Raw genomic sequence first — 230686 nt, 5'->3', positions numbered from 1 at the left:
CCCCGAATACTGTCAGAGATTTGATTATGAACGGCAGTTCTTTCCTGAGACATTTCCTCCCCTGAATTTTTCAGTCTATTATTCATTAAAAATTGTGGAATGGGACGTAAAATTGTAAAGAAAACAAAGATAGAACCCAATATAACATTTTGCGCAATGATATAGATTGCCGTAATTAGCGCCCCAAATCCCCAACATGAAATGGACATGTAGCATCTAAAGAAGTTATCTCCTAGAAATTCCATATCTTGTGTCAGCATGGTAATTTTCTCATCTTCACTATATTCTCTGTCTTCTATCAACTTCTGGAGTAATTTCGTTCGAATATTCATTTGAATCTCACGTTGAAAGACATTATTTGCATGATTACAAAACAACATCAGGCTATACAAAGCGAAATAGACTGAAAAACCAAAGAGAGCAAATTTCCAAATAGACGAATATGTTAAACTATTTTGATCTATAGATAATGCTTTAGAAACAACCAAGGGTTGTCCCAGTGCAAGTCCCCCATTTGCTAGTGCCCCAATAATAGTTAGGTATTTTGTTTTTGTATCGAGATATTTAAAGATATGAATCATAAAGCACCTCTAGAAAATAGATTTCTATAATTGAGAAATATCTGTTGTAATAACTAGATATTATTGTACACTCTATCACATTGTTCGTTTAATATATCTATTATACATCAATGAATGGGATTTAGTCAATAAGTCGTAACACACTACAGTTGATAAAGAGTCTACTAAAAAAGGAACCAAAATGGTTCCTAAAATTATTAGTTGCTTGCGCCAGATGTAGCGTCTGCACCACCACCGTGGCCTCCAGCATCACCTGCATCAGAAGCTCCAGATGTAGCATCTGCATCGCCGTGACCATGTCCGCCAGCAGAAGCTGAAGCATTTCCACCAACTAGACGTTGACCAGTTGTTTCCAAGTACCAATCAAGCCATGGTTGGAAATTAAAGATAATTTCATTAATTCCAGCATATGAGCCATCTGGATAGTACATTGCTTTATAGTTATGAGTATTAATTACACCTTCTGGTTGTCCCGGAACAATTGTACGGACATATTCTTGATCTCCGTTACGCAATACGCCGACAACCCATTCAACATTTTTCATTCTTGCAGGTGGAAGTGAAGCATGCACTGTTCCTAGGCGACTACCTGCTTGAACTCGCACACGTTTACCATACATTGTATTTGGATCTTGGTGGGCGTTATTATAGTACAAGAATTGGTTATTATCATCAGCATATGTCAACTCAAATGGCATTGCTTTCAAGAACATATCAATTTGGTTAACTGTCAAGATACCGTGGTCTAATTTAACGTAAGTATCTCCAGAAACAGCTCCTACAAGTTCAGCTGCTTTTTCTACCCATTCAGGATCATCAGGATCAACTCCTTGAATGGTAGTTGCAATTGGATTTGTACAATATAAATCTTCTGGTGCGATTGGTTTTGGTTTTTTCAATTTTGAAACGACTCCCACATATTTTACAAAGTTGTCTAAACATGTTTCAAGGAAATTAATAGTTCCTTCATTTGTGATATTTCCATTAACATCAAAGGCTTCTTTAGCTTTACCGAGAAGGAATTCATTTCCTGGAAGAGTATAGGCATTGACACCTGGCGCGTCAAGAATCTTACGAAGGTGAACTTGGGCACGAGAAGTACCTTGGTCGTAGTAAGATGCTCCCACAATCATGACTGGTTTGTTTTCAAATGGATGAACTTCGTATGACAGCCATTCAAGAACAGATTTTAGAGAAGCTGAGATTGTATGGTTGTGCTCAGGAGTAGCGATAATAACACCATCAGCACGAGTAATTTTGTTATATAAATAACGTAATTGGAAACTTTCGTCCCATTTTTCGTCTTGGTTAAACATTGGAACTTCGTCAATTTCAAGAACTTCTAATTCAAATTTGAGTTTGAAGTGACGACGGATAAATTCCAAGAGTTTACGGTTATATGATTGATCGTAGTTTGATCCTACAAGTCCAACAAATTTCATTCTTTTTGGTCTCCTATCTTACAAATTTTCCCAGTCAAAGTCTTCAGCATCTTTGCGAAGCAATTCCTGTGCGTTACGCAATTTTTCTGTAATTTTTACAAAGATACGGAAGTCGTCAAAAGTAGCATCCAATTTTTTAATAACATCAAGGTCAACTAAGTCACCACTTGTACTGAAGGCTTGAAGAGAATGTGAAAGCAAGAATTCATCAGGAAGGACACTTGCTTTGATTTCTGGTGCATTCAAGATTTGGCGAAGTTGTAATTGGGCACGTGATGAACCAAGTGTACCGTATGAAGCACCTGTAATCATGATTGGTTTATTCAAAAGTGGGTAGATACCATAAGACAACCAAGCAAGAGCGCTCATCAAAACAGCTGGAATAGAGTGATCATATTCAGGAGTACCGATAATAACGCCATCTGCCTCTTCAATTTTAGCAGCAATTTCCAGAATTTCAGCAGGTACTTGCTTGTCAGCTGGTTTGTTGAAGACAGGAATGTCTTTAATTTCAACAAGTTCAATTTCAGCTTTTTCAGCAAAGTGTTTTTGCATGTATTGAAGCAATTGACGGTTTGTAGAACGTTTTGAATTTGTTCCAACAATAGCAATAAGTTTTAACATGAGATTTCCTTTCTCTTTTTACATAATACGATTTTAGAACTCCATTGAAACAGTTGTTTCTATAGAGTAGGAATTCCTGAAGAACAGCTTAGGTGACCTTCTTTATCGATGAGGATAGCTTCGATGCCCTCCAAACTTTCGACTTGCCAGAGGATAGAAGCAGGTCTTTCTCCAAATAGACGGGTTGTCCAGATTTCACCGTCGACTGATTTATCAGAGATGATTGTTAGACTAGCTAGTTCCGTCTCAACAGGATATCCTGTTTGGCTGTCAAAAATATGATGGTAATCTTTTCCATCGACTGTCAGGTGACGTTCATAAATGCCTGAAGTCACGACAGATTTATTGACAACAGGGATGGTCATTAAGTGATTTCCCCGAGGATTGGCTGGGTCTTGAATCCCGATTTGCCAAGGCTGATTTCCTCTTGTCTGATTTTTTCCAATGGTCAGGATATTCCCTCCCAGATTGATCAAGGCAGAAGTGACTCTCTCTTCTCTCAGAAATTGGGCAACCTTATCCGCACTATATCCCTTTGCTAAACAGCCAAGATCGATCTTCATTCCTTTCTGTTTCAAGAACACAGTGGAAGTAGAAGAATCTAACTCGATATATTGAGGATTGATTAAAGGGAGAACCTCTTCAATTTCTTGAGGTTGGGCAACTTTGGCATCTGAAAAACCGATGCGCCAGGTTTGAATCAAGGGACCAATGCTGATATTGAGATGACTAGAGGGCGCTAGGCTATGCTCTAATCCAAGTGAAATCAGTTCAAACAGGTCTGGATGCACCGTGACTGGGGCTATTCCAGCTTGATGATTGATTTCCATCAACTCAGATTCTTGACTATTGGCATTGAAGCGGTATTCTAGCTCTTTGAGCAAATCAAAGGATTTTTGGAGCAAGATATCGGCTCGCTCATCTACTAATGAAATAGTGATAGTAGTTCCCATTAGCCGTTCAGAATGTGAACTAAGAGGCAAGCTACCAACTCCTTTCTCTTATGAAAAGAAGGTTGAAATATAGTAATTTTTTTGCAAAATTAACCTCTTACATTTTCTTTCCATAATACTAGCATACCATAAAGTCAGCGTTTTCACAAATAAAATTTGTAAAGTTGTCAAGAAATATGCTCAGAAAATAAAGAGTAATTGTAAGAAAGGCTGATAAAATACAGATTATTTACATTTTTTTACAAAAAATCAGGAAAATTAGCAAAACTCTTGTAAACGCTAACAGTAAATGTTATACTAGAAGAGTAAATTTAAAATTGAAGGTAGGAATTTTTCTATGAGTAAAATCGTTGTAGTTGGTGCTAACCACGCTGGTACAGCATGTATTAATACTATGTTGGATAATTTTGGCAATGAGAACGAAATCGTTGTATTTGACCAAAACTCTAACATCTCTTTCCTAGGATGTGGAATGGCCCTTTGGATTGGTGAACAAATTGACGGTGCTGAAGGCTTGTTCTATTCTGATAAAGAAAAATTGGAAGCTAAAGGTGCTAAAGTGTACATGAACTCACCAGTTCTTTCAATCGACTATGATAACAAAGTAGTTACAGCAGAAGTTGAAGGAAAAGAGCACAAAGAATCATACGAGAAATTGATTTTCGCTACAGGTTCTACACCAATCTTGCCACCAATCGAAGGTGTTGAAATTGTTAAAGGAAACCGCGAATTTAAAGCAACTCTTGAAAACGTACAATTCGTAAAATTGTACCAAAACGCTGAAGAAGTGATCAACAAACTTGCTGACAAGAGCCAGCACCTTGACCGTATCGCCGTTGTAGGTGGTGGTTACATCGGTGTTGAACTTGCTGAAGCCTTTGAACGTCTTGGAAAAGAAGTTGTCCTTGTTGATATCGTTGATACTGTCTTGAACGGTTACTATGACAAAGACTTCACACAAATGATGGCGAAGAATTTGGAAGATCACAACATCCGCTTGGCGCTTGGTCAAACTGTTAAAGCAATCGAAGGTGATGGTAAAGTTGAACGCTTGATTACTGATAAAGAAACTTTCGATGTGGACATGGTTATCCTTGCAGTTGGTTTCCGTCCAAACACAGCTCTTGCTGATGGTAAGATTGAACTCTTCCGCAACGGTGCCTTCCTTGTAGACAAGAAACAAGAAACTTCACTTCCTGGTGTATTTGCCGTTGGTGACTGTGCGACTGTTTATGACAACGCTCGTAAAGACACAAGTTACATCGCCCTTGCTTCAAATGCTGTTCGTACTGGTATCGTTGGTGCTTACAACGCTTGTGGACATGAATTGGAAGGAATCGGTGTTCAAGGATCAAACGGTATCTCAATCTACGGTCTTCACATGGTTTCAACTGGTTTGACTCTTGAAAAAGCTAAAGCAGCAGGTTACAATGCGACTGAAACAGGCTTTAACGATCTTCAAAAACCAGAATTCATGAAACATGACAACCATGAAGTAGCGATTAAGATTGTATTTGACAAAGATAGCCGTGAAATTCTTGGTGCCCAAATGGTTTCACATGATATTGCAATTAGCATGGGAATTCATATGTTCTCACTTGCTATCCAAGAGCATGTGACAATTGATAAATTGGCCTTGACAGACCTCTTCTTCTTGCCACACTTCAACAAACCATACAACTACATCACAATGGCTGCTCTTACAGCTGAAAAATAAAAATGAATGAGCTATCTGGCCTTAGGTTAAGGTCAGATAGTTTTTTAGTTATACTCTTCGAAAATCTCTTCAAACCACGTCAGCTTCGCCTTACCGTAGGTATGGGTACTGACTTCGTCAGTTCTATCTGCAACCTCAAAGCAGTACTTTGAGCAACCTGCGGCTAGCTTCCTAGTTTGCTCTTTGATTTTCATTGAGTATTACTCTGTACCCATACAATTATGATTTTTTTATCTTGAGGTTCATCCTTTTCTGACTTAAAATGAAATGGTAGCTACCAATACAAATGATGAGGATAAAACAAATGACTGAAAATAGATATGAATTAAATAAAAACTTGGCACAGATGCTCAAGGGCGGTGTAATTATGGATGTGCAAAATCCTGAACAGGCCCGTATTGCAGAGGCTGCTGGTGCGGCAGCTGTTATGGCCTTGGAGCGGATTCCAGCTGATATTCGTGCAGCTGGTGGAGTTTCCCGCATGAGCGATCCAAAGATGATTAAGGAAATCCAAGAAGCGGTGAGTATTCCAGTGATGGCCAAGGTCAGAATCGGGCATTTTGTTGAGGCTCAGATTTTAGAGGCTATTGAGATTGACTATATTGATGAGAGTGAAGTTTTATCTCCAGCTGATGACCGTTTCCATGTGGACAAAAAAGAATTTCAAGTTCCTTTTGTTTGTGGTGCCAAGGACTTGGGTGAAGCCTTGCGTCGTATCGCTGAGGGAGCTTCCATGATTCGTACAAAAGGAGAACCAGGTACAGGAGATATCGTCCAAGCCGTTCGTCATATGCGCATGATGAATCAGGAAATTCGCCGCATTCAAAATCTACGTGAGGACGAACTTTATGTTGCTGCTAAGGAATTGCAAGTCCCTGTAGAATTGGTTCAATACGTTCATGAGCATGGAAAATTACCAGTTGTAAACTTTGCAGCTGGAGGTGTTGCAACGCCAGCAGATGCTGCGCTGATGATGCAATTAGGGGCAGAGGGTGTCTTTGTCGGTTCAGGTATTTTCAAGTCAGGAGATCCTGTTAAACGAGCGGGTGCCATTGTCAAAGCGGTAACTAATTTCCGAAATCCTCAAATCTTGGCTCAAATCTCTGAAGATTTAGGAGAAGCCATGGTTGGTATCAATGAAAATGAGATCCAAATCCTCATGGCTGAGCGAGGAAAATAGATGAAAATCGGAATATTGGCCTTGCAAGGGGCCTTTGCAGAACATGCAAAAGTACTAGATCAATTAGGTGTCGAGAGTGTTGAAATCAGAAATTTAGATGATTTTCAGCAGCATCAGAATGACTTGTCAGGTTTGATATTACCTGGTGGGGAGTCTACAACCATGGGCAAGCTCTTACGTGATCAGAACATGCTGATTCCCATTCGAGAAGCCATTCTATCTGGTTTACCAGTATTTGGAACTTGTGCAGGCTTGATTTTGCTGGCTAAGAAAATTACTTCTCAGGACGAGCATCATCTAGGAATTATGGATATGGTGGTTGAGCGCAATGCTTATGGGCGCCAACTAGGGAGTTTCTATACGGAAGCAGAATGTAAGGGAGTTGGTCAGATTCCAATGACCTTTATCCGTGGTCCAATTATCAGTAGTGTTGGAGAGGGTGTAGAAATTCTAGCAATAGTTGATAATCAAATCGTTGCAGCCCAAGAAAAAAATATGCTGGTAACCTCTTTTCATCCAGAATTGACTGATGATGTTCGCTTGCACCAGTACTTTATCGAAATGTGTAAAGAAAAAAGACAGTAAAAAAGCTCAAAAAATCACTTCCTGTGCTATACTGTAATTGAAATTTTTTTAGTTTTGGCGTTAGAACTGTTTCCTCAGTCCTAGCGCCTTTTCTTTTTGATAAGTCTGCTTGGTGGAGAGTAGTTTGTAAATGATTCTGAGAATCTTATGAGCACAAGCAATGACGGCTTTCATCTTGCTTCCTCTTTGGGAAATTCGATTGTAAAACTCTAAGCAGGCAGAGCCTGCTTAGAGTTTTACATATGCTACTATCTTCGTTATAGCTAACTTTAATTCTCATTTATTAAGTATACCTAAGTTTTATGTCTAAATTTTGTATAGAATAGCTGTACCTCTTAATAAAGCTATGTTTACGCTTTCAATCAAGCTTAATTTATGATACTATTATGGTAATAGAGAAAATTCTTAGTTCGCCAAAGACCTTTATTCGAGATCCAGAGGAAATAGAAATTTTATCCATTAAAAATACGTTTCATAAGTTACTTACTTGATATTAATAGAATTCCAATATTGTATAATTAAATCAAATATGACACTGGAATCAGGAGGATTTATTATGCTTAATAATGTAGCTGTTAAAGTCTCAAACATTTCAAAAGAATTTTTGTTAGGGCAAGACAAAACTGTCTCTATTTTGAAAGATGTTTCTTTATCTGTCAATTATGGGGAATTTGTATCAATACTTGGTGTCAGTGGTTCTGGAAAGTCTACTTTGCTAAGTTGCTTATCAAGTTTATCTGAACCAACAAGTGGCGAGGTTGTTATCAATGGTGTAAATCCATATACCTTAAAAGAAGGGAAGCTTGCTAAATTTAGAAGACAAGATATTGCAATTATTTTTCAAAACTATAATCTGGTACCCGCTCTACCTGTACTAGAAAATGTTACACTTCCTCTGAGACTCTCAGGAAAGAGTGTTGATAGCAATAAAGTAAAAAAAATGTTGGATGGTTTGAATTTTAAAGCAGAACTATCATCATTAGTTGCTACCTTATCAGGTGGAGAACAGCAAAAAGTGGCTATTACTCGTGCAATAATAGCTGATAGTAAAATTATTTTTGCTGATGAGCCAACAGGAGCTCTGGACAGCGTCTCAAGAAAACTTATATTTGAAACACTTCGTAATTTAGCGAGTCAAGGAAAATGTGTTCTTATGGTCACTCATGATATTGAGTTGGCTTCAAAAACTGACAGAGCACTCATTTTAAAAGACGGAAAAATATCTCGACAAATTGTTAAACCTTCAGCTGATGAGCTCTACCAAGCACTTGAAAGTAGTAAAGATTAATTTGAGGAGGAGTTATTATGCTAAAATTAATCATTTACCAATTTCAGTACTCAAAAAGACAATGGTTAGGAACGATACCATTACTATTTGTATCTAGCCTAATTGTTGGATCATCTTTATTTGGTATTGCTAGTTCAATAAAGACTGCTAATATTAACGCTTCACAACTTTTTCAAATGCTAATAATTTTTGGCGGAACTACTCTATTTTTCCTTATTTCAAATAATATAAGACTGCTAATAGATATCTTTAAAAAGGATTACCAATTATGGACTATCTTAGGCGCAAGCAGAACTCAGCTATCTTTATTAGTATCTGGACAGTTTTATTTAATGGCAGTGATTGTTAGTAGTATTGGTACAATACTTTCATTTATCATGGCAGATAGTTACTACAAATTTTTACAAAATTTATTAGGAAGATATGAGTTACCTGATTTAGTTATTACAGCCAACATTCAATCAATTTTATTGAGTGTTTTTATAGTACCAACAATTGTCGGGATAGGGGATTACTTTTATTCAAGTCGAATACTTAAAATATCATCAATATTAAAACCAAAAAGAAAAAAGAAAAGTTACAGTAACTGGTTTTGTTAACATCTCTGTTCGTTTATTCCTATGGTTACTATGTATAGGTTTTATTGTTTCAGCAGATTTTAGCAGAAACAAAGAAATAATTTCAACACAGTCAAGCATAATATTATTTTTATTAATTATTCACATCCTTATTATTCAATCACTATCTCCATCAATTCAAGTGTTTCTAATAAAATTTTTAATGAGGATATTTCCAACTGAAAATTATGTAATTAATACAGGCTTTTGGAATCTACTATCCAATCCTAGCTATTTGAAAAGTATACAAACTTCAATGAGCATGGGAGTAACTCTCATTTCTGGGTTTATTCTTTACACCCAAAATATGTATTCATTCATGAATACAGCAAACGGAGTAAACGAAGCAAGAGCTTCCTTTATTGCTTATATGTCTGCTCCAATTATTCTGATTATTACTAATTCTATTTCTCTTACAATTTTATCTTCTAATAAAGATATTGAGGACATTAAACAGTTAAAGACACTGGGAGTGTCAAGATTACAACTCTTTAAAATACGTATAGGCGAGGCAATAATACATTCGGTGTTAATTTTATTAGTCTCAGCAATTTTCAATTTAATTATTTTAATTTTAGTTAGCTTTATTGGCCAATTTTTAGGCCGTAGTTTAGTGGATATATCAGGTTTCTGGCAACCGAGTCTTATAGTTATTTCTTTGTTAGTTATTTTTTATAGTATTACAAAGGGATTTTATCTATTTCAAGATAGATAAATTGGAATAGTTACTGATTCAAAAAGAACACACTTATTGACATTGAAACCAAAGTAGTACTAAAACTAAAAGGCAAGGATAAAAAACCTTGTCTTTTTTTTACATATAATAAACAATGGCAATGTATTGGAGGGCAGATGCGGCTAGTATAAAGAGATGCCAAATCATGTGGAAATAAGGTTTTTTCTTGGCGTAAAATCCAGCTCCAACTGTATAAGAAAGTCCGCCAGTTACCATGAGGCTCCAGAAAATTGGCGTCGTTTGACTGATAATGGCAGGAATGATAGCTAGAACCAACCAGCCCATAATCAGGTAAAGAGCAAGGCTAAATTTCTCATTGACCTTTTTAGCAAAGATTTTATAGAGAATACCAAAGATGGTCGTTCCCCACTGAATGGAAATAATCAGATAGCCAAACCAGTTATTCATTAAGGTTAAGACGACGGGCGTGTATGAGCCAGCAATGGCAACATAAATCATAGAATGGTCAATGATTCGTAACACATATTTATGGGTTGAGCCGTAAGCCATAGAGTGGTAAATGGTTGACGAGAGGAACATGAGAAATAGACTGATGACGAAAATGGAAACACCGATAGATGATAAAAATCCGTGTGCCTCATAACTATAGGTGGATGAAATGGGGAGTAAGATGAGCATGATGACTGCACCTACGGCATGAGTCACGCTATTAGCAATCTCCTCTCCAAAACTGAGTTGTTTACTGAGTTTAAGACTAGTATTCATTAGATTTTCTCCTCTTCAGTCTGATGGATTAAAGCTAGAGTTTGATGATAGAGTTTAACGGTTTGGCAGCTACTTTGGATAATAGGATTTTCTGGATTAATCCCATTGTTCATGTAGTTCACAAAAGCATCGTAGAGTTGGTCTGAGCTGGCTTGACTTTGGAGAGTATTGAGGGTATGAGCTATTTCTTGAATAGAAAATACAGACTTGAGGGTTGTGATCGCAATCAAACGGGCAATCTGTTGGCGTTGGTATTTTTTCTTGTCAGGCTTTGTCAGATAACCATGTTTGACATAATTATTGACCATGGATGCTGTTAGGCCCTTGTCTTTATCAAGAGAGATAGGGGCGCAGACCTGATTGACATAGAGCAAAACCTGGTCCAGATAGAGGTCAATATTTGGAATTTCTGCCCATTTTGGGTAGGAAAAGGTAGTTTTCATTTTTAACTCCTTTTTATCTAGTTTTAATAACTAGATTATAAAATAATAAAAACAGAAAGTCAAGTTTTAACTGCTTGTGAAAAGGATTAAATTATGCTATGATGAGAGAAACTAGTCAGAAAAGAGGACAAAAGATGGAGATTCGTTTAGCTTTTCCAAATGAAGTAGATGCCATTATGCAGGTAATTGAGGAAGCCAAGAAATGTTTAGCAGATGCTGGTAGTGACCAGTGGCAAAATGGCTATCCAAATACAGACATTATTATCGATGATATTATCTCGGGTCAAGCCTATGTAGCCTTGGAAGAGGGAGAACTACTAGCCTATGCTGCTGTGACCAAGAGTCCAGAGGAGGCATATGAAGCTATTTATGAGGGAAACTGGCAAGCTGGAGAGTCAGAGTACCTAGTCTTTCACCGTATTGCTGTGGCAGCAGATGTGCAGGGACAGGGAGTTGCACAGACTTTTCTAGAAGGATTGATTGAAGGTTTTGATTATCTAGATTTTCGTTCAGATACGCATGCTGCAAACAAGGCCATGCAACATATTTTTGAAAAACTCGGTTTTAAACAGGTCGGTAAGGTGCCAGTAGATGGTGAACGCTTGGCCTATCAAAAATTAAAGAAATAATGCAAAAGAAGTATGCAAAAATACTCTACACTTCGCCAATAGGAACCTTGTCCGTGGTTGCTGACGAGCAATATCTGTATGGCATTTGGGTGCAGGACCAGAAGCATTTTGAGAGGGGACTAGGATATGAGACGATAGAAGCAGTTGTTAGTCATCCTATTTTAGATTCAGTTATTGCTTGTTTAGATGATTACTTTAAAGGCAAGTCTCAGGCTTTATCCGACTTGCCCTTGGCTCCAATCGGGACGGATTTTGAAAAGCGGGTTTGGTCCTATTTACAGAGAATTCCTTATGGCCAGACAGTGACCTATGGACAAATTGCCCAAGACCTGCAAGTGGCTTCTGCTCAAGCAATTGGTGGAGCAGTGGGGCGCAATCCTTGGTCTATCCTAGTACCTTGTCATCGTGTGCTAGGAGCTGGCAAGCGTCTAACAGGTTATGCTGCAGGAGTGGAAAAGAAGGCATGGCTCTTGGAGAGTGAAGGCGCAGATTTTAAAGATACAAACAAATAGAAGGAGAAACACATGTTAGAATTTATCGAATATCCAAAATGTTCAACTTGTAAAAAAGCAAAACAAGAATTAAACCAACTCGGTGTGGACTACAAAGCCGTCCATATCGTGGAAGAAACACCCAGCCAAGAAGTCATTTTAAATTGGCTAGAAACCTCAGGATTTGAATTGAAGCAATTTTTCAACACTAGTGGAATCAAATACCGTGAACTAGGACTAAAAGATAAGGTAGGAAGTCTGTCAAACCAAGAAGCAGCTGAATTGCTAGCAAGCGACGGTATGTTATTAAAACGACCGATTCTAGTGGAGAATGGAACTGTTAAGCAAATCGGTTATCGAAAAGCTTACGAAGAATTGGGATTGAAATAGTTTTTATCTATCTCTTTGATAGATAAAATATATAACCTCCCTGTTTCAAAGTATGATAAACTAGTAGGTAGACAAAGTCTGTATCTGACCGTAGCAAATAATTTCATTGACGGCAGAAGTATGGTAGAATGAATCATTATCAGGAGAGGATGTTTTTATGAATGTTACAACGATTTTAGCATCAGATTGGTACCAAAACTTGATGCAATTGATTCCGGATGGCAAGCTGTTTAGTCTGCGTTCGGCCTTTGATGGGATTCCAAGAATTGTCCAACAACTTCCAACAACGATTATGTTGACCATTGGTGGTGCCCTTTTTGGCTTGGTTTTAGCGCTGATTTTTGCCATTGTGAAGATCAATCGTGTCAGAATTTTATATCCCTTGCAGGCCTTCTTTGTTAGTTTCCTCAAAGGGACACCGATTTTGGTGCAACTCATGTTGACCTACTACGGAATTCCTTTGGCTTTGAAAGCCCTCAATCAGCAATGGGGAACTGGTCTCAATATCAATGCCATTCCAGCTGCTGCTTTTGCGATTGTAGCCTTTGCTTTTAATGAGGCTGCTTATGCCAGTGAAACCATTCGTGCAGCCATTCTCTCAGTTAATCCTGGTGAGATTGAGGCAGCACGCAGTCTGGGGATGACTCGAGCACAAGTTTATCGTCGCGTGATTATTCCAAATGCGGCCGTTGTGGCGACTCCAACCTTGATTAATTCCCTAATTGGTTTGACCAAAGGAACTTCTCTAGCCTTTAGTGCGGGTGTTGTGGAAGTCTTTGCCCAAGCTCAGATTTTGGGTGGAGCTGATTACCGCTATTTTGAACGCTTCATCTCCGTTGCCCTTGTTTATTGGGTAGTCAATATCGGAATTGAAAGCCTCGGTCGTTTCATCGAGAGGAAAATGGCTATTTCCGCACCTGATACAGTGCAAACAGATGTGAAAGGAGACCTTCGTTAATGATTAAGATTTCGAATTTAAGCAAATCCTTTTCAGGACAGACTGTCTTGGATCATCTGGACTTGGATATCCAAAAAGGAGAAGTCGTAGCCTTGATTGGTTCTTCAGGAGCTGGAAAATCAACCTTCCTTCGCAGTCTCAATTATCTTGAAACTCCTGATAGTGGCTCGATTAAGATTGATGATTTCTCAGTTGATTTTTCTAAAATCACTCAAGAAGAAATCCTTGCCCTACGTCGTAAGCTGTCAATGGTTTTCCAACAGTTTAATTTGTTTGAACGCCGCACAGCACTTGATAATGTGAAAGAAGGCTTGGTTGTGGTTAAGAAATTATCTGACCAAGAAGCAACTAAGATTGCCAAGGAAGAGTTGGCTAAGGTTGGGCTTTCTGACCGTGAAAACCATTACCCTCGCCATTTATCAGGTGGACAGAAGCAACGGGTGGCCTTGGCGCGTGCCCTTGCCATGAAACCAGATGTCTTGCTCTTAGATGAACCAACTTCAGCTCTTGACCCAGAATTGGTTGGTGAAGTAGAAAAATCTATTGCAGATGCTGCGAAGTCAGGTCAGACCATGATTTTGGTCAGTCATGACATGTCCTTTGTAGCCCAAGTGGCTGACAAGATTCTCTTCTTAGATAAGGGGAAAATCATTGAGTCTGGAACACCGGATGAGATTATCCACCATCCTAAAGAAGAGCGGACAAAAGAATTCTTCGCTAGTTACAAACGGACTTATATTTGATATAATAGATAAAGAAAAACTCAGTTAGCTGGACTAGCTGAGTTTACTCTTTAAAAAAGATAGAAATGAGAGAAATCATGCTACTGCAACTATTTTCTTTATATTTCGAGAGTTTGATCTTGACCACCATCCTCGTCCTGATTTTTTTAGGGATTTGGATTGGACTGAGAGCCATGTCAGGAGTTGATAAGACAGCCAAGGCTCGCCAAGCCCATCTCTATGATATGATTATGATTGGGGTCTTGGTTGTTCCAGTATTATCCTTTGCGGTTATGAGTTTAATTCTTGTTTTCAAAGCATAATCCTTGCTTGATTGACAAGAAAGAGTTAGAATAAAGATAGTTACAACAAGAAAGAAGGAATCTATATGTACGATACTATTATTATCGGTGCTGGTCCTGCAGGAATGACTGCAGCTCTGTATGCTGCTCGAAGCAATCTCAAAGTAGGTTTAATTGAAGGTGGTCTGCCAGGTGGTCAGATGAATAATACATCGGATATCGAAAATTACCCAGGATACGCTAATATTAGTGGACCTGAATTGGCTGAAAAGATGTTTGAACCGCTTGAAAATCTTGGTGTTGAGCACATTTATGGTTATGTTGAAAATGTAGAAGATCATGGTGATTTTAAGAAAGTGATTACTGATGACCAAACATATGAAACTCGAACAGTTATCGTAGCGACTGGTTCTAAACATCGTCCTTTGGGAGTGCTTGGAGAGGAAGAACTGAACAGTCGTGGTGTTTCTTACTGTGCCGTGTGTGATGGAGCTTTCTTCCGTGACCAAGATTTGTTGGTAGTTGGTGGCGGAGATTCAGCGGTAGAAGAAGCCCTCTTCTTGACTCGTTTTGCCAAGACTGTTACCATTGTTCACCGTCGTGACCAACTTCGTGCCCAAAAAGTGTTACAAGACCGTGCTTTCGCTAATGAGAAAGTCAGCTTTATCTGGGATTCTGTAGTTAAGGAAATCAAGGGTGAAAACCGAGTAGAATCTGTCGTATTTGAAAATGTGAAAACAGGTCAAGTGACAGAGCAAGCCTTCGGTGGTGTCTTTATCTATGTTGGTTTGGACCCTGTTAGCGATTTTGTTAAAGAATTGAATATTCAAGATCAGGCTGGCTGGATTGTGACAGATAACCACATGAAAACTGCAGTTGACGGTATCTTTGCGGTTGGAGATGTTCGCTTGAAAGACCTTCGCCAAGTAACAACAGCAGTTGGAGATGGGGCTATCGCGGGTCAAGAAGCTTACAAGTTTATCACCGAACATAGTTAATCATAAAAAAGTTTCCAATCAGATGACTGGAAACTTTTTTATAGTCTATTTCGGAAAACTTCGTACATGAGAATGGCTGCAGCAACACTGGCATTGAGGCTTTGAACATGTCCATTCATGGGAATGGTAATCATTTCATCGACCTGTTTTTTGATGTTGCTAGAGATACCTTTTCCTTCATTTCCGATGATGAGGGCGATTTTCCCTTTTGTATTCCACTTATGGCAAGGAGTACCGTTCATATCCGTTCCAAAGGTCCAGAAGCCTTCATCCTTGAGTTTGTCTAGAGTTTGACTCAGATTGGTTACTCGGGCAATTGGAACGTGTTCAATAGCACCTGTGGCCGTTTTGGCAACGACAGGAGTAACTCCGACAGCACGGTGCTTGGGAATGATGACACCTGAAACATTGGTCGCATCGGCTGTTCTCAGGATGGAGCCTAGATTATGGGGATCAGTTAGACCATCCAGAATCAATAGCAGTGGATTTTCTTCTTGACGTGTTTTGGCAAGGATGTGATCCAGCTCGGTATAGGCAAATTCGGACACTCGTAGAACAAAACCTTGGTGAACAGCACCTTCAGTTATCTCAGAGAGGGATTTTTTTGAAGTCCAAGAAATGGACACCTTCTTTTCTGTAGCCAGTTCTTTGACTTTCTCAACATTCTTACCTCTGAGATCTTCTTGGAGGTAAAGTTTGTTTCCTGTGTTTGCAAGGAGGGCTTCGGTAACGGCGTGAACGCCATAGACAATATCATTTGTTTTCATGCCTCTATTATAACACAAAACCCCGTCTTGCAACGGGATTTTCTTTATTCAAGAATTAGTAAACCATCTTTAACTTCGAATGGGTCTTTTTCATTGATACGATCGTAAAACATGATTCCGTTAATGTGGTCAATTTCATGCTGAACAACGATGGAGTTGTAGCCTTTGAGTTTGATACGGTGTTTTTCTCCATCTTTGTCAAAGTAGTCAACGGTAACGCGGGCATGGCGAACAACATAGCCAGGTACGTTGCGGTCAACAGACAGACAACCTTCTCCTTCGCCAAGAGCAGCGTCTTGAACAGAGTGAGAGACGATTTTTGGATTGTACATAATGGCTTGTAAGTCGTAGGCTTCCTGAGGAGTTTCGCCTTCTTCAACAATATTAGGCACCAAAACAGCGATAATACGTTTGGAGATATCTAATTGGGGAGCAGCAAGTCCAACCCCACCTCGTAGCCCCATTTTTTCAGCCATGACAGGATCTTGGGAATGTTTAAGGAATTGCATCATCTTTTCTCCGAGAATGATTTCCTGGTCAGATAGGGGGAAAGTGACTTCCTCAGCAACTGCGCGTAGAGTTGGATTCCCCTCGCGAATAATATCTTTCATATCAATTAAGTGAGCAGCTTTTGTAATACGTTCTATAGCAGACATTTTCTCTCCTTTCATTACCTCTACATGATAACACAAAATGACAAGGATTGGAAGCATTACGGTATCGAGCTTTTATAGAAAATGCCTAGTAGGTTCGATTCAATTGTGAAAGAATTACTTATCTGTGATATAATAAAAAGAAAAGGCTTGCATAAGAAAGTAGGGAGAATGAAGATGCAAAGAAGACAAGATCGAAATCAGCGTGGTTCAGCTTTTCGTTTTATGAAGGGCTTGGTAAACTTTTTAAGGAGTTATCGCAAGTGGAGTAATAAGGGATTTGTGGCGATACTCTTGCTAGCAGTTGCTTTATCAATGGGCTTGGTCTTGTTGTTTGAAAGCTTCCAAGGAATCCCTTTAACCAGTCAAAAAAAGGATGCCATTTCTCAAGAAGCTAATAAGACCAATCAAAATACTAAAGATCAGGAAGAGGAAAAAACTGCAAGAATTATGGCCAACGGTGATCTCCTCTATCATATTCCGATTTATCGTTCTGCCTTAAAAGAAGATGGAACCTATGATTTTCATGAAAATTTTGATTATGTGAAGCCATGGCTCAAACAAGCAGATCTAATTATAGGTGATTTTGAAGGTACGGTAAACAAGGACCACTATTTGGCGGGTTATCCTCTCTTTAATGCACCTGGCGAAGTCATGGATGCTATCAAGGATGCCGGTTATCAAGTATTAGACTTGGCGCATAACCATATCCTAGATTCACAAATAGAAGGTGTGGTCTCAACAGCAGATGCTATTGAAAAGGCAGGAATGACACCTATTGGAGTATATACGCATGAGTCACGTGATCAAGCACCTCTGGTTATCAAGGAAGTGAACGGCATTAAGGTGGCACTTTTGGCCTATTCTTATGGATTTAATGGAATTGAGCAAAGTATTTCTCAAGAAGACTATAACCGCTATCTTTCAGACCTAAATGAAGACAAGATGAAGGCTGAAATTGAACGAGCAGAGAAGGAAGCGGATATCACCATTATCATGCCTCAGATGGGGGTGGAGTATCGCTTGGAACCAACTGAAGAACAAAAAGTTCTTTATCACAAGATGATTGATTGGGGAGCGGATATTATCTTTGGAGGGCACCCTCACGTAGTTGAACCATCTGAAACGGTTGAAAAAGATGGAGACAAGAAACTCATCATCTATTCAATGGGGAACTTCATTTCCAATCAACGAATCGAAACTATGCAAGATGAAGAGAATGCTAAGTGGACAGAGCGTGGCGTTCTCATGGATGTGACCATTAAGAAAAAGGCTGGTAAGACGACAATCGAAACTGCTAAAGCACATCCTTCTTGGGTAAACCGTACACCAAAAGGAACCTATTCTCCAGAAGGTTATCCACTCTTCCTTTACCAAACCTATATCTTAGAAGATTTTATCGAGGGTGGAAGTCATCGTGACCAATTAGATGAAGCGACTAAGGAACGAATTGATACAGCCTATAAAGAAATGAACGAACATGTAGGATTGAAGTGGGATTAGCTTGAATCCAGAGGAAAGTAAATGACTATTAAGGTAATTGCGACAGATATGGATGGGACCTTGCTGGATGCTAGAGGTCAGCTTGATCTCCCACGCTTGGAAAAGATTTTAGATCAGTTGGATCAAAGGGGTATTCGTTTTGTCATCGCGACGGGCAATGAAATTCACCGCATGAGGCAACTACTGGGGCACTTGGTGGATCGAGTGGTTCTGGTTGTTGCCAACGGTGCTCGTATTTTTGAAAACAATGAACTGATTCAAGCTCAGACTTGGGATGATGCTATTGTCGACAAGGCTTTGGCTCATTTCAAGGGTCGAGAGTGTCAAAATCAATTTGTTGTAACGGGTATGAAGGGTGGTTTTGTCAAAGAAGGTACGATTTTTACAGAACTTGAAAGTTTTATGACTCCAGAAATGATTGAAAAATTCTATCAACGGATGCAGTTTGTGGATGAATTAACTTCTGACCTCTTTGGTGGTGTGCTCAAGATGAGTATGGTAGTTGGTGAGGAGCGTTTGAGTTCGGTCTTGGAAGAGATTAATGACCTCTTTGATGGTCGTGTTCGGGCTGTCTCGAGTGGCTATGGTTGCATTGATATCCTCCAAGCTGGGATTCATAAAGCATGGGGCTTGGAAGAATTACTCAAGCGTTGGGACTTGACCCCCCAACAAATCATGGCTTTTGGTGACAGTGAAAATGATGTTGAAATGCTTGAAATGGCTGGAATTGCCTATGCGATGGAAAATGCTGATGACAAGGCCAAAGCTGTGGCGACTGCTTTAGCACCAGCTAACAGCCAAGGAGGAGTTTATCAAGTCTTGGAAAACTGGTTAGAAAAAGGAGAATGAAGTGGCAGTACAGCTATTAGAAAATTGGCTCCTAAAGGAACAGGGAAAAATCCAAACCAAGTATCGTCACTTAAATCAGGTTTCTGTTGTAGAACCAGACATTCTCTTTATTGGGGATTCCATTGTTGAGTATTACCCTCTGCAGGAACTATTTGGGAATGCAAAGACGATTGTCAATCGAGGCATTCGAGGTTATCAGACAGGGCTGTTGCTAGAGAACCTTGATGCCCATCTATACGGTGGTGCAGTAGATAAAATTGTCCTTTTGATTGGGACAAATGATATCGGAAAAGATGTGCCTGTGAATGAGGCTCTCAATAACCTCGAGGCTATCATACAATCCATTGCTCGCGATTATCCATTGACTGAGATTAAATTGCTTTCCATTTTGCCAGTCAATGAGGGAGAGGAGTACAAGCAGACGGTTTATATCCGAACGAATGAAAAAATTCGGAACTGGAATCAAGCCTATCAAGAGCTTGCTTCTGCCTATATGCAGGTGGAATTTGTGCCAGTTTTTGATAGTTTGACAGACCAAGCAGGCCAACTAAAAAAAGAATATACAACTGATGGGTTGCATCTCAGTGTTGCTGGTTATCAGGTTTTGACAAAAGCCTTGAAAGACTATCTTTTGTAGTTAGTTGCTTTACTTTTTGCATTTTTGAGTTAGATAAGGTATAATGGTTTTATTGTCTTTTGGGGTCGTTACGGATTCGACAGGCATTATGAGGCATATTTTGCGACTCGTGTGGCGACGTAAACGCTCAGTTAAATATAACTGCAAAAAATAACACTTCTTACGCTCTAGCTGCCTAAAAAACAGCAGGCGTGACCCGATTTGGATTGCTCGTGTTCAATGACAGGTCTTATTATTAGCGAGATACGATCAAGTCTTGTCTAGCGACTTGATAAGAGATTGATAGACTCGCAGTTTCTAGGCTTGAGTTATGTGTCGAGGGACTGTTAAAATAATACATAACCTATGGTTGTAGACAAATATGTTGGCAGGTGTTTGGACGTGGGTTCGACTCCCACCGGCTCCATTATTCCTTTGCATTCTTTCGCATTCCTTGGTAAAACGTTGTTAAATCAACGTTTTTTATTTTTGTCTTTGGTATTCCTTGGCATTCTTTTTCGAAAAAAGGATACAACAAAGGAGTCACAATCAGACCCTAAAACAGACCCTCTTTTTTAAAAAAGGTATACAAAAAAAGGATACAACATTTGTCGCATCCTTAAAATAATTTTTCTTTTCCACGGAAGACATGGGATTCGAACCCACGCACGCTGTTACACGCCTACCGCGTTTCCAACACGGCCTCTTAAGCCTCTTGAGTAATCTTCCAATACTTACTCAAATAGTCTACCACAAAGGCTCTTATCTTGCAATAAAAATTCTAGAAATAAGAAAAAATGATAGATTTTGAAAGAAAATGACAAAAAGTGCTTGACTTTGAAAGAAAGTGTGATAGAATGAATAGTGTAAACGATAACAGGAGGTGATTCGGTGTTAAAAACAGAGCGGAAACAACTGATTTTAGAGGAGTTGAATCGACATCATGTAGTTTCTCTAGAGAAATTAGTTAGTTTGCTAGAAACGTCAGAATCAACGGTTCGAAGAGACTTGGATGAGTTGGAAGCAGAAAACAAGCTTCGTCGTGTGCATGGTGGAGCAGAACTCCCCCACTCCTTACAGGAAGAAGAAACCATTCAAGAAAAATCTGTCAAAAACCTTCAAGAGAAGAAGTTGCTGGCCCAAAAGGCTGCTTCTCTCATCAAGGAACAAGATGTCATCTTTATCGATGCTGGAACAACGACAGCCTTTTTGATTCATGAATTGGTCAATAAGAATGTTACAGTTGTGACCAACTCTATACACCATGCGGCTCAGTTGGTTGAAAAGCAGATTCCGACTGTCATTGTTGGAGGAAGCGTCAAGACAGCGACGGATGCTAGTATCGGGGGCGTTGCTCTTAACCAGATTAACCAATTACACTTTGACCGTGCCTTTATCGGGATGAATGGTGTGGACGATGGCTATTATACGACTCCTGATATGGAGGAGGGAGCTGTTAAGCGTGCTATTTTGGAGAATGCCAAACAGACCTATGTCTTGGTGGATTCATCAAAAATTGGACAAACTTGCTTTGCCAAGGTAGCACCACTTAAACGAGCAATTGTTATCACCAGTCAAGGGCATGAGCTCTTGCAGGCTATTAAGGAAAAAACGGAGGTAATAGAAGTATGATTTATACAGTCACACTCAATCCATCCATTGATTATATCGTTCGTTTGGACCAAGTACAAGTTGGTAGTGTCAATCGTATGGACAGTGATGATAAGTTTGCTGGTGGGAAAGGAATTAATGTCAGTCGTGTTTTGAAACGCTTGGGTATTCCAAATACGGCGACTGGATTTATCGGAGGTTTTACTGGTGAATTTATCACAGATACTCTGGCAGAAGAAGAAATCGAGACACGTTTTGTCCAAGTAGCAGAAGATACTCGTATCAATGTTAAAATCAAAGCGGACCAAGAAACAGAAATCAACGGAACGGGTCCAACTGTTGAACCAGCTCAGCTAGAAGAATTGAAAGCTATTCTTTCAAGTTTAACAGCAGAAGATACAGTTGTCTTTGCAGGTTCAAGTGCTAAAAATCTAGGAAATGTCATCTATAAGGATTTGATTGCCTTGACGCGCCAGACTGGTGCGCAAGTGGTTTGTGACTTTGAAGGACAGACTTTGATTGATAGTTTGGATTATCAGCCACTTTTGGTTAAACCAAACAATCACGAGCTTGGAGCTATCTTTGGAGTGGAACTTGAAAGTTTGGACCAAATTGAGAAATATGCTCGTGAGCTACTAGCTAAAGGTGCTCAAAACGTCATTATCTCTATGGCTGGTGACGGTGCCCTTCTTGTCACATATGAGGGAGCTTACTTCGCTAAACCAATCAAGGGAACAGTCAAAAATTCAGTTGGGGCTGGTGATTCTATGGTCGCTGGATTTACAGGTGAATTTGTCAAATCAAAAGACGCAGTAGAAGCCTTCAAATGGGGAGTAGCTTGTGGAACAGCAACGACATTCTCGGATGACTTGGCAACAGCAGAATTTATTAAAGAAACATATGAAAAAGTTGAGGTAGAAAAACGATGAAAATTCAAGACCTATTGAGAAAAGATGTCATGTTGCTGGATTTGCAGGCAACTGAAAAAACAGCTGTCATCGAAGAGATGATTAAAAGCTTGGTAGATCACGGTTATGTGACGGATTTTGAAACATTTAAAGAAGGTATTTTGGCGCGTGAAGCTCTGACTTCTACAGGTTTGGGTGACGGAATCGCAATGCCTCACAGCAAAAACGCTGCTGTCAAAGAAGCGACTGTTCTCTTTGCTAAGTCAAACAAGGGTGTTGACTACGAGAGCTTAGATGGACAAGCAACAGACCTCTTCTTTATGATTGCGGCTCCAGAAGGTGCCAACGACACTCACTTGGCAGCTTTGGCAGAATTGTCCCAATATTTGATGAAAGACGGTTTTGCTGACAAGCTTCGTCAAGCAACGTCAGCTGACCAAGTTATTGAACTTTTTGACCAAGCTTCAGAAAAAACGGAAGAGTCTGTTCAAGCGCCTGCCAATGAAACTAGTGACTTTATCGTAGCTGTTACAGCTTGTACAACAGGTATTGCCCACACTTACATGGCTCAAGAAGCCCTTCAAAAAGTGGCTGCTGAAATGGGTGTTGGGATTAAGGTTGAAACCAACGGTGCTAGCGGTGTTGGAAATCAACTAACTGCAGAAGATATCCGCAAGGCTAAAGCTGTTATCATTGCAGCAGACAAGGCCGTTGAAATGGATCGTTTCGATGGCAAACCATTGATCAATCGTCCAGTAGCTGACGGGATCCGTAAAACAGAAGAGTTGATTAACTTGGCTCTTTCTGGGGATGCAGAAGTCTACCGTGCTGCTAATGGTGCAAAAGCTGCAACAGCAAGCAATGAAAAACAAAGCCTTGGTGGTGCTTTCTACAAACACTTGATGAGTGGTGTATCTCAAATGCTGCCATTCGTTATCGGTGGAGGTATCATGATTGCCCTAGCCTTCTTGATTGATGGGGCTTTGGGTGTGCCAAATGAAAACCTTGGAAATCTTGGTTCTTACCATGAGCTAGCTTCTATGTTCATGAAAATCGGTGGTGCAGCCTTTGGTTTGATGCTTCCAGTCTTTGCAGGTTACGTTGCCTACTCTATCGCTGAAAAACCAGGTTTGGTAGCAGGTTTCGTGGCTGGTGCTATTGCCAAAGAAGGTTTTGCCTTTGGGAAAATCCCTTATGCCGCAGGTGGTGAAGCAACGTCAACTCTTGCAGGTGTCTCATCTGGTTTCCTAGGTGCCCTTGTGGGTGGATTTATCGCAGGTGCTTTGGTTCTTGCTATCAAGAAATACGTTAAAGTTCCTCGTTCACTTGAAGGTGCTAAATCAATCCTTCTCTTGCCACTTCTTGGAACAATCTTGACTGGATTTGTCATGTTAGCTGTTAACATCCCAATGGCAGCAATCAACACTGCTATGAATGATTTCCTTGGTGGTCTTGGAGGCGGTTCAGCTGTCCTTCTCGGTATCGTCCTTGGTGGAATGATGGCTGTTGACATGGGTGGACCAGTCAACAAAGCTGCTTATGTCTTTGGTACAGGTACGCTTGCAGCGACTGTTTCTTCAGGTGGTTCTGTGGCTATGGCAGCAGTTATGGCTGGAGGAATGGTGCCACCACTTGCAATCTTTGTCGCAACGCTTCTTTTCAAAGATAAATTCACCAAAGAAGAACGCAACTCTGGTTTGACAAACATCATCATGGGCTTGTCATTTATTACCGAGGGAGCGATTCCATTTGGTGCAGCAGACCCAGCTCGTGCGATTCCAAGCTTCATTCTTGGTTCAGCAGTAGCAGGTGGTTTGGTTGGTCTTGCAGGTATCAAACTCATGGCGCCTCACGGAGGAATCTTTGTAATCGCCCTTACTTCAAATGCCCTTCTTTACCTTGCCTCTGTCTTGGTAGGAGCAATCGTCAGTGGTGTGGTCTATGGTTACCTACGCAAACCTCAAGCATAAAAATTAGATAGAAAATAAAAAGATTGGACCGTTTGGTGCAGTCTTTTTTAAAGAATTTGACAAACAAGTTTTTGAATGATATCCTAAAATAAAACTCATAGAAATGAAAAAACATAATGAGAGTATTTTAAATGAATATAATTGAATTTATTATGAATTTAGATTGGAAGAAGATAGTAGAGTCAGTTTTATCAGCTCTATTGGCTTCTGGAATAATCGGTGGTTTTGGTTACTTAATAACGAAAAAAATTATGAGAGACTTACGCATTGCAAAAGAAATGAAATCGTATGGTTTTAAAGGTGTGGTGTCAATGAAAAAGCATTCGACTAGAGAGATTAAAAAGTTATGTAAAAATACTAAAAGATTGGATTTGTTTTTTATATCGGGAATTGGTTTCTTTACGGAAAATAAAGCGGTCTTAGAAAATGCTATGAATAATGGAATGAAAATTCGTTTTTTGTGTTCTCAGACCTATACCTCTTTTTTGTCAGATTTAGAGAAACTTGAGAATAAAGAAGAGTTGCGTAAGCCTGGTACAAATATTAGTACCGAAATTGAAGATGTGACTGAAAAATATAGTAAATATATAGAAAATGGACAAATGGAAATTCGCTATTATTCAACACAATATCGCTTGCCATTTATGTTGGTTTATAAAAAAAGAAAAATATGAAGACGACAAAGGCTTTTTTAAGAGTTACTCTGCCTCCATATAATTGGGAGACCAATTTTGTGTTGATAGGTGAACGTAAAACTACTAAAAAAGATGACTTTTTTAAAACTAATAATGATGAAATAGATTTCATTTCTATGATGGAAAAACATTTCGATTGTGTTTGGGAAGTTGCGGATAGGGAAATAGATAGAAAACAAGAAATAAAAAATACAAATTTCAAAGTAGAATCTTAAAAGTCTAAACATAGAGACTTTGTTTATTAAAATAAAAATATAATAGCAACTATATTAAATATAATCATGATAAAAAAGATTGCACTAAGGACTGGCCACTTATCCAGTCTTTTTCTCTTTCCGAAATGTCTGTCAAATGTGGTATAATAGAAGAATGGCAAACAAGAATACAAGTAAAACAAGACGGAGACCGTCTAAAGCAGAACTCGAAAGAAAAGAAGCGATTCAACGAATGTTGATTTCGTTAGGAATCGCGATTTTATTGATTTTCGCAGCTTTTAAATTAGGGGCTGCAGGTATCACCCTTTACAATTTAATTCGCTTGCTGGTGGGAAGCCTAGCTTATCTGGCAATATTTGGCCTTTTGGTCTATCTCTTCTTTTTCAAGTGGATACGAAAACAGGAAGGACTCCTATCTGGCTTTTTCACTATATTTGCAGGCTTGCTCCTGATCTTTGAGGCCTACTTGGTTTGGAAATATGGCTTGGACAAGTCAGTTCTAAAAGGAACCATGGCTCAGGTTGTGACTGATTTGACTGGTTTTCGAACGACCAGTTTTGCTGGTGGAGGCTTGATTGGTGTTGGCCTCTATATGCCAACTGCCTTTCTCTTTTCAAATATCGGTACTTACTTTATTGGTTCTATCTTGATTTTAGCAGGCGCTCTCCTAGTAAGCACTTGGTCTGTTTACGATATTGCTGAATTTTTCAGTAGAGGCTTTGCTAAATGGAGAGAAGGGCATGAGCGTCGAAAAGAGGAACGCTTTGTCAAACAAGAAGAAAAAGCTCGTCAAAAGGCAGAGGAAGAGGCTAGATTAGAAAAAGAAGCGGCTGAGAAAGCCTTACTCGATTTGCCTCCTGTTGATATGGAAACAGGTGAAATTTTGACAGAGGAAGCTGCTCAGGATCTTCCACCTATGCCTGAAGAAGAGTGGGTGGAACCAGAAATCATCCTGCCTCAACCAGAGCCTGAATTCCTTGACAAAGAAGATGGATCCGATGATGAAGATGTTCAGGTTGATTTTTCAGCCAAGGAGGCTCTTGAATACAAACTTCCAAGTTTACAACTTTTTGCCCCAGATAAACCCAAAGACCAGTCTAAAGAGAAGAAAATTGTCCGAGAGAATATCAAAATCCTAGAAGAAACCTTTGCTAGCTTCGGTATCAAGGTAACGGTTGAACGGGCCGAAATTGGGCCATCAGTGACCAAGTATGAAGTTAAACCAGCAGTAGGAGTACGGGTTAACCGCATTTCTAATTTAGCAGATGACTTAGCACTGGCACTGGCCGCTAAGGATGTTCGGATTGAAGCACCAATTCCTGGGAAATCCCTAGTCGGAATCGAAGTGCCTAACTCCGAGATTGCCACTGTCTCCTTCCGAGAACTATGGGAACAATCTCAAACCAAGCCTGAAAATCTCTTGGAAATTCCTCTAGGAAAGGCGGTTAATGGCACCGCAAGAGCTTTTGACCTTTCTAAAATGCCCCACTTGCTCGTCGCGGGTTCAACAGGTTCTGGGAAGTCAGTCGCAGTTAACGGTATCATTGCCAGCATTCTGATGAAAGCAAGACCAGACCAGGTCAAGTTTATGATGGTCGATCCCAAGATGGTTGAGTTGTCTGTTTACAATGATATTCCTCATCTCTTGATTCCAGTTGTGACCAATCCACGCAAGGCCAGCAAGGCCCTGCAAAAGGTTGTGGATGAAATGGAAAACCGTTATGAACTCTTTGCCAAGGTGGGAGTTCGTAATATTGCAGGTTTTAATGCCAAGGTCGAGGAATTTAATGCTCAATCTGAGTACAAGCAGATTCCACTGCCACTCATTGTTGTGATTGTGGATGAGTTGGCTGACCTCATGATGGTGGCCAGCAAGGAAGTAGAGGATGCCATTATCCGTCTTGGACAGAAGGCGCGTGCTGCTGGTATCCACATGATTCTTGCAACCCAGCGTCCATCCGTTGATGTTATTTCTGGTCTGATTAAGGCCAATGTCCCATCTCGCGTGGCGTTTGCAGTTTCGTCAGGGACAGACTCGCGCACCATCTTAGACGAAAATGGAGCAGAAAAACTGCTTGGCCGAGGGGACATGCTCTTTAAACCGATTGATGAAAATCATCCAGTTCGTCTCCAAGGCTCCTTTATATCGGATGACGATGTCGAACGCATCGTAAACTATATCAAAGCTCAGGCAGATGCAGACTACGATGAGAGTTTTGATCCAGGAGAGGTTTCTGAAAATGAAGGAGAATTTTCAGATGGAGATGCTGGTGGAGATCCGCTTTTTGAAGAAGCCAAAGCTTTGGTCATTGAGACCCAGAAAGCCAGTGCGTCCATGATTCAGCGTCGTTTGTCAGTTGGCTTTAACCGTGCGACCCGTCTCATGGAAGAACTGGAGATGGCAGGTGTCATCGGTCCAGCTGAGGGTACCAAACCAAGAAAAGTATTACAACAATAAAAAATAGCTTCTTTCCAAGTTTGGAGGGAAGCTATTTTACTGGCTATTGATTACTTTTGTTTTCTGAAGTTGGGGTATTGGACTGTTTTTCATTTTTAGCGGCAGGTTTACTTTGAGTAGGAGCAGGGGTAGAAGAATCCTGAGTTGCTGTTTTCTGCTCTTCTTTTTTATCTTCCTTGACGCTGGATTTTGGCGTTTCCTCTTGCTGTGTTTTTTCTTGGGTAGTGTTAGTTTCCTTATTGGGACTGGTGTTTTCCTTAGGGGATTCTTTTTGAATTTCTTTGACAATGGTTGTCGTCTGGCTTGTCGTAGGTTCTTTTTTAGTATTTTTGTTATTATCCAAGGCGTTCATGATTGTGATACTTGCGGTAATTAAGCCAAGGATACTAGCGATTGTAGCAACGGTTTTTTGAAAGATCGTGAAGCCTTTTTTGATGTGTTCTGTTTTTGGTTTTGAAGTTCTACGATAATTAGACATACATTTTCTCCTTTAATTAAAATTTATTATACCGCATTTCTTTAAAAAAATCTTAAAAAAAGAGGAATTGCCCTTTCTTGTCGCAAGCTCCGTTTCATGATACAATAGAAGGAGTGATTTTAGAAAGCGTGAGAAAACATGATTTACTTTGATAATTCAGCGACGACCAAGCCCTATCCTGAAGCCCTTGAAACCTATATGCAGGTGGCTTCAAAAATTTTAGGAAATCCATCTAGTCTCCATCGTTTGGGAGACCAGGCAACACGAATCTTAGATGCTTCCCGCCAACAGATTGCAGATTTAATTGGTAAGAAAAGTGATGAAATCTTCTTTACTTCTGGTGGAACAGAAGGGGATAACTGGGTTATCAAGGGTGTGGCCTTTGAAAAAGCTCAGTTTGGCAAGCACATTATCGTATCAGCCATCGAACATCAAGCAGTTAAGGAATCAGCCCTCTGGTTGAACTCTCAAGGTTTTGAAGTAGATTTTGCTCCAGTTGATGAGCAAGGATTTGTGGATGTTGAAGCTCTAGCAGGTTTGATACGGCCTGATACAATCCTAATTTCTGTCATGGCTGTGAACAATGAAATCGGCTCTATCCAACCTATTGAGGCTATTTCAGAACTATTGGCAGACAAGCCAACGATTTCCTTCCACGTTGATGCGGTTCAGGCACTTGCTAAGATTCCGACTAAAAAATATCTAACAGAACGAGTGGATTTTGCGACCTTCTCGAGTCATAAGTTTCATGGTGTCCGTGGTGTTGGCTTTGTCTATATCAAATCTGGCAAGAAGATTACGCCGCTTTTAACAGGTGGTGGGCAGGAGCGTGATTATCGTTCGACAACTGAAAATGTGGCAGGGATTGCAGCGACAGCCAAGGCCCTCCGTTTGTCTATGGAAAAGCTAGATTTCTTTACTAGTAAGACTGGACAGATGAAGGCAGTGATTCGTCAAGCCCTTCTAGACTATCCAGATATTTTTGTCTTTTCAGATGAGGAAGGCTTCGCCCCTCATATCCTGACTTTTGGAATTAAGGGTGTTCGTGGTGAAGTCGTTGTTCACGCCTTTGAAGACTATGATATTTTTATTTCTACGACCTCTGCTTGTTCATCCAAGGCTGGTAAACCTGCAGGTACCTTGATTGCCATGGGAGTGGACAAGGATAAGGCCCAGTCAGCTGTGCGTTTAAGCCTAGACCTTGAAAATGATATGAGTCAGCTCGAGCAGTTTTTGACCAAGCTAAAATTAATTTACAATCAAACTAGAAAAGTAAGATAGGAGCATTTATGCAGTATTCAGAAATTATGATTCGCTATGGAGAATTATCAACCAAACACAAAAATCGTATGCGTTTCATCAATAAACTTCGTAATAATATTTCAGACGTTTTGTCTATCTATCCCCAAGTTAAGGTAACCGCAGATCGCGACCGTGCCCACGCTTACCTCAATGGGGCGGATTACACAGCGGTTGCAGAATCACTTAAGCAAGTCTTTGGTATTCAGAATTTCTCTCCAGTATATAAGGTTGAAAAATCTGTAGAAGTTTTGAAGTCTGCTGTCCAAGAGATTATGAAAGAAACTTACAAGGAAGGGATGACCTTTAAAATCACTAGTAAGCGTAGCGACCACACCTTTGAACTTGATAGTCGTGAACTCAATCAAACTCTTGGTAGTGCTGTTTTCAAGGCTATTCCAAACGTGAAAGCTCAGATGAAAAATCCAGATATTAATCTTCAGGTTGAGATTCGTGAGGAGGCAGCTTATATTTCCTATGAAACCTTCCGTGGAGCAGGAGGATTACCCGTGGGTAGTTCTGGTAAAGGCATGCTCATGTTGTCAGGAGGAATTGATTCACCTGTGGCAGGTTATCTAGCTCTTAAACGAGGGGTAGATATTGAGGCTGTTCACTTTGCCAGCCCACCTTATACTAGTCCTGGTGCCCTCAAGAAAGCCCAAGATTTGACTCGTAAATTAACCAAGTTTGGTGGAAATATCCAGTTTATCGAAGTACCTTTCACAGAGATTCAAGAGGAAATCAAGGCTAAAGCGCCAGAAGCCTACCTCATGACCTTGACGCGTCGCTTTATGATGCGGATTACCGACCGTATTCGTGAGGTGAGAAATGGTTTAGTTATCATCAATGGGGAAAGTCTTGGTCAAGTAGCTAGCCAGACCTTGGAAAGTATGCAGACTATCAACGCTGTGACCAGCACTCCAGTCATTCGTCCTGTGGTTACTATGGACAAATTGGAAATCATTGACATTGCCCAGGCAATCGATACCTTTGACATTTCTATCCAACCTTTTGAGGACTGTTGTACGATTTTTGCACCTGACCGTCCTAAGACCAATCCTAAGATTAAGAATGCAGAGCAGTATGAAAAACGGATGGATGTTAAGGGCTTAGTTGAGCGAGCAGTGGCAGGGATTATGATTACTGAAATCACACCTCAAGCTGAAAAAGATGAAGTGGATGACTTAATTGATCATCTGCTCTAATCAGAAAATCCAAAAGAATTTAGAAAATTAAATGAAAAAGTTAGTTTCTAATCCAAAAATGGAAGCAAAACTGACTTTTTTTCTATTTTTATGATATAATGAGATAAAATTTTGAATATAGAGAGTTTTCTGACAATGAATCAATCCTACTTTTATCTAAAAATGAAAGAACACAAACTCAAGGTTCCTTACACTGGTAAGGAGCGCCGTGTACGTGTTCTTCTTCCTAAAGATTATGAGAAAGACACGGACCGTTTCTATCCTGTTGTTTACTTTCATGACGGTCAAAATGTTTTTTATAGTAAAGAGTCCTTCATTGGCCATTCATGGAAGATTATCCCAGCTATTAAGCGCAATCCTGATATTAGTCGTATGATTGTCGTTGCTATTGATAATGATGGTATGGGGCGGATGAATGAGTATGCGGCTTGGAAGTTCCAAGAATCTCCTATCCCTGGGCAGCAGTTTGGTGGTAAGGGTGTGGAGTACGCCGAGTTTGTCATGGAGGTGGTCAAGCCTTTTATCGATGAGACCTACCGTACAAAAGCTGATCGCCAGCATACGGCCATGATTGGGTCCTCACTAGGAGGGAATATTACCCAGTTTATCGGTTTGGAATATCAAGACCAAATCGGTTGTCTAGGTGTCTTTTCATCTGCCAACTGGCTGCACCAAGAAGCCTTTAACCGCTATATCGAGCGCCAGAAACTATCGCCTGACCAGCGGATCTTTATCTATGTAGGAACAGAAGAAGCAGATGATACAGACAAGACCTTGATGGCTGGCAATATCAAGCAAGCCTATATTGATTCATCGCTACGCTATTACCATGATTTGATAGCAGGGGGAGTACATCTGGATAATCTTGTGCTGAAAGTTCAGTCTGGTGCCATCCATAGTGAGATTCCATGGTCGGAAAATTTACCAGACTGTCTGAGATTTTTTGCAGAAAACTGGTAAAGTAAGAAAGGAGAAAATATGCATATTGAACATCTTAGCCACTGGAGTGGCAATCTTAACCGTGAAATGTACCTTAACCGTTATGGTCATGCTGGGATTCCAGTTGTGGTCTTTGCTTCATCAGGTGGTAGCCATAACGAATACTATGATTTTGGCATGATTGATGCCTGTGCTTCCTTTATAGAGGAAGGCCGTGTCCAGTTCTTCACCCTATCCAGTGTTGACAGTGAGAGCTGGTTGGCCACTTGGAAAAACGGTCATGACCAAGCAGAGATGCACCGTGCCTACGAACGCTACGTGATTGAGGAAGCCATTCCTTTTATCAAGCATAAGACAGGTTGGTTTGATGGCATGATGACGACAGGTTGCTCAATGGGCGCCTACCATGCACTCAATTTCTTCCTCCAGCATCCAGACGTCTTTACCAAGGTGATTGCTCTCAGTGGTGTTTACGACGCACGTTTCTTTGTCGGCGATTACTACAACGACGATGCTATTTACCAAAACTCACCAGTAGACTATATCTGGAATCAGAATGATGGCTGGTTTATTGACCGCTACCGTCAGGCAGAAATTGTGCTTTGTACGGGGCTTGGTGCTTGGGAACAAGACGGGCTACCATCCTTTTACAAGCTCAAAGAAGCCTTTGACCAAAAACAAATTCCAGCCTGGTTTGCTGAATGGGGACACGATGTCGCCCACGACTGGGAATGGTGGCGCAAACAAATGCCTTATTTCCTCGGAAATCTCTATTTATAAAAGGAGTTACCTATGAATTACCTTGTTATTTCTCCCTATTATCCACAAAACTTTCAACAGTTTACTATTGAACTAGCCAATAAAGGTATTACCGTCTTGGGGATTGGTCAGGAACCTTACGAGCAATTGGATGAACATTTACGCAATAGCCTGACCGAGTATTTCCGTGTAGATAACCTTGAGAACATAGATGAAGTCAAACGCGCAGTTGCTTTTCTCTTTTATAAACATGGCCCCATTGATCGTATTGAGTCTCATAATGAATACTGGCTTGAGCTGGATGCAACACTCAGAGAACAATTCAATGTCTTTGGTGCCAAACCAGAGGATCTCAAAAAGACGAAATATAAGTCTGAAATGAAGAAACTTTTCAAAAAAGCAGGTGTCCCTGTGGTCCCTGGAGCTGTTATCAAGACGGAAGCAGATGTTGATCAAGCTGTGAATGAAATCGGCCTTCCAATGATTGCCAAACCTGATAATGGAGTGGGAGCAGCCGCAACCTTTAAGCTTGAGACAGAAGATGATATCAATCACTTCAAACAAGAATGGGACCATTCAACCCTTTATTTCTTTGAAAAATTTGTCACTTCCAGTGAAATCTGTACCTTTGACGGTCTAGTAGACAAGGATGGTAAGATTGTTTTCTCAACAACCTTCGACTACGCCTATACACCGCTTGATCTCATGATGTATAAGATGGACAATTCCTACTATGTGCTAAAGGATATGGATCCTAAACTACGCAAGTATGGGGAAGCAATTGTCAAAGAATTTGGTATGAAAGAACGGTTCTTCCATATCGAGTTCTTCCGTGAAGGAGACGATTATATTGCCATTGAGTACAATAACCGTCCTGCAGGTGGTTTTACCATTGATGTTTATAACTTTGCTCATTCCTTGGACCTCTACCGAGGCTATGCGGCGATTGTCGCAGGAGAAGAGTTCCCAGTGTCAGAGTTTGAACCTCAGTATTGTTTGGCTACATCACGTCGTGCAAATGCTCACTATGTCTATTCTGAGGAGGACTTGCTTGCTAAATATAGCCAGCAGTTCAAGGTGAAAAAAATCATGCCAGCAGCCTTCGCGGAACTTCAAGGAGATTACCTTTATATGCTGACAACTCCGAGTCGACAAGAAATGGATCAGATGATTGCAGATTTCGGACAACGTCAAGAATAAGAAGTATAGGATTAAGGAGAATAACTTTCTTAATCCTTTTGTTTTTTATAAGAAATAAAACCGCTTTCTCATATATTCTTTTTAAAAACCTGTTGCTAAAAGAAATAAAAATTGATAGAATAAGGATTGTCTAAAAAATTTTAAGGAGAATCTATCAAATGGATTTCACATGGGCAATTAAATATGCCACTGAATTTTTGGCTACTGCTCTTTTGATCATTCTTGGAAATGGTGCAGTTGCTAACGTTGAACTTAAAGGTACGAAAGGTCACCAAAGTGGCTGGATCGTTATCGCTGTTGGTTACGGTATGGGGGTTATGATTCCTGCCTTGATGTTTGGTAACGTATCTGGAAACCACATCAACCCAGCCTTCACTCTTGGACTTGCAGTAAGCGGTCTCTTCCCTTGGGCACAAGTTGCGCCTTATATCATCGCACAAGTTTTGGGTGCTATCTTTGGTCAAGCCTTGGTTGTGGCAACACACCGCCCATACTACTTGAAAACTGAAAATCCAAACAATATCTTGGGTACTTTCTCAACAATTTCAAGTTTGGATAATGGTACAAAAGAATCACATTTCACAGCAACTGTTAATGGTTTTGTAAACGAGTTTGTTGGTTCATTTGTTCTTTTCTTCGCAGCTCTTGGATTGACTAAAAACTTCTTTGGTGCTGAATTAGTATCAAAAGCACAAGCGGCCATTAATGCTCAAGTTGCTCAAGCAACTACTCAAGGTCAAACAATTCCTCAAGAGCAAGTAACAGCAGCACTTGACCAAGCTAAAGAACAAGTAGCACCATTTATGACATCTGGTCTTGGAATTGCTCACTTGGCACTTGGTTTCCTCGTTATGGCCTTGGTAACATCACTTGGTGGACCTACAGGACCTGCTTTGAACCCAGCGCGTGACTTGGGACCACGTCTCCTTCATGCTTTCCTTCCAAAATCAGTTCTTGGTGAGCACAAAGGCGATTCAAAATGGTGGTATTCTTGGGTACCAGTAGTAGCACCTATCGCAGCAGCAATTGCGGCAGTAGCTATCTTCAAATTCCTTTACCTATAAGAAATTGAAACCGAGGAAATCCTCGGTTTTTTTAGATGAAATTTTTACGAAAAATTGGTAAATTTGAGCATAATATCTTGTAAAAAAATCTAAAATCCTTTAAAATAAAAGAGTTGGAGGAATTTATGAATGTAAATCAAATTGTACGGATTATTCCTACTTTAAAAGTTAATAATAGAAAATTAAATGAAACTTTTTATATTGAAACCCTTGGCATGAAGGCCTTGTTAGAAGAGTCAGCCTTTCTGTCACTAGGTGATCAAACAGGTCTAGAAAAACTGGTTTTAGAAGAAGCTCCAAGTATGCGTACTCGTAAGGTAGAGGGACGAAAGAAGCTAGCTAGATTGATTGTCAAGGTGGAAAATCCCTTAGAAATTGAAGGCCTCTTATCTAAAACGGATTCGATTCATCGATTATATAAGGGACAAAATGGCTACGCTTTTGAAATCTTTTCACCAGAAGATGATTTGATTTTGATTCACGCAGAAGATGACAGAGCAAGTCTAGTAGAAGTAGGAGAAAAACCTGAATTTCAAACAAATTTGGAATCAATTTCTTTAAGTAAATTTGAGATTTCTATGGAATTACATCTCCCAACTGATGTCGAAAGTTTCTTGGAATCATTTGAAATTGGTGCATCACTTGATTTTATCCCAGCTCAGGGGCAAGATTTGACTGTGGACAATACGGTTACTTGGGACTTGTCTATGCTCAAGTTCTTGGTCAATGAATTAGACTTAGCAAGTTTACGCCAGAAATTTGAGTCTACCGAATATTTTATTCCTAAGTCTGAAAAATTCTTCCTTGGTAAAGATAGAAATAATGTTGAATTGTGGTTTGAAGAAGTATGAAGTGGACCAAGATTATTAAAAAAATAGAAGAACAAATCGAGGCAGGGATTTATCCTGGAGCCTCTTTTGCGTATTTTAAGGGCAATCAATGGACGGAGTTCTATGTCGGCCAGAGTGACCCAGAGCATAGCTTGGGTACTGAGACAGGACTAGTTTATGACCTTGCTAGTGTCAGTAAGGTTGTTGGAGTTGGCACCGTTTTTACCTTCTTGTGGGAAAACGGTCAATTAGATATTGACAGACCGGTAACAGATTTTTTAGCTGAGAGTGATTATCCAGACATCACTATTCGCCAGCTCTTAACCCACGCTACAAATCTTGATCCGTTTATTCCCAATCGTGATCTTTTAACAGCCTCAGAATTAAAGGAAGCGATGTTTCATCTCAATAGACGAAGTCAGCCAGCCTTTCTTTATTCGGATGTTCATTTTTTACTTTTGGGTTTTATCTTGGAAAGAATCTTTAATCAAGACTTGGATGTGATTTTACAAGAACAAGTCTGGAATCCTTGGAGAATGACGGAAACCCAATTTGGACCTGTTGAGCTTGCTGTTCCAACAGTCAGAGGTGTCGAGGCAGGTCTGGTACATGATCCCAAGGCTCGCCTCCTAGGCAGACATGCTGGTAGTGCTGGTTTATTTTCGACTGTAAAGGATTTACAAATCTTTTTAGAACACTATTTAGAGGATGATTTTGCAAGAGATTTGAGTAAAAATTTTTCTCCTTTGGATGACAAGGAACGTTCTTTGGCATGGAATTTGGAAGGAGATTGGCTAGACCATACGGGCTATACAGGTACCTTTATCATGTGGAATCGTCAGAAGCAAGAAGCGGCTATTTTCCTATCGAATCGTACCTATGAAAAGGATGAGAGGGCTCAATGGATTGTAGACCGCAATCAAGTGATGGACTTGATTCGCAAAGAATAGTAAGGAGAGACATGTCAAATAGTTTAAAAGGGACTCTATTAACAGTTGTGGCTGGGATTGCTTGGGGCCTGTCAGGAACGAGTGGGCAATACCTGATGGCACACGGAATTTCGGCCCTGGTCTTGACCAACTTGCGTCTTTTAATCGCTGGCGGGATTCTCATGCTCTTGGCTTATGCTACTGCAAAGGATAAAATGCTGGCCTTTTTAACGGATAGAAAGAGTTTGCTGTCTCTTCTTCTTTTTGCTCTAATTGGTCTATTCCTCAATCAATTTGCCTATCTAACTGCTATTCAGGAGACCAATGCAGGTACCGCGACAGTGCTTCAGTATGTTTGCCCTGTCGGGATTTTGACTTATAGCTGTATCAAGGATAAGGTGGCGCCGACACTGGGAGAGATTGTTTCTATCATATTAGCCATCGGAGGAACCTTCCTGATCGCAACACATGGGCAGTTGGACCAGTTATCTATGACACCTGCAGGTCTGTTCTGGGGTCTCTTTTCTGCTCTGACTTACGCACTTTATATCATTTTACCCATAGCCTTGATTAAGAAGTGGGGGAGTAGCTTGGTCATTGGTGTGGGAATGGTCATAGCAGGTTTGGTCGCCCTTCCTTTTACAGGGGTTCTACAGACTACTATCCCAACAAGTCTTGATTTTCTCCTTGCTTTTGCGGGCATTATTCTTATCGGAACTGTCTTTGCCTATACAGCTTTCCTTAAAGGAGCCAGTCTGATAGGACCGGTCAAGTCAAGCTTGTTGGCTTCAATTGAGCCAATCTCGGCGGTTTTCTTTGCCTTCCTAATTATGAATGAACAATTTTATCCCATTGATTTTCTTGGCATGGCAATGATTTTAATTGCAGTAACTCTGATTTCTTTGAAAGATTTACTCTTAGAAAAATAAAAAAGACTCTTTGTCGTCCGTGACAGAGAGTTTTTGCGTAGTATTTTATACTCAATGAAAATCAAAGAGCAAACTAGCCGCAGGCTGTACTTGAGTACGGCAAGGCGACGTTGACGCGGTTTGAATTTGATTTTCGAAGAGTATTAATTATTTTCAAGATAAAATTCAAAGCGTTCGCCTACATACTGACTTTTTACGTATTCAAAAGCAGTTCCATCTTCTAGGTAGGAAACCTGAGTCAGACCAAGAATAGCATGTCCTTTTTCAACTTCCAAATAGTGGGCAATTTTTTCTTTAGCAAGGCGAGCATAGATGGTCTGATGTGATTTACCGATACGGTAGCCGTGTTTTTGTAGAGTCTGGAAGAAATGACTAGTGATTTCTTCTTTTTTAAAGTCCTTAATGAATTTCTCAGGAATAGAAGCAACTTCATAAACCAGAGGGACTTGGTCGGCATAGCGGACCCGTTCCATTCGGATAATATTTTCCGTTGGAGAAATGCCTAACTTGGCAACTTCCTGCTCATTGGGAATGGTTTTTCTGTAGGAAATGAGTTGGCTAGAGGGTACTTTACCCTGGGACTTAACAATTTCAGTAAAACTGGTTGTCCCTCGCATCTTTTCTTGTACTCGAGTACTGGAAACAAAGGTGCCGCTTCCTACACGGCGCTCTAAGACGCCTTCTTCGACTAATAGAGATACGGCTTGGCGGAGGGTCATGCGACTAACCGCAAACTGCTCTGCTAAATCTCGTTCACTGGGAAGTCTCTCCCCAATAGCCCAACGGTGCTCGTCAATATCCTTTTTAATCTGATCATGGATTTTCATATAAGCGGGTAGCATATTTTTCACTTCATTTCTATCTTTTCTCTATTGTACCCCAATAAACTAGAAAAAGTCAAACTTCGCCTTGTTTATACTCTTCGAAAATCTCTTCAAACCACGTCAGCTCTATCTGCAACCTCAAAACAGTGTTTTGAGCAACCTGCGGCTAGCTTCCTAGTTTGCTCTTTGATTTTCATTGAGTATTAGTTGGTAATTCGCCCTTATTTGTGATAGAATATTGGAAAAAGATATTTCTTTTGAGAAAGGAAAAAGATGAGCAACATATCAACTGATTTGCAAGATGTAGAAAAAATCATCGTGCTGGACTATGGTAGCCAATATAACCAGCTGATTTCACGCCGTATCCGTGAGATTGGCGTTTTTTCAGAACTAAAGAGCCATAAAATTTCAGCTGCTGAAGTTCGTGAAATCAATCCTGTAGGAATTATCCTATCAGGTGGTCCAAACTCTGTATACGAAGATGGTTCATTTGATATTGACCCAGAAATCTTCGAACTCGGAATTCCTATTTTGGGAATTTGTTATGGTATGCAGTTATTGACCCATAAACTTGGAGGAAAAGTTGTCCCTGCAGGTGATGCTGGAAATCGTGAATACGGTCAATCAACCCTAACTCACACACCATCAGCGCTTTTTGAATCAACACCTGATGAACAGACTGTTTTGATGAGCCATGGTGATGCGGTTACTGAAATTCCTGCTGACTTTGTTCGTACTGGAACATCAGCTGACTGCCCTTATGCAGCCATTGAAAACCCAGATAAACACATTTACGGTATCCAATTCCACCCTGAAGTTCGCCATTCTATATACGGAAATGATATCCTTCGTAACTTTGCCCTTAACATTTGTAAGGCTAAAGGCGATTGGTCAATGGATAACTTCATTGATATGCAGATCCAAAAAATTCGTGAAACCGTCGGTGATAAACGTGTCCTTCTTGGTCTATCAGGTGGTGTTGACTCTTCAGTTGTTGGAGTTCTTCTCCAAAAAGCGATTGGCGATCAATTGATCTGTATCTTCGTGGATCACGGTCTTCTTCGTAAAGGAGAAGCGGACCAAGTTATGGACATGCTTGGTGGTAAGTTTGGTTTGAATATCGTCAAAGCAGACGCTGCTAAACGTTTCCTTGACAAACTTGCTGGCGTTTCTGACCCTGAACAAAAACGTAAAATCATCGGTAACGAGTTTGTCTATGTCTTTGATGACGAAGCAAGCAAGCTCAAAGATGTGAAATTCCTTGCTCAAGGTACCTTATATACAGACGTTATCGAGTCTGGTACAGATACAGCTCAAACTATCAAGTCACACCACAACGTGGGTGGTCTTCCAGAAGACATGCAGTTTGAACTGATTGAACCACTCAACACTCTTTATAAAGACGAAGTTCGTGCCCTTGGTACAGAGCTTGGTATGCCAGACCATATCGTATGGCGCCAACCATTCCCAGGACCAGGACTTGCTATCCGTGTTATGGGTGAAATCACTGAAGAAAAACTAGAAACAGTTCGTGAATCAGACGCTATCCTCCGTGAAGAAATTGCCAAAGCTGGCCTTGACCGCGATATTTGGCAATACTTCACTGTTAACACAGGCGTTCGTTCAGTTGGGGTTATGGGTGACGGTCGTACGTATGACTACACAATTGCAATCCGTGCCATCACCTCTATTGATGGTATGACTGCTGACTTTGCCAAAATTCCTTGGGAAGTGCTTCAAAAAATCTCAGTACGTATCGTAAACGAAGTGGATCATGTTAACCGTATCGTCTACGATATTACAAGTAAACCACCTGCAACAGTTGAGTGGGAATAATCATCTAAGGACTAATTTATGTAGCTTAATGAGCCAGTATCTTTGGGTACTGGTTTTTACTTGTCTAGACTTTTTGGCTACTTGTTAAAATTGGTTTATATTCGATAGTTTAACAATTATTATACAAAGCTTAAAAGATTAGAATTGTCAAAACAATCTGTCTAGGCTTGATTTTATCGCTTATTTACTATAAAATGAGAAGGAAAAACGTCAAACTTTTATATTGCAAATAGGAGAAAACATGACAAAAACATTAAAACGTCCTGAGGTTTTATCACCTGCAGGGACTTTAGAGAAGCTAAAAGTAGCTGTTCAGTATGGAGCAGATGCTGTCTTTATCGGTGGTCAGGCCTATGGTCTTCGTAGCCGTGCTGGAAACTTTACTTTTGAACAGATGGAAGAAGGCGTCCAGTTTGCGGCCAAGTACGGTGCCAAAGTCTATGTAGCTGCCAATATGGTTATGCACGAAGGAAATGAAGCTGGTGCTGGTGAGTGGTTCCGTAAACTGCGTGATATCGGGATTGCAGCAGTTATCGTATCTGACCCAGCCTTGATTATGATTGCAGCGACTGAAGCACCAGGCCTTGAAATCCACCTTTCTACCCAAGCAAGTGCAACTAACTATGAAACCCTTGAGTTCTGGAAAGAACTGGGCTTGACTCGTGTCGTTTTGGCGCGTGAGGTTTCGATGGAAGAATTAGCTGAAATCCGCAAACGTACAGATGTTGAGATTGAAGCCTTTGTTCACGGAGCCATGTGTATTTCTTACTCTGGTCGTTGTACTCTTTCAAACCACATGAGTATGCGTGATGCTAACCGTGGTGGTTGCTCTCAATCTTGCCGTTGGAAATACGACCTTTACGATATGCCATTTGGTCAAGAACGCAAGAGCTTGAAAGGTGAAATTCCAGAAGAATTTTCAATGTCAGCCGTTGACATGTCCATGATTGACCATATCCCAGATATGATTGAAAATGGTGTGGACAGTCTTAAGATTGAAGGGCGTATGAAGTCTATTCACTACGTATCAACAGTAACCAACTGCTACAAGGCGGCTGTGGATGCCTATCTTGAAAGTCCTGAAAAGTTTGAATCTATCAAACAAGACTTGGTGGACGAGATGTGGAAGGTTGCCCAACGTGAATTGGCAACAGGTTTCTACTACGGTACACCATCTGAAAATGAGCAGTTGTTTGGTGCGCGTCGTAAAATTCCTGAGTATAAGTTTGTCGCTGAAGTGGTTTCTTATGATGATGCGACTCAAACGGCAACCATTCGTCAACGGAATGTCATCAACGAAGGCGATCAAGTTGAGTTTTATGGTCCAGGTTTCCGTCATTTTGAAACGTATATCGAAGATTTGCACGATGCCAAAGGCAATAAAATCGACCGCGCCCCAAATCCAATGGAACTCTTGACTATTAAGGTGCCTCAACCTGTTCAAGCAGGAGACATGGTTCGTGCATTAAAAGAAGGACTCATCAATCTCTATAAAGAAGATGGAACCAGCGTCACAGTTCGTGCTTAATAAGCAAGCAGGATATGAAAGATTTCTAGTTGTTTTCCCTTTAATCCTGCTCACTAAAAGAAAAGAAGTTAAAGAAAATATATCAATTTCGTCCGAGATTTCATCTCGGATTTTTTCATTATTTTTCAGAAAGACCTAGATAATGGTCGGATTTATTACAAGTTTTTTCCAATTTTTTCTATATAATAAGCTCGAAAATAGTAAAATTGTAAATAATTTCCATTAAACGCTTTCAATGTTGGTAAAAAGTTGACAAATCCAATTTTTAGGACTAAACTAAGTAAGTAAATTTTAATTAAAAGGAGAATTCATCATGAATTTAACATTTTTTGGTCTATGTCTTGCCTGTATGGGTGTATCTCTTGGTGAAGGGTTATTGATGAATGGTTTGTTGAAATCAGTAGCTCGCCAACCAGATATTATCGCTGAGTTTCGTAGCTTGATGTTTTTAGGGGTTGCCTTTATTGAAGGAACTTTCTTCGTAACTCTTGTCTTCTCATTTATTATTAAATAACGAAATATAAATTGGAGAAGGGAGAATGTTAGATGGAAGAAAGTATCAATCCAACCATCAATATTGGTCCTGTTACCTTTGATTTAACTTTGACAGCCTTGACTTTGTTGTCTGTGTTTCTGATTTTTGCATTTATCTATTGGGCAAGTCGTAATATGACCTTGAAACCCAAAGGTAAACAAAATGTACTAGAGTATCTCTATGATTTTGTAATTGGATTTACAGAACCTAACCTTGGTTCCCACTACATGAAAGATTACTCACTCTTTTACTTATGCTTATTTCTTTTTATGGTCATCGCCAATAATCTTGGTTTGATGGCTAAACTTCAAACAACAGATGGAACAAACCTTTGGACATCGCCAACTGCAAATCTTTCATTTGACCTTGTCTTGTCTTTCTGTATTATTGTGATGGCGCACATTGAGGGGATTCGTCGTCGTGGGATTAAACAATACCTAAAAGGTTTTGTAACTCCTGCATTTATGACACCGATGAATCTACTTGAAGAAGTCACGAATTTCCTTTCTCTTGCTTTGCGGATTTTTGGGAATATCTTTGCAGGTGAAGTAATGACAAGCTTGCTTCTCTTACTTTCACATCAGGCTATTTTTTGGTATCCAATCGCATTTGGGACAAACTTAGTTTGGACTGCATTTTCCGTGTTCATTTCTTGTGTACAGGCCTATGTCTTTACACTATTATCCTCTATGTACCTAGGAAATAAAATTAATGATGAAGAGTAGAAAGGAGTAACTGATGCACGTAACAGTAGGTGAATTAATTGGTAATTTTATTTTAATCGCTGGCTCTTTTATCCTTTTGCTAGTCTTGATTAAAAAATTTGCATGGTCTAATATTACAGGCATTTTCGAAGAACGAGCTGAAAAAATTGCTTCAGATATTGACAGAGCTGAAGAAGCTCGTCAAAAAGCAGAAGTATTGGCTCAAAAACGCGAAGATGAATTGGCTGGTAGCCGTAAAGAAGCTAAGACAATTATTGAGAATGCGAAAGAAACAGCTGAGAAAAGTAAGGCTAGTATTTTAGCAGATGCTAAACTAGAAGCAGGACGCTTAAAAGAAAAAGCAAACCAAGAAATTGCTCAAAACAAAGCTGAAGCTTTACAAAGCGTTAAGGGTGAGGTGGCAGATTTGACAATCAGCTTGGCTGGTAAAATCATCTCACAAAACCTTGATGGTCATGCCCATAAAGAACTCATTGATCAGTATATCGATCAGCTAGGAGAAGCTTAATGGACAAGAAAACAGTAAAGGTAATTGAAAAATACAGCATGCCTTTTGTCCAATTGGTACTTGAAAAAGGAGAAGAAGACCGTATCTTTTCAGACTTGACTCAAATCAAGCAAGTTGCTGAAGAAACAGGTTTACCTTCTTTTTTAAAAAAAGTGGCAGTAGACGAGTCTGACAAGGAAAAAACGATTGCTTTCTTCCAAGACTCTGTGTCACCTTTATTGCAAAACTTGATCCAGGTTCTGGCATACAATCACAGAGCAAATCTTTTTTATGATGTGCTTGTAGATTGCTTGAACCGACTTGAAAAAGAAACAAATCGATTTGAAGTGACGATTACGTCTGCTCATCCTCTAACTGATGAACAGAAGAGTCGCTTGCTCCCTTTGATTGAGAAAAAAATGTCTCTTAAAGTAAGGAGTGTAAAAGAACAAATCGATGAAAGTCTCATTGGTGGTTTTGTCATTTTTGCCAATCACAAGACAATTGATGTGAGTATTAAACAACAACTTAAAGTTGTTAAAGAAAATTTGAAATAGAAAGTGGTGTTCTTTTGGCAATTAACGCACAAGAAATCAGCGCTTTAATTAAGCAACAAATTGAAAATTTCAAACCCAATTTTGATGTGACTGAAACAGGTGTTGTAACCTATATCGGGGATGGTATCGCGCGTGCTCATGGCCTTGAAAATGCCATGAGTGGAGAGTTGTTGATTTTTGAAAACGGCTCTTATGGTATGGCTCAAAACTTGGAGTCAACAGACGTTGGTATTATCATCCTAGGTGACTTTACAGATATCCGTGAAGGCGATACAATCCGCCGTACAGGTAAAATCATGGAAGTCCCAGTAGGTGAAAGTCTGATTGGTCGTGTTGTGGATCCGCTTGGTCGTCCGGTTGACGGTCTTGGAGAAATCCACACTGATAAAACTCGTCCAGTAGAAGCACCAGCTCCTGGTGTTATGCAACGTAAGTCTGTATCAGAACCATTGCAAACTGGTTTGAAAGCTATTGACGCCCTTGTACCGATTGGTCGTGGTCAACGTGAGTTGATTATCGGTGACCGTCAGACAGGGAAAACAACCATTGCGATTGATACAATCTTGAACCAAAAAGGTCAAGATATGATCTGTATCTACGTAGCGATTGGACAAAAAGAATCAACAGTTCGTACGCAAGTAGAAACACTACGTCAGTACGGTGCCTTGGATTACACAATCGTTGTGACTGCCTCTGCTTCACAACCATCTCCATTGCTTTTCCTAGCTCCTTATGCTGGGGTTGCCATGGCGGAAGAATTTATGTACCAAGGGAAGCATGTTTTGATTGTATACGATGATCTATCAAAACAAGCGGTAGCCTATCGTGAACTGTCTCTCTTGCTTCGTCGTCCTCCAGGTCGTGAAGCCTTCCCAGGGGATGTTTTCTATCTTCACAGCCGTTTGCTTGAGCGCTCAGCTAAAGTTTCTGATGAGCTTGGTGGTGGTTCAATTACAGCCCTACCATTTATCGAGACACAAGCAGGAGATATCTCAGCCTATATCGCAACCAACGTGATTTCTATCACTGATGGACAAATCTTCCTTGGTGATGGTCTTTTCAATGCGGGTATTCGTCCAGCCATTGATGCGGGTTCATCTGTATCTCGTGTAGGTGGTTCTGCACAAATCAAAGCCATGAAGAAGGTTGCTGGTACACTTCGTATCGACCTTGCTTCATACCGTGAGTTGGAAGCCTTCACTAAATTTGGTTCTGACTTGGATGCGGCAACACAGGCTAAGTTGAACCGCGGTCGTCGTACAGTTGAGGTCTTGAAACAACCTGTTCACAAACCATTACCTGTTGAGAAACAAGTAACCATTCTTTATGCTTTGACACATGGTTTCTTGGATACTGTTCCAGTAGATGATATTGTTCGTTTCGAGGAAGAGTTCCATGCCTTCTTTGACGCTCAACATCCAGAGATTTTGGAAACCATTCGTGATACAAAAGACTTGCCAGAAGAAGCAGTCTTGGATGCTGCGATTACAGAGTTTCTCAATCAAACCAGCTTCCAATAAGAATAGAGGTGTCAGATGGCAGTATCTCTAAATGATATTAAAACAAAAATCGCCTCAACAAAAAATACGAGTCAAATCACTAATGCCATGCAAATGGTATCAGCTGCTAAGCTAGGTCGCTCTGAAGAAGCTGCTCGCAACTTTCAAGTTTACGCTCAGAAGGTTCGCAAACTTTTGACAGATATTCTTCATGGTAATGGAGCTGGTGGTTCAACTAATCCCATGTTGATTAGCCGTCCTGTGAAGAAGACAGGCTATATCGTCATCACTTCAGACCGCGGTTTGGTTGGAGGTTATAATTCCTCTATTCTGAAAGCCGTTATGGAGTTGAAAGAAGAATACCACCCAGACGGTACAGGTTTTGAAATGATCTGTATTGGTGGAATGGGAGCTGATTTCTTTAAGGCTCGTGGTATTCAACCACTTTATGAACTACGTGGCTTGGCAGACCAACCTAGCTTTGATCAAGTTCGTAAGATTATTTCAAAAACTGTTGAAATGTACCAAAATGAACTTTTTGATGAGCTTTATGTTTGCTACAACCACCATGTCAATACGCTAACCAGTCAAATGCGTGTGGAACAAATGCTTCCGATTGTTGACTTGGATCCCAATGAAGCGGATGAAGACTACAGCTTGACTTTTGAATTGGAAACCAGCCGAGAAGAAATTTTGGAGCAGTTGTTGCCTCAGTTTGCAGAAAGTATGATTTACGGTGCTATTATCGATGCCAAGACAGCTGAAAATGCTGCCGGTATGACAGCCATGCAAACAGCGACAGATAATGCTAAGAAAGTCATCAATGATTTGACAATTCAGTATAACCGTGCCAGACAGGCGGCGATTACACAAGAAATTACAGAAATCGTAGCAGGAGCTAGTGCCTTAGAATAGGCTCTAGTCCAGCTCGTATGAAAATGAACTTATACTCAATAAAAATCAAAGAGCAAACTAGGAAGCTAGCCGCAGGCTGTACTTGAGTACGGTAAGGCGACGCTGACGTGGTTTGAAGAGATTTGCGAAGAGTATTAGGACCTAGTTGAGCTAGGAACCGACAGTATCTTATATAGAATAGGAGAAGGAGATGAGTTCAGGTAAAATTGCTCAGGTTATCGGTCCCGTTGTAGACGTCTTGTTTGCAGCAGGGGAAAAACTTCCTGAGATTAACAATGCACTTGTCGTCTACAAAAATGACGAAAGAAAAACAAAAATCGTCCTTGAAGTAGCCTTGGAGTTGGGAGATGGTATGGTCCGTACTATCGCCATGGAATCAACAGATGGGTTGACTCGTGGAATGGAAGTATTGGACACAGGTCGTCCAATCTCTGTACCAGTAGGTAAAGAAACTTTGGGACGTGTCTTCAATGTTTTGGGAGATACCATTGACTTGGAAGCTCCTTTTACAGAAGACGCAGAGCGTCAGCCAATTCATAAAAAAGCTCCAACTTTTGATGAGTTGTCTACCTCTTCTGAAATCCTTGAAACAGGGATTAAGGTTATCGACCTTCTTGCCCCTTACCTTAAAGGTGGTAAGGTTGGACTTTTCGGTGGTGCCGGAGTTGGTAAAACCGTCTTGATCCAAGAATTGATTCACAACATTGCCCAAGAACACGGTGGTATTTCAGTATTTACCGGTGTTGGGGAACGTACTCGTGAGGGGAACGACCTTTACTGGGAAATGAAAGAATCAGGCGTTATCGAGAAAACAGCTATGGTATTTGGTCAGATGAATGAGCCGCCAGGAGCACGTATGCGTGTTGCCCTTACTGGTTTGACAATCGCTGAATACTTCCGTGATGTGGAAGGCCAAGACGTGCTTCTCTTTATCGATAATATCTTCCGTTTCACTCAGGCTGGTTCAGAAGTATCTGCCCTTTTGGGTCGTATGCCATCAGCCGTTGGTTACCAACCAACACTTGCTACGGAAATGGGTCAATTGCAAGAGCGTATCACATCAACTAAGAAGGGGTCTGTAACCTCTATCCAGGCTATCTATGTGCCAGCGGATGACTATACTGACCCAGCGCCAGCAACAGCCTTCGCTCACTTGGATTCAACAACCAACTTGGAACGTAAGTTGGTACAATTGGGTATTTATCCAGCCGTTGATCCACTTGCTTCAAGCTCACGTGCCTTGGCACCTGAAATCGTTGGAGAAGAGCACTATGCAGTTGCTGCTGAAGTAAAACGTGTCCTTCAACGTTACCATGAGTTGCAAGATATCATTGCTATCCTTGGTATGGATGAGCTTTCTGATGAAGAAAAGACCTTGGTTGCACGTGCCCGTCGTATCCAGTTCTTCTTGTCACAAAACTTCAACGTTGCAGAACAATTTACTGGTCAGCCAGGTTCTTATGTTCCAGTTGCTGAAACTGTACGTGGCTTTAAGGAAATCCTTGATGGTAAACATGACCACTTGCCAGAAGATGCCTTCCGTGGTGTAGGTTCTATCGAAGATGTGATTGCAAAAGCTGAAAAAATGGGATTTTAAGAGGTAATCTATGGCTCAGTTAACTGTCCAGATCGTGACACCAGATGGTCTCGTCTATGATCACCATGCCAGCTATGTATCGGTTCGAACTCTGGATGGTGAGATGGGGATCTTGCCACGACATGAAAATATGATTGCGGTTTTAGCAGTTGATGAAGTAAAGGTAAAACGTATTGATGATGAAGATCACGTGAACTGGATTGCAGTAAATGGTGGCGTTATTGAAATTGCCAATGATATGATTACAATCGTTGCTGATTCTGCAGAACGTGCTCGTGATATCGATATCAGTCGTGCAGAACGTGCCAAACTTCGTGCAGAACGTGCAATTGAAGAAGCACAAGATAAACACTTGATTGACCAAGAACGTCGTGCGAAGATTGCACTGCAACGTGCCATTAACCGTATTAATGTCGGAAATAGACTATAAGAAAAAAATGAACTTGAAAATCCAAGTTCATTTTTTATGTTTTCTTAAGGAGCAAAACGGATGCAGACCGCTTCGGGAACATAGAAGTTGTTGGAGAGTTCTGCTAGACGACCATTGTCACAATTACGTTTAAAGACAGTTGCATTGTCAGAGTCTTGATGGACAACAATGAGAAATTTTTGGTCGGGTGTCAAATCAAAATCACGTGGAGTCTGACCATGCGTTGGAACGATTTCTAATAACTCTAAGCTACCGTCCGCAAGGATGGTATATACTGCGATAGAATCATGGCCACGGTTAGAAGCGTAGAGGTATTTACCGTCTTTAGAGAGACGAATAGCAGCGGTTCCATTAAAGCTTTCATAACCGTCTGGTAGAGTTGAAATAACTTGCATACGTTCAAATTCGCCAACGCCATCGTAGATTAGAACCTCGATAGTACTATTGAGTTCACAAATGAGATAAGCGATTTTATAGTGGTTATGGAAAATGATATGACGTGAACCTGCTCCAGGCTGGCTGTGATAGGTATAGAGCTTAGATAATTTCCCTTCTTGGTCAAGGTTATAAGTAATAACTTGGTCAGTTCCTAAGTCGCAGGTCACTAGATAGTGGTCAGGTGTTAAATCTGTAAAGTGAACATGGGGCGAAGCTTGATTTTCGTGTGGACCTTGGCCACTGTGTTGATCCACATCACTAAGTAGAAGACGACCATCTTCCTGACGTTTATAAACAAGAACCTGCCCTTTGTGGTAGTTAGCTGCGTACACTAAATCGCGCTTTTCATCAACGGCAACATAACAGTGGGGGGCTCCTTCCTCAACGACATGATTTAACACAGTCCCGTCAGTTTGATAGGCTGCAATGCCCCCCTTGTCATCTTGACTACCAACAGTGTATAGGTGTTGGTGCTGGTCAAAGGCAAGATAGGTTGGACTTGGCTCAGCTGCAAAAAGTTCTAGATTTGAAAGCTGACCAGTTTCTGTATCAAAGTCAGCCTTGTAAATCCCTTGGGAAGTACGACGTGTATAAGTTCCAAAATAAACAGTTTCTTTCATAACGTTACCTCTATAATAAAGATAAGACTATTATATCACAAAAATTGTAGTTGGAGGAACTCTATAAGACATAAAAAAATATAACAAAATATTAAATTTGACTTAGTTTTGTGTTGATTTCCTTTTGAAAAGTGCTATAATAATCCTATATAAATTGCAAAGGAGTTTTTTATGAAAAAACGTGTTTTCTTAGCAGCTGGAGTTGCTGTACTCTCAGCAGCTGTTCTAGCAGCTTGTTCATCTGGTAATGGGAATAAGGAAGCAACTAAACCAGTTACTTATGCCTATGTATTTTCATCAGATCCTGCGACTCTGGATTATACAGTTTCTGGACAAAACTCGACAAAACAGATTACTGGTAATGTCATTGATGGACTACTGGAAAATGATCAATATGGGAATCTAGTACCATCAGTTGCAGAAGATTGGACTGTTTCCAAAGATGGTTTGACTTATACCTATAAAATTCGTAAGGGTATCAAGTGGTATACCAATGAAGGCGAAGAATATGGAGAAGTTAAGGCTCAGGATTTTGTGACTGGTCTAAAACACGCAGCTGACAAGAAATCAGAAGCACTTTATCTTGTACAGGATTCTATTAAAGGATTGGATGACTATGTAAATGGGAAAACAACGGATTTTTCTACTGTTGGTGTAAAAGCAACAGACGATTATACTGTAGTCTATACTTTAAACCATCCAGAATCTTTCTGGAATTCGAAGACAACAATGGGAATTCTTGCTCCTGTTAGCGAAGACTTTTTAGCTTCTAAAGGAGATGACTTTGGTAAGGCGACTGATGTAACAAGCATTCTATACAATGGGGCTTATCTTCTCACAGGTCTTACATCTAAATCTTCTATTGAAATGACCAAAAACCAAAATTATTGGGATAAACAAAATGTCTTTATTGATGATATCAAATTATCATTCTTTGATGGTCAAGATGCTGACTCTCTTGGACGTGGATTTGATGAAGGAAATTATCCTGCAGCTCCTCTCTTTAAAAACTCTGCTAACTATGAACGCTTAAAAGAAAAATACAAAGATAACATTATTTATAGTCAACAACAAGGAACTACTTTCTATATTTCGACGAATATTGACCGTGTTGCTTACAATCACACCGCTAAAACAAGTGATGCAGAAAAAACATCTACTAAGAAGGCCTTGCTGAACAAAGATTTCCGTCAAGCTTTGGCTTTTGCTACAGATCGTAAAGCAGGAATCTCTCAAGTATTTGGGGACGAAGTAGCACCGCGTAAATTACGTACAAGTTTAGTACCTCCAACATTTGTACAAGTAGGAGAGCAGTCATTTGGGCAAGTAGCTAAGGCAGAATTGGATAAATTAGATGGTGTATGGAAAGATGTCAGTCTTGATGATGCCCAGGATTCACTTCATAATGTAGATAAGGCTAAAGCTAAATTGGAAGCTGCCAAGAAAACTCTTCAAGCTGATGGAGTACAGTTCCCTATTCATTTAGATATTCCAGTATCTTCTACTCGTCCACAGTTTGTGCGCCAATATCAATCTTATAAACAATCTATCGAGGAAGCTCTTGGATCAGATAATGTTATAGTTGATATTCAACAAGTTTCTGATGATGAATTGGCAAGTATGACGGTTCTAGCTACTTCTAATACCAATACTGACTGGGATATTAATGCAAATAGTGGATGGGGGCCTGATTACGCAGATCCATCAACTTATCTAGATATATTTGATCCAACATCTGGACCAAATCTTCTTGGTTCCCTAGGTGTAGTACCAGGTAAAGACAGTTCAGCAATCAAAGCGGTTGGGTTAGATAAGTTTAAAGAGTTAATCACGGATGCTAATAGTGAGAAAACAGATCTTGAAAAACGATATTCTAAATATGCAAAAGCTCAAGCTTGGTTAACAGACAGTGCCTTGGTGATTCCTGCACAGTCAAACGGTGCCCAAATGCTAGTAACGAAGAAAGTTCTAGGTACTGGTGCAGATGGCTGGGTAGGTGATAAGACTGGTGAACTTAGCTATAAATACCTTAAAATCCAAGATAAGATTGTCACTACTAAAGAAATGGATGAGTTCCGCAAGAAATTTGCTGAAGAAAAAGCCAAATCAAACGCTGATTATCAGAAAAACTTAGACCGTCATATTCAAGACTAATCGAATCTCCTCTTTTGAGGGGATTTTTTATGTCGCTGTCTCCATGTAAGCACTTTAAAAAAGAGTTATTTTTTCCTAAAAATGATATAATGAGAGAACGATAGAAAGGAAGTATTTATGGAGCAAAAAGAGAAACATTTTAGCCTATCTTGGTTTTTCAAGTGGTTTTTGGATAACAAGGCCATTACGGTATTCTTAGTAACCTTGTTATTGGGACTCAATCTTTTTATTTTAAGTAAGATTAGTTTTTTATTTTCACCTGTTTTAGACTTTTTGGCGGTTGTGATGTTGCCAGTCATTCTGTCTGGTTTACTATACTATTTACTGAATCCCATTGTTGATTGGTTGGAGAAGCATAAGATTAATCGCGTCATAGCAATCAGTATTGTCTTTGTGATCATCGCTCTCTTTATCATTTGGGGCTTGGCAGTGGCTATTCCAAATCTGCAACGTCAGGTCTTAACCTTTGCAAGAAATGTCCCAATCTACCTTGAAGATGCAGACAGAGTTATTAATGATTTGGTCACCAAGCGTTTACCAGATGATTTTAGACCTCAGTTAGAGCAAGTTTTGACAAACTTTTCTAGTCAGGCTACAGTTTGGGCAAGTAAGGTTTCATCTCAGGCAGTCAATTGGGTGAGCGCCTTTATTAGTGGGGCATCTCAAGTGATTGTTGCCTTGATTATCGTTCCTTTCATGCTCTTTTATCTCTTGCGTGATGGGAAAGGGTTGCGTAACTATTTAACCCAATTCATGCCGACGAAATTGAAGGAACCTGTAGGACAGGTTTTGTCAGATGTGAATCAACAGTTGTCCAACTATGTTAGAGGGCAAGTAACAGTGGCTATTATTGTAGCAGTAATGTTTATCATCTTCTTTAAGATTATAGGTCTACGCTATGCGGTTACGCTTGGGGTTACTGCTGGTATTCTAAATCTGGTTCCTTATCTGGGTAGCTTCTTAGCCATGCTTCCTGCCCTAGTATTGGGTTTGATTGCTGGTCCAGTCATGCTTTTGAAAGTAGTGATTGTCTTTATCGTAGAACAAACTATTGAAGGTCGTTTTGTCTCTCCACTGATTTTGGGAAGTCAATTAAATATCCATCCCATTAATGTTCTCTTTGTTTTGTTAACTTCAGGATCCATGTTTGGTATCTGGGGAGTCTTGCTCGGTATTCCAGTTTATGCCTCTGCTAAAGTTGTCATTTCAGCGATTTTTGAATGGTATAAGGTAGTCAGTGGCCTATATGAACTAGAGGGAGAGGAAGTCAAGAGTGAACAATAGTCAACAGATGTTACTGGCTTTGGAAGAGCAAGATTTAACCAAGGCTGAGCACTATTTCGTCAAAGCTTTAGAAAATGATCCAAGTGACCTTCTGTATGAGTTAGCCACCTATCTAGAAGGAATTGGTTTTTATCCTCAGGCCAAGGAAATTTACCTGAAAATCGTAGAAGATTTTCCAGAGGTTCATCTTAATCTAGCAACTATTGCTAGCGAGGATGGTCAAATCGAAGAAGCTTTTGCTTACCTAGAGGAAATCCAACCTGACAGTGACTGGTATGTTTCGGCTTTGGCTCTGAAGGCAGACCTTTACCAGATGGAAGGTTTGACAGATGTGGCGCGTGAGAAATTGTTAGAGGCATTGACTTATTCAGAGGATCCTCTCTTGATATTGGGCTTGGCAGAGTTGGATAGTGAGTTGGAAAATTACCAAGAAGCTATTCAAGGCTATGCCCAGTTAGATAATCGCTCGATTTATGAGCAAACGGGCATTTCTACCTATCAACGAATTGGCTTTGCCTATGCTCAGTTGGGTAAATTTGAAACGGCCACAGAGTTTTTAGAAAAAGCCCTAGAGTTAGAATATGATGATCTAACAGCTTTTGAGTTGGCCAGTCTTTACTTTGATCAAGAAGAATATCAAAAAGCTGTCCTCTACTTTAAGCAGCTTGATACCATTTCTCCTGATTTTGAAGGATATGAGTATGGGTATAGTCAGGCCTTACATAAGGAACATCAAGTTCAAGAAGCCCTGCGTATCGCTAAGCAAGGCTTGGAGAAAAATCCCTTTGAAACTCGCCTTTTGCTGGCTGCTTCACAATTCTCCTATGAACTTCATGATGCTAGTGGTGCAGAAGATTATCTCCTTACTGCTAAAGCAGACGCTGAGGATACAGAAGAAATCTTACTCCGTCTAGCTACTATTTATCTGGAGCAGGAGCGTTATGAGGATATTCTAGACTTGCAAAGCGAGGAGCCAGAAAATCTTTTGACCAAGTGGATGATTGCTCGTTCTTATCAAGAAATGGACGATTTGGATACTTCCTATGAGCATTACCGAGAGTTGGCAGGAGATTTGAAGGACAATCCCGAATTTCTGGAACACTATATTTATCTCTTGCGTGAATTGGGATATTTTGAAGAAGCAAAAGTCAAAGCCCAAACTTATTTAAAACTAGTTCCCGATGATGTGCAAATGCAAGAACTGTATGAAAGACTTTAGAATAAAATGATTTAAAGCTATATCTTATCAATTTTGAAAGATATAGTTTTTATTTTTGTTAACAATGTAATTTTTTTATAAAAATAGTTGTAATTTAGTTTATGTATGTTATAATAGGAACAATTATTTTAAGGAGGTGTCAGTATGTCTTATTTGTTTGAGATATTACCGAGTTTATTGAGCGGTGCAAGCATGACTTTACAGGTTTTTGCACTGGTCTTGATTTTTTCTATTCCCTTGGGCATTTTGATTGCCTTTGCCTTGCAAGTCCATTGGAAGCCCCTCCATCATCTGATTAACATTTATATTTGGATTATGCGAGGCACACCCTTGCTCTTGCAATTGATCTTTATCTATTATGTGCTCCCAAGCATTGGGATCCGTTTGGATCGCCTTCCTGCGGCTATCATTGCCTTTGTTTTGAATTATGCTGCTTACTTTGCTGAAATCTTCCGTGGGGGGATTGATACCATCCCTAAAGGTCAATATGAGGCTGCTAAGGTCTTGAAGTTTAGTCCTTTTGACACAGTGCGCTATATTATCTTGCCTCAGGTGACCAAGATTGTTCTTCCTAGTGTCTTTAATGAAGTCATGAGTTTGGTCAAGGATACCTCTCTGGTCTATGCTCTAGGAATTTCAGACCTTATCTTGGCTAGTAGAACAGCTGCCAACCGTGATGCTAGCCTAGTTCCGATGTTCTTGGCAGGAGCCATTTATTTGATTTTGATTGGGATTGTGACAATCATTTCCAAAAAAGTTGAGAAGAAGTACAGTTATTATAGATAGGAGGCTGCCATGTTAGAATTACGAAATATCAATAAGAAATTCGGAGACAAACGAATCCTGTCTGATTTCAGTCTAAGTATTCCTGAAAAGCAAATCCTAGCTATTGTCGGGCCTTCTGGTGGAGGTAAGACAACCCTCTTACGTATGCTTGCAGGTCTTGAAACCATTGATTCAGGGCAAATCTTTTATAATGGACAACCTTTAGAATTGGATGAACTGGAGAAGCGGAATCTACTGGGATTTGTATTCCAAGATTTTCAACTGTTTCCTCATTTATCAGTTCTAGACAATTTGACTTTATCTCCTGTGAAAACAATGGGAATGAAGCAGGAAGAGGCAGAGAAGAAGGCGCGTGATCTCTTGGAACAGTTAGGACTGGCTGGTCATGCAGATGCCTATCCTTTCTCACTATCTGGTGGGCAAAAGCAGCGGGTGGCCTTGGCGCGTGCTATGATGATTGACCCAGAAATCATTGGCTACGATGAACCAACTTCTGCTCTGGATCCGGAATTACGCTTGGAAGTTGAAAAGTTAATCTTGCAAAATAGGGAACTTGGCATGACCCAGATTGTGGTTACCCATGATTTACAGTTTGCGGAAAATATTGCAGATGTATTATTAAAAGTAGAACCTAAATAGGAGGAAAAAATGATGAAAAAATTGATGCTTATATTAGTCAGTCTAATGACTGCTTTGTTCTTAGTAGCTTGTGGGAAAAATGCTAGTGAAACTGGTGGAGATAATTGGTCTAAGTACGAGTCTAACAAGTCTATTACTATTGGATTTGATAGTACTTTTGTTCCAATGGGGTTTGCTCAGAAAAATGGTTCCTATGCAGGATTTGATATTGATTTAGCTACAGCTGTTTTTGAAAAATATGGAATTACGGTAAATTGGCAACCGATTGATTGGGATTTGAAAGAAGCTGAATTGACAAAAGGAACGATTGATCTGATTTGGAATGGCTATTCCGCTACAGACGAACGCCGTGAAAAGGTAGCATTCAGTAACTCATATATGAAGAATGAGCAGGTATTGGTGACTAAGAAATCTTCAGGTATCACGACTGCAAAGGATATGGCTGGAAAGACATTAGGAGCTCAAGCTGGTTCATCTGGTTATGAGGACTTTGAAGCAAATCCAGCGATTTTGAAGGATATTGTTGCTAATAATAAAGCGAATCAATACCAAACCTTTAATGAAGCCTTGATTGATTTGAAAAACGATCGAATTGATGGTCTATTAATTGATCGTGTCTATGCAAACTATTATTTAGAAGCAGAAGGCGTTTTAAACGATTATAATGTCTTTACAGTTGGACTAGAAACAGAAGATTTTGCGGTTGGAGCACGTAAGGAAGATACAACTCTGGTTAAAAAGATAAATGAAGGATTTTCTAATCTTTATAAGGATGGTAAGTTCCAAGAAATTAGCAAAAAATGGTTTGGAGAAGATGTAGCAACCAAAGAAGTGAAAGAAGGAAAATAAAATAGATAACAAGCCTAGTTTTTACATTTAAAACTGGGCTTTATTTTTTTATAGACTTTATTTTATAAAGCTAGAGTAACTTCTAAATTTTTTAGCTATTTTGGGCACTTCTTATGCATCTAGCTTAATTCTGTAATCCCTTATCTATTGCTAAAATTCAATGAAGAGGTGATAAAAATATCAGAAAATTCCTTTTTATAATTAAGTTATATGAATAATCAAACAATATAGAAAATCTCTAAAGTAATATAATTTCTATTTTTGTAAGGGATTACTAGAAGACGGAGTTTGTGAAATTATTTTGGCGAGTATAGCTCAAAATGTTTGATTTATAGACATAAAAAGAGTATAATAAATTGTGACCCTTTAAAATATGCCTATATATTTTAGGGGGGGGCTTTTTATTTAGCCTTCTTGAATATATTAACTGATAATTATCAGAAAAAAGGAGTAAGGGAATGTTTAAACCCAAAGGGCATCATGTTCGTCAATCACAAGTGGAGAAATTCACACGTTATAGTATCCGTAAGGTTAGTTTTGGTGCGGCTAGTGTGGCTGTAGCTACTGGATTGTTTTTCCTTGGTGGAGGAAGCGTCCAAGCGGCTGAACAACTAACTAATCCAGAGCCTACAGAAGTTCAAAATCCTCAAAATCTAACTGATAAGTCCTCGGAACCCTCTAAGGAAGTTGCTGGACAAGCATCTGCTACTGCTAAAGAGCCCGATGGACAAAATAATACTTCTGTAAAAGAGTCTACTACTGACAAACAAGCCAGTGAAGTTGAAACTCCAAAGGTAGTGACAGAAAAAGTTGCTATTAATACAGCATCGTTAGAAGATTTAGCTGCTAAAGCTGAAAGTCGATTGAGTCAATTAACCGAAGGTAAGAAAACAAAATCAGTCATTGATGATGCTAAAAATTTGGTTAATAAAGCAAAAGAACTTCTAAACGATGATACAAAAACACAGACAAAAGTAGATGCACTTGCTAAACAACTTTCAAGTAGCCTTGTCATTTTAAACAGTATCAAATCAGAAGCAACAGAAGAGAAAGTAAATAAAAACCAAGATCCTAGAAATGGTCAAGCTATCCCAAGTAATGGGGAAAGTGGGTTTAGAGCGGATACATCAGGTAATGGTGGTACAACAACTGTAACAAATGATGAGTTGACACCAACAACGCCAGCGCAACCAACTGCGAAAAATATTATAGGTAGTACAAGTGCAGTATCACGAGAAAACTTTACAGGTTGGGATACGTATAAAATGCCGTTTGGTGTCCAATCTGGATCAGGAACACTAGGGGTAGACTCAGCGGAACAAAAAGCGAATGCTGAAGGATTACAATTCAGAGTGTTTTCTGATCAAAGAGCAGGTACGCGTGTTACACCTGGACCATCTAACTTTACATTTGAGTTGCAACCAAGTGATGTCAAGGCACGTGTTGACTACGGATTGAAACTTCCTGCAGAAGAAGTACAAAAAATTATTGAAGAAGCTCCTCTTTGGCGTGGAAAATTGAAATATAATAATACAAGAATTCAAAGTTCAGCTGCTTCTACTTACTTTGGTGGTGGACCGTACGAATATTTATTATCAAGTATTTATAAACTTGGTTATGAACAAGGAATTGATAAAGTTTACGTCAAAGATGCAAGTAAACGTATTGAAGTAACAGAAGAAGCGAAAGCGGCAGGTTGGACTGTTTCTGATTTTACAGTATCAAATATGCCTGGGGGATTAGTATATGATAAACAATCGGATAGTATACAAGGGGTTGTAACGCATAGTAGTCCATTTAACTATCAAAAACTAGTGGCGACAGTTACTTTTACTAATACCAAAACTGGAAAAAATGTAAGAATTCCGTTAGATCTACATAGATACGGTGGTACAGCATGGAAAGATGGGACGCCACCTACGTTAGAAATTAACGATGCCGTTAAAGAAGGTAAAGTAGGAGAAGAACTTGTAGTACCAGTAGAATATAGAGATGCTGGAGCTTCCCATGCCGGTGCACCAAATGGTAGAAATATTCCTTATAGTTTAACGGATGAAAATGGAAATCCTCTTAACCGTACAGCAACGATTAGAGAAACTGTGGGACGTGCAATTCTTGGTGTTTCTGGAGTGAAAATTACTGGAACTACAGGGGCAGGCGCTAGTACTGTTACAGATTTAACAGGGGATGACACTAAAATTCCTGGTGTCGGTTTCACAATTGCCTCAAATGACATGACTGAACGAAATAAAAATGGATTTAAAGGGACACCGACTGAAGCAGGGATTTACCGTGTCTCAATTTATGCACGAGACTATAAAGAAACGAATGCGAATGAAGCATATGCACATGCTACCTTTAAAATTTCACCTGCAGTATCTGTGAAAAATGTACATGCATATGATAAAGAAGTACCAATTACAATTTCAAGAGGTGCTTCAGAAGCTACGATTACATTACCAGATGGCACAAATACAAAAGTTGTTGCAAAAGATGGGAAATGGGTTGTTACAGAAACTACAAATACAGCTGTAAATGTTAATGATGAAATCGGTACAGTTGGCGAAACTTTCAATCTAAAAGTACTTCCAACTGCAACAGCTAAAGCAGCTACGGATAATATTAAGGTAACTGCAAGTAGTGAAAATGTAACAGCAACATTTACAAGAGCAGAAGTAGCTTTAAAAACTAAACTTGGAGAAAATGTAACAGCAACGTTCAATAAGACTACAGGTCGTTGGGATTTACCAGCAGAAATCGCTGAGAAGAAGACGGTTAATAGTGACGGTACAACAACATGGTTAAAACGTGACCTATACGTTGATGTTGATAAAAACGGTGAAACAATATTCAATGTTTATGAATATACTCGTACCTTAAATGCAGAAGGGAAAGTAACAGCTGTTAGCGATCCTACTCGTACATTAACAACTTATAACAAAGAAAATGCAGCAAATAGTGCAGCGGAGTCAGCTAATGATACGAACAAAGGAATGATCGTAACTGTAAAATACGACAAAGGACTAAATAAATGGACTGCAGATGATAACTCAACTGTAACAGCAACGAAAACTGGAGATAAATGGACAATTTCTACTTCATCAGGATTCAATGGAACAGTCGATGCAGTTTATGCAGAAAGTTCAGATAAAGCGTCTGTATTAAATGATGCTCCGACAGTGCATTCGACTTCTTATACAACTGTAAAAGGTGCAACAGTAGATTTAGTAAAACAAAAATCAGCTACAGTAACGATTACAGATAGAGAAGATGATGCGACAACTGCTCCAAATAAAAAGGAAACAACAGTTACAAAAGTAACATTAACAGCTCCTTCAGGGAAGGTAACAGAATATACTAGTGTTTCAGATGCAGCAGCGGTGAAATTAACAGAAACAGGAGAGTACACTGTTAAAGTAGATGTAAAAGACAGTAATGGAAATAAAGTTACTGCAGATTCAGATACAGCAACAGGAACAAATGAAAATGATAATACGGCGGTAGCTTCAACGACCTACGTGATTACAGTAAAAGATCAAGAAACAAATAAATTATATAAAGTAGAAGATGATACTGTTACTAATGATGAATTAAAAGGAAAAGTAAACCCTACAACTGTAGATGGATTTACTCCAAGTAAAAATGATATTACAGATATTCCAACGACTACAGGTAAAGCTGGGCAAACATTGCCAACTCCTGCAACAGTTACGTACACAAAAGATACTGAAACAATTCAAGTAGAAACAAAAGTGGATGTTGTAGTCTTACCAAAAGTAACACCAACAGGAGTAACAGTACTAAAAGATAGTACTAACTTAGAAAATGTAGTAAAAGAAAAAGCGAAAGAAGCAGCTAAAGCAATTGCCACAGATAAAATTCCTACGGGAGTTACTGTATCGATTAAAGAAGTAAAAGCAGGAACTCTTCCAGGAACAACTACAATAGGTGACCAAACTCCAGCAAAAGTAGTAGTAGAATACAAAGATGCTAATAATAATGTTGTTGAAACTAGAGAAGTTGAAGTTCCAGTAACGGTGATAGGATCTACAGTAAATAAAATTGTTAAGTTTGAAGATGATGAGTTAACAGATGAAGAAGTAAAAGCAGCTGTAACACCGGGAACAAATGGAACTAAAGGAGAACCGCTTTTAACAGCTAATATTACAGCTGAACCAGGTACGAAAGAAGTTGCCATTCCGGTAACATATAATAATGGTGAGTTATCGGAAAGAGTAGTAGTCCCAGTCGTAGTCTTACCAACAGCAACTGGTGAAGTAGAAGTACCAAAAGGTTCAACAGTAGATAAAGTAAAAGAAGTTACAAAAGCAAAAGCGACGGAAGTAGCAACATCCGCTGAATTCAAAGCAAAATTACCAGAAGGTTCTAAAGATGTAGTGGTTGGCGAAATTACAGAAGAAGTTTTAGCAACAATGACTGCAGAAAAAGGAACGAATAAAGGAATCGTTAAAGTTCCAGTAACTTACACAGTAGATGGAAAAACTTATACAAAAGATGCAGAAATTACAGTTAACGTATTAGGTTCAGAAGCAAAAACAGTTTACACGTTAGAAGGAACAAAACCAGATGCAGAGAAAGTTAAGAATGCCGTAACACCAGATACTGGAGGAACAGCTAATGCTCCAACAGAAAGTGCTTTACCAGAAACAACAGGTAAAGCAGGAGCAAAAGATGTAACTGCAACTACAACAGTAACATATCCAACAGGAGATGAAACTGTAAAAGTACCAGTCGAAGTATTACCAAAAGCAACACCAGAGAAAGTAACAACATTAAAAGACACAACTAGTGACAACCTAACAACAGCAGTGAAAGAAAAAGCACAAGCTGCACTAGGTAAACTAACACTACCAACAGGAGTTACAGTAGAATTAGTTCCAAATCAAAATTATGCTGTTCCAGCAACAGATTCTAATGGTGATAAAACAGCAGTACCAGTAAAAGTACAATACAAAGACAGCACAGGTACAGTAGTAGCAGAAGATACTATTTCAGTCCCAGTAACAGTCGTAAGCTCAACACCAAGTAAAATCGTCGTGTTCGAAGGCGAAACACCAACAGCTGAACAAGCCAAAGAAGCCGTAACAACAGGAACAGATGGTACAAAAGGTGAACCAACAACATTACCAGAAACAACAGGAAAAGCAGGAGCAACCGATGTAAAAGTTGACGTACCAGTAACATATGACAATGGTAAGTTGACAGAAACAGTAAGCGTTCCAGTAACAGTATTACCAAAAGCAACTGGTGAAGCTGATGTACCAAAAGGTTCAACTGTTGATAAAGTCAAAGAAGTAGCGAAAGCAAAAGCAACAGCATTAGTAGCAGCGACAGACTTCACAGGAAAATTACCTACAGGAGCAACAGTGACAGTCGGTAATATAACAGAAGCTGTAGCAGAAACTCTAACAAATGAAAAAGGTACCAATAAGGGTGTTGTAAACGTTCCAGCAACATATACAGTAGATGGAAAAACATACAATACAACAGTACCAGTAACAATCAATGTATTAGGTTCAGAACCGAAAACAGTATACACTGTAGAAGGAACAAAACCAGATGCAGAGAAAGTTAAGAATGCCGTAACACCAGATACTGGAGGAACGGTAGGAACACCAACAGAAACTGATTTACCAGAAACAACAGGTAAAGTAGGAGCAAAAGATGTAACTGCGACAACAACAGTAACATACTCAAATGGAACAGAAACTGTAAACGTTCCAGTAGAAGTATTGCCAAAAGCAACACCAGAAAAAGTAATCACATTAAAAGATACAACTGGTGACAACCTAACAACAGCTGTAAAAGAAAAAGCACAAGCTGCACTAGGTAAATTAGCATTACCATCAGGAGTTACAGCAGAATTAGATCCAAATCAAACATATACTGTACCAGCAACAACTTCTAATGGTGATAAAGGTAATGTAGCAGTAAAAGTACAATATAAAGATGCAACAGGTACAGTAGTAGCAGAAGATACTATTTCAGTCCCAGTAACAGTCGTAAGCTCAACACCAAGTAAAATCGTCGTGTTCGAAGGCGAAACACCAACAGCTGAACAAGCCAAAGAAGCCGTAACAACAGGAACAGATGGTACAAAAGGTGAACCAACAACATTACCAGAAACAACAGGAAAAGCAGGAGCAACCGATGTAAAAGTTGACGTACCAGTAACATATGACAATGGTAAATTAACAGAAACTGTAAGTGTTCCAGTAACAGTATTACCAAAACCAGAAGCTGATGAAATTCTTGTTCCTAAAAATGGTGATAAAGAAAAAGCAAAAGAAAAAGTACTTGCTCAAGCGAAAAAATCAATCGAAGATGCAACATTTAAAGGTAAATTACCTCAAGGTGCAACAGTTACAGTTGATGAAACAGCTACAATAACAGTTCCAGACTTGACAGAAGATACTGAAGTGGATGTGACTGTTAAATACACTGTAGATGGTCAAGACAAAACTACAACGGTTAAAGTGCCAGTTACAGTAGTTGAAGGTGTACCACAAATCGTCCCAGTTAAAGAAACAAACGATGTTCTTCCAGATCCAGAGAAGAGTATTGATAAAGAAGATTATCCAGAAGGTTCTAGATTTAGATACAAAACTCCAGATGGACAAACAAGTCCAATCGATGTAACAACAACTGGAGATAAGAACGTGGTTGTTGAAGTGCTTGACCCACAAGGAAACACAATCGTCGAAGTACCATCTACAGTACGTGTTGTAGGTAGCACTCCGCAATTTGTTGTAGCAGATCCAGCTAAGAAACAACCAGAAGCGAAAGATAGTGTTACACCAGGAGAATATCCAGACGGTACAACATTTGAGTACAAAACACCAGTAGATACAACAACTGCAGGTGAAAAAGATGTGACAGTTGTTGCTAAGCTAAATGGTCAACCAATTGCAGAAGTTCCTGCAAAAGTAGTAGTTGTAGATCCTAAGACACAATACGTAGTAGCAGATCCAAGCAAGCCACAACCAGATGCATCTAAGAGTATTGATCCAGAACAATACCCAGATGGCACAACATTTGAGTACAAAACTCCAGTAGATACGACTACACCAGGAGAAAAAGATGTAGTTGTCGTTGCGAAAAATGGAGAAGATAAACTTGTAGAAGTACCAACAAAAGTGAAGGTTGTTCAAGGAAATCCACAAATCGTTCCAGTGGATGAAGGTAAGAAACAGCCATCTCCTGAAGATAGTATTGATCCGAATGATTACCCAGATGATGCGACATTTGAGTATAAAGAAGAAGTAGATACATCTACACCAGGGGATAAACCAGTTACAGTAGTTGTAAAAGATAAAGATGGAAAAGTATTAGTTGAAGTGCCATCGACAGTTCGTGTAGTTGAAAGTTATCCTAAATATGTTCCAGTAGATCCAGCTAAGAAACAGCCAGATCCAAAAGAAAATATTAATCCAAATGATTTCCCAACTGGAACAACATTTGAATATAAAGATAACACCCCAGTAGATACAACAACACCAGGAGAAAAAGATGTAACAGTTGTAGCGAAGTTAAATGGACAACCAATTACAGAAATTCCAGCTAAGATTGTTGTTGTAGAACCTAAGACACAGTATGTTCCAGTGAATGCTGAAGGTGATAAGAAACCAAAACCACAAGATAGCATTACACCAGATGATTATCCAGCAGGCTCAACATTTGAGTACAAGACTCCAGAAGGAAAAACAGAAGCCTACGATGGTTCAACACCAGGTGATAAAGATGTTACTGTAGTTGTGAAAGATTCAGATGGAGATCCAATTGTTGAAGTTCCAGCGAAAATTAAAGTTGTTCAAGGAAAAGAACAATTAACTCCAGTGAATGCTGAAGATAAGGATAAACCAAAAGCTGAAGATAGTATCACACCAGGTGATTATCCAGCAGGTTCAACATTCGAATACAAGATTCCAGAAGGAAAAACGGAAGCATATGATGGATCAACTCCAGGTGATAAACCAGTTACTGTAGTTGTAAAAGATAAAGATGGAAAAGTGTTAGTTGAAGTTCCAGCTACTATTAAAGTAGTTGAAACAAAACCAACACCGATTGAAACACCAGTAACAAACACTCCTTTAACTCAAGATGATTATACAAGAGGAATTAAAATCCCAGATGGTGGTGAAATTACTAAGGTTGAAAATATTCCAGATTTAACAACACCAGGTAAGAAGGATCCAGTTAAAGTAACGATTACATTACCAAACGGTAAATCTTATACAGTAGATGTACCAGTAACTGTAACTCCAGTTAAGGAAATCGAAACACCAGTAACAAACACTCCTTTAACTAAAGACGATTACACTAAAGGAATTACGATTCCAGAAGGTGGTAAGGTTACTAATGTTGAAAATATTCCAGATTTAACAACACCAGGTAAGAAGGAACCAGTTAAAGTAACAATTACATTACCAAATGGCAAAGTAGTTACGGTAGAAGTACCAGTGAATGTAACGCCAATTACACCAATTGAAACACCAGTAACGAAAGATAAATTGACTCCAGAAGATATCTTGAAACAAATCAAAGTGCCAGAAGGAGCAACAGCCAAGGTAGGAGACTTACCAGACTTAACAACGCCAGGTAAGAAAGAACCAGTGAAAGTAACGATCACATTACCAAATGGTAAAGTAGTGACTGTAGAAATCCCTGTAAATGTTACACCTATTGAAGACATTGTTAAAAAAGAGGGAGATCCAATTACTACTGAAGATGTTGAAAAACATATTCCAAAAGGAGTAAAAGTTATTTCTATTGGTGAAAAACCTACAACAGATGTTCCAGGCGAAAGACCAAGTATTCCAGTAGTGATTGAATTACCAAATGGAATTCGAGTAACGGTAAATATTCCAGTAATCGTAACACCGAAAGTAACACCTGTAGTAGTTTCAGTAGGAACACCAGTTACGCCAGAAGATGTTAAGAAACATATCGAATTACCTAAAGGATGGACTGTAACAAAAGTAGGAGAAATTCCAACAACAACTACACCTGGAACAAAACCAGTTGTTCCAGTGGAAATCGAATTACCAGATGGACGTAAGATTACAGTAGAAGTACCAGTCATCGTAACGCCAACTGTAAGACAAATTGTTGTACCACAAGGAACTCCAATCACACCAGACGATGTGAAAGGACATATCGATCTTCCAAAAGAACCAGGATGGGAAATTATTGAAGTAGGAGAAATTCCAACAACAATTCCAGCTGGAGTGAAACCAAGCGTTAAAGTGAAGATTAAAGTTCCAACTGGAGAAATTGTTGAAGTAGAAGTACCAATCATCGTAACACCGAAAGTAACTCCTATTGTAGTGGAAGTTGGAACACCAATTACGAAAGAGGATGTTATTAAGAAAGCAGGTTTACCAGAAGGATGGGAAATTGTTGAGGTAGGAGAAATTCCAACAACAGAAACACCAGGAACAAAACCAGTTGTTAAGGTAAAAGTTAAATTACCTGACGGTCGTATTATTACAGTGGAAGTTCCTGTAACAGTAACGCCTAAATCACAAAATGGTGGAGGATTCATTGCTCAAAATGGTGGTTCAACTGTTCAGATTGTAACGGAATATCTTGATGAAAATGGTAACCGAATTACTTCAGATAAAGAAGGAAAACACAATCCAATAGAGTTGGAAGGATATGAATATAGTCATTCAACAACGGATGCTAAAGGAAATACCCTACATCACTATAAGAAAGTGAACAAACCAATCAATCAAGAGCAACCAAGCTCTCCTGAGACTCCTACAAGTCCAGAAAAACCAGTAGCTACTCCAGTTCAGGATTCTAAACAAGTAGCTGAAACAACCGTATCCAATAATAAGAAGGAATTACCAAATACTGGTACAGAGGATAAGGCTGGTCTAGCTAGTCTTGGACTTCTTGGAATGTTGGGTGCATTCGGACTCGTAGCTCGTAAGAAAAAAGAAGACTAAGAAAGAAAAACTCCCTTTCTAAAGTCCAATAGAAAAATAGACTGAGGTGAAAACTTCAGTCTATTTCTTTGGCTATGAAAAAATCCCCTGACGAGAGCCAGAGGATAAGAGCTTATTTCATTGTTGGGAAGAGTAATACATCACGGATAGTTGTTGTATCAGTGAGGAGCATGCAGAGACGGTCGATACCGATTCCCAACCCACCTGTTGGAGGCATACCATATTCAAGAGCCTCAATATAGTCGTAGTCGATGCCTGTAGCTTCATCGTCACCAAGTTCTTTGGCTTTTGCTTGGGCTTCAAAACGGCTAAGTTGGTCGATTGGGTCGTTGAGCTCAGTAAAGGCATTACCGTACTCCTTAGTCATGATGAAGAGCTCGAAACGGTCAGTAAAGCGTTCGTCGTCAGGATTCTTCTTAGCAAGTGGAGATACAGCTACTGGATGTCCATAGACAAAGGTTGGTTGGATCAAGGTTTCTTCAACAAACTCTTCAAAGAAGGCATTGATAATGTGACCAACTTCAGTGTAATGTTTCTCAACAGGAACTTTCTTGTCAGCAGCGATAGCTTTGGCTTCCTCGAAAGTCATGTCTTGCCAGAAATCGACACCAGTAATTTCTTTGATAGCATCCACCATGTGAACACGTTTAAATGGTTCGTTAATCTTGATTTCAGTTCCTTGATAGTTAACTGGACCATCTCCCTTAACTGATTTAGCAGCGTGTTGGATAATACCTTCAGTCAAGTCCATGATGTCTTGGAAGTCTGCATAAGCTTGGTAGACTTCGATAGAAGTGAACTCAGGGTTATGAGTAGCATCCATTCCTTCGTTACGGAAGATACGGCCAATTTCATAGACACGTTCCATACCACCCACGATAAGGCGTTTCAAGTGAAGCTCAGTCGCGATACGAAGTACCATGTCAATGTTTTGGGCATTGTGGTGGGTAATAAATGGACGGGCAGCAGCACCACCAGCCTCGTTGTGAAGAACAGGTGTTTCAACTTCAAGGAAACCTTTTTGATCAAGGAAACGACGGATTTCAGAGATGATTTTTGAACGAGTGACAAAGCGCTCAAAGCTTTCACGGTTAGAAATCAAGTCAAGGTAACGTTTACGGTAAATGGTTTCAACGTCTGTCAAACCGTGGAATTTCTCTGGCAGAGGACGAAGAGCCTTAGACAAGTGTGTGATGTGAGTCGCCTTGATAGAGAGTTCTCCCATATCTGTACGCATTACTTGGCCTTCGACACCAAGGAAGTCACCAAGGTCTGCTTTTTTGAAGATTTCGTAGTTTTCTTCACCGACAGCATCTTTACGAACGTAGATTTGAATCTGGCCTTCACGGTCTTGAAGGTGGGCAAAACCTACTTTACCTTTACCACGTTTGGTTACTAAGCGTCCTGCGATAGTAGCTGTTTCGTTTTTATCGTGTAATTGTTCTTTATCGAGGTCGGCATATTTATCTTTTAATTCTTGTGAATTTGCAGTACGTTCAAAGCGTTTTCCGAAAGGATCGATTCCTTGTTCACGGAGCGCAGCCATTTTTTCACGGCGAACGATCTGCTGGTCATTTAGTTCTTCCATATGTTCTGTAGACATGGGATCCTCCTAGTTTTACTCAAAATTGAATACGATGAGTCATTTTTTGCGATACTCCCATTTTATCATAAATAAGCAAGAAATTCACGGATAATCTTTCAAAACTAAAAAGAACTTGACGCTAAAATCAAGTTCTTTATTGATAGGAGGTATCATTCCACGTATCGAGAGTAAATCTTTCAAAATCATGGGTTTCAAGAATGGTCAGGCTGGCATTTGCTAGACCGCCATCTTTACGAAGAAGAGGTTCTTTATAGCCTAGTAGAGTACGAAGACTGGCAGTAAGATTGGCGCCGTGGCCGACAATTAGAATACGCTCAGCTGGACTATCTTTGAGTGATTTGATAAATTGGATGGTCCGTTGTGTTGTGCTATAGAGGGATTCGGCTCCGAACATTTGAGTGTCAAATTTAGCAAGATTCGTACGGAAAGCTTTGATTTGTTGCGGGTAAATAGCTTCCAAGGTTACGATTTTCAAACCTTCCAACTTCCCCAGCTGCCATTCACGGAGATTAGGAACACTTTCTAAAGGACAGGGGGTCTGGAGTTGACTTTGGATAATTTCAGCAGATTTGACCGCTCGAGGTAAGTCACTTGAATAAATCTGATCAAAAGGAACATCCTTGAGATACTGGCCTAGTTGTTTTAATGTTTCAATGGATTCAGGAAGAAGGGGAGAATCTCCACTAGCACCTTGAAAGCGTCCTTCCTGGTTCCAGAGGGTACGACCGTGGCGGACAAAGTAGAGTTTCATTACTTACTGTCCTCCAAAATATCTGCAAAGTCAGCTTTTACAAAGCTAGCTAAATCTTGGGGAGCGACGATAATGCTGTGACCAACTTCGCCAGCAGAGACAATCATTTGATCCAAGTCTAGAGCGATCTTATCGATAAAAATGGGATAATTGTGTTTCTGACGAATTCCGACGGGATTATTGGCTCCATGAACATAACCAGTTGTTTTTTCCAAGTCCTTTTGTGGAATCATACTCACTTTTTTATTACCAGAAATTTTGGCTAGTTTCTTTTCAGACAGGTGTTGAGTGATAGGGACAATTCCGATAATCGGTCCTGTTTTATCTCCCAAAAGAGCCAAGGTTTTGAAAATCTGATCTCGTTCATAACCTTGCGGAAGTTCTCCTTCAAGCGCATTGATTTGAATCCCCTGATGTGGGATACCTGCTTTAGACAGGATTTGTTCCACCAATGTTTTTTTGATTTTAACTTTTTTTGCCATTATTTATACTTATCCTCCAATTGGCTCATCCAAATACCAAGCCAGATTCCCAGTGCAAAGAAGAAAGCGATGATGACATATCCAACAAGTGAAAGTCCTGTGTATTGGATGCTTTCAGCGTTTCCTGCATTTGGAATCAAGATCAAAAGGGTACTTGATAGGACAATTCCGATGATGAAATGATAGACACGTGAGTGGTAGTTGTTTAAGGCATAATCCATCAATTTTGAAAAAATGATAAGAGTTGCACCTGTACCGATTCCAATCGGGAAGAAGGTTCCCAAGAGGTCAAAGGTTTTAAAACCAGTCAACATAGGAGCATAGAGGCCCAAAATCAAAAGTAGGTTTGATGGGCTTAGGCCAGGAACCAATACACCAAGAGCCAGTAGTGCACCTGCTAGGACGAAGTTAAGAAAGCTGGCACTTAAGGTTCCAACAACAAAATTTAAGGCGTAGAGACCTAGTCCAGAAATAATAAAGGTTGTCCAGAACCAAGCCAAATCAATCTTATCACGATCAGATTCTCGAGTTGATTCTTTGAGGAGGCTAGGAACCGTACCAATGATGGCACCAGCAAAGCTCCATAAGACAAAGACCTGATAATTTTCAAGCAGGTATTCAATCGGGTAGGAAAATAAGCCGATTCCCAGAAGCATACCGATGGCAACTGGAATAAAGTACAAAACATTTTCTTTAAAGTCTTTAAAGGGGTGGGCCAGAAAGCCAATCATTCGTTCATAAATTCCTAAGATTGCTGCTAGAACTCCTCCAGAAATTCCTGGTAGGATAAATCCAAGAGCAATCACAATCCCTTTAATAAGGCGTGCTAACCATGAGAGCATATACTTCCTCCAACTATTTCAATTTCAAAAACTCCTTACTATATTGTATCACAATCTATAATAAAAAGAAAAAGCAAATGCTGAACAAATGCTTTTAAGGTTTTAAAAAGAGTTTTCTAAAGGTTTCTTCTTTGTTTTTTAAGGAAGAGATGACGTTGATATCCAAATCGTGATCAAAACCAGCAATTTTACCTTTAGATGTGTACTGGTGGATGTCGTAATCTAAGTCAGTTTTTGGAGTTGCCTCGTAAAATCCTGAGTCAGAACCATAGGAAGGAATCCAAACAGATGAAAACTTGTCTGTATCAATACTATGTTCTTCCATGAAGTAGACTCCGACGTAGATTCCGATATTTTTAGCACCCAGCGATTCTAGCTTTGCTCGGAAGGCTTCAACACCCTCGTTCATATTAGACATGGTTTTTTCTTCCACGTCTAGCCAATAGTAACTTGGGCTGTAAGGCGAAGAGGCGTTATAGAATACTTCGGCAGCCTTTTCCATTTCTTGGACACTTTTTCCAGCAACATAGGCATAGACCCCAACGGGTACATTTCGTTTTTTAAACTCAGTGATATGGGTTTTAAAGGCCTTATCAACCCCATTAACAAAGGAAGCATCATTTTCTTTCGTAGACTGAGCGCCACTATGGACACGAACGATAACTCCAGAAATGTTTTGGGAGAGAGTATCATAATTGATTTCCTCAGGACGCTGCCAACCAGACATATCAATTACTGGTTTATTTATATTATGTAACGCTTGTGTTTCTACTTGCGCGATATTTGACTTTGTTTTTATAGGATGGTCCTCAAAACGAGGACGATTCAGGATTAAAATGAAAATCATAATCCCAAAAAAACCAAATAAAATAAGCGGATTAATTTTCTTTCTCATATCTCATAATTTTACCTTAAAAATGGGAAAAAATCAAAAAAATACTCAAAAAATGGGTTAAGAAAAGGACTTTAGAGCATTTTTTCATTCAAGGGCGCGGAATGATTTGAAATATGGTATAATAAAAGGGAATTTCTAGAGAAAAGAGAAGATTATGTCAAATTATGCCATCATTTTAGCAGCGGGTAAAGGGACTCGCATGAAATCTGATTTGCCAAAAGTGTTGCACAAGGTTGCGGGTATTTCCATGTTGGAACATGTTTTCCGTAGTGTGGGAGCTATCCAGCCTGAAAAGACAGTAACAGTTGTAGGACACAAGGCGGAATTGGTTGAAGAGGTCTTGGCTGGACAGACAGAATTTGTGACTCAATCTGAACAGTTGGGGACTGGCCATGCAGTTATGATGACAGAGCCAATTTTGGAAGGTTTGTCAGGTCACACCTTGGTCATCGCAGGAGATACTCCTTTAATCACAGGTGAAAGCTTGAAAAACTTGATTGATTTCCACATCAATCATAAAAATGTGGCCACTATCTTAACTGCTGAAACAGATAATCCTTTCGGCTATGGACGAATTGTTCGTAATGACAATGCTGAAGTTCTTCGCATTGTGGAGCAGAAGGATGCCACAGATTTTGAAAAGCAAATCAAGGAAATCAATACTGGAACATACGTTTTTGACAACGAGCGTTTGTTTGAGGCCTTGAAAAATATCAACACCAACAATGCTCAAGGCGAATACTATATTACAGATGTCATTGGCATTTTCCGTGAAGCTGGTGAAAAAGTTGGTGCTTATACTTTGAAAGATTTTGATGAAAGTCTTGGGGTAAACGACCGTGTGGCTCTTGCGACTGCTGAGTCAGTGATGCGTCGTCGCATCAATCATCAGCACATGGTCAACGGTGTTAGCTTTGTCAATCCAGAAGCAACTTATATCGATATTGATGTTGAGATTGCTCCTGAAGTTCAACTCGAAGCCAATGTTACCTTGAAAGGTCAAACGAAAATTGGTCCTGAGACTATTTTGACAAATGGTACTTATGTAGTGGATAGCACTATCGGAGCAGGAGCTGTCATTACTAACTCTATGATTGAAGAAAGTAGTGTTGCAGACGGAGTGACAGTCGGACCCTATGCCCACATTCGTCCAGGTTCAAGTCTAGCTGCCCAAGTCCATATTGGAAACTTTGTTGAGGTTAAGGGTTCTTCAATCGGTGAGAATACCAAGGCTGGTCATTTGACTTATATTGGAAACTGTGAAGTGGGTAGCAACGTTAATTTCGGTGCAGGAACTATTACAGTCAACTACGATGGCAAAAACAAATACAAGACAGTCATTGGTAATAATGTCTTTGTTGGTTCAAATTCAACCATTATTGCTCCAGTTGAGTTAGGTGACAATTCTCTGGTTGGAGCGGGTTCAACTATTACCAAAGACGTGCCAGCAGATGCGATTGCTATTGGTCGCGGACGTCAGGTCAATAAAGACGAATATGCAACTCGCCTTCCTCATCATCCTAAGAATCAGTAGGAGTCTATCATGGAATTTGAAGAAAAAACGCTTAGCCGAAAAGAAATCTATCAAGGACCAATATTTAAACTGGTTCAAGATCAGGTTGAATTACCAGAAGGCAAGGGAACTGCTCAACGGGATTTGATTTTCCACAATGGAGCTGTCTGTGTTTTAGCTGTAACGGATGAAGAAAAACTCATCCTGGTCAAGCAGTACCGCAAAGCTATCGAGGCTGTCTCTTACGAAATTCCAGCTGGAAAATTGGAAGTAGGAGAGAACACAGACCCTGTCGCAGCAGCTCTGCGTGAATTAGAGGAAGAAACAGCCTATACAGGCAAGTTAGAACTCTTGTACGATTTTTATTCAGCCATTGGTTTCTGTAATGAAAAACTAAAACTATACCTAGCAAGTGATTTGACAAAGGTGGAAAATCCGCGTCCGCAGGATGAAGATGAAACCTTGGAAGTCCTAGAAGTAAGTCTAGAAGAAGCCAAGGAATTAATCAAATTAGGTCATATCTGCGATGCCAAGACAATTATGGCTGTTCAGTATTGGGAATTGCACAAAAAATAGAGGAGGTCAGTATGGGTAAACCTTTATTAACGGATGAAATGATTGAAAGAGCTAATAGAGGCGAAAAAATTTCAGGTCCCCCTTTGCTAGATGATGAGGAGACCAAGATTTTACCAACCTCATCTTCCCGTTTTGGTTATGCCAATCCTAAGGAACATGGTTTTAGTCAGGAAACCTTGAAGATTCAGGTCGAACCGTCTATTCATAAAAGCCGTCGCATTGAAAATACCAAGAGAAATGTCTTCAATTCTAAACTGAATAAAATCTTATTTGCAGTCATCTTTCTCTTGATTTTGCTCGTGTTAGCAATGAAACTTTTGTAATAGAAAAGGAATTGAAATGAAAATAGGAATTATTGCGGCTATGCCAGAAGAACTGGCGTATCTGGTCCAACATTTAGACAATGCCCAAGAGCAAGTTGTTTTGGGGAATACCTATCATACAGGCACCATTGCCTCGCATGAAGTCGTTCTTGTAGAAAGTGGAATTGGTAAGGTCATGTCTGCTATGAGTGTGGCGATTTTGGCTGATCATTTCCAAGTGGGTGCTCTTATCAATACAGGCTCAGCTGGGGCAGTAGCAGAAGACATCGCTGTTGGGGATGTTGTGATTGCCGATAAATTAGCCTATCATGACGTGGATGTCACAGCTTTTGGTTATGCTTACGGACAAATGGCGCAACAACCACTTTATTTTGAATCAGATAAAACCTTTGTTGCCAAAATCCAAGAGAGTTTATCTCAATTGGACCAAAAATGGCACCTTGGTTTAATTGCTACAGGAGATAGTTTTGTTGCAGGAAATGACAAGATAGAAGCGATTAAGTCCCATTTCCCAGAAGTTTTAGCCGTTGAGATGGAGGGAGCAGCCATTGCTCAGGCAGCGAATGCTCTTAATCTTCCAGTCTTAGTTATCCGAGCTATGAGTGACAATGCCAACCATGAAGCAAACATCTCTTTTGATGAGTTTATTATCGAAGCTGGACGTCGCTCTGCCCAAGTCTTATTAGCCTTTTTGAAGGCCTTAGATTAAGCGAAAATTTGACAGTTTTTCTAGCTTATGATAAGATTTAAGTAAAGAAAAGCTAGAAAACGTTTCAGAGGATATTATGAGTATTGAAATGACCGTCAGTGAGATTGCAGAGGTTTTAGGATTATCTCGCCAAGCAATCAATAACCGTGTCAAAGAATTACCAGAAGAAGACACAGATAAAAATGACAAAGGGGTAACAGTCGTTACCAGAAGTGGCTTGATTAAGCTAGAAGAAATCTATAAAAAAACGATTTTTGAAGATGAACCTGTCAGTGAAGATGTCAAGCAACGTGAACTGATGGAGATTCTAGTGGACGAGAAGAATGCAGAAATTCTCCGTCTTTATGAGCAATTAAAGGCCAAGGATCGTCAGTTATCAGAAAAAGATGAGCAGATGCGCATCAAAGACCGTCAGATTGCTGAGAAAGACAAACAACTCGATCAGCAGCAACAATTGACCCTTCAAGCCATGAAGGATCAAGAAAATCTTAAGCTAGAGCTGGACCAAGCAAAAGAAGAAGTCCAATCCACTAAGAAAGGCTTTTTTGCTCGTTTATTTGGAGGATAATCAAGGAGCTGTTTAGGTTACATGCTAACCTGATGGCTTCTTTTGTTTGTGAATGCTATAGTTGATTAGAACAGAGACAGTAGAGGAGAAGGATAGAATGGAACGATTAGAAGATTACATTGCTTTTGATTTAGAATTTAATCAGCATGAAGGACAAACACACTTGATTCAAGTATCGGCAGTGCGTTTTAGAGATGGTCAGGAAATCGATGCCTATGATTCCTATGTCCATACTAGTGTGCCTCTAAAAAGTTTTATCAATGGTTTGACTGGGATTACAGCTGAGACCTTAAAAGATGCTCCTCCAGTGGAGAAAGTCATAAAAGATTTCCAAGAGTTTGTGGGTTCTTTACCGATGGTTGGATACAATGCTGCTAAAAGTGATTTGCCTATTTTAGCAGAGCATGGTTTAGACTACAGTCAGCAGTACAAGGTGGATTTGTATGATGAAGCCTTTGAACGTCGGAGTTCGGATTTACATGGTATTGCCAATCTCAAATTGCAAACTGTTGCCTCCTTTCTTGGATTTCAAGGTCAGTCCCATAATAGCTTGGAGGATGCTCGGATGACGGCGCGTGTTTACGAGTCCTTCTTAGAGTCAGACCAGGCTAGAGAATTGTTAGGGGCAGAAAGTAGCCTATCAAACAATCCTTTTGGAGGCTTGGACTTGTCTCAATTATTTGACTAGGAGTGCCTATGAAACCTGAAAAACCTAAAAATCTAGGTTTTAGGAAAATCTACTTTAATCTAGATAAAATTCTCTTTCTCTTTTTCTTGATATTCATGATGATTGAGTTTGTCTGGTTACCACTTAATTCTTGGATTGCTGGACTTTTGCTCCGTCAGACAGGTTATCTCTTTCTTTCCTACAACAATATTTTTGCCATTATAAAGGGTTCTCCCTTTGTTAGTCTTGCTTTATTTATTCTGGTGATTGTTAATCTATTGATTGCCTATTACCAAATAGGACTCCTCTTTATCGGGGCTCGCCACCTCCTCTATCATGAAAAGAGGACTTTGCTGGAGTACAGTCGCAAGGTCTTTCGTCAAAGTTTCTTATTTATGAAGCAAGTGACGATTTCCAAAATGGCCTTTATTTTCTTTTATGTCATGATGCTCTTTCCATTGATTCGAAAGATTTTAAAGATTTACTACCTCAATAAAATCGTCATTCCAGACTTTATCGTTGATTATGTGGAAGACAAGTATTGGCTAATAGGTATAGTGGTTACTATTCTGGCTTTACTTCTGTTTTACATTTCAGTGCGTTTGATGTTTGCCCTACCCCAGCTTTTATTTGAGAAGAAAACAGTCAGAGAGGCAGTCAGATACAGTCTAGAGAAGACAAGAAAGCACTCATGGTTTTATATTTGGAACTTGCTTTGGATTATCGTCAAAACGTATCTATTTTTCATTTTTCTGTTGCTCCCAATCTTAGCAAGTCAGGTATTGATGGATGGATTGACCCATAAGGAATCTCTTGTACTGGGAATTATCAACTTTGTCTTGATTAAGAATTTCCACTATATTGTCTTGACTTACTTTCTCATTAAATTTGTTTCCTTCTTAACAGGAGAAGAACTAGAAATCACACCAAGGAGAAAGAAAGACCACTGGATGAGATGGGGAGTGATGGGATGTGCTTGTATCTTTTTCGCTCTCGAGGGTTATGTTTATTTGGAAGCTCCAGTAGCACATAAACCTTTAATTATCTCTCACAGGGGAGTATCTAAAAAGAATGGTGTGCAAAATACCGTCCAATCACTAGAAAAAACCGCTCAGTTATCTCCAGATTTCGTTGAGACAGATGTTCAGGAAACAAAAGATGGCCAGTTTGTCATGATGCATGATGCTAATATCAAGAATCTGACAGGAGTTAATGCTAATCCACAGGATCTAACTTTGAAAGAATTAACTAAACTTGATATTTCAGAAAATGGTTATCATAGCAAGGTGTCCAGTTTTGATGACTATCTCAATAAAGCCAATGAATTGCATCAAAAACTTCTTATTGAGATTAAAACCAGTCGAAAAGATAGCCCAGATATGATGAAACGGTTTATGGAAAAATATGGAACGGTTCTTAAGCAGAATGGCCACCAAATGCAGTCCTTAGACTACCATGTGATTGACCAGGTGTTGGCCTACGACTCACAAATTCCAGTCTATTTCATCCTACCTTACAATAGTATCTTTCCAAGAACCAAGGCCACAGGCTACACCATGGAGTATTCAACTTTAGATGAAAATTTTGTCAACAAGCTATGGAATACCGATCAGAAATTGTACGTTTGGACCATCAATAGTTCAGAGTCCTTTGATAAATCTGTTCAGCTAGGAGCTGATGGCATGATAACGGATGACTTGGAAATGATTCAAGACCAGGTTACCATCGCCCAAGAAGACCCAGAGTATACGGATTTACTGTTCAAACAAGCCATGGAATTCTTTAATTTTTAGTAAGCAAAAAGAGGAACAGTTGTTCCTCCCATGATAGGCAAGTATTCTCTTGAATGCTTGTTTTTCTTATGCTTAGAATGGCAATTTTCCAGCGAAAGCACCTAGTTTTTTCTTAGTCGTTTCATCAATTTGTTCAAGAGCAGAGTTGATGGCTTGAACAGTCATATCAGAAAGAGTTTCAAGATCTTCTGGGTCAACGACAGCTGGATTAAAGTCAATGCTGACAACTTTCTTATCTCCAGTTAAGGTCGCTTGAACAAGATCTTGAGCAGATTTGCCAACAAATTGCATAGCAGCAAGTTCAGCTTGGCTTTGTTCCATTTGTTTTTGAAGTTTTTGTGCTTGACGCATCATGTTTTGCATGTTCATCATAAGATTTTTAAGATTCCTTTCGTTTCAAGGCTTTGAGCCTTTTTAATAAATTTTTTTGCCATTTTTTGCCCTAAAAGCTGTCAAAAGCATTGGCGACTTCTTTTTGTTGAGTTGGGAATAGGTGAGAGTAGATGTTGATTGTTGTATTAATACTACTGTGTCCCAGTCGTTTCATAAGTGTAAAAAATATATAATCTTTTCCTTCACCATTTCTGAGTCCTTTTGAAACTAGAAACGCTGCATGTGAGTGTCGGAAATCGTGATTACGAATCATTTTTAATGATGCAGGCATTCTTTTTTTCAATTTAATCTTTTGATTAGAAACCATTGGAGCAGTTAGTTGTAAAGGACTGTCTTGAAAGATTTGTAAGTCTTCTGTATTGTTCGTAAACTCTACTAATAGGTGAGCTTGTTTTTCTTTCCATTCCGTTAGTTCTTGAACGAATGCTTTATGAATATAAATTCGACGATTGGATTGGGTAGTTTTTACTGTTCCGATATGGACCTTGTTATTACGAAAGTAAGCTGAATACTTGATATCGATATAACCCTCTGATAAATTAATCTGTTTCCAAGTTAAGGCCAATGCTTCGCCGACTCGAACACCTGTAAACATTAACACTCGATAGAATAGCTGAAACATGTATTCATCTTTTGTGAACAGAGAATCAAATAGCTTGAATTCTTCAGGAGTGAAATAAGACATCTCCTTGTGTTTATCAGGAAGTTTTCTTAGTCCATTGCATGGATTATCTTGTCTAAGACGATTAGCAACAGCAACATCAAACATTTTATGCAGAAAAATCATTTGCTGATTAACAGTCGTACTTGATAGTGTTCCACCTTTAACACTTGGTTGTTTTACCAACCAATCTCTAAATTTTTTTACTTCATGGATAGTAATGGCAGACATATCTGCATGCTCAAAAAACTTAGAGACATATTGGTTATAATAGGATATCTGTGTATCAATGGTACCACGTTTATTCCCACGGAGTTCATCTTCTTGTTGAACTAAAGAGTAAAGGTGAGAAACAGATATTTTATCTTTAATATGAACTTGGTGAAGTTTGTTTAATCGATAATCTGCTTCATATTGAACAGCTTCTTTACGAGTGGTAAATCCTGACTTTCTATGCCGTTTGATTTCACCAGTCAATGGGTCTATGCCATCGGTAATATCTACTTTCCATTTTCCCTTGTATCCTTTGATAACTGACATATTATTTTCCTCTTTCTATGTCAGTAGCGAAGAGTACAGTATCTATTATATCATTTTTTGAGATGATTTTGAATCCAAGAATTTCTTCGGCAATAGTCTTTGGTATTCTTCCAATCCTTTTGTTTTTATAAAGTTGAAAACCTCTTTCGACAAGTAATTTTTTACCCTCTCGTATAACACGTCTAGCTGTGCCTTCTGGATATCCTTGATTTGCGATATCTATGTAGGTAACTGTTTGAATTTCTTGCATTTATTCATTCCTTTCCTTTTTCTTATTCAATTCTAAAAATAACTGGTACGATTTGTCTTGAATAGTTTCTTCTCTATCAGTCTGATTTTTAAAGGGGTTTGGTAATTTATTGCCATGGTCTATATAAAACATCTGGTCCATTGGTTCGTACTTGTAAAATTGCAGATGCTCTTTTTTGACTTCGACTACTAAGGATAATCTTCTCATTAGCTGGCCCCAAGAATCGATATGACTTGTTTTTCTTTTCTTAGTTAATTCTAAAAAGAAATCATAGGGAGAGTAGGGGCTAGTGATGATATAAATATTAGCTAGTAACGGCTTATCAAAATAACGACTACTTGCCATCGCTTTAACATTGTAAGGGTCAAACATTTTGAGTAAGTCTGAGTAGTCAAATTGATGGGGGCGTAATTCGTCTAAGATAATCACGTGTTCTAAATTGTATTGTTGAAAAGGGTCACGGATTGAGCCTGTAATAAAATAGTTAAGGTCATACTGTTCTGCATATTGACGTGCTAGACGAGTCTTCCCTGTTCCCGCTTTTCCAAAAAGCCAAATAATCGTAACAATTTCATTCTTGTCAATCATTTCTTGTCTCCATAGTTCGGCTTGTGTTTCTAGTCGTTTTAAATAGACGGTTTCTATTTTTTGCCTTGCTTTGGCATATTGTGAACCAGTAAGTCGTTGTTCAATTTCTGATTTTGTAATATTACCAGTATAAAGTAGATCCAGTAGATTATCTATAATCATAGTGTCATTTATTTCATATCGTTTGGTTACATTTCTTTCGATAGTGTCTAATAGGAGTAAATAGTCAAAATTCGCAATAACTTCTTTGGGAGAATATTGGTATTTATCTTGATTAGACTCCGTGTGATGAACGAGATATGAATAAGCATTGTTAACTGAACCCCTCCACTGCTCAAAACACTGTATTGGTTGTTTAGTCAACTTAGCAAGATTGTTTAAACTTCTAGCACTTTCAAACTGTAAAACAAGGTGTATATGTGGTGCGACAAGGTTTCCATCTTGCCCAATATCCTTATCATGCAATATTCCCGCAAAACGATGCGGTTTTAGAATGTTCGTCATATACTCGATGATATCTTGTAAATTTGAAGATTGGAAATACTCAATCTGTTGAACAAACATGACATTGCGTGCTTTTACCATTTAAAACTCCTTTCTTTTTTGGAACAATGGAACAACATTATACTACTTCAATAACAAGCCCAGAAGTAGTATAGTTCTGTCCTGACTAAATTGGAACATAAAACCAGCTCGGAGCTCTTGCCTTACGGCAAGCTCCGCTGGTATACAAATCAATTATGCTTTCTCGTCCCTTGTATTATATGATTAAGTGAAGTACTATCTTTGGGAGAGAATGTATATATTTCACGATAGACCCTTGTAAGATAGTCGTACAAAAAAAGTAATTTTTTTGTAAAATTGTATCAATATCTGAGTTTTCTGCCCATGGTATAATAACTAGGATATATTCATGAGTTATAGTACATCTGATAGATTGAACAATAGTTTTGTACTCTTTTACAACCTCACTATCGATTTCACTGCCTCTCTTTAGCATTTGTTTTCGTACTATCCTTAATCGATTTACTGTTCGGAAAAAGTTGAAAAACTTATCTTCTTTTATCCATACGATGCAAAGAAGTATATGCGCTAAAAGATAGATGATAAGAACGATAGTCATTGCTTTAAGTAGTATAGATTGTGCTATTTGAAAATTATCTAAAATTTGGCTCCAAACGTCCCAAGAGATTATGGTGCTAACTTGGTTAACAAACCATATACCTGCTAGAAATAACCCCCATAGAAAGCCTAAAAATAATTCTAAAGGCAGTAAGTAGTAGAGTTTATCGGTAATTACAGTGGTTTGTCTTATTATTTTTTTATAAAAATTTTTCATAAATTTTCTCCTTTAAAAGTTGGTACGAGCAACGGCATGACATTAGGTGGTGTTATACCATCAATGACTTGAACAATACCAGTTCCTTTTCCGTTAGGAATGACAATTCCTGTCTCTGAATCTAAGTCTGGGAATAAAAACGTTGTCGTTTTTCTGTTGATTAACCCCAGTTGTATTAAGAAATTACACTGCTCTCTAACGGCAATTGGTAAAGCGTTTGTATCCATCCGCTGGCTCACTAGGATTAGGTGGACAGATGTTGCTCGTCCAAGTAGTGCAATATTGGATAATAGTGCAAAAAAGGTATCTTTAACATTTTTAGAAGTCAAAGATGTTAAAGCAAGCAATTCATCAATCACCAGACAACGATGTTGAAATTTTTTAGAAGGATTTTCAAGAAGCTCCGATTGTCTTTGATAGATAGTATCTAGTTCCACTTTTAGCAAGCTGTTTACCTTGGAAACAAATTCATCAGATGAGAAGTCTTTCTCTTGATAAAGAACAGGTATGTTCTGTTTTAAGCAGTAGCGAGAGATAGAATCGCATTTTGGATCCACAACTGTTACATGAGCAAATTGATTAATAACAGAGATTAGATAGGTCAAAGCGTAGCTCTTTCCAGAACCAGAAGAACCAGCAATTAAACAATGAACAATTTGATTGAAATCGATACGATAGTTTTTCATGAGTTCAAAACTTTCGTTTTGAACGCTGACATCAGATAGCTTTTGATACGTCAATCTTTCAGGTATTCCCCTAAAGAATGGGAACCGAAAAGCACGACTAGTGTTAATGCTTACACCATCACCATCACGTTTGACAATATAGGCCGATGGCTGTTTAAGAAATGTCAGCATAGGGTAGGCACTTGTAGACAAAATTTGAAAAATCTGTTGGTATAGATTGTTATCCAAAATGTACGCACAAGGAAAACGAGGGACAAAGTCTATATAATTGTCACCATAGATGAATTGGAAGGAATTAGTAGTTGAGGAAATAGAGCTGTTTCCCAGCCCTACTTCGACACACTGAACCAAGTATTCAGCATCCACTACAAATTCCCGTTTATTTTCTTGTTGAATAAACGGAAATGCCATTGGTTACTTACCTCCTTTGTTTAATACAGTTATAGAGTTAGCTCGGAAATAGATGTTCCCTCTAACATTGCAGGCCTCTGCACCTTGAAATTCAATCTCATCAAATTGTTCGATAGTTTGTTGGGATGAGAATTTAACCTCAAAAGGCTGTTGTCCTTTAATAACGAACCAATAACGATATGAGTCAATTTCATTTGTTGGGCTATTATCAACGTATTTCATACGAATATTCGGTTCAGGTGATAATACAATTGCAGTTTTTTCGTTTCCGAAAATTTCTTGAAACAGTTGGCTAGAATAGCCAGATTTAGCTTTCATTTTAAACATGATTATTCTTTATAATCAGCATACCTAGGCTTTGCTGATTCCTTTCTTTGTTTTTTTAATAAACGTTTATACTCTTATTTTAACTCAAATAGGATAGAAGTCATTACTAGTTTTGAAACTATAATTATCGTTTCAAAACTATAATGAGGGGAACATAAAAGCAGTCGCTTATGCGACTGCCACGAATTGATACTTATATGTTAATGTGTGTCATTATCTTTCTAAATAAGTTGATTTTCCAAAAATTTTGTTAAATCTATGAAATCTAGTATATTTAAATTTAATTCGGTTAGATTTTTAATTTTTTATTTTGGTTATCATTATAAAATTTCTTTAGGATTTCTATATCTTTGTCTAATTTGTCCTTATCATAGTACATACAGATAGATGAAGATGTATATGTGGTAACTTCATTTACTGCTTGTTTAGCTTTACTTATAAATGATATGAAATTATCAATATTTAAGATTCTATCTAATAAATTTAAAAATTGTTCAGATGAAAATACTTCAATAAAAAAATTATTATTGAGTCTAGCGAAGATACTATCATTGCTACCTTTTGACTCTTTAAGAATCTCTTTCCTGATTTTTTCTTCATAGAATTCAAGAAGTTTATCTGAATTTATATCTATAAAATTATTGAAGGAACTAATAAATATTTGATAATTCTCTTTACTACTCAAAATATATTCAAATAAAAAATTTGTATGTAGTGTATTATTGATGATTAGCCTTTTGAAATCCATAAAGAATTCCATATAATCATCACAATGATAGTTAAAAGCACCTATATAAGTATCCAAATCTGTATCTGTTTTTGATGATGAAATGATATTGATAAGTAGCTTGTTTGAAACATTTATAAGAATTTCTTCCTTTATGAACGAATCTTTAAAAATATTTTTATAGGTCGCATTTCCAAAGAAAATATCATCAGTAGAAGTATCTATAAAGGGATTGGAATCAGAGTTATTGAATAAAATCAATAAAAGGGAAAATTTAAAAAATTTAAAATTTCATTTTCTGATTCAAATATAAGTTCCTCAGGTGTTACATTGAACATTGTTGAAAAAATCTCAATTTTTTCTTGAGACATAAGAAATTTACTGTTTACAGGTTTACCTTGTAAAATGTTTGATAATGTTGGTTCGTTTATTGGAAGATCCGAACCTTCAGTTTGATATTTATCTTTGACTTTCCGTGTGAATTGAGCTTGTGTGGTATATGAATCGATGATTTTCTTTTTTAGACGTAAGCCTATCATACGATATAAATAATTTGTAAAATTCATATTTTTCTCCACATTTTCAAGAGGTATAATAGTTTAGAAAATACAACAATAAAATTGTGAGTGAGAAATCAAGAGTTTGATATAGCGACTATTTTATATATTTACATATGTTTATTTCTTTATTTCATTAAAGTACCTCTCTGTTCCATCTTTTTCTTTGAGCGTTAAATCTGGCTCTACTTCCTCAGCCCTCGACCCCGCAGATATAATATAAATAATAATAATAAGAGGGGGGATTATTAGTTTTAATAATTCAACTAATGAGTAAATCCCTAGGCTAATTGATGAAGTAATTAAATCAAAAGTCGGTTCAATGAGTAAAACAATGGGTAATATATAAAAGAGTTTATTTTTGGAATTTTTAATGCTAGTTATCACATAGCTCAAAATTCCTAAAACTAATAAGTAATAAGCTGGACCAGCCTTACTTTCTATATGTAATCCAATACTTGTTTCATTTTGCATTCCTGTCAAAAATTGTCTGACTACAAAGATTAATCCGGCTAAAATAAATGGTCTAATATCTAATTTTAGTGGAAAGAATCTTAAAACTAATATAGAGATGATAAATGCAAAATATGCAAAAACGTATTCTGCTTTAATCATAACTATGATTTGTTGCACCATGTTCGAAGGAATATCATTGTTAATGATACCAAGAGGTAAAGATGTTTTAGAAGATATAAAAGGTATGAATAATGCAATACAAACTGATAAAAATAATGAAATTTCAGGACTATATTTTTTAATTATCCCCATACTAAATTCTCCATCCTAAGATTTCTTTTTGGGTCTATAATTAGACGTTTATTTTATACCCATTCTCCGTTGTAATTGACACGATAACCGTCAGGTGTAGTAGTATTGACTGCTAACGCGCCAGAGCTATAGGCATAGTACCATTTGCCAGATACTTTCATCCAGCCTGTTTTCATTGCACCTGAATCTTGAAGGTAGTACCAGCTACCGTTATCTTTGAGCCAACCAGTCTTCATAGCACCTGAGCCGTCGAGGTAGTACCAACTACCGTCTTTTACCCAACCTGTTTGCATCCAACCAGAGTTATCAAAACGATACCATTTGCCGTCGATTTTTTCCCAGCCATTAGCTGTGTAAGAGCCGTCAGAGTGTTTGAACCACCAACGAGAGCCAGAGCGAATCCATGAAGATGAACCAGAGTTTCCGCTGTCACCGACGAAGCTTTGACGAACTCGAGCTAAATATTCGTTTGGATCATTTGTCCAAGTTTGAGGATTCGTATCAACTCTAGAATTAGAAGTTTGGTCAGAAGCATTAGCTGATACTGTTACAGTTGCAGAATACGTTTTACCATCTGATGTGACCGTGATAGTCGTAGTACCTGATTTGCGAGCAGTAATGTTTCCGTCTCGGTCAATTGTCGCGACAGAAGTGTCACTACTTGACCAGTCACGATTTGTAGGAATGATGACTTCACGACTGTTTTTAAATTTGCCAAGCAAATCAATAGCTAAAGACGAACTAGGCTTGACAGATAGATTCTGTTTTAAGCCAATCGAGTCGATGAAAGAAGAATGAGCCTCAGTGTATACAATGGAATCACCGTAAGTACCGACCAGCGAGTCAGATGACGAACCGGTTCCAAGCCACTGAGCTACTCCGCCTCCGCCATTTCCAGGCTTAATAAACGATGACATCGCGGTAGAAGTATTTTCTGGGTCAATCAAATTTTCGTAATGACCGTAATCGCCTGATTTATTGATATAATTCTGCTTTTCAGCATAGAACTTATCGATAGCGTAATTGAACGAATCTGAACCGGCCGATAATACGATATTTTCGCCTGTAGGATAATTAGACGTATTCCAGACATAATAACCCCAAGGGTCTTCGCCTGTCAATTTGTTATGATTGTAGCTAATACTTACTTCAGCTGCTCGAATAAGGGTAGCTTTTTCGAAGTTTGAAGACCATGCAACTGGCACATAGCGGTCGACTAAACCTTCATTATAAGCTTCTTTACGAATTTCGTTGATACGGTTTACGATTGCTTGTTTATCAGGTGTCACGAATGTCCCTTTAATACCGACAATTTTCAAACCTGTAGATGTTCTGAAACTGTAAGAAGGATTGATAGATGAGCCGTTAGAGTCACGACCTAGCACGATATTCTCACTAGCTGATACTTGATTAGCTGTGATGATTCCAGCTCCAAGAAGTGATAGAGCTGAGATAGTTGCAAGTGTGAATTTTTTAGTTTGTTTGTTCATTTGAGTTTCTCCAATCTTTATTCATTGTAAAGTAATCAGTTTGTCCTAAAACCTAGACTTTTTTGGACAAACTTGATAAAATTGAAGTGTAATAATAATCGGTCAAAATGCTCGATTTTAGAACATTTTTTCTAACGAAAACGATTCTAAAATAGAATGTATTTCTTGTCCAAAAAATCCTAGGTTTTTTGACATAAACTATGAATTTTTTATCCAATTATGAAAGGTGCTTTTTGATACTCCTAAGATGTCTGCACCTTCTCGTAAGGTTATTTCTTTTTTGGTATATTGAGCTATTACATCAGGGAGATTATCCGGGGCAAGCAATTTTGGTCTACCGAATTTTTTCCCTTTTTCTTTGCTTCTCGTATTCCTTCCATTTGTCTTTGTTTGATTTGTTCTCTTTCAAACTGTGCTACATAAGATAGAACTTGCAAAACGATATCGGATATTAGTTTTCCTGTGATATTGTCATCACTATTCTTTGTGTTTAATAAGGGGAAATCTAAAACAGTTATATTTACTTTCTTTTTCTTAGTAATTGATTGCCATTGTTCTAAAATTTCATCATAGTTTCTTCCCAATCTATCAATTGATTTAATAACTAATTCATCATTCTCCTTCAAGGTAGTTAATAATTTTTGATATTCTATTCTGTCAAAATCCTTTCCTGAAACATAATCAATAAAAATATTTTCTTTTGCTAATTTATTTTCTACCAAGGCTGAAAATTGTCTATCGATATTTTGTTCTCTGGTAGATACTCGAACATAACCGTAACGCATAAGGCTACCACCTATCTTTTTATCTCTATTTTAGACGAAAAGAAAACTACCGCCCATAATGAGTGGTAGTTTGGTGTACTCTTTGCTACTGTATTTTTTTGCCAAGATTTTGTCTTGGATGCGTGAATAGTAGTGTTGGATAAAAAATCTTAAGGACTTAAAATCCTTTTAAACCAACCTTTTTGATGTTTACAAAAATTAAAAACAGTATGTTCAATTTTTGCATGTTCATCATGGTGATTTACAGTTTCCTTTTATCTTATTTTCTTTCCTATTTTATCAATTTTGGGGTTAAAAGTCTATTGTTAGTATAAATCCCCTAACATTAAATTACCGAAGAGATTTTCGAAGAGTATGAGTTTGGAACATGAAAACAGCAGTTGATTTGAAGGAAGAAAAAAGAACAGCCGAAACTGTTCTTTTTATCATTATTTGAGACCGTATTTTTTGTTGAAACGATCCACGCGTCCATCTGCTTGAGTGAACTTTTGACGTCCAGTGTAGAATGGATGTGAGTCTGATGAAATTTCCACACGGATCAATGGGTAAGTTTCGCCTTCGAACTCAACTGTTTCGTTAGAGCGTTTTGTTGAACCGCTAAGGAATTGGTAACCAGTAGTTGTGTCCATGAAGACAACTGGGCGATATTCTGGATGGATATCTTTTTTCATTTTGCAATATTTCCTTTCTGCCATGGTCTCTTTGCGAGCCATAGATTGTTACCATACTAGTCTATCAGATTCTGAAAAGTTTGGCAAGTATTTTATCAGTTTTTAAGCAAGTTTTTTAACTTTTGGTAGATGATTTCGTTTTCTTCTAGGCTATAGGAATTGGCACCACTTGCTAGAGGGTGGCCTCCGCCATCATGTTCCTTGGCAATTTCATTGATAGGATGGATTTTACTGCGTAAGCGAACGCGGTAGTGGCCATCAGCCTGTTCCACAAAAATTCCCCAGAGACTCACACTGTCAATACGCCCAGGTGCACCGACAATAGCTGCAGTTTCAGCATCGGTAACATTGAATTGTTTCAAGATTTCTTGACTCAGGATAACGCGAGCTGCACCATTTTCATCCACTTCCAGATGGTCGTAGATGTAGCCTTGAAGTTTCGCAATTTTGTAGCTCATAGTGTCCATTCTGCGAGTGAGAGCCGAAAAATCAAAGTTCTGTTCTCTCAGATAGGCAGCCAGGCGGAGGGTGCGTGCAGTGGTAGAAGGGTAGAGGAAACGACCTGTATCACCAACAATTCCTGCAAAAAGTAGCTCAGCAGCTCGATCTGACAAGGCCAGATGAGTTGTTTCAGCAAATAGGGTAATCATCTCGCTAGCGCTACTTGAACTAGTGTCTACCCAAGATAGATCACCATATACATCATCATTTGGATGGTGGTCAATCTTAATGAGAAAATCACCTTGACTATAGCGCTTATCATCGATACGAGCAGTATTTGCCGTATCACAGACGATGACAAGTGCTCCCTGATAGGTACTATCTTCAACAGAATCCATTTCAGCCATCCAAGTAAGAGTTGGTTCATCAAAACCAACAGCTTTAATGGTTTTTTCTGGGAAATGATGTTCCAGTAAGGCTTTCAATCCCACCTGACTTCCCAAGGCATCAGGGTCTGGTTTCATATGGCGGTGAATGATAATCGTGTCGTATTCTTTGATTTTTTCTAAAATTTGATGGCAAATGTCCATAAATAACCTCAATTCTTTCTCATTTCATTGTAGCACAAGAATTTTTATTTTTAAAATGAAAAAGATGTGATATAATGGAGAAAGATAAATTGAGGAGGACGATATGGCATTAGCAAAAATTGTATTTGCCAGTATGACCGGTAATACCGAAGAAATTGCAGATATTGTAGCAGATAAATTACGTGACTTGGGCTTGGATGTCGATGTTGATGAATGTACAACTGTTGACGCTTCAGACTTCTTGGAAGCAGACATCGCTATCGTTGCGACCTATACTTATGGTGATGGAGAATTGCCAGATGAGATGATGGACTTCTACGAAGACTTAGCAGACCTCAACTTGAATGGCAAAATCTACGGAGTGGTTGGTTCAGGAGATACCTTCTACGATGAATTCTGTAAGGCTGTCGATGACTTTGACCGCGTTTTTGTAGCGACAGGAGCAGAAAAAGGTTCAGAGTGTGTTAAAGTTGATCTTTCTGCTGAGGAAGAAGACATTGAACGCTTGGAACAATTCGCAGAAGAATTGGCTGCTAAAGTAGGATAAGCATAAACGTGCGCTGATGTAATCAATCAGTGCATTTTTTTATTGTGAGTTGGGATTTTACTAGCCTATTTGGTGGCTTTTTGATACAATAATTCAAATAAAGGAGGAGACTGTATGGATTTAGATATTATTCGTCAAGAAATTGATCAAATCGACGACCAAATTGTCAAACTGTTAGAAGAACGAATGCATTTGGTTGAGGGTGTAGTTGCCTATAAGAAAGCTTCAGGTAAACCGATTTTAGATACCAAGAGAGAAGAAGTTATTTTTGAAAAGGTTAGAAGTCGTGTAGAGGACAAGCGCTATCAAGAAACTATTGTCGCGACTTTTGCTGACATACTCAAACGTTCGCGTGATTATCAGGATAAGAATATCAAATGAAAAAAGAACAATTTTATCCGATAGGAATTTTTCTAGCTGCCATGGTGGGCGGACTTGTCCGCTATCTAGTTTCCACTTGGTTACCAGCCAGTCCAGATTTTCCTTGGGGCACTCTCTTTGTCAACTATCTGGGCATTTTCTGCTTGGTTTATTTGGTAAAAGGCTACCTGGTCTATAAGGGGACTAGTAAGGGCTTGGTTTTAGCACTGGGGACGGGTTTTTGCGGAGGTTTAACAACCTTTTCTAGTCTCATGCTTGATGCTGTAAAACTGTTTGATACAGGGCGTTATCTTAGTTTGGTCCTGTATTTGCTTTTGAGTATCGGTGGAGGTCTGCTCTTGGCTTACTATTTGGGGAGGAAGAAATGGTAATCATCTATCTTGCAATTGCTTGTGGGCTTGGAGCCTTAGTACGGTATTTCTTTTCCCGCTATAATCAAGCTTCTAAATTGCCAGTTGGAACGCTCATAGCCAATCTGTTGGGTTGTTTTTTGATTGGATTATTCTACAATTATGTGGAGTCTAAGGAAGTCTATGCTATTCTGGCGACAGGATTTTGTGGAGGTTTGACAACTTTTTCGACCTTGAATGACGAACTCCAAAGGTTGCTGAGCGATAGGAAGGTATGTTATTCTTATCTGGCTTTGACCTACCTAGGTGGTTTGGTTGCGATTTTTTTAGGAATTCTGTTATAAATTTCTTTACTTTTTTGTGAAAATTTGGTAAACTGTATCTTGTGTGTAATGGACGCACAAAAATACAGTTTATCCGCTGAGGAAGATTCCTCAAGATTGACAAAGATAGGAGAATAAAATGAATCCATTAATCCAAAGCTTGACTGAAGGTCAACTTCGTACAGATATCCCATCATTCCGTCCTGGTGACACTGTTCGTGTACACGCGAAAGTTGTCGAAGGTAACCGTGAACGTATCCAGATTTTTGAAGGTGTTGTTATCGCACGTAAAGGTGCTGGCATCTCAGAAAACTACACAGTTCGTAAAATCTCTAATGGTGTAGGTGTTGAGCGTATCTTCCCAATCCACACTCCACGTGTTGAAAAAATCGAAGTTGTTCGTTACGGTAAAGTACGTCGTGCGAAATTGTACTACTTGCGTGCTCTTCAAGGTAAAGCAGCTCGTATCAAAGAAATCCGTCGTTAATTCGACTAAAAAACTCTGCTTCTTCAGCAGAGTTTTTATCTAGCTCCCTTAGTTCAATGGATATAACAACTCCCTCCTAAGGAGTAGTTGCAGGTTCGATTCCTGCAGGGGGCATTTTTAGAAATGTAAAGAAAGACAAAGAAAATTCAAAATGTTTATTTGAAGGCAATTATCACAAGTTCATTTTTAAAAATAATTTAGTATTTTTTGTCTTTTTTGACCAAATTTTGAGCAAAAGTTATATTTTGATCAATGAGCACAGATAAAGCGGATCAGCAAAGTAACTTTGACATCTATTCGTTAAAAAATAAGGACTTCCTTTGTTAGAATGTCCTTATTTTTATTATGGAATTGGACAAATGAGGTAAGGTTCAGATTTATGAATTCAGAAAGCAAGTACAAAGCTTTAAACAGCTTTCGAAAAGATTTGGTGTGGATTTTTTGGGCTAAGGTTTGTTACAAGATGAATTGATTGTTATGAACTAGAGAGCGTAAAAAATGAGGAAAATCGTTATTATTCCCCTGAATTTGATATGTTGTAAAAGACTATTTCTGGTCTGTTAAATCTATCAATAGCAAAATCTAAACGTGATAGTTTAACATCTAGTACATTTAACGTTAATAGTTTTATCAATCGTTTGAGTAAGAAAATTTCAAAAGAAGAAGGGATAGGTTTTCAAAAATAACATACCTAGCCATTATTTATCTATAATTTGTATCTTTTGGTTTATTAATTTGTATTTAAAATTTAATCATGTTACAATTGAAATCGAATAGAAAAGGAAAATGCAAACGTGGGCACACTATTAGCAACAAGATTAAAAAATAGACGAAAAGAATTAAAAATGTCTCAGCGAGAATTGGCTGAGGGGATATGTAAACAGGGACAGATTAGTCGATTAGAGAATGGAGAATTTACTCCAGGAGCCGACTTTTTATATGCTTTGTCGAAGAAGTTAAAAGTTAGTATAGATTATTTTTTAATGAGCAGATTGTAGAAGAGATTGATGAGTTATCAGAGTTTAAAAACTTAGCCCAGACATTTATCACAAATCGAAATTATGAGTCTTTGAAATATATATATGAATTAGAGAGTGTAAAGGTACATCGCTTGTCTCTAGTAAATAAATTTTATATGGAGTGGATAAAATCTCTTATAGATTTTTATTTCTATGGGCAAAAAGAGGAGGCTGTGGCAAGATTGGAGAAGGTACTGTCTCAGTTAAATGTAACTGACCTGATCTACCTTCAAGTTTCAAATACTCTATTTAATTTTTATTATGATATTGAAGATTTAGAGAGTTTTAATGAAATTCGAGAAAAGTTAGAGTATCAAGTAAATCAACTCAAGTTAAACACAATCGAAGAATTAAACCTTTCTATTAAATTTAATTATAATGTTTGTCGCTATCTATGGTTGCAGAATAATACTGAAGAGGCTATTACTAAAATCACAGATACGATAAAGCAATGTAAGACGTATAGAACAACATATCTTGTATGTATTGATGGGAAATGTCAGTAAGAATTTTTCTTCTAAAGTTGCAGTAAAAGAGTACTTTGAAACGACTTATTTCCTGTATAAGCTTGAGGGCAATATGTCAATGGCTCTTAAAATCGAGCATTATATTGCAGATCTAACAGAATAGTAAAGACGATGTTCAATTAAGCATCGTTTTTTTAATCCAAAAAGATACAAATATGTATTTAATAAAAAACATTATTAAAATTCTTGACATTATTATATTGAAGTGCTAAAATGAGTGCAAAAAATATTAGGCTTTTTGTCCATAAAACATCTACAGAAACTTACTATAGACTGAGTGAATGTAAAGAGACTTCAGCCTTTGAAGAATTGAGAGGTAAAATTAATGAATGAATTAGAAGTTAGATTTGAACTCAACGATGAGAGAGATTATAATAATGCTATTTCATATTTAGAAAAATCTTATAAATTTAAGAGTGAAAATAAGCAAGTTGATGAATATTTTAAAATAAAAGGAAGAGAATTTGAAAATGATGAGGTAGGTAGCTTTATCTACAGAATTCGTCAAGAAGCTGATAATAAAGCATGTGTTTTCACAAGAAAAGATACGATAAAACAAGGAATGTGGAGTGAAAGTGAAATAGAGTTAGAATCTGAAAAATTAGAATTTGTAAGAAATATCTTGCAAGATGGATTTTCAAATATTTTCACAATAAGTAAACATAGAAAGACTTATCATGATGAATTAGAAAATAAAACGATTAATCTAGATAAGATTGATGGTCTTGGGTTTTATCTTGAGATAGAGATTTTAGGAGATTTTTCAAAAGAAGATTATAGTAATTTTTATGATAAAATGTGCGGAGAGTTCTCGTTTTTAAATTCAAAAATAGAAACAAAGGGCTATGTCCAATTAATGAGAGAAAAAAATGGACGTAATTGAAATTATCAAATAGTCTTGTTGGAATTGTTTACTCAATTGCTGGATTTGGTAGTTTGATAGCAGTAACTCTTCTTTCTACTTTTTTGAATAAGAAGGATACCATTTTTGCACCTTTTGGAGGGATTTTGGCAGCTTATTTTAATTGGCTTTTAAACCCGAGATTAAGTCTAGTTATTTTGGGATTATTAAGTAGTTTATTGGTTATTCTTATAAAGAGTTATGAAAAAAGCTAACTAAGAAAAGAACTGCAATATTTATAAAGGAAGATTAGTGGATTAATTATCATTAGAAAAAATAATATTAATTCGTAGTAAAATAAAAAATGAAAAAGGTTTTACATAATGTACTACCTTTTTCAAATTTAATAATTATTTAGGGGATAGAACTAGAGACAAAAAATACTGATTCTTAAACTGCACCCCAAAAGTAAGATTTTCTGTCTAACTTTTGGGGTCAGTACAGTATCTCTAACTTCTGGAGTGCTTTTTCTATATTCAAATTATTTTACAGTACCCATGTGCGGATGGCATGGGCAACGCCGGATTCGTCATTTGTTTTAGTGATGTATTTGGCGATTTTTTTGATTTCTGGATTTCCATTTTCCATAACAACAGGGTTACCAACGACTTCCAGCATGGCACGGTCATTTTCTTCGTCACCGATTGCCATGGTTTCATCTTTGGTCAATCCTAGTTTTTCAGCTAGGTGAGTAATGGCTGAACCCTTATCTACATTCTTTTTAAGGAGTTCGAGGTAGAAAGGAGCAGATTTGTTGATAGAGTAGCGTTCATAAAATTCTGCTGGTATTTTTTCAATGGCAGCATCGAGGATTTCTGGTTCATCGATAAACATACATTTGACAATTTCTTTGTCAGCCATTTCTTCAGGAGTGCGGTAGAAGATGGGCATGCTGACGAGGGTTGATTCGTGAACTGTGTATTTTCCGATATTGCGATTGGCAGTGTAGATACCGTCCTTGGTAATGGCGTGCATGTGGACACCGAGCTTGCGACTGAGGAATTCCATATCCAGATAATCCTCATAGGTCAAGGATTCGCTGATAATCTCCTGTCCTGTAGCAGTTTCTTGGACAAGGGCACCGTTGAAGGTCACGACATAGTCACCTTCATCTCTCAACTGCAAGTCGTCTAGAAGTTTGGCAACACCTGCGATAGGGCGTCCAGTTGCAATCACGACTTTGACACCAGCTTCTTTGGCATCTTGGATGGCAGAAAAGACTTCAGGGGTGATTTCCTTTTGGCTGTTGACTAGGGTTCCGTCAATATCGACGGCGATTAGTTTAATACTCATAAAATTCCTCTTCTAGTTTTTATTTTGGGTAAAATGATCGTTCTCAATCAAGTGTAAAAATTGCTGGGTAATGCTAGCAAAGATACTGTTTTGGTCTAACATTTCTTTCGGGAAATAAAAACGATTATCTCCGTGACGACTACCAGCAAGGGATTGGACGATAGGAGACAGGCTAGAGAGTTCGGCCAGTTCTCCATTTTTTTGTAAAATCTCAATCTGTGTCCGTGGATTTTCAGATTCGGGACGATAGATATCATAAGGGAGGTCAAAGTTCTTATGAATAGCAGTATAGTAGTCGGGATCAAAGCCGATGTCCTCAACCAATTTTCTCATGCTGGCGAGTTGGTCTTGATCCTCTTGTGAAAAGGTAATGGATTTAAAGACCTTACGGTTGACAAAGCGTTGCGATAAGTCTGCTAGAATCTTGTCAGGACTGGTCATCCAGAGCTGGAAGTAAGTATTCATCACACCATCATCCAGAGCCAGATAGTCAGACAAGGTCACATTTTTTTCGAAGAAAGGTAGGAGGTGTGGGGAAGTTCGTGCAAAGAAGTCTTTGTCCTCAGGATAGAGTTCCTTGGCGCGCTTGAGAAGATTCTGTAGGAGAACTTCCATGGCCCGTGTTGCAGGGTGAAAATAAACCTGCATGTACATCTGGTAACGACTGAGGACGTAGTCTTCGATGGCGTGCATACCATTTCGCTGAAAGGCAATCCCATTTTTGATAGGACGAATGACTCGGAGGATGCGAGTCAGGTCAAATTCCCCATAAGATGCCCCAGTAAAATAGGAGTCGCGCAAGAGATAGTCCATGCGGTCTGCATCTATTTGACTGGAAATGAGTTGCACGACCTGCTTGTTAGGATAGGTGTGGTTGATGACACTGGCCACTTTTTCTGGAAAGTCTGGAGCAACTTGTAGCAGGACTTGGTGAATCTCCGTTTCAGGACTTTGGATAATCTCCTGAGTAATGGCTTCATGGTCTGTATCAAAGAGATGTTCAAAAGTATGGGAGTAGGCACCATGACCAAGGTCATGAAGGAGCGCAGCGGTCATGGTGAGGAGGGATTCGGCAGGATTCCATTCTTCTGGATATTTTTCTTCAAAAATCTCCGTGATACGTCGTGCAATCTCATAGACTCCTAGACAGTGAGAGAAGCGACTGTGTTCTCCACCGTGGAAGGTATAACTGGAAGTCCCCAGTTGCTTGATACGACGCAAACGCTGAAATTCTTTTGTATTGATCAAGTCATAGATGATTTGATTATTAACATGGATGTAGTTGTGAACTGGGTCACGGAATACTTTTTCGTTCATATGACCATTATAGCAAAAAGCTAGAGTTTTTGGTAAAATAGTAGGACAAGAGACAAGAAAGAGGACTTGATGTGAAGATTCGGATTCGAAATACGATTCAGTTTGATGAGCAGTTGGAAGTGATTGACCAGCTTTATGACGTGGAAGTGCATAAAAAAGGAGATTATAACTACCTGCTTTTCTATAATGAGGAAAAGGAAAAAGTAGTGATTAAATTCCATGGTCAAGAACTGGTGATGAGCCGTTTTTCCAATCCCAAGACCATTATGCGCTTTCTAAAAAATAGCGATAGTTTAGCCTATATTCCCACACCTATGGGCATGCAGGAGTTTATCATCAAAACGAGCCATTATCAAGTTGATGGACAAAAGATTGAACTAGATTATCAACTACAAAATCAAGAGGGACATCCCTTTGCCAGCTATCAATTGGAAATTACTTGGGGCTAGTCTCTTGTCTTTTTCAAATTTAGCTAGCTATCTTCTTGGATTAGCTTTCTAGTGTGGTAGATTAGGCTAATTTTTGGTATAATAAAAGTTATGGAAATCGAAAAAACCAATCGTATGAATGCGCTCTTTGAATTTTATGCAGCGCTGTTGACAGATAAGCAAATGAATTATATAGAGCTCTACTACGCTGATGATTACAGCCTTGCTGAGATTGCTGAAGAGTTCGGTGTCAGTCGTCAGGCTGTCTATGACAATATCAAGCGGACAGAAAAGATTCTGGAAGATTATGAGATGAAATTGCACATGTACTCGGACTACATTGTCCGCAGTCAGATTTTTGACCAGATTTTGGAGCGCTATCCCAAGGATGACTTTCTGCAGGAGCAGATAGAAATTTTAACAAGCATTGATAATAGAGAATAAGAGGAAGAAAAATGGCATTTGAAAGTTTAACAGAACGTTTACAGAACGTCTTTAAAAATCTACGTAAAAAGGGAAAAATCTCTGAAGCTGATGTTCAAGAGGCAACCAAAGAGATTCGCTTGGCCTTGCTTGAGGCCGACGTTGCCTTGCCTGTCGTGAAGGACTTTATCAAGAAAGTTCGTGAACGTGCAGTAGGCCATGAGGTCATTGATACCCTTAATCCAGCGCAACAGATTATTAAAATCGTTGATGAGGAACTGACAGCTGTTTTAGGTTCTGACACAGCGGAGATTATAAAGTCACCTAAGATTCCAACCATTATCATGATGGTCGGTTTACAGGGAGCTGGTAAAACAACTTTTGCTGGTAAATTGGCCAACAAACTCAAGAAAGAAGAAAATGCTCGTCCGTTGATGATTGCGGCGGATATCTATCGTCCAGCTGCCATTGACCAGCTTAAGACCTTGGGGCAACAGATTGATGTTCCTGTCTTTGCACTTGGAACAGAGGTTCCAGCTGTTGAGATTGTACGTCAAGGTTTGGAACAAGCCCAAGCCAATCACAACGACTATGTCTTGATTGATACGGCAGGTCGTTTGCAGATTGATGAGCTATTGATGAATGAGCTTCGTGACGTGAAAACACTGGCTCAACCAAATGAAATCTTACTCGTCGTTGATGCTATGATTGGTCAGGAAGCGGCCAATGTTGCGCGTGAGTTCAATGCTCAGTTAGAAGTCACTGGGGTCATCCTTACCAAGATTGATGGTGATACTCGTGGTGGTGCGGCTCTATCTGTTCGTCACATCACAGGAAAACCAATCAAGTTTACTGGTACAGGTGAAAAGATTACGGACATTGAAACCTTCCACCCAGACCGTATGTCTAGCCGTATCCTTGGTATGGGGGATATGCTCACTTTGATTGAGAAAGCTTCTCAAGAATACGATGAGCAAAAAGCCCTTGAAATGGCTGAGAAGATGCGTGAAAACACCTTTGATTTCAATGATTTCATCGATCAGTTGGATCAGGTGCAAAACATGGGGCCAATGGAAGACTTGCTCAAGATGATTCCAGGTATGGCCAACAATCCAGCTCTACAAAATATGAAGGTGGATGAGCGTCAGATTGCTCGTAAACGTGCCATTGTATCTTCTATGACGCCTGAAGAGCGTGAAAATCCAGATTTGTTAAATCCAAGCCGTCGCCGTCGTATCGCTGCAGGTTCTGGAAATACCTTTGTCGAAGTTAATAAATTCATCAAAGACTTTAATCAGTCCAAACAGCTTATGCAGGGAGTCATGTCTGGCGATATGAACAAGATGATGAAGCAGATGGGAATCAATCCAAACAACCTTCCTAAAAATATGCCAAATATGGGAGGAATGGATATGTCTGCCCTTGAAGGAATGATGGGACAAGGTGGTATGCCTGACTTGTCAGCTCTCGGAGGAGCAGGAATGCCAGATATGAGCCAGATGTTTGGTGGCGGACTCAAAGGTAAAATCGGTGAATTTGCCATGAAACAGTCTATGAAACGCATGGCCAACAAAATGAAAAAAGCGAAGAAGAAACGTAAGTAAGACAAAGGAAGGCCACAGGGCTTTCCTTTTTTGGAAAGAAGAAAATGAGCACTTCCGTAATTGGAAATGCTCGTTTTTTGATATGTTTAGACTCTTATACTCAATGAAAATCAAAGAGCAAACTAGGAAACTAGCCGCAGGCTGTACTTGAGTACGGCAAGGCGACGTTGACGTGGTTTGAAGAGATTTTCGAAGAGTATTAGTCTTTATTTTCGTATGGCAAGATTAAGTTCAAGATGATTCCTGTCATGGCTGATAGGGCAGTTCCTGAAAGGGTAACTGGACCAAGTTTAAGGATAGCTCCTCCAAGTCCAAGGACCAACATAGCACTTGCGATGATTAGGTTACGCATTTGAGCGAAATCAACACGTTCTTTAATCAAGACCTTCAAACCGTTGCTGGCGATAACTCCATAGAGAAGGATTGACATACCACCAAGTACAGCGTTTGGAATAGTTGAAATCAAGGCAGTGAATTTACCAAGGAAGCTAAGGGCAATCGCGATGAAGGCAGCGTTACGGATAACTGAGACAGAAGCGATACGAGTCATACCGATAACCCCTGTGTTTTCTCCATAAGTTGTATTGGCTGGTCCACCAAGGAAGGCAGAAACAGAAGTTGCGATACCGTCACCAAGAAGAGTACGGTGAAGACCTGGTTCTTTCAAGAATTGACGGCCACAGATTTGACCCAAAACAGTATGGTCTCCGATATGTTCAGAAATCGTTACGATAGCGATTGGCAAGATAGCGATGGTTTCTGGACCAAAGTAAAGATTGTATTCTTCAAAGGCACCACCTGTGCTAAATGGAAAGTAGAAACCAGGAATTTCAAACCAGTCAGTTTTTAGAACTGGTGTAAAGTCAACTAGCCCAAGAGCTAGAGCGAAGAGGTAACCACCGATAATGGCAAAGAGGAATGGAATGATTCGCAGGAAGCCTTTTCCTTTTGTATTGATAAAGGCAGCAATCAAGAAAGTAACAACCGCTACAAGAGCATTTTTCCAATTTCCGTCCGCTACAAGACCAGCGTTAGTAACAGCTGAACCTGCAAGTCCAAGACCGATAACGATGATCATAGGACCGATGATGATTGGTGGCAAGAGTTTATCAATCCATTTTGTACCTGCAAAACGAACACCAGCAGCAACAAGGACATAGATAAAACCTGTAAGGATAACTCCTGTTTGTGCAGCTGATACATCCCCTCCTAGTTCCTTCATAGCTAGGGACATAGCTGTGATAAAGGCGAATGATGATCCTAGATAAACTGGAACTCTAAAACCAGTTGCGATCATGTAGATGAGTGTTCCAACACCTGAAGCAAAAAGGGCAACAGATACAGGCATTCCCAAAATCAAGGGTACCAAGATGGTCGCACCAAACATGGCGAAAACATGTTGGAAGCTAAGGAGAATTCCTTTTCCAGTTGAAGGACGTTGGTCAACGTCTAGTAACAAATCAACAGTTGATTCTTGTTTCATATAAACCTCACTTTTGGGCATCAAAAAAGAGCCCATTATTTTACAGCAATAGGCCCTCAGAGTAAGACTTCTCTAAAATCTAGACTTTAAAGAGTTTTAAATATTTCTGCGTCTTCGTCACCTCACGGGATGACATTAAAAACCTTTGCTTGTGATAGTATAGCAAAAATTACAAACTTTGTAAATATTTTTTTACTAAAAAGATTAAAGCGGACGTTTGTTGGGCATGCCAGCCTTACGTGGATATTTATTTGGTGTTTCTTTTTTCTTTTCTACAACTGTCATGTAACGCGGATCTCCATTCGGTAGGGCGTAACTGAGATTGTCTTCGACCTTACTGAAAAGGAGGTTGAGGGCATTCTTAGCTTCTAATAATTCCTCAGGCGCATTGCTAGCCTTGAGTGCCAATAGTTTTCCGCCAACTTTAAGGTAAGGAATTGTCAATTCAGATAGGACCTGCATACGGGCAACCGCACGAGCTGTTACAAAATCATATTGAGCACGGAAGTTTTTGTCTTGGGCAAAGTCTTCTGCACGTCCATGGTAGAAATGAACACCGTCCAAATCCAGTTCTTGAGCCAACAGTTGGAGAAAGTTGATGCGCTTGTTAAGTGAATCAATGATAGTTACATCTAACTGAGGATAGAGGATTTTCATTGGTAGACTAGGAAATCCTGCCCCAGCTCCAATATCAAGAAGTTTGATATTTTCATTGGGAATCAAGCCTTGAAGAATGGGTGCAATCGAATCGTAAAAATGTTTGAGATAAACTTCTTCCTTGTCCGTAATAGCTGTCAAATTAATCTTCTCATTCCACTCGACCAAGAGTTCAAAATAACGTTCAAATTGTTCTTTTTGCTGGTCCGAAAGTGGAAGATTCTGCTCGGCAAGCAAGTTGTAAAATGTTTCTGGTTTCATAGTGTTTTCCTTCTTTAGTATCATCTTATTTTACCACAATCATTAAAAATTTGATATACTGGTACTAATCTAAAAGTAGAAAGGACTTATATCATGACTTGGATTATTCTTGGAGTTATCGCTCTTGTTGTTATTTTTGTGATTGTTAGCTATAACGGTTTGGTTAAGAATCGTATGCAAACAAAGGAGGCTTGGAGCCAAATTGATGTTCAGTTGAAACGTCGAAATGATCTCTTGCCAAACTTGATTGAGACTGTAAAAGGTTATGCCAAATATGAAGGTTCTACCCTTGAAAAGGTGGCAGAACTACGTAACCAAGTGGCTGCAGCGACTTCACCAGCAGAAGCTATGAAAGCTAGTGATGCCCTCACTCGTCAGGTTTCAGGTATTTTTGCAGTTGCAGAAAGCTATCCAGATTTGAAAGCTAGTGCAAACTTCGTTAAATTGCAAGAAGAGTTGACAAACACAGAAAATAAAATTTCTTACTCTCGTCAACTCTACAACAGTGTTGTCAGCAACTACAATGTAAAATTAGAAACTTTCCCAAGCAATATTATCGCTGGAATGTTTGGATTTAAAGCAGCAGATTTCCTTCAAACACCAGAAGAGGAAAAGGCAGTTCCTAAGGTTGATTTTAACGGTTTAGGTGACTAAGATGTTGTTTGATCAAATTGCAAGCAATAAACGAAAAACCTGGATTTTGTTGCTGGTATTTTTCCTACTCTTAGCTCTGGTTGGCTATGCAGTTGGTTACCTCTTTATGCGGTCTGGGCTTGGTGGTTTGGTTATCGCACTGATTATCGGCTTTATTTATGCCTTGTCCATGATTTTTCAATCGACTGAGATTGTCATGTCCATGAATGGGGCGCGTGAGGTTGACGAACAAACGGCACCAGACCTCTACCATGTAGTGGAAGATATGGCTATGGTGGCTCAGATTCCTATGCCCCGTGTTTTCATCATTGATGATCCAGCCTTAAATGCCTTTGCGACAGGTTCTAATCCTCAAAATGCGGCGGTTGCTGCGACTTCAGGTCTTCTAGCTATCATGAATCGTGAGGAGCTAGAAGCTGTTATGGGACATGAAGTCAGTCACATCCGTAATTACGATATCCGTATTTCGACTATTGCTGTTGCCCTTGCCAGTGCCATTACCCTGCTTTCTAGTATGGCTGGTCGTATGATGTGGTGGGGTGGAGCAGGTCGCAGACGAAGTGACGACGATCGAGATGGAAATGGTTTAGAAATCATTATGCTCGTGGTTTCCCTACTAGCTATTGTGCTGGCACCTCTCGCTGCAACCTTGGTGCAACTAGCTATTTCTCGTCAGAGGGAATTCCTAGCTGATGCTTCTAGTGTCGAGTTGACTCGCAATCCTCAAGGAATGATTAATGCTCTACGTAAACTGGACAATAGCGAGCCCATGCATCACCATGTCGATGATGCCAGCAGTGCACTTTATATCAATGATCCCAAGAAAGGTGGAGGATTTCAAAAACTCTTTTATACCCACCCACCTATCTCAGAACGGATCGAACGTTTAAAACAGATGTAAAAAGAATCCAGAGGTCGTCTCTGGATTCTTGCTATGTTCAAGATTTATATATCTTGTAGATCAACGACCTCTAAACCGTGTTCTGTCAAGCGATAGATAGTCGAACAGACCTCTTTTAAGAAACGCCTGTCATGCGAAACAGTGACGAGACCGCCTGGATAAGTGGTAAAGAGTTTTCTGATTTCAGGTTGAGAAGTTGGAGAAAAGTTTCGTGTGGGTTCATCCAGAAGGAGAAAGTTTGGTTTGCGCAGCACTAAATCCAAAAGCAGGAGTTTACCCTGTTGCCCGCCATATAAGGAGCGAATTTGATGCTGCATTTCTGGATAACTGAAATTGAGACTAGCTAGGTGAGATTGGATTTTCTGCAGTTCTTGTTTTTGTCCAGTTTGGCTGAGAAATTCTACTGGGGATAAATCCAATTGCAGTTTCTTGTGGTAGTCTTGTGGCATAAAACCAAGAGAAATTTCTCTTTTGGCACTTAGTAGTTGTTGCAATTTGGCTAACAGAGTTGATTTTCCAACACCATTTGGGCCGATGATACCGATTTTTTCTTGGCCACGGACAGTTAGTTGTAACTCCTGAGATAAAACGCGCTCGCCAATGGACAAATTTTCCTTTTCCAGTTGGATTAAGACTTTAGAAGCCGGTAATGGTTGGATGTCTGAAAAGAAAAGTTGGATTTGTTCCTCTTCAAGTGGCTTTTGGGTCATGGACTGAGCTGCCCTTTCGTAGCGTTTTTCTTGTGAGAGGACGGTTTTCATCTTTTTAGCCAATAGGCGACCGGCAGTACTGTCTTTGGTAGCTCGAAGGGCAGTTTCTACATTTTGCTTGACTCGGCGATGTTTTTCCATGGTTTTGTCATAGGCTCTCTGGTCGTTAGCAGCTTGCTGGCTTTGTCTGGCAAAATGAGCCTTTCTCTGGTCGCTATAGCTATCATAATCTAAATGCTCTACTAGCGTTTCTGCTTCTTTACGATGCTTGACAAGTCGCAAGTGAACAATAGTATCTGCCGTATGAGAAAGAAAGTCTTCATCATGGGAAATGAAAATAACAGTTTGCCTGGTCTTTTGAATCTGATTTTTTAGCCAATCAACTGTCTCAAGGTCTAGGTCATTTGAAGGTTCATCTAAAAATAGAATCTCAAAGGGTTTGGATAACTCATGGATGAGCTGAATTTTCAAAGCTTCGCCCCCTGATAGACTGCCAATTTCTTGTTCGCTAGCAAAACGATCACTATCAAAATGCAACTCCTCCGCCAAACGATAAAGAATACTGTAGTCTAAATCAGTAGAATCCAAAAAGAAGTAGTCGTGTAAACTTCTCTTTTTCAGGTCCTCTGGGAGTTTTTGAGGAATGTAGGCTATTGATTGATAATCAGATTGAATGTCTCCCTTGATAGTGAAATCAGACAAAGCTTCCCCCATTAAAATTTTAAGCAAGGTTGATTTGCCATTTCCTTCTTCGCCAATAATAGCGACCTTCTCTCCGTCTTGGATAGTCATGCTTAAGTCGGATACAAGATCCCGTAAATCTTTGTTTTGAGTGATAGTTAGATGATTGATGTTTATCATATGATTGCCCTTTCTAGAATGTCGATTGTGCATAACAAAAAACTCTACTTTACCTAGTAGAGCCAAAGTCTATGTCAAAAAAACTCTATTAAAATGCCAGAAAAAGAGCATAAAAGAGCACACAAAAAGAGACAAAAACAAGATCTACTAAATAAAGTTTCTTTATTTGATAGACTTAGTTGTTCATGTCTCCCTTACCTCCGAGTATTAGTACTTCTATCCTATACCTTTCAGGATATTTTGTCAACAGAAAACTGACAATTCTAAGCTCTAAAATCCGTGTGGTAAGCATTAGTAATGAGTTCTTTGTCTTTCATGTGAGCATCCTCTTTGCTATCATGTATTCTTACCTATAGTATAGCACTAAAAAATATATCATAGTAAGTATGTTAAAAAATTCGAATTTTAATTACAAAGTTTGGTGGGCTGATTTGTAGGCTTTTCATGGTATAATCAAGAGAGTAAATCTTTATGGAGGAAGTATGAAATTAAATATTCAAGAGATTCGCAAGCAGTCTGAAGGCTTGCATTTTGAACAAACTTTAGATCTAGTTGCAGACCTGCGTGCACGCAATCAAGAAATTTTAGATGTGAAAGATATTCTTGCAGTTGGGAAAGTACAATACGAAGACCGTATGTATTTCTTAGATTACCAGTTGTCTTACACCATTGTCCTTGCTTCAAGTCGCAGTATGGAGCCAGTTGAGTTAGCTGAATCTTATCCAGTCACAGAAGTTTTCATGGAAGGTGCAACCAACCAGTTGGATCAAGAAGTTCTAGATGATGATTTGGTCTTGCCTATCGAAAATGGAGAACTTGATCTTGCTGAGAGCGTATCAGACAATATCCTGCTCAATATCCCTATCAAGGTCTTGACAGCTGAAGAAGAGGCGGGTCAAGGATTTGTTTCAGGAAATGACTGGCAAATCATGACAGAGGAAGAATACCAAGCTCAACAAGCAGTTAAGAAAGAAGAAAACAGTCCTTTTGCTGGTTTACAAGGACTATTTGATGGAGACGAATAATGGTCTTGTCAAAAAAACGAGCACGAAAGGTGCTAGAAGAAATCATTGCCCTCTTCCCAGATGCCAAGCCTAGTCTTGATTTTACCAATCATTTTGAACTCTTAGTCGCAGTCATGCTTTCAGCGCAAACAACAGATGCAGCGGTAAATAAGGCCACGCCAGGTCTTTTTGCTACCTTTCCAACGCCACAAGCCATGTCTGTAGCGACAGAGAGTGAGATTGCTTCACACATTTCTCGCCTAGGACTGTATCGGAATAAAGCTAAATTCCTTAAAAAATGTGCTCAACAGTTACTAGATGATTTTGATGGTCAAGTTCCTCAGACACGTGAGGAATTAGAGAGTCTAGCAGGTGTTGGTCGCAAGACAGCTAATGTTGTCATGAGTGTAGGCTTTGGGATCCCAGCTTTTGCAGTGGATACTCATGTGGAGCGTATTTGCAAACACCACGATATCGTCAAAAAATCAGCGACACCGCTTGAGGTGGAAAAGCGGGTCATGGATATCTTGCCACCTGAGCAGTGGTTAGCAGCTCATCAGGCTATGATTTATTTTGGAAGAGCCATTTGCCATCCTAAAAATCCAGAGTGTGATCAGTACCCACAGTTATATGATTTTAGCAATTTATAAGATGGGGATCAAAAGTTTTTGCTTGATTTTAGTCTTGCTTTGTGCTATAGTAATTGATAACTAAATATTCCTTTAAACCTGTCCCGTGAGGCAGGCAAGGAGCACGATAAAGTAGAAGGGTGAAGTCTATACTGTTTGCAGTAGGGCTCGCTTAGCTATACATTTCAAGTCTCCTTGTTTAAGGAGACTTTTCTTTTTGGAGGTTTGTCATGAAGACAAAAGAAGTTGTAGACGAATTGACCGTCAAACGAGCGATTACGCGTATTACTTATGAGATTATCGAACGTAACAAAGATTTGAACAAAATCGTCTTGGCTGGTATTAAAACTCGTGGTGTCTTTATCGCCCACCGTATCCAAGAACGTTTGGAGCAACTAGAAAATCTTTCAGTTCCAGTTGTGGAATTGGACACCAAACCTTTCCGTGATGACGTTAAAAGCGGAGAAGATACTTCTTTGATTTCTGTTGATGTGACAGGCCGTGAGGTTATCTTGGTGGATGATGTGCTCTATACAGGTCGTACCATCCGTGCTGCTATTGATAATATTGTAGGTCATGGTCGTCCTGCGCGCGTGAGTTTAGCAGTTTTAGTCGATCGTGGACATAGAGAATTGCCAATCCGTCCAGATTACGTTGGAAAAAATATCCCAACCAGTCGTTCTGAAGAAATCATCGTAGAGATGGCAGAACTTGATGGCCAAGACAGAGTTCTGATTACTGAAGAAGCTTAGAAAGCTAAGGAGTAGCCATGTCAGAAAATCAACAAGCACTGAACCATGTAGTGTCCATGGAAGACCTCACTGTTGATCAAGTGATGAAATTGATCAAGCGAGGAATTGAGTTTAAAAACGGAGCCCAGCTTCCCTATGAAAACCACCCGATTGTTTCCAATCTTTTCTTTGAGGATTCCACACGGACGCATAAGTCCTTTGAAGTAGCAGAGATTAAACTGGGGCTGGAACGACTTGACTTTGATGTAAAGACCAGCTCGGTAAATAAGGGTGAGACACTTTATGATACTATCTTGACTCTGTCTGCCTTAGGAGTGGATGTCTGTGTGATTCGTCACCCAGAGGTCGACTACTACAGAGAGTTAATTGCGAGTCCGACGATTACGACTTCCATCATCAATGGTGGAGATGGGTCAGGACAACACCCTAGCCAGAGCTTGCTTGATTTGATGACCATTTATGAGGAATTTGGTCACTTTGAGGGGCTCAAGGTTGCTATTGCAGGTGACTTGGACCACTCACGCGTTGCCAAATCTAATATGCAGATTTTGAAACGCTTGGGAGCTGAACTTTACTTTGCTGGACCTGAGGAATGGAGAAGTCAAGAGTTTGCAGACTATGGACAGTTTGTAACCATTGATGAAATCATTGATCAGGTGGATGTCATGATGTTTCTCCGTGTGCAACATGAACGCCATGATAGTGGAGCTGTCTTTTCAAAAGAAGACTACCATGTCCAACATGGCTTGACTCAAGAACGTTATGACCGTTTGAAAGAAACAGCAATCCTCATGCACCCAGCTCCAGTCAATCGTGATGTGGAAATCGCAGATCACTTGGTTGAAGCACCAAAATCACGGATTGTCCAACAAATGACCAATGGTGTCTTTGTTCGAATGGCAATCTTAGAATCCGTATTGGCGAGTAGAAACGCCAACTAAAACACAAGACGTTAAAAGACGCCAGTGAGCGTCCACGAGAGGTGAAAATATGACAAAAAGACTTCTAGTATTAGAAGATGGCACAGTTTTTGAAGGCAAGGCCTTCGGAGCAGATATTGATGTAACAGGCGAAATCGTCTTTAATACAGGGATGACTGGTTATCAAGAATCCATTACAGACCAGTCTTATAATGGACAAATCTTGACCTTTACTTATCCTTTGGTAGGAAATTATGGAATTAACCGTGATGATTACGAATCCATTATTCCAACTTGTAAGGGAGTCGTTGTTTTTGAAGAAGCGCGTAGAGCAAGCAACTGGCGCAACCAAATGACGCTAGATGAATTTTTGAAAGCCAAGAAAATTCCTGGTATTTCAGGGATTGATACGCGTGCACTTACCAAGATTATCCGTAAGCATGGTACCATGCGTGCAACCTTGACCCATGTTGGGGACAGTATGGACCATGTGACAGACCAGCTCCAAGCAACAGTCTTACCGACAGATAATATCAAGCAGGTTTCTACAAAAACGTCTTATCCAGCTCCAGGAGTTGGTTTAAGCGTAGTGCTAGTGGACTTTGGTCTCAAGCACTCAATTCTACGTGAACTTTCTAAACGCAACTGTAATGTGACGGTTGTTCCTTATTCGACAACGGCTGAAGAAATTCTCCATCTCAATCCTGACGGAGTTATGTTGTCAAATGGTCCAGGTAACCCAGAAGACGTTCCACAAGCACTGGATATGATTCGCGGTGTGCAAGGAAAAATTCCAATCTTTGGTATTTGTATGGGTCATCAACTCTTTGCCATGGCAAATGGTGCTAAGACCTATAAGATGAAATTTGGACACCGTGGATTTAACCATGCGGTACGTGAGATTGCTACAGGCCGTGTAGACTTTACAAGTCAAAACCATGGTTATGCAGTTAGCCGTGAGGATTTACCAGAGCACTTGATCATTACCCACGAAGAAATCAATGACAAGTCAGTTGAAGGTGTGCGTCACAGATACCAACCTGCTTTTTCTGTTCAATACCATCCAGATGCAGCTCCTGGTCCACACGACGCAAGCTACCTCTTTGATGAATTTATCGAGATGATGGAAGCTTTTAAACAATCAAACTAAGAACGAGTAAAAGCTCGTCGGAGAATTTATGTAACTGAACACGGACGGAAAGTTCGGAATTTAGAGAAATCAACTTGGATTGTCAATCCTTCCTTGGTTTCCTAAAATTCAATCGCTTTCTATTCGTCCTTTGTATCTTATTTAATGTCGCTCTGTGAGGCGACGAATAGAAAGGCAGGTCGTTTCTTTTAGTCGCTATCAGGCGAACTAAAAACTCCCTGCACTAGATTTTTTACCGAAAAGTATCGTTTCGCTAAAAAATCGTCGGAGAATTTATTTAATGTCGCTCTGTGAGGCGACGAATAGAAAGGAGAAGATACATTGTTCGCGGAAGTGAACATGCCCTAAGAACTGTGTGAAAAAGATAAACATCGTCTTGACGCTAAAGGCGTCTGCACCGAGTTTCCTATTTTCACTGTGTTCTTTACGGGCTTTGTATCATAAACTATGCCTAAACGTACTGATATTCAAAAAATTATGGTGATTGGTTCTGGTCCGATTATTATTGGTCAGGCTGCTGAGTTTGACTACGCTGGGACCCAGGCTTGTTTGTCGTTGAAAGAAGAAGGGTATGAGGTTGTTTTGGTTAACTCAAACCCTGCAACTATCATGACGGACAAGGAAATTGCTGATAAGGTTTATATTGAACCGATTACACTTGAGTTTGTGACTCGTATTCTTCGTAAGGAACGTCCAGATGCCTTACTACCAACTCTGGGTGGTCAAACAGGGCTCAATATGGCCATGGAATTGTCTAAAAACGGTATCTTAGATGAATTGGGAGTAGAACTTCTTGGGACTAAATTGTCTGCCATTGACCAAGCGGAGGATCGTGACCTCTTTAAACAATTGATGGAAGAATTGGAACAACCCATTCCAGAATCTGAAATTGTTAACACAGTAGAAGAAGCAGTTGCCTTTGCAGCGACAATTGGATACCCAGTCATCGTCCGTCCAGCCTTTACTCTTGGTGGTACTGGTGGTGGTATGTGTGCCAACGAGGAAGAATTGCGTGAAATCGCTGAAAATGGTTTGAAATTGTCACCTGTTACCCAATGTTTGATTGAGCGTTCAATCGCAGGCTTCAAGGAAATCGAATACGAAGTTATGCGTGACTCAGCTGACAATGCCCTTGTCGTATGTAACATGGAGAACTTTGACCCAGTAGGGATTCACACAGGAGATTCCATTGTATTTGCCCCTGCACAAACTATGTCAGACTATGAAAACCAAATGCTTCGTGATGCAAGCTTGAGCATTATTCGTGCCCTTAAGATTGAAGGGGGATGTAACGTTCAGCTAGCCCTTGATCCCCACAGCTTCAAGTACTATGTCATTGAAGTAAACCCTCGTGTGTCGCGTTCTTCAGCCCTGGCATCTAAGGCGACAGGGTATCCAATTGCCAAATTGGCTGCTAAGATTGCCGTCGGTTTGACCTTGGATGAGGTTATTAACCCAGTTACAGGTTCAACCTATGCCATGTTTGAACCAGCCCTTGACTACGTCGTTGCGAAAATTCCACGTTTCCCATTTGATAAATTTGAAAAAGGTGAACGTCGTCTTGGTACTCAGATGAAGGCGACTGGAGAAGTCATGGCGATCGGTCGTAATATCGAGGAGTCACTTCTTAAAGCTTGTCGCTCCCTTGAAATTGGGGTTCACCACAATGAAATGCCAGAACTTGCAGCAGTTTCTGATGATACCTTGATTGAAAAAGTTGTGAAGGCCCAAGATGATCGTCTCTTCTATGTGTCAGAAGCTATTCGCCGTGGTTACACTCCAGAAGAAATTGCTGAGCTTACAAAAATCGATATCTTTTATCTCGATAAACTCCTACATATCTTTGAAATTGAGCAGGAGTTGGGTGCCCATCCACAAGATCTAGAAGTTTTGAAAACAGCCAAACTCAATGGTTTCTCAGACCGTAAGATTGCGGAATTATGGAAAACGACAGCATACCAAGTTCGCCAACTTCGTTTGGAAAACAAGATTGTTCCAGTCTACAAGATGGTTGATACCTGTGCGGCAGAGTTCGACTCTGAAACACCATACTTCTATTCAACCTATGGCTGGGAAAATGAATCTATTAAGTCTGATAAGGAATCCGTCCTAGTTCTAGGTTCAGGTCCAATCCGTATCGGTCAAGGGGTTGAATTTGACTACGCAACTGTTCACTCGGTTAAGGCTATCCAGGCTGCTGGTTACGAAGCCATCATCATGAACTCAAACCCAGAGACCGTTTCAACAGACTTCTCTGTGTCTGACAAGCTCTACTTTGAACCATTGACATTTGAAGACGTTATGAATGTTATCGATTTGGAGCAACCAAAAGGGGTTATCGTTCAGTTTGGTGGTCAAACAGCCATCAACCTTGCGGAGCCATTGGCAAAAGCAGGTGTGACCATCCTTGGTACACAGGTTGCTGACCTAGACCGTGCCGAAGACCGTGACCTCTTTGAGCAAGCCCTAAAAGAATTGGATATTCCACAGCCACCAGGACAAACAGCGACCAATGAAGAAGAAGCAGTTCTTGCAGCTCGCAAGATTGGCTTCCCAGTTCTTGTCCGCCCATCTTATGTCTTGGGTGGACGTGCCATGGAAATCGTTGAAAATGAAGAAGATCTCCGTTCTTATATGCGTACGGCTGTTAAGGCTAGTCCAGACCACCCAGTTCTTGTCGACTCTTATATCGTTGGGCAAGAGTGCGAAGTTGATGCCATTTCAGACGGTAAAAATGTACTCATTCCTGGTATCATGGAGCATATCGAACGTGCTGGTGTCCACTCAGGTGACTCAATGGCCGTTTATCCACCACAAACTTTGTCGCAAAAGGTGCAAGAAACCATCGCAGACTATACTAAACGCCTAGCAATTGGTCTTAACTGCCTTGGAATGATGAACATCCAGTTTGTTATCAAGGATGAGAAAGTCTACGTTATTGAGGTCAATCCACGTGCCAGCCGTACGGTTCCATTCCTTTCTAAGGTGACCAATATTCCTATGGCTCAAGTAGCGACCAAGCTCATTCTTGGGCAAAGCTTATCAGAACTTGGTTACCAAGATGGACTTTACCCTGAAAGCACTCGCGTTCATATCAAAGCACCTGTCTTCTCCTTTACCAAACTAGCTAAGGTAGACAGCTTGCTTGGTCCTGAAATGAAGTCAACAGGGGAAGTTATGGGTTCTGATACGACTTTGGAAAAAGCTCTCTATAAAGCCTTTGAAGCTTCTTACCTTCACTTGCCAACTTTTGGTAACGTTGTATTTACCATTGCTGATGATGCCAAAGAAGAAGCCTTGGATTTGGCACGTCGTTTCCAAAATATTGGCTATGGAATCCTCGCGACAGAGGGAACAGTAGCCTTCTTTGCTAGTCATGGACTGCAAGCCCAGCCTGTTGGTAAGATAGGTGATGACGATCAAGATATTCCAAGCTTTGTTCGTAAAGGAAGAATTCAAGCTATTATTAATACAGTTGGAACAAAACGTACTGCTGACGAAGATGGTGAGCAAATCCGTCGTTCAGCTATTGAACAGGGGGTGCCCCTCTTTACAGCCCTAGATACAGCCAATGCCATGCTTAAGGTATTAGAAAGTCGTAGTTTTGTCACAGAAGCCATTTAATACTCAATGAAAATCAAAGAGCAAACTAGCCGCAGGTTGCTCAAAGCACTGCTTTGAGGTTGCAGATAGAACTGACGAAGTCAGTAACATACATACGGCAAGACGACATTGACGCGGTTTGAAGAGATTTTCGAAGAGTATAAATAGGAAAATAAGTTATACAAAAGGTCTTAAGATAAGGAAAACGCATAATATCAGGTATTGAAAAGCCTTGATATTATGCGTTTTGTTGTGGGAATATTTACTTCATTTTCTTCTGAAATTGACTTTTCCCCACCTTCTTTGTAGTTTATATGGTCGCTCTCAATCAGTTTTTGCGATAAGCTTTAATACTGTGACTATACCATTCTTGCATTTCTTTTGATGGTGGTGTCATATAATCGCCATACATCTGGGTTAAAAATTGGTCATATTTTTTGGGAACTGGTAACATACGGCCCTCAAACTCAGTTAAGATGAGTTTTTTAAAGGTATCAACTGGGAAGACTTCTTTCATTCCTTCCTTACCAATCCCAATTCCTCCTTCATATTGAGGAGTGTTGGTTGCAGCATTTTTGACTAGCTGATCAATTTTCTTGTAAAAGTAACGGGGATTGACCAATCGGAGGGCATACCAGCTACATAATCTTAGAAAATCTTTTAATTTGCTATCACCGTGAACTGCGCGTGATTTTTTAATATAAGCTAGTTGACGAAGTGCCACATACTTATAACTCTTGTCGACAATGCTCAAATCTGTAAATCGATCAATTGGAAATACGTCAATAAAGAGACTAGTGTCATGACGCTTGTACTTGACATGGTCTTCGATAACAGTAGATGTATCCAAAATAGATGCGAAATTATGGAAGTACCAAGAAGAGGTATCGTAGGAAAGAACCTTATAGCGAGGGTGATTTTCTTTTTCAATAATCTTCAATAAACGTTCATAATCTTCACGATAGAGAGAAATATCAATATCATCATCCCAAGGAATCATACCTTTGTGGCGGATAGCTCCAAGCATGGTTCCATAACTGAGAAAATAAGGAATATTATGTTTTTTACAAGTCTCATCAATATAATCTAGCAGGGCTAGTTGGATTTCTTTAATTTCTTCTTTTTCTAAATATTGCATCCTAATCCTCCAATTTGTAGGCATGAAATTCATGACTGTAGAAGCGTTTTTCTTCAGGTGGCAAGGTCATATAATCCCCGTAAAATTGAGTCAAAATAGTATCAAATTTTTCAGGTGCAGGAAGGTTCAAATTCTCAAAGGGTAAATCAATTGTGTTATCAAAGGTACCACTTGGGAAGACTTCCTTTTCCTTAAATTTAGAAGGGATAAAGGCCATATACTGACCATTCTCACGACTATATTTTTGAATTTCTTTCTCGATTTTATTTGCAAAATAACGAGGGGAAACAGGTCGCAGGAGCAACCAAAAGGCTGTTCGTATCCAATCTTTTAAAATGCTGTCTTTATAGACGATATTTTTGTGTTTGCTGAAAGACAGAAGTTTGAAGCTTTCCAGTTTATAACAAATATCAATAACCTTAGGATCATCAAATCGGTCCATAGGGAAAATGTCAATAAAAACACCAGACTCATAGGTTTTTGTATTTCGAGTATCGATTATTTTAGTCGTACTGTCGGTTATTTTGATAAAGTTGTTAAAGTAGTTCTTATCTGTCTCTAAGGATAAGAGTTTGTATTTGCTTTTTTCCTTTTGAAAAATGTTGATAAATCGTTGATAGTCTTCTCGAGGCATGGATAAATCAATATCGTCGTCCCAAGGGATAAAGCCCTCATGTCGAACTGCCCCAATCAGGGTCCCGTAGTTAATAATATAGTTGATATTGTGCTTTTTACAGAGAGTATCAATATAATCCAAAATTTCTAATTCAATTTGTTTGGCATCTTCAATGGTTAGTTGTTTCATTTTAAACTCCTATGATCTTTTGAATTTATTTTTTAAGGCTAGGACATGGTTTAAAAATTCATAGAAAATGCTATCTTTAGTAAAGATAAGTAGACCAATATAAGAGATGGCTGATAGCAAGACAATCAAACCAGTATTAATCAAAAATGGTAAATTAATGACCATATCCACAGGATACAAGAAATTAATCAGGAAATAAATTGCTACAAAGGAAAGTGAAAAGAGAGAGTATCGAACAGTATAGCTGAAGATATGTCCCAAGTGAATGAGCTGTTTTCTATGGATGAAAATGATATAGAAAACAAGTAGAGAGGCCTCTGATAGCATGGTTGTTAGTAGGTAGTATTCAGGAGCCACGATATGGTTGAAAAAGAGGAGACTATTTAAGCCCAAATTCAGTAATCCAGCGAAGACTGTATAGACTGTGATACGTTTTTCATAGCCATTTGTAAAGAGAATTTGGGAGCCAAGAATGGTATCTAAGGCCAGGATAACCGTCCGAAAAGCGAAGAGAGAGGTCAAGATGCCACCTCCGATATATTTTTCACTACCGTAAAGTAGGATGGCATTTGGTCCTAAAACCATGAGCCCAAAACTTAAAGGAATGATAAAGAAGTTAAAGATTCGACTACCTCTATTGACTAAGGCAACATAGGCTTCCTTATCTCCTTTCCCTAGATAGTAACTGAGACGGGGTACACTCACTCCAATTGCACCAGTTACAACACCAGCTATAACGGTCACAATTCGTTGAGCCATAGTATAGTAACTAACGTTGACATCAATCCCTGTTTTAACGAGGAAGAGACGATCCAAAAAAGTGAAGAGCATATTGGCATTGGCAAAGACCAACATGGCTGTCAGAGGGAGAAAGAGTGGTTTAAAATCACTTAGGTGAATTCTAACAAGTTTGATGTCCCTTTTAATCCAAAAATAACTAATTAGGTAGTTAATCAGTGTCGATAAACTCATCACAAGTGTATAGACAACAATATCGTGTTCATTTTTGACAAAAAGGAAAATAGAGACTAACATCAGGATACGGATGAAGGCAGTCTTGTAAAAGAGAAAACTGTAATTTTCCAGAGCTTCATTGACCCATTCGATTGAAAAAATCTGGGCAATGAGTTGAATCCCCATAACAAGGTAGACTTTTTTGATGATTGGATTATCAGTAAAGAAGAGAGGATAGGCTAGGATATAGACCGCAGTGGTCAAAATTGTACAAGCTATACACAAATAAAAAAGACTAGAGAAGGTTCTATTCAGATCTTTTTTGTTATCCTTGACATTACTGATGGCTCGTAAACCGTAGTTATAGACCCCATAAGTTGCAAAGGGCAAGAAAAATGACAAAATAGTGTCGACTGAGTTGAAGTAACCATAGTCAGTTCGGTCCAAGACACGCGCGACATAGGTTCCAGTTAAGATGGGAAAAATAATATTTAAGACACGAATTCCCATGTAAGATAGAGCATTTAATTTTATACTTTTCATTCAATTTACCTCGTTTTTCATTATATCATAAAGTCAGCTAATAAGAAATGAAGGGCAGTAATACTCTTCGAAAATCTCTTCAAACCACGTCAGCGTTGCCTTACCGTACTCAAGTACAGCTTACGGCTAGCTTTCTAGTTTGCTTTTTGATTTTCATTGAGTATAAGTCAAGTAATCACTTTGAAGCCTCAAATTTTAATTTTAAGTTTTCTTTAAGGAAAGTATATTATTCTGAAGAACTCTAAAATTTCATATCTATTTATTAGTAATGACTACAGAATTCCTAGTTATTACTAGAAATGGACTAGTTTCTTTGAATAATAGAACTGCTTAACCCTCCTATTCTAGAAAGGGAGGTCTAGTATTTCTTTCATGATAGGACTAGATTGTGGTATAATAGAGAGAATAAGTTTTTTTAGTAAGACAAAGGAGAAAAAAGATGATTTATGCAGGAATTCTTGCTGGTGGAACTGGCACACGCATGGGAATCAGTAACTTGCCAAAACAATTTTTAGAGCTAGGTGATCGACCTATTTTGATTCATACAATTGAAAAATTTGTCTTGGAACCAAGCATTGAAAAAATTGTAGTTGGTGTTCATGGAGACTGGGTTTCTCATGCAGAGGATCTTGTAGATAAATATCTGTCTCTTCATAAGGATCGTATCATCATTACAAAAGGTGGTGCTGACCGCAATACGAGTATTGAGAAAATCATTGAAGCCATTGATGCTTATCGTCCGCTTACTCCAGAGGACATCGTTGTTACACACGATTCTGTTCGTCCATTTATTACGCTTCGCATGATTCAGGACAATATCCAACTTGCTCAAAATCATGACGCAGTGGACACAGTGGTAGAAGCGGTTGATACTATCGTTGAAAGTACCAATGGTCAATTCATTACAGATATTCCAAATCGTGCTCACCTTTATCAAGGACAAACACCTCAAACATTCCGTTGCAAGGACTTCATGGACCTTTACGATTCACTCTCAGCTGAGGAGAAGGAAATCTTAACAGATGCATGTAAAATCTTTGTAATCAAAGGAAAAGATGTGGCCTTGGCCAAGGGTGAATATTCAAATCTGAAAATCACAACAGTGACAGATCTGAAGATTGCAAAAAGTATGATTGAGAAAGACTAGTGAAATGATTAATCAAATTTATCAACTAACTAAGCCTAAGTTTATCAATGTCAAATACCAGGAAGAGGCTATTGACCAAGAGAATCATATCCTTATCCGTCCCAACTACATGGCTGTCTGTCATGCGGATCAGCGTTACTACCAAGGGAAACGTGATCCAAAGATTTTGAATAAAAAACTTCCAATGGCAATGATTCACGAGTCATGTGGAACCGTTATTTCTGACCCTACAGGAACCTACGAAGTTGGTCAAAAAGTTGTCATGATTCCCAATCAGCCTCCTATGCAGAGTGATGAAGAATTTTATGAGAACTACATGACAGGGACTCATTTCTTGTCTAGTGGATTTGATGGCTTTATGAGAGAGTTTGTTTCTCTCCCTAAAGACCGTGTGGTGGCTTACGATGCTATCGAAGATACGGTTGCAGCGATTACAGAGTTTGTCAGTGTTGGTATGCATGCCATGAATCGCCTATTGACTCTTGCTCATAGCAAGCGGGATCGAATCGCTGTTATCGGAGATGGAAGTTTAGCATTTGTGGTTGCCAATATTATCAACTATACTTTGCCAGAAGCAGAGATTGTGGTTATTGGTCGTCATTGGGAAAAGTTGGAACTCTTCTCATTTGCCAAAGAATGCTATATCACTGACAATATTCCTGAAGATTTGGCCTTTGACCATGCTTTTGAATGTTGCGGTGGTGATGGTACTGGACCAGCTATTAATGATTTGATTCGCTATATTCGTCCTCAGGGAACGATTCTCATGATGGGAGTTAGCGAATATAAAGTCAACATCAATACACGCGATGCATTAGAAAAAGGTTTGCTCTTGGTTGGTTCCTCTCGTTCTGGTCGTATTGATTTTGAAAATGCCATCCAAATGATGGAAGTCAAGAAATTTGCCAATCGTCTTAAAAATATCCTTTATCTAGAAGAACCTGTAAGAGAAATAAAAGATATTCACCGTGTCTTTGCGACTGACTTAAACACAGCCTTTAAAACCGTGTTTAAGTGGGAAGTATAAGTACTGGAGGTTAATTATGGAGAAAATCATTAAAGAAAAAATTTCTTCCTTACTTAGTCAAGAAGAGGAAGTCCTCAGTGTTGAACAACTGGGGGGAATGACCAATCAAAACTATTTGGCCATAACAACAAATAAGCAGTACATTGTTAAGTTCTTCGGTAAAGGGACTGAAAAACTAATCAATCGTCAAGATGAAAAGTACAATCTTGAACTACTTAAAGATTTAGACTTAGATGTCAAAAATTATCTTTTTGATATTGAAGCTGGTATCAAAGTGAATGAGTATATTGAATCTGCTATCACGCTTGATTCAACGTCAATCAAGACTAAGTTTGATAAAATTGCTCCAATTTTACAAACCATTCATGCTTCTGGCAAGGAATTAAGAGGAGAATTTGCTCCTTTTGAAGAAATCAAAAAATACGAATCCTTGATTGAAGAAAAGATTCCTTATGCTAACTATGAAGCTGTTCGAGAAAAAGTCTTCTCCCTAGAGAAAAGACTGGCTGAATTAGGTGTTGACAGAAAATCTTGCCATATCGATTTGGTGCCTGAAAACTTTATCGAATCACCTCAAGGACGACTTTATCTGATTGATTGGGAATATTCATCCATGAACGATCCAATGTGGGATTTGGCTGCCCTCTTTTTAGAATCTGAATTTACTCGTCAAGAGGAAGAAGTCTTCTTGTCTTACTATGAGAGTGACCAAACACCTGTCTCTCGTGAAAAGATTACCATTTATAAAATTTTACAAGATACTATTTGGAGTCTATGGACAGTCTACAAAGAAGAGCAAGGTGCAGATTTTGGTGATTATGGTGTAAATCGTTATCAAAGAGCTGTTAAAGGTTTGACATATTATGGAGGTTCAGATGAAAAATAAAAATGGAGTTTCTTTTGGTCTACTCTCAGGTGTTTTCTGGGGATTAGGTCTAACAATTAGTGCTTACATCTTTTCGATTTTTACAGATTTGTCACCCTTTGTGGTGGCAGCTGCTCACGATTTCTTGAGTATCTTTATCTTACTAGCTTTTCTGTTGGTAAAAGAAGGAAAAGTTCGTCTCTCAATTTTCTTAAATATTCGCAATGTTAGTGTGATCATCGGAGCCTTGCTAGCTGGTCCTATCGGAATGCAGGCCAATCTTTATGCAGTTAAGTATATTGGAAGTTCCTTAGCTTCATCGGTATCTGCTATTTACCCTGCAGTTTCAGTTTTATTGGCTTTCTTTTTCTTGAAGCATAAGATTTCGAAAAATACTGTGTTTGGGATTGTCTTGATTATTGGAGGAATTATTGCTCAAACTTATAAGGTTGAACAGGTCAATTCCTTCTATATTGGTATTCTCTGTGCTTTGGTTTGTGCTATTGCATGGGGAAGTGAGAGTGTTCTTAGCTCTTTTGCCATGGAAAGTGAACTGAGTGAAATCGAAGCCCTTTTAATCCGTCAAGTGACTTCATTCTTGTCCTATCTTGTGATTGTGCTCTTCTCTCATCAATCATTTGCAGAAGTAGCCAATGGACAATTGCTAGGTCTTATGATTGTCTTTGCAGCCTTTGATATGATTTCCTATTTGGCTTATTATATCGCTATCAATCGCTTGCAACCAGCCAAGGCTACAGGCTTGAACGTGAGCTATGTAGTTTGGACTGTCTTGTTTGCAGCTCTCTTCTTGGGAACAGCACTAGATATGCTGACAATTATCACGTCACTCGTCGTCATTGCTGGAGTTTATATTATTATTAAAGAATAAAGGAGATTCGTGTGAAAGCCATCATTTTAGCAGCGGGATTGGGAACTCGCTTGCGTCCTATGACTGAAAATACCCCTAAAGCCTTGGTTCAAGTTAATCAAAAACCTTTGATTGAATATCAAATTGAGTTTCTCAAAGAAAAAGGGATTAACGAGATTATTATCATTGTTGGTTATCTTAAAGAACAATTTGATTATTTGAAAGAAAAATATGGTGTTCGCCTCGTTTTCAATGATAAATACGCTGACTACAATAACTTTTACTCTCTCTATCTTGTAAAAGAAGAATTGGCCAACAGCTATGTTATTGATGCCGATAACTATCTCTTTAAAAATATGTTCCGCAATGATTTGACACGTTCGACTTATTTTAGTGTCTATCGTGAAGATTGTACCAACGAATGGTTCTTGGTCTATGGAGATGACTATAAGGTTCAAGACATTACTGTTGATAGCAAGGCTGGTCGTATCCTTAGTGGTGTCTCTTTCTGGGATGCTCCAACTGCAGAAAAGATTGTCAGCTTTATCGATAAGGCTTATGCAAGTGGTGAATTTGTTGATCTCTACTGGGATAATATGGTTAAGGATAATATCAAAGAGCTAGATGTCTATGTTGAAGAATTAGAAGGCAACAGCATCTATGAGATCGATAGTGTCCAAGACTACCATAAATTAGAAGAAATTCTTAAAAACGAAAATTAAAGATTCTAACATCTGGCTGAAATAGTCGGATGTTTTTTGATTGTTTTACGAATAAATAGATGAGTAGAAAAAGAAATGGAGTTATTTATGAAAATCACAAACTATGAAATCTATAAGTTAAAAAAATCAGGTTTGACCAATCAACAGATTTTGAAGGTTCTAGAATACGGTGAAAGTGTTGATCAAGAACTTTTGTTGGGTGATATTGCAGATATATCAGGTTGCCGAAATCCAGCTGTTTTTATGGAACGTTATTTTCAGATAGACGATGCGCATTTGGAGAAGGAGTTTCAAAAATTTCCATCTTTCTCTATTTTAGACGACTGTTATCCTTGGGATTTGAGTGAAATATATGACGCGCCTGTACTTTTATTTTACAAGGGAAATCTTGACCTCTTGAAATTCCCGAAGGTAGCAGTCGTAGGAAGTCGTGCTTGTAGCAAACAGGGAGCTAAGTCAGTTGAAAAAGTCATTCAGGGCTTGGAAAATGAACTGGTTATCGTCAGTGGATTAGCCAAGGGCATTGACACAGCAGCTCATATGGCAGCTCTTCAGAATGGCGGAAAAACCATTGCAGTGATTGGTACAGGTCTGGATGTGTTTTATCCTAAAGCCAATAAACGCTTGCAAGACTACATCGGCAATGACCATCTGGTTCTCAGTGAGTACGGACCAGGCGAACAACCTCTGAAATTTCATTTTCCTGCCCGTAATCGCATCATTGCTGGACTTTGCCGTGGTGTAATCGTCGCAGAGGCTAAGATGCGCTCGGGGAGTCTTATTACCTGTGAGCGGGCAATGGAAGAAGGCCGCGATGTTTTTGCTATACCTAGTAGCATTTTAGATGGACTATCAGACGGTTGCCATCATTTGATTCAGGAAGGAGCAAAATTGGTTACCAGTGGGCAGGATGTTCTTGCAGAATTTGAATTTTAATACTCTTCGAAAATCTCTTCAAACCACGTCAGCTTCACCTTGCCGTACTCAAGTACAGCCTGCGGCTAGCTTCCTAGTTTGCTCTTTGATTTTCATTGAGTATAAGAAGAAAGTCCGCTTACTGGACAAACTTTTCTTCTATATATAGGAGCTAAGTCTTGACAGTTATGGCAAAATGGTTTACACTTTATAAAGTTTATTACTTTGAAAAGGTGTGATACTGTGGCTACGGCAACAAAAAAGAAAAAATCAACAGTTAAAAAAAATCTAGTAATCGTGGAGTCGCCTGCTAAGGCGAAAACGATTGAGAAATATCTAGGCAGAAATTACAAGGTTTTAGCCAGTGTCGGGCATATTCGGGATTTGAAGAAATCCAGTATGTCCGTCGAGATTGAAAATAATTATGAACCGCAATACATCAATATCCGAGGAAAAGGTCCTCTCATCAATGACTTGAAAAAGGAAGCTAAAAAAGCTAATAAAGTTTTTCTCGCGAGTGACCCGGACCGTGAAGGAGAAGCGATTTCTTGGCATTTGGCCCATATTCTCAACTTGGATGAAAATGATGCCAACCGTGTGGTTTTCAATGAAATCACCAAGGATGCGGTCAAAAATGCTTTTAAAGAGCCACGCAAGATTGATATGGACTTGGTCGATGCTCAACAGGCTCGTCGTGTCTTGGACCGCTTGGTAGGCTATTCGATTTCGCCTATTTTGTGGAAGAAGGTCAAGAAGGGCTTGTCAGCAGGTCGCGTACAGTCTATTGCCCTTAAGTTAATCATTGACCGTGAGAATGAAATCAATGCTTTTAAGCCTGAAGAATACTGGACAATTGATGCGGTCTTTAAAAAGGGAACCAAGCAATTTCAGGCTTCCTTCTATGGAGTAGATGGTAAAAAGTTAAAACTGACTAGCAATGATGAGGTTAAGGAAGTCTTGTCTCGTCTGACTAGCAAAGATTTTTCAGTCGATCAGGTGGATAAGAAAGAGCGCAAGCGTAATGCTCCATTACCTTATACCACTTCATCTATGCAGATGGATGCGGCCAATAAAATCAATTTCCGTACTCGAAAGACCATGATGGTTGCCCAACAGCTCTATGAAGGGATCAATATTGGTTCTGGTGTTCAAGGTTTGATTACCTATATGCGTACCGATTCGACTCGTATCAGCCCTGTAGCGCAAAATGAGGCAGCAAGCTTCATTACGGACCGTTTTGGTAGCAAGTACTCTAAGCATGGTAGCAAGGTCAAAAATGCTTCTGGAGCTCAGGATGCCCACGAGGCTATTCGTCCGTCTAGTGTCTTTAATACACCTGAAAGCATCGCTAAGTATCTGGACAAGGATCAACTCAAGCTTTATACTCTTATCTGGAATCGTTTTGTAGCGAGCCAGATGACAGCTGCTGTTTTTGATACCATGGCTGTTAAATTGTCTCAAAATGGGGTCCAATTTGCTGCTAATGGTAGTCAGGTTAAGTTTGATGGTTATCTTGCCATTTATAATGATTCTGACAAGAATAAGATGTTACCAGATATGGCTGTTGGAGATGTAGTCAAGCAGGTTAATAGTAAACCAGAGCAACATTTCACTCAACCGCCTGCTCGCTATTCTGAAGCGACCCTGATCAAGACCTTGGAGGAAAATGGGGTTGGACGTCCGTCAACCTACGCACCGACCATTGAAACCATTCAGAAACGTTATTATGTTCGCCTTGCAGCCAAACGTTTTGAACCAACAGAGTTGGGAGAAATTGTTAACAAGCTCATCGTTGAATATTTCCCAGATATCGTAAACGTGACCTTCACAGCTGAAATGGAAGGCAAACTGGATGACGTAGAAGTCGGAAAAGAGCAGTGGCAACGTGTCATTGATGCCTTTTACAAACCTTTCTCTAAAGAAGTGGCCAAGGCTGAAGAAGAAATGGAAAAAATCCAAATCAAGGATGAACCAGCTGGATTTGATTGTGAAGTGTGTGGTAGTCCAATGGTCATTAAACTTGGTCGTTTTGGTAAGTTCTACGCTTGTAGCAATTTCCCAGATTGCCGCCATACCCAAGCAATCGTGAAAGAGATTGGTGTTGAGTGTCCAAGTTGTCATCAGGGACAAATCATTGAGCGTAAAACCAAACGCAATCGTCTTTTCTATGGTTGCAATCGCTATCCAGAATGTGAATTTACCTCTTGGGACAAGCCTGTTGGTCGTGACTGTCCAAAATGTGGCAACTTCCTCATGGAGAAAAAGGTCCGTGGTGGTGGCAAGCAGGTTATTTGTAGTAAAGGCGACTACGAAGAAGAAAAGATTAAATAAGAGGAGAGTCCTGAAAGTGAATTTCAGGCTCTTTTGGGTTGGAGCTTGACAAAATTCATCATTGTATGCGAAACTAGAAGAAGATTATTTTAATTAGGAGTAGTTATGCGTATTATTTATCTTATTATTGGTTTTTTATCACTAGCCTTGGCTATTGTTGGGGTTGTTTTACCCTTGTTGCCTACAACACCTTTTCTTTTACTGTCTATTGCCTGTTTCTCAAGAAGTTCCAAGCGTTTCGAAGATTGGCTTTATCATACCAAGCTCTATCAGAGCTATGTAGCTGATTTTCGAGAAACAAAGTCTATTGCGCGTGAACGAAAGAAAAAAATCATCGTATCTATCTACATCTTGATGGGAATTTCCATTTATTTTGCTCCTCTCTTACCTGTCAAAATTGGTCTAGGAGCCTTGACCATCTTTATCACTTATTATCTCTTCAAGGTCATTCCGGACAAAGAATAAAAAATAGTAACTATTTTCCTTGATATAAATGAAAGCATATTCACAATAATATGATATAATAAATTCAAAGTAATCTTCAAGGAGAATCAAATGATTTACGAATTTTGTGCTGAAAATGTGACCTTGCTTGAAAAAGCGATGGAGGTTGGAGCTCGTCGAATCGAACTCTGTGATAATCTAGCAGTTGGTGGGACAACGCCCAGCTATGGAGTGACCAAGGCAGCTGTTGAACTGGCAGCTAACTACGATACGACCATTATGACCATGATTCGTCCACGTGGTGGCGACTTTGACTATAATGACCTAGAAATTGATATCATGCTAGAAGACATTCGGTTGACTGCTCAGGCTGGAAGTCAAGGAGTTGTATTTGGAGCCTTAACTGCTGATAAGAAGTTGGATAAGGATAATCTAGAGAAGTTAATTGCTGCATCAAAAGGAATGGAAATTGTCTTCCACATGGCCTTTGATGAATTGAGCGATGAAGATCAACTGGAAGCTATTGACTGGCTCAGCCAAGCTGGAGTAACTCGTATCTTAACTCGTGCTGGTGTGTCTGACGATTCCTTAGAAAAACGTTTTGCTCACTATCACAGAATTTTGGAGCACGCTAAAGGTAAGATTGAAATTCTACCAGGTGGGGGGATTGACCTTGACAACCGTCAAACCTTTATCGACCAGCTGGGTGTAACACAATTGCATGGTACTAAGGTTGTCTTTTAAAAAATAGAAAGGAACTGCTAGCTTTGGGTAGCAGTTTTCACTTATGTTTGAAATTTTTAAATCCTATCAGTTTAATCAAGAAAAGGCTCATGCTTTTGGTTTTGTAGAAAATAGGGGAGTCTGGACCTATAGTTACCAGATTTTGCAGGGTGATTTTGTCATGACTGTGTCCATCACTACTGATAATGTGAGTTTTCAGGTCTTTGATCAGGAAATGGGTGACTTCTATCCTCAAGTTCATATGGAAAGTATGACAGGAAGTTTTGTTGCAAGTGTCCGTGAGGCTTGTCTGGAGATTCTCTACCAGATTCGGAAGGCTTGTTTTGATGTACAGGATTTTATCTGTCCTCAGACTAAGCGTATCATGGCTCAGATTCAGGAAAAGTATGGTAATCAGTTGGAGTATTTGTGGGAGAAATCGCCTGATTCAGCAGTGTTAAGACATGAAGGCAATAAAAAATGGTATGCTGTTTTGATGAGAATCTCTTGGGATAAATTGGAAAAGGGCAGAGAAGGTCTAGTCGAAGCAGTCAACCTCAAACACGACCAAGTAGCTGATTTGCTTTTAAAAAAGGGCATTTATCCAGCCTTTCATATGAACAAACGTTACTGGATTAGTGTGACTTTTGATGATACTTTGTCAGATGAAGAAGTACTGAAATTGATAGAAATAAGTTGGAACTTAACCTTTAAAAAATGAAACCTTTCAAGTATTTTCAAGAACTTTCAATTAGCTAAATATTCTTTACTGAAGAAATTTTCAGAAAATATTGGATTTTTTCTTGACAAGTGCTTTTGCCTATGCTAAAATCCCATCTTTAACAGTTTTTTGAAAACAAAGAGCCCCTAAATGCTGCTATAACAGCTTTTCGGAGCTCTTTTTCTCTTTTAAAAAAATGCGTACTTTTTATCGAGATTTGGTTTTTTTAAAAATTTTTTTCATATTTTTTTCGCTTATAATCTCAAAATCAGTTTGGAAGCCAAATGCTTGGTGGAGTTGATCCGTGATAGTTGTTCTGGTGTAAGTTGGAAGATATCCTACTCCATAAAGATGTTTGAACTTATAATTGCGTAAGGTTTGGATGAGTTCTGAACAGGTGACTGTTTCTCCTATTTGTTTTTCCAAGAGACGATAAATCATTAGTGCTAGGAAACAAATAGTGAAATGTGCTTGAATCCTATCTGAACGGCTGAGATAAACTGGTCTGGCTCGTAGTTCCTGCTTCATGATACGAAAACTCTCTTCAATTTTCCACCGCCTTTGATTGATGGCTACAATTGTCTGAATATCTTCATCTAGATTAGTAGCTACAGCGTAAAGACCGTCATATTGAGCCTCTTCCTGAATTCGTTCCTCATCAAGAGTTAGAATCCTTTTCTCGGCGATTTCCCCCTCCTTAGTAGTACTTGTTTCTTTCAGAAATCTCTTAAAATCGGTTTGTCTCTTCTTGGTAGCTTGGCTGGGCTTGCCCAGTAACTTACTAGCCCGTTCAATCTGTTTCTCTCGTATCGTTCGATGATAGTCTTGATATTTAGTAGAAAAGGTCACAATCAAGCGTTGATTTGGTAAGTCTTCATCATAAAAAGGAGATTCTTTAAAGAAAAGTTGTTTTTTTAATTCCTCCCTGTGTTCTAGCTCATCCAGATTGTAAAAGATAGGATTCTTATCCCCAACCATTCGCCAACCACTTTTATCCAAAGCCCAATCTCTGTATTCTTTCTTTAACTTCTTGATAGATTGAGTTGTGACATAGGAACGTTCTCCAAAAGAATTGTACACCTTATTGGCTTTTGATGAGAGTCCAGCATCTGTACAGACTACAAATTTTGAAGCCTTGTAATCCTTGACAATCTTTCTTTCTAATGGTTTAAGAGTTGTTTGTTCATTTGTATTTCCAGGGTGGATACAGAAAGCTAGGGGAATTCCTTGTTTGTCCATAAAGAGTCCCATCTCCACAATTGGATTTGGGCGATGTTCTTTAGATGGGCCGTATTGTCTCAGAAGCCCCTCCTCATCTTCATCTTCAATTTCAAAATAGAAGTTAGTACAGTCATAGTAGAGGACTTCTGTCTGTCGTTGAGTCATCTTTTTTGAAGTTTGATAGGTTTGTTCTTGTATAAACTCTGTTTCATTAGAAATAACTTCAAGAGCCCGATAAAAATGTTGGAGTTCAAATTCTTTAGGTTCGAGTAATGTTTTTGAAAATTCTAGGGTAGATCGTTTTGAAGCAGGAGCTAGAATCCGTCCATAAATCAAGCGAGATAGGATCTCATCTAGAGAGAAATTAAAACGATGTCGTTTTTGGATTTCTTTGTTAATTCTAGGCAGATCTAATTGATGATAGAGGTCTTGTAGGAAGAGATAGCCTCCATGATATTCGTTCAATTGATTTTGTTTTAACTGTTTGTTTTGACTAAAGGTAATGAGGAAATCTTTATTTTCTTCTTTTTCTTTCTCGGTTAATTCCTTAGCACGTAAACGAGCCCACTCAAGAGGTTCCATATCAGGATGTTCTTTTAAGATTGTGTTATGATTGCCTAGGTTTTCTATGATAGTAGAAGTCCGTTTATTTCCAACCTTGATATCTTTAATAATAGCGTAGTTGATAGTGTTTTTTGACTTTGATTGTTTAACTCTCATCTTTTCATACCTCACTCCATTATAACAAAGTACGCAAATAAAAAGTGGTAAAATTTGACAAGAAAATGCTCTTATATCAACCTTTATGAGGATTTTTTTACTTCATAACTGTCAAAGTCCCGAGCTTTCAATTAGCTAAATATTCTTTACTGAAGAAATTTTCAGAAAATATTGGATTTTTTCTTGACAAGTGCTTGTGCCTATGCTAAAATACTAAACAAGATATCAAACGAAGGAGAAAGTCAAACATGAAAACAGCTAAGTTTAATCAATTTACTTTGTTGTTGAGGTACTCGGGCTAGTGCAAAAAGCATTAGTCCTGTTTGGCTTACCAAGCGGGAGTAAATCAACATCTCGCTTGGGTTTCTGAGCGAGATGTTTTTTTAAAACCACATTTGGAAAAGGGGAAATCTTATGAGAAGAGTTGAATTTCTAGATACCAGCCTTCGGGATGGAGAGCAGACACCTGGTGTTAACTTCTCAATCAAGGAAAAAATTGCCATTGCAAGGCAACTGGAGAAATGGGGCATTTCAGCCATCGAGGCTGGTTTTCCAGCGGCGAGTCCTGATTCATTCACGGCAGTTCAGGAGATTGCTAAGGTCTTGAAGAAAACAGCAGTGACTGGTTTGGCCCGTTCTGTCAGGTCTGATATTGATGCTTGTTACGAGGCCCTCAAGGACGCCAAGTATCCACAGGTTCACGTTTTTATCGCTACCAGTCCGATTCACCGCAAGTATAAGCTCAATAAGAGCAAGGAAGAGATTTTGGAAGCTATTAAGGAGCATGTCTCTTATGCACGTTCTAAGTTTGAAGTGGTCGAATTCTCTCCAGAGGATGCGACTAGAACAGAGTTGGATTTCCTCTTGCAAGTTGTTCAAACAGCGGTTGATGCAGGGGCGTCTTATATCAATATCCCTGATACGGTTGGATTTACCACGCCAGAAGAGTACGGAGCTATCTTCAAATACTTGATTGAGAATGTTAAGACAGATCGTCAGATTATATATTCGCCTCACTGTCACGATGACCTCGGAATGGCAGTGGCAAATAGCCTTGCTGCTGTCAAGAATGGAGCAGGACGTGTTGAAGGAACCATCAACGGTATTGGTGAGCGAGCTGGAAATGCTGCCCTTGAAGAAATTGCAGTGGCCCTCAATATTCGCCAAGATTACTATCAAGCAGAAACAAGTATTGTCCTAAATGAAACAATAAATACGTCAGAAATGGTTTCTCGCTTCTCAGGTATTCCGGTTCCTAAAAACAAGGCTGTGGTTGGTGGTAATGCCTTTTCTCACGAATCTGGTATTCACCAAGACGGAGTCCTTAAAAATCCTCTTACTTATGAGATTATCACCCCTGAATTGGTTGGTGTTAAGAGCAATAGCCTTCCTCTTGGAAAATTGTCAGGTCGCCATGCCTTTGTTGAAAAACTAAGAGAATTGGCCCTAGACTTTTCAGAAGAGGATATCAAACCACTCTTTGCCAAGTTCAAGGCGCTGGCAGACAAGAAACAAGAAATCACAGATGCAGATATTCGTGCTCTGGTAGCTGGAACCATGGTTGAAAACCCAGAAGGTTTCCACTTTGATGATTTACAACTTCAAACTCATGCAGATAATGACATTGAAGCACTCGTTAGCCTAGCCAATATGGATGGTGAGAAAGTTGAATTTAATGCGACAGGTCAAGGTTCCGTTGAAGCGATCTTTAACGCTATCGACAAGTTCTTTAACCAATCCGTCCGCTTGGTGTCCTATACTATTGACGCGGTAACGGATGGAATTGATGCCCAGGCTCGGGTCTTGGTCACTGTTGAAAACAGAGATACAGAAACCATCTTTAACGCAGCAGGTCTTGATTTCGATGTGTTGAAGGCTTCGGCTATTGCTTACATCAATGCTAATACCTTTGTTCAAAAAGAGAATGCAGGTGAGATGGGACGCAGTGTTTCCTACCGCGATATGCCTAGTGTGTAAAGGAGGATGCTATGACAAAGAAAATAGTAGCTCTAGCAGGGGATGGAATCGGCCCAGAAATCATGGAGGCTGGTTTAGATGTTCTGGAAGCCCTAGCTAAAAAAACAGGCTTTGTCTATGAAATAGACAGACGACCTTTTGGAGGTGCAGGTATTGATGCAGCAGGCCATCCCTTACCTGATGATACTCTTAAGGCTTGTAGAGAAGCAGATGCCATTCTCCTAGCGGCTATTGGGAGTCCCCAGTATGATGGGGCAGCGGTTCGGCCTGAACAAGGACTGCTGGCTCTCCGTAAGGAACTCAATCTTTATGCCAATATTCGCCCCGTAAAAATCTTTGACAGTCTCAAGCATTTGTCACCACTCAAACCAGAACGAATTGCTGGTGTAGACTTTGTCGTGGTGCGTGAGTTGACAGGCGGGATTTACTTTGGGGACCATATCCTTGGAGAGCAAAAAGCACGTGATATCAATGACTATAGCTATGAAGAAGTAGAGCGGATTATTCGTAAGGCATTTGAAATCGCAAGAAGTCGGAGAAAAATCGTTACTAGTATCGATAAGCAAAATGTTCTAGCGACCTCAAAACTCTGGCGCAGAGTAGCTGAGGAAGTCGCGCAGGATTTTCCAGATGTAACCTTGGAGCACCAGCTAGTCGACTCAGCTGCCATGCTTATGATTACCAATCCTGCCAAGTTCGATGTCATCGTGACGGAGAATCTTTTTGGAGATATCTTATCTGATGAATCAAGTGTCCTATCTGGCACACTTGGAGTCATGCCATCAGCCAGTCACTCTGAAAAGGGTCCAAGTCTCTATGAACCCATTCATGGTTCGGCACCCGATATTGCAGGTCAAGGAATTGCCAATCCTATTTCCATGATTTTGTCTGTTGCTATGATGCTTAGAGACAGTTTTGGTCGTTATGAGGATGCAGAGCGTATCGAACGTGCAGTAGAAGCCAGTTTGGCAGCTGGCATTTTAACGAGAGATATAGGTGGACAGGCTTCGACCAAGGAAATGACGGAAGCTATTATTGCAAGGTTATGAAGTTAGACGAAAAAATTACTCTAGTCCTTTTGATTTGGAATGTCATAATTTTCTTGATTTATGGCATTGACAAATCTAAGGCAAGGAGAAGAGTTTGGCGCATCCCAGAGAAAATCTTACTCATTTTAGCCTTTACTTGTGGTGGTTTTGGAGCTTGGTTAGCAGGAATCACCTTTCACCACAAGACTCGAAAATGGTACTTTAAAACGGTTTGGTTTCTTGGGATGGTGACAACACTAGGAGCCTTATATTTTATTTGGAGGTAATAGATGGCAGGAAAATCGATTTTTGATAAATTATGGGACCGTCATGTCATCACAGGAGAAGAGGGGCAACCCCAACTCATGTATGTGGACCAGCACTATATTCACGAAGTGACCAGTCCTCAGGCTTTTCAAGGATTACGAGATGCAGGTCGTAGATTGAGACGACCAGACTTGACATTTGGAACCTTTGACCACAATGTCCCAACAGTCAATATCTATGATATTCGAGATGTGATTTCCAAGGCTCAAATTGATAAGCTAGCTGAAAATGTTGAGGAATTTGGGATTGAACATGCGGCCCACGGTTCTGAAAAACAAGGGATCGTACACATGGTTGGTCCAGAAACAGGACGGACCCAACCAGGGAAATTCATCGTCTGTGGAGACAGCCACACAGCTACTCACGGAGCTTTTGGAGCCATCGCCTTTGGAATTGGGACCAGTGAGGTCGAACATGTCTTTGCTACCCAGACCCTCTGGCAGGTTAAACCCAAGAAAATGCTGGTAGAATTCACTGGTGTTCCTCAAAAAGGAGTTTATTCCAAGGACTTCATTTTAGCCTTGATTGCCAAGTACGGCGTTGCCTGTGGTGTCGGCTACGTGGTGGAATATCGAGGTCAAGCTATTGATGCACTGAGCATGGAAGAGCGAATGACCATCTGCAATATGTCCATCGAGTTTGGATCCAAGATGGGAATCATGAATCCGGACCAAACCACCTATGATTATCTTAAGGGACGTGAGTGTATTCCAGAGGACTTCGAAGAGGCTGTGGCGGATTGGAAAACCCTTGTCAGTGATGATGATGCCGTTTACGATAAGGTTATCCAGATGGATGTCTCAGACTTGGCTCCAATGGTGACCTGGGGAACCAATCCTGCTATGGGGGTTGACTTTGACAGTAGTTTCCCAGAAATTAAGGATATGAACGATGAACGAGCCTACAATTACATGAACTTGGAGCCTGGTCAAAAGCCAGCTGATATTGAACTAGGCTATATCTTTATCGGTTCTTGTACCAATGCTCGTCTCAGCGACTTGCAACTGGCTGCGCGATTTGTCAAAGGAAAGAAAATTGCTCCCAACTTAACGGCTATCGTAGTTCCGGGCTCTCGTCCTGTCAAACGAGCTGCTGAGAAGTTGGGCTTGGACAAGGTCTTTCTGGATGCTGGTTTTGAGTGGAGAGACCCAGGTTGTTCTATGTGTCTAGGAATGAATCCGGACAAGGTTCCTGATGGTGTCCACTGCGCTTCAACAAGCAACCGCAACTTTGAAGATAGACAGGGATTTGGGGCTAAGACCCATCTCTGCAGTCCAGCCATGGCAGCAGCAGCAGCTATCGCAGGGCGTTTCGTAGATGTTCGGCAAATGCCAGAAGCCCAGTAAGGAGAGGATATGGAGAAATTTACAGTTTATACAGGAACGACCGTTCCTCTCATGAATGATAACATCGACACCGACCAAATCCTACCCAAGCAGTTTCTCAAGTTAATTGATAAAAAAGGCTTTGGTAAGTACCTCATGTATGCTTGGCGTTATTTGGATGACAAGTATACTGAGGATCCAGACTTTGTCTTTAACAGACCTGAATACCGTAAAGCAACTATCCTCATATCAGGGGATAACTTTGGGGCAGGTTCTTCGAGAGAACACGCAGCTTGGGCACTAGCAGACTACGGTTTTAAGGTTGTGATTGCAGGATCTTTTGGGGACATTCATTACAATAATGAACTTAATAATGGTATGTTACCTATTGTTCAGGCTAGAGAGGTTAGAGAGAAACTAGCACAGCTAAAACCAAGTGACCAGGTAACTGTGGACTTGGAACAACAAAAAATCATCTCACCAGTTGGAGAATTCACTTTCGAAATCGATAGTGAATGGAAACACAAGCTCTTAAATGGTTTGGATGATATCGGAATTACCCTGCAGTATGAAGACTTGATTGCTGCCTATGAAAAACAACGACCAGCCTACTGGCAGGATTAGAAAAAATAGAAAAGGAAATAGAACTATGACAAAACACATTCAATGGAACGGAACACTTTCACAAGAAGGCTATGACATTTTAAAAGGTGAGGGCGGTTGTATCGTTTGCCCTACTAAAGTTGGTTACATTATCATGACTAGCGACAAGGCAGGACTTGAACGTAAGTTCGCAGCCAAAGAACGTAACCGTAACAAACCAGGTGTTGTTCTCTGCGGTAGTATGGACGAGCTTCGCGCTTTAGCACAACTCAACCCAGAAATTGAAGCCTTCTACCAAAAACACTGGGACGAAGATATTCTCCTCGGTTGTATCCTTCCTTGGAAACCAGAAGCCTTTGAAAAACTCAAAGCTTATGGGGATGGCCGTGAAGAACTTATGACTGACGTTCGTGGTACTAGCTGTTTCGTTATCAAATTTGGGAAAGCTGGTGAACAATTGGCTGCCAAACTTTGGGAAGAAGGCAAAATGGTCTATGCCTCATCAGCTAACCCATCTGGAAAAGGAAACCGTGGTAAGGTAGAAGGTATCGGAGAACGTATCGAAGGAGCAGTGGATCTTGTCATCGAGGCAGACGACTATGTGGCATCCATCCAACCGGACAAAACGATTGAAACTCGCTACGAGCAAGGTGTGATGGTCTCTATGGTCGATAAAGACGGCAAACTCATCCCAGAACAAGGAGGAGCACGCTCAACTTCACCAGCTCCAGTTGTAATCAGAAAAGGACTGGACATTGATAAAATCATGATGCACCTGTCAGACACCTTTAACTCATGGGACTACCGTCAGGGTGAGTATTATTAGGATAGAGAAGAAGTGGGGAGAAGATAATCTCTCCTTTTTCTTTTGTTATTTATACAATAAAATCCGAACTATATTTTTTAATTTATAACGTTATTTGACAAAAACTGTACTTTAGTTTATAATAAATTAAGGAAACGTCGGAAAAGACGTAGTGATGCGAGAGCATAGGTAGGTCATTACAAAAGAAACGAGACATCGATATGTTAAATGAATTTCCAATTTTTGATTACGAAGATATTCAATTGATCCCAAATAAATGTGTCATTAAAAGCCGTGCAGAAGCAGATACAAGTGTCACTTTAGGAAATCACACCTTTAAACTACCTGTTGTACCAGCTAATATGCAGACGATTTTGGATGAAAATGTAGCAGAGCAACTAGCTAAAGGGGGTTACTTCTACATTATGCACCGTTTTGATGAGGCAGGACGTATTCCTTTTATTAAGCGTATGCATGAGCAAGGGCTTATTGCTTCTATCTCTGTCGGTGTTAAGGACTATGAGTATGATTTCGTTAGCCAGCTCAAGTCTGATGCTCCAGAATACATCACGATTGACATTGCCCATGGTCATGCGGATAGTGTGATTTCTATGATTCAACACATCAAGAAAGAGTTGCCAGATACTTTTGTTATTGCTGGAAATGTAGGAACACCAGAAGCAGTTCGGGAGTTGGAAAATGCGGGTGCGGATGCGACTAAGGTCGGAATCGGTCCTGGTAAGGTTTGTATCACCAAGGTTAAGACTGGTTTTGGTACAGGTGGTTGGCAGTTGGCTGCTCTACGCTGGTGTGCCAAGGCTGCCCGTAAACCGATTATCGCTGATGGAGGAATTCGTACTCACGGTGATATTGCCAAGTCTATCCGTTTTGGTGCCAGCATGGTCATGATTGGTTCCCTCTTTGCAGGACATATCGAAAGCCCAGGAAAAACGATTGAAGTCGATGGCGAACAGTTCAAAGAATACTACGGTTCAGCTTCACAATATCAAAAAGGTGCTTACAAAAATGTGGAGGGTAAACGCATTTTGCTTCCTGCTAAAGGTCATTTGCAAGATACACTTACTGAGATGGAACAAGACCTTCAAAGTGCTATTTCTTATGCAGGTGGACGTCAGGTTGCTGATCTTAAACACGTTGATTATGTTATCGTGAAAAACTCCATCTGGAATGGGGATGCGTCCCACTAAGACGGCCTACCTCACTAGAAAAAAACTTGTTATTAGAGCAAATTTTTGTTATAATAAAACAAGTTTCCACCCTTAGTGTAATGGATATCACGTAAGATTCCGGTTCTTGAGATGGGGGTTCGATTCCCTCAGGGTGGATGTAAAAACCCTAAGAAAGCCTTTATTAGGGTTTTTTTCTTTACACTGCTTTAAATTTGTCCGTAATACTCAATGAAAATCAAAGAGTAAACTAGGAAGCTAGCCGTAGACAGTACTTGAGTACGTTAAGGCGAAGCTGATGTGGTTTGAAGAAGTATAAAACTGAAAAACTCTGTCTAAAGAATGCCCAAATATCCTCCAGTCCCGTTTTAAAGTGACTCAGGGGGCTTTTTTTGATATAATAAAAAGGACTGTTATCAGTTAGAAAGAGGTTGGTATGAAAGAATTACAAACTGTACTTAAAAACCATTTTGCAATCGAATTTGCAGACAAAAAGTTACTGGAGACTGCCTTTACTCATACGAGTTATGCTAATGAGCACCGCCTCTTAAAAATTTCACACAACGAACGCTTGGAATTTTTAGGAGACGCTGTTCTACAGTTATTGATTTCAGAATATCTGTATAAAAAATATCCTAAAAAACCTGAGGGTGACTTGTCTAAACTCCGTGCCATGATTGTCCGCGAGGAGAGTTTGGCTGGTTTTGCGCGTGATTGCCAGTTTGACCAGTTTATTAAGCTTGGTAAGGGGGAAGAAAAATCTGGTGGGCGCAATCGTGACACCATTCTTGGTGATGCCTTTGAAGCCTTTCTCGGTGCCCTTCTTTTGGATAAGGATGTGGCCAAGGTCAAGGAATTTATTTATCAGGTTATGATTCCTAAGGTTGAAGCAGGCGAGTTTGAGATGATTACAGACTACAAAACCCATCTCCAAGAGTTACTTCAGGTCAATGGGGATGTGGCTATTCGTTATCAGGTGATTTCTGAAACGGGTCCTGCCCACGATAAGGTTTTTGATGTAGAAGTTCTTGTTGAAGGTAAGAGCATTGGTCAAGGTCAAGGTCGTTCTAAGAAATTAGCAGAGCAGGAAGCTGCCAAAAATGCCGTTGAGAAAGGGCTGGATTCATGTATTTAAAGGAAATCGAAATTCAGGGATTCAAGTCTTTTGCTGATAAGACCAAGGTCGTCTTTGACCAAGGTGTGACGGCAGTCGTTGGACCCAATGGTTCTGGAAAGTCGAATATTACAGAAAGTCTGCGTTGGGCCTTGGGAGAGTCTAGTGTCAAGAGTCTCCGTGGGGGCAAGATGCCGGATGTTATTTTTGCTGGAACTGAAAGTCGCAAACCGCTCAATTATGCTTCTGTAGTTGTGACTCTGGATAATAATGACGGATTTATCAAGGATGCAGGCCAAGAAATTAGGGTGGAACGCCATATCTATCGTAGTGGAGATAGCGAATACAAGATTGACGGCAAGAAAGTGCGTCTGCGTGATATTCATGACCTCTTCTTGGATACTGGATTGGGACGAGATTCCTTCTCCATTATTTCCCAAGGGAAGGTTGAGGAGATTTTTAATTCCAAGCCTGAAGAACGCCGAGCTATTTTTGAAGAAGCTGCTGGAGTTTTAAAATACAAGACTCGCAGAAAAGAAACTGAGAGCAAACTACAACAAACTCAGGATAATCTAGACCGCTTAGAGGACATTATCTACGAGTTGGATAATCAAATCAAGCCTCTTGAGAAGCAAGCTGAAAATGCCCGTAAGTTTCTAGATTTGGAAGGTCAACGCAAGGCTATTTATTTAGACGTTTTAGTTGCTCAAATCAAGGAAAATAAGGCTGAACTAGAGTTGACAGAAGAAGAGTTAGCACAGGTTCAGGAACTCTTGACGAGCTACTACCAAAAGCGTGAAAAATTAGAAGAAGAAAATCAAACTCTTAAAAAGCAACGTCAAGATTTACAGGCTGAAATGGCCAAAGACCAAGGCAGTTTGATGGACTTGACCAGTCTGATTAGTGATTTAGAGAGAAAATTAGCCCTATCGAAATTAGAATCTGAGCAAGTAGCCCTCAATCAACAGGAAGCACAAGCCCGTTTGGCTGCTTTGGAGGATAAGAGAAATTCTCTCAGCAAAGAAAAATCTGATAAGGAAAGCTCTTTAGCTCTGTTAGAGGAAAATCTAGTCCAAAATAATCAAAAACTCAATCGTTTAGAAGCTGAATTACTAGCTTTTTCAGATGATCCTGATCAGATGATTGAGCTTCTACGTGAACGCTTTGTAACCCTTTTACAAGAAGAAGCAGATGTCTCAAACCAGTTGACCCGTATTGAGAATGAGTTGGAAAATAGTCGTCAGCTTTCTCAAAAACAAGCAGATCAACTAGAAAAGCTGAAAGAGCAACTAGCTACAGCTAAAGAGAAGGCTGGTCAGCAAAAAGAAGAGCTTGAAACTGCCAAGGAGCAAGTTCAGAAATTACTGGCCGACTACCAAGTCTGTGCCAAAGAGCAAGAGGAGCAGAAAGTTTCCTATCAGGTTCAACAAAGTCAACTCTTTGACCGTCTGGATAGTCTCAAAAACAAGCAGGCTAGAGCCCAAAGTTTGGAAAATATTTTGAGAAATCATAGCAACTTTTATGCAGGTGTCAAGAGTGTCCTCCAAGAAAAAGATCGTCTAGGTGGGATTATTGGGGCAGTTAGTGAACACCTGACCTTTGATGTGCATTATCAAACTGCTCTAGAGATTGCGCTTGGAGCGAGTAGCCAGCATATTATCGTAGAAGATGAACATGCGGCAACCAAGGCGATTGATTTCCTCAAACGGAACAGATCTGGTCGTGCGACCTTCCTTCCGTTGACAACGATCAAGGCGCGTACGATTTCTAGTCAGAACCAAGATGCTATCGCTGCAAGCCCAGGTTTCCTTGGGATGGCAGATGAGCTGGTTACTTTTGATACTAGACTGGAAGCTATTTTCAAGAATTTGCTAGCTACGACGGCTATTTTTGATACTGTAGAAAATGCGCGTGTAGCAGCGCGCCAGGTTCGTTATCAGGTTCGCATGGTAACCCTTGATGGGACAGAGTTACGTACAGGTGGTTCCTATGCGGGTGGAGCTAATCGCCAGAATAACAGTATTTTTATCAAGCCAGAACTGGAGCAATTACAAAAAGAAATTGCTGAAGAAGAAGCAAGCTTGCGTTCTGAAGAAGCGAGTTTGAAGACCTTGCAAGATGAGATAGCTAGATTGACCGAATCATTAGAAGCTATTAAATCTCAGGGAGAGCAGGCTCGTATCCAGGAGCAAGGCTTATCGCTTGCTTATCAGCAGACCAGTCAGCAAGTTGAAGAACTGGAAACTCTTTGGAAACTCCAAGAAGAGGAATTAAATCGTCTTTCTGAGGGAGATTGGCAAGCGGATAAGGAAAAATGCCAAGAACGCCTTACTAAAATCGCCAGCGATAAGCAAAATTTGGAAGCTGAGATTGAAGAGATTAAGTCTAACAAAAACGCCATCCAAGAACGCTATCAAAACTTGCAGGAAGAGCTAGCGCAAGCACGCCTGCTTAAGACAGAACTGCAAGGACAAAAACGTTATGAAGTGGCTGATATTGAGCGTTTAGGCAAGGAATTGGACAATTTAGATATCGAACAAGAGGAAATCCAGCGCCTTCTTCAAGAAAAGGTTGATAATCTTGAAAAGGTTGATACGGAGCTTCTAGCCCAGCAGGCTGAAGAATCCAAAACTCAGAAAACAAACCTCCAGCAAGGTTTGATTCGCAAGCAGTTTGAATTGGATGATATAGAAGGTCAGCTGGATGATATTGCTAGTCATTTGGAACAGGCTCGCCAGCAGAATGAAGAGTGGATTCGCAAGCAAACACGTGCTGAAGCCAAGAAAGAAAAGGTCAGCGAGCGCTTGCGCCATTTACAAAGTCAATTAACAGACCAGTACCAGATTAGCTATACTGAAGCTTTAGAAAAGTCTCATGAGTTGGAAAATCTCAATCTGGCAGAGCAAGAGGTTAAGGATTTGGAGAAGGCTATTCGCTCACTGGGTCCTGTCAACTTGGAAGCTATTGAACAGTATGACGAAGTATACAACCGTCTGGATTTCCTAAATAGCCAGCGAGATGATATTTTGTCAGCGAAAAACCTGCTTCTTGAAACCATCACAGAGATGAATGATGAGGTTAAGGAACGCTTTAAATCAACCTTTGAGGCTATTCGTGAGTCCTTTAAAGTGACTTTCAAGCAGATGTTTGGTGGAGGTCAGGCTGACCTGATCTTGACTGAGGGAGACTTACTGACAGCTGGGGTTGAAATTTCTGTCCAACCGCCAGGCAAGAAAATCCAGTCTCTCAACCTCATGAGTGGTGGGGAGAAAGCCTTATCGGCTCTAGCCTTGCTTTTCTCTATCATTCGAGTTAAGACTATCCCATTTGTTATCTTGGATGAGGTAGAGGCTGCGCTGGACGAAGCCAATGTCAAACGTTTTGGGGATTACCTCAACCGCTTTGACAAGGACAGCCAGTTTATCGTCGTAACCCACCGTAAGGGAACCATGGCAGCGGCTGATTCCATCTATGGAGTGACCATGCAAGAATCAGGTGTTTCAAAAATTGTTTCGGTGAAGTTAAAAGATTTGGAAAGTATTGAAGGATGACAATTAAACTAGTAGCAACAGAAATCGGAATAAGTAAATTGATACAATAGCATATAAAGAAAGCCTTGAAATTTAGCTGATTTCAGGGCTTTTTAACTGTCTATTGCTATCAGGGTAAAATCATTAGAGATGTTGTGAGTCTATGGAGACACCCTTGATTTGTAAAATGTTAAATGGTAGAGAATCATTTCATCTATTCTTTGTTTACCAGTTTATCGAAATGTCTAGTATAGTGTAATTTTAACTTGTCTTCTCCTAAAATATCAAGCACTTGTATGGCCTGTTTCATTTTTTCAATTCCGCTATCTGAATGACATTTAAATTCAAAGTAACCAGTTGCATAGAGAAAAACTGTCTGTTCATAAAAGTTTAATTCATTATCTAATAATGCTTTTATTTCGGTGATTAGACAAGTACAGTTTGAAAATTCTTCCTTATCTACGCTCAGAATTAGACAATTGATGGCCAATTGAGTGACAATTCGCTTATTTGTTTTATTCAATGAAGAGTAGATGTAATTGTTCAACATTTCCTTTGTTAATAGGAAGTAGGAGTTGTAGTTTATTGTTCGTACACAGTTACCTAATAAAGTGATTTCATAGTAACCCCATTTTTCAACTTTGAAGAGATAATCTGTCAATTGAAGTAATTCTTTATTTGATGGAATAATGCTGGAATCCATTGTATGTAGAATGGATTTTATCATTGTTTTCTCGAAAGAATTTAAAGTGTAATGTGATGAGTCAGAAAGTAGAGCGGCTATATTATTGATGTTTTGTGATGAATATTGCTTACGAATATATTGAACCAAATTAGCGAATAATTCAGTATTAGTATAATCTTCATCATGTAAAACAAGAAACTCATCTAAAGTAATGTGTAATTTGTCTAAAATATTGATAAGTCGAATACAAGATATCTCTGATTCCCCACGTTCGAATCTAGATATTTGAGATTTTGAAAGATGTTCATCTGCTACAGAGCATAGACTAATTTGTTTTCCTTTACGAACTTTTCTAAGTGTGATGCCAAGTTTTGATTTCATAATTTCCCATTTTCCCAACAAAAATTAAATCCGTTTTTATTTATTATACAATAAATAAAAACGGAAAGGAAGTCCGAGTATAAAGAAAATTTCAAAATTTTTGACGATTTTGGTTTTTGAAAGTTCTATAATGAAGTTAGCCACCCAGCACTCCTAAAAATTAGATGGTCCCACTAGCTTATAGCTAGTACTCGATTTCATTTGATAAGAGGCTTGAAGCTGTTGTCAAATGAAAGCTAATTATAGGCATAAGAAAACACCTCTGTGTTATACTTGTTGTTCACCACAAACACAAGAAAGGCACAGAGATGCAAGACAATTATACTTGTTGAATTTTATGGTCTGACTAAGAATTCTTTGAATACCCAAATGCCAGTTTTCGCGTTTGCAGTAGAATAGGAGATAAAAATGGAAAAATTAGTTATATCTAATGTTGTTAAAACATACAAAGACACAGTTGCTTTAAGGGATGTGAATCTAGAATTGGAAAAAGGTAAGAGGTATTTTTTACTTGGAAAAAACGGATCAGGAAAATCTACTTTAATTGATTGTATCGCAGGGCATATAAGCTATACGGGCAGCATTACTTATAATAAAAAGGTTCAATTTTATAGAGAAATAGCTTATCAACCTCAGCATTTTAATATACTAGAAAATTTAAAAGTGTCAGAAGTAATCAATTTTTTTAAATCTTCGGTCTCGTCGTATCGATTTGATCAGGAGCTCTATAATTTTCTTGAGATTGCTAATATTTTAAGGAAAAAGGTGAAATCTTTATCAGGTGGACAGCGTAAATCCCTATCAATATTCATTTCATTAGTAATGAATAAGAAAATTGTAATTTTGGATGAACCATTTTCAGAGTTGGATTTTGAAAAGAAAAAAGAACTCAATCAGTACTTATCCCAAAATTATCTTGATAAATTATTCATTGTTATTAGTCATGAATTAGAGGATATGCAGTTATTCACGAGTGATTTGATAATTTTAGATAATGGTAATGTCAAATGTTGTGGAGACTATAATAATCTGTTCTCTAACTATAAAGTAAATACCATAGAAGACTTATATTTGGCAGTTACTGGGAAGACAATATATGAAAAGAGGATTTAAATATTGAAAAAAATATTACGGATGATTAAGTTTAGTTTTTTAGAAAATATGAGAAATTATGGAATCATTATCAGTTCAATTATTCCATCTACTGTATTTTTAATTATTGGTCTAGCAATTAAAAATATATTAAATAACACAGATATTATAAGTTTGTTACTCTATGGGCAATTTTTACCTATGAGTTTGATGCTACTCGTTTTATCATTCTCTTTCACTTTAAACATTAGTAGTTTTACAGAAAAAAGACAAACAAATTTTTTTAATTTTTATCACATACTGATGTTAGTAATCTAGAATTTTATATTGGTACTTTTGTAGCTATGCTCTTGTTGTTTAATGTATTCCAATTACCTCTTTTACTTTTGTTCTTATCAATAGTGAAAAATATGTATACTCACATTATCCATCTTAGTATTGCTTCAAATATTATTTTTATAGTGATGTATCCATTAGGAATATTAATTTCCTTATTTATTAAGAGTATGTCTAAAGTTAATGCAATCATGACACCTGTAAATTTGATATTGATGTTTTCAATCTCAATGCCAACTTTATTCGCTAGTTTATTAGGAAAGGAAGTTACGATATTTTATAAGTATCTTTTTTGGAATCCTCTGATAATTTTGAATGATTTTATTTTATTCGAAATGAATATAAGCGAAAAAATGTGGTTATCCAAAGAACTCTCTCTCTTTTTATTGTTTATCTTGTTTTTTGTATTCACTTTAGCGGTTTATTGTTTGGAAAAAAGAAGAATTCAGGAAATTTGAAAATATCCCCTATTAAAAAATAACTTATCTTACGATATAAATGTTCCCCGGTACTAGTAGGTTAAATTTTATTTTAACCTGCTAGTACCGGGGGGATTAAAAATACGTGAATTGTAATTGAGAGCGGTGATAATCTTATACAACAGTTAATGTATTTTTAAATTATAAAGAGAGGAGAAATAGAATAATGGAACATATTCTTGAAGAAATAAATCCATTTATTACTGAAGAACTTTTTTGGAAGAACAGTTAGAAATGGATAATATGGCTGGAACATGGGGTTCTGCTTCAACATTTTCCTCTGCATCGACTTTTGGAGGTTGTGTAGCTACTGCTTCAAGCGGAGGCAGTGCATCGTCCTTCGGTTAGTTTGCATAATTTATCATAGAAAAAGGGTATTGAAAATGGAAAATATTTATAACACTACTATATCTACTATTAATCTCAGTGTTATGGAAGATGTTTATATAGAAGAGCAATTTGATGAAGCAGAGTTAGCAGGTTTCACTACTGCGGGTTCATTTGCGACTGGAGGTAGCTTTGCATGTGCTGGTAGTTGTGGTAGCTCTATATCATCTGCTTCTTCACTATCTAGTGCAGGTGGCTAATCTATTATGAAAAAACATTTAGAACTCTAACGAGTGGGTTTGGTAATTCAGATGATGTTATTCGACTAAGGCTTGATATAACTTCCTCTAAAGGGTTTATAAAAAAGGGGGTTGAAGTAAAAGCTATTGTTGATGATCAAACTGGAGAAGTTAGATTATTTGTGGATCCAGACAGGATTAGGTAGCAATAACTAAATAAATATATCCCCCTGGTTTGGCTACTTGAAAGTATTGCTTTGGTTTCTCTAATTATTTAATAGCTTTATTAAATAATTTTGTTGTTAAACTGTAAATTCAACTTTGAGGCTGGGCAAAAACTCAACTTCAGGAGAAAATGAAGTAAATCTTTCCACAGTAAAATGCATAGTATCAAGGTTTTTAACACTTGATATTATGCGTTTTTTTGATTATGTGACTGTTAGTCCGTCTCGCTTCGTTAGGTGCGAGACAAAAAACCACCCGCTATGCGGGTGCGCGTCGAAGGTTATACCCAAAAAACTCCAAACGCGATACAATAAAGGTGTTCAATCCAATTGTAAAGCGAAAGGAGAAAAATATGGCATAAAAGGCACATAGTTTATCGCACACAAAGTGGCATTGTAAGTATCACATTGTGTTCACCCCTAAGTATAGACGAAAAGTAATCTATAATCAATATCGAAGTAGTTTAGGAGAAATATTTCATCGCTTGTGTGGTTATAAAGGAGTTGAAATTATCGAGGGTTACTTAATTCCAGACCATGTACATATGTTAGTAAGTATTCCACCAAGGATAAGTGTTTCAAGTTTCATGGGTTATTTAAAAGGTAAAAGTGCACTCATGATGTTTGACAAACACGCCAATTTCAAGTACAAGTTTGGGAATCGGCATTTTGGGGCGGAAGGTTATTATGTGAGTACGGTTGAACTCAATGAAGCCACAATTAAGAAATATATTCAAGAACAGGAAAAGCATGATATAGCACTAGATAAATTAAGTGTAAAAGAATATGAGGATCCCTTTAGGGATAGTGGTAAGTAATATTAAAGCCTCTTTGAGAGGGCAAGTGACGAGTCAAGAGCAATAAGGCTTGAACAACGTGAAAGAGACTGGGACAATAGTCTCTTTTCTCCAAAAAAAGCAACGGATTTGCCGTTGCTTTTTTGCATGGTTGCGATAGTCTTGGTAAAATAGAATTGCTTAATAAACCATTTAGAAAGGCTATCCCATGCATATTCACTATAACACAAATCAAACAACTTTACCACTAGAAATCAGTTCCTTCTTGCCACAAGACCATCTTGTCTTTACTATTGAAAAAGTGGTAAATACCTTGAAGGATAGTCACTTCCACGCCTTCTATCATGCCTTTGGTCGCCCGTCTTATCACCCTAAAATGCTTATATCTACTCTTCTATTTGCCTATTCACAAGGGATTTTCTCTGGACGAAAAATTGAAAAAATGATGATTGAAAATCTGGCTATGCAGTACCTAACAGGACAGTTGGTTGTCAGCTACCGCACTATCAATCGTTTTCGTGTAGCTGAAGGGGTGGAAGAACTCATTCGTAATCTTTTCATCAACCTCAATCTTCGTTTAAAAATGGAAGAGTTAGTGACCTTAGATTGCTTGTTTATTGACGGGACTAAGATTGAAGCCAATGCCAACAAGTATAGTTTCGTGTGGAAGAAAGCGACAGAGAAATTCTCCGCCAAACTTCAAGAACAGATACAGGTCTATTTTCAAGAAGAAATCACTCCCCTTATCCATCAAGCTATTAAGCTGGATGAAGAAGAATCAATTTCTTCAGAGCAGTTGCTTGAATTCGCTCAAGTTCTTGAAGAAGAATTGGAAAAACTGAACCAGGACATTGAGGAGACACCCGTTAAAGGAAAGGATGAACGTAAAACCCAGCGTCGTAAACTCAAGAAAGTCTTGCGTAAAGTCAAGGATGATTTTTCAGTACGTGCTGAAAAATATGAGAGCTATCAGGAGACATTTGAAGGGCGTAACAGTTTTTCTAAAACCGATACAGATGCCACTTTTATGCGGATGAAAGAAGACCATATGAAAAATGGCCAACTCAAGGCTGCTTATAATCTTCAAATTGCTACTGAAAACCAATTTGTTCTTCACTATGATATCTTCTCAAATCCGACAGACACCAAGACTCTTCTGCCATTTCTTGAAACCTATCCACATGATGTACAGACAGTTGTTGCAGATGCTGGATATGGAAGTGAAGAGAACCTCCTTCGTTTAGATGAAAAGCAGGTAAACCATCTGATTAAATATGCCATGTTTGATAAGGAACAAAAGAGAGGGTATAAACAGTCAGCTAAAAACTTAGCGAATTGGCACTATAATGACAAGGAGGATAGCTACACACATCCTAATGGTTGGTGCTATCGTTTTCACCATATCAAACATCAGAAAACACAGACGGACTTTCAACAGGAAATCAAGGTTTACTACGCAGATGAACCTGAATCAGCTCCTCAAAAGGGACTGTATATAAACGAACGCTATCAAAACTTGAAAGATAAAGAATGTCAGGCGCTTTTATCTCCCCAAGGTAGACAGATTTTCGCTCAACGCAAGATTGATGTGGAACCTGTCTTTGGGCAGATAAAGGCTTGTTTGGGGTACAAGAGATGTAATCTGAGGGGCAAGCGTCAAGTGAGAATTGACATGGGATTGGTACTTATGGCCAATAACCTCCTAAAATACAATAAGAGAACGACTCAAAATTAAAAAGCTAGAGTTCCGCTATTGGAAATCTCTAGCTTTTTTGTGGCTGAGAACTATTTTGTCCCAGACTCTGGTAATTTGGGCTTATAGCCCTGGTTCAAACCACCCGTTAGACGGGTGGTCATGATTTTTATTGGATTAATTTCAACTTTTATTGGCGGTGGAAGTTAGTTTGGGAATTTAGAAAAAATCCAGATATACCAAAGGGTTAAGCTGTATTGGATAAAAATTAAGTGATAAAGTCGGAAGTTTATCAAGCGTCTAATCTCAAATGGATTAGGCGCTATTTGCTTTTTCTATGGTATAATAGAAGATAGATTTATTAATTGGAGTATGAAGAATTTATGATTAAACTAGTAGCAACGGATATGGACGGAACCTTCCTAGATGGGAATGGGCGCTTTGATATGGATCGCCTCAAGTCACTTTTGGCTTCCTACAAGGAAAAAGGGATTTATTTTGCGGTAGCTTCGGGTCGGGGATTTCTGTCTTTAGAAAAATTATTTGCTCATGTTCGTGATGACATTATTTTTATCGCGGAAAATGGCAGTTTGGTCGAATATCAAGGTCAGGACTTGTATGAAGCGACCATGTCTCGTGACTTTTATCTGGCAACTTTTGAAAAACTGAAAACGTCACCTTATGTCGATATCAATAAATTGCTTTTAACAGGGAAAAAAGGCTCTTATGTTCTGGATACGGTTGATGAGACCTATTTGAAAGAGAGCCAGCATTATAATGAAAATATCCAAAAAGTAGCGAGTTTAGAAGATATCACAGATGACATTTTCAAATTTACAACCAACTTCACAGAAGAAACGCTAGAAGCTGGAGAAGCTTGGGTAAACAAAAATGTTCCTGGTGTTAAGGCTATGACAACTGGCTTTGAATCCATTGATATTGTTCTGGACTATGTCGATAAGGGAGTGGCTATTGTTGAATTAGCTAAAAAACTTGCCATCAGCATGGATCAGGTCATGGCTTTTGGAGACAATCTGAATGACTTGCACATGATGCAGGTTGTTGGACATTCTGTAGCTCCTGAGAATGCACGACCAGAAATTTTAGAATTAGCAGAAACTGTGATTGGTCACCATAAGGATCAGTCGGTTATCGCTTATATGGAGGGCTTATAATGGCAGATATAAAATTGATTGCATTGGACTTGGATGGGACCTTGCTGACTACTGATAAAAGACTGACAGACCGCACCAAGGCAACCCTGAAAGCTGCGCGTGATCGTGGTATCAAGGTCGTATTGACAACTGGTCGTCCCTTAAAAGCCATGGATTTCTTTCTCCATGAGCTAGGGACTGACGGCCAGGAAGATGAGTATACCATTACCTTTAATGGTGGTTTGGTTCAGAAAAATACAGGTGAAATCCTTGATAAGACAGTCTTTTCATATGATGATGTGGCACGCTTGTATGAAGAAACAGAGAAATTATCACTGCCTCTTGATGCCATCTCAGAAGGAACTGTCTATCAAATCCAATCGGACCAAGAAAGTCTTTATGCCAAATTCAATCCAGCTTTGACTTTTGTTCCAGTTGACTTTGAAGACCTATCTAGTCAAACGACTTACAATAAATGTGTGACTGCCTTTGCTCAAGAACCCTTGGATGCAGCCATTCAGAAGATTTCTCCAGAATTGTTTGACCAATATGAAATCTTTAAATCACGTGAAATGTTGCTAGAGTGGTCACCAAAGAATGTACACAAAGCAACAGGTTTGGCTAAACTAATCAGCCATCTGGGAATTGATCAAAGCCAAGTCATGGCCTGTGGTGATGAAGCTAATGACCTTTCTATGATTGAATGGGCAGGACTCGGTGTTGCCATGCAAAATGCTGTTCCTGAAGTCAAGGCAGTCGCAAATGTGGTAACCCCAATGACCAATGATGAGGAAGCTGTCGCCTGGGCTATCGAAGAATACGTGCTAAAGGAGAACTAAGATATGGGATTGTTTGACCGTCTATTCGGAAAAAAAGAAGAACCTAAAATCGAAGAAGTTGTAAAAGAAGCTCTGGAAAATCTTGATTTGTCTGAAGATACTGAGCCTTCTCTTACAGAAGCTGAGGAAGTTTCTCAAGAAGAAGCAGAGATTGCTGAAGAAGCTGTGCTTGAAGAAGAGGAAATCCAAGATACAGTTGAAGAAAATTATGATTTAGAGCCAGCTGTAGAAGTTCAACAAGAAGAAGTCGAAGAATTGCCAAACTCAGAAGAAGTCTCAGAGGAAGAGAATACTGAGCTCCTAGAAACTGCAGAAGAAAATAATTTTGAAGTGCTTGAAGCAGAAAGGCCTCAAGTAGAAGAAACTGTTCAGGAAAAATATGACCGCAGCCTTAAGAAAACTCGCACAGGATTTGGTGCTCGTTTGAATGCTTTCTTTGCAAATTTCCGCTCTGTTGACGAAGAATTCTTTGAGGAATTGGAAGAACTGCTTATCATGAGTGACGTTGGTGTCCAAGTCGCTTCTAACTTAACTGAGGAACTACGCTACGAAGCCAAGCTTGAAAACGCCAAGAAACCTGATGTCCTTCGTCGTGTCATCATTGAGAAATTGGTTGAGCTTTATGAAAAGGATGGCAACTACGATGAAAGTATTCACTTCCAAGATGACTTGACAGTCATGCTCTTTGTCGGGGTTAATGGTGTCGGGAAAACAACTTCAATCGGAAAACTAGCCCACCGCTATAAACAAGCTGGTAAGAAGGTCATGCTGGTTGCAGCAGATACCTTCCGTGCAGGGGCAGTAGCTCAACTAGCTGAATGGGGTCGACGTGTAGATGTTCCAGTAGTAACTGGACCTGAAAAAGCTGACCCAGCCAGTGTGGTCTTTGATGGTATGGAACGTGCTGTCGCTGAAGGTATCGATATTCTTATGATTGATACCGCTGGTCGTCTGCAAAATAAGGACAACCTCATGGCTGAGTTGGAAAAGATTGGTCGTATTATTAAACGTGTTGTCCCAGAAGCACCTCATGAAACATTCCTGGCACTCGATGCTTCAACAGGTCAAAATGCTCTTGTACAGGCCAAAGAATTTTCGAAAATCACTCCTTTAACAGGAATTGTCTTGACTAAGATTGATGGAACTGCTCGAGGTGGTGTTGTTCTAGCTATCCGAGAAGAACTCAATATTCCTGTGAAATTGATTGGTTTTGGTGAAAAAATCGATGATATTGGAGAATTTAACTCAGAAAACTTTATGAAAGGTCTCTTGGAAGGCTTAATCTAATCAGAAACAAAAATCCTGCAAGCTACAAACTTGCAGGAAATTTTTTTATTCTAAACGACCATCTTGACGATAGGCGATATCTGGTTGCCAAGTCCATTTGGCACCGAATTTTTCAAGTAAGTCAAAGCTTGCTTGAGGTCCCATGCTTCCAGCTTTATAATCATGAAGTGGGGCACCATTTTCAGCCCAGAGCTCTTCGATACGGTCAATCAATTTCCATGACGCACCAACCTCATCCCAGTGGCTAAAGTTAGTTGAGTTGTTATTTAAGACATCATAAATCAATTTCTCGTATGGTTCTGGAGAGGCACCAGTTGCAGTCGCATCTGTACGGTAATCAAGTGAGTTAGGAGCCAAGTTGAACTCTTCTCCTACTTGCTTCCCATTTAGGCTAAGAGAGAAGCCTTCTGTTGGTTGGATATAGATGGTTAAAATGTTTGGAGCAAGTGGTTCTCCAAAGATAGAGTCCATTTGTTTAAATACGATGTTGACATGAGTTCCTTTTTCAGTCAGACGTTTACCAGTACGGAAGAAGAAAGGAACACCACGGAAGCGATCGCTGTTCACAAAGAAGGCACCAGATGCAAATGTTTCAGTTGTTGACTCTGGATTTACATTTGGCTCGCTACGATAAGAGATATATTTCATGCCATCAATCTTACCAGAACGGTATTGACCACGAATAAAGTGTTCTTTAAGTTCTTCATCAGTTGGATGATAGAGGTTTTTAAAGACCTTAATCTTTTCAGCACGAATCTCGTCTTTTGTGAAGCTGGCTGGTTTGTCCATGGCAAGGAGGGAAAGCAGTTGCAAAGTATGGTTCTGTACCATATCACGGAGGGCACCAGATTGGTCATAGTAGCCACCACGTTCTTCTACACCCAAGCGCTCTGCAAAGGTAATTTGAACATTGTCGATAAAGTCCTTATTCCAAACGTTTTCAAAAATCAGGTTGGCAAAGCGAACTGCAAAGATGCTTTGGATCATTTCTTTACCAAGATAATGGTCGATACGGAAAATTTGTTCTTCGTCAAATGTCGCTAGGAGTTCGTCATTCAACTTACTTGCAGTTGCATAGTCTGTACCAAATGGCTTCTCAACGATTAAACGTTCAAAACCTTTACCATCTACAATGTTTTCAGACTTAAGGTGTTTGGCAATGGTTCCAAAGAATTGAGGAGCCATAGACAAGAAGAAAAGCTTGTTGTGTTCGGCTTGGTACTTGTCATTAAGTTCAGCCTGCAATTGACGTAGAGCAATGTAGTGTTCTGTATCATTGACATCATGGCTTTGATAGTAGAAGTGGCTAGCGAACTCCTGAGCCTGTTCGGTACTATCTGCCAAATCAAGGATCGATTCGACTACAACAGATTCAAAATATTCCTTGCTCCAAGGACGACGGGCAGTTCCAATGACAGCAAAGTGCTCGGAAAGATTGCCGGATTTATATAGTCTAAATAGGGAAGGGTAGAGCTTGCGTTTAGCCAGGTCTCCACTCGCACCGAAAATTGTAACAATAACCTTAGATGACATCTAGCTACCTAATTTCTATTTTTATTCCTAGTCTTGCTAGGTATGAGGAAATCTCATTTCATAAACTTAATTCTAACATAATTTTCCGAAAAATCAAAAAATCCAATACGAGATAGAAAAAAACTGCAAGGAAATCCTCACAGTTTGAGTTTAGACGTTTAAGACCTTGTCCAAGAAATCTTTCAGACGTGGGTGTTGCGGGTTATCAAAGATTTGGTCAGGTGTTCCGTCTTCAAGGAACTCACCATCTGCAGTAAAGATAACGCGGTTGGCAACCTGACGAGCAAACCCCATCTCATGGGTTACGATAATCATGGTCATGCCTTGCTCAGCCAATTCCTTCATAACGTTAAGTACATCTCCGACCATCTCAGGGTCAAGGGCAGAAGTTGGTTCATCAAAGAGCATGATGTCTGGATTCATTGCTAGTCCACGAGCGATGGCCACGCGTTGTTTTTGACCACCTGATAGGCTATCTGGGTTGGCATTAGCTTTATCTACTAACCCAACCTTGTCAAGTAACTCCATCCCCAATTTCTCAGCTTCTTCCTTAGTCATCAACTTGTGCTCAATAGGAGCAAAAGTAATGTTGTCCAAAACAGACATGTGTGGGAAGAGATTGAAATGTTGGAACACCATTCCGATATTTTCACGGACGTGGTCAACGTTGGTTGTTTTTTCAGTTAGGTCATAACCGTTCACAGTGATGTGACCGCTCGTAACTTCTTCTAGAAGATTAAGGCTACGAAGGAAGGTTGATTTACCAGAACCTGAAGGACCGATGATACAGACAACATCGCCTTCATAGAATTTAGTCGTAATTCCTTTTAAAACCTCATTTTTTCCATAGTGCTTGTGTAAATCATTTACATCAATTTTTAATTTTGCCATTAACGAATCCTCTTTTCTAAGCGTTTCGCTAGTTTAGTCAAAAGTGTGATAATTACAAGATAGAAGATAGCAAGTATTGCATACATCTTGAAACTTTGGTAGTTACGGGCAATGATAATCTTACCAGTTTGGAAGAGTTCAACCAAACCGATAGCAGATACGATAGTTGTATCTTTAAGAGCGATAACGAATTGGTTAACAAAGTTTGGCAACATCAATTTAGTTGCTTGTGGCAAGATAATCTTACGCATGGTTTTTCCATAAGAGATACCCAAGCTTCGGCTGGCTTCCATTTGTCCAACTGGAACGGCCTGAATACCACCACGAACGATTTCAGCGATATAAGCAGCTGCATTGAGCGATAGGGCAATAGTACCAGCTACAAAGTCGTTAATTGGGCTTTGTTGGCCTGTGATAGATTCGATGAAGTTTGGAATTCCCCAGAAGATGAAGGCTGCAAGAATCATCAATGGAATACCACGAATAACGTCAACGAAAATCTCAGAGATCACACGAAGAGATTTGTATGGGCTAACGCTAAACATACCGAAGATAATCCCGATGACAATGGCAATAGCAAATGAGATAAGAGCTAGAGCAAGAGTGATACCAAGACCGCTAAGGAGTTGTTTGTAGTTGTTTTGGAGCAAGCCCCAGATAGTTGTTTCGTCAACAGTGCTTGTTGAAGCGGTTGAAGATTCGCTAGCTAGGTATTTGTCAAGAATCTTTTGAAATTCACCGTTTGCTTTAAGGTTTGCAAGTCCGTTGTTGAACATTTCAATCAATTCTGGATTTGCTCCTTTTTTAACAGCAAAGGCTGTTTCACCGATTGGAGTTCCAGCGATTGGTGTTTTCAATTTTTGGCCTTGGCTGATAGAATATTTGAGAACAGGCTCATCATCCATAACGGCATCGATGGCACCAGTGTTTAAACTGTCATACATTGACGAACCATCAGCGAAGGTTTTGATTTTGTAGCCGTATTTGCTTTGATTTTCTGTTAGGAAGGTTTGAGAAGCAGTTCCGTTTTTAACACCAACTGTCTTCCCTTTCAAATCTTCATAAGAAGCAATGGTACTTGATTCTTTGACACCAAGGATAGTATTGGCAGTGTAGTATGATTCTGAGAAGTCAAAAGTTGCCTTACGAGCATCAGTGACAGACATACCAGCAATGATACCATCTGCTTGACCAGCTTGGACAGCGCTGATAGCAGCATCGAAACCAGGGTTGGTGATTTCAATTTCAAAACCTTGGTCTTTAGCGATGGCCTTAATCAATTCCATATCAATACCAGTGTATTGGTTGCTTGAATTTTGGAAAACAAAAGGTGCAAAAGAAGAATCGCTGGCAATGATATATTTAGCCTTAACAGGAATGGCTTTTAATCCTGCTAGAGTAGTTGTAGTTGGCACTGCTGAAGATGATGAAGCAGTCCATTTCTTGATGATTTTATCAAGGCTACCATCTTTTTTCATTTCAGCCAAGGCTTGGTTAAATTCAGTAACCAGGTGCTCGTATTTGCTTCCTTTTTTAACACCGAAAGCAAAACTTCCTACAGCTTCACCATCCATTTCAATATGGAGGTCTTGCCCTTGGTTAATAGCATACTCGATAACAGGTTTGTCATCCATCATGGCATCGATGGCACCAGCACTCAAGCTGTTGTTCATCAAATCACTAGTGTCAAATGTTTTAATAGTAAAGCCGTATTTATCTTTAATCGTTTCTAGGAAACGTTGAGCGGCTGTTCCGTTTTTAACACCAACAGTTTTACCAGACAATTGGTCGTACTTGCTAATCTTGTGTGCCTTTGTAGTTGCAATGACAACTTTTGTATCATAGTAAGTATCAGACATGGTGAAAACTTTTTCACGTTCTTTCGTCTTTGTCATCCCTGCCATGATAGCGTCAGCTTGACCAGCTTGAACCGCATTTACCGCTGCATCAAATCCAGGATAGGACATCTGAATATTCCATCCTTTAATCTCAGCGACTTTGTTGATAATGTCAACATCAATTCCTTTATAAGTTTGATCTGAATCTTTAAACTCAAAAGGTGCATAGGCGGTATCAGAAACAATCTTAATCGTTTCAGCTTTGGCAATACCTAATGAGAAAATTGGGAATAAAATTAGCAAAAATGCTAGAAATTTTTTCTTCATTTTTAGTCTCCTTTTCCGAATATTTTCCCATTATATCAGAAAAAGTAAAAAAAGGCAAATTTTTATAAAAACTATGTAAGAAGATATAACATATATAATTCTGGTTTTGTCTTGAATCACACAACAGAAGTGCTATAATAAAGGTATATCATATAGTAAGAGAGGATATAGTTATGAAAGACAAAAGAATCTTAAAAGACTTTGAAACTTCAAAAATGAGTTTAAACATTTACACAAGCCCCTTGTTAGCCTTTGTTTTTGTCTTTATAGGAGACTTTGTGGCTTTTACTTTATATGGTATTAGTTTCTTAGCTCTCATCGGACTTGCTAGAAATTTTGGAGAGGCTGGTCAAAATCTTGCAAGCTACTTGCAGACCTTGCAGCAGAGCTTGATGGATAAAACAAGTGACTTTCATTTAATTTTAGAATTGCTGGCCTTTGGTTTTATTCTCAACACCGTGTTCAGATGGACTAAAAAAGTTGAGAAAAGACCTATTCGAACTTTAGGATTTTATAGAGAAAATTTCCTCAGCAATCTTCTTAAAGGATTTGGGCTAGGTCTGGCACTTTTTCTTCTTACTTTGTTAGGTTTAGTGGCCTTGGGGCAATATCGTTTGGAGTCTATTCACTTAAATCCTTATTCGCTTGCCTTTGTTGTCTTTACTATCCCATTTTGGATTTTACAGGGGACAGTAGAAGAAGTGGTATCCCGTGCTTGGCTTCTTCCTCAATTGGCCTCAAGAACCAATCTAAAACTTGCTGTTCTTATATCTAGCCTATTTTTTACCCTGCTTCATATGGGCAATTCTGGTCTAACCCCTCTATCTCTAGTGAATTTCTTCTTATTTGGAGTTGCCATGGCTCTTTACCTTCTCAAAACCGATACAGTTTGGGGTGTTGCAGGTATTCATGGCGCATGGAATTTTGCTCAGGGAAATCTCTTTGGGATTTTAGTTAGTGGTCAGCCGTCAGGAACATCGCTGATGACCTTTTTACCACAGGGCGATCAAGACTGGCTATCAGGTGCTTCTTTTGGAATTGAAGGTTCTATCATGACAAGTCTAGTCTTGCTACTTTTGATTGTCTATCTCTCTTATCAATTAAAGAAAGAAAATGAAAGGATGTGACTTCGGTTCGTCCTTTTCTTCGTGAAAATGTTACAAGTATGCTAAAATAGGAATAGCACATGGAGAGAGGATTCTTATGATTAACCGCATTACAGATAATCAATTTAAACTAGTATCAAAATATCAACCATCAGGAGACCAACCCCAAGCTATCGAGCAGTTGGTTGATAATATAGAGGGTGGAGAAAAAGCTCAGATTCTGATGGGGGCGACTGGAACAGGGAAGACCTATACCATGAGTCAGGTCATTTCCAAAGTTAATAAACCAACGCTGGTCATTGCCCACAATAAGACTCTAGCTGGTCAGCTCTATGGGGAGTTTAAGGAATTTTTCCCTGAAAATGCTGTTGAGTACTTTGTATCTTACTATGATTATTACCAACCAGAAGCCTATGTACCTTCTAGCGATACTTACATTGAGAAGGACAGTTCTGTCAACGATGAGATTGACAAGCTCCGACACTCAGCGACTTCGGCTCTTTTGGAGCGTAATGATGTTATTGTCGTGGCCTCAGTCTCTTGTATTTACGGTCTGGGTTCGCCCAAGGAATACGCTGATAGTGTCGTGAGTCTCCGTCCAGGTCTTGAAATCTCTCGTGATAAACTCTTGAATGACTTGGTCGATATTCAGTTTGAGCGGAATGATATTGATTTCCAACGGGGAAGATTTCGTGTGCGTGGGGATGTGGTGGAGATTTTCCCAGCTTCCCGTGATGAACACGCCTTTCGAGTGGAATTTTTTGGAGACGAAATTGACCGTATTCGTGAGGTTGAAGCTTTGACAGGTCAGGTCTTGGGAGAAGTGGATCATTTGGCGATTTTCCCAGCTACTCACTTTGTGACCAATGACGACCACATGGAAGTAGCTATTGCCAAGATTCAGGCAGAGTTAGAGGAGCAGTTAGCTGTCTTTGAAAAGGAAGGTAAATTGCTTGAAGCCCAACGTTTGAAACAGCGGACAGAGTATGATATCGAAATGTTGCGTGAGATGGGCTATACCAATGGGGTTGAAAATTATTCTCGCCACATGGATGGACGTAGCGAAGGTGAGCCTCCTTATACGCTTCTAGACTTCTTCCCAGATGATTTCATGATTATGATTGATGAGAGTCACATGACTATGGGGCAGATCAAGGGTATGTACAATGGTGACCGTTCGCGTAAGGAAATGCTGGTCAATTATGGTTTCCGTTTGCCGTCAGCACTGGACAATCGTCCTCTCCGTCGTGAAGAATTTGAAAGTCATGTACATCAGATTGTTTACGTTTCAGCGACACCTGGTGACTATGAAAATGAACAGACCGAGACAGTGATTGAGCAAATCATTCGTCCAACAGGCCTCTTGGATCCTGAAGTGGAAGTCCGTCCGACTATGGGACAGATTGATGACCTCTTGGGTGAAATTAATGCCCGTGTTGAGAAGAATGAGCGTACCTTTATCACAACCTTAACCAAGAAAATGGCAGAGGACTTGACCGACTACTTCAAGGAAATGGGCATCAAGGTTAAGTACATGCACTCAGATATCAAAACTCTGGAGCGGACGGAAATTATCCGTGACCTGCGCTTGGGTGTCTTTGATGTCTTGGTCGGAATCAATCTGCTCCGTGAAGGGATTGATGTTCCTGAGGTAAGTTTGGTTGCCATTCTCGATGCTGACAAAGAAGGTTTCCTCCGTAACGAACGTGGTCTTATCCAGACCATTGGACGTGCTGCTCGTAACAGTGAAGGGCATGTTATCATGTATGCGGACACTGTGACTCAGTCTATGCAACGTGCCATTGATGAAACAGCTCGCCGTCGGAAAATCCAGATGGCTTATAATGAAGAGCATGGTATCGTTCCACAAACCATTAAGAAAGAAATCCGTGACCTGATCGCTGTAACCAAGGCAGTTTCTAAGGAAGAAGACAAGGAAGTGGATATCAATAGTCTTAATAAACAAGAGCGCAGAGAACTGGTCAAGAAACTCGAAAAACAAATGCAAGAAGCCGTCGAAGTGCTTGACTTTGAACTAGCAGCACAGATTCGTGATATGATGCTGGAAGTCAAGGCCTTGGATTAGGGGAATTTTATGAATATTTTAGTTATTAATGGACATCCTGATAAAGAAAGTTACTGCCAAGCCATTTTTCAAACGATTGTAGAAAATATAGACTCAAAGAGACATGAACTTGAAATGATTAAGCTTAATGAGGAAGAGTTTGATCCTGTTTTACGTTATGGTTATCGACAAAGGATGGAGGACGATCCGTTTATTCTACGCTCTCAAGAATTAATCCAGTGGGCAGATCATTTCATTTTTGTTTATCCTATTTGGTGGAGTAGTATGCCTAGTCTATTGAAGGGGTGGATTGATCGTGTTTTTACGCCAGGCATTGCATACTCTGCCAACAATCAAGGAAACTTTATTTTGAATTACTTGAGAGGGAAACAGTTCAAAAAGTTACTAAAAGGAAAAACGGCTAGTATCTATGCAACCTCCATGGCACCAACTTGGTGGTACAAAGTATTTTCAGGTCCGATTAACATTCCAGACAGTTATGGAATATCAGTATTAAAGAATGCTGTATTGAATCACTGTGGCATAAAAACAAAGAGGGTTTCAATCTTGGGAGAGTTAGGCCGTGAAGTAAATACAAGTTCAACAAGACAAAAATTTCTACACAAAGTAGCAAAGGAAGTCAGGGTGTTGGATTAAGGAGAAGAAAATAAATGACGGTTATTATCAAATCAATGGAAACTCCTGAAGAGATAGAAGATAAATCCCTCGTTCACTGGCAAACGTGGAGAGAGGCTTATGACGACCTTTTGCCTGCAGAATTTCAGGAGACAATGACATTAGAAAGATGTCGATTCTTTAGTCAAAAGTATTCAGAAAATACATTGATTGCGATAGATGGCCTTAAGGTAATTGGTTTTATCAGTTATGGCAACTTTCGTGATGAGACTATTCAAGCTGGCGAAATTATTGCCTTATATGTTTTAAAAGACTATTATGGAAAAAGTATTGCACAAAAGTTAATAAAAGCAGCTTTGATTGCTCTTGATCATTTTTCTGAAATTTTCTTATGGGTATTGAAAGATAATAAGCGCGCTATTGCTTTCTATCAAAAAATGGGTTTTACTTTTGATGGACAAGAAAAAACACTTGAACTCGGAAAGCCGATAAAGGAAAAACGGATGGTATTTTATTCTAAATGATTTTAAAAAGTAGAAGCTAATGTCACTGGTACAAGTCTGAAAATGTAATAAATTAGAAAGTGAGTAAATTTATGTCTCGAGCACAATTAACGATTTTAACAAATATTTGTCTGATTGAAGACCTCGAAACGCAGCGCGTGGTGATGCAGTATCGCGCTCCTGAAACCAATCGCTGGTCTGGTTATGCCTTTCCAGGAGGTCATATAGAAAATGGCGAGTCTTTCGCAGAGTCTGTCATTCGTGAAATCTATGAAGAAACAGGATTGACGATCCAAAATCCTCAACTTGTCGGCATTAAAAATTGGCCACTAGATACAGGTGGGCGCTACATTGTCATTTGTTATAAGGCGACTGAGTTCTCTGGTAGCCTTCGGTCTTCAGATGAAGGAGAAGTTTCTTGGATACAAAAAGACCAGATTCCAAACTTGGATCTGGCCTATGATATGTTACCCTTGATGGAGATGATGGAAGCTCCTGACAAATCTGAATTTTTCTACCCTCGCCGTACAGAAGACGATTGGGAAAAGAAAATTTTCTAGTCTTTTACTAAATAACCGAGCTGATCCAAGGCCTCCTCGATATAGTGGAGGTCTTGTTGTGTTTCTTGTCTAATAGTAATAGAAGATTAGGAAAAAAGTATATATACTCGCTAAAATTAAATGCTAATACTCAATGAAAATCAAAGAGCAAACTAGGAAGCTAGCCGCAAGCTGTACTTGAGTACGGTAAGGCGACGCTGACGTGGTTTGAATTTGATTTTCGAAGAGTATAAATTAGAAAAAATATATGGGTTATACTGTTAATTTTTCTAAGAAAGATGTAAAATAGAAAGTGTACTATGTTTTTAAAACAAGTGTGGTACCCAAAATTAAAAAAGCATATCCTTTCCTTAAATTACTAAAATATTTAAGGGGGGGTATTTTTTAGTACCTCAAAAATAAAAATAAGAGAGAGGCGATTAGATGAGAAAATCAAATCGAGAAGTGAACGGAGAAAAGGTATTCCGTTATTCTATTCGCAAGTACCATTTTGGTGCTGCAAGTGTTGCAGTTGCGGCATTAATGTTTTTTGCAAATGGTGCGGTTAAGGCAGACACTTTACCAGTATCACCTGCTACGGCTAATACTGAAAAGGTAAATGTTGGTGTTACGGAACTGACAGAAGGAGTTCCACCTAAAGAGAATCCTATAGAGAAATCAAAAGAGGAAGTAGTGGGTGATAAAACACCAGTTGCTCAGAAGACAGTGGATAAGTCTCCTCTTGTTCAGGCTATTAGTGAACTTCAAGCTGCAATTGCAAAAGTAGATGAGAAAAGTTTATTCAGTTTAGCTAATCAACTTACTCAATTAACCGATGAAAATAACCGTTTACTTAATGGAGAAAATACTTCTGAGGAAGCGATTGCAAGTCAAGTAAGTCGAGTTCAATTTCTTACAGAGCAAGTGCGTCTACTTAAGTCTAAGACTGAAGATAAAGCTTCTAACAAGGAAGATGGATCTGGTTCTAAAGCTCAAGATAAAAAAGAGTTTGAAGTATCAGAGAATGCTGTGACACTTGTTAATCAGACTGCAGAAATCAAAAAATCTGTAAAAGATGACAAAGTCGAGGACGTGTTCACTAATAAAACCAAATTGGAAACGCTTTTAAAAGAAATTGACAAATTAGATCCAGAAAAATACACTGAAGATTCAGTAAAGGGATTAAAAGAAAAAGTTGCAAAAGCTAAAGAAGTATTAACAACTGCTAACAATCAAGAGGAAGTTAATTCGGTTTATAAAGAGTTAGTTAATTACAAAAACAGTAGTTTAAGACGTGTGAAAACGAATCATAAACCGCTAGAGGAAAACACTCCTAAACTAGATACAACAAATGGTAAAGAAACAGTAGGGAAGAAAGCCCAAAATACTGAGCCAAATGATAGGAATATCGCAGGACATAATCATATCTTGAATGGGACTGCTTTACCTGAAGGTAGTGGACTACGAGCTGCTCCAAACAATACAAGATTCACTTATGAAACAGTAGGTGCTGATTTATCGAGTTTAGTTGCCGGTGAAGAATTAGGATATGGTAAGAACATTATTATCAAAGTAAAATATGATACAAAAGCCATTAGTACAAGAGATGTATATATTACTACAACCCCAAATACTGGACCAAGAACTGAATATACTAACAGACGGAGTGATGGTATTGGGCCGTTTGAAGGTGGAACTAATATAAAACTAGTAGGGAAAATTCCAAATGATATGATTGGGACTTACGATTTGCATGTTCATGTACTAAATAATAAAAATAATAATTCGCAATGGACGACATTAAATGTGCCAATAACCGTAAAACCTAAAAAACCTACTGTAAGTGTTGCTGATTTAGTAAATGCAGAAGGGAAAAAGCCAGTTGTTACAGCAAGAGTTGCGAATACACCTATAAGTAAAGTAGAATTTTATCTTAATGGACAAAAGCAAACTGTAGTAAATGCAACAAATGGACAGGCAACGTGGACACCAACTAGTGCACTGAGAGAAAATGATCGAATTACCGTTAAAAATATTGCACAGGGTGGCATACCTCCTAGAGATGCATATGGAAATACTTTTACAACAAGAGAAACCACGTCAGATATGAGTGATGCTGTGGTAATTCCTAAAGCACCTAAAACAGCATTTGATCTTGGTGCAGAAAAATCTAATGCCAAAGCTGAATTAGGTAGAATTGCTCAAGCAGAGATCACCGCTATTAACGGAGATAAAAGTTTAACGACTACAGAGAAGACAGCTAAGGTACAAGAAGTTAATACTAAGAAAACTCAAGGTGAACAAGCCATCGATGCAGCGTCAGTAAATGATGCAGATAAAGTCGCACAAGCGAAAGAAACTGCTAAAACAGCGATTGAAGGTGTCCACACCCCAGGAAACTTAGCAACTGTAAAATCTAATGCCAAAGCTGAATTAGGTAGAATTGCTCAAGCAGAGATCACCGCTATTAACGGAGATAAAAGTTTAACGACTACAGAGAAGACAGCTAAGGTACAAGAAGTTAATACTAAGAAAACTCAAGGTGAACAAGCCATCGATGCAGCGTCAGTAAATGATGCAGATAAAGTCGCACAAGCGAAAGAAACTGCTAAAACAGCGATTGAAGGTGTCCACACCCCAGGAAACTTAGCAACTGTAAAATCTAATGCCAAAGCTGAATTAGGTAGAATTGCTCAAGCAGAGATCACCGCTATTAACGGAGATAAAAGTTTAACGACTACAGAGAAGACAGCTAAGGTACAAGAAGTTAATACTAAGAAAACTCAAGGTGAACAAGCCATCGATGCAGCGTCAGTAAATGATGCAGATAAAGTCGCGCAAGCGAAAGAAACTGCTAAGACAGCGATTGAAGGTGTCCACACCCCAGGAAACTTAGCAACTGTAAAATCTAATGCCAAAGCTGAATTAGGTAGAATTGCTCAAGCAGAGATCACCGCTATTAACGGAGATAAAAGTTTAACGACTACAGAGAAGACAGCTAAGGTACAAGAAGTTAATACTAAGAAAACTCAAGGTGAACAAGCCATCGATGCAGCGTCAGTAAATGATGCAGATAAAGTCGCACAAGCGAAAGAAACTGCTAAAACAGCGATTGAAGGTGTCCACACCCCAGGAAACTTAGCAACTGTAAAATCTAATGCTAAAGCAGCACTAGAAGAAGCGGCGAAAGCAGAAAAATCAGAAATCGCCTCTGATAATAGTGTTACAAGTGCAGACCGCGTAACGCAAACAAACGCAGTAGACACTAAGAAAACAGAAGCAGAAGGTCAGATTACTTCAGCAGTCGATGCCGATGCAGTAGCAGCAGCGAAAACCGCAGGTGAAGCAGCAATTCGAGGCGTCCACAACAATGGAGACCTAGAATCGCTTAAGACCGCAGCGAAAGCAGCACTAGAAGAAGCGGCGAAAGCAGAAAAATCAGAAATCGCCTCTGATAATAGTGTTACAAGTGCAGACCGCGTAACGCAAACAAACGCAGTAGACACTAAGAAAACAGAAGCAGAAGGTCAGATTACTTCAGCAGTCGATGCCGATGCAGTAGCAGCAGCGAAAACCGCAGGTGAAGCAGCAATTCGAGGCGTCCACAACAATGGAGACCTAGAATCGCTTAAGACCGCAGCGAAAGCAGCACTAGAAGAAGCGGCGAAAGCAGAAAAATCAGAAATCGCCTCTGATAATAGTGTTACAAGTGCAGACCGCGTAACGCAAACAAACGCAGTAGACACTAAGAAAACAGAAGCAGAAGGTCAGATTACTTCAGCAGTCGATGCCGATGCAGTAGCAGCAGCGAAAACCGCAGGTGAAGCAGCAATTCGAGGCGTCCACAACAATGGAGACCTAGAATCGCTTAAGACCGCAGCGAAAGCAGAGTTAGCGACAGCAGCGGCAGAAGAAAAAGCGGAAATCGCAGACGATAAGAGCTTAACAGCAGCCCAACGTGCAGAAAAAGAAAAAGCCGTTGATGATACGAAAGCAGCAGAAGAAGCTAAGATTACAGCAGCGGATGATGCGGACAAAGTAGCAACAGCTAAAACAGCTGGAGTGGCAGCTATTAAAGCAGTTCATACAGCAGGTGATTTAAATGCAGTTAAAAACGCAGCAAAAGCATTACCTAATACTGGTACAGTAAAATCAACATTAGCTATTCCAGTTGCAATTACAAGTGTTTTACTTAGTTTGAGTCTTGTAGGGGGGCGTCGTCGTAAAGAAAACTAAGAAGCTTAGTTAGTATGTTTACTTGCTAAAATGGCTAGCAAAATTATAAGAGTTGAATAATTATCTAAAACCTCCAGGTTAGTGAATTAAATCATAGTTTCTAATCTGGAGGTTTTCATAGTGGATTGAAACTAGAATAGTGCACTACAACTGCTAAAACATTTCTAGAAATTAATTTAACTTCCCTAATCGATTCGTTCATATCTTATTTCAATCTACTATATGGTTCAATTGACTATAAAAAGACCGAGTTTACTAGAAGTCTTCAATCTTCAGATGAAGGAGAAGTTTCTTGGGTACAAAAAGACCAGATTCCAAACTTGGATCTGGCCTATGATATGTTACCTTTGATGGAGATGATGGAAGCTCCGGACAAATCTGAATTTTTCTACCCTCGCCGTACAGAAGACGATTGGGAAAAGAAAATCTTCTAGTCTTTTACTAAATAACCGAGCTGATCCAAGGCCTCCTCGATATAGTGGAGGTCTTGTTGTGTTTCGGCTTCGACTAGGTGGTAATGGACACCATCTGTTAATTCAGATAAAGGTCTAAAATCAGAATGCTCGACTTGTTCTAGAAAATGTTGAACATCTCTGCGGCAAGACAGTTTAAGCAAGGTTTCAATTTCTCCATAAACGGGATGGTCAATCAAAGTGTTCTGGACACGTCCTCCATTATCGACGATAGCAAGGAGTTCTTGACCGATTTCTTCAACTTCATGTTTCACCTTGAAAAGTTTATGGACATAAGGATTGGTATCAATTTGCTTATAGACGTAGCCACGATTAGTGGATAGGATAGGAGCACCATCGGCTCTCAAAATTGCAATGTCCTGCACAATGACCTGACGTGTGACATGAAAATGTTCCGCCAAACTTTGGCCATTAAGGGCTTTAGGAGCTTCTTTCAAGAGTTGGAGCAGGGCTTGTTTGCGATCTTTTGTCATAGTTTTTCCTTTTAACGGCGTTTTCGAAGCACTTTATAGACAGCTAGTGCTAATGTATAGTCTACCATACTATGGATAATTGTGCCAAATCCAACTAGCACAAATAGAACATAAAACATATTTTCTACATCAGTACCAGAAGTTGCGTAAAAAAGGACACAGGCTAATACTTCAGCAAGGGCATGGATAAGCGCTAAAACAAAGTTAAAAATCCAAGAAGATTTTGCTTTATCTAGGGTATCGGGGAATTTTTGTAGGTAAAGAGCTCCCAAAGTCCCAAAAAAGATATGGGAAAAAGCTCGAAATACGATAACCATAGGATAGCCAGCCATCAAAAATCCAAAACTAGAGGCTATGATGACAAAAATTGCCATTAAGGGCGACAAGAACATGGCTATAAAAATAGCAATGTGACTTCCTAAAGTGTAAGAAGCAGGTGGAATGACAATCTTGAAAGGCATAACAATCGGAATCAAAATTGCAATAGCCGTTAAGAGGGCTGTCATTGTCATAAATTGTGTCTTTTTCCGTGTATTCATAAGAATCTCCTTTTTATCTGTATATACACTAGTATAGTACAATAAAGAAGACAATAAAGCAAGGATTTACTTAGGTTTATAGGTCATTTTTAGTTAGATATTGGTAAAGATTTCACTAATAATAGTAACTATATCAAACAAAATCTCCACCTTCAGGTTTGAAAGTGGAGATTGTTTTTATTTTTTCAAAGTCTGTAGTCGTGGAACAATGGCTAAGGTTAGAACTGCGGAAATGACTAATTCAGCAATCGAATTTGTTGAGATAACAGTTGCTAGGAGTTTTTGGATATTACCATCAAAAACATTTCCAAAAAGGTAGAAAATTCCTCCAAGGACAAAGACTGTGTTGGTAAGTGAACCAAGAGCACCTGCTAGAATTAGCCCAGTTTTATTTTTCATTAGTTTATAGACAAGATAAGGAGTTAAACCAATCAAAATACGTGGGACGATAGCTATGATAGCTGAGTAGATGTTTCCGTTTGGTACAAATGGGGAGAAGAGGTAGCTTGTCGGTAGAATTGTAATTGTGTTAACCGTTAAGCTAAGTAGCCCCATCAAAAATCCAAGTGTAACCCCAACGCGTGGACCGTAAATAATGCTGGCAATAATGACAGGAATATGAACGATAGTCGGTTTGATTGGGAATGGAAAAAGGTTAAAGATAAGCGAGCTCAGAAAGTGTATCACGAGCATGGTTGCAAAAAAGATAGCAATGGGTGCAATATTAGAGCGTTTTTTCATCGAGAGTTTCCTCTATTCTTTCTAAAATAATTGTGAGGTCAGTTAAAGCTCCTCGTCCGTGGTCTCCACAAGCTAGGAGGGATTCCTTAGGAGCGATCAGCTGATAGCCGTAGTTTTCTAATGTTTTCAGATTAGCCTGAGTTGCTGGATGGTCATACATTTTTGTATTCATAGCAGGAGCTATTAGTTTAGGAATATGACTTGGCAAGGCTAGAGCCATACAGGTTATCATGTTGTCCGCAAAGCCGTGGGCTAGTTTTGCAATAGTGTTAGCAGTTGCAGGGGCCACGATAAATAAATCTGCTTTTTTGCCAAGTTCAATATGATTAACCTGATTAGGATAGGGTTCCTTCATGACATCCAAGTGGACGGAATTCTGTGAGAGTACCTGTAGTGTCAAAGGTTGAATAAACTCTGTAGCAGCCTGAGTCATTAAAACAGTAACTTGATGGCCTTGTTTTTTTAGAGAACTGACTAAATCTGCCGACTTGTAAGAGGCGATTGAGCCCGTTACAGCTAAGAGAATGTTTGCCATAGCTTTCCTTTCTATGAATGATAGGCTTGAATTTTTTCAAGGAGGAGTTTTGCAATTTCTTCTTTAGTCTGGACTGTTTGAAGCTGATCTTTCTCAACAAAGATAGCACGATGCTGGTTTGCTGAGATTTGAGTCAGGTCATTTGCAATGATTAAGTCAGCTTGGTTCTTGATAAGACTTTTTCTAGCAATGTCAACCAGATGGTCTTCGGAAACATCAACCAGCAGTTTGAAACCAATCAGATGAATAGCAGGATTCCATTCCTTGACTAGAGAGATGATTTTGGGTGTCTTTTTAAGGAACAAAACCTGAACCTCATCAGTTGAAGAAATCTTGTCCTGATGATTCTGCTTGCTTAAAAATTCTTCTAGATTGGAGCTAGCCTGAACTTCCTCTAGCCCTGTCATATAAACAGGAGTGTAGTCAGAAACAGCCATTGAGTGGATCAAGACCTGATAATCCTTGATACGTTCTTGCATTTCTAGTAGAAGGTCCTCGGTATTGTTAATTTCTAGAATGCTTAGGTTAGGATGGGCTTCTGGCTTCACAGCTCGTTTTGTCGTAATTAAACAAACTTCATGCCCTGCAGCAAGCAAGGTTTCTGTGATGATTTTCCCCAAGCGACCAGTAGAATGGTTAGTGATAGAGCGGACGCTGTCGATAGCTTCACTGGTACCGCCCGATGTAACTAAAATTTTCATAGCACTATTGTACACAAAAATAAACGGTAAGTAAAATGAAAGCGATAAATTTTTGGTAAAAATGAAGATTTACTATAGTTTCAAACTATAAAGCCATATAAAATTTAAGAAAGGACTCTAAAAACCTTAAAAATAGGGATATTTACGAACGTTTAGAGAGTTTTAGGATGTTAAAAATCTTGTTTTGTGTTATAATGAATTATCATATAAGAGGTTAGAGGAGTTTTGAATGAAAACAGATATTGAAATTGCACAGAGTATTGAGTTGAAGCCAATCGTTGATGTTGTAGAGAAACTGGGTATTTCTTACGACGATTTGGAGTTGTACGGAAAGTACAAGGCTAAGCTCAGCTTTGATAAAATTCGTGCAGTTGAGAGCAATCCAGTTGGGAAATTGATTTTGGTTACTGCCATCAACCCAACACCTGCAGGTGAAGGAAAATCAACTATTACCATTGGTCTGGCGGATGCCTTGAATAAGATTGGCAAGAAAACTATGATTGCTATCCGCGAACCATCTCTTGGTCCAGTCATGGGTATCAAAGGTGGTGCTGCTGGTGGTGGTTACGCCCAAGTCCTGCCAATGGAAGACATCAACCTCCACTTTACTGGGGATATGCATGCCATTACAACAGCCAACAATGCTCTTTCAGCCTTGATTGACAACCACTTGCACCAAGGAAATGAGTTGGGAATTGACCAACGTCGTATCCTTTGGAAACGTGTTGTGGACTTGAATGATCGTGCCCTTCGTCATGTAACCGTTGGACTTGGTGGTCCTCTAAACGGTATTCCTCGTGAGGATGGCTTTGACATTACAGTTGCTTCTGAAATCATGGCCATTCTTTGCTTGGCTACGGATATTGAAGATTTGAAACGCCGTTTGGCCAATATCGTTATCGGTTATCGTTACGACCGTACACCTGTTTCTGTAGGTGATTTGCAGGTTGAAGGTGCCTTAGCTTTGATTTTGAAGGATGCGATTAAGCCGAACCTGGTTCAGACAATTTACGGAACACCTGCCTTTGTGCATGGTGGTCCATTTGCCAATATCGCTCATGGATGTAACTCTGTCTTGGCAACGACAACAGCCCTTCACTTGGCTGATTACACAGTTACTGAAGCTGGTTTTGGTGCAGACCTTGGTGCTGAGAAATTCCTTGATATTAAGACACCAAACTTGCCAACTTCTCCAGATGCAGTAGTTATTGTCGCAACCCTTCGTGCCCTTAAGATGAATGGTGGTGTGGCTAAGGACGCTCTTACAGAGGAAAATGTGGAGGCGGTTCGTGCAGGTTTTGCCAACTTGAAACGCCATGTTGAAAATATCCGTAAGTTCGGTATTCCAGCAGTTGTAGCTATTAATGAATTTGTCTCTGATACTGAAGCAGAAATTGCAGCCTTGAAAGAACTTTGTGCCTCAATCGATGTACCAGTTGAGTTGGCAAGTGTCTGGGCTGATGGTGCAGAAGGTGGAGTAGCACTTGCTGAAACTCTTGTCAAGACTATCGCTGAAACCCCAGCTAACTATAAACGTTTGTATGACAATGACCTTTCTGTCCAAGAAAAGATTGAAAAGATTGTTACTGAAATTTACCGTGGTAGCAAAGTGAACTTTGAAAAGAAAGCTCAAACGCAAATCGCTCAAATTGTTCAAAACGGTTGGGACAAATTGCCAATCTGTATGGCTAAAACTCAATATAGTTTCTCAGACAATCCTAATGCACTTGGAGCACCTGAAAACTTTGAAATTACCATTCGTGAATTGGTGCCAAAATTAGGGGCAGGCTTTATCGTTGCCCTAACTGGTGATGTCATGACTATGCCAGGTCTTCCAAAACGACCAGCAGCCCTCAATATGGATGTTGAAAGTGATGGAACAGTCCTAGGTTTGTTCTAGTATATTGTAATTGACTTTATACTCTTCGAAAATCTCTTCAAACCACGTCAGCTTCACCTTGGATTATATATGTGACTGACTTCGTCAGTCTTGTCTACAACCTCAAAGCAGTGCTTTGAGCAACCTGCGGCTAGCTTCCTAGTTTGCACTTCGATTTTCATTGAGTAATAAATGAGTTTGGAAATTGTAATCCAAGCTCATTTTTTTATCTAGATATAAGGAGTTGCCTTCTACACGTAACCAGTCTAGGTAAAGATATTTTCCCTGAATTCTGATATAATAGAAATATTGACTTCAAGAGTAAGGAAGAAAAGATGAACGCATTATTAAATGGAATGAATGACCGTCAGGCTGAGGCGGTGCAAACGACAGAAGGTCCTTTGTTAATCATGGCGGGAGCTGGTTCTGGAAAGACCCGAGTTTTGACTCACCGTATTGCTTATTTGATTGATGAAAAGCTGGTCAACCCTTGGAATATTTTGGCCATTACCTTTACTAACAAGGCTGCGCGCGAGATGAAAGAGCGTGCTTATAGCCTCAATCCAGCTACTCAGGACTGTTTGATTGCGACTTTTCACTCCATGTGTGTGCGTATTTTGCGTCGCGATGCGGACCATATTGGCTACAACCGCAATTTCACTATTGTAGATCCAGGGGAGCAACGAACTCTCATGAAACGTATTCTCAAGCAGTTGAACTTGGATCCTAAAAAATGGAATGAACGGAGCATTTTAGGGACTATTTCCAATGCTAAGAATGATCTGATTGATGATGTTGGCTATGCTGCCCAAGCTGGCGATATGTATACGCAAATAGTGGCCCAGTGTTACACTGCTTACCAAAAAGAGCTTCGTCAGTCGGAGTCGGTTGACTTTGATGACTTGATTATGCTGACCCTGCGTCTCTTTGATCAAAATCCTGATGTTTTGACCTACTACCAGCAAAAATTCCAATACATCCACGTTGATGAGTACCAAGATACCAACCATGCACAGTATCAACTAGTCAAACTCTTGGCTTCCCGTTTTAAAAATATTTGTGTGGTTGGGGATGCGGACCAGTCTATCTACGGCTGGCGTGGTGCTGATATGCAGAATATCTTGGACTTTGAAAAGGATTATCCTCAGTCCAAGGTTGTTTTGTTGGAGGAAAATTACCGTTCCACTAAAACCATTCTTCAAGCGGCCAACGAGGTCATTAAAAACAACAAAAACCGCCGTCCTAAGAATCTCTGGACCCAAAATGCTGATGGGGAGCAAATCGTTTACTATCGTGCCGATGATGAGCTAGATGAGGCTGTATTTGTAGCCAGAACCATCGATGAACTTAGTCGCAGTCAAAACTTCCTTCACAAGGATTTTGCAGTTCTCTATCGGACTAATGCCCAGTCCCGTACTATTGAGGAAGCTCTGCTCAAGTCTAATATTCCTTATACCATGGTTGGTGGGACTAAGTTCTACAGCCGTAAGGAAATTCGTGACATTATCGCTTATCTTAACCTCATTGCTAATTTGAGTGACAATATTAGTTTTGAACGTATTATTAACGAGCCTAAACGTGGAATTGGTCCAGGTACTGTTGAGAAAATCCGTGATTTTGCGAATATGCAAGACATGTCCATGCTAGATGCTTCTGCCAATATCATGTTGTCTGGCATCAAAGGAAAAGCAGCTCAATCGATTTGGGATTTTGCTAATATGATTCTGGATTTGCGGGAGCAACTGGACCACTTAACTATTACAGAGTTGGTTGAGGCCGTCCTTGAAAAAACAGGTTACGTCGATATTCTTAATGCCCAAGCGACTCTAGAAAGCAAGGCTAGGGTTGAAAACATCGAGGAGTTCCTCTCTGTTACGAAAAACTTTGATGATACCTCTGATGGTCCAGAAGAGGAAACTGGTTTAGACAAACTGAGTCGTTTCTTAAATGACTTGGCCTTGATTGCCGATACAGATTCAGGTAGTCAGGAGACATCAGAAGTGACCTTGATGACTCTGCATGCTGCCAAAGGTCTCGAATTTCCAGTTGTCTTTTTGATTGGGATGGAAGAAAATGTCTTCCCGCTTAGTCGTGCGGCTGAAGATCAAGATGAATTAGAGGAAGAGCGCCGTCTAGCCTATGTAGGTATCACGCGTGCAGAGAAAATTCTCTATCTGACCAATGCCAACTCACGCCTGCTTTTCGGTCGTACCAACTATAATCGTCCGACTCGTTTTATTAACGAAATCAGTTCAGACTTACTTGAGTATCAAGGTCTGGCTCGTCCAGCAAATACAAGCTTTAAGGCATCATATAGCAGTGGTGGTCTCGCCTTCGGTCAAGGTATGAGTCTTGCCCAGGCCCTCCAAGACCGTAAACGCAGTGCTGCACCAAAAACTATCCAGTCAAGCGGTCTTCCATTTGGTCAATTTTCAGCTGGTGCAGAATCAGCCTCTAGCGAGACAAATTGGTCCATTGGAGACATTGCTCTCCACAAGAAATGGGGAGAGGGAACTGTTCTGGAAGTTTCAGGTAGCGGTGCTACACAGGAATTGAAAATCAATTTCCCAGAAGTAGGTTTGAAAAAACTTTTAGCTAGTGTAGCCCCAATTGAGAAAAAAATCTAATTTTTCATCCTTCTCACGAATAATAAAGTGAGGAGGATTTTTATGTACAGTATTTCATTCCAAGAAGATTCACTATTGCCAAGAGAAAGACTGGCTAAGGAAGGAGTAGAAGCGCTCAGTAACCAAGAGCTGCTAGCTATTTTACTCAGAACAGGAACACGTCAGGCTAGTGTTTTTGAAATTGCCCAGAAAGTCTTAAACAACCTTTCAAGCCTAACGGATTTGAAAAAAATGACCCTGCAGGAATTGCAGAGTCTATCTGGTATCGGCCGTGTTAAGGCTATAGAATTACAAGCTATGATTGAACTGGGTCATCGTATTCACAAGCATGAGACCCTTGAAATGGAAAGTATTCTCAGTAGCCAAAAACTAGCCAAGAAGATGCAACAGGAATTAGGGGATAAAAAACAAGAGCACCTGGTGGCGCTCTATCTCAATACTCAAAATCAAATCATCCATCAACAGACCATTTTTATCGGCTCTGCCACTCGCAGTATCGCTGAACCGCGAGAGATTCTTCACTATGCTATCAAGCATATGGCGACCTCTCTCATCTTGGTTCACAATCATCCTTCAGGAGCAGTAGCTCCTAGCCGAAATGATGATCATGTTACTAAACTTGTCAAGGAAGCCTGCGATCTGATGGGAATTGTCCTCTTGGATCATTTGATTGTCTCTCACTCCAGTTACTTTAGTTATCGTGAAAAGACAGATTTAATTTAAAGTTTATTAACGACATAGTCAAAGAGATTTTTATCTTTGGGACGATTTTCAAAAAGAAATTCTGGATGCCATTGGACACCGAGGAAAGCAATATCATCCGTACTTATGACAGCTTCAATAATACCATCCTTTGGATCATGAGCTGCAATCTTTAAGTTAGGTGCTAAATCCTTAATACTCTGGTGGTGGAAGGAGTTGATATGGGAGATTTCTCCATAGATTTCTCGAAGTACAGTATCAGGTTCTGTTACCAAACGTTGTGTTGTGTACTCGGCAGAACAATCTTGCCAGTGGTCTTCGATATCTTGGTACAGAGTTCCACCCATGGCAACGTTAAAGAGTTGAGTACCGCGACAGATGGAGAAAATTGGCTTTTTCTGTTTAATAGCTTCCTTGATGAGAGCCAATTCGAAGATGTCTCTTTGAAGATGGTAGTCATCGCTATCAATGGTTTTTGATTCACCATAGAATTTTGGGTCAACATTTTGCCCACCTGTCAAGATGAGCTTGTCAATCATACTGATATAGTGGCAGGCCATTTCTTGATCACCAATCGGTAGGATGATGGGAATTCCTCCAGCGTCTTTAACGCCTTCAACAAAACCTTTTGCTGCGTAGCTCATCATGATGTCATCATCTGGATGAGTTTTTTCGTTTCCTGTAATCCCAATAACTGGTTTTTTCATAAAATGATTTTCGCTTTCTAATCCTCTTTTCGCATGAAATAGAGGAGGGTTTGGAGTTCACTTGTCAAATCGACATACTGAACGACCACGTCTTTTGGTAAATGCAGATGGACTGGTGAAAAACTGAGAATTCCTTTCACGCCAGCATCCACCAAGAGATTAGCAACCTCTTGTGATTTAACGCTAGGAACTGTCAAGATAGCAGTTTTCACATCAGCATCTTTGATTTTATCCTTGATTTGAGAAATTCCGTAAATAGGAATCCCGTCAGGGGTTTGGGTACCGACTTCAGGATGATCATCTAGGTCAAAGGCCATGATGATCTTCATCTTATTACGCTCATGAAAACGGTAGTGGAGAAGGGCATGCCCCATATTTCCAATACCAACCAACATAACATTGGTAATAGAGTTATCATTGAGCAAATCGGCAAAAAACGTCATTAGTTTTTTGACATCATAGCCAAAACCACGACGGCCAAGTTCACCAAAATAGGAAAAATCTCGACGTACGGTAGCTGAATCAATTCCAATGGCCTCTGCAATTTGCTTAGAGTTGGCACGTTCAATCTTTTCTGAGTGAAATCTCTTAAAAATTCGATAGTAGAGAGAGAGTCTTTTCGCTGTAGCTTTTGGAATAGCAGACTGTTTATCTTTCACAAAATCACAACCTTTCTATTCTTCTATTTTATATAAACATTGTGAAAAAATCAACAAAAACAAGAAAAAACTAAGAAAAATCTTAGTTTTGATGTAAAAATTCTGTATCTGATAGAAAACGGTAGAGATCTCCGACCAGACCTTGGTAAACTTCCTTCCCATTAAAGGTCAAAGAAGTTACATAAAGTGTATCTGGCAGGGTCACACATCCTGACAAAGCCAACATGAGAGCCTCATAATCTTCATACTTGAGAGTCCGCTCTACATGATAGCTATCCTTATAGGTTAGTTCAAACATATGGAACCTATCTTTCAGATTTTGTAAAGACACCACGTTCTACTAGACTATCCATGAGGAAATAGAATTTTTCCTGATGAATGTGGTGGTCTTCTGATTTGAAAATATCAACTAGACGAAGGCCAAACTTGTCAGTGATATTGATTTTAGCACCTGTAAGTTCCTTGTTAATGATGATTTTGAGTTGGAAGCCTTCACCGCTGTTTGGCACTTTTTCCAAAAGGCGAGTCAGTTCATAGTTACCAACCTTTGTCTCAAAAAAAGTATTGTCCTTGAGGGTGAACTTCTTAACAGTAGGGCTAAGAGTGTAGTCGTAACGACAATTTTTTAACTGAATGGTTTTTTCAAATGCCATATGGCTAACCTCCGATAATTTCTTTTAAGGTTTTTGCGAGGGTATGTAGGTCTTCAACAGTATTTTGTGGCGACAAACTGATACGAACGGATTCCTTCAAGTGTTCTGAATTTGCTCCGTACATGGCTTCGAGAACATGGCTGGATTGAACAATGCCTGCCGTACAGGCTGAGCCAGTAGAGATTGAAATTCCAGCCAAATCTAGACGAAGGAGTAAGAGGTCATTTTTCTGGCCAGGAAATCCAATATTGAGAACATAAGGGAGATGGTGTTCGCCTCTATTCAAGTAATACCGAACTCCCTCAAGCTCTGCCAAAAAGACAGTTTCTAGATTTTGTACATGTTGAAAATGTTCTTCTTGCTTTTCTAAATTTTCTTTTAGGGCTGCAAGCATGCCTACGATGGCAGCTAGATTTTCAGTTCCTGCTCGTTTTTTCTGTTCTTGGTCTCCACCATGAAGATAGGAATCAAAGTCCATGCTTGATGCGTAGAGAAAGCCGATTCCCTTAGGACCATGGAACTTGTGGGCTGAAGCGGTGAGAAAATCAATGCCCAATTTTTCTGGATGAATAGGAATTTTACCGATTGCCTGAACTGCATCAACATGATAGGCAGCAGGATGTTGCTTGAGTATTTGGCCAATTTCAGCAATGGGAAGAAGGTTTCCTGTCTCATTATTAGCAAACATGGTAGAAACCAAAATTGTATCGTCACGTAAGGCCTCTTGAATTTGCTGGGCGGTGATTTCTTGATTTTTTGGCTGGATAATGGTTACTTCAAAACCGAAGTGTTGAACCAAGTAATCAATCGTTTCAAGGACAGCATGGTGCTCGATGGCAGTTGTGATGATATGTTTTCCTTGTTCTTGGTGACGAAGGCAGTAGCCAATGATGGCAGTATTGTTGCCTTCAGTCCCACCAGAAGTGAAAAAGATATGTTGAGGTTTTGTTCCCAGTAATTGAGCTAGTTCCTGACGGGCTTCTCGCAAGAGTTTGCCAGCTTGACGACCATGCCCATGAATACTAGATGGATTGCCATGGGTTTCTTGCATCACCTTGGTCATAGCTGAAATAGCAACCGCTGACATGGGAGTCGTAGCAGCATTGTCCAAATAAATCAAAGAATCACCTTATTTCTTTTTATTGTAGGCAAAGAGTGGGCTGACTGGTTTTCTTTCGTGGATACGGACGATGGCATCACCAATTAACTCACTAGCAGTGATGTAGCATACGTTTTTAGGAGTTTTTTCTTTTGTTGCTACTGAATCAGTCACAAGAATTTCTTTAATCTTAGTATTGTCAAGAAGTTCAGCAGCACCTTCAACGAAGAGACCGTGGCTAGAAACAGCATAAATTTCTGTAGCCCCTTCACGTTCAACGATTTTGGCTGCTTCAGAGAAGGTACGTCCTGTATTTAAAATGTCATCAATCAAGATGGCTTTTTTACCTTCAACATCACCAATGATATAGCCTTCGTTGCGAGTTGCATCGTCTTGAGGATAGTCGATAATGGCGATAGGAGCATCAAGATATTCAGCCAGGCTACGAGCACGTTTCACCCCTGAATTTTTAGGGCTAACGACAACGACATCTGAACCTCTTAATCCTTTATCACAGTAGTGTTTAGCAAAGAGAGGAACAGTGTAAAGATTATCGACAGGAATATCAAAGAAACCTTGTACTTGAACTGCGTGTAAGTCGAGGGTAAGGACACGATCTACACCAGCTTTAACCAGCATGTTAGCAACTAGTTTAGCTGTTAGTGGTTCTCTAGATGATGCGATTCTATCTTGGCGTGCATAACCGAAATATGGAAGTACAACGTTGATACTGTGGGCACTTGCACGCACACAAGCATCAACCATGATCAACAATTCCATTAGGTGGTTGTTAACAGGAAAACTTGTAGATTGGATGATGTAAACATCATAACCACGGACACTCTCTTCGATATTCACTTGGATCTCTCCGTCAGAAAATTGACGTGATGATAGTTTTCCAAGTGGGACACCAACAGCTTGAGCAATTTTGTGAGCAATCTCTTGGTTAGAGTTGAGTGCGAAAAGTTTCATATTTTTTCTATCTGACATTATAGACCGTCCTCTGTAAACTTAATGAAGCCAAGTTATTTCTGTTCTGCATATATTAACTTGGATTCGAGTATTTTTGTCTTTTCTATTTTACCAAAAAATGGAGATTATTTCAGCTATTTTTCATGCTTTTAACAAATCGAACCAATTTTGAAGGAGCTTTTTGATAAGCAATCTGATTTTCCTCTAAAAATTGCTGGAAATCCTGTTTGCCTTGCTCGTGATTTTCAACTTCAAGCTCCAACTCGTAATCTGTCATATCAAAGTATTGGCTCTCATCTAGCGCCATGAGACCAATAGCTGTCTTCGTTTCATAGCGAAGCGTTGTTAGACAACCAAGCACCTGCCACTCACTAGTTTGGATACCATGTTTAGCCAATTCATCAATCACAAGCCCTTGAGGAAGCTCTTCCTTAGCCAGATAATCTTCAGCATCTTTTAGTTGCAATTTTTGATTGTACTCCATGTTTCCAACACTTTGAGGGACTTTGAGTGTCAATTCTGCCCAGTCTTCAAAAGTTCGAATGCGCATAGCGACTTTCTTTTCTTGTAGTTCAAAATCAGGTGTATCAATGTAGTAATTTTTTTGAAGAACAGGAGTGACACCTGTGAACTGGTCTTTTAGACGATTGTATTCATCTTTTTTCAGTAGTGTTTTCAATTCAATTTCTAAATGTTTCATTTTTCTTACCTTTTCTTTATCTATGAAAGCGGATTTATGGTATAATAAGCATTGTATTTATTGTATATGAATCTGGAGAAAAAATCAAAGATATTTTTGAAGGATAATATGAGAACAAGGGAGAATATATGACCTTAGAATGGGAAGAATTTCTAGATCCTTACATTCAAGCTGTTGGTGAGTTAAAGATTAAACTACGTGGTATTCGTAAGCAATACCGCAAGCAAAATAAGCATTCTCCGATTGAGTTTGTGACTGGTCGAGTCAAGCCAATTGAAAGTATCAAGGAGAAAATGGCTCGACGTGGTATTACTTATGCGACCTTAGAACACGATTTACAGGATATTGCTGGTTTGCGTGTGATGGTTCAGTTTGTAGATGATGTCCAAGAAGTTGTGGCTATTTTGCGTAAGCGTCAGGATATGCGGATCATACAGGAGCGAGATTACATTACCCATCGAAAAGCATCAGGCTACCGTTCCTATCACGTGGTAGTAGAATATACGGTTGATACTATCAATGGAGCCAAAACCATTTTGGCGGAAATTCAAATTCGTACCTTGGCCATGAATTTCTGGGCAACAATAGAACATTCTCTCAACTACAAGTACCAAGGGGATTTCCCAGAGGAGATTAAGAAGCGACTGGAAATTACAGCCAAGATTGCTCATCAGTTGGATGAAGAAATGGGCAAAATTCGAGATGATATCCAGGAAGCCCAGGCACTTTTTGATCCTTTGAGTAGAAAATTAAATGACGGTGTAGGAAACAGTGACGATACAGATGAAGAATACAGGTAAACGAATTGACCTGATAGCTAATAGAAAACCGCAGAGTCAAAGGGTTTTGTATGAATTGCGAGATCGTTTGAAGAGAAACCAGTTTATACTCAATGATACCAGTCCAGATATCGTTATTTCTATTGGTGGGGATGGCATGCTCTTGTCGGCCTTTCATAAGTATGAAAACCAGCTTGATAAGGTACGCTTTATTGGTGTTCATACGGGACATTTGGGCTTTTATACGGACTATCGTGATTTTGAGTTGGACAAGCTAGTGATTAATTTGCAACTTGATACGGGAGCTAAGATATCTTATCCTGTCTTGAATGTGAAGGTCTTTCTTGAAAATGGTGAAGTTAAGATTTTTAGAGCACTAAATGAAGCCAGCATCCGTAGGTCGGACCGAACAATGGTAGCGGATGTTGTGATTAACGGCGTTCCCTTTGAACGTTTTCGTGGAGACGGCCTAACAGTTTCGACACCGACTGGTAGTACAGCCTACAACAAGTCTCTTGGTGGTGCTGTTTTACACCCTACCATTGAAGCTCTTCAGTTGACGGAAATTGCCAGCCTTAACAATCGTGTCTATCGGACGCTAGGTTCGTCCATTATTGTTCCTAAGAAGGATAAGATTGAACTCATTCCAACGAGAAACGATTACCATACCATTTCCGTTGACAATAGCGTTTATTCCTTCCGAAATATTGAGCGAATCGAGTATCAAATCGACCACCATAAGATTCACTTTGTCGCATCACCGAGCCACACCAGTTTCTGGAATCGTGTTAAGGATGCTTTCATCGGCGAGGTGGATGAATGAGGTTTGAATTTATCGCAGATGAGCATGTCAAGGTTAAGACCTTCTTAAAAAAGCACGAGGTTTCTAAGGGACTTTTGGCCAAGATTAAGTTTCGAGGTGGAGCTATTCTGGTCAATGACCAACCGCAAAATGCAACCTATCTATTGGATATTGGGGACCGAGTTAGCATTGACATTCCCGCTGAGGAAGGTTTTGAAACTCTGGAAGCTATCGAGCGCCCATTAGACATTCTCTATGAGGATGACCATTTTCTAGTTCTGAATAAACCCTATGGAGTGGCTTCTATTCCTAGTGTCAATCACTCCAATACCATTGCCAATTTTATCAAGGGTTACTACGTCAAGCAAAATTACGAAAATCAGCAGGTTCACATTGTAACCAGGCTTGATAGAGATACTTCTGGCTTGATGCTCTTTGCCAAGCACGGCTATGCCCACGCACGATTAGACAAGCAGTTGCAGAAGAAGTCCATTGAAAAACGCTACTTTGCTTTGGTTAAAGGTGATGGACACTTGGAGCAAGAGGGAGAAATTATTGCTCCGATTGCGCGTGATGAAGACTCCATTATCACTAGACGAGTGGCTAAAGGTGGAAAGTATGCCCATACTTCTTACAAGATTGTAGCTTCTTATGGAAATATTCACTTGGTTGATATTCTACTGCACACTGGACGTACTCACCAAATCCGAGTCCACTTTTCTCATATTGGTTTTCCTTTGTTGGGAGATGACTTGTATGGAGGTAGTCTGGACGACGGCATCCAACGGCAGGCCCTGCATTGTCATTACCTATCCTTCTATCATCCGTTTTTAGAGCAAGATTTGCAGTTAGAAAGTCCCTTGCCGGATGATTTTAGTAATCTTATTACTCAGTTATCAACTAATACTCTATAAAAACTAATTCAGAGTATAATTTATTATTTTTTAAAGGAGAAAACTCATGGAAGTTTTTGAAAGTCTCAAAGCCAACCTAGTTGGCAAAAATGCTCGTATCGTTCTCCCTGAAGGGGAAGAGCCTCGTATTCTTCAAGCGACTAAACGCTTGGTAAAAGAAACAGAAGTAATTCCTGTTTTGCTGGGAAATCCTGAAAAAATTAAAATTTATCTTGAAATTGAAGGAATTGAAGATGGTTACGAAGTCATCGACCCTCAACACTATGATAAATTTGACGAAATGGTTGCTGCTTTAGTGGAGCGTCGTAAGGGCAAAATGTCTGAAGAAGATGCACGCAAGGTTTTGGTTGAAGATGTCAACTACTTTGGTGTTATGTTGGTTTACTTGGGCTTAGTTGACGGAATGGTATCAGGTGCTATTCATTCAACTGCTTCAACAGTTCGTCCAGCACTTCAAATCATCAAAACTCGTCCAAATGTAACGCGTACTTCAGGTGCCTTCCTCATGGTTCGTGGTTCTGAACGTTATCTATTTGGAGACTGCGCTATCAATATCAATCCAGATGCAGAAGCTTTGGCTGAAATTGCTATTAATTCAGCAATCACAGCTAAGATGTTTGGTATCGAGCCTAAAATTGCTATGCTAAGCTATTCTACTAAAGGTTCAGGGTTTGGTGAAAGTGTTGATAAGGTAGTAGAAGCAACTAAAATTGCTCACGACTTGCGTCCTGACCTAGAAATCGATGGTGAGTTGCAATTTGATGCAGCCTTTGTTCCTGAAACTGCAGCTTTGAAAGCTCCTGGAAGTACAGTAGCTGGTCAAGCAAATGTCTTCATCTTCCCAGGTATCGAAGCAGGAAATATCGGCTACAAGATGGCTGAACGTCTTGGTGGTTTTGCAGCTGTAGGACCTGTTTTGCAAGGATTGAACAAGCCAGTTAACGACCTTTCTCGTGGATGTAATGCAGATGATGTTTACAAGTTGACCCTTATCACAGCAGCCCAAGCTGTTCATCAATAAGATTTAGTCCTCTTTCCTTTGGGAAGAGGCTTTTTATACTCAATGAAAATCAAAGAGCAAACTAGGAAACTAGACGCAGGCTGCTCAAAGCACTGCTTTGAGGTTGTAGATAAGACTGACGAAGTCAGCTCAAAACACTGTTTTGAGGTTATGGATAGAACTGACGAAGTCAGTAACATATATACGGCAAGGCGACGTTGACGTGGTTTGAAGAGATTTTCAAAGAGTATTAATACTAGGAAAAGGACAGTTAGAATCTTCTGTGTTATACTAGAGATATGTTAGATTTGAAAGAATACGGTATCGTCATGTGGCCAGAGGAGAAGATTATTTCTTTTCGTGAGAAACTTCTCGCTTGGTATGATGAAAACAAACGAGATTTACCTTGGCGTAGAAGTAAAAATCCTTATCATATCTGGGTCTCTGAAATCATGCTCCAGCAGACCAGAGTTGATACAGTTATCCCTTACTACGAACGATTCTTGAACTGGTTTCCAACAGTAGAAAGTTTGGCGAATGCGCCTGAGGAACGTTTGTTGAAGGCTTGGGAGGGATTGGGTTATTATTCTCGAGTACGGCATATGCAGGCTGCGGCTCAGCAGATTATGACTGACTTTGGTGGCCAATTTCCAAACACCTATGAAGGAATTTCCAGTTTGAAAGGAATTGGTCCTTACACTGCAGGAGCCATTTCTAGTATTGCTTTTAACTTGCCTGAGCCAGCTGTAGACGGCAATGTCATGCGTGTTTTGGCGCGTCTGTTCGAAGTCAACCACGATATTGGCATTTCAAGTAATCGAAAAATTTTTCAGGCAATGATGGAAATCTTGATTGATCCAGAACGGCCAGGCGACTTTAATCAAGCCTTGATGGACTTGGGCTCAGATATTGAGGCTCCTGTAAATCCCAGACCAGAAGAGAGTCCAGTGAAGGATTTCAGTGCGGCATATCAGAATGGAAGCATGGACTGTTATCCAATTAAGGCTCCAAAGAAAAAGCCAGTTCCCATTTATCTTAAAGCCTTGGTGGTAAAAAATAGTCAGGGACAATTTTTACTTGAAAAAAATGAAAGTGAAAAGTTATTAGCAGGATTTTGGCATTTTCCCTTGATAGAAGTAGATGAGTTTCCGCAAGAGGAGCAGTTTGACCTCTTTCATCAGGTTGCAGAAGAAATTGTCAATTTTGGCCCAAGTCCAGAAGAGAGTTTCCAGCAGGACTATGACCTAGAAGTTGATTGGCTTGATGGTTGTTTTGATACAGTCAAGCATGTCTTTAGTCATCGTAAATGGTATGTTCAAATTGTAGCAGGTCAAGTGAGTGACTTCCATGATTTTTCAGATCGGGAAGTTCGCTGGCTTTCACCAGAAGAGTTTAAGAATTACCCACTTGCCAAACCCCAACAAAAAATCTGGCAGGCTTATGCTCAAGTCAACTTAGACAGTAGCAAAGACTAGCTATTGTGTCTTCTTGTTATTTTTTTGATATAATAGTAGAGAAAAAGGGGAACAAATGAAAAAAATATTAATTGTAGATGATGAAAAACCAATCTCGGATATTATCAAGTTTAATATGACCAAGGAAGGTTACGAGGTTGTAACTGCTTTTAATGGTCGTGAAGCACTAGAGCAATATGAAGCAGAGCAGCCAGATATTATTATTCTGGACTTGATGCTTCCCGAAATTGATGGTTTAGAAGTTGCTAAGACTATTCGTAAGACAAGTAGTGTACCTATTATCATGCTGTCAGCTAAGGATAGCGAATTTGATAAGGTTATCGGTTTAGAGCTTGGAGCAGATGACTATGTAACCAAACCCTTCTCAAATCGTGAATTGCAGGCGCGTGTCAAAGCCCTTCTCCGTCGCACGGACTTGGTTTCTGTAGATAACCAAGAATCTGATGATAAGAAAACTCAGCCCTTGCAAATTGGAGACTTGGAGATTGTGCCAGATGCTTATGTGGCTAAGAAATACGGTGAAGAACTAGACTTGACTCACCGTGAATTTGAGCTTTTGTATCACTTGGCCTCTCATATTGGTCAAGTCATTACGCGTGAACACTTGCTTGAAACGGTTTGGGGGTATGATTATTTCGGAGATGTTCGGACTGTTGACGTAACTATCAGACGTTTGCGTGAGAAGATTGAAGATACACCAAGTCGTCCTGAGTATATCCTAACACGTCGCGGTGTTGGTTATTATATGAGAAATAATGATTAAACTAATTAAAGACACAGTTTTAATCAGTGATTTTATCTTTATCCTCATTTTACTTGGCTTTATTTTAGTGGTGACCTTGCTTTTACTAGAAAATCGTAGGGATAATATTCGGTTGAAGCAAATCAATCAAAAGGTTAAAGACCTGATTGCAGGAGATTATTCTCAGGTATTGGATATGCAGGGAAGCTCTGAAATCACTAATATTACCAATAATCTCAATGATTTATCAGAAGTAATTCGCTTGACTCAAGAAAATCTGGAACAAGAGAGTAAAAGATTACACAGTATCCTCTCTTACATGACAGACGGAGTCCTTGCGACCAATCGTCGTGGTAAGATTACCATGATTAATGACATGGCTAAGAAACAGTTAGGTGTTCAGAAAGAAGAGGTTCTCAATAAAAGTATTCTAGAATTGCTTAAGATTGAAGATGAGTATGAACTTCGTGATTTGATCACCCAAATTCCTGAGCTTATCATTGATTCCCAGGATGCTAATGGTGAGTATTTGAGCCTTCGTGTACGTTTTGCCTTGGTTCGTCGTGAGTCTGGCTTTATTTCGGGTCTGGTTGCTGTTTTACACGATACGACAGAGCAAGAGAAGGAAGAACGCGAGCGGAGACTCTTTGTTTCCAATGTTAGCCATGAGTTACGTACGCCTCTGACTAGTGTAAAATCCTATCTTGAAGCCTTGGATGAGGGAGCCTTATCAGAACCTGTTGCACCAGACTTTATCAAGGTATCTCTAGACGAAACCAACCGTATGATGCGCATGGTGACAGACCTTCTTCATCTTTCTCGAATTGACAATGCCACCAGTCACCTGGATGTGGAATTGATTAATTTTACTGCCTTTATAACCTTTATTCTCAACCGTTTTGATCAGATAAGAGGGCAGGATGAAGAGAAGAAATATGAACTGGTGAGAGATTATCCAATTACTTCAGTTTGGATTGAGATTGATACAGATAAGATGACACAGGTGATTGATAATATTCTCAACAATGCCATCAAGTATTCTCCAGATGGTGGGAAAATCACAGTGACCATGAAGACAACTGATGATCAGATGATTTTATCCATCTCAGACCAAGGATTGGGTATTCCTAAGCAGGATTTACCACGTATCTTTGACCGTTTCTACCGTGTGGATCGTGCTAGAAGTCGTGCCCAAGGAGGTACTGGTTTAGGACTAGCTATTGCTAAAGAGATTATCAAACAACATGATGGCTTTATTTGGGCCAAGAGTGAATACGGTAAGGGATCGACCTTCACCATTGTGCTCCCTTATGATAAGGATGCAGTGAAAGAAGAAGTATGGGAGGATGAAGTAGAAGACTAGAATGAGTGAAACAGGCTTTAAATACAGTATTTTAGCGTCGGGTTCCAGTGGAAATTCCTTTTATCTGGAAACTCCAAAAAAGAAGCTTTTAGTGGATGCGGGCTTGTCGGGTAAGAAAATTACCAGTCTACTTGCTGAAATTAATCGCAAACCAGAAGACTTAGATGCCATCTTGATTACCCATGAGCATTCAGATCATATCCATGGAGTAGGTGTTTTGGCTCGCAAGTATGGTATGGATTTATATGCCAATGAAAAGACCTGGCAAGCTATGGAAAATAGCAAGTACCTCGGTAAGGTGGATTCTTCGCAAAAGCATATCTTTGAAATGGGCAAAACCAAAACTTTTGGAGATATCGACATCGAGAGTTTTGGTGTTAGCCATGATGCAGTCGCACCGCAGTTCTATCGCTTTATGAAGGATGATAAGAGTTTTGTCATACTGACTGATACAGGTTATGTTAGTGACCGTATGGCAGGAATTGTCGAGAATGCCGATGGCTATCTTATCGAGTCCAACCATGATGTAGAGATTTTGCGAGCAGGTTCTTACGCTTGGCGACTCAAACAACGAATCCTATCGGATCTCGGCCACCTTTCTAATGAAGATGGTGCTGAAGCTATGATTCGGACGCTAGGAAATCGCACTAAAAAAATCTATCTTGGACATTTGTCCAAAGAGAACAATATCAAGGAACTGGCTCATATGACCATGGTCAATCAGCTAGCACAAGCTGATCTGGGAGTCGGAGTAGACTTTAAGGTTTATGATACCTCACCAGATACTGCAACACCATTGACAGAGATATAGAAAGAACGCTAAGAAGGTGTTCTTTTTATATTGACTGAACACCTAAAAAGTAATACAATGGTGTTACCATTAAAAAAGGGAGCACAAAAGATGACTACTATTACATTAAAAGTTTCTGAAGCTGATAAAACATTTATGAAAGCAATGGCTAAGTTTGAAGGAGTTTCCCTGTCGGAACTTATCCGCACCAAAACTCTTGAAGCTCTAGAAGACGAATACGACGCTCGTGTGGCAGATTTAGCCTATCAAGAGTATTTAGACGACTTGGAAAAAGGAGTTGAACCCATTACTTGGGAAGAAATGATGCATGATTTAGGCTTGGAGGATGAATAATTTGTATAAATTAGTTCCAACAAGACGTTTCATCAAGCAATTGAAAAAATTGGATCGTTATACGCAGAAGCTAATTACAAACTATTTACAAACCAATGTTTTGGAAGACCCAAGACGACACGGAAAGGCTTTGGTTGGTAATCGTGTTGGTCAATGGCGCTATAGAATTGGTAATTATCGAGTTATCGTACAAATTGTAGATAATGAATTAGTCATTGCTACTTTAGAAGTTGGTCATCGGAGAGATATTTATTGAATTAAAGTTGACTAATAACAGTATAGAAAGTGAGGAGAGTAAAACTTGAAGAAAAAATGGTTTTTTGCAGATTATTATGATACAACAATTATTTTACTTGCTTTAATCTCTGTTATTCTGGTATTACTTGGATTTGCTGAGATGATTGATTTAGACAGTCCTCCATACAGTATTATTGACTTGCTACTTTGGTTTGTGTTTGTGGTAGATTATGGTTGGCGGTTCTTTTCAAGTAAAGCAAAATGGAGGTTTATACTTGAAAATATCTTTGACTTGTTAGCTATCCTTCCTTTAAATGCTATTTTTACAGTATTGCGATTAGGGCGTATCTTCCGCTTAGCAAGGCTGACAAAATTACTGAAACTGACTCGTTTACTTAGAATAATTGGACTTACAGGTAAATTAGAAAGAAAAATTAGTAGATTCTTACGGACAAATGGCCTGATTTATATCTTGTATGTTAATATCTTTATCGTGCTAGTAGGAAGTTCAATTTTATCTGTAGTTGAAGAAAAATCCTTCTCAGATAGTCTTTGGTGGGCTCTTGTAACTGTAACGACAGTTGGTTATGGGGATATTGTTCCGACTTCGATCTTTGGTAAATGGTTAGCTGTTTTATTAATGCTTGTAGGTATTGGAACAATAGGAATGTTAACGAGTGCCTTGACGAACTTTTTTGTAAAAGATAATCCAGATAAACAGATAAAACTTGATAAACTCCAAGATGAATTATCTAGTCAGAGAATATTAATAGAGAAACAATCTGAAAAGATAGAAGAACTGCATAGAATGATACAAGATTTGCTTGAAAAAACGTAATTTTAACCATTAAAAAACCACTCGATGAGTGGCTTTTTTACAATCCTGCAAATTCTTTGATTTCTTGTGTTGACATTGAAGAGTCGCAACGGACATTGATTTGTCCATCTGCAATGTGGACAAAGCCTGGTACAGTTGGGATTCCGTAGCGTGAGCGGAATGCTTGCAACTCATTGAGTTGGCTTGGTTCTTCACTGTTGATGAAGTAGATGTGAGCTTTGGTTTCAGCTACGACACCTGCCAATGTACCTGCAAATTTACGGCAGTAAGGGCAAGTTTTGCGACCGATAAAGAAGGTTGCAGTTTCTTTTTTATCAAGAGCTTCTTGCGCACGCGCAACTGTAGTGACTTCAAGGTCTTTGATATTATCTAAAAATTGTTCCATGAGATTACCTCGCTTTCATTGATATGTCTAGTATGCCATAAAGTTTCTAAAATTGCTTAGATTTGATACGAAAAAAAGATGAGATTGGTTTGTCTCATCTTTTATAGGGCTTTATTTTACAAAAGCATTGATTTCTGATTCGATGTTAGCAATTTTAGCTTGTGATTCTTCGTTTGTTTCCCCTACAACTGCAATGTAGAACTTGATTTTTGGTTCTGTACCTGAAGGGCGAACGGCAATCCATGAACCGTCTGCAAGTGTGTATTTCAACACATCACTTGGAGGAGTTGTCAAGTTTGTAACAGTTCCGTCAGAAGCAGTAGCAGTTTGAGCCTTGAAGTCTTCTACGACAGTGATAGCTGTTGTGTTCCATTCTTTTGGAGCATTGTTGCGGAATTTAGCCATAATCGCTTTGATTTGTTCAGCACCATCGACACCTGAAAGGGTAACAGAGATAGTCTTTTCTGCGTAGTAGCCGTACTCTTTGTAGATTTCTTCGATACCGTCAGCAAGTGTCAAACCACGTGAACGGTAGTAGGCAGCAAGTTCAGCAACGACAAGAACAGCTTGGATAGCGTCTTTATCACGTACGAATGGTTTAATCAAGTAACCGAAGCTTTCTTCAAATCCCATCATGTAAGTGTGATTGTGTTTTTCTTCGAATTCTTGGATTTTTTCAGCGATAAATTTGAAACCTGTCAAAACGTTGAACATGGTTGCGCCGTAGCTTTCAGCAATCTTCGTTACCAAGTCAGTTGAAACGATAGATTTACATAGGGCTGCATTTTCAGGAAGAGTTCCAGCGTTTTTGTGGGCTTCCAAGATGTATTTAGCCATGATAGCACCGATTTGGTTACCTGAAAGGTTGAGGTAGCTACCATCTTTTTGAAGAACTTCAACACCAACACGGTCAGCATCAGGGTCGGTTGCGACAAGAACATCTGCACCAACTTGACGACCAAGTTCTTCAGCAAGAGCAAAGGCTGCTTGGCTTTCTGGGTTTGGAGATTTTACAGTTGAGAAGTCAGGGTCAGCAGTTGCTTGTGCTTCAACGACTTGAACAGAGTCAAATCCTGCTTGGGCAAGGGCACGACGAGCCAACATCTCACCAGTACCATGAAGTGGTGTGTAGACAATCTTCATGTCTTTACCAAATTCTTCAATCAAAGCTGGGTTGATGTTTACGTCCTTAACCTCTTTAAGGTATTCTACGTCAACAGCTTCGCCGATAACTTCAATCAAACCAGAAGCTTTTTCAGTTTCCACATCAGCGACTTCAACTGCAAATGGGTTTTCGATAGCACGGATATAAGTAGTCAAAGCGTCCGCATCGTGTGGAGGCATTTGTCCACCGTCTTCACCGTAAACCTTGTAACCGTTAAATGGTGCAGGGTTGTGGCTAGCTGTGACCATGATACCTGCGAAACAGTTGAGATGACGAACTGCAAATGATAGTTCTGGAGTTGGACGAAGGCTTTCAAATACGTAAGATTTGATGCCGTGTTTGGCAAGAACTGCCGCAGATTCAAAGGCAAACTCAGGTGAGAAGTGACGACTATCGTAGGCGATTGCGACACCACGTTCTTTTTCGTTTCCACCTTTTGATTCAATCAAACGAGCCAATCCTTCAGTAGCTTGGCGAACAACGTAGATGTTGATACGGTTTGTACCAGCACCAATCAAGCCACGCATACCTGCAGTACCAAATTCAAGATTTGTATAGAAGGCATCTTCCTTTGTTTTTTCATCCATATTTTCCAAATCTTGACGAAGGTAGTCAGGAAGCTCCGCAAAATCAACCCATTTCTGGTAATTTTCTTGGTAAGACATTAAAATTCTCCTTTTTGTAAATTGTTTTAACCGTTCACATTATAGCACTTTTTAGCGTTTTAGTAAAACGGTAGCATAATTTTCAGAAAAGAGCCAACTAGGCCTGATATATCAAGTCTTGAATGCCTTAGAGAAACATGCTATACTACTTGTATGATTATTTTACAAGCTAATAAACTTGAACGATCTTTTGCAGGAGAAGTTCTTTTTGATAATATCAATCTGCAGGTTGATGAACGAGATCGGATTGCTCTTGTTGGCAAAAATGGAGCAGGTAAGTCTACTCTTTTGAAGATTTTGGTTGGAGAAGAGGAGCCAACTAGTGGAGAAATCAATAAGAAAAAGGATATTTCTCTGTCTTACCTAGCCCAAGATAGCCGTTTTGAGTCTGAAAATACCATCTACGATGAGATGCTTCATGTCTTTGATGACTTACGTCGGACTGAGAAACAACTTCGTCAGATGGAGTTGGAGATGGGTGAAAAGTCTGGCGAGGATTTGGATAAACTGATGTCAGATTACGACCGCTTATCTGAGAATTTTCGTCAAGCGGGTGGCTTTACCTATGAAGCGGATATTCGAGCGATTTTGAATGGATTCAAGTTTGACGAATCTATGTGGCAGATGAAAATTGCCGAGCTTTCGGGTGGTCAAAATACTCGCTTAGCACTTGCCAAAATGCTTCTTGAAAAGCCAAATCTCTTGGTCTTGGACGAGCCAACCAACCACTTGGATATCGAAACCATTGCCTGGCTAGAGAATTACCTAGTAAACTATAGCGGTGCCCTCATTATTGTTAGTCACGACCGTTATTTCTTGGATAAGGTTGCGACGATTACGCTGGATTTGACCAAGCATTCCTTGGATCGTTATGTGGGCAATTACTCTCGTTTTGTTGAGTTGAAGGAGCAAAAACTAGCTACTGAGGCAAAAAACTATGAAAAGCAACAGAAGGAAATCGCTGCTCTGGAAGATTTTGTCAATCGCAATCTAGTCCGTGCTTCGACGACCAAACGTGCCCAATCTCGCCGTAAACAACTGGAAAAAATGGAGCGTTTGGACAAGCCTGAAGCTGGTAAGAAAGCAGCCAACATGACCTTCCAGTCTGAAAAAACGTCTGGTAATGTTGTTTTGACTGTTGAAAATGCAGCTATTGGCTATGACGGCGAAATATTGTCAGATCCTATTAACTTAGACCTTCGTAAGATGAATGCTGTCGCTATTGTTGGTCCAAATGGTATTGGAAAGTCAACCTTTATCAAATCTATCGTGGATCAGATTCCGCTTATCAAAGGAGAAAAGCGCTTTGGAGCCAATGTTGAGGTTGGCTACTATGACCAAACCCAAAGCAAGCTAACACCAAGTAATACGGTACTGGATGAACTTTGGAATGATTTTAAGTTGACACCAGAAGTTGAAATCCGTAACCGCCTCGGTGCCTTTCTTTTCTCAGGAGATGATGTTAAAAAATCAGTGGGCATGCTGTCAGGTGGCGAGAAAGCTCGTTTGCTTTTGGCTAAATTGTCTATGGAGAACAACAACTTTTTGATTCTGGACGAGCCAACCAACCACTTGGATATTGATAGCAAGGAAGTGCTAGAAAATGCCTTGATTGACTTTGATGGAACTCTTCTATTCGTCAGCCACGACCGTTACTTTATCAATCGTGTGGCAACTCATGTACTGGAATTGTCTGAGAATGGCTCGACTCTTTACCTGGGAGATTATGACTACTATGTTGAAAAGAAAGCAGAAGTAGAAATGATTCAAACTGAGGAAGCTTCAACCAGCAATCAAGCAAAAGAAGCAAGCCCAGTTAATGATTATCAAGCTCAGAAAGAAAGTCAAAAAGAAGCCCGCAAGCTCATGCGACAAATCGAAAATCTAGAAGCTGAAATCGAAGAGTTAGAAAGTCAAAGCCAAACCATTTCTGAACAAATGTTGGAAACAAACGATGCCGAAAAACTGATGAAATTGCAGGTTGAGCTGGACAAAATCAGCCATCGTCAGGAAGAAGCTATGCTTGAGTGGGAAGAATTATCAGAGCAGGTGTAAAGATGGAAAATCTAGGAAAAGTATTTCGTGAATTTCGGACAAGTGGAAATTATTCTTTAAAGGAGGCTGCAGGCGAGTCCTGTTCAACTTCTCAGTTATCTCGCTTTGAGCTTGGGGAGTCTGACCTAGCAGTCTCACGTTTCTTTGAGCTTTTGGATAACATTCATGTAACAATCGAAAATTTCATGGATAAGGCAAGGAATTTTCATAATCATGAACATGTTGCCATGATGGGACAAATTGTGCCTCTTTACTATTCAAATGATATTGCAGGTTTTCAAAAGATTCAAAGAGAACAACTTGAAAAGGCTAAGAGTTCGACGACTCCCCTTTATTTTGAGCTGAACTGGATTTTGCTACAGGGTCTGATTTGTCAAAGAGATTCGAGTTATGATATGAAGCAGGATGATTTGGATAAGGTAGCAGATTATCTTTTCAAAACAGAAGAATGGACCATGTATGAGTTGATTCTTTTTGGAAACCTCTATAGTTTCTACGATGTGGACTATGTCACTCGAATTGGTAGAGAAGTTATGGAGAGGGAGGAATTTTATCAAGAAATTGGTCGCCATAAGAGATTGGTTTTGATTTTGGCCCTCAATTGTTACCAGCATTGTTTAGAGCATTCTTCTTTTGATAATGCCAACTATTTTGAGACTTATACAGAGAAGATTATTGGCAAAGGTATTAAACTTTATGAGCGTAATATTTTCCATTATCTCAAAGGTTTTGCCTTATATCAAAAAGGACAGTGTACAGAAGGCTGTAAGCAGATGAAAGAGGCCATGCATATTTTTGATGTGTTAGGTCTTCCTGAACAAGTAGCCTACTATCAGGAACACTACGAAAAATTTGTCAAAGATTAATTTTCCCAAATAAGGGAAAAAATAAAAAACTCCTTTCGGTTTTGATACAATAGTTTCAAAATTTGAGAGGAGTTTTTTTATGAATCGCTATGCAGTACAGCTGATTAGTCGTGGAGCTGTTAACAAGATAGGTAATATGCTCTATGATTATGGAAATAGTGTCTGGTTGGCTTCCATGGGGACTATCGGACAGACAGTTTTAGGAATGTATCAGATTTCTGAACTCGTTACATCTATTCTCGTCAATCCCTTCGGCGGAGTTATTTCAGACCGTTTTTCTCGTCGTAAGATTTTAATGACGACAGACCTTGTTTGTGGGATTCTTTGTTTAGCTATTTCGTTCATAAGGAATGACAGCTGGATGATTGGGGCTTTGATTCTTGCTAATATTGTGCAGGCTATTGCTTTTGCCTTTTCTAGACCTGCAAATAAGGCCATTATCACAGAATTGGTAGAGAAGGATGAACTGGTCCTCTACAATTCTCGTTTGGAATTGGTGATGCAGGTTGTCAGTGTGAGTTCTCCTGTACTCTCTTTTCTGGTTTTACAATTCGCAAGTCTTCGCATTACCTTGGTATTAGATGCCCTTAGTTTTTTTCTCGCTTTTGGCTTGGTAGCCTTGCTTCCAAAGAAAGAAGGGAAGACTTTGGGTGAGAAGAAACTCACATTTAAAGTTATTTTTTCTGATATTAAGGAGGGAGTTCGCTATATTGTCAAGCAAAAGGAAATCTTCTTTTTACTAGTCATGGCTTCAAGTGTCAATTTTTTCTTTGCAGCCTTTAATTATCTCCTTCCCTTTTCAAATCAGCTATATGGAGTACAAGGTTCCTATGCCACTATTTTGACAATGGGGGCTATCGGATCTATTGTTGGGGCTTTGCTAGCTAATAAGATTAAAGCCAGTATGGAAATGCTTTTGTTGTTATTAGCTCTGACTGGACTTGGGGTGATGATAATGGGATTTACCCTCCCCTCCTATCTCGCTTTTTCAGGGAATTTCATTTGTGAACTATTTATGACGATGTTCAATATTCACTTTTTTACTCAAGTACAAACCAAGGTTGATGGTGAATATCTGGGCAGAGTCCTAAGTTCGATTTATACCCTAGCTATACTATTTATGCCTGTAGCAACAGGTTTAATGACCTTGCTTCCAAGTGTCCATCTTTATTCTTTCTTGATTATAGGACTAGGAGTTGTTGCTTTATCTCTCTTAGCTCTAGGTTATGTACGAACTCATTTTAAAAAAGAGATATAAGTCTGTTTGAGTTTTAAAAATAATTCCAATCTAAGTGTTTTTTCCGCCCTTCTCGTTTGTGAGGAGGGCTTAGTTTATGGTAAAATGGTCTTATGAATAAAAGAATGAATGAGTTAGTCGCCTTGCTCAATCGCTATGCGACTGAGTACTATACCAGCGACAATCCGTCGGTTTCAGACAGTGAGTATGACCGCCTTTACCGTGAGTTGGTTGAGTTGGAGGCTGCCTATCCAGATCAAGTATTAGCAGATAGTCCGACCCATCGTGTTGGTGGCAAGGTTTTAGATGGTTTTGAAAAATACAGTCATCAGTATCCTCTTTATAGTTTGCAGGATGCTTTTTCACGTGAGGAGCTTGAAGCTTTTGATGCGCGTGTTCGTAAGGAAGTGGCTCATCCAACCTATATTTGTGAGCTGAAAATCGATGGCTTGTCTATCTCACTGACTTATGAAAAGGGAATTTTAGTTGCTGGTGCAACACGTGGAGACGGTTCTGTTGGGGAGAATATCACGGAAAACCTCAAGCGTGTTAAGGACATTCCTTTGACTTTGCCAGAAGAACTAGATATCACAGTTCGTGGGGAATGTTATATGCCACGCGCTTCTTTTGACCAGGTCAACCAAGCTCGCCAAGAAAATGGAGAGCCTGAATTTGCCAATCCTCGTAATGCGGCAGCAGGAACACTACGTCAGCTGGATACAGCAGTAGTAGCCAAGCGCAATCTTGCGACTTTCTTATATCAAGAAGCCAGTCCTTCAACTCGTGACAGCCAAGAAAAAGTGTTGAAGCACCTTGAACAACTAGGTTTTGTGGTTAATCCTAAGCGAATTTTGGCTGAAAATATGGATGAGATTTGGGATTTTATCCAAGAAGTAGGACAGGAACGGGAGAACCTGCCTTATGATATCGATGGGGTGGTAATCAAGGTAAACGACCTAGCAGGACAAGAAGAACTTGGCTTTACCGTTAAGGCTCCAAAGTGGGCTATAGCCTACAAGTTTCCTGCTGAGGAAAAAGAAGCACAACTTCTGTCAGTTGACTGGACAGTTGGCCGTACGGGCGTTGTGACTCCAACTGCCAATTTGACTCCCGTTCAGCTTGCTGGGACAACAGTTAGTCGTGCGACCCTGCACAATGTAGATTATATTGCTGAAAAAGATATCCGAAAAGACGATACGGTTATCGTCTATAAGGCTGGAGATATCATCCCTGCCGTTTTGCGTGTCGTAGAGTCCAAACGAGTTTCTGAAGAGAAACTAGATATCCCTACAAACTGTCCAAGCTGTGACTCTGGCTTGTTGCACTTTGAAGATGAAGTGGCCCTGCGTTGTATCAATCCGCGTTGCCCTGCTCAAATCATGGAAGGCTTGATTCACTTTGCCTCTCGTGATGCCATGAATATTACAGGTCTTGGCCCATCAGTAGTCGAAAAACTCTTTGCTGCCAATCTGGTCAAGGATGTGGCGGATATTTATCGTTTGCGAGAAGAGGATTTTCTCCTTTTAGAGGGGGTCAAGGAAAAGTCTGCTGCTAAACTTTATCAGGCCATCCAAGCTTCAAAGGAAAATTCTGCTGAGAAGCTCTTGTTTGGTTTGGGAATTCGTCATGTCGGCAGTAAGGCCAGTCAGCTTTTACTTCAACATTTCCACTCGATTGAAAATCTGGCTCAGGCAGATCCAGATGAAGTGGCTAGTATTGAAAGTCTGGGTGGTGTGATTGCCAAGAGTCTTCAGACTTATTTTGCGACAGAAGGCTCTGAAATTCTCCTCAGAGAATTGAAAGAAGCTGGGGTCAATCTGGACTATAAAGGTCAGACTGTAGTAGCAGATGCAGCCTTGTCAGGTTTGACCGTGGTATTGACTGGAAAATTAGAACGTCTCAAACGCTCAGAAGCTAAAAGTAAACTCGAAAGCTTGGGAGCTAAAGTAACAGGCAGTGTTTCTAAAAAGACCGACCTTGTCGTTGCTGGTGCAGATGCTGGAAGTAAACTACAAAAGGCACAAGAACTTGGCATCGAAGTTCGAGATGAAGCGTGGCTAGAAAGCTTGTAATAATCGTTTAAAATTAGAGTTTAGATAGTATGACAATGTTTGTTAGTCGGTACAAAACTTGTCAAGAATTTTTTAGTGAAACAGAAATAAATTAAGAATAGAAAAGGGAAAAACAATGTATAACTACCCTATGCGCATTCATTACCATCGCAAGAATGGAGAATACGACACTTGCTCTTTTGTAAAAAGTCAAGATCAACGAATTGATCTACTGACTTACAAAGAAGATTATTTTGGTGCCTTATTTAGTTTTGAACATCCAAGTTCTCATGCCTTAGAAAGCTTGAATTTTGTGGTTCATACAGGTCAAACCAGTAAAGAATATGCTATTCGTTTTAATCACTATCCCCTTTTAACAGAGGTCTGGATTTTGGAAGGGGATGATAGAATTTATTATTCTGAAAATCCTGCTATTGCCAGCCCTTTCTATAAAAATCAAAATCCTTTTGCCTTTGACAAGGCTATTAACAGTGCTAGTTTTGACCATCATTGGGGTTACCAAGGAGAATTGGGGTGCCGTGTAGAGGACAATCAGGCTCATTTTGCCCTTTGGGCTCCAACAGCGATAGAAGTGCAGGTTGTTGTTTATGAATCAGCTACTAATGTTGCTCCTGTTTGGAAGACTTTTGATATGGAGAGAGGCAATAGCTACTCTTATAACCATAAAGACAATACAATCGGTGTCTGGAGTTTGGATGTTGAGGAAGATTTGACTGGTAAGGCTTATCAGTATCAAGTCCAATTCCCTCATCACCAAACCTTGACACGTGATCCTTATACAATCGCGACCAGTCCTGATGGCAAACGTTCAGCTATTTTGAGTCATGAAGAAAAGCAAGTTGAAAACTTTGAGGTTAAGCACGGTTCTGAGGCTACTTGGCGTTTGAAAAATCCATGTAAGGCAGTTATTTGTGAAATGCACATTCGTGATTTGACCAAATCACCGACCTCAGGTGTGGATGAACATCTTCGAGGAACTTTCTTGGGTGCTGCTCAGACTGGAACGGTTAACCAGTACGGCCAGTCAACTGCTTTTGATTACATCAAGAAGATAGGTTACAATTATGTTCAGTTGCAACCAATTGCAGACCGTCACAAAGAATACGATACGGATGGAAATGTAACCTACAACTGGGGTTATGACCCACAAAACTATAACGCACCAGAAACCAGTCTTTCAACAAATCCAGATGATCCAGCTCAGGCTATTCGTGATTTGAAGACCATGGTTCAAGCTTATCACGATGCGGGTATTGGTGTTATTATGGATGTGGTCTATAATCATACCTTCTCAGTTGTTGATGCACCTTTCCAAACAACTGTCCCTGATTACTATTATCGTATGAATCCAGATGGTACCTTCCAGAATGGAACGGGTGTTGGAAATGAAACTGCCAGTGAACACGAAATGTTCCGCAAGTATATGATTGATTCTCTTCTATACTGGGTGCAGGAATACAATATTGACGGCTTCCGTTTTGACTTGATGGGGATTCATGATGTTAAGACCATGCAGATGATTCGCCAGAGATTGGATGAAATCGATCCAAACATTATCCTCTATGGAGAAGGATGGGATATGGGAACAGGTCTTGCCCCTTATGATAAGGCTAAGAAAGACAATGCCTATCAGATGCCCAATATTGGTTTCTTTAATGACAATCAGCGCGATGCTGTTAAAGGGGGAGAAGTCTACGGTGCTATCAAGTCAGGTTTTGTCAGTGGTGCTGCGACAGAGCCAATTCTAGCCAAAGCAATCCTTGGCAGTCGTGAATTAGGGACCTATACACATCCAAATCAAGTGCTTAATTATGTAGAAGCCCATGACAATTACAATCTTCACGATTTGTTGGCAACCCTTCATCCAGACCATAGTTCCGAGCAAATCATGCGTAAGGTCGAGACTGCCACAGCAATGAATCTGCTCATGCAGGGGATGGCCTTTATGGAAATCGGTCAAGAATTTGGTCGTACCAAACTAGTTGCTACAGGTGAGAATGGTGAGTTGACTCATGATGATAGAGAGCGTGCTATGAATAGCTATAATGCTCCAGACAGTGTGAACCAAGTAAACTGGGACTTGATTAATGAGCGTCAAGATAGCATCGAATTTATTCGTCAGATGATTCGTTTGAAGACAGAAACCAGCGCCTTTTCTTACCCTACTTATGAAGAAATTTACCATCATGTCTTTGTTCATTCAGCAAATGAACACAGTGGTTGGATTGTCTATGAGATTCATGGCGAAGAACACCTATTGGTTGTCTTTAATGCTAAAGGGCAAGACTTCCAGTTTGAAAATGCAGGAAATCTAGAACTCTTGGTGACCAATAGCCATTTAGCTGATAAAGACACGGTTGGTGGTGTTAGCGCCAGCGTCTTTAAAGTCTTGTAGAATAAATTTGCAATTTAATTTCATTTGCAGTAGTTTATCTTTTAAAAACAATAAAATCAGGAAATTTATTTCCTGGTTTATTTTTTTACTTAAAATTATTTTTTTGTTAGTAAAATAACGAACTTTATGGTAGTATTGTAAAAAAACAATTCGTTTTCAAAGCGTTTCTGAAAAATTCCTGACTTATAAGTGAAGAAATAAGTTAATTTATTGAAGACTTTCAAAAGAATTTTTAGCAAATATAGTAATTTACTTGAATCTTATCTAAAAAGATAGTATAATAAAACTATAGAAAACGCTTACAAAAGATAGGAGGGTATATGGATAAGAAAAAAGCTTTAGAAACTTTTATGACAGGTGAGAATTTTCACCTCCAGCATTATCTGGGAGCGCATAGGGAAGAAAAAGATGGTGAGTCTGGCTATACTTTCCGTGTGTGGGCACCTAATGCTCAGGCAGTTCACTTGGTAGGGGATTTCACTAATTGGGTAGAGAGTCAAATCCCAATGGAACGGAATGAATTTGGAGTCTGGGAAGTTTTTACCAGTCTTGCTCAAGAAGGCCAAATTTATAAGTACAATATTACACGTGCAAATGGTCATCAGCTGATGAAGATTGACCCTTTGGCTGTACGGTATGAGGCACGACCTGGTACTGGAGCGATTTTAACAGAGATTCCAGAGAAAAAATGGAAGGATGGACTCTGGTTAGCGCGTAGAAAACGCTTGAGCTTTGAAGAGCGTCCTGTTAATATTTACGAAGTTCATGCTGGATCGTGGAAGAGAAATCCTGATGGCAGTCCCTATAGTTTTGGTCAACTGAAAGATGAACTCATTCCTTACTTGGTTGAGATGAATTATACTCATATTGAGTTTATGCCTTTAATGTCCCACCCTCTCGGTCTGAGTTGGGGTTATCAGCTTATGGGATACTTTGCTTTAGAGCATGCTTATGGTCGTCCTGAAGAGTTTCAAGATTTTGTTGAGGAATGTCACTTAAACAATATTGGAGTCATTGTAGACTGGGTACCTGGTCACTTTACTATCAATGATGATGCCTTGGCCTATTATGATGGAACACCGACTTTTGAATACCAAGACCATAATAAGGCTCATAACTACGGTTGGGGAGCACTCAATTTTGACCTTGGAAAGAATGAAGTCCAGTCCTTCTTGATTTCTAGTATTAAGTTTTGGATTGACTTTTACCATTTGGACGGTATTCGCGTGGATGCAGTTAGCAACATGCTCTATCTTGATTATGATGATGCACCATGGACGCCTAATAAAGATGGTGGTAATCTAAACTACGAAGGCTATTATTTCTTAAAACGTTTGAATGATGTCATTAAGCAAGCTCATCCAGATGTTATGATGGTAGCTGAGGAAAGTTCATCAGCTACTCAGATTACTGACACCAAGGATTCAGATGGTCTTGGCTTTGACTACAAATGGAATATGGGCTGGATGAATGACATCCTCCGATTCTATGAAGAAGATCCGATTTATCGTAAATACGACTTTAACTTGGTGACTTTCAGCTTTATGTATGTCTTCAAGGAGAATTATCTCCTACCATTCTCACACGATGAAGTGGTTCATGGCAAGAAGAGTATGATGCACAAGATGTGGGGAGATCGTTACAATCAATTCGCAGGCTTGCGCAATCTCTACACTTACCAAATTTGTCACCCTGGTAAGAAATTACTCTTCATGGGTAGTGAATATGGGCAATTCCTAGAATGGAAATCTGAAGAACAGTTGGAATGGTCTAACTTAGAAGACCCAATGAATGCTAAGATGAAGTATTTCACTTCTCAGCTAAACCAGTTTTACAAAGACCATCGCTGTCTGTGGGAAATCGATACCAGCTATGATGGTATTGAAATTATAGATGCAGATAATAGAGATCAGAGCGTTCTTTCCTTCATCCGTAAAGGTAAGAAGGACGACATGCTAGTCTGTGTCTTTAACATGGCACCTGTGGAACGAAAAGATTTTACAATCGGGCTTCCTGTCGCAGGGATTTACGAAGAAGTCTGGAATACTGAGTTAGAAGAGTGGGGTGGCGTCTGGAAAGAGCATAATCAAACTGTTCAAACGCAAGAAGGACTATGGAAGGATTATGAGCAGACCTTGACCTTTACCCTACCTGCTATGGGAGCTAGTGTATGGAAAATCAAGCGTCGCTTGAAACCTACTAAAACTGTCACAAGTAAAAACAAAAAAGGAGTAGAAAATGAAGAATGAAATGTTAGCTTTGATTCTTGCTGGTGGGCAAGGAACTCGTCTCGGTAAACTCACTCAAAGTATCGCAAAACCAGCTGTGCAATTTGGTGGGCGTTACCGTATCATTGACTTTGCTCTCTCAAACTGTGCCAACTCAGGCATTCACAATGTTGGAGTCATCACACAGTATCAACCACTTGCTCTTAACAATCATATCGGGAATGGTTCAAGTTGGGGCCTAGATGGTATCAATTCTGGTGTCTCTATTCTTCAACCTTATTCTGCAAGTGAAGGAAATCGTTGGTTCGAAGGAACTAGTCACGCTATTTATCAAAATATAGACTATATCGATAGTGTCAATCCAGAGTATGTTTTGATTCTTTCGGGTGACCATATCTATAAGATGGATTATGATGCCATGCTCCAGTCTCATAAGGATAATAATGCCAGCCTGACAGTAGCTGTTCTTGATGTTCCTCTTAAAGAAGCCAGTCGTTTTGGTATCATGAACACAGATGCTAACAATCGTATTGTAGAATTTGAAGAAAAACCAGCTCAACCAAAATCTACAAAGGCTTCTATGGGGATTTACATTTTTGATTGGCAACGCCTGCGCAATATGTTAGTAGCTGCTGAAAAGAGCAATGTGGATATGTCAGACTTCGGTAAAAATGTCATTCCAAATTACCTTGAGTCAGGTGAAAGTGTCTATGCCTATGAATTTAATGGCTACTGGAAAGACGTTGGTACCATTGAGTCACTTTGGGAAGCCAACATGGAGTACATTTCTCCAGAAAATGCCTTGGATAGCCGTAACCGTCAATGGAAGATTTACTCAAGAAACTTGATTTCACCGCCAAACTTCCTTGGTGCAAATGCTGATGTGGAAGACTCATTAGTTGTAGACGGATGTTTCGTTGATGGAACTGTTAAACATTCTATCCTTTCAACAGGGGCGCAAGTTCGCGAAGGAGCAGAAGTAGTAGATTCAGTTATCATGAGTGGAGCCATTATTGGACACGGAGCTAAAATCAAGCGTGCCATTATTGGTGAAGGTGCAGTTATTTCTGATAGTGTCGAAATTGATGGAACAGAAGAAGTACAAGTTGTAGGATATAATGAAGTAGTGGGGGTAGCAACAGATGAAGATTGATAAATATTCTGCCATTTTAGGAAACACAGTTGGTTTTCATGACATGTCAACATTGACAGACCACCGTCCAGTAGCTAGTTTGCCATTTGGTGGTAAATATCGTTTAATTGACTTCCCGCTCTCAAGTCTTGCCAATGCTGGTGTTCGCAGTGTTTTTGGTATTTTTCAGCAGGATAATATTAGTTCTGTTTTTGACCATATCCGTTCAGGGCGTGAGTGGGGGTTGTCAACTCTTCTTAGCCACTATTATCTAGGGATTTATAATACACGCGTTGAGAGTAGTACGGTAGGAAAAGAATATTACCAACAGCTACTCACTTATTTAAAACGCTCTGGGTCAAACCAAACAGTATCACTCAACTGTGATGTCTTAATTAATATTGATTTGAACCAAGTGTTTCACCTTCATAACACAACGAAGGGGCCTATTACAGTTGTCTATAAGAAACTTCCTAAGAAAGATATTTCAGAAGTAAATGCAATCTTAGAAGTGGATGAAACAGACCATGTTCGTTCTCACAAGCTATTTGATAGTAAATCAACAGAAGAAATATTCAATATGTCTACAGATATTTTTGTAGTGGATACACCGTGGTTGATTGAACGTCTAGAAGAGGAATCTAAAAAAGAACATCCAGAGAAGTTACGTTATGTTTTACGTGATTTGGCAGCCAAAGAAGGAGCTTTTGCCTACGAGTATACAGGTTATCTGGCAAATATTCACTCTGTAGAGTCTTACTATCAAGCGAATATCGATATGCTTGAATCGCAAAAATTCTATTCTCTCTTCTCACCAAACCAAAAGATTTATACAAAAGTTAAGAACGAAGAACCAACTTACTATGCTAACACATCTAAGGTAAGTACTTCTCAGTTTGCCTCTGGTAGTATCATTGAAGGTCAAGTGGCTAATTCCGTTCTATCACGTAATATTCATGTACATAAGGATAGCTTGGTTAAAGATAGCTTACTTTTCCCTCGTGTTGTTATTGGAGAAGGAGCTCAGGTAGAATACGCTATCTTGGATAAGGGTGTTGAAGTTGCGGATGGTGTTGTGATTCGAGGCACTGCAGAACATCCAGTTGTCGTTAAGAAAGGTGCTAGAGTAACAGAGGATATTCATTCATGAAAATTTTATTTGTAGCAGCAGAGGGTGCCCCCTTTTCAAAAACAGGTGGTTTGGGAGACGTCATTGGCGCTCTTCCCAAATCACTAGTAAAAGCGGGACATGAAGTGGCAGTTGTTTTACCCTACTATGACATGGTAGAAGCTAAATTTGGAAATCAGATTGAAGATGTTCTTCATTTTGAGGTGAGTGTTGGTTGGCGCAGACAGTACTGTGGAATTAAGAAAACAGTACTAAACGGTGTGACCTTCTACTTTATTGACAATCAATATTATTTCTTCCGTGGCCATGTTTACGGTGATTTTGACGACGGAGAACGCTTTGCCTTTTTCCAACTCTCTGCCATTGAGGCTATGGAAAGAATTGACTTTATCCCTGACCTTCTCCATGTTCATGATTACCATACAGCCATGATACCATTCTTGTTAAAGGAAAAATACCGTTGGATTCAAGCTTATCAAGGAATTAAAACTGTTTTAACCATTCATAATTTGGAATTCCAAGGACAATTCTCAGAAGGAATGTTATGGGATTTGTTTGGAGTTGGCTTTGAACGTTATGCTGATGGCACCCTTCGCTGGAACAACTGTCTGAACTGGATGAAGGCTGGTATTCTTTATGCTGACCGTGTTTCAACCGTTTCGCCTAGCTATGCTTATGAGATTATGACCAGTCAGTTCGGATGTAACTTAGATCAGATTCTTCGAATGGAGTCTGGCAAGGTGTCTGGTATCGTGAATGGAATTGATGCTGACCTGTATAATCCTCAAACGGATGCTCTTTTAGATTACCATTTCAATCAGGAAGATTTGTCTGGAAAAGCGAGAAATAAGGCAAAATTGCAAGAGAGAGTAGGCTTGCCAGTTAGAGCTGACGTTCCACTGATGGGAATTGTTTCTCGTTTGACACGTCAAAAAGGTTTTGATGTCGTGGTCGAAAGTCTTCACCATATCTTGCAAAATGATGTTCAGATTGTTCTTTTAGGAACTGGTGATCCTGCCTTTGAAGAGGCTTTCTCATGGTTTGCTCAGATTTACCCAGATAAGCTATCATCAAATATCACTTTTGATGTCAAACTTGCCCAAGAAATCTACGCTGCTTGTGATCTCTTCCTCATGCCAAGTCGTTTTGAACCGTGTGGCTTGTCTCAAATGATGGCTATGCGTTACGGAACCTTGCCATTGGTTCATGAAGTTGGTGGCTTGCGAGATACCGTTCGTGCTTTCAATCCAATCGAAGGAAGCGGTACTGGCTTTAGCTTTGACAATCTATCTCCTTATTGGTTAAATTGGACTTTCCAAACAGCATTGGACTTGTATAGGAACCATCCTGACGTTTGGAGAAACTTACAAAAACAAGCTATGGAGTGTGATTTTTCATGGGATACAGCCTGCAAATCATACCTTGACTTGTACCATAGTTTAGTTAATTAATAGATAAAATCGTATGATGACTTCATACGATTTTTGGGCTGTTTAGAGAGGAGAGCTTATGTCTCAAATAAAAGGCTTGTGTGTCATGGATGTTGACGGCACCTTAATCCTAGAAGAAGTGATTGACCTTTTGGGAAGAGAGGCAGGTTGTGAGGAGGAAATTGCGCAGCTTACAAGTCAGGCGATGCAAGGGGAGTTGGACTTTGAAAGCAGTTTAAGAAAAAGAGTGTCCTTGTTGGAGAGTCTTCCTGTTTCGATCTTTGAGAAAGTTTTTAATTCTATTCATCTATCGCCAAATGCCCAGAAATTCGTTTCCATTCTTCAAAAGAATGGCATCCTAGTAGGTCTGGTGTCTGGTGGATTTACACCAATAGTTGAGAGATTGGCAAAATCTCTAGGGATTACCTATTTCTCTGCCAACCAACTTGAAGTCAAAGACGGTCTTTTAACAGGAAAATTAGTTGGACACATTATCAGTCCTGAGGTCAAACAAGCAACTCTAGAACAATGGAGAAAGGAATTCAAACTTCCTAAAGAAAGAACAGTTGCAATCGGTGATGGGGCTAATGACTTATTAATGTTGAAATCAGCAGGACTAGGAATTGCTTTTTGTGCTAAAGAAGTGCTGAAAAAAGAAATACCAAATCATGTTGATAAGAGGGATTTTTTAGACGTTCTGCCTTTGATTGACTTTTTAGAATGAGGGAAAACATGAAGATTGTAATTGCACCAGATTCGTTTAAGGAAAGTTTGAGCTCTGAAGAGGTGGCTGAAGCTATTAAAAGAGGCTTCCAACAATCGATAGCAGATGTAGAATGTCTCCTCTGTCCTGTTGGTGATGGAGGAGAAGGCACTGTAGATGCTATCCGACATTCTCTCGATCTAGAAGAAAAATGGATTCAAGTAACAGGACCTTTTGGACAAAAAGAAGCCATGCGCTATTTTCAAAAAGGACAACTGGCATTATTCGAAGTTGCTGATTTGGTTGGCCTTGGAAAGATTCCGTTAGAGGAACGAAATCCACTTCAAATCCAAACTTGTGGTATTGGAGAGTTGCTTCTTCATCTCATTGCTAAAGGGATTAAAGATATCTATATCGGAGTTGGTGGCACGGCCAGTAATGATGGAGGACTGGGGATTGCTGCTGGTTTGGGTTATCAATTTTATGATAAGGATGGAGATGTATTGCCTGCTTGCGGTCAATCCTTACTAAACTTAGCTTCTGTTTCAACAGAAAATCGCTATGAAATACCCGAAGATATTAAAATTCGTATTTTAGCAGATGTTGTGAGTCCCATATGTGGGCATCAAGGTGCAACTTACACGTTTGGCAAGCAAAAAGGCCTAAATCCCACTATGTTTGAGACCGTAGATCAGGCAATCCAAGATTTTTATGAAAAAGTCTCACCCGAAACATTGGAACTTAAAGGAGCAGGAGCTGGTGGAGGCATTGCTGGCGGTTTGTGTGCCTTTGCACAGGCAGATATCGTGTCTGGAATTGACACTTGTTTAGATTTGATTGACTATGATAAGAAAGTTGTAGATGCTGACTTGGTTATTGTTGGTGAAGGAAGACTAGATCGTCAAAGTTTAGCAGGCAAAGCTCCAATAGGTGTTGCAAAAAGAACCCCTGTCGGAGTTCCTGTTATTGCTATTTGTGGTAGTCTCGCTGAAGATTTACCTTCCCTATCATTTGAAAATATCCAAGCTGCCTTTTCTATTTTGGAGAAAAGTGAACCTCTAGAAGATAGTTTGAACAATGCCAGTGTCTATCTGGAGCACACGGCTGCTAATATTGGGTGTTTATTAAGTCTGAGTAAGATTTAGCCAAACCATTTCTTCCAGAAGGATGTTTTGACTGGTTCTTCCTTTTTACCTTCCCAAAGATTTGGAAAAGCAAGTCGAAGATCTTTTTCTTCTACTTGAACTGGTGCATTGGTATGGATAACCAAGCCGAAAGGAGAAGAAGTGTGTTCTTCAGATACTATTGTGGCTTGGCTATTAGTTTCTTTTGCTTCTTTTAAGTAGAAAACTTGCTTGTCAAATTCGATAGTTGGGGAAATCTTCACAAATAGAGGTTCTGCTTTTTCCTGAAGGTTTTCTAAAATAGATAAAAAGCCTTTTTCTAGTTGAGGGCTATTTGCCGTATCAATATCTGCATATCCAAGTACTCTTTCCTCAAAAGTACCAAGATAGCGTCTTTGCTCATCTGGATTTAATTTTGCCCCACCATGAGCTTTTTCAAGTAATTGTTTTGATAAATCTGTCATGAAAACAGTATATCATAAAAGTTAGAATAAAACAGACAAAAGAAAGCGATTACTTTATAAAGTTAAGGAAAATTTGCACAAAGATAACGTTTTTTCTTGAAAAAGGAGGGGTTTTAAGGTATTATAGAGGTGTAAAAAATTTAACTCATAAGGAGAGTAAAAAATGTCAATTATTACTGATGTTTACGCTCGCGAAGTCCTAGACTCACGCGGTAACCCAACACTTGAAGTAGAAGTTTACACTGAATCAGGTGCTTTCGGACGTGGTATGGTTCCATCAGGAGCTTCTACTGGTGAACACGAAGCAGTTGAACTTCGCGACGGTGACAAATCTCGTTACGGTGGTCTTGGTACACAAAAAGCTGTTGACAACGTAAACAACATCATTGCTGAAGCTATTATCGGCTACGATGTACGTGATCAACAAGCTATCGACCGTGCTATGATCGCACTTGACGGTACTCCTAACAAAGGTAAATTGGGTGCGAACGCAATCCTTGGTGTATCTATCGCTGTAGCTCGTGCTGCTGCTGACTACCTTGAAATCCCGCTTTACAGCTATCTTGGTGGATTCAACACTAAAGTTCTTCCAACTCCAATGATGAATATCATCAACGGTGGTTCTCACTCTGACGCTCCAATTGCTTTCCAAGAGTTCATGATCTTGCCAGTTGGTGCGCCAACATTCAAAGAAGCTCTTCGTTACGGTGCTGAAATCTTCCACGCTCTTAAGAAAATCCTTAAATCACGTGGTTTGGAAACTGCCGTAGGTGACGAAGGTGGATTCGCTCCTCGTTTCGAAGGAACTGAAGACGGTGTTGAAACTATCCTTGCTGCGATCGAAGCTGCTGGATATGTTCCAGGTAAAGACGTATTTATCGGATTTGACTGTGCTTCATCAGAATTCTACGATAAAGAACGTAAAGTTTACGACTACACTAAATTTGAAGGTGAAGGCGCTGCTGTTCGTACATCTGCAGAACAAATTGATTACCTTGAAGAATTGGTTAACAAATACCCAATCATCACTATCGAAGATGGTATGGATGAAAACGACTGGGATGGTTGGAAAGCTCTTACTGAACGTCTTGGTAAGAAAGTACAACTTGTTGGTGACGACTTCTTCGTAACAAACACTGACTACCTTGCACGTGGTATCCAAGAAGGTGCTGCTAACTCAATCCTTATCAAAGTTAACCAAATCGGTACTCTTACTGAAACTTTTGAAGCTATCGAAATGGCTAAAGAAGCTGGTTACACTGCCGTTGTATCACACCGTTCAGGTGAAACTGAAGATTCAACAATCGCTGATATCGCAGTTGCAACTAACGCAGGACAAATCAAGACTGGTTCACTTTCACGTACAGACCGTATCGCTAAATACAACCAATTGCTTCGCATCGAAGACCAACTTGGTGAAGTAGCAGAATACCGTGGATTGAAATCATTCTACAACCTTAAAAATAAAATAGTTCAGTGAACTATTTTATCCCGAACCTTGAAATTCAAAAGTTCGGCCGTTGATTTAACAACGTTTCTAGCCCCTCGGATTTTATCCGAAGGGCTATTTTTGCATTTAGGGGGCAAAAAAGGGGCATAACTTTTTAAGAAAGCTCAGCTACCAACAAATACGATTCAGCCATATAATTGAAAATGATGGAAAAAAGGGTGAATTTGTGATATACTTTAACGTAGGACCTTTTTAGAAATTTTGAAAGAGTATTAAAAATTTAAAATGAGAAAAATTGTTATCAATGGTGGCTTGCCCCTGCAAGGTGAGATTACCATTAGTGGCGCAAAAAATAGTGTAGTAGCTTTGATTCCGGCTATCATTTTAGCCGATGATGTTGTGACTTTGGATTGTGTACCAGATATTTCTGATGTTGCTAGTCTTGTTGAAATCATGGAGTTAATGGGGGCTACTGTTAAGCGTTATGATGATGTGTTAGAGATTGATCCAAGAGGTGTTCAAAATATTCCAATGCCTTATGGAAAAATCAACAGTCTTCGTGCATCTTATTATTTTTATGGAAGTCTTTTAGGTCGCTTTGGTGAAGCAACAGTTGGTTTACCGGGAGGATGTGATCTTGGTCCTCGTCCGATTGACCTACACCTTAAGGCATTTGAAGCTATGGGAGCAACTGTTAGCTACGAGGGAGATAACATGAAGTTATCTGCCAAAGAAACGGGACTTCATGGCGCAAGTATTTACATGGATACGGTAAGTGTGGGAGCAACGATCAATACGATGATTGCTGCGGTTAAAGCAAATGGCCGTACGATTATTGAAAATGCAGCTCGTGAACCTGAGATTATTGATGTAGCTACTCTCTTGAATAATATGGGTGCTCATATCCGTGGTGCTGGAACCAATATTATTATTATTGATGGTGTTGACAGATTACATGGAACTCGTCATCAGGTAATTCCAGACCGTATTGAAGCTGGAACATATATATCTTTAGCTGCTGCAGTTGGTAAGGGAATTCGTATAAATAATGTTCTTTACGAACACCTAGAAGGATTTATTGCTAAGTTAGAGGAAATGGGAGTTCGAATGACTGTATCCGAGGATAGTATTTTTGTCGAAGAACAGTCTAATTTGAAAGCAATTAATATTAAAACAGCTCCTTACCCAGGCTTTGCAACTGATTTGCAACAACCGATTACCCCTCTTTTGCTAACAACTAATGGTCGTGGTACAATTGTTGATACGATTTATGAAAAACGTGTAAACCATGTTTTTGAATTAGCTAAAATGGACGCAGATATATCAACAACAAATGGTCATATTTTATACACAGGTGGATGTGATTTGCGTGGAGCAAGTGTTAAAGCGACTGACCTGAGAGCTGGTGCAGCTTTAGTTATTGCTGGTTTGATGGCCGAGGGACAAACTGAAATTACCAATATCGAGTTTATCTTACGTGGTTATTCTGATATTATCGAAAAATTACGTAATCTAGGAGCGGATATTAGACTTGTTGAGGATTAAACCGTAGAGGTGTTTATGAATATTTGGACCAAATTAGCAATGTTTTCTTTTTTGAAACGGATCGCTTGTATTTGCGTCCTTTCTTTTTTAGTGATAGCCAGGATTTTTATGAGATAGCTTCGAATCCAGAAAATCTTCAATTTATTTTTCCAAGTCAAGCTAGTCTCGAAGAGAGTCAATATGCACTGGCCAATTATTTTATGAAATCTCCATTAGGAGTATGGGCTATTTGTGACAAGAAAACTGAAAAAATGATTGGTTCAATCAAGTTTGAAAAGCTAGACGAAATTAAAAAAGAAGCAGAACTTGGTTATTTTTTAAAAAAAGAGGCTTGGTCGCAAGGCTTTATGACAGAGGTTGTTAGAAAAATTTGTCAGCTGTCTTTTGAAGAATTTGACTTAAAACAATTATCCATCATTACCCATCTAGAAAACGAAGCTAGTCAAAAGGTTGCTCTTAAGTCTGGATTTAGTTTGTTCCGTCAGTTTAAAGGCAGTGATCGCTATACAAGGAAAATGCGAGATTATCTTGAATTTCGCTTTGTAAAGGGAGAATTTAATGAGTAAACACCAAGAAATTCTAAGCTATTTGGAAGAATTACCTGTTGGGAAAAGGGTCAGTGTTCGTAGTATTTCCAATCATCTGGGAGTCAGTGATGGAACTGCTTATCGAGCCATCAAGGAAGCTGAAAACCGTGGAATTGTGGAGACTCGTCCTCGTAGTGGAACAATTCGCGTTAAATCGAAGAAAGTTGCTATCGAAAGATTAACATATGCAGAAATTGCAGAAGTAACTTCTTCTGAGGTGTTAGCTGGACAAGAAGGTTTAGAAAGAGAATTTAGCAAGTTTTCAATCGGTGCCATGACTGAACAAAACATCTTGTCTTACCTTCATGACGGGGGGCTTTTGATTGTCGGAGACCGTACCCGTATTCAGTTGTTAGCCTTGGAAAATGAAAATGCGGTTCTGGTTACAGGGGGATTTCAGGTTCATGATGATGTCCTTAAACTGGCCAATCAAAAAGGGATTCCTGTTTTAAGAAGCAAGCATGATACCTTTACCGTTGCGACCATGATAAACAAAGCTTTATCAAATGTCCAAATCAAGACTGATATTCTGACAGTTGAGAAACTTTATCGTCCAAGTCATGAGTATGGTTTTCTAAGAGAGACAGACACAGTCAAAGATTATCTGGATTTGGTACGTAAGAATCGTAGCAGTCGTTTTCCAGTTATTAACCAACATCAGGTTGTTGTTGGTGTTGTAACCATGAGAGATGCAGGGGATAAATCACCAAGCACGACAATTGATAAGGTCATGTCTCGTAGTCTATTTTTTGTTGGATTATCGACAAATATTGCAAATGTCAGTCAACGGATGATTGCTGAAGACTTTGAAATGGTACCAGTTACTCGGAATAATCAAACCTTGCTTGGAGTTGTGACGCGACGAGATGTCATGGAGAAGATGAGCCGTTCCCAAGTTTCGGCTCTACCGACTTTTTCTGAGCAGATTGGTCAAAAACTCTCTTATCACCATGATGAAGTAGTCATTACAGTAGAACCCTTTATGCTTGAGAAAAACGGAGTCTTGGCTAATGGTGTATTGGCTGAAATTCTGACTCACATGACACAAGATTTGGTTGTGAATAGCGGAAGAAATTTAATAATAGAGCAGATGCTGATCTACTTTTTACAGGCTGTTCAGATTGATGATATATTGCGCATTCAAGCACGCATTATCCATCATACTAGACGATCAGCTATTATTGACTACGATATTTATCACGGCCATCAGATTGTTTCAAAAGCAAATGTGACTGTTAAAATTAATTAGAAACTAGGTGAAAAAATGATAACATTAAAATCAGCTCGTGAAATCGAAGCTATGGATAAAGCTGGTGATTTCCTCGCAAGTATTCATATCGGCTTACGTGATTTGATTAAGCCTGGCGTAGATATGTGGGAAGTTGAAGAATACGTTCGCCGTCGTTGTAAGGAAGAAAATTTCCTTCCACTTCAGATTGGGGTTGACGGTGCCATGATGGATTATCCTTATGCTACCTGCTGCTCTCTTAATGATGAAGTTGCTCACGCTTTCCCTCGTCATTATATCTTAAAAGATGGTGATTTGCTCAAGGTTGATATGGTTTTGGGAGGTCCTATTGCTAAGTCTGATTTGAATGTCTCAAAATTAAACTTTAACAATGTTGAGCAAATGAAGAGATACACTCAGAGCTATTCTGGTGGTCTAGCAGACTCATGTTGGGCTTATGCTGTTGGTACACCGTCCGAAGAAGTGAAAAACTTGATGGATGTAACCAAAGAAGCCATGTACAAGGGAATTGAGCAAGCTGTCGTTGGAAATCGTATCGGTGATATCGGTGCGGCTATTCAAGAATACGCTGAAAGTCGTGGTTACGGGGTAGTGCGTGATTTGGTTGGTCATGGTGTTGGTCCAACAATGCACGAGGAGCCAATGGTTCCTAACTATGGTATTGCTGGTCGTGGACTCCGTCTTCGTGAAGGCATGGTACTGACTATCGAACCAATGATTAATACTGGTGACTGGGAAATCGACACAGATATGAAGACTGGCTGGGCTCATAAAACCATCGACGGTGGTCTATCTTGTCAATATGAACACCAATTCGTGATTACGAAAGATGGACCTGTTATCTTGACTAGTCAAGGTGAAGAAGGAACTTATTAAAAGAAAGTGAAAAGGCTGCTGGAAATTCATTTCCTATAGAATTCAGTAGATCTTTTCATGATAAAAAGCATTGTATCAAGCTTTTATGTACTGATATAATGCGTTTTTCTGATTTTAAGATTCTTATACTCTTCGAAAATCTCTTCAAACCACGTCAACATCGCTTTGCCGTAGATATGGTTACTGACTTCGTCAGTTCTATCCACAACCTCAAAACAGTGTTTTGAACTGACTTCGTCAGTTATATCTGCAACCTCAAAGCAGTGCTTTGAGCAACCTGCGGCTAGTTTCCTAGTTTATGCTTTGATTTTTATTGAGTATGAACTCAATCTCTTGTAATTTATGTTGATTTCAAAAACAAAATTCTTCTAAAATAGTACACTTCAGGTTAAAAAAATGTCATTTCAGATTTTCTGTTCCAGAAATAGCTATCACTATGATATAATTATTTTATGATTATTACTATTCCTATAAAAAACCAAAAAGATATTGGCACACCATCTGATTCAGTCGTTGTTCTAGGCTATTTTGATGGTATACACAAGGGGCATCAAGAATTATTTCGCGTTGCCAATAAGGCTGCGAGAAAGGATTTATTGCCTATCGTCGTTATGACCTTTAATGAATCTCCAAAAATTACTTTAGAGCCTTATCATCCTGACCTATTTTTACATATTTTGAACCCTGCTGAACGTGAGAGGAAATTAAAACGAGAAGGTGTTGAAGAATTATATCTCCTTGATTTTAGTAGTCAATTTGCTAGTCTCACGGCAGAAGAATTTTTTGCAACTTATATCAAGGCTATGAATGCTAAAATTATTGTTGCAGGTTTTGATTATACATTTGGTTCTGACCAAAAAACGGCAGAAGACTTAAAGGATTACTTTGATGGAGAAGTCATTATCGTTCCACCTGTAGAAGATGAGAAAGGAAAGATTAGTTCAACTCGTATCCGTCAGGCTATTTTAGATGGAAATGTGAAAGAAGCAGGGGAACTTTTGGGGGCACCGCTTCCATCAAGAGGTATGGTGGTTCATGGTAATGCTCGTGGTCGTACGATTGGTTATCCGACAGCGAATTTGGTGCTTTTAGACCGTACTTATATGCCAGCAGATGGTGTTTATGTCGTTGATGTTGAGATTCAAAGGCAGAAGTATCGTGCTATGGCTAGTGTCGGGAAAAATGAAACCTTTGATGGAGAAGAAGCACGTTTTGAAGTCAATATTTTTGATTTTAATCAAGATATTTATGGCGAGACCGTCATGGTTTATTGGCTAGATCGCATTCGTGATATGACAAAATTTGATTCTGTTGACCAATTAGTGGATCAGTTAAAGGCAGATGAAGAAGTAGCTCGGAATTGGTCTTAAAAGCTTGAGTAAATAAAACAAAAAAGAGGTAACTACAAGACCTCTTTTTATTCTTTTTCAAAGGTAAAGCCTTCTCCTAGGATTTCATGGGCTTCTGTAATAGTTATAAAAGCTTGAGGATCGATTCGATGAATCATTTCCTTCATTTTAACAATCTCATTTCTACCGACAATACAGTAGATGATTTTCAAATCTTTTTGACTATAGTAGCCTTGCCCTGAGATAAAAGTAACACCTCTTCCTAGGTCATCATTAATAGCCTTAGCAAGTTGGTCAGGACGTTTAGTAATAATCATAAATCCTTTACCTGCGTATCCTCCTTCCCCAATCAAATCAATCACTCGGGATACAATGAAAGTAAAGAGCAGAGTGTAAGTAACCAATCTCAAATCCTTAAAAATAAGGAGAATGAGCATGAGAATACAAAAATCTAAGATAAAAAGCAGTTTACCCATGGAGAAATGAGTGTATTTGTTGAGGATACGGGCTAGAATATCTGTTCCACCCGTTGTACCTCCAGCGTTAAAGATAATTCCAAGACCAATTCCTAATAGAATTCCAGATATAAGGGCAGTAATTAGTAAATCACCTTGAAGGTCAATATGAAGGGGAATACGCTCAAAAAAAGCTAACCAGGTAGATAGAGCCAAGGTTCCAAGTAAACTAGAATAGAGAGATTTTGCTCCAAATATTTTCCAAGCTAGAATGAAAAGGGGGATATTAATCAATAGGTTCATAAGAGAGACAGGTATTTTAAAAAGATAAAAGGTAATGAGGGTAATGCCTGTCGCCCCTCCTTCGAAGAGATGGTGGGGAATTACAAAATAGGTTAGACCAAAAGCATAAATGCCAGCACCTAGTAAAATGGTTAAAACGGGATAGATTTTTTTAATCATAGGACACCTCTTTTCTTATAAGTTGATTATATCAAATTTTTAAGAAAAATTTGATTGACTCCATTAGGATTTTTAATCTTTTTTTGATATAATTAGAAGTAAGGAAACCAATCTGAATCCTAAAATAGAAAGATTGACACTATGACAAAAATTAAGATTGTAACCGATTCATCTGTTACTATTGAGCCAGAATTAGTAAAGCAATTAGATATTACGGTTGTTCCACTATCTGTAATGATTGATAATGTTGTTTATTCGGATGCTGATTTGAAAGAAGAAGGTAAATTTCTTCGGTTGATGCAAGAAAGTAAGAACCTTCCGAAAACAAGTCAACCACCTGTAGGTGTCTTCGCTGAAGTTTTTGAAGACCTGTGTAAGGATGGTAGTCAGATTCTTACTATTCATATGTCCCATGCCCTTTCGGGTACGGTAGAAGCAGCGCGCCAAGGTGCTAGCTTATCCACTGCCGACGTGACAGTTATTGATAGTTCCTTCACTGACCAAGCCTTAAAATTCCAAGTTGTCGAAGCTGCTAAATTGGCACAAGAAGGCAAAGAGATGGCGGAAATTTTATCTCATGTAGAAGAAGTAAAAAAACATACGGAGCTCTATATTGGCGTTTCTACTCTAGAAAATCTAGTAAAAGGTGGACGAATTGGTCGTGTAACTGGATTGTTGAGCTCACTTCTCAATATCCGTGTTGTCATGCAGATGAAGGACCATGAATTGCAACCAATGGTTAAAGGTCGTGGCGCTAAAACTTTTAAAAAATGGTTGGATGAGTTGATAACATCACTCTCTGAACGTTCTGTAGCAGAGATTGGAATTTCATATTCTGGTAGTTCTGATTGGGCAAAAGAGATGAAAGACAATTTGCAGCCTTATGTTGAAAAGCCAATTTCAGTATTGGAAACAGGTTCTATTATTCAAACTCACACTGGTGAAAACGCTTGGGCTATTTTAGTTCGTTACAATTCCTAAAAAAAATAAAGAAAATGCGAATAAATAGCGTTTTTAACTTGACCTAGAAGGGATTTTAGGATATGATTATAGTTGTTAATTAGAAATTAAATTGGAGGAATCATTAACATGGCAAACAAACAAGATTTGATCGCTAAAGTAGCAGAAGCTACAGAATTGACTAAGAAAGACTCTGCAGCAGCAGTTGAAGCTGTATTCGCAGCAGTAGCTGACTACCTTGCAGCTGGTGAAAAAGTTCAATTGATCGGTTTTGGTAACTTTGAAGTTCGTGAGCGTGCTGCACGTAAAGGTCGCAACCCACAAACTGGTAAAGAAATCACAATTGCAGCTTCTAAAGTTCCAGCATTCAAAGCTGGTAAAGCTCTTAAAGACGCTGTTAAATAATCAGCCTTTAAAAAGCCTATCATATCAAGCATTTGAGCTTGTGTGACAGGCTTTTTTTGTATATAGGGGGCAAATCTGAATTAATACTCAATGAAAATCAAAGAGCAAACTAGGAAGCTAGCCGCAAGCTGTACTTGAGTACGGTAAGGCGACGCTGACGTGGTTTAAATTTGATTTTCGAAGAGTATAACTAGTGGCAGAAATGACTATTCATGTATAGGCTAATTTAATTTGCGTAGCAGAAATCATACAAATAAACTTGATTATAGTACAATAGGATATGAATTATTAAGAAAGTTGGTTCATTATTGGAAACGATAGTATTTTCAATCTCCGTTTTTTTAGCAGGGGTCTTGTCTTTCTTTTCCCCTTGTATTTTTCCTCTGTTACCAGTTTATACTGGAATTTTGCTGGATGATCAGGAAAGCGCAAAAAGTTTTTCTTTGTTTGGGAGAAAGGTTCTATGGTCAGGTTTGATTCGAACACTTTGCTTTATCGCAGGTATTTCTCTTATTTTCTTTATTCTAGGATTTGGTGCTGGTTACTTTGGTAATATTCTCTATGCCAATTGGTTTCGCTATACCATGGGTACGATTATTATCATTTTAGGCCTTCACCAGATGGAAATTTTTCATTTTAAGAAATTAGAGGTTCAAAAAAGCTTAACTTTTAAGAAATCAGAAGCCAATCGTTATTGGTCAGCCTTTTTACTCGGTATTACCTTTAGCTTCGGTTGGACGCCTTGTATTGGTCCAGTTTTGAGTTCTGTTTTAGCGCTTGCGGCTTCTGGTGGTAATGGGGCTTGGCAAGGAGCCATATATACTCTTATTTACACTCTGGGGATGGCTATTCCTTTCTTGGTCTTGGCTCTAGCTTCAGGTGTAGTAATGCCTTATTTTAGTAAAATCAAGCGTCATATGATGCTACTGAAGAAAATTGGTGGTTTCCTCATTATTTTAATGGGAATTTTGTTACTATTAGGACAAGTAAATGTTCTAGCTGGAATTTTTGAATAAAGGAGAAAAAGATGAAAAAAGTAATGTTTGCTGGCTTAAGCCTTTTGTCATTAGTCGTATTGATGGCCTGTGGTAAGGAAGAGACTAAAAAGAGTCAAGCACCACAACAAGCCCCAAAACAGCAGCAACAAGCGCCTGTACAACAAATTGCTATTGGAAAAGAAGCTCCAGACTTCACCTTGCAATCCATGGATGGTAAAGAAGTTAAGTTATCTGATTATAAGGGTAAAAAAGTTTACTTAAAGTTTTGGGCTTCATGGTGTGGTCCATGTAAGAAAAGTATGCCTGAGTTGATGGAATTAGCTGCGAAACCAGATCGTGATTTCGAAATTCTTAGTGTCATTGCACCAGGAATTCAAGGCGAAAAAACTGTTGAGCAATTCCCACAATGGTTCCAAGATCAAGGTTATAAGGATATCCCAGTTCTTTATGATACCAAAGCAACAACATTCCAAGCTTATCAAATTCGAAGCATTCCTACAGAATACTTAATTGATAGCCAAGGCAAGATTGGAAAGATTCAATTTGGTGTTATCAGCAATGCAGATGCAGAAGCAGCCTTTAAAGAAATGAACTAGAATAGATGAAATCTGATTACAATATGTATTCAGATTTTTTTAGAAAAATATTTTATAAATATTCACAAATTTCCTATATTTATGGTAAAATAGAATCATCATTTGATTTTGGAGAGAAAGATGAATATATTTAGAACAAAGAATGTTAGTTTAGATAAAACGGAGATGCACAGGCATTTGAAGTTATGGGACTTGATTTTGCTGGGTATCGGAGCCATGGTAGGGACAGGCGTCTTTACAATTACAGGTACTGCAGCTGCAACGCTTGCTGGTCCTGCTCTAGTGATTTCAATCGTCATTTCTGCCTTGTGCGTGGGATTATCAGCCCTCTTTTTTGCAGAATTTGCTTCACGAGTACCTGCTACAGGTGGTGCCTACAGCTATCTCTATGCTATCTTAGGAGAATTCCCTGCCTGGTTGGCTGGCTGGTTAACCATGATGGAGTTCATGACAGCCATATCAGGTGTAGCTTCGGGTTGGGCAGCTTATTTTAAAGGCTTGCTATCTCAATACGGGATAGCCCTTCCTCAGGCTTTAAATGGGACCTTTAATCCTCAAGCAGGGACGTTTGTTGATTTACTACCTATTCTTGTTTTGGTCTTAGTGACATCGCTTGTTTTACTCAATGCTAAAGCAGCCTTACGCTTTAATTCAATTCTAGTTATTTTGAAATTTTCCGCTTTAGCCCTCTTTGTTTTAGTAGGAATTTGGCATATCAAACTTGATAATTGGAGCAATTTTGCTCCTTATGGTTTTGGACAAATCTACGGTGCTAGTACTGGTATCATGGCTGGTGCGTCCTTAATGTTCTTTGGATTTTTGGGATTTGAATCGATCTCTATGGCTGTAGATGAAGTCAAGACTCCTCAAAAAAATATTCCGAGAGGGATTGTCTTATCGCTTTCTATCGTAACCATTCTTTATGCTTTGGTGACTCTTGTTTTGACTGGTGTGGTTCACTATAGTCATCTAAATGTCGATGATGCCGTTGCCTTTGTCCTTTGTAGTGTTGGGATTAGTTGGGCAGCTAACTATGTGTCATTAGTGGCTATCTTGACCTTGATTACAGTTTGTATTTCGATGACCTATGCCCTATCGCGTATGATATACAGTTTAGCGCGTGACGGCTTAATGCCTGCTGCCTTTAAGGAACTGACGAAGACAAGTAAGGTACCCAAAAATGCTACTATCTTGACAGGTCTAGCTTCAGCAGTAGCAGCAGGAATGTTCCCACTAGCTAGTATTGCAGCTTTCTTAAATATTTGTACCCTAGCCTACTTGATCATGCTAGCATACGGCCTGATTCGCTTACGGAAAGAAAAAGGGATGCCCAAAGCTGGGGAATTTAAAACACCATTGGTACCCCTGTTACCCATTTTATCGATCATCATTTGTTTATCCTTTATGTTGCAGTATAATATGGAAACCTGGATTGCTTTCCTAGTTGCTTTGTTGATAGGAAGTATCATTTACTTTACTTATGGCTATAAACATTCCACTATAGAAGAATAAAGTGAGAATCTGTTGAGTTATTCAAACTCAGCAGATTTTTATATGTGAAAGAAATTTTCAATTTTTTTCTAAAAATAGCTTGACAGATTAAATTTTTAGGAGTAGAATGTTTACCAGTTAATTAAATAGTTAAGGGGTTATCCATGAAGAAAAAAAGTTTATTTTTAGTATTGTTAAGTATTTTTCTTTTGTGTTTAGGTGCTTGTGGTCAAAAGGAAAGTCAGACAGGAAAAGGGATGAAGATTGTCACAAGTTTCTATCCTATCTACGCTATGGTAAAGGAAGTATCTGGTGACTTGAATGATGTTCGGATGATTCAGTCAAGTAGTGGGATTCACTCCTTTGAGCCTTCAGCAAATGACATCGCGGCCATCTATGATGCAGACGTCTTTGTTTATCATTCTCATACGCTCGAATCTTGGGCAGGAAGTCTGGATCCCAATCTTAAAAAATCCAAAGTTAAGGTTTTAGAGGCTTCTGAAGGAATGACATTAGACCGCGTTCCAGGGCTAGAAGATGTTGAAGCAGGGGACGGTGTTGATGAAAAAACATTGTATGATCCTCACACATGGCTTGATCCTGAGAAAGCTGGTGAAGAAGCTCAAATTATCGCTGATAAACTTTCAGAGGTGGATAGTGAGCATAAAGAAACTTACCAGAAAAATGCGCAAGCCTTTATCAAAAAAGCTCAGGAATTGACTAAGAAATTCCAGCCTAAATTTGAAAAAGCGAGTCAGAAAACTTTTGTAACACAACATACAGCCTTTTCTTATCTAGCTAAGCGATTTGGACTCAATCAACTTGGTATTGCAGGTATTTCTCCTGAACAAGAACCAAGTCCACGACAACTTACAGAAATTCAGGAATTTGTTAAAACCTATAAGGTTAAAACGATTTTTACAGAAAGTAACGCTTCTTCAAAAGTAGCTGAAACTCTTGTCAAATCAACAGGTGTAGGTCTTAAAACTCTGAATCCTTTAGAGGCAGACCCGCAAAATGACAAGACTTATTTAGAAAATCTTGAAGAAAATATGAGTGTTCTAGCAGATGAATTGAAATGAGGAAAGAATGAAAATCAATAAAAAATATGTAGCAGGTTCAGTGGCAGTTCTTGCTCTAAGTGTTTGTTCCTATGAGCTTGGACGATATCAAGCTGGTCAAGTTAAGAAAGATTCTAATCGAGTTGCTTATATAGATGGTAGTCAGGCTGGTCAAAAGGCAGAAAATTTGACACCAGATGAAGTTAGTAAGAGAGAGGGAATCAACGCCGAACAAATCGTTATCAAGATCACTGACCAAGGTTATGTGACCTCTCATGGAGACCATTATCATTACTATAATGGCAAGGTTCCTTATGATGCTATCATCAGTGAAGAACTGCTGATGAAGGATCCGAATTATCAGTTGAAGGATTCAGACATTGTTAATGAAATCAAGGGTGGCTATGTCATTAAGGTAGACGGAAAATACTATGTTTACCTTAAAGATGCGGCTCATGCGGACAATATTCGGACAAAAGAAGAGATTAAACGTCAGAAGCAGGAACATAGTCATAATCATAATACAAGTACTGATAATGCTGTTGCTGTAGCCAGAGCGCAGGGACGCTATACAACGGATGACGGGTATATCTTTAATGCATCTGATATCATAGAGGATACAGGTGACGCTTATATCGTACCTCATGGCAATCATTTCCACTATATTCCTAAGAGTGATTTGTCTGCCAGTGAATTAGCCGCTGCCCAAGCCTTCTTATCTGGAAAAGGTGGTCAATTAAGTACGGTTGAATATCGTTCAAGCAGAGCTGAAACAAGATCTGGTGTGAGAACGAGTCAAGCTGAGACTCCTCAAAATCCTACAACAGCTCCTGAGAGTCAAAATGAGGATTTGGATAGTCTTCTTCAAGAATTGTACGCCTTGCCACTTAGCCAACGTCATGTGGAGTCTGATGGCTTGGTGTTTGACCCAGCACAGATTACAAAACGTACTGCAAATGGTGTGGCAGTGCCTCATGGGGATCATTTCCATTTTATTCCTTATTCGCAAATGTCTCCTTTAGAAGAAAAATTGGCTCGAAATCTACCAATTGGAGGTCAGCCAGTTCAAAGTCATTCTGATAATACGAAACCAAGCAGTCCTGAAAAAACAAGTTCAACCATTAAACCAAACTTTAATCTCAATACGCAGGCATCAAATCGAGGAACTGGAGGCGCCTATACAACGGATGATGGTTATGTCTTTAGTCCGTCAGATGTGATTGAAGATACAGGTGACGCTTTTGTTGTCCCTCATGGAAATCATTTCCACTATATTCCTAAGAGTGATTTGTCAGCAGGAGAATTGGCTGCTGCTCAAGCCTATTGGAATGGTAAACAGGGCTCACATTCTTCTACAAGTTCAAGTAAACCAAGTAGTGACAATCCAAATCCAGCCCAACCAAGTTTGACAGAGACTCCAAATCTGACTGTTACCCCAACATATCATCAAAATCAAGGGGAAGACATTTCAACACTTTTAAGTGAATTGTATGCCAAACCTTTGTCAGAACGCCATGTGGAATCGGATGGTCTAGTCTTTGATCCAGCACAAATCATCAAACGTACAGCTAACGGTGTCGCAGTGCCCCACGGAGACCATTATCACTTTATTCCTTATTCACAAATGTCACCGCTGGAAGAAAAATTGGCTCGTATAATAGCTGTTAAGGGACAAAATGGCAGTGTCTTGCCAGGTGTTACTCCTCTGAAGCCAGCCCCTACTACAAAACCTCTAGCACCAGTGGAAAATAAACCGACTGAACTTGATGTCAACCAGGTTGTTAGAAAAGTTGGCGACGGTTATATTATCGAGGATAAGGGCGTTAGTCGTTATGTTCTAGCTAAAGACCTGTCTAAGGATAAGATTGACGCTATTGAAAATCTCTTGTCTAAGAAAACTCAAGAGACGCATGCCCTAGTTGCGAAGAAAGAAAATGTCGCTCCTCGTGACCAAGAATTTTATGATAAAGCATATAATTTATTGTCCGAGGCTCATAAAGCTTTGTCTGAAAATAAGGGTCGTACTTCTGATTTCCAAGCTTTAGACAAATTAGCAGAGCGCTTGAATGATGGATCGACTAATAAAGGAAAATTGGTAGATGATTTATTGGCATTTCTAGCACCAATTACCCACCCAGAACGTCTTGGAAAACCAAATTCTCAGATTGCTTATACAGACGATGAAATTCAAGTAGCGAAGTTGGCAGGTAAGTATACAACCTCAGATGGCTACATTTTTGACGAACATGATATTACCAGTGATGAGGGAGATGCTTATATAACACCTCATATGACCCATAGCCATTGGATTAAGAAAGATAGTTTGTCTGAAGCTGAAAGAGTGGCAGCTCAATCTTATGCTAAAGAGAAAGGTTTGACGCCTCCTTCAACAGATAATCAGGGTTCAGGAAATACTGAGGTTAAAGGAGTAGAAGCAATCTATAATAAAGTGAAAGCAGCTAAAAAGGTTCCACTTGATCATATTCCTTACAATCTACAACATACTGTTGAAGTTAAAAATGGTAGCTTAATTATACCTCATTACGACCATTACCATAACATTAAATTTGGGTGGTTTGACGAAGGACTTTATGAGGCACCTAAAGGCTATAGTTTAGAGGATCTCTTTGCGACTGTAAAATACTATGTAGAACATCCAAACGAACGTCCGTATTCAGATAATGGATGGGGAAACGCAAGTGACCATGTTCGTAAAAATAAAGCAGACAAAGATAGTAAACATGATGAAGAAAAGGAAGAACATCATGAAGCAGATGAGTCAACTCCTCCTGAATCTAATGAAAAGGAGAATCACTCAAGTTTGAGCCCTTCAGTAGATAATCTTTATAAACCGAGTACGGATGAAAAAGATAAAGAGGAAGAAGTTAAAGATACAGCAGATGAAGCTGAAGTCCCTCAAGTAGAGACTGAAAAAGTAGAAGCCAAACTCAAAGAAGCAGAAGCTTTACTTGCTAAAGTAACAGATACTAGTCTGAAAGCTACTGCAACAGAAACCCTAGCTGGTTTACGAAATAATCTGACCCTCCAGACCATGGATAATAATGGTATCATGGCAGAAGCAGAAAAATTACTTGCGTTGTTAAAAAGATAGCGAATCAGTTATAACGAAATCAGAAGAATAAAATTTATCCTATAAATCAAAAGGAGTAAGAGTCAGTAGCGATACTGGCTTTTATTTTTTAAATGACATAAAAATCTTGACAAAAGAGATAAAAAAATATAAACTATTAACCAGTTAATTAATTGGTTAAACAACTGGTTTGCAAATTAGTTTTTTAACTAAGTCGGAGAAGCTAAGAAATAGCTTCAACATTTGTTGAAATGAGGGAATTATGAAATTAAACAAGAAGTATATAGTAGCTAGCTCGGCAGTTATCCTTTCCTTGAGTCTATGTGTTTATGCTTTAAATCAGCATCGTCAACAGGAAAACACAGATAATAATCGGGTAACTTATGTAAATAACAATCAAGATGCTAAGAAAAGTGAACATTTGACACCAGACCAGGTTAGCCAAAAAGAAGGAATTCAGGCTGAGCAAATTGTTATCAGGATTTCAGATCAGGGGTATGTGACGTCACATGGTGATCACTATCATTACTACAATGGGAAAGTTCCTTATGATGCCCTCTTTAGTGAAGAACTCTTGATGAAGGATCCAAACTACCAACTTAAGGATGGAGATATTGTTAACGAGGTAAAAGGTGGCTATATCATCAAGGTAGATGGAAAATATTATGTTTATCTGAAAAATCTTGTCCATGCTGATAATGTTCGAACCAAAGATGAAATCAATCGTCAAAAACAAGAACATGGAAAAGAGGGTAAAGTAACTAGTCCTGAAGTCGCGGTAGCAAAATTACAGGGTCGTTATACAACGGATGATGGTTACGTTTTTAATGCTTCAGATATTATCAAAGATACGGGTGATGGTTACATAGTACCACATGGTGGTCATTATCATTTCATTCCTAAAGGTGATTTGTCAGCTAGTGAGTTAGCTACAGTCAAAGCTTATTTATCTAGCAGTAGTTCTACGCTAAACCAACCGTTGTCTTTGACAACGAGTAAAGATATTTCTTCATTCGATGATGGCTATGTTTTTAACATCAATGACATTGTAAAAGATAGCGGAGATGCTTATATTGTAAGGCATGGTGATCACTATCATTATATTCCTAAATCCACGCTTAATAACAGTCACCCCAAATCCTCTCATCAAAGTACACCAAGTTCGTCACAATCAAGCCCAATAGATTTGTCTTCACATGGTCATCATGAAGAACATGATTACAGCTTTGATGCTAATCGCATAATAAATGAAGACTCTGAAGGCTTTGTCATGAGTCATGGCGATCACAATCATTACTTCTTTAAGAAGGATTTGACAGCAGACCAAATTAAGGCAGCGATGGAACACTTGAAAGGTAAATTACCAGTCGCGCCAAGTTTAGAAAATGATAAAAATCACGAATCGGTTGAGTCATTGGTTTCTAAAGTTGAAAAAGTTCAAAAAGAATTAAATGATTTGACAAGTGTTAATTCTATGACAAATCTACCAAAATCAGATAATAAAACGGCTACTGAAAATACTACTACAAAAGAAAAACAATTTTCTGGAATCCATTATAAAACGAGTGACGGATTTTTATTTGATGGAAATCATATTATTGGTATATCAGGAGAAAACTTATTAGTAGCGCATAATGGAAATATGAAAGATATTCATGTCATTCCATTTGAACAATTAGTCCATACAAAATGGGAAAGTTTAATTCCAAAAGAACATTTAGAGGTAGCTAAAGCTCGCTATAATGGGACTGCAACAGCTCCTAAAGAGGAGTATCACCATGCTGATGCAACGAAGCCAGCAGAAATGAGTGAGTTAGATAAAAAAATCGAAGAAAAAATTGCAGGAATCATGAAACAATACGGTGTAAAACGTGAAAGTATTGTAGTCAATAAAGAAAAAAATGCGATTATTTATCCACACGGAGACCACCATCATGCTGATCCAATTGATGAACATAAGCCAGTTGGAATTGGACACTCTCATAGTAACTATGAACTCTTTAAACCAGAAGAAGGAGTTGCTAAAAAAGAAGGAAACAAGGTTTATACAGGTGAAGAATTGGCAAGTGTTGTAAAACTATTGAAAAACAGCACATTTAATAACCAAAACTTTACCTTAGCAAATGGACAAAAACGTGTATCCTTTAGTTTCCCACCAGAATTAGAGAAAAAATTAGGAACAAATATGATGGTGAAATTAACGACTCCAGACGGGAAAGTGATTGAGAAATTATCTGGAAAAGTATTCGGTGAAGGAGTAGGAAATATTGCTAATTTTGAATTAGATAAACCTTATTTACCAGGAGAAACTTTTAAATACACCATTACTTCAAAAGATTATCCAGAAGTGAACTACGAAGGACAATTTACGATTCCAAGCTCATTAGCTTACAACATGGCAAGTCATACGATTTTCTATCCATTCCATGCAGGGGATACTTATTTACGAGTGAAACCTCAATATGTAATACCCAAAGGGACTGAAGCTTTAGTCAGAGTGTTTGATGAATTTCATGGAAATGCGTACTTAGAAAATAACTACAAAGTGGGCGAAATTCAATTGCCTATTCCAAAATTAAATCAAGGAACAACAATGACAGCAGGAAATAAAATTCCAGTAACCTTCATGGCAAATGCTTATTTGGATAATCAATCGTCTTATATTGTAGAAGTTCCAATTTTGGAGAAAGATAATCAAACAGAAAAAGCTGGAGTTTTATCACAATTTAAAGGACATGAAAAAGGAGAAAGCATAAAAGACGAAGAATTACCAAAAATAACTGAAAAACTTGGAGAATCAAAACCTGCAGAAAAAGAGGGAACAGCAAAAACATCTGATAAAGTAGAAGAAACGCCAAAGCCAGAAGGGGAAATCTTAAAACCTGGTATAGAAAAACCAATTGAAAATCCTATTTCAGACCCAATGCTAGAAGAAGTTCCAACGGTAGATCCAGTTCAAGAAAAAGTGGCTAAATTTGCAGAAAGTCATGGAATGAAGTTAGAAAACGTCTTGTTTAATATGGACGGAACAATTGAATTACATTTACCAAGTGGAGAAGTCATTAAAAAGAATATGGCTGATTTTACAGGAGAAGAACCTAATGGAAATGCTGAAAATAAAATGTCTGAAAACCTAGCACCATCTCCTGAAAAAGCTGAAACACAACCAAGGGCAAATAAACCAGAAACCGTTTTACCAGAAGTACCAAAACCAAATGAAAAACCTGTAAAACCTGAAAATTCAACAGATAATGGTATGTTGAATTCTACAGGAAATGTAGGAGTTGTCCCTATTTTAGAACCAGGATTAGAAGAAGCACCTGCAGTAGATCCAGTACAAGAAAAAATTGCAAAATTTGCTGCTAGTTATGGATTAGGATTAGATAGCGTCTTGTTTAATATGGATGGAACAATTGAATTAAGATTGTCAGGTGGAGAAGTGATAAAAAAGAATTTATCTGATTTTACAGCGTAAAGAATAGCATTAGAAAAAGTCTGAATCAAAAATGAAGTTCTCTCAATATTTTGGGAGAGCTTTGTTTTTTTATTAATATATAAAATCTCTTGACATACAAGTTAAAAAGAGGTAGAATATTTACTGGTTAATTAATTGGTTAAACAACCAGTTTAGGAAAAGCTCTTTAACCGAGAAAAAGAAGCTAAGAAATAGCTTCATCATTTATTGAAATGAGGAGTTTATGAAATTTAATAAAAAGTATATAGTAGCTGGATCAGCTGTTATCGTATCCTTGAGTCTTTGCGCCTATGCACTGAACCAGCATCGCTCGCAGAAAAATAAGGACAACAATCGTGTCTCTTATGTGGATGGTGGCCAGTCAAGTCAGAAAACTGAAAACTTGACGCCAAATCAGGTTAGTCAAAAAGAAGGAATTCAGGCTGAGCAAATTGTTATCAAGATTACAGATCAGGGCTATGTGACGTCACACGGTGACCACTATCATTATTATAATGGTAAAGTTCCTTATGATGCCCTCTTTAGTGAAGAACTTCTGATGAAGGACCCAAACTACCAACTTAAGGATGGAGATATTGTCAATGAAGTCAAGGGTGGTTATATCATTAAGGTTGATGGAAAATATTATGTTTATCTGAAAGATATTTCCCATGCTGATAATGTTCGAACCAAAGATGAAATTAACCGTCAAAAACAAGAACATATCAAAGATAATGAGAAGGTCGGCTCTGATGTTGCTGTAGCAAGGTCTCAGGGACGCTATACGACAGATGATGGCTATGTCTTTAATCCAGCTGATATTATCGAAGATACGGGTGATGCTTATATCGTTCCTCACGGAGGACACTATCACTACATTCCAAAAAGTGATTTGTCTGCTAGTGAATTAGCAGCAGCCAAAGCTATTCTAGCTGGCAAAAATACGCAACCGAGTCAATTAAGCTATTCTTCAACAGCTAGTGACAATAATACGCAATCTGTAGAACAAGGATCAACTAGTAAGACAGAAAGCAAAGCTGAAAATCTCCAAAGTCTTTTGAAGGAACTCTATGATTCACCTAGTGACCAACGTTATAGTGAATCAGATGGTTTGGTCTTTGACCCTGCTAAGATTATCAGCCGTACTGCAAATGGAGTTGCGATTCCGCATGGCGACCATTACCACTTTATTCCTTACAGCAAACTCTCTCCTTTAGAAGAAAAGATTGCCAGATTGGTTCCTATAGGCGGAACTGGTTCTACGGTCTCTACAAATGAAAAACCAAATGAAGTGGTATCTAGTCTAGGAAGTCTTCCAAGTAATTCATCTACTTTGAATCATGCTTCGTTGTCTACGAATAAAACAATCTCTTCAACATCAGATGGTTATATTTTTAATCCAAAAGATATCGTTGAAGAAACAGCTACAGCTTATATCGTCAGACATGGTGATCATTTCCATTACATTCCAAAATCAAATCAAATTGGGCAACCGACTCTTCCAAACAATGGTCTAGCAACACCTTCGCCATCTCTTCCAGCCAATCCTGGTGTTTCACATGAGGAACATGAAGAAGATGGACACGGCTTTGATGTCAATCGTATTATCGCTGAAGATGAATCAGGATTTATCATGAGTCATGGTGATCATAACCATTACTTCTTCAAGAAGGATTTGACAGCAGATCAAATTAAGGCAGCGCAGGATCACTTGAAAGGTGTAAGAACAGGAACACCAAGTCCAGCACATGATGACGATGATGATCATGATGAAGATGCACATGGTAATCATCATGACGAACATGGACACGGCTTTGATGCCAATCGAGTTATCAGTGAAGATGCCGCAGGCTTTGTCATGACTCATGGTGACCACAATCATTACTTCTTTAAGAAAGATTTGACACCAGAACAAATCAAGGCAGCACAGGATCATTTGAGAGGTAAAACGCCAGTAACACCAAGTCCAGCACATGATGACGATGATGATCATGATGAAGAAGCACATGGTCATCACCATGACGAACATGGACACGGCTTTGATGCAGATAAAGTCATTAGTGAAGATGCGGCAGGCTTTGTCATGACTCATGGTGACCATAATCATTACTTCTTTAAGAAAGATTTGACACCAGAACAAATCAAGGCAGCACAGGATCATTTGAGAGGTAAAACGCCAGTAACACCAAGTCCAGCACATGATGACGATGACGATCATGATGAAGAAGCACATGGTCATCACCATGACGAACACGGCCATGATTTTGATGCCAATCGAGTTATCAGTGAAGATGCGGCAGGCTTTGTCATGACTCATGGTGACCACAATCATTATTTCTTTAAGAAAGATTTGACAGCAGAGCAAATCAAGGCAGCTCAAGATCATTTGAAAGGTAAAACGCCAGTAACACCAAGTCCAGCACATGATGATGACGATGATGATCATGATGAAGAAGCACATGGTCATCACCATGAAGCACATGGTCATCACCATGAAGCACATGGTCATGGTTTTGATGCCAATCGAGTTATCAGTGAAGATGATCAAGGATTTGTTATGTCCCACGGTGACCACAATCATTATTTCTTTAAGAAAGATTTGACAGCAGAGCAAATCAAGGCAGCGCAAGACCATTTGAAAACACATCATGATGCAGAGCCTGTAAAACCACTTGCAAAATCTGTTGAATTATTCTCTAAAGATGCTAGTGATGAAGAAAAAATAGCTTATATTTCTAAGACCTACGGGGTTCCACTTGAAGCTATTAGAATTTCAAACGGATTCTTTGTATTTGGTAATCCAGATCAAGCCTACGATCCGACTCATATCCATCCCTATGCTGTTCGTAAGGAACATGTTCGACTTCCACTCCAAACTGGCAATCCAGAACTTGATTTCTTAAATGAACTTTATACGACTGCCTTACGTGATGGGGTGTCTCCTTATAGCTTACAGGTAGAAAATGGTAGTTTTGTGATTCCTCATGGTGACCACAATCACTACATCAAGGTTCAAACCAAGGGCTATGAAGTAGCTTTGAAAAATAAAATTCCAGCTCTCCAATCCAACTATCAACCTGGAGCGTTTGATGAGAAAGTAGTCTTGGCTAAAGTAGATCAACTTCTAGCTGAAAGTAGAACGATTTACCAAGATCAACCTATTAAACAAAGACAAATTGAGTTGGCTTTGGGTCAATTTACTGAGAGTATGAAGAAACTTGCAACCAACTCGACTGCGGGTTATCTTGCAAGACTTGATCTCTTTGATAAGCAATATATCCATATTGATGGAAGTGTCAAACCAGTCGAAACAAGTGCTTTAGATAAGAAATATCAGGCCTTGATTGATAAAATCAATACACTTGATACTGACTCTTATGGACTTCCGAAAAAAGATCTTCTAGTTCGACTCCAAGAAGCTAAGTTGGCTAAAGATGAAGCTGGTTTATCAGCAGTTGAATCACAACTTCAAGCCCTACAAGACTTTAATGATCGTACTGGTGATACAACAGTGGAATACATCAAGTACTTCTATGAGCATGTAAATGATGGTCGTTTAAGTGATGAACTTCGTAATAAAGCAGCTAATTTGACTTTTACTTTATATCAATCCCAATCCTTCCGTAAGGCTGTGGACTTGAATAAACTGTTCCCAAGCATTTACCAAACAAAACAAAAAGTAGAAGAGGCTTTGAAAAATCAACCAACTTCTGCAAAAGTAAATGAAACAGTTTTAGATAAAGAAAAAGTTGATAGTCAATCTGCTAAGCAAGCAATCTATGAATTCCTTAAAGAACTCTATCCTAATCTTAAGAAAGAGGAACATGTTAATCATGTTAGCAAAGAGCAAGTTGAAACTATCTTAACTAAAGCAGAGCAATTCTTAGCTCAAGTTAAAGAAGTAGGAATCAGACAATCCTTGGCAGAAGAAGTAGAAAATCTAAAAGTGGCAGCTAGCAAGGCTGATGCAGATTTGGATGAAATCAATGTCCAAGTTAACGATCTATTGACACGTATTGTAGCTACTCTGCAAAAAGAGAAAGAGACTGCGCAACAAGATCCACAAATAATTAATCTACATAAACAACTCTATGGATATATCAACTCATTACATAAGTATTTAGAAGATAACAATGGTTCAAATGAAGAATTTGAAAAAGTTGATAAACTATTCGAACAGCTTGATACTGATGTGAAAAATAGTGATAAGGAAGCTTTACTTGAATTAGCGAAAACAATAGTAGCCTTGACTCAAGAAATCAAGTCAAAATCAAGAGCAAGTGAAGAAACAACTCCAGCAACAAATGCTGAATCAAATGGTGATAAGACAAGTGCTGAGAATCAGCCAAACGCAACTGCAGAATCTAACAGTGAGACTGTAAGCGACGAAAGCAAACCAAGCAACACAAGAGATTCTAAACCTGCTGAATCAACTTCAGAAAAGGAAACAACAGAATCTACAACAAGTACTGGAAATCAAGAAAAACCAGCTCAATAAAAAAAGGCGAAGTAGCTGAGCTACCTCGTCTTTTTAGTCTCTATAAGCTACGATACCAATGATGGTATCAACTGCACGTTCCATGGTCTGAAGGCTGACGTATTCAAAACGTCCGTGCATGTTCTCGCCGCCAGCAAAGATATTAGGAGTTGGGATTCCCATAAAGGAAATTTTAGAGCCGTCTGTCCCGCCACGAATTGGTTCGATAATAGGCTTGATCCCTAAGTCCTCCATAACGGCCTTAGCAATGGTAATTGGAGTCATGTCTTTCTCAATGACTTCTTTCATATTGTAGTACTGGTCTGTCAAGTTTAGGGTGACACGGTCACTACCAAGTTCTTGATTCATCTTATCAACAATAGACTGCATAGCTGCTTTACGCGCTTCAAAAGCATCTTTTTCAAAATCGCGAATAATGTAGCTTGCACGGGCCTCCTCAACACTACCTGTCACATCCATTAGATGGTAGAAGCCTTGGTAACCTTCTGTTAACTCAGGTCGGTCATTCTCTGGAAGTTGATTATGAAAATCAATTGCTAGCTGAAGGGCGTTTACCATTTGCCCTTTTGCTGTACCAGGGTGGACATTGCGTCCTTGGAAATGCAATTCAGCACCAGCTGCTGAGAAAGTCTCATACTGAAGTTCGCCTAGTGGTCCTCCATCAACAGTGTAGGCAAAATCAACATCAAAATCTTCTGCATCAAATTTATTAGCACCAACACCAATTTCCTCATCTGGACCAAAACCAACACGAATTTCACAGTGTTTGATTTCAGGGTGAGCAGTTAGATATTCAATGGCAGTCATAATTTCAGCAATTCCAGACTTGTCATCAGCACCTAGTAAGGTTGTTCCATCGGTTGTGATGAGCGTTTGTCCTGGATATTTCTCTAGACTCTTAAAGTCAGCTGGATCTAATTTAAAACCAGAATTCCCTAGTTCAATCACACCACCATCGTAGTTTTCAATCACCTGTGGATTAATTCCTTCGGCATTAAAATCAGCAGTATCCATGTGGGAGATGAAGCCAATCTTACGTGTTAAAGACGGATCATTAGCTGGCAAGGTACCAATCGCAAAACCATTTGGAAGGTAGTAGACGTTTTGAAGTCCAACACGTTTCATTTCTGGAATCAGGACATTGGTCGCGAAGTCAACCTGACTCTGTGTACTTGGAGTAGTAGTAGAGTGTTCATCAGAGCGCGTGTTGACCTTAACGTAGGTTAAGAAACGTTCCAAGAGATTTGGGTAAGTCATAAAAAAACTCCTTTTGAATTCATTTTTTCCATTGTATCATAGAAAGAAGAGAAAAACAAAAACAGAAGAGTGAGAATGTCACTATCTTGGCGTTTACTTATTAATCATTTAGTGATAAAATAATGGCATTTACTTATTAATGAATTAATGATAAAATATACTTGATAAGAATATCACAAGGAAGTAGTTATGAAAAAAGCAATTTTAATGATGACCTTCGGTTCGCCAGAAGAGATTACCTTTGAAGGTGTGGCTGATTTTTTCACAAATATTCGTCGTGGAGTGAGACCTCAAGATCACGAGATTCAAACCCTCTATGACAATTATGTGCGAATTGGAGGGACCCCTCTGCAAAAAATTACTCGTGAAGAGGTTGCCTTGGTAGAAGCTAGATTGGGAAATGAATACAGTGTCTATTTTGCCAATAAGTTTTCCAGCCCCTTTATTCCAGATGTGATCGGTCAGATGGAAGCAGACGGCATTGAGCAGTGTATTTGCTTGATTTTGGAGCCTCATTATTCTTTCTATTCTGTCATGGGCTATGAGAAATTTTTAGAAAGCAAACAAATTCAATTTTTGGTCATTAAGGACTGGTATCAAGAAGAAGCTCTCTTAAACTATTGGGCAGATGAAATTGATAAGATTTTAAAAGAAGAAGTAAAGCAGGATAGCTTTAAAGTCATTTTTTCAGCCCACAGTGTGCCCATTTTTGCCTTGGATTTTGGTGACCCATATATTGATCAAATTTTCGAAAATAGCCAGCTAGTCGCTGAAAAATTGGGCTTGAATTCAGAACAATATACCAACACTTGGCAGAGTGAAAGTGATATCGGTATCCCATGGATTAAACCAGATGTCTTGGAGTATCTTAGAGAACAGAAAGAACATCCAGACCATTACATTTTTGTTCCTATCAGCTTCATCAGCGAGCATATTGAAGTCTTGTTTGATAACGATGTGGAATGTTATGACTTATGTCAGGAATTTGGGGTAAGCTACCATCGTCCACCAATGCCAAATACAGATTCTCGCTTGATTGATGCCTTGGTCAATACCGTCAGAGCTAATGAGGACAAAGAATTTAAGGAATTTCTTCCAGAAGAAGAAACCTTTGATGAGTTAGTTCCTTCAGATGAGACGAAAAACATTTTGGCCGAATCACAAGACTTACAAATGCCAGAATTTGTGAAAAAACTGATTGAGAAAAAAGGTCGTGAAAATGTTAAGATGCCTTATCTTATCAAGAAAATGCTTGAGAAAGCAGGTAAGTTACCGAAAGAGTAAAGAAAAAGAGTCTGGGACAAAATAGTTCTCAGCCACAAAAAAGCTAGAGATTTCCAATAGCGGAACTCTAGCTTTTTAATTTTGAGTCGTTCTCTTATTGTATTTTAGGAGGTTATTGGCCATAAGTACCAATCCCATGTCAATTCTCACTTGACGCTTGCCCCTCAGATTACATCTCTTGTACCCCAAACAAGCCTTTATCTGCCCAAAGACAGGTTCCACATCAATCTTGCGTTGAGCGAAAATCTGTCTACCTTGGGGAGATAAAAGCGCCTGAC

Annotated in this window: 204 protein-coding genes, 3 tRNA genes, 1 other RNA gene and 7 pseudogenes (1 of these 215 cut by a window edge); 151 read left to right on the top strand and 64 right to left on the bottom strand. The window is 39.3% G+C overall.

Annotated elements, in window-relative coordinates:
* The 4 genes from SK642_RS06300 to SK642_RS06285 form a co-directional block, all read right to left on the bottom strand.
* On the bottom strand, nt 1-581 hold the 5' portion of the coding sequence (locus SK642_RS06300; protein ID WP_033683936.1) for an ATP-binding cassette domain-containing protein. Its footprint begins 994 nt before the window's first position; the window shows 581 of its 1575 coding nt (coding positions 1-581); it begins with the start codon at nt 579-581; its stop codon lies off the left edge, out of view.
* A 197-nt stretch (nt 582-778) separates the two neighbouring features.
* Nucleotides 779-2023: an NAD(P)H-dependent oxidoreductase gene (locus tag SK642_RS06295; protein WP_033683935.1), complete on the bottom strand. Its 1245-nt coding sequence runs from the start codon at nt 2021-2023 to the stop codon at nt 779-781.
* Between the two features lie 18 nt (nt 2024-2041).
* Nucleotides 2042-2647 carry an NADPH-dependent FMN reductase gene (locus SK642_RS06290; RefSeq protein ID WP_033683933.1) on the bottom strand — a complete coding sequence of 202 codons (606 nt, stop codon included), beginning with the start codon at nt 2645-2647 and terminating at the stop codon, nt 2042-2044.
* Between the two features lie 59 nt (nt 2648-2706).
* On the bottom strand, nt 2707-3630 hold the full coding sequence (locus tag SK642_RS06285) for an FAD:protein FMN transferase (RefSeq protein ID WP_033683926.1): 924 nt from the start codon (nt 3628-3630) through the stop codon (nt 2707-2709).
* A 307-nt stretch (nt 3631-3937) separates the two neighbouring features.
* Between SK642_RS06285 and nox the strand changes: the two genes are divergently transcribed.
* From nox to SK642_RS10940, 5 genes and pseudogenes are all read left to right on the top strand, one after another.
* Complete coding sequence (gene nox / locus SK642_RS06280) at nt 3938-5317, top strand: H2O-forming NADH oxidase (protein WP_000036781.1); 1380 nt, start codon at nt 3938-3940, stop codon at nt 5315-5317.
* 304 nt (nt 5318-5621) lie between these two features.
* Complete coding sequence (gene pdxS / locus SK642_RS06270) at nt 5622-6497, top strand: pyridoxal 5'-phosphate synthase lyase subunit PdxS (protein ID WP_033683916.1); 876 nt, start codon at nt 5622-5624, stop codon at nt 6495-6497.
* Entirely contained in the window at nt 6498-7082 is a 585-nt protein-coding gene (gene pdxT / locus SK642_RS06265) for a pyridoxal 5'-phosphate synthase glutaminase subunit PdxT (RefSeq protein ID WP_033683909.1), read from the top strand.
* A 556-nt stretch (nt 7083-7638) separates the two neighbouring features.
* Nucleotides 7639-8370 (top strand): ABC transporter ATP-binding protein, encoded by a 732-nt coding sequence (locus SK642_RS06255; RefSeq protein WP_033683906.1) that lies wholly within the window; start codon nt 7639-7641, stop codon nt 8368-8370.
* 17 nt (nt 8371-8387) lie between these two features.
* Nucleotides 8388-9702: pseudogene (locus SK642_RS10940) on the top strand (beta-carotene 15,15'-monooxygenase).
* Nucleotides 9703-9801: 99 nt separating this feature from the next.
* On the opposite strand, the gene trhA reads toward SK642_RS10940, so the two are convergent.
* Together trhA and SK642_RS06235 are read right to left on the bottom strand one after the other, a co-directional pair.
* On the bottom strand, nt 9802-10449 hold the full coding sequence (gene trhA, locus SK642_RS06240; protein WP_033683899.1) for a PAQR family membrane homeostasis protein TrhA: 648 nt from the start codon (nt 10447-10449) through the stop codon (nt 9802-9804).
* Nucleotides 10449-10892: a DUF1836 domain-containing protein gene (locus SK642_RS06235; protein ID WP_033683897.1), complete on the bottom strand. Its 444-nt coding sequence runs from the start codon at nt 10890-10892 to the stop codon at nt 10449-10451. The genes trhA and SK642_RS06235 overlap by 1 nt, the downstream gene beginning before the upstream one ends.
* Before the next feature lie 134 nt (nt 10893-11026).
* Between SK642_RS06235 and SK642_RS06230 the strand changes: the two genes are divergently transcribed.
* From SK642_RS06230 to trxB, 7 genes are all read left to right on the top strand, one after another.
* Entirely contained in the window at nt 11027-11521 is a 495-nt protein-coding gene (locus SK642_RS06230) for a GNAT family N-acetyltransferase (RefSeq protein WP_033683895.1), read from the top strand.
* Nucleotides 11521-12033 carry a methylated-DNA--[protein]-cysteine S-methyltransferase gene (locus tag SK642_RS06225; protein ID WP_033683893.1) on the top strand — a complete coding sequence of 171 codons (513 nt, stop codon included), beginning with the start codon at nt 11521-11523 and terminating at the stop codon, nt 12031-12033. Before SK642_RS06230 ends, SK642_RS06225 begins: the two co-directional genes overlap by 1 nt.
* A gap of 12 nt (nt 12034-12045) precedes the next feature.
* Nucleotides 12046-12402, top strand: a complete 357-nt coding sequence (locus tag SK642_RS06220; RefSeq protein WP_000889091.1) for an arsenate reductase family protein — start codon at nt 12046-12048, stop codon at nt 12400-12402.
* 157 nt (nt 12403-12559) lie between these two features.
* The gene (locus SK642_RS06215; protein WP_033683891.1) at nt 12560-13360 is read left to right on the top strand and encodes an amino acid ABC transporter permease; all 801 of its coding nucleotides are present in this window, start codon (nt 12560-12562) and stop codon (nt 13358-13360) included.
* On the top strand, nt 13360-14103 hold the full coding sequence (locus SK642_RS06210; RefSeq protein WP_033683889.1) for an amino acid ABC transporter ATP-binding protein: 744 nt from the start codon (nt 13360-13362) through the stop codon (nt 14101-14103). Before SK642_RS06215 ends, SK642_RS06210 begins: the two co-directional genes overlap by 1 nt.
* Nucleotides 14104-14180: 77 nt before the next feature.
* Nucleotides 14181-14405 (top strand): DUF4059 family protein, encoded by a 225-nt coding sequence (locus tag SK642_RS06205; RefSeq protein ID WP_000926599.1) that lies wholly within the window; start codon nt 14181-14183, stop codon nt 14403-14405.
* A gap of 65 nt (nt 14406-14470) precedes the next feature.
* On the top strand, nt 14471-15382 hold the full coding sequence (gene trxB / locus SK642_RS06200) for a thioredoxin-disulfide reductase (protein ID WP_033683887.1): 912 nt from the start codon (nt 14471-14473) through the stop codon (nt 15380-15382).
* A 38-nt stretch (nt 15383-15420) separates the two neighbouring features.
* On the opposite strand, the gene rlmB is transcribed toward trxB, so the two are convergent.
* Nucleotides 15421-16149 (bottom strand): 23S rRNA (guanosine(2251)-2'-O)-methyltransferase RlmB, encoded by a 729-nt coding sequence (gene rlmB / locus SK642_RS06195; RefSeq protein ID WP_033683885.1) that lies wholly within the window; start codon nt 16147-16149, stop codon nt 15421-15423.
* A gap of 44 nt (nt 16150-16193) precedes the next feature.
* Complete coding sequence (gene def / locus SK642_RS06190; protein WP_001272937.1) at nt 16194-16805, bottom strand: peptide deformylase; 612 nt, start codon at nt 16803-16805, stop codon at nt 16194-16196.
* Between the two features lie 174 nt (nt 16806-16979).
* Here def and SK642_RS10090 point away from each other — a divergent pair, with 174 nt between their 5' ends.
* The 4 genes from SK642_RS10090 to ssrA all read left to right on the top strand — a co-directional run bounded on the left by SK642_RS10090 (nt 16980) and on the right by ssrA (nt 20200).
* Nucleotides 16980-18305 (top strand): CapA family protein, encoded by a 1326-nt coding sequence (locus SK642_RS10090; RefSeq protein WP_080708973.1) that lies wholly within the window; start codon nt 16980-16982, stop codon nt 18303-18305.
* Between the two features lie 21 nt (nt 18306-18326).
* A complete protein-coding gene (locus tag SK642_RS06175) occupies nt 18327-19154 on the top strand; it encodes an HAD family hydrolase (RefSeq protein ID WP_033683884.1) in 828 nt (275 codons plus the stop codon).
* A 1-nt stretch (nt 19155) separates the two neighbouring features.
* The gene (locus SK642_RS06170) at nt 19156-19791 is read left to right on the top strand and encodes an SGNH/GDSL hydrolase family protein (RefSeq protein ID WP_033683882.1); all 636 of its coding nucleotides are present in this window, start codon (nt 19156-19158) and stop codon (nt 19789-19791) included.
* 61 nt (nt 19792-19852) lie between these two features.
* Nucleotides 19853-20200, top strand: a transfer-messenger RNA (tmRNA) gene (gene ssrA / locus SK642_RS10085).
* 211 nt (nt 20201-20411) lie between these two features.
* Here ssrA and SK642_RS06165 read toward each other — a convergent pair.
* Nucleotides 20412-20499 (bottom strand) — tRNA-Ser (locus tag SK642_RS06165).
* 162 nt (nt 20500-20661) lie between these two features.
* Here SK642_RS06165 and SK642_RS06160 point away from each other — a divergent pair.
* The 6 genes from SK642_RS06160 to SK642_RS06140 all read left to right on the top strand — a co-directional run bounded on the left by SK642_RS06160 (nt 20662) and on the right by SK642_RS06140 (nt 27627).
* Nucleotides 20662-21402: a DeoR/GlpR family DNA-binding transcription regulator gene (locus SK642_RS06160; RefSeq protein ID WP_033683879.1), complete on the top strand. Its 741-nt coding sequence runs from the start codon at nt 20662-20664 to the stop codon at nt 21400-21402.
* Nucleotides 21399-22310, top strand: coding sequence for a 1-phosphofructokinase (gene pfkB, locus SK642_RS06155; RefSeq protein ID WP_033683877.1), 912 nt, complete (start codon nt 21399-21401; stop codon nt 22308-22310). The genes SK642_RS06160 and pfkB overlap by 4 nt, the downstream gene beginning before the upstream one ends.
* Nucleotides 22307-24259, top strand: a complete 1953-nt coding sequence (locus SK642_RS06150) for a PTS fructose transporter subunit IIABC (RefSeq protein ID WP_033683875.1) — start codon at nt 22307-22309, stop codon at nt 24257-24259. Before pfkB ends, SK642_RS06150 begins: the two co-directional genes overlap by 4 nt.
* 131 nt (nt 24260-24390) lie before the next feature.
* The gene (locus SK642_RS06145) at nt 24391-24933 is read left to right on the top strand and encodes a hypothetical protein (RefSeq protein WP_235230861.1); all 543 of its coding nucleotides are present in this window, start codon (nt 24391-24393) and stop codon (nt 24931-24933) included.
* Nucleotides 24930-25169: a hypothetical protein gene (locus SK642_RS10935; RefSeq protein ID WP_235230860.1), complete on the top strand. Its 240-nt coding sequence runs from the start codon at nt 24930-24932 to the stop codon at nt 25167-25169. Before SK642_RS06145 ends, SK642_RS10935 begins: the two co-directional genes overlap by 4 nt.
* 154 nt (nt 25170-25323) lie before the next feature.
* Nucleotides 25324-27627 (top strand): DNA translocase FtsK, encoded by a 2304-nt coding sequence (locus SK642_RS06140; RefSeq protein ID WP_080708953.1) that lies wholly within the window; start codon nt 25324-25326, stop codon nt 27625-27627.
* 43 nt (nt 27628-27670) lie between these two features.
* Here the strand turns inward: SK642_RS06140 and SK642_RS06135 are convergent, their stop codons facing one another.
* Nucleotides 27671-28105 carry a DUF6556 family protein gene (locus SK642_RS06135; protein WP_033683873.1) on the bottom strand — a complete coding sequence of 145 codons (435 nt, stop codon included), beginning with the start codon at nt 28103-28105 and terminating at the stop codon, nt 27671-27673.
* A gap of 138 nt (nt 28106-28243) precedes the next feature.
* Here SK642_RS06135 and SK642_RS06130 point away from each other — a divergent pair, with 138 nt between their 5' ends.
* The 9 genes from SK642_RS06130 to SK642_RS06090 all read left to right on the top strand — a co-directional run bounded on the left by SK642_RS06130 (nt 28244) and on the right by SK642_RS06090 (nt 37259).
* Entirely contained in the window at nt 28244-29386 is a 1143-nt protein-coding gene (locus SK642_RS06130) for a cysteine desulfurase family protein (protein WP_033683871.1), read from the top strand.
* Between the two features lie 8 nt (nt 29387-29394).
* A complete protein-coding gene (gene thiI / locus SK642_RS06125) occupies nt 29395-30609 on the top strand; it encodes a tRNA uracil 4-sulfurtransferase ThiI (protein ID WP_033683869.1) in 1215 nt (404 codons plus the stop codon).
* A 135-nt stretch (nt 30610-30744) separates the two neighbouring features.
* Nucleotides 30745-31569 (top strand): alpha/beta hydrolase, encoded by an 825-nt coding sequence (locus tag SK642_RS06120; RefSeq protein ID WP_033683868.1) that lies wholly within the window; start codon nt 30745-30747, stop codon nt 31567-31569.
* Between the two features lie 18 nt (nt 31570-31587).
* Complete coding sequence (locus SK642_RS06115; protein WP_033683867.1) at nt 31588-32328, top strand: esterase family protein; 741 nt, start codon at nt 31588-31590, stop codon at nt 32326-32328.
* A 12-nt stretch (nt 32329-32340) separates the two neighbouring features.
* Nucleotides 32341-33507, top strand: a complete 1167-nt coding sequence (locus SK642_RS06110) for an ATP-grasp domain-containing protein (protein ID WP_033683866.1) — start codon at nt 32341-32343, stop codon at nt 33505-33507.
* Nucleotides 33508-33665: 158 nt separating this feature from the next.
* The gene (gene gla, locus SK642_RS06105) at nt 33666-34571 is read left to right on the top strand and encodes an aquaglyceroporin Gla (protein ID WP_033683865.1); all 906 of its coding nucleotides are present in this window, start codon (nt 33666-33668) and stop codon (nt 34569-34571) included.
* A gap of 125 nt (nt 34572-34696) precedes the next feature.
* On the top strand, nt 34697-35422 hold the full coding sequence (locus tag SK642_RS06100) for a CppA family protein (protein WP_033683863.1): 726 nt from the start codon (nt 34697-34699) through the stop codon (nt 35420-35422).
* Nucleotides 35419-36351 carry a serine hydrolase domain-containing protein gene (locus SK642_RS06095; protein WP_033683861.1) on the top strand — a complete coding sequence of 311 codons (933 nt, stop codon included), beginning with the start codon at nt 35419-35421 and terminating at the stop codon, nt 36349-36351. Before SK642_RS06100 ends, SK642_RS06095 begins: the two co-directional genes overlap by 4 nt.
* An 11-nt stretch (nt 36352-36362) precedes the next feature.
* The gene (locus SK642_RS06090) at nt 36363-37259 is read left to right on the top strand and encodes a DMT family transporter (protein ID WP_033683859.1); all 897 of its coding nucleotides are present in this window, start codon (nt 36363-36365) and stop codon (nt 37257-37259) included.
* Between the two features lie 143 nt (nt 37260-37402).
* On the opposite strand, the gene SK642_RS06085 is transcribed toward SK642_RS06090, so the two are convergent.
* Complete coding sequence (locus SK642_RS06085; protein WP_033683857.1) at nt 37403-38101, bottom strand: GntR family transcriptional regulator; 699 nt, start codon at nt 38099-38101, stop codon at nt 37403-37405.
* A 255-nt stretch (nt 38102-38356) separates the two neighbouring features.
* Here SK642_RS06085 and guaA point away from each other — a divergent pair, with 255 nt between their 5' ends.
* The 10 genes from guaA to SK642_RS06030 all read left to right on the top strand — a co-directional run bounded on the left by guaA (nt 38357) and on the right by SK642_RS06030 (nt 48192).
* Nucleotides 38357-39919 (top strand): glutamine-hydrolyzing GMP synthase, encoded by a 1563-nt coding sequence (gene guaA / locus SK642_RS06075; RefSeq protein WP_033683854.1) that lies wholly within the window; start codon nt 38357-38359, stop codon nt 39917-39919.
* 241 nt (nt 39920-40160) lie between these two features.
* Nucleotides 40161-41447: a peptidase U32 family protein gene (locus SK642_RS06070; RefSeq protein WP_000169104.1), complete on the top strand. Its 1287-nt coding sequence runs from the start codon at nt 40161-40163 to the stop codon at nt 41445-41447.
* A gap of 313 nt (nt 41448-41760) precedes the next feature.
* Complete coding sequence (locus SK642_RS06065) at nt 41761-41961, top strand: F0F1 ATP synthase subunit C (RefSeq protein ID WP_001054557.1); 201 nt, start codon at nt 41761-41763, stop codon at nt 41959-41961.
* A 32-nt stretch (nt 41962-41993) separates the two neighbouring features.
* Complete coding sequence (atpB, locus tag SK642_RS06060; RefSeq protein WP_000392863.1) at nt 41994-42707, top strand: F0F1 ATP synthase subunit A; 714 nt, start codon at nt 41994-41996, stop codon at nt 42705-42707.
* Nucleotides 42708-42720: 13 nt separating this feature from the next.
* Nucleotides 42721-43215, top strand: coding sequence for a F0F1 ATP synthase subunit B (atpF, locus tag SK642_RS06055; protein WP_000558549.1), 495 nt, complete (start codon nt 42721-42723; stop codon nt 43213-43215).
* On the top strand, nt 43215-43751 hold the full coding sequence (locus SK642_RS06050) for a F0F1 ATP synthase subunit delta (RefSeq protein ID WP_000359034.1): 537 nt from the start codon (nt 43215-43217) through the stop codon (nt 43749-43751). Before atpF ends, SK642_RS06050 begins: the two co-directional genes overlap by 1 nt.
* Before the next feature lie 14 nt (nt 43752-43765).
* Nucleotides 43766-45271 carry a F0F1 ATP synthase subunit alpha gene (atpA, locus tag SK642_RS06045; protein WP_000996629.1) on the top strand — a complete coding sequence of 502 codons (1506 nt, stop codon included), beginning with the start codon at nt 43766-43768 and terminating at the stop codon, nt 45269-45271.
* Nucleotides 45272-45286: 15 nt separating this feature from the next.
* On the top strand, nt 45287-46165 hold the full coding sequence (locus SK642_RS06040; protein ID WP_000301222.1) for a F0F1 ATP synthase subunit gamma: 879 nt from the start codon (nt 45287-45289) through the stop codon (nt 46163-46165).
* Nucleotides 46166-46355: 190 nt separating this feature from the next.
* A complete protein-coding gene (gene atpD / locus SK642_RS06035; RefSeq protein ID WP_000094357.1) occupies nt 46356-47762 on the top strand; it encodes a F0F1 ATP synthase subunit beta in 1407 nt (468 codons plus the stop codon).
* 10 nt (nt 47763-47772) lie between these two features.
* Nucleotides 47773-48192 (top strand): F0F1 ATP synthase subunit epsilon, encoded by a 420-nt coding sequence (locus SK642_RS06030; RefSeq protein ID WP_000068041.1) that lies wholly within the window; start codon nt 47773-47775, stop codon nt 48190-48192.
* Nucleotides 48193-48236: 44 nt separating this feature from the next.
* Here SK642_RS06030 and SK642_RS06025 read toward each other — a convergent pair whose 3' ends face one another.
* Nucleotides 48237-49250, bottom strand: a complete 1014-nt coding sequence (locus SK642_RS06025) for a lactonase family protein (protein ID WP_033683853.1) — start codon at nt 49248-49250, stop codon at nt 48237-48239.
* A gap of 171 nt (nt 49251-49421) precedes the next feature.
* Between SK642_RS06025 and SK642_RS06020 the strand changes: the two genes are divergently transcribed.
* The 7 genes from SK642_RS06020 (at nt 49422) to SK642_RS05990 (ending at nt 66155) form a co-directional block, all read left to right on the top strand.
* Complete coding sequence (locus SK642_RS06020) at nt 49422-51404, top strand: peptide ABC transporter substrate-binding protein (RefSeq protein WP_033683852.1); 1983 nt, start codon at nt 49422-49424, stop codon at nt 51402-51404.
* Between the two features lie 117 nt (nt 51405-51521).
* Nucleotides 51522-52688: an AI-2E family transporter gene (locus tag SK642_RS06015; RefSeq protein WP_033683850.1), complete on the top strand. Its 1167-nt coding sequence runs from the start codon at nt 51522-51524 to the stop codon at nt 52686-52688.
* On the top strand, nt 52678-53907 hold the full coding sequence (locus SK642_RS06010; protein WP_033683848.1) for a tetratricopeptide repeat protein: 1230 nt from the start codon (nt 52678-52680) through the stop codon (nt 53905-53907). The genes SK642_RS06015 and SK642_RS06010 overlap by 11 nt, the downstream gene beginning before the upstream one ends.
* A 144-nt stretch (nt 53908-54051) precedes the next feature.
* Nucleotides 54052-54693: an amino acid ABC transporter permease gene (locus SK642_RS06005; RefSeq protein ID WP_033683846.1), complete on the top strand. Its 642-nt coding sequence runs from the start codon at nt 54052-54054 to the stop codon at nt 54691-54693.
* A gap of 9 nt (nt 54694-54702) precedes the next feature.
* A complete protein-coding gene (locus tag SK642_RS06000; RefSeq protein ID WP_033683845.1) occupies nt 54703-55332 on the top strand; it encodes an amino acid ABC transporter ATP-binding protein in 630 nt (209 codons plus the stop codon).
* Nucleotides 55333-55344: 12 nt separating this feature from the next.
* Nucleotides 55345-56181 carry an amino acid ABC transporter substrate-binding protein gene (locus SK642_RS05995; RefSeq protein WP_033684239.1) on the top strand — a complete coding sequence of 279 codons (837 nt, stop codon included), beginning with the start codon at nt 55345-55347 and terminating at the stop codon, nt 56179-56181.
* 458 nt (nt 56182-56639) lie between these two features.
* Nucleotides 56640-66155: a YSIRK signal domain/LPXTG anchor domain surface protein gene (locus tag SK642_RS05990; protein WP_033683843.1), complete on the top strand. Its 9516-nt coding sequence runs from the start codon at nt 56640-56642 to the stop codon at nt 66153-66155.
* A 112-nt stretch (nt 66156-66267) separates the two neighbouring features.
* Here the strand turns inward: SK642_RS05990 and lysS are convergent, their stop codons facing one another.
* From lysS to SK642_RS05965, 5 genes are all read right to left on the bottom strand, one after another.
* Nucleotides 66268-67758 carry a lysine--tRNA ligase gene (lysS, locus tag SK642_RS05985; protein ID WP_033683842.1) on the bottom strand — a complete coding sequence of 497 codons (1491 nt, stop codon included), beginning with the start codon at nt 67756-67758 and terminating at the stop codon, nt 66268-66270.
* Nucleotides 67759-67894: 136 nt separating this feature from the next.
* Nucleotides 67895-68512: a histidine phosphatase family protein gene (locus SK642_RS05980; RefSeq protein WP_033683841.1), complete on the bottom strand. Its 618-nt coding sequence runs from the start codon at nt 68510-68512 to the stop codon at nt 67895-67897.
* Nucleotides 68512-68994, bottom strand: a complete 483-nt coding sequence (locus tag SK642_RS05975) for an aminoacyl-tRNA deacylase (RefSeq protein WP_033683839.1) — start codon at nt 68992-68994, stop codon at nt 68512-68514. The genes SK642_RS05980 and SK642_RS05975 overlap by 1 nt, the downstream gene beginning before the upstream one ends.
* Nucleotides 68994-69836: a DUF368 domain-containing protein gene (locus SK642_RS05970; RefSeq protein ID WP_033683837.1), complete on the bottom strand. Its 843-nt coding sequence runs from the start codon at nt 69834-69836 to the stop codon at nt 68994-68996. Before SK642_RS05970 ends, SK642_RS05975 begins: the two co-directional genes overlap by 1 nt.
* Before the next feature lie 94 nt (nt 69837-69930).
* Nucleotides 69931-70731 (bottom strand): glycoside hydrolase family 25 protein, encoded by an 801-nt coding sequence (locus SK642_RS05965; RefSeq protein ID WP_033683835.1) that lies wholly within the window; start codon nt 70729-70731, stop codon nt 69931-69933.
* 154 nt (nt 70732-70885) lie between these two features.
* On the opposite strand from SK642_RS05965, the gene glmU reads away from it, so the two are divergent.
* The 7 genes from glmU (at nt 70886) to SK642_RS05930 (ending at nt 76880) form a co-directional block, all read left to right on the top strand.
* Entirely contained in the window at nt 70886-72265 is a 1380-nt protein-coding gene (glmU, locus tag SK642_RS05960; protein WP_033683833.1) for a bifunctional UDP-N-acetylglucosamine diphosphorylase/glucosamine-1-phosphate N-acetyltransferase GlmU, read from the top strand.
* A gap of 9 nt (nt 72266-72274) precedes the next feature.
* Complete coding sequence (locus tag SK642_RS05955) at nt 72275-72820, top strand: NUDIX hydrolase (protein WP_033683831.1); 546 nt, start codon at nt 72275-72277, stop codon at nt 72818-72820.
* A gap of 11 nt (nt 72821-72831) precedes the next feature.
* Complete coding sequence (macP, locus tag SK642_RS05950; RefSeq protein ID WP_000517862.1) at nt 72832-73143, top strand: cell wall synthase accessory phosphoprotein MacP; 312 nt, start codon at nt 72832-72834, stop codon at nt 73141-73143.
* A gap of 16 nt (nt 73144-73159) precedes the next feature.
* Nucleotides 73160-73852 (top strand): 5'-methylthioadenosine/adenosylhomocysteine nucleosidase, encoded by a 693-nt coding sequence (locus SK642_RS05945; protein WP_033683829.1) that lies wholly within the window; start codon nt 73160-73162, stop codon nt 73850-73852.
* Nucleotides 73853-73928: 76 nt separating this feature from the next.
* On the top strand, nt 73929-74420 hold the full coding sequence (gene rocS, locus SK642_RS05940) for a chromosome segregation protein RocS (RefSeq protein ID WP_000021242.1): 492 nt from the start codon (nt 73929-73931) through the stop codon (nt 74418-74420).
* Nucleotides 74421-74517: 97 nt separating this feature from the next.
* Complete coding sequence (locus SK642_RS05935) at nt 74518-75108, top strand: 3'-5' exonuclease (protein ID WP_033683827.1); 591 nt, start codon at nt 74518-74520, stop codon at nt 75106-75108.
* Between the two features lie 8 nt (nt 75109-75116).
* Complete coding sequence (locus SK642_RS05930) at nt 75117-76880, top strand: glycerophosphoryl diester phosphodiesterase membrane domain-containing protein (RefSeq protein WP_033683826.1); 1764 nt, start codon at nt 75117-75119, stop codon at nt 76878-76880.
* 72 nt (nt 76881-76952) lie between these two features.
* Here the strand turns inward: SK642_RS05930 and SK642_RS05925 are convergent, their stop codons facing one another.
* The 14 genes and pseudogenes from SK642_RS05925 to SK642_RS05860 form a co-directional block, all read right to left on the bottom strand.
* Complete coding sequence (locus SK642_RS05925; protein ID WP_000981526.1) at nt 76953-77252, bottom strand: YbaB/EbfC family nucleoid-associated protein; 300 nt, start codon at nt 77250-77252, stop codon at nt 76953-76955.
* 70 nt (nt 77253-77322) lie between these two features.
* Nucleotides 77323-78474, bottom strand: a complete 1152-nt coding sequence (locus SK642_RS05920) for a site-specific integrase (RefSeq protein WP_033683824.1) — start codon at nt 78472-78474, stop codon at nt 77323-77325.
* A gap of 1 nt (nt 78475) precedes the next feature.
* A complete protein-coding gene (locus tag SK642_RS05915; protein ID WP_001156231.1) occupies nt 78476-78724 on the bottom strand; it encodes a DUF3173 family protein in 249 nt (82 codons plus the stop codon).
* On the bottom strand, nt 78725-79897 hold the full coding sequence (locus SK642_RS05910) for a Rep family protein (protein WP_033683822.1): 1173 nt from the start codon (nt 79895-79897) through the stop codon (nt 78725-78727).
* A 175-nt stretch (nt 79898-80072) separates the two neighbouring features.
* Nucleotides 80073-80651 carry a hypothetical protein gene (locus SK642_RS05905; RefSeq protein ID WP_235230859.1) on the bottom strand — a complete coding sequence of 193 codons (579 nt, stop codon included), beginning with the start codon at nt 80649-80651 and terminating at the stop codon, nt 80073-80075.
* Nucleotides 80648-81748, bottom strand: a complete 1101-nt coding sequence (locus SK642_RS05900; RefSeq protein ID WP_033683820.1) for a cell division protein FtsK — start codon at nt 81746-81748, stop codon at nt 80648-80650. The genes SK642_RS05905 and SK642_RS05900 overlap by 4 nt, the downstream gene beginning before the upstream one ends.
* 3 nt (nt 81749-81751) lie before the next feature.
* Nucleotides 81752-82075, bottom strand: coding sequence for a hypothetical protein (locus SK642_RS05895; RefSeq protein ID WP_033683818.1), 324 nt, complete (start codon nt 82073-82075; stop codon nt 81752-81754).
* A gap of 289 nt (nt 82076-82364) precedes the next feature.
* The gene (locus tag SK642_RS05890; RefSeq protein WP_033683817.1) at nt 82365-83063 is read right to left on the bottom strand and encodes a hypothetical protein; all 699 of its coding nucleotides are present in this window, start codon (nt 83061-83063) and stop codon (nt 82365-82367) included.
* Nucleotides 83060-83368 carry a hypothetical protein gene (locus tag SK642_RS05885; RefSeq protein ID WP_033683816.1) on the bottom strand — a complete coding sequence of 103 codons (309 nt, stop codon included), beginning with the start codon at nt 83366-83368 and terminating at the stop codon, nt 83060-83062. Before SK642_RS05885 ends, SK642_RS05890 begins: the two co-directional genes overlap by 4 nt.
* 111 nt (nt 83369-83479) lie before the next feature.
* Nucleotides 83480-84127 carry a hypothetical protein gene (locus SK642_RS05880; protein ID WP_033683815.1) on the bottom strand — a complete coding sequence of 216 codons (648 nt, stop codon included), beginning with the start codon at nt 84125-84127 and terminating at the stop codon, nt 83480-83482.
* Nucleotides 84128-84180: 53 nt separating this feature from the next.
* Nucleotides 84181-85617: an N-acetylmuramoyl-L-alanine amidase family protein gene (locus tag SK642_RS11090; RefSeq protein ID WP_033683814.1), complete on the bottom strand. Its 1437-nt coding sequence runs from the start codon at nt 85615-85617 to the stop codon at nt 84181-84183.
* Between the two features lie 198 nt (nt 85618-85815).
* Nucleotides 85816-86402, bottom strand: a pseudogene (locus SK642_RS05870) (recombinase family protein).
* 428 nt (nt 86403-86830) lie between these two features.
* Nucleotides 86831-87073, bottom strand: a complete 243-nt coding sequence (locus SK642_RS05865; protein WP_000710764.1) for a type B 50S ribosomal protein L31 — start codon at nt 87071-87073, stop codon at nt 86831-86833.
* Between the two features lie 95 nt (nt 87074-87168).
* The gene (locus SK642_RS05860; protein WP_033683812.1) at nt 87169-88104 is read right to left on the bottom strand and encodes a DHH family phosphoesterase; all 936 of its coding nucleotides are present in this window, start codon (nt 88102-88104) and stop codon (nt 87169-87171) included.
* Between the two features lie 103 nt (nt 88105-88207).
* Between SK642_RS05860 and SK642_RS05855 the strand changes: the two genes are divergently transcribed.
* From SK642_RS05855 to SK642_RS05810, 9 genes and pseudogenes are all read left to right on the top strand, one after another.
* Nucleotides 88208-88651: a flavodoxin gene (locus SK642_RS05855; RefSeq protein WP_001162125.1), complete on the top strand. Its 444-nt coding sequence runs from the start codon at nt 88208-88210 to the stop codon at nt 88649-88651.
* Nucleotides 88652-88765: 114 nt separating this feature from the next.
* Nucleotides 88766-89032, top strand: a complete 267-nt coding sequence (locus SK642_RS05850) for a chorismate mutase (protein WP_033683811.1) — start codon at nt 88766-88768, stop codon at nt 89030-89032.
* The gene (crcB, locus tag SK642_RS05845; protein ID WP_033683810.1) at nt 89029-89403 is read left to right on the top strand and encodes a fluoride efflux transporter CrcB; all 375 of its coding nucleotides are present in this window, start codon (nt 89029-89031) and stop codon (nt 89401-89403) included. The genes SK642_RS05850 and crcB (SK642_RS05845) overlap by 4 nt, the downstream gene beginning before the upstream one ends.
* The gene (crcB, locus tag SK642_RS05840; RefSeq protein ID WP_033683809.1) at nt 89397-89726 is read left to right on the top strand and encodes a fluoride efflux transporter CrcB; all 330 of its coding nucleotides are present in this window, start codon (nt 89397-89399) and stop codon (nt 89724-89726) included. Before crcB (SK642_RS05845) ends, crcB (SK642_RS05840) begins: the two co-directional genes overlap by 7 nt.
* A gap of 118 nt (nt 89727-89844) precedes the next feature.
* Nucleotides 89845-90192, top strand: a complete 348-nt coding sequence (rplS, locus tag SK642_RS05835; protein WP_001068669.1) for a 50S ribosomal protein L19 — start codon at nt 89845-89847, stop codon at nt 90190-90192.
* A 42-nt stretch (nt 90193-90234) separates the two neighbouring features.
* Nucleotides 90235-90306 (top strand) — tRNA-Arg (locus SK642_RS05830).
* Between the two features lie 680 nt (nt 90307-90986).
* A pseudogene (locus tag SK642_RS05820) lies at nt 90987-91841 on the top strand (helix-turn-helix domain-containing protein).
* 222 nt (nt 91842-92063) lie between these two features.
* On the top strand, nt 92064-92621 hold the full coding sequence (locus SK642_RS05815) for a CYTH domain-containing protein (RefSeq protein ID WP_033683808.1): 558 nt from the start codon (nt 92064-92066) through the stop codon (nt 92619-92621).
* Nucleotides 92618-92854, top strand: a complete 237-nt coding sequence (locus tag SK642_RS05810; RefSeq protein WP_033683806.1) for a hypothetical protein — start codon at nt 92618-92620, stop codon at nt 92852-92854. The genes SK642_RS05815 and SK642_RS05810 overlap by 4 nt, the downstream gene beginning before the upstream one ends.
* Before the next feature lie 271 nt (nt 92855-93125).
* Here SK642_RS05810 and yidA read toward each other — a convergent pair whose 3' ends face one another.
* Together yidA and SK642_RS05800 are read right to left on the bottom strand one after the other, a co-directional pair.
* A complete protein-coding gene (gene yidA, locus SK642_RS05805) occupies nt 93126-93932 on the bottom strand; it encodes a sugar-phosphatase (protein WP_033683804.1) in 807 nt (268 codons plus the stop codon).
* Nucleotides 93933-93944: 12 nt separating this feature from the next.
* Nucleotides 93945-95249: an HD domain-containing protein gene (locus tag SK642_RS05800; RefSeq protein ID WP_033683803.1), complete on the bottom strand. Its 1305-nt coding sequence runs from the start codon at nt 95247-95249 to the stop codon at nt 93945-93947.
* Between the two features lie 71 nt (nt 95250-95320).
* Here SK642_RS05800 and SK642_RS05795 point away from each other — a divergent pair, with 71 nt between their 5' ends.
* From SK642_RS05795 to ffh, 3 genes are all read left to right on the top strand, one after another.
* Complete coding sequence (locus SK642_RS05795; protein ID WP_033683802.1) at nt 95321-95698, top strand: DUF1934 domain-containing protein; 378 nt, start codon at nt 95321-95323, stop codon at nt 95696-95698.
* Nucleotides 95699-95788: 90 nt separating this feature from the next.
* Nucleotides 95789-96121 (top strand): putative DNA-binding protein, encoded by a 333-nt coding sequence (locus SK642_RS05790; protein WP_000402066.1) that lies wholly within the window; start codon nt 95789-95791, stop codon nt 96119-96121.
* 11 nt (nt 96122-96132) lie between these two features.
* Nucleotides 96133-97704, top strand: a complete 1572-nt coding sequence (ffh, locus tag SK642_RS05785) for a signal recognition particle protein (protein ID WP_033683801.1) — start codon at nt 96133-96135, stop codon at nt 97702-97704.
* 199 nt (nt 97705-97903) lie between these two features.
* Here the strand turns inward: ffh and SK642_RS05780 are convergent, their stop codons facing one another.
* Together SK642_RS05780 and rsmG are read right to left on the bottom strand one after the other, a co-directional pair.
* A complete protein-coding gene (locus SK642_RS05780; protein ID WP_033684238.1) occupies nt 97904-99187 on the bottom strand; it encodes a uracil-xanthine permease family protein in 1284 nt (427 codons plus the stop codon).
* Nucleotides 99188-99391: 204 nt separating this feature from the next.
* Nucleotides 99392-100105 carry a 16S rRNA (guanine(527)-N(7))-methyltransferase RsmG gene (rsmG, locus tag SK642_RS05775; RefSeq protein WP_033683800.1) on the bottom strand — a complete coding sequence of 238 codons (714 nt, stop codon included), beginning with the start codon at nt 100103-100105 and terminating at the stop codon, nt 99392-99394.
* Between the two features lie 93 nt (nt 100106-100198).
* Here rsmG and SK642_RS05770 point away from each other — a divergent pair, with 93 nt between their 5' ends.
* Nucleotides 100199-100759 (top strand): LemA family protein, encoded by a 561-nt coding sequence (locus SK642_RS05770; RefSeq protein WP_033683799.1) that lies wholly within the window; start codon nt 100199-100201, stop codon nt 100757-100759.
* 1 nt (nt 100760) lies between these two features.
* Nucleotides 100761-101660, top strand: coding sequence for a zinc metalloprotease HtpX (htpX, locus tag SK642_RS05765; RefSeq protein WP_033683798.1), 900 nt, complete (start codon nt 100761-100763; stop codon nt 101658-101660).
* 44 nt (nt 101661-101704) lie between these two features.
* Here htpX and SK642_RS05760 read toward each other — a convergent pair whose 3' ends face one another.
* On the bottom strand, nt 101705-103264 hold the full coding sequence (locus tag SK642_RS05760; RefSeq protein WP_033683797.1) for an ATP-binding cassette domain-containing protein: 1560 nt from the start codon (nt 103262-103264) through the stop codon (nt 101705-101707).
* A 449-nt stretch (nt 103265-103713) separates the two neighbouring features.
* On the opposite strand from SK642_RS05760, the gene SK642_RS05755 reads away from it, so the two are divergent.
* From SK642_RS05755 to carB, 6 genes are all read left to right on the top strand, one after another.
* The gene (locus SK642_RS05755; protein WP_033683796.1) at nt 103714-104256 is read left to right on the top strand and encodes a YceD family protein; all 543 of its coding nucleotides are present in this window, start codon (nt 103714-103716) and stop codon (nt 104254-104256) included.
* Entirely contained in the window at nt 104256-104885 is a 630-nt protein-coding gene (gene nth, locus SK642_RS05750) for an endonuclease III (RefSeq protein ID WP_033683795.1), read from the top strand. The genes SK642_RS05755 and nth overlap by 1 nt, the downstream gene beginning before the upstream one ends.
* A gap of 209 nt (nt 104886-105094) precedes the next feature.
* Nucleotides 105095-105616, top strand: coding sequence for a bifunctional pyr operon transcriptional regulator/uracil phosphoribosyltransferase PyrR (gene pyrR / locus SK642_RS05745; RefSeq protein ID WP_033681983.1), 522 nt, complete (start codon nt 105095-105097; stop codon nt 105614-105616).
* Between the two features lie 17 nt (nt 105617-105633).
* Nucleotides 105634-106557 carry an aspartate carbamoyltransferase catalytic subunit gene (locus SK642_RS05740; RefSeq protein ID WP_033683794.1) on the top strand — a complete coding sequence of 308 codons (924 nt, stop codon included), beginning with the start codon at nt 105634-105636 and terminating at the stop codon, nt 106555-106557.
* Between the two features lie 49 nt (nt 106558-106606).
* Nucleotides 106607-107686, top strand: a complete 1080-nt coding sequence (locus tag SK642_RS05735) for a carbamoyl phosphate synthase small subunit (protein ID WP_000166853.1) — start codon at nt 106607-106609, stop codon at nt 107684-107686.
* Between the two features lie 447 nt (nt 107687-108133).
* On the top strand, nt 108134-111310 hold the full coding sequence (gene carB, locus SK642_RS05730) for a carbamoyl-phosphate synthase large subunit (RefSeq protein WP_033683793.1): 3177 nt from the start codon (nt 108134-108136) through the stop codon (nt 111308-111310).
* Nucleotides 111311-111617: 307 nt separating this feature from the next.
* Here the strand turns inward: carB and SK642_RS05725 are convergent, their stop codons facing one another.
* From SK642_RS05725 to tacF, 3 genes are read right to left on the bottom strand one after another with little or no spacing between them, the layout of a single operon-like run.
* A complete protein-coding gene (locus SK642_RS05725; protein WP_033683792.1) occupies nt 111618-112427 on the bottom strand; it encodes a LicD family protein in 810 nt (269 codons plus the stop codon).
* A 1-nt stretch (nt 112428) separates the two neighbouring features.
* Entirely contained in the window at nt 112429-113232 is an 804-nt protein-coding gene (locus SK642_RS05720) for a LicD family protein (protein ID WP_033683791.1), read from the bottom strand.
* A gap of 9 nt (nt 113233-113241) precedes the next feature.
* Nucleotides 113242-114729: a type IV teichoic acid flippase TacF gene (gene tacF / locus SK642_RS05715; RefSeq protein WP_033683790.1), complete on the bottom strand. Its 1488-nt coding sequence runs from the start codon at nt 114727-114729 to the stop codon at nt 113242-113244.
* Nucleotides 114730-115168: 439 nt separating this feature from the next.
* On the opposite strand from tacF, the gene SK642_RS05710 reads away from it, so the two are divergent.
* The 10 genes from SK642_RS05710 (at nt 115169) to SK642_RS05665 (ending at nt 124492) form a co-directional block, all read left to right on the top strand.
* Complete coding sequence (locus SK642_RS05710) at nt 115169-115876, top strand: 2-C-methyl-D-erythritol 4-phosphate cytidylyltransferase (protein WP_033683789.1); 708 nt, start codon at nt 115169-115171, stop codon at nt 115874-115876.
* Nucleotides 115877-115880: 4 nt separating this feature from the next.
* Nucleotides 115881-116903, top strand: coding sequence for a ribitol-5-phosphate dehydrogenase (locus SK642_RS05705; RefSeq protein ID WP_033683788.1), 1023 nt, complete (start codon nt 115881-115883; stop codon nt 116901-116903).
* Between the two features lie 16 nt (nt 116904-116919).
* Nucleotides 116920-117789, top strand: a complete 870-nt coding sequence (gene licA, locus SK642_RS05700) for a choline kinase LicA (protein WP_033683787.1) — start codon at nt 116920-116922, stop codon at nt 117787-117789.
* Nucleotides 117779-118657, top strand: a complete 879-nt coding sequence (locus tag SK642_RS05695) for a DMT family transporter (RefSeq protein WP_033683786.1) — start codon at nt 117779-117781, stop codon at nt 118655-118657. Before licA ends, SK642_RS05695 begins: the two co-directional genes overlap by 11 nt.
* An 11-nt stretch (nt 118658-118668) precedes the next feature.
* Nucleotides 118669-119358 carry a sugar phosphate nucleotidyltransferase gene (locus SK642_RS05690; RefSeq protein ID WP_000643977.1) on the top strand — a complete coding sequence of 230 codons (690 nt, stop codon included), beginning with the start codon at nt 118669-118671 and terminating at the stop codon, nt 119356-119358.
* Between the two features lie 87 nt (nt 119359-119445).
* Nucleotides 119446-120294, top strand: coding sequence for a DNA-processing protein DprA (dprA, locus tag SK642_RS05685; RefSeq protein ID WP_033683785.1), 849 nt, complete (start codon nt 119446-119448; stop codon nt 120292-120294).
* Between the two features lie 222 nt (nt 120295-120516).
* A complete protein-coding gene (topA, locus tag SK642_RS05680) occupies nt 120517-122604 on the top strand; it encodes a type I DNA topoisomerase (RefSeq protein ID WP_033683782.1) in 2088 nt (695 codons plus the stop codon).
* Between the two features lie 105 nt (nt 122605-122709).
* Entirely contained in the window at nt 122710-123069 is a 360-nt protein-coding gene (locus SK642_RS05675; protein WP_033683781.1) for a YbaN family protein, read from the top strand.
* Between the two features lie 90 nt (nt 123070-123159).
* On the top strand, nt 123160-123792 hold the full coding sequence (locus SK642_RS05670; protein WP_033683780.1) for a copper homeostasis protein CutC: 633 nt from the start codon (nt 123160-123162) through the stop codon (nt 123790-123792).
* Between the two features lie 43 nt (nt 123793-123835).
* A complete protein-coding gene (locus SK642_RS05665) occupies nt 123836-124492 on the top strand; it encodes an MmcQ/YjbR family DNA-binding protein (protein ID WP_033683778.1) in 657 nt (218 codons plus the stop codon).
* A 207-nt stretch (nt 124493-124699) separates the two neighbouring features.
* On the opposite strand, the gene SK642_RS05660 is transcribed toward SK642_RS05665, so the two are convergent.
* Nucleotides 124700-126433 (bottom strand): IS1634 family transposase, encoded by a 1734-nt coding sequence (locus tag SK642_RS05660; RefSeq protein ID WP_033683777.1) that lies wholly within the window; start codon nt 126431-126433, stop codon nt 124700-124702.
* A 414-nt stretch (nt 126434-126847) separates the two neighbouring features.
* Between SK642_RS05660 and SK642_RS05655 the strand changes: the two genes are divergently transcribed.
* The 10 genes from SK642_RS05655 (at nt 126848) to smc (ending at nt 138350) form a co-directional block, all read left to right on the top strand.
* Nucleotides 126848-128410 carry a 2-isopropylmalate synthase gene (locus tag SK642_RS05655; RefSeq protein ID WP_033683775.1) on the top strand — a complete coding sequence of 521 codons (1563 nt, stop codon included), beginning with the start codon at nt 126848-126850 and terminating at the stop codon, nt 128408-128410.
* An 11-nt stretch (nt 128411-128421) separates the two neighbouring features.
* Nucleotides 128422-129459: a 3-isopropylmalate dehydrogenase gene (gene leuB, locus SK642_RS05650; protein ID WP_033683774.1), complete on the top strand. Its 1038-nt coding sequence runs from the start codon at nt 128422-128424 to the stop codon at nt 129457-129459.
* Nucleotides 129456-129725, top strand: a complete 270-nt coding sequence (locus SK642_RS05645; protein ID WP_033683772.1) for a DUF1294 domain-containing protein — start codon at nt 129456-129458, stop codon at nt 129723-129725. Before leuB ends, SK642_RS05645 begins: the two co-directional genes overlap by 4 nt.
* A 3-nt stretch (nt 129726-129728) precedes the next feature.
* Entirely contained in the window at nt 129729-131111 is a 1383-nt protein-coding gene (gene leuC, locus SK642_RS05640) for a 3-isopropylmalate dehydratase large subunit (RefSeq protein WP_033683770.1), read from the top strand.
* A 9-nt stretch (nt 131112-131120) separates the two neighbouring features.
* On the top strand, nt 131121-131714 hold the full coding sequence (gene leuD / locus SK642_RS05635) for a 3-isopropylmalate dehydratase small subunit (protein ID WP_033683769.1): 594 nt from the start codon (nt 131121-131123) through the stop codon (nt 131712-131714).
* 25 nt (nt 131715-131739) lie between these two features.
* Nucleotides 131740-132519, top strand: a complete 780-nt coding sequence (locus SK642_RS05630; RefSeq protein ID WP_000160498.1) for an L-threonylcarbamoyladenylate synthase — start codon at nt 131740-131742, stop codon at nt 132517-132519.
* Between the two features lie 200 nt (nt 132520-132719).
* On the top strand, nt 132720-133706 hold the full coding sequence (locus SK642_RS05625) for a GMP reductase (protein WP_000931177.1): 987 nt from the start codon (nt 132720-132722) through the stop codon (nt 133704-133706).
* Between the two features lie 66 nt (nt 133707-133772).
* Nucleotides 133773-133844, top strand: a tRNA-Arg gene (locus tag SK642_RS05620).
* Between the two features lie 277 nt (nt 133845-134121).
* The gene (gene rnc / locus SK642_RS05615; RefSeq protein ID WP_000661480.1) at nt 134122-134820 is read left to right on the top strand and encodes a ribonuclease III; all 699 of its coding nucleotides are present in this window, start codon (nt 134122-134124) and stop codon (nt 134818-134820) included.
* The gene (gene smc / locus SK642_RS05610) at nt 134811-138350 is read left to right on the top strand and encodes a chromosome segregation protein SMC (protein WP_033683768.1); all 3540 of its coding nucleotides are present in this window, start codon (nt 134811-134813) and stop codon (nt 138348-138350) included. Before rnc ends, smc begins: the two co-directional genes overlap by 10 nt.
* A 193-nt stretch (nt 138351-138543) precedes the next feature.
* Here the strand turns inward: smc and SK642_RS05605 are convergent, their stop codons facing one another.
* Entirely contained in the window at nt 138544-139395 is an 852-nt protein-coding gene (locus SK642_RS05605) for a helix-turn-helix domain-containing protein (protein ID WP_033683766.1), read from the bottom strand.
* A gap of 408 nt (nt 139396-139803) precedes the next feature.
* Here SK642_RS05605 and SK642_RS05600 point away from each other — a divergent pair, with 408 nt between their 5' ends.
* The 4 genes and pseudogenes from SK642_RS05600 to tnpA form a co-directional block, all read left to right on the top strand.
* Entirely contained in the window at nt 139804-140508 is a 705-nt protein-coding gene (locus SK642_RS05600) for an ATP-binding cassette domain-containing protein (protein ID WP_033683765.1), read from the top strand.
* A 1010-nt stretch (nt 140509-141518) separates the two neighbouring features.
* Nucleotides 141519-141650, top strand: coding sequence for a thiocillin family RiPP (locus tag SK642_RS10535; protein ID WP_265182542.1), 132 nt, complete (start codon nt 141519-141521; stop codon nt 141648-141650).
* 83 nt (nt 141651-141733) lie between these two features.
* Entirely contained in the window at nt 141734-141889 is a 156-nt protein-coding gene (locus SK642_RS05585; RefSeq protein WP_200872273.1) for a thiocillin family RiPP, read from the top strand.
* A gap of 571 nt (nt 141890-142460) precedes the next feature.
* Nucleotides 142461-142910, top strand: a pseudogene (gene tnpA, locus SK642_RS05580) (IS200/IS605 family transposase); the annotation flags it as partial.
* 2 nt (nt 142911-142912) lie between these two features.
* Here the strand turns inward: tnpA and SK642_RS10930 are convergent.
* Complete coding sequence (locus tag SK642_RS10930; protein ID WP_235230858.1) at nt 142913-143137, bottom strand: hypothetical protein; 225 nt, start codon at nt 143135-143137, stop codon at nt 142913-142915.
* Here SK642_RS10930 and SK642_RS05575 point away from each other — a divergent pair.
* From SK642_RS05575 to ftsY, 4 genes are all read left to right on the top strand, one after another.
* Nucleotides 143098-144624 (top strand): IS1182 family transposase, encoded by a 1527-nt coding sequence (locus SK642_RS05575; RefSeq protein ID WP_033683759.1) that lies wholly within the window; start codon nt 143098-143100, stop codon nt 144622-144624. The two genes, SK642_RS10930 and SK642_RS05575, sit on opposite strands and share 40 nt — an antisense overlap.
* 341 nt (nt 144625-144965) lie before the next feature.
* A complete protein-coding gene (locus tag SK642_RS05570) occupies nt 144966-145757 on the top strand; it encodes a Cof-type HAD-IIB family hydrolase (RefSeq protein ID WP_033683758.1) in 792 nt (263 codons plus the stop codon).
* Nucleotides 145757-146575: a Cof-type HAD-IIB family hydrolase gene (locus SK642_RS05565; RefSeq protein ID WP_033683757.1), complete on the top strand. Its 819-nt coding sequence runs from the start codon at nt 145757-145759 to the stop codon at nt 146573-146575. Before SK642_RS05570 ends, SK642_RS05565 begins: the two co-directional genes overlap by 1 nt.
* Before the next feature lie 3 nt (nt 146576-146578).
* Nucleotides 146579-147862: a signal recognition particle-docking protein FtsY gene (gene ftsY, locus SK642_RS05560; RefSeq protein WP_033683756.1), complete on the top strand. Its 1284-nt coding sequence runs from the start codon at nt 146579-146581 to the stop codon at nt 147860-147862.
* A 45-nt stretch (nt 147863-147907) separates the two neighbouring features.
* Here ftsY and zwf read toward each other — a convergent pair whose 3' ends face one another.
* The 3 genes from zwf to SK642_RS05545 all read right to left on the bottom strand — a co-directional run bounded on the left by zwf (nt 147908) and on the right by SK642_RS05545 (nt 152451).
* The gene (gene zwf / locus SK642_RS05555) at nt 147908-149395 is read right to left on the bottom strand and encodes a glucose-6-phosphate dehydrogenase (RefSeq protein WP_000096104.1); all 1488 of its coding nucleotides are present in this window, start codon (nt 149393-149395) and stop codon (nt 147908-147910) included.
* A gap of 150 nt (nt 149396-149545) precedes the next feature.
* Nucleotides 149546-150286: an amino acid ABC transporter ATP-binding protein gene (locus SK642_RS05550; RefSeq protein ID WP_033683755.1), complete on the bottom strand. Its 741-nt coding sequence runs from the start codon at nt 150284-150286 to the stop codon at nt 149546-149548.
* Nucleotides 150286-152451 (bottom strand): ABC transporter substrate-binding protein/permease, encoded by a 2166-nt coding sequence (locus SK642_RS05545; protein WP_033683754.1) that lies wholly within the window; start codon nt 152449-152451, stop codon nt 150286-150288. Before SK642_RS05545 ends, SK642_RS05550 begins: the two co-directional genes overlap by 1 nt.
* 173 nt (nt 152452-152624) lie before the next feature.
* Here SK642_RS05545 and SK642_RS05540 point away from each other — a divergent pair, with 173 nt between their 5' ends.
* From SK642_RS05540 to SK642_RS05520, 5 genes are all read left to right on the top strand, one after another.
* Nucleotides 152625-153578: a CPBP family intramembrane glutamic endopeptidase gene (locus SK642_RS05540; protein ID WP_033683753.1), complete on the top strand. Its 954-nt coding sequence runs from the start codon at nt 152625-152627 to the stop codon at nt 153576-153578.
* A 76-nt stretch (nt 153579-153654) separates the two neighbouring features.
* Nucleotides 153655-155643, top strand: coding sequence for an excinuclease ABC subunit UvrB (uvrB, locus tag SK642_RS05535; RefSeq protein ID WP_033683752.1), 1989 nt, complete (start codon nt 153655-153657; stop codon nt 155641-155643).
* Nucleotides 155644-155652: 9 nt separating this feature from the next.
* A complete protein-coding gene (locus tag SK642_RS05530) occupies nt 155653-156279 on the top strand; it encodes an NAD(P)H-dependent oxidoreductase (protein WP_033683751.1) in 627 nt (208 codons plus the stop codon).
* 14 nt (nt 156280-156293) lie between these two features.
* Nucleotides 156294-156782, top strand: coding sequence for a GNAT family N-acetyltransferase (locus tag SK642_RS05525; RefSeq protein ID WP_033683749.1), 489 nt, complete (start codon nt 156294-156296; stop codon nt 156780-156782).
* Nucleotides 156783-156853: 71 nt separating this feature from the next.
* Nucleotides 156854-157321 carry an 8-oxo-dGTP diphosphatase gene (locus SK642_RS05520; protein WP_033683748.1) on the top strand — a complete coding sequence of 156 codons (468 nt, stop codon included), beginning with the start codon at nt 156854-156856 and terminating at the stop codon, nt 157319-157321.
* On the opposite strand, the pseudogene SK642_RS10530 reads toward SK642_RS05520, so the two are convergent.
* Nucleotides 157318-157395 (bottom strand): annotated as a pseudogene (locus SK642_RS10530) (DNA-binding transcriptional regulator); the annotation flags it as partial. The gene SK642_RS05520 and the pseudogene SK642_RS10530 overlap by 4 nt on opposite strands.
* A gap of 349 nt (nt 157396-157744) precedes the next feature.
* On the opposite strand from SK642_RS10530, the gene SK642_RS05515 reads away from it, so the two are divergent.
* A complete protein-coding gene (locus SK642_RS05515; RefSeq protein ID WP_033683747.1) occupies nt 157745-161536 on the top strand; it encodes a YSIRK signal domain/LPXTG anchor domain surface protein in 3792 nt (1263 codons plus the stop codon).
* Between the two features lie 221 nt (nt 161537-161757).
* Nucleotides 161758-161970, top strand: a pseudogene (locus tag SK642_RS05510) (hypothetical protein); the annotation flags it as partial.
* On the opposite strand, the gene SK642_RS05505 reads toward SK642_RS05510, so the two are convergent.
* The 5 genes from SK642_RS05505 to coaB all read right to left on the bottom strand — a co-directional run bounded on the left by SK642_RS05505 (nt 161967) and on the right by coaB (nt 164998).
* Entirely contained in the window at nt 161967-162482 is a 516-nt protein-coding gene (locus SK642_RS05505) for a transcription repressor NadR (RefSeq protein WP_000159186.1), read from the bottom strand. The pseudogene SK642_RS05510 and the gene SK642_RS05505 sit on opposite strands and share 4 nt — an antisense overlap.
* Before the next feature lie 11 nt (nt 162483-162493).
* A complete protein-coding gene (locus tag SK642_RS05500; protein WP_033683746.1) occupies nt 162494-163021 on the bottom strand; it encodes an ECF transporter S component in 528 nt (175 codons plus the stop codon).
* A gap of 177 nt (nt 163022-163198) precedes the next feature.
* On the bottom strand, nt 163199-163762 hold the full coding sequence (locus tag SK642_RS05495) for an ECF transporter S component (protein ID WP_000747412.1): 564 nt from the start codon (nt 163760-163762) through the stop codon (nt 163199-163201).
* Nucleotides 163746-164297, bottom strand: coding sequence for a phosphopantothenoylcysteine decarboxylase (gene coaC / locus SK642_RS05490; protein ID WP_033683745.1), 552 nt, complete (start codon nt 164295-164297; stop codon nt 163746-163748). The genes SK642_RS05495 and coaC overlap by 17 nt, the downstream gene beginning before the upstream one ends.
* Nucleotides 164298-164308: 11 nt before the next feature.
* A complete protein-coding gene (coaB, locus tag SK642_RS05485) occupies nt 164309-164998 on the bottom strand; it encodes a phosphopantothenate--cysteine ligase (RefSeq protein WP_033683743.1) in 690 nt (229 codons plus the stop codon).
* Between the two features lie 229 nt (nt 164999-165227).
* Between coaB and SK642_RS05480 the strand changes: the two genes are divergently transcribed.
* The 3 genes from SK642_RS05480 to radC all read left to right on the top strand — a co-directional run bounded on the left by SK642_RS05480 (nt 165228) and on the right by radC (nt 170227).
* Nucleotides 165228-166898: a formate--tetrahydrofolate ligase gene (locus SK642_RS05480; protein ID WP_033683742.1), complete on the top strand. Its 1671-nt coding sequence runs from the start codon at nt 165228-165230 to the stop codon at nt 166896-166898.
* 314 nt (nt 166899-167212) lie between these two features.
* On the top strand, nt 167213-169504 hold the full coding sequence (pcrA, locus tag SK642_RS05475; protein WP_033683741.1) for a DNA helicase PcrA: 2292 nt from the start codon (nt 167213-167215) through the stop codon (nt 169502-169504).
* Between the two features lie 42 nt (nt 169505-169546).
* The gene (radC, locus tag SK642_RS05470; protein WP_033683740.1) at nt 169547-170227 is read left to right on the top strand and encodes a RadC family protein; all 681 of its coding nucleotides are present in this window, start codon (nt 169547-169549) and stop codon (nt 170225-170227) included.
* On the opposite strand, the gene SK642_RS05465 is transcribed toward radC, so the two are convergent.
* The 7 genes from SK642_RS05465 to SK642_RS05435 all read right to left on the bottom strand — a co-directional run bounded on the left by SK642_RS05465 (nt 170224) and on the right by SK642_RS05435 (nt 174996).
* Nucleotides 170224-170913 (bottom strand): gamma-glutamyl-gamma-aminobutyrate hydrolase family protein, encoded by a 690-nt coding sequence (locus SK642_RS05465; RefSeq protein WP_033683739.1) that lies wholly within the window; start codon nt 170911-170913, stop codon nt 170224-170226. The genes radC and SK642_RS05465 overlap by 4 nt on opposite strands.
* Nucleotides 170914-170930: 17 nt before the next feature.
* Nucleotides 170931-171572 (bottom strand): redox-sensing transcriptional repressor Rex, encoded by a 642-nt coding sequence (locus SK642_RS05460; RefSeq protein ID WP_000653421.1) that lies wholly within the window; start codon nt 171570-171572, stop codon nt 170931-170933.
* Between the two features lie 82 nt (nt 171573-171654).
* Nucleotides 171655-171870: a DUF4649 family protein gene (locus tag SK642_RS05455; protein WP_033683738.1), complete on the bottom strand. Its 216-nt coding sequence runs from the start codon at nt 171868-171870 to the stop codon at nt 171655-171657.
* A gap of 7 nt (nt 171871-171877) precedes the next feature.
* Nucleotides 171878-172225, bottom strand: a complete 348-nt coding sequence (locus SK642_RS05450; RefSeq protein ID WP_033683737.1) for a DUF1831 domain-containing protein — start codon at nt 172223-172225, stop codon at nt 171878-171880.
* Nucleotides 172226-172229: 4 nt separating this feature from the next.
* Entirely contained in the window at nt 172230-173345 is a 1116-nt protein-coding gene (locus SK642_RS05445; protein WP_033683736.1) for a cysteine desulfurase family protein, read from the bottom strand.
* A gap of 9 nt (nt 173346-173354) precedes the next feature.
* Nucleotides 173355-174314: a ribose-phosphate diphosphokinase gene (locus SK642_RS05440; protein ID WP_033683735.1), complete on the bottom strand. Its 960-nt coding sequence runs from the start codon at nt 174312-174314 to the stop codon at nt 173355-173357.
* Nucleotides 174315-174426: 112 nt separating this feature from the next.
* The gene (locus SK642_RS05435) at nt 174427-174996 is read right to left on the bottom strand and encodes a CYTH domain-containing protein (RefSeq protein WP_033683734.1); all 570 of its coding nucleotides are present in this window, start codon (nt 174994-174996) and stop codon (nt 174427-174429) included.
* Between the two features lie 128 nt (nt 174997-175124).
* On the opposite strand from SK642_RS05435, the gene SK642_RS05430 reads away from it, so the two are divergent.
* The 11 genes from SK642_RS05430 to SK642_RS05375 all read left to right on the top strand — a co-directional run bounded on the left by SK642_RS05430 (nt 175125) and on the right by SK642_RS05375 (nt 184290).
* On the top strand, nt 175125-175796 hold the full coding sequence (locus SK642_RS05430; protein WP_033683732.1) for a GTP pyrophosphokinase: 672 nt from the start codon (nt 175125-175127) through the stop codon (nt 175794-175796).
* Complete coding sequence (locus tag SK642_RS05425; protein WP_033683731.1) at nt 175780-176598, top strand: NAD kinase; 819 nt, start codon at nt 175780-175782, stop codon at nt 176596-176598. The genes SK642_RS05430 and SK642_RS05425 overlap by 17 nt, the downstream gene beginning before the upstream one ends.
* Complete coding sequence (locus SK642_RS05420) at nt 176595-177491, top strand: RluA family pseudouridine synthase (RefSeq protein WP_033683730.1); 897 nt, start codon at nt 176595-176597, stop codon at nt 177489-177491. The genes SK642_RS05425 and SK642_RS05420 overlap by 4 nt, the downstream gene beginning before the upstream one ends.
* Before the next feature lie 46 nt (nt 177492-177537).
* Nucleotides 177538-178512, top strand: coding sequence for a phosphate acetyltransferase (gene pta, locus SK642_RS05415; protein ID WP_033683728.1), 975 nt, complete (start codon nt 177538-177540; stop codon nt 178510-178512).
* Nucleotides 178513-178790: 278 nt separating this feature from the next.
* Nucleotides 178791-179966, top strand: coding sequence for an A/G-specific adenine glycosylase (gene mutY, locus SK642_RS05405; protein ID WP_033683726.1), 1176 nt, complete (start codon nt 178791-178793; stop codon nt 179964-179966).
* Nucleotides 179967-180021: 55 nt separating this feature from the next.
* Nucleotides 180022-180729: a response regulator YycF gene (yycF, locus tag SK642_RS05400; protein ID WP_033683725.1), complete on the top strand. Its 708-nt coding sequence runs from the start codon at nt 180022-180024 to the stop codon at nt 180727-180729.
* Nucleotides 180722-182071 carry a cell wall metabolism sensor histidine kinase VicK gene (gene vicK, locus SK642_RS05395; RefSeq protein ID WP_033683724.1) on the top strand — a complete coding sequence of 450 codons (1350 nt, stop codon included), beginning with the start codon at nt 180722-180724 and terminating at the stop codon, nt 182069-182071. The genes yycF and vicK overlap by 8 nt, the downstream gene beginning before the upstream one ends.
* A 1-nt stretch (nt 182072) precedes the next feature.
* On the top strand, nt 182073-182882 hold the full coding sequence (locus tag SK642_RS05390) for an MBL fold metallo-hydrolase (RefSeq protein WP_033683722.1): 810 nt from the start codon (nt 182073-182075) through the stop codon (nt 182880-182882).
* Between the two features lie 90 nt (nt 182883-182972).
* Nucleotides 182973-183215, top strand: coding sequence for a type II toxin-antitoxin system RelB family antitoxin (gene relB, locus SK642_RS05385; protein ID WP_007284772.1), 243 nt, complete (start codon nt 182973-182975; stop codon nt 183213-183215).
* A gap of 1 nt (nt 183216) precedes the next feature.
* Nucleotides 183217-183471, top strand: coding sequence for a type II toxin-antitoxin system RelE family toxin (locus SK642_RS05380; RefSeq protein WP_033684234.1), 255 nt, complete (start codon nt 183217-183219; stop codon nt 183469-183471).
* A gap of 45 nt (nt 183472-183516) precedes the next feature.
* The gene (locus SK642_RS05375) at nt 183517-184290 is read left to right on the top strand and encodes a potassium channel family protein (protein WP_033683720.1); all 774 of its coding nucleotides are present in this window, start codon (nt 183517-183519) and stop codon (nt 184288-184290) included.
* Nucleotides 184291-184327: 37 nt separating this feature from the next.
* Here SK642_RS05375 and SK642_RS05370 read toward each other — a convergent pair whose 3' ends face one another.
* Together SK642_RS05370 and SK642_RS05365 are read right to left on the bottom strand one after the other, a co-directional pair.
* On the bottom strand, nt 184328-184675 hold the full coding sequence (locus SK642_RS05370; RefSeq protein WP_033683719.1) for a thiol reductase thioredoxin: 348 nt from the start codon (nt 184673-184675) through the stop codon (nt 184328-184330).
* A 111-nt stretch (nt 184676-184786) separates the two neighbouring features.
* On the bottom strand, nt 184787-186505 hold the full coding sequence (locus tag SK642_RS05365) for a phospho-sugar mutase (protein ID WP_033683718.1): 1719 nt from the start codon (nt 186503-186505) through the stop codon (nt 184787-184789).
* A 153-nt stretch (nt 186506-186658) separates the two neighbouring features.
* Here SK642_RS05365 and SK642_RS05360 point away from each other — a divergent pair, with 153 nt between their 5' ends.
* The 11 genes from SK642_RS05360 (at nt 186659) to SK642_RS05310 (ending at nt 202897) form a co-directional block, all read left to right on the top strand.
* Nucleotides 186659-188560 carry an ATP-binding cassette domain-containing protein gene (locus SK642_RS05360; RefSeq protein ID WP_033683717.1) on the top strand — a complete coding sequence of 634 codons (1902 nt, stop codon included), beginning with the start codon at nt 186659-186661 and terminating at the stop codon, nt 188558-188560.
* 2 nt (nt 188561-188562) lie between these two features.
* Entirely contained in the window at nt 188563-189426 is an 864-nt protein-coding gene (locus SK642_RS05355) for an XRE/MutR family transcriptional regulator (protein WP_033683716.1), read from the top strand.
* A 79-nt stretch (nt 189427-189505) separates the two neighbouring features.
* Complete coding sequence (locus SK642_RS05350) at nt 189506-190684, top strand: MFS transporter (protein ID WP_033683715.1); 1179 nt, start codon at nt 189506-189508, stop codon at nt 190682-190684.
* 92 nt (nt 190685-190776) lie between these two features.
* Complete coding sequence (gene ligA / locus SK642_RS05345; RefSeq protein WP_033683714.1) at nt 190777-192735, top strand: NAD-dependent DNA ligase LigA; 1959 nt, start codon at nt 190777-190779, stop codon at nt 192733-192735.
* A gap of 115 nt (nt 192736-192850) precedes the next feature.
* Nucleotides 192851-195130, top strand: coding sequence for a type I pullulanase (gene pulA, locus SK642_RS05340; protein WP_033683712.1), 2280 nt, complete (start codon nt 192851-192853; stop codon nt 195128-195130).
* A gap of 320 nt (nt 195131-195450) precedes the next feature.
* The gene (glgB, locus tag SK642_RS05335; protein ID WP_033683711.1) at nt 195451-197379 is read left to right on the top strand and encodes a 1,4-alpha-glucan branching protein GlgB; all 1929 of its coding nucleotides are present in this window, start codon (nt 195451-195453) and stop codon (nt 197377-197379) included.
* Entirely contained in the window at nt 197369-198511 is a 1143-nt protein-coding gene (locus SK642_RS05330) for a glucose-1-phosphate adenylyltransferase (RefSeq protein ID WP_033683710.1), read from the top strand. Before glgB ends, SK642_RS05330 begins: the two co-directional genes overlap by 11 nt.
* Nucleotides 198501-199640 (top strand): glucose-1-phosphate adenylyltransferase subunit GlgD, encoded by a 1140-nt coding sequence (glgD, locus tag SK642_RS05325; protein WP_033683708.1) that lies wholly within the window; start codon nt 198501-198503, stop codon nt 199638-199640. Before SK642_RS05330 ends, glgD begins: the two co-directional genes overlap by 11 nt.
* Nucleotides 199637-201070: a glycogen synthase GlgA gene (gene glgA, locus SK642_RS05320; RefSeq protein WP_033683707.1), complete on the top strand. Its 1434-nt coding sequence runs from the start codon at nt 199637-199639 to the stop codon at nt 201068-201070. Before glgD ends, glgA begins: the two co-directional genes overlap by 4 nt.
* A gap of 58 nt (nt 201071-201128) precedes the next feature.
* Nucleotides 201129-201773, top strand: coding sequence for a phosphoserine phosphatase SerB (gene serB / locus SK642_RS05315; protein ID WP_033683706.1), 645 nt, complete (start codon nt 201129-201131; stop codon nt 201771-201773).
* 8 nt (nt 201774-201781) lie between these two features.
* On the top strand, nt 201782-202897 hold the full coding sequence (locus SK642_RS05310; protein WP_033683705.1) for a glycerate kinase: 1116 nt from the start codon (nt 201782-201784) through the stop codon (nt 202895-202897).
* Here SK642_RS05310 and SK642_RS05305 read toward each other — a convergent pair.
* Nucleotides 202894-203340: a DUF1694 domain-containing protein gene (locus SK642_RS05305; protein WP_033683704.1), complete on the bottom strand. Its 447-nt coding sequence runs from the start codon at nt 203338-203340 to the stop codon at nt 202894-202896. The genes SK642_RS05310 and SK642_RS05305 overlap by 4 nt on opposite strands.
* A 163-nt stretch (nt 203341-203503) precedes the next feature.
* Here SK642_RS05305 and eno point away from each other — a divergent pair, with 163 nt between their 5' ends.
* The 6 genes and pseudogenes from eno (at nt 203504) to SK642_RS05270 (ending at nt 210417) form a co-directional block, all read left to right on the top strand.
* Complete coding sequence (gene eno / locus SK642_RS05300; protein WP_000022814.1) at nt 203504-204820, top strand: surface-displayed alpha-enolase; 1317 nt, start codon at nt 203504-203506, stop codon at nt 204818-204820.
* 255 nt (nt 204821-205075) lie between these two features.
* Entirely contained in the window at nt 205076-206335 is a 1260-nt protein-coding gene (locus tag SK642_RS05295; RefSeq protein WP_033683702.1) for a UDP-N-acetylglucosamine 1-carboxyvinyltransferase, read from the top strand.
* A 15-nt stretch (nt 206336-206350) separates the two neighbouring features.
* Nucleotides 206351-206901: pseudogene (locus SK642_RS05290) on the top strand (GNAT family N-acetyltransferase).
* Nucleotides 206894-208171, top strand: a complete 1278-nt coding sequence (spxR, locus tag SK642_RS05285; protein WP_033683700.1) for a CBS-HotDog domain-containing transcription factor SpxR — start codon at nt 206894-206896, stop codon at nt 208169-208171. The pseudogene SK642_RS05290 and the gene spxR overlap by 8 nt, the downstream one beginning before the upstream one ends.
* 15 nt (nt 208172-208186) lie before the next feature.
* The gene (locus tag SK642_RS05280) at nt 208187-209047 is read left to right on the top strand and encodes a methionyl aminopeptidase (protein ID WP_033683699.1); all 861 of its coding nucleotides are present in this window, start codon (nt 208187-208189) and stop codon (nt 209045-209047) included.
* Nucleotides 209048-209499: 452 nt separating this feature from the next.
* Nucleotides 209500-210417 carry a bifunctional riboflavin kinase/FAD synthetase gene (locus SK642_RS05270; protein WP_033683698.1) on the top strand — a complete coding sequence of 306 codons (918 nt, stop codon included), beginning with the start codon at nt 209500-209502 and terminating at the stop codon, nt 210415-210417.
* A gap of 47 nt (nt 210418-210464) precedes the next feature.
* Here SK642_RS05270 and SK642_RS05265 read toward each other — a convergent pair whose 3' ends face one another.
* Nucleotides 210465-211313, bottom strand: coding sequence for a YitT family protein (locus SK642_RS05265; RefSeq protein WP_033683697.1), 849 nt, complete (start codon nt 211311-211313; stop codon nt 210465-210467).
* 141 nt (nt 211314-211454) lie between these two features.
* On the opposite strand from SK642_RS05265, the gene SK642_RS05260 reads away from it, so the two are divergent.
* The 9 genes from SK642_RS05260 to SK642_RS10050 all read left to right on the top strand — a co-directional run bounded on the left by SK642_RS05260 (nt 211455) and on the right by SK642_RS10050 (nt 227867).
* Nucleotides 211455-212294, top strand: coding sequence for a DegV family protein (locus SK642_RS05260; protein ID WP_033683696.1), 840 nt, complete (start codon nt 211455-211457; stop codon nt 212292-212294).
* A gap of 108 nt (nt 212295-212402) precedes the next feature.
* Complete coding sequence (locus tag SK642_RS05255) at nt 212403-212678, top strand: HU family DNA-binding protein (RefSeq protein ID WP_001284637.1); 276 nt, start codon at nt 212403-212405, stop codon at nt 212676-212678.
* 308 nt (nt 212679-212986) lie between these two features.
* On the top strand, nt 212987-213694 hold the full coding sequence (gene ccdA2, locus SK642_RS05250) for a thiol-disulfide oxidoreductase-associated membrane protein CcdA2 (RefSeq protein ID WP_033683695.1): 708 nt from the start codon (nt 212987-212989) through the stop codon (nt 213692-213694).
* A gap of 11 nt (nt 213695-213705) precedes the next feature.
* Nucleotides 213706-214272: a thiol-disulfide oxidoreductase-associated lipoprotein SdbB gene (sdbB, locus tag SK642_RS05245; RefSeq protein ID WP_033683694.1), complete on the top strand. Its 567-nt coding sequence runs from the start codon at nt 213706-213708 to the stop codon at nt 214270-214272.
* A gap of 120 nt (nt 214273-214392) precedes the next feature.
* A complete protein-coding gene (locus tag SK642_RS05240; RefSeq protein WP_033683691.1) occupies nt 214393-215784 on the top strand; it encodes an APC family permease in 1392 nt (463 codons plus the stop codon).
* Between the two features lie 143 nt (nt 215785-215927).
* Nucleotides 215928-216845: a zinc-binding lipoprotein AdcAII gene (gene adcAII / locus SK642_RS05235; protein ID WP_033683690.1), complete on the top strand. Its 918-nt coding sequence runs from the start codon at nt 215928-215930 to the stop codon at nt 216843-216845.
* A 7-nt stretch (nt 216846-216852) separates the two neighbouring features.
* On the top strand, nt 216853-219936 hold the full coding sequence (locus tag SK642_RS05230; protein ID WP_033683689.1) for a pneumococcal-type histidine triad protein: 3084 nt from the start codon (nt 216853-216855) through the stop codon (nt 219934-219936).
* Nucleotides 219937-220177: 241 nt separating this feature from the next.
* Nucleotides 220178-223390, top strand: a complete 3213-nt coding sequence (locus tag SK642_RS05225) for a pneumococcal-type histidine triad protein (RefSeq protein ID WP_033683688.1) — start codon at nt 220178-220180, stop codon at nt 223388-223390.
* A 223-nt stretch (nt 223391-223613) separates the two neighbouring features.
* Complete coding sequence (locus tag SK642_RS10050) at nt 223614-227867, top strand: pneumococcal-type histidine triad protein (protein ID WP_080708946.1); 4254 nt, start codon at nt 223614-223616, stop codon at nt 227865-227867.
* Nucleotides 227868-227900: 33 nt separating this feature from the next.
* On the opposite strand, the gene pepT is transcribed toward SK642_RS10050, so the two are convergent.
* Nucleotides 227901-229124: a peptidase T gene (pepT, locus tag SK642_RS05205; RefSeq protein ID WP_033683687.1), complete on the bottom strand. Its 1224-nt coding sequence runs from the start codon at nt 229122-229124 to the stop codon at nt 227901-227903.
* Nucleotides 229125-229313: 189 nt separating this feature from the next.
* Between pepT and hemH the strand changes: the two genes are divergently transcribed.
* Nucleotides 229314-230408, top strand: a complete 1095-nt coding sequence (gene hemH, locus SK642_RS05200) for a ferrochelatase (protein WP_033683686.1) — start codon at nt 229314-229316, stop codon at nt 230406-230408.
* Between the two features lie 75 nt (nt 230409-230483).
* On the opposite strand, the gene SK642_RS05195 is transcribed toward hemH, so the two are convergent.
* On the bottom strand, nt 230484-230686 hold a 203-nt coding region (locus tag SK642_RS05195), incomplete at its 5' end, for a transposase (protein WP_018370691.1).

This window comes from Streptococcus mitis (assembly GCF_000722705.1).
Classification (GTDB): Bacteria; Bacillota; Bacilli; order Lactobacillales; family Streptococcaceae; genus Streptococcus; species Streptococcus mitis_P.
This window is presented reverse-complemented; position numbering and strand designations above follow the sequence as displayed.

Excerpts from the sequence above, each read along its gene's own strand:
- SK642_RS06295 (WP_033683935.1), bottom strand. The coding sequence starts at position 2,023 with ATGAAATTTGTTGGACTTGTAGGATCAAACTACGATCAATCATATAAC.
- SK642_RS06290 (WP_033683933.1), bottom strand. The coding sequence starts at position 2,647 with ATGTTAAAACTTATTGCTATTGTTGGAACAAATTCAAAACGTTCTACA.
- nox (WP_000036781.1), top strand. The coding sequence starts at position 3,938 with ATGAGTAAAATCGTTGTAGTTGGTGCTAACCACGCTGGTACAGCATGT.
- pdxS (WP_033683916.1), top strand. The coding sequence starts at position 5,622 with ATGACTGAAAATAGATATGAATTAAATAAAAACTTGGCACAGATGCTC.
- pdxT (WP_033683909.1), top strand. The coding sequence starts at position 6,498 with ATGAAAATCGGAATATTGGCCTTGCAAGGGGCCTTTGCAGAACATGCA.
- SK642_RS06255 (WP_033683906.1), top strand. The coding sequence starts at position 7,639 with ATGCTTAATAATGTAGCTGTTAAAGTCTCAAACATTTCAAAAGAATTT.
- trhA (WP_033683899.1), bottom strand. The coding sequence starts at position 10,449 with ATGAATACTAGTCTTAAACTCAGTAAACAACTCAGTTTTGGAGAGGAG.
- SK642_RS06235 (WP_033683897.1), bottom strand. The coding sequence starts at position 10,892 with ATGAAAACTACCTTTTCCTACCCAAAATGGGCAGAAATTCCAAATATT.
- SK642_RS06230 (WP_033683895.1), top strand. The coding sequence starts at position 11,027 with ATGGAGATTCGTTTAGCTTTTCCAAATGAAGTAGATGCCATTATGCAG.
- SK642_RS06225 (WP_033683893.1), top strand. The coding sequence starts at position 11,521 with ATGCAAAAGAAGTATGCAAAAATACTCTACACTTCGCCAATAGGAACC.
- SK642_RS06220 (WP_000889091.1), top strand. The coding sequence starts at position 12,046 with ATGTTAGAATTTATCGAATATCCAAAATGTTCAACTTGTAAAAAAGCA.
- SK642_RS06215 (WP_033683891.1), top strand. The coding sequence starts at position 12,560 with ATGAATGTTACAACGATTTTAGCATCAGATTGGTACCAAAACTTGATG.
- SK642_RS06210 (WP_033683889.1), top strand. The coding sequence starts at position 13,360 with ATGATTAAGATTTCGAATTTAAGCAAATCCTTTTCAGGACAGACTGTC.
- SK642_RS06205 (WP_000926599.1), top strand. The coding sequence starts at position 14,181 with ATGCTACTGCAACTATTTTCTTTATATTTCGAGAGTTTGATCTTGACC.
- trxB (WP_033683887.1), top strand. The coding sequence starts at position 14,471 with ATGTACGATACTATTATTATCGGTGCTGGTCCTGCAGGAATGACTGCA.
- rlmB (WP_033683885.1), bottom strand. The coding sequence starts at position 16,149 with ATGAAAACAAATGATATTGTCTATGGCGTTCACGCCGTTACCGAAGCC.
- def (WP_001272937.1), bottom strand. The coding sequence starts at position 16,805 with ATGTCTGCTATAGAACGTATTACAAAAGCTGCTCACTTAATTGATATG.
- SK642_RS10090 (WP_080708973.1), top strand. The coding sequence starts at position 16,980 with ATGCAAAGAAGACAAGATCGAAATCAGCGTGGTTCAGCTTTTCGTTTT.
- SK642_RS06175 (WP_033683884.1), top strand. The coding sequence starts at position 18,327 with ATGACTATTAAGGTAATTGCGACAGATATGGATGGGACCTTGCTGGAT.
- pfkB (WP_033683877.1), top strand. The coding sequence starts at position 21,399 with ATGATTTATACAGTCACACTCAATCCATCCATTGATTATATCGTTCGT.
- SK642_RS06150 (WP_033683875.1), top strand. The coding sequence starts at position 22,307 with ATGAAAATTCAAGACCTATTGAGAAAAGATGTCATGTTGCTGGATTTG.
- SK642_RS06145 (WP_235230861.1), top strand. The coding sequence starts at position 24,391 with ATGAATATAATTGAATTTATTATGAATTTAGATTGGAAGAAGATAGTA.
- SK642_RS10935 (WP_235230860.1), top strand. The coding sequence starts at position 24,930 with ATGAAGACGACAAAGGCTTTTTTAAGAGTTACTCTGCCTCCATATAAT.
- SK642_RS06140 (WP_080708953.1), top strand. The coding sequence starts at position 25,324 with ATGGCAAACAAGAATACAAGTAAAACAAGACGGAGACCGTCTAAAGCA.
- SK642_RS06135 (WP_033683873.1), bottom strand. The coding sequence starts at position 28,105 with ATGTCTAATTATCGTAGAACTTCAAAACCAAAAACAGAACACATCAAA.
- SK642_RS06130 (WP_033683871.1), top strand. The coding sequence starts at position 28,244 with ATGATTTACTTTGATAATTCAGCGACGACCAAGCCCTATCCTGAAGCC.
- thiI (WP_033683869.1), top strand. The coding sequence starts at position 29,395 with ATGCAGTATTCAGAAATTATGATTCGCTATGGAGAATTATCAACCAAA.
- SK642_RS06120 (WP_033683868.1), top strand. The coding sequence starts at position 30,745 with ATGAATCAATCCTACTTTTATCTAAAAATGAAAGAACACAAACTCAAG.
- SK642_RS06115 (WP_033683867.1), top strand. The coding sequence starts at position 31,588 with ATGCATATTGAACATCTTAGCCACTGGAGTGGCAATCTTAACCGTGAA.
- SK642_RS06110 (WP_033683866.1), top strand. The coding sequence starts at position 32,341 with ATGAATTACCTTGTTATTTCTCCCTATTATCCACAAAACTTTCAACAG.
- gla (WP_033683865.1), top strand. The coding sequence starts at position 33,666 with ATGGATTTCACATGGGCAATTAAATATGCCACTGAATTTTTGGCTACT.
- SK642_RS06100 (WP_033683863.1), top strand. The coding sequence starts at position 34,697 with ATGAATGTAAATCAAATTGTACGGATTATTCCTACTTTAAAAGTTAAT.
- SK642_RS06095 (WP_033683861.1), top strand. The coding sequence starts at position 35,419 with ATGAAGTGGACCAAGATTATTAAAAAAATAGAAGAACAAATCGAGGCA.
- SK642_RS06090 (WP_033683859.1), top strand. The coding sequence starts at position 36,363 with ATGTCAAATAGTTTAAAAGGGACTCTATTAACAGTTGTGGCTGGGATT.
- SK642_RS06085 (WP_033683857.1), bottom strand. The coding sequence starts at position 38,101 with ATGCTACCCGCTTATATGAAAATCCATGATCAGATTAAAAAGGATATT.
- guaA (WP_033683854.1), top strand. The coding sequence starts at position 38,357 with ATGAGCAACATATCAACTGATTTGCAAGATGTAGAAAAAATCATCGTG.
- SK642_RS06070 (WP_000169104.1), top strand. The coding sequence starts at position 40,161 with ATGACAAAAACATTAAAACGTCCTGAGGTTTTATCACCTGCAGGGACT.
- SK642_RS06065 (WP_001054557.1), top strand. The coding sequence starts at position 41,761 with ATGAATTTAACATTTTTTGGTCTATGTCTTGCCTGTATGGGTGTATCT.
- atpB (WP_000392863.1), top strand. The coding sequence starts at position 41,994 with ATGGAAGAAAGTATCAATCCAACCATCAATATTGGTCCTGTTACCTTT.
- atpF (WP_000558549.1), top strand. The coding sequence starts at position 42,721 with ATGCACGTAACAGTAGGTGAATTAATTGGTAATTTTATTTTAATCGCT.
- SK642_RS06050 (WP_000359034.1), top strand. The coding sequence starts at position 43,215 with ATGGACAAGAAAACAGTAAAGGTAATTGAAAAATACAGCATGCCTTTT.
- SK642_RS06040 (WP_000301222.1), top strand. The coding sequence starts at position 45,287 with ATGGCAGTATCTCTAAATGATATTAAAACAAAAATCGCCTCAACAAAA.
- atpD (WP_000094357.1), top strand. The coding sequence starts at position 46,356 with ATGAGTTCAGGTAAAATTGCTCAGGTTATCGGTCCCGTTGTAGACGTC.
- SK642_RS06030 (WP_000068041.1), top strand. The coding sequence starts at position 47,773 with ATGGCTCAGTTAACTGTCCAGATCGTGACACCAGATGGTCTCGTCTAT.
- SK642_RS06025 (WP_033683853.1), bottom strand. The coding sequence starts at position 49,250 with ATGAAAGAAACTGTTTATTTTGGAACTTATACACGTCGTACTTCCCAA.
- SK642_RS06020 (WP_033683852.1), top strand. The coding sequence starts at position 49,422 with ATGAAAAAACGTGTTTTCTTAGCAGCTGGAGTTGCTGTACTCTCAGCA.
- SK642_RS06015 (WP_033683850.1), top strand. The coding sequence starts at position 51,522 with ATGGAGCAAAAAGAGAAACATTTTAGCCTATCTTGGTTTTTCAAGTGG.
- SK642_RS06005 (WP_033683846.1), top strand. The coding sequence starts at position 54,052 with ATGTCTTATTTGTTTGAGATATTACCGAGTTTATTGAGCGGTGCAAGC.
- SK642_RS06000 (WP_033683845.1), top strand. The coding sequence starts at position 54,703 with ATGTTAGAATTACGAAATATCAATAAGAAATTCGGAGACAAACGAATC.
- SK642_RS05995 (WP_033684239.1), top strand. The coding sequence starts at position 55,345 with ATGAAAAAATTGATGCTTATATTAGTCAGTCTAATGACTGCTTTGTTC.
- SK642_RS05990 (WP_033683843.1), top strand. The coding sequence starts at position 56,640 with ATGTTTAAACCCAAAGGGCATCATGTTCGTCAATCACAAGTGGAGAAA.
- lysS (WP_033683842.1), bottom strand. The coding sequence starts at position 67,758 with ATGTCTACAGAACATATGGAAGAACTAAATGACCAGCAGATCGTTCGC.
- SK642_RS05980 (WP_033683841.1), bottom strand. The coding sequence starts at position 68,512 with ATGAAACTCTACTTTGTCCGCCACGGTCGTACCCTCTGGAACCAGGAA.
- SK642_RS05975 (WP_033683839.1), bottom strand. The coding sequence starts at position 68,994 with ATGGCAAAAAAAGTTAAAATCAAAAAAACATTGGTGGAACAAATCCTG.
- SK642_RS05970 (WP_033683837.1), bottom strand. The coding sequence starts at position 69,836 with ATGCTCTCATGGTTAGCACGCCTTATTAAAGGGATTGTGATTGCTCTT.
- SK642_RS05965 (WP_033683835.1), bottom strand. The coding sequence starts at position 70,731 with ATGAGAAAGAAAATTAATCCGCTTATTTTATTTGGTTTTTTTGGGATT.
- glmU (WP_033683833.1), top strand. The coding sequence starts at position 70,886 with ATGTCAAATTATGCCATCATTTTAGCAGCGGGTAAAGGGACTCGCATG.
- SK642_RS05955 (WP_033683831.1), top strand. The coding sequence starts at position 72,275 with ATGGAATTTGAAGAAAAAACGCTTAGCCGAAAAGAAATCTATCAAGGA.
- macP (WP_000517862.1), top strand. The coding sequence starts at position 72,832 with ATGGGTAAACCTTTATTAACGGATGAAATGATTGAAAGAGCTAATAGA.
- SK642_RS05945 (WP_033683829.1), top strand. The coding sequence starts at position 73,160 with ATGAAAATAGGAATTATTGCGGCTATGCCAGAAGAACTGGCGTATCTG.
- rocS (WP_000021242.1), top strand. The coding sequence starts at position 73,929 with ATGAGTATTGAAATGACCGTCAGTGAGATTGCAGAGGTTTTAGGATTA.
- SK642_RS05935 (WP_033683827.1), top strand. The coding sequence starts at position 74,518 with ATGGAACGATTAGAAGATTACATTGCTTTTGATTTAGAATTTAATCAG.
- SK642_RS05930 (WP_033683826.1), top strand. The coding sequence starts at position 75,117 with ATGAAACCTGAAAAACCTAAAAATCTAGGTTTTAGGAAAATCTACTTT.
- SK642_RS05925 (WP_000981526.1), bottom strand. The coding sequence starts at position 77,252 with ATGATGAACATGCAAAACATGATGCGTCAAGCACAAAAACTTCAAAAA.
- SK642_RS05920 (WP_033683824.1), bottom strand. The coding sequence starts at position 78,474 with ATGTCAGTTATCAAAGGATACAAGGGAAAATGGAAAGTAGATATTACC.
- SK642_RS05915 (WP_001156231.1), bottom strand. The coding sequence starts at position 78,724 with ATGCAAGAAATTCAAACAGTTACCTACATAGATATCGCAAATCAAGGA.
- SK642_RS05910 (WP_033683822.1), bottom strand. The coding sequence starts at position 79,897 with ATGGTAAAAGCACGCAATGTCATGTTTGTTCAACAGATTGAGTATTTC.
- SK642_RS05905 (WP_235230859.1), bottom strand. The coding sequence starts at position 80,651 with ATGAAAAATTTTTATAAAAAAATAATAAGACAAACCACTGTAATTACC.
- SK642_RS05900 (WP_033683820.1), bottom strand. The coding sequence starts at position 81,748 with ATGGCATTTCCGTTTATTCAACAAGAAAATAAACGGGAATTTGTAGTG.
- SK642_RS05895 (WP_033683818.1), bottom strand. The coding sequence starts at position 82,075 with ATGTTTAAAATGAAAGCTAAATCTGGCTATTCTAGCCAACTGTTTCAA.
- SK642_RS05885 (WP_033683816.1), bottom strand. The coding sequence starts at position 83,368 with ATGAATTTTACAAATTATTTATATCGTATGATAGGCTTACGTCTAAAA.
- SK642_RS05880 (WP_033683815.1), bottom strand. The coding sequence starts at position 84,127 with ATGGGGATAATTAAAAAATATAGTCCTGAAATTTCATTATTTTTATCA.
- SK642_RS11090 (WP_033683814.1), bottom strand. The coding sequence starts at position 85,617 with ATGAACAAACAAACTAAAAAATTCACACTTGCAACTATCTCAGCTCTA.
- SK642_RS05865 (WP_000710764.1), bottom strand. The coding sequence starts at position 87,073 with ATGAAAAAAGATATCCATCCAGAATATCGCCCAGTTGTCTTCATGGAC.
- SK642_RS05860 (WP_033683812.1), bottom strand. The coding sequence starts at position 88,104 with ATGGACATTTGCCATCAAATTTTAGAAAAAATCAAAGAATACGACACG.
- SK642_RS05855 (WP_001162125.1), top strand. The coding sequence starts at position 88,208 with ATGGCATTAGCAAAAATTGTATTTGCCAGTATGACCGGTAATACCGAA.
- SK642_RS05850 (WP_033683811.1), top strand. The coding sequence starts at position 88,766 with ATGGATTTAGATATTATTCGTCAAGAAATTGATCAAATCGACGACCAA.
- crcB (WP_033683810.1), top strand. The coding sequence starts at position 89,029 with ATGAAAAAAGAACAATTTTATCCGATAGGAATTTTTCTAGCTGCCATG.
- crcB (WP_033683809.1), top strand. The coding sequence starts at position 89,397 with ATGGTAATCATCTATCTTGCAATTGCTTGTGGGCTTGGAGCCTTAGTA.
- rplS (WP_001068669.1), top strand. The coding sequence starts at position 89,845 with ATGAATCCATTAATCCAAAGCTTGACTGAAGGTCAACTTCGTACAGAT.
- SK642_RS05815 (WP_033683808.1), top strand. The coding sequence starts at position 92,064 with ATGAATGAATTAGAAGTTAGATTTGAACTCAACGATGAGAGAGATTAT.
- yidA (WP_033683804.1), bottom strand. The coding sequence starts at position 93,932 with ATGAGTATTAAACTAATCGCCGTCGATATTGACGGAACCCTAGTCAAC.
- SK642_RS05800 (WP_033683803.1), bottom strand. The coding sequence starts at position 95,249 with ATGAACGAAAAAGTATTCCGTGACCCAGTTCACAACTACATCCATGTT.
- SK642_RS05790 (WP_000402066.1), top strand. The coding sequence starts at position 95,789 with ATGGAAATCGAAAAAACCAATCGTATGAATGCGCTCTTTGAATTTTAT.
- ffh (WP_033683801.1), top strand. The coding sequence starts at position 96,133 with ATGGCATTTGAAAGTTTAACAGAACGTTTACAGAACGTCTTTAAAAAT.
- SK642_RS05780 (WP_033684238.1), bottom strand. The coding sequence starts at position 99,187 with ATGAAACAAGAATCAACTGTTGATTTGTTACTAGACGTTGACCAACGT.
- rsmG (WP_033683800.1), bottom strand. The coding sequence starts at position 100,105 with ATGAAACCAGAAACATTTTACAACTTGCTTGCCGAGCAGAATCTTCCA.
- SK642_RS05770 (WP_033683799.1), top strand. The coding sequence starts at position 100,199 with ATGACTTGGATTATTCTTGGAGTTATCGCTCTTGTTGTTATTTTTGTG.
- htpX (WP_033683798.1), top strand. The coding sequence starts at position 100,761 with ATGTTGTTTGATCAAATTGCAAGCAATAAACGAAAAACCTGGATTTTG.
- SK642_RS05760 (WP_033683797.1), bottom strand. The coding sequence starts at position 103,264 with ATGCACAATCGACATTCTAGAAAGGGCAATCATATGATAAACATCAAT.
- SK642_RS05755 (WP_033683796.1), top strand. The coding sequence starts at position 103,714 with ATGAAATTAAATATTCAAGAGATTCGCAAGCAGTCTGAAGGCTTGCAT.
- nth (WP_033683795.1), top strand. The coding sequence starts at position 104,256 with ATGGTCTTGTCAAAAAAACGAGCACGAAAGGTGCTAGAAGAAATCATT.
- pyrR (WP_033681983.1), top strand. The coding sequence starts at position 105,095 with ATGAAGACAAAAGAAGTTGTAGACGAATTGACCGTCAAACGAGCGATT.
- SK642_RS05740 (WP_033683794.1), top strand. The coding sequence starts at position 105,634 with ATGTCAGAAAATCAACAAGCACTGAACCATGTAGTGTCCATGGAAGAC.
- SK642_RS05735 (WP_000166853.1), top strand. The coding sequence starts at position 106,607 with ATGACAAAAAGACTTCTAGTATTAGAAGATGGCACAGTTTTTGAAGGC.
- carB (WP_033683793.1), top strand. The coding sequence starts at position 108,134 with ATGCCTAAACGTACTGATATTCAAAAAATTATGGTGATTGGTTCTGGT.
- SK642_RS05725 (WP_033683792.1), bottom strand. The coding sequence starts at position 112,427 with ATGCAATATTTAGAAAAAGAAGAAATTAAAGAAATCCAACTAGCCCTG.
- SK642_RS05720 (WP_033683791.1), bottom strand. The coding sequence starts at position 113,232 with ATGAAACAACTAACCATTGAAGATGCCAAACAAATTGAATTAGAAATT.
- tacF (WP_033683790.1), bottom strand. The coding sequence starts at position 114,729 with ATGAAAAGTATAAAATTAAATGCTCTATCTTACATGGGAATTCGTGTC.
- SK642_RS05710 (WP_033683789.1), top strand. The coding sequence starts at position 115,169 with ATGATTTATGCAGGAATTCTTGCTGGTGGAACTGGCACACGCATGGGA.
- SK642_RS05705 (WP_033683788.1), top strand. The coding sequence starts at position 115,881 with ATGATTAATCAAATTTATCAACTAACTAAGCCTAAGTTTATCAATGTC.
- licA (WP_033683787.1), top strand. The coding sequence starts at position 116,920 with ATGGAGAAAATCATTAAAGAAAAAATTTCTTCCTTACTTAGTCAAGAA.
- SK642_RS05695 (WP_033683786.1), top strand. The coding sequence starts at position 117,779 with ATGAAAAATAAAAATGGAGTTTCTTTTGGTCTACTCTCAGGTGTTTTC.
- dprA (WP_033683785.1), top strand. The coding sequence starts at position 119,446 with ATGAAAATCACAAACTATGAAATCTATAAGTTAAAAAAATCAGGTTTG.
- SK642_RS05675 (WP_033683781.1), top strand. The coding sequence starts at position 122,710 with ATGCGTATTATTTATCTTATTATTGGTTTTTTATCACTAGCCTTGGCT.
- SK642_RS05670 (WP_033683780.1), top strand. The coding sequence starts at position 123,160 with ATGATTTACGAATTTTGTGCTGAAAATGTGACCTTGCTTGAAAAAGCG.
- SK642_RS05665 (WP_033683778.1), top strand. The coding sequence starts at position 123,836 with ATGTTTGAAATTTTTAAATCCTATCAGTTTAATCAAGAAAAGGCTCAT.
- SK642_RS05660 (WP_033683777.1), bottom strand. The coding sequence starts at position 126,433 with ATGAGAGTTAAACAATCAAAGTCAAAAAACACTATCAACTACGCTATT.
- SK642_RS05655 (WP_033683775.1), top strand. The coding sequence starts at position 126,848 with ATGAGAAGAGTTGAATTTCTAGATACCAGCCTTCGGGATGGAGAGCAG.
- leuB (WP_033683774.1), top strand. The coding sequence starts at position 128,422 with ATGACAAAGAAAATAGTAGCTCTAGCAGGGGATGGAATCGGCCCAGAA.
- SK642_RS05645 (WP_033683772.1), top strand. The coding sequence starts at position 129,456 with ATGAAGTTAGACGAAAAAATTACTCTAGTCCTTTTGATTTGGAATGTC.
- leuC (WP_033683770.1), top strand. The coding sequence starts at position 129,729 with ATGGCAGGAAAATCGATTTTTGATAAATTATGGGACCGTCATGTCATC.
- leuD (WP_033683769.1), top strand. The coding sequence starts at position 131,121 with ATGGAGAAATTTACAGTTTATACAGGAACGACCGTTCCTCTCATGAAT.
- SK642_RS05630 (WP_000160498.1), top strand. The coding sequence starts at position 131,740 with ATGACAAAACACATTCAATGGAACGGAACACTTTCACAAGAAGGCTAT.
- SK642_RS05625 (WP_000931177.1), top strand. The coding sequence starts at position 132,720 with ATGTTAAATGAATTTCCAATTTTTGATTACGAAGATATTCAATTGATC.
- rnc (WP_000661480.1), top strand. The coding sequence starts at position 134,122 with ATGAAAGAATTACAAACTGTACTTAAAAACCATTTTGCAATCGAATTT.
- smc (WP_033683768.1), top strand. The coding sequence starts at position 134,811 with ATGTATTTAAAGGAAATCGAAATTCAGGGATTCAAGTCTTTTGCTGAT.
- SK642_RS05605 (WP_033683766.1), bottom strand. The coding sequence starts at position 139,395 with ATGAAATCAAAACTTGGCATCACACTTAGAAAAGTTCGTAAAGGAAAA.
- SK642_RS05600 (WP_033683765.1), top strand. The coding sequence starts at position 139,804 with ATGGAAAAATTAGTTATATCTAATGTTGTTAAAACATACAAAGACACA.
- SK642_RS05585 (WP_200872273.1), top strand. The coding sequence starts at position 141,734 with ATGGAAGATGTTTATATAGAAGAGCAATTTGATGAAGCAGAGTTAGCA.
- SK642_RS05575 (WP_033683759.1), top strand. The coding sequence starts at position 143,098 with ATGCATATTCACTATAACACAAATCAAACAACTTTACCACTAGAAATC.
- SK642_RS05570 (WP_033683758.1), top strand. The coding sequence starts at position 144,966 with ATGATTAAACTAGTAGCAACGGATATGGACGGAACCTTCCTAGATGGG.
- SK642_RS05565 (WP_033683757.1), top strand. The coding sequence starts at position 145,757 with ATGGCAGATATAAAATTGATTGCATTGGACTTGGATGGGACCTTGCTG.
- ftsY (WP_033683756.1), top strand. The coding sequence starts at position 146,579 with ATGGGATTGTTTGACCGTCTATTCGGAAAAAAAGAAGAACCTAAAATC.
- zwf (WP_000096104.1), bottom strand. The coding sequence starts at position 149,395 with ATGTCATCTAAGGTTATTGTTACAATTTTCGGTGCGAGTGGAGACCTG.
- SK642_RS05550 (WP_033683755.1), bottom strand. The coding sequence starts at position 150,286 with ATGGCAAAATTAAAAATTGATGTAAATGATTTACACAAGCACTATGGA.
- SK642_RS05545 (WP_033683754.1), bottom strand. The coding sequence starts at position 152,451 with ATGAAGAAAAAATTTCTAGCATTTTTGCTAATTTTATTCCCAATTTTC.
- SK642_RS05540 (WP_033683753.1), top strand. The coding sequence starts at position 152,625 with ATGAAAGACAAAAGAATCTTAAAAGACTTTGAAACTTCAAAAATGAGT.
- uvrB (WP_033683752.1), top strand. The coding sequence starts at position 153,655 with ATGATTAACCGCATTACAGATAATCAATTTAAACTAGTATCAAAATAT.
- SK642_RS05530 (WP_033683751.1), top strand. The coding sequence starts at position 155,653 with ATGAATATTTTAGTTATTAATGGACATCCTGATAAAGAAAGTTACTGC.
- SK642_RS05525 (WP_033683749.1), top strand. The coding sequence starts at position 156,294 with ATGACGGTTATTATCAAATCAATGGAAACTCCTGAAGAGATAGAAGAT.
- SK642_RS05520 (WP_033683748.1), top strand. The coding sequence starts at position 156,854 with ATGTCTCGAGCACAATTAACGATTTTAACAAATATTTGTCTGATTGAA.
- SK642_RS05515 (WP_033683747.1), top strand. The coding sequence starts at position 157,745 with ATGAGAAAATCAAATCGAGAAGTGAACGGAGAAAAGGTATTCCGTTAT.
- SK642_RS05505 (WP_000159186.1), bottom strand. The coding sequence starts at position 162,482 with ATGACAAAAGATCGCAAACAAGCCCTGCTCCAACTCTTGAAAGAAGCT.
- SK642_RS05500 (WP_033683746.1), bottom strand. The coding sequence starts at position 163,021 with ATGAATACACGGAAAAAGACACAATTTATGACAATGACAGCCCTCTTA.
- SK642_RS05495 (WP_000747412.1), bottom strand. The coding sequence starts at position 163,762 with ATGAAAAAACGCTCTAATATTGCACCCATTGCTATCTTTTTTGCAACC.
- coaC (WP_033683745.1), bottom strand. The coding sequence starts at position 164,297 with ATGGCAAACATTCTCTTAGCTGTAACGGGCTCAATCGCCTCTTACAAG.
- coaB (WP_033683743.1), bottom strand. The coding sequence starts at position 164,998 with ATGAAAATTTTAGTTACATCGGGCGGTACCAGTGAAGCTATCGACAGC.
- SK642_RS05480 (WP_033683742.1), top strand. The coding sequence starts at position 165,228 with ATGAAAACAGATATTGAAATTGCACAGAGTATTGAGTTGAAGCCAATC.
- pcrA (WP_033683741.1), top strand. The coding sequence starts at position 167,213 with ATGAACGCATTATTAAATGGAATGAATGACCGTCAGGCTGAGGCGGTG.
- radC (WP_033683740.1), top strand. The coding sequence starts at position 169,547 with ATGTACAGTATTTCATTCCAAGAAGATTCACTATTGCCAAGAGAAAGA.
- SK642_RS05465 (WP_033683739.1), bottom strand. The coding sequence starts at position 170,913 with ATGAAAAAACCAGTTATTGGGATTACAGGAAACGAAAAAACTCATCCA.
- SK642_RS05455 (WP_033683738.1), bottom strand. The coding sequence starts at position 171,870 with ATGTTTGAACTAACCTATAAGGATAGCTATCATGTAGAGCGGACTCTC.
- SK642_RS05450 (WP_033683737.1), bottom strand. The coding sequence starts at position 172,225 with ATGGCATTTGAAAAAACCATTCAGTTAAAAAATTGTCGTTACGACTAC.
- SK642_RS05440 (WP_033683735.1), bottom strand. The coding sequence starts at position 174,314 with ATGTCAGATAGAAAAAATATGAAACTTTTCGCACTCAACTCTAACCAA.
- SK642_RS05435 (WP_033683734.1), bottom strand. The coding sequence starts at position 174,996 with ATGAAACATTTAGAAATTGAATTGAAAACACTACTGAAAAAAGATGAA.
- SK642_RS05430 (WP_033683732.1), top strand. The coding sequence starts at position 175,125 with ATGACCTTAGAATGGGAAGAATTTCTAGATCCTTACATTCAAGCTGTT.
- SK642_RS05425 (WP_033683731.1), top strand. The coding sequence starts at position 175,780 with ATGAAGAATACAGGTAAACGAATTGACCTGATAGCTAATAGAAAACCG.
- SK642_RS05420 (WP_033683730.1), top strand. The coding sequence starts at position 176,595 with ATGAGGTTTGAATTTATCGCAGATGAGCATGTCAAGGTTAAGACCTTC.
- pta (WP_033683728.1), top strand. The coding sequence starts at position 177,538 with ATGGAAGTTTTTGAAAGTCTCAAAGCCAACCTAGTTGGCAAAAATGCT.
- mutY (WP_033683726.1), top strand. The coding sequence starts at position 178,791 with ATGTTAGATTTGAAAGAATACGGTATCGTCATGTGGCCAGAGGAGAAG.
- yycF (WP_033683725.1), top strand. The coding sequence starts at position 180,022 with ATGAAAAAAATATTAATTGTAGATGATGAAAAACCAATCTCGGATATT.
- vicK (WP_033683724.1), top strand. The coding sequence starts at position 180,722 with ATGATTAAACTAATTAAAGACACAGTTTTAATCAGTGATTTTATCTTT.
- SK642_RS05390 (WP_033683722.1), top strand. The coding sequence starts at position 182,073 with ATGAGTGAAACAGGCTTTAAATACAGTATTTTAGCGTCGGGTTCCAGT.
- relB (WP_007284772.1), top strand. The coding sequence starts at position 182,973 with ATGACTACTATTACATTAAAAGTTTCTGAAGCTGATAAAACATTTATG.
- SK642_RS05370 (WP_033683719.1), bottom strand. The coding sequence starts at position 184,675 with ATGGAACAATTTTTAGATAATATCAAAGACCTTGAAGTCACTACAGTT.
- SK642_RS05365 (WP_033683718.1), bottom strand. The coding sequence starts at position 186,505 with ATGTCTTACCAAGAAAATTACCAGAAATGGGTTGATTTTGCGGAGCTT.
- SK642_RS05360 (WP_033683717.1), top strand. The coding sequence starts at position 186,659 with ATGATTATTTTACAAGCTAATAAACTTGAACGATCTTTTGCAGGAGAA.
- SK642_RS05355 (WP_033683716.1), top strand. The coding sequence starts at position 188,563 with ATGGAAAATCTAGGAAAAGTATTTCGTGAATTTCGGACAAGTGGAAAT.
- SK642_RS05350 (WP_033683715.1), top strand. The coding sequence starts at position 189,506 with ATGAATCGCTATGCAGTACAGCTGATTAGTCGTGGAGCTGTTAACAAG.
- ligA (WP_033683714.1), top strand. The coding sequence starts at position 190,777 with ATGAATAAAAGAATGAATGAGTTAGTCGCCTTGCTCAATCGCTATGCG.
- pulA (WP_033683712.1), top strand. The coding sequence starts at position 192,851 with ATGTATAACTACCCTATGCGCATTCATTACCATCGCAAGAATGGAGAA.
- glgB (WP_033683711.1), top strand. The coding sequence starts at position 195,451 with ATGGATAAGAAAAAAGCTTTAGAAACTTTTATGACAGGTGAGAATTTT.
- SK642_RS05330 (WP_033683710.1), top strand. The coding sequence starts at position 197,369 with ATGAAGAATGAAATGTTAGCTTTGATTCTTGCTGGTGGGCAAGGAACT.
- glgD (WP_033683708.1), top strand. The coding sequence starts at position 198,501 with ATGAAGATTGATAAATATTCTGCCATTTTAGGAAACACAGTTGGTTTT.
- glgA (WP_033683707.1), top strand. The coding sequence starts at position 199,637 with ATGAAAATTTTATTTGTAGCAGCAGAGGGTGCCCCCTTTTCAAAAACA.
- serB (WP_033683706.1), top strand. The coding sequence starts at position 201,129 with ATGTCTCAAATAAAAGGCTTGTGTGTCATGGATGTTGACGGCACCTTA.
- SK642_RS05310 (WP_033683705.1), top strand. The coding sequence starts at position 201,782 with ATGAAGATTGTAATTGCACCAGATTCGTTTAAGGAAAGTTTGAGCTCT.
- SK642_RS05305 (WP_033683704.1), bottom strand. The coding sequence starts at position 203,340 with ATGACAGATTTATCAAAACAATTACTTGAAAAAGCTCATGGTGGGGCA.
- eno (WP_000022814.1), top strand. The coding sequence starts at position 203,504 with ATGTCAATTATTACTGATGTTTACGCTCGCGAAGTCCTAGACTCACGC.
- SK642_RS05295 (WP_033683702.1), top strand. The coding sequence starts at position 205,076 with ATGAGAAAAATTGTTATCAATGGTGGCTTGCCCCTGCAAGGTGAGATT.
- spxR (WP_033683700.1), top strand. The coding sequence starts at position 206,894 with ATGAGTAAACACCAAGAAATTCTAAGCTATTTGGAAGAATTACCTGTT.
- SK642_RS05280 (WP_033683699.1), top strand. The coding sequence starts at position 208,187 with ATGATAACATTAAAATCAGCTCGTGAAATCGAAGCTATGGATAAAGCT.
- SK642_RS05270 (WP_033683698.1), top strand. The coding sequence starts at position 209,500 with ATGATTATTACTATTCCTATAAAAAACCAAAAAGATATTGGCACACCA.
- SK642_RS05265 (WP_033683697.1), bottom strand. The coding sequence starts at position 211,313 with ATGATTAAAAAAATCTATCCCGTTTTAACCATTTTACTAGGTGCTGGC.
- SK642_RS05260 (WP_033683696.1), top strand. The coding sequence starts at position 211,455 with ATGACAAAAATTAAGATTGTAACCGATTCATCTGTTACTATTGAGCCA.
- SK642_RS05255 (WP_001284637.1), top strand. The coding sequence starts at position 212,403 with ATGGCAAACAAACAAGATTTGATCGCTAAAGTAGCAGAAGCTACAGAA.
- sdbB (WP_033683694.1), top strand. The coding sequence starts at position 213,706 with ATGAAAAAAGTAATGTTTGCTGGCTTAAGCCTTTTGTCATTAGTCGTA.
- SK642_RS05240 (WP_033683691.1), top strand. The coding sequence starts at position 214,393 with ATGAATATATTTAGAACAAAGAATGTTAGTTTAGATAAAACGGAGATG.
- adcAII (WP_033683690.1), top strand. The coding sequence starts at position 215,928 with ATGAAGAAAAAAAGTTTATTTTTAGTATTGTTAAGTATTTTTCTTTTG.
- SK642_RS05230 (WP_033683689.1), top strand. The coding sequence starts at position 216,853 with ATGAAAATCAATAAAAAATATGTAGCAGGTTCAGTGGCAGTTCTTGCT.
- SK642_RS05225 (WP_033683688.1), top strand. The coding sequence starts at position 220,178 with ATGAAATTAAACAAGAAGTATATAGTAGCTAGCTCGGCAGTTATCCTT.
- SK642_RS10050 (WP_080708946.1), top strand. The coding sequence starts at position 223,614 with ATGAAATTTAATAAAAAGTATATAGTAGCTGGATCAGCTGTTATCGTA.
- pepT (WP_033683687.1), bottom strand. The coding sequence starts at position 229,124 with ATGACTTACCCAAATCTCTTGGAACGTTTCTTAACCTACGTTAAGGTC.
- hemH (WP_033683686.1), top strand. The coding sequence starts at position 229,314 with ATGAAAAAAGCAATTTTAATGATGACCTTCGGTTCGCCAGAAGAGATT.